Origin of the sequence: Mucilaginibacter boryungensis (genome assembly GCF_015221995.1) — a bacterium.
Lineage (GTDB): Bacteria > Bacteroidota > Bacteroidia > Sphingobacteriales > Sphingobacteriaceae > Mucilaginibacter > Mucilaginibacter boryungensis.
In genome coordinates this window covers 690837-921522 of the sequence record NZ_JADFFM010000002.1, presented here as the reverse complement: position 1 = coordinate 921522, position 230686 = coordinate 690837, and the positions used below count along the sequence as shown (strand labels likewise).

Sequence of the window (230686 nt, the reverse complement as noted above, 5' to 3'; positions counted from 1 at the left end):
TCGCTTCGAAACCTGTCTCTTTAGCGGCCAGCAAGCCGTGCACGCAACTGTAATCAAACTCGATGCCCTGGCCAATACGGTTAGGTCCCGAACCTAATACAATGATCTTCTTTTTATCAGATACGATAGACTCGTTCTCACCCTCGTATGTTGAGTAGAAATATGGCGTTTTAGCCTGGAACTCGGCCGCGCAGGTATCCACCATTTTGTATACCCTGCGGATGTTTAAGGCCTTGCGGCGCTGGTAAACATCCTCTTCGGTAGTTGAGTTACCTAAAATATAGGCGATCTGTACATCAGAGAAACCTTTTTGCTTCAGCGTGAAGAAGAATTCCTCAGGGATATTGTTCAGCGAATAGCGGCGCAACTCGGTTTCCATGTTTACAATATCCTGTATCTGGTTCAGGAACCAGCGATCTATTTTGGTAGCCTTACGGATAGATTCAACCGGTACACCCAAACTCATGGCATCATAAATATGGAACAATCTATCCCAGCTTGGATGCTCAAGGCTGTGCATAATATCATCAAGGTTGCGGCTTTGGCGGCCATCGGCGCCTAAACCGGCACGGCCGATCTCTAAACTTTGACAGGCTTTTTGCAGTGCCTCTATAAAGCTGCGGCCAATGCCCATCACTTCGCCTACCGATTTCATTTGCAGGCCCAGCTCACGGTTAGCGCCTTTGAATTTATCGAAGTTCCAGCGTGGTATTTTAACGATCACATAATCCAGCGTTGGCTCAAAATAAGCCGAGGTAGTTTTGGTGATCTGGTTCTCTATTTCGTCAAGGTTATAACCTATCGCCAGTTTAGCGGCAATTTTAGCAATTGGGTAACCGGTAGCTTTTGAAGCTAATGCGGATGAACGCGATACACGTGGGTTGATCTCGATAGCGATGATGCTCTCATCGGCCGGATTAACCGAAAATTGCACATTACAGCCACCCGCGAAGTTGCCAATAGCACGCATCATTTTAATGGCCTGGTTACGCATTTCCTGGTAGCAGCGGTCGCTCAGGGTCATGGCCGGGGCTACGGTTATCGAATCGCCGGTGTGGATACCCATCGGGTCGAAGTTCTCTATTGAACAAATGATAATTACGTTATCGTTATTATCGCGCAGTAATTCCAGTTCGTATTCTTTCCAGCCCAAAACCGCCTGTTCCACCAAAACCTCGTGGGTTGGCGATGCTTGCAAGCCGCGACTAAGCGCTGCGTCAAAATCTTCTTTTTTATGTACAAAGCCTGCGCCTTTACCACCCAGGGTATAGCTTGGGCGTATTACCAGCGGAAAACCAATCTCCTGTGCGGCTTCCTTACCTTCTAAAAACGAGTTGGCAATTTTTGATTTTGCCACACCCACGCCAATATCAACCATTAACTGGCGGAAAGCTTCGCGGTTTTCGGTTTTCTCGATAGCGGCAACATCCACTCCAACCACAGCTACTCCATATTTTTCCCAGATACCGCGTTCTGACGCTTCGATACACAGGTTCAACGCAGTTTGACCGCCCATGGTAGGCAATACGGCGTCAATTTTTTGTTCCTGTAAAATTTGTTCGAGGCTATCGCAGGTAAGCGGCAGCAGGTACACGTGGTCGGCAATAACCTTATCGGTCATAATAGTGGCCGGGTTGCTGTTAATGATGGATACTTCTATCCCTTCATCTTTTAACGACAACGCGGCTTGCGAACCGGCATAATCAAACTCACACGCCTGGCCAATAATAATTGGGCCTGAACCGATGATCAAAATAGATTTAATGGAGTTGTTTTTGGGCATAGTCTTTTTAAGTCTTAAGTCTTGAGTTCTGAGTCTTAAGTCAAATCCAAATCAAAGAATTTTTGGACTATTGACCTCGGACTTAGAACTTGAAATACTATGCTGTGGGAGTAAAAACCCGACCTCAGCGTTCGGGGTGCAAAGATAGGGTTTATGAACGGCTTTTGATGGATTATTTTAAAAAAACTACTGCCGTAGGTGCCATTTAAATAAATACTGACGCACTGGCGGGTACGAGTATAAAAAAGCCCTCCGTTGTTTTACGGAAGGCTTCTGATATTTAAAGAAAAGAACAGTAAATCTTTTTCTGACTGAACTTATTACTGGTTAACGTACATTACTTCTTTAACAGCTTTAATTACACGTTCGGCGTTAGGCAGATATTCCTGTATCAGTGTAGGCGCGTAGGGCAGTGGTACGTCGCCACCCATAATACGTAATATAGGGGCATCAAGATAATCAAACGCGTCTTTTTGTACTTTAAATGCAATTTCAGTAGCTATTGATCCTAAAGGCCAGCTTTCTTCAACCAACACCAAACGGTTGGTTTTTTTAACCGATTCGATAATAGTAGGATAATCAATAGGGCGCACGGTACGCAGATCGATCACCTCGGCGCTGATACCTTCTTTTTCAAGCTCGGCCGCAGCAGCATTAACCACTTTCATTATTTTACCAAAGCCTACCAGCGTTACATCGGTACCTTGTTTGGTTACGTTAGCTTTACCAATTTCAATATAGTAGGTTTCTTCAGGTACTTCTCCCTTATCGCCATACATTAATTCCGATTCCATGAAGATACAAGGATCAGGATCCAATATGCACGATTTTAGCAGACCTTTAGCATCGTATGGATTTGATGGCACCACTACTTTTAAACCAGGACAGTTAGCATACCAGTTTTCAAAGCACTGGCTGTGCTGCGAGCTTAACATACCCGCGTTGCCGGTTGGGCCGCGGAATACAATCGGTACCGAAAACTGGCCACCGCTCATGCTCATCATTTTAGCCGCACCGTTAATGATCTGGTCGATAGCAACTAACGAGAAGTTAAAGGTCATAAACTCGATGATCGGCTTCAAACCGTTCATAGCTGAACCAATACCGATACCGGCAAAACCTAATTCAGAAATAGGGGTGTCAATAACGCGTTTAGCGCCAAATTCATCAAGCATACCCTGACTAACTTTGTAGGCACCGTTATATTCAGCAACCTCTTCGCCCATCAGGTAAATGGTCTCGTCTTTGCGCATCTCTTCGTTCATTGCTTCCCGAAGCGCTTCCCTGAATTGTATTTCTCTCATTATATTTCTTAAATGAATGTTTTTTTTCGCGAGGGCAAATATAAGGAATGATGTGTTAAAAACAATTGTTCTGAACCCGGATATACTGCATGCATAGATATTTTACAAAAGGCGATGGTCAGTGTTTTGAATGCGGTGTCCGTCAACTTTCAAATAAATAAAATAAAGTTTGCCCTGCCCTGCTCTGCAGGCATTTTACTACGGCTTATTTATCCGTTTGCCGAATTTTGCGCAAACGGATCACTTCATTTTATTAGGAGAAAATATTTAGCTTTTAATGTAGTAAAACAATTGCCGGCCTACTATTTATGCTTTGCCCCCATTTCAAATACCATAGTCCCGCCATTCATAATATCAGCATGGGTTAAAAATGGTGTGGCCAATACTTTACCGTTCAGGGTTATCTTTTGCACGAAAACGTTTTTATCGCTTTGATTTTTTACTTCAATAGCGAATGTTTTACCGCCCGGCAGGTTGATCTCCGCGCTGTTAATAGCCGGGCTGCCAATGGCGTACTGATCCGATCCCGGCGCTACGGGATAAAAACCCAGCGTACTGAAAATATACCAGGCGCTCATTTGGCCGGTATCATCGTTGCCGCCTAAACCATCGGGGGTTGGTTTGTACATGCGTTTTAATATCATGCGTATCTTTTCCTGCGCTTTCCAGGGCTTGTCTGTCCAGTCGTACAGGTAAGCTACGTGGTGCGATGGCTCGTTACCATGCACATAGTTGCCGATGATGCCATCGCGGGTAATGTCCTCGGTTTCGGCAAAATACTTATCGGGCAGGTTATAGCTGAACAGGCTATCTACATAAGTAATAAAATGCTTATTGCCGCCCATTAGTTTAATTAATGATGCCGGGTCATGCGGTACATACAGCGTATAATTCCAGGCGTTACCCTCAATAAAGCCCATGCCGATGGTGGTAAACGGATCAAACTTTTTACGGAAAGTACCATCAGCCAGTTTGGGGTGCATAAAGCCCGATTTCGGGTCGAACACGTTCTTGTAGTTTTGCGACCGTTTGTAAAACTCGTCGTAAATGTCCTGGCGGTTCAACTTTTTAGCCAGTTGGGCAATACACCAGTCGTCATAAGCATACTCCTCGGTTGATGATACCGAGTTACCATTCTTCTCATCGGGGATGTAGCCTATATCCATATAATAACCAATTCCCGCATAATCGCGGTGGCGGGCAGTAGCTACGCAGGCCTCTAAAGCGTGGTTGGCATCAACACCTTCGGCATTACCTTTCACAATGGCATCGGCAATAACTGATACGCTGTGGTAACCACTCATGCACCAGTTCTCGTTAGCCGAGTTTGACCATACCGGCAGCATGTGTTCGGGGCTTTGATCGTAATGGGCCAGCATGCTGCGCACCATATCGGCATTGCGTTTCGGGTCTATAATATTAAACAGCGGGTGCAGCGCACGGTGCGTATCCCAAAGCGAGAAGGTGGTATAATTGGTGAAGCCTTCGGCCTTATGGTTGTTTTGATCTAAGCCTCGATAGCTGCCATCCACATCCATATAAACCGTAGGGTTTATCATGGCATGATACATAGAGGTGTAGAAATCCTCCAGCTCATCTTTGCTGTTACTTTTAACCACAATTTTGTGCAGTTCTTTTTCCCATTGGGCCTGGCCGTCCTGCTTTACCTTTTCAAAATCCCAGCCGGTCAGTTCGGCTTTCATATTAGCCAGTGCGCCATCCATACTTACCGGCGACAGTGCAAATTTTATTTTGATCTTTTCGCCTTCAGTGGTTTTAAAATCAAAGTAAGCCCGTAATTGGCGACCGGCTATCTCCGGGAAATTACGGGTGTTCCTAAACTGCCCCCAAAAGCCACCGTACACTTCGCGTTTTGAATAGTTACGGTAGCCCATCTGTAAAAACGGCTTATTAAATTTCATAGCGAAGTACAGGGTACGGGTGCGCGCCCAACCATTGGTGCTACGATAGCCTACTACGGTACTATCGTTTACCATGCGCATGTAGGTCCACACGTTTTTATCGGGGTAGTTATAAATGCCCGCCATCAGATCGAGGATGATATGCGCGTTATCCGATTTAGGGAATGTATATTGATGGAAACCCACGCGGGTGGTGGTGGTCATTTCGGCCATTACGTTAGGGTCGTCCAGTTTTACTTTGTAGTAGTTAGCTTCACTTATTTCATTAGCATGCGAGAAAGCCGAACGGTAGCCGCTGCCGGGTTTATCAGCTGTACCGGGATTAAGTTTTAAAGGGCCTACCGATGGCATGATCAGGAAATCGCCCAGGTCGGAATGCCCTGTACCGCTGAAATGCGTATGGCTAAAGCCTACAATGGTTTTATCATCGTACTGGTAACCGGCGCAATATTTATAAACGTCGGGGTTATAATGGCCGTCTTTCTCATAACTGGCAGTATCGGTTTCGGGGCTTAACTGCACCATACCGTAAGGAACGGTTGCTCCCGGGTAAGTATGCCCCATGCGCTGGGTACCAATGATAGGCTTCACATATTTTACAAGGTTTTGAGCACCGGCGCTTAGGGAAATACAGCTTAGCGCGATCAGGAATATTTTTTTCATAGAAGAAATTGACCAGTATAGTTAACAGCTCAAATATAGGGCTTCATGAAGTATTCATCTATTATCGAAACAAAATAACTAAATTGCCATTATGTCATTTAAATATAATGATTGTAACAACGGTATACCTTTTGTAATCTAATCCCAAATCAACATGATCAACAAAATGAAAAAATTTCTTTCAGCAATTATAATGATAGCGACGGTAATGTCGCTTAGTTCATGCAGCTACAACAGCATGGTTAAAATGGACGAGAACGTTAAAGGCAAATGGGGCGAGGTGCAAACCCAATACCAGCGCCGCAGCGATTTGATCCCTAACCTGGTAGCCACTGTTAAAGGCCAGGCTAACTTTGAGCAAAAAACCCTGACCGACGTAACCGAGGCACGCGCCAAAGCTACCTCTATACAGGTTGACCCTACTAAGCTTACCCCGGAAACTGTTCAGAAATTTCAGCAGGCACAAGGCCAGTTAAGTACTGCTTTGGGCAGATTGCTGGTAGCTTCAGAAAATTACCCGAACCTGAAATCGAACGAGGCTTTTAACACCTTGCAGGCACAATTGGAAGGCACGGAGAACCGCATAGGTATTGCCCGTAAGGATTTTAACGAGGCCGTACAGGAATATAATAGTAAGATACGTTCGTTCCCTGCTAATATAACTGCTAAAATGTTTGGCTTTAGCGAGAAAGGTTATTTTACTGCCGAAGCCGGTGCCGATAAAGCGCCGAAAGTGCAGTTTTAATTTACCGGGATTTCACCAATTAAAGAATGATTACACCGATAGAAAATGCATCGGTGTAATCATTTCCCAATAATCTGTGAAATCAATACAACAATCTGTGAAATCATAAAAAAATGGCAGTATTTACCGAAGAAGAGCAACTACTGATACGCCGCGCGGTGGAAAAAGCCGAGCTGAATACATCAGGCGAGATTAGGGTTTGTATTGAAAAAACCTGTAGCGAAGAAGTACTTGACCGTGCCGCCGCCTACTTTTATAAGCTTGATATGGATAAGACCAGGCTGCGTAACGGGGTGTTAATATATATGGCCACAGTTGACCGTAAGTTTGCCATTATTGGCGATGCCGGGATTAATAAAGTTGTACCAGAAACTTTTTGGGACGATACCAAACTGGCTATGCTTGAACAATTTAAGTTTGGCAAACTGGTGGAAGGTATTGCTATTGGTGTTGAGATGGCTGGCGAACAGTTAAAGAAATTTTTCCCTCACGCAACCGACGACACCAACGAACTGCCAGACGATATTGCTTTTATGGATGGCAATTAATTAACGACAATGTTAAAAAAACTGATACTATGCTGGGGACTGTTGCTTTGCGCAGCCGTAGCTTTCGCACAGGAATTTCCTGAGAAATCAAAAACCCTGCTTACCGATTATACCAATACGCTTTCAGCCGATCAGCAGCAACAACTGGAGCAAAAGCTGTTTACACATAATGATACCTCGGCTATAAAAATTGCTGTAGTGATCATGAAATCGACAGGCGGCTACGATATTAATGAATACGGGGCTTTGCTTGGCCGTAAATGGGGTATAGGCAATAAGGATAAAAATACCGGTGTGCTGATATTGGTAGCTATAGAAGACCGTAAAATGTCTATCCAAACCGGTTACGGTGTGGAAGGGGCCTTACCCGATGCCATTACCCAAAGCATTATTCAACAAGATATGAAGCCGCGTTTTAAAGCCGGCGATTATTATGGCGGGCTTGATGCAGCTGTTGATGATATTATTAAATATACCAAAGGCGAATATAAGCCCGAACCAAGTAAACGCCATGCCCGCGGAAACGGCGGCGGTGGTGGCGGCTCTGCCGGGTTTATCGTTATCATAGTTGTGTTTATCCTGATCGCTATTTTTCGCAGGCGAGGTGGTGGCGGTGGTGGCGGCCATATTATTGGCAGCCGCGGTGGTGCAAGTCCGTTTTGGTGGTTCCTTGCCGGTTCGGCATTGGGCCGCAGCAGTGGCGGCGGCGGTTGGGGTGGATTCTCAGGTGACGGCGGTAGCGGCGGCGGCTGGGGAGGCGGCAGCGGCGGCAGCTTCGGTGGCGGCAGCTTTGGCGGCGGCGGTTCAAGCGGCAGCTGGTAGCTTTTAAGTCGAAAGTTTAAAGTAATAAGTCAAAATTTTAATGTCATTTCGAACGAGGTACGAGGAGAAATCTTCTACATGCAGACAGTCTTCGCGTAGAAGATTTCTCCCTCCGGTTCGAAATGACATTGTTTTTTATACATCTTTGCAATTAATATGAATGATCTAAAATGGAAAGTTTGCGGTTCGGAATATATCCATAAAGGGCCTTGGGCTACCCTGCGTTACGATAAGTGCGAAATGCCTGATGGGCGGATTGTGGATGAATACTATGTGCTGGAATACCCTAACTGGGTAAACGCTGTTGCTATAACCGGAGAAGGCAAAGTGCTGATGGTGCGCCAATACCGGCACGCGGCGGAGATAGTATCGTTAGAGATACCCGGCGGTGTAATTGATGACGATGAAAAACCCGAAGATGCCATGCGCCGCGAATTGCTGGAAGAAACCGGCTACCAGTTTGATGATATAGAACAGATCGCTACCATTTATGCTAACCCATCAACCGCTAATAACCATACTTATTGTTACCTGGCTAAAGGCGGCAAAAAAGTGCAGGGGCAAAAACTGGATGAACACGAAGAACTGGTGGTTGAAGAATATACTATAGCCGAGGTAAAACAGTTATTGTTTGATAATAAGATAGCCCAGGCACTACACTGCTCGGCGCTGTTTTATGCTTTGCATAAGCTGGGCGAGCTGTAAGCATACCCAACCCAGTGTCCGTGGTGAGATAAGGAAACTGCGAGTTGTTTTTCTGGTATAGTTATATATGGATAGCCCGAACTATGTTTTTGTACTGCTAATTCCCTTCCAGGAAAATCTGTTTTAAGTCTGTTTAATAAGAAGCCGCGTACGGCTAACGACTGGCTTTCAGGATCGATTTGTTCAATATGCTTAATGCCCCAATTGATATGATTAAAATCAGCATCAGTTGATGCTACGGTATGGATCAGTTCATCACCATAAATTATTGAACGGGCGTATAGCTTGTGAGTATTAAATTCAATAATGCTGCTAAAACAAGCATCTTTATCGAAATCAGTATTTTCTAAAATATCAGCAGCGTTTGGGATTGATTGATTAGGTGTAGATAAGTTGGTTATGACTGTGCCCGTTGGCGAAAAAACCAAATCAGTCTGCTGCCGTTGCAGGCATTTGTACGCAGATTCTTTTACCGACCATAGCAGCCATACATATAAATGAAAAGGGATAGCCGGAAAGCTATCCTTATACAATTGCTGTTCGCTTTTGGCTAAAATTTTGGTGTAGAATGCGCGCTTGTTTGTCCGGAGAATATCAATGGCATTTAAAGCAATAATATCATTGCCAATGCCTTGCATTTAGGCGCTCATCCTTTCAGAGATAACATCTATACAACTGCCAACGCGTATCATTTTTTCAGCGTCATCGTAATCAATCTCTACGTTGTATTTTTCTTCCGCGTCAATAATAATATCAACCAGGTTAGCCGAGTTTATTTTCAAATCCTTTATCAGGTCGGTGTCTTCATTTATGCCGGCCAATTGTTCTTTATCAAGGGTATACGGTGCCAGTATTTTCTTTAACTCGTCTAAAATCTCTTGTCTATTCATTTGTTACTTATATTTTGAAAATATTAAACAAGTGTTAACATCTCCAAATCCAAAATTAGCCTTCGCTAATATATTAATATCTTTATTAACCTTTATGTTTGGTATACACGCCAAATCAATGATGTCGGTAATGCCGGGATTAGGGTCATCAAGGTTAATATTAGGGTGGGCAAAGTTATGTTTTATTTGCAAAATTGCCGCTACCGATTCTATCGACCCTGCCGCGCTTAAACAATGCCCTATCATTGATTTAAGGGAATTAATAAGCGGGAACTCCTTTCCATTGCGTTTTAACGCGGTGCTCCATGTCTGAATTTCCTGCCTGTCGGCCATAGTAGCAGTTAAATGCCCGCTGATCAAATCTATCTCATCCGGATGAATCTGAGATGAAATTATGGCGTCCTGTATGCTTTTTATTACCCCCGCAGGGTTTGGTGCTGTCATACTGCCGCCGCCACGCTGCCCGCCGCTGTTACTGCTGCCGCCTAAAATCTCGGCATAAATTGTCGCACCCCGTTCCAGCGCATAATCCAGGTCTTCCAGTATCAAAGCCGCCGCGCCCGAACCCGGCACAAAGCCGCCTGCAGTAGCGCTCATTGGGCGCGAGGCCTCTTCCGGCCTGTCATTAAACTTGCGCGAAAGCACCCGCATGCTGTCGAAAGCGCCGTAAACATATGGATCAACGTACTCGCTGCTGCCCACCAGCATCCGCTTAGCTGAGCCATGTTTGATATATTCGTAACCCATTAAGATGGCCTGGGTACCTGTTGCACAAGCCGAAGAGTTAGTAGTGATCATACCGCCCAAACCCAAACGGCCTGCTATGTAGCTGGTCACCCCGCTGTTCATGGCCTGCTCCACCACCCGCGAACCCAGTTTGCGAGCCTCCTTGTTATCCACACGGATAATCACATTTTTCATGGCCTCGGTATCGGCAACGCTATTACCAAATATGCAGCCGGTATCCCAGCGCGGCTCGTCGGTATCGTACTCAAAACCGGCATCGGCCCAGGCATCAAGCGCCGCGGTAATGCCATAGCCAATGTTAGTCCCCTTCAACCCATGAAAAGTAACTTCTGAAATATATTTTTTAAGGTTGTCCCATTCAAAATCGGGCTTTCCGGCTACCTGGCAGCTAAAATTAAGTTCCTGGTAAAGCGGCACAAATTGCACACCCGAAACACCATTTTCTATTGCCTTTAAGAAAGCCGGGACACCCACGCCGTTTGGCGAAACCACACCCATGCCGGTAACAACTACACGCCTGCTCATTTCTTTAAACCGTCTACCTGTTTAATAATGCCACTGAATATGCCTTTGGCAATTAATTCTCCTGAGCTATCTACCATTTCCACATTACACTTTAACTTCCCAAAACGGAAGTATTGCTTTTTTGATACCACGGTTACTTTTTGCCCAGGTAATACCATTTTGAAAAACTCAACATTGGTTGATGTAAGCAAGGGAAACAGGTCGTTGTCCTCGTCAAAGTTCAACTCCGTATCCTTCAGTATCAAAAATATACCCATCACCACCAGGCCAATCTGCGCCATTATCTCGGTGATGATGACACCGGGCGTAATAGGGTTACCTGCAAAATGGTCTTCGTAAAAAAAGGCGTCCTCTTTCAGTGTAAAATCCCCAATTACTTCGTCCTCAGTCAACCGGGATATATTATCTACAAAGCGAAAAGACGACTTGTAGGGCAGATGGTTTAATATATGGTTCTTCATTCAGTATCTAAATTCTAACGACAGTGTTCGCCGCCGTCAACATGTATCAGGCTGCCGTTTATCCAGGCAGCCTCATCGGTACATAATAAATAAATAACGTTGGCCACATCCTGTGGCATCGTCATACGTTTTAGTGGATTGCGGGTTTGCGCAATTTCTACCAGTTTATCGCTACCGGGTATTTTTTGCAGGGCCGCGGTGTTTGTAATACCTGCCTGTATCAAATTTGTTTTCAGGCCGTAAGGGGCAAATTCCACCGCCATGTAAGTTGTAAGGCTTTGCAGCGATGCTTTTGCAATAGCCACTGCGGCGTAAGCATCCCAATGTTTATTAACGCCCTCGCTGGTTAAGCCAATTATCCTCCCGTCTTCATGAAATAATTTAGCGGCTAATATATCCCGTGTCCAGTCCAGTAAACTGTTGGCCATGGCGTAGCTGGTCATTTGAATATCTTCGGTAGTTAATAGGGCCTGCTCATCATCAGCAATTAACGGTTTCAGGTTGCCGCGGGCTACAGAATGCAATAACAGTTTTACCTTGCCTTTTTTATCGGCTGTGTTAAACTCTTTGATAAAACTTCCGCGTGAAGCGTTGTCCAACACATTAAGATTGTAGGCCAATATTTTAACATTATTTTTTATAGCCAGGCCGGTAAATGTTTCGTTGGCTTTTTTGGCTTGCGCCGATGGCTCGCGATATAATACAGCGATATTCATCCCATTGGCTGCCAGTTTTTCAACTGCTGCAAGGCCAAAGCCGCTCGATCCACCTAAAATGACCGCCCACAAGCCGGAAAATGGTAACTGTTTACTCACTAAGCAATGATGTTTTTAAACTTTACATTCATCAGCCTGTCTTAATAAGGCCGCGAAGGTTAAGCTGGTATTAATTAAATAAGCTCAAAATAAACAAAAGATAATTGATTTTAACCTATTATCTGCATTAATACTATTATAAAATATATTTCAGCTTTAGTAAATCAATTAATGGTGCTTTTTGTTTTATAGCCTCACCCTAAATCCCTCTCCAGAAGAGAGGGACTTGGAAAAAGCGTAACCCTTTCCTTTGGAGAGGGCAGGGTGAGGCTCCATTTATTTTTATTATGTTTGATTGCTTATGAAGATGAAGATAATTTGGAAAGCGGCGATCTTAACGCTTTTCTTTATAGCGGGTAAACTAAGTATCGATACGGCCTTCGCGCAAAAATTAGACAGGGCTGCCTTTTATGCGGCTATGAAATCGGGCACTAAGGACGATATTGATAAATTGATAGGCACCATGGGCGAACAGGGTTTTAAGGGGTATAAAGGCGCACTGATTATCCGCGAAGCGGGATTGCCCGGGGCTAAGGGCCGACTTAAAATGTTTAAAGAAGGTAAAGCCATGCTGGAAGCTGACATAGCGGCCCATCCCGATAACCCAGAATTACGCTTTCTGCGTTTGTCAATCCAGGAGCGGTCGCCCAAAATTGTGGGTTATAAGGGTGATATTAAAAAGGATAAGGAGTTTCTGATCAGCCATTTTGATGAGTTGCCGCCGGTAGTACAAACGGCTGTTAAGGATTACAGCAAGGAATCGAAAACGTTAAAGTCAACTGATTTTTAAAAGCGCATACTCAATGATTAAAAAGGTATTAGCCATTTATTATACCCAGTCGGGCCAGATGACGGACATTATGGAAAACTTTACCGCGCCCCTGGTTGCGGATGGTGCCGACGTGGATATTATTTCGGTTAAACCGGTGGTTGATTATAATTTCCCATGGACTGGTAAACGCTTTTTCAGCGTAATGCCCGATTGCCAGTTAGGCGTACCTACAGAACTGCATGACTTTGAATTAAAATACGATAGCTATGATTTGGTGATCCTGGGTTATCAGCCGTGGTTCCTATCGCCAAGCATACCTTCAAACTCTATTATCCAGCACCCTAAATTCAGGGCGGTGGTGAAAGATACACCCGTGGTTACCATATCTGCCGGGCGTAATATGTGGCTGAACGCTTTTGATAAGATCAAACTTTTACTGGCAGATGCCGGCGCCAAATTTATTGGCAATGTGGCCCTGGTGGATACCAACCCCAATTTTGTAAGTTTTGTTACCATCTTTTATTGGATGCTCAGCGGCAAAAAGGAGCGTTATCTGAATATATTTCCCAAGCCCGGCGTATCCGATGAGGATATTCAGCACACTGGTGTATACGGTGAAATACTTTCCAAACGTTTACAAAGCAGTGATTTTGCTGGTTTGCAACAGGAACTGGTAAACGTGGGCGCGGTAAAAATAAAGTATCCGCTAATGGTGATTGAAGGCAAGGCCGGGGTGATTTTTAAAGTTTGGGCAAAATTTATTTCAAAACGTAAAAACAAAATGCCCTGGATATCAGCTTTTAAGTATTACTTGTTTATTGCCTTGTTTTTGGGCGCGCCAATACTGCTTATCTTAGATGCGATTTTTTTACGCCCTTTTACCCAAAAAGGTATCAGGGCTAAAAAGCAACATTATTTATTATTGAACTAAAACTAATCGAACATATATGTCTGCTAACCCGGTTTATATTACCAATACATCAGCATTCTTCCCCAACAATCCCGTATCCAACGATGAGATGGAAGAATACCTGGGCTATATTAACGGCAAGCCATCCAAATCAAAAAAGATAGTACTGCGCAATAACGCTATTACCAACCGCTATTACGCGCTGGAAAAAGGCGGTAAATCAACCCATACCAATGCCCAAATGACGGCTTTGGCGGTGCGCGAATTGTTTGATAATAATCCCGACAGGTTAAAGGAAATTGAATTACTAAGCTGCGGCACCTCATCGCCCGACCAGATGATGCCAAGTCACGGCGTAATGACGCACGGCTGGCTGCCTGAAGCGGGTGGTATTGAAGTAGTATCGCCTGCGGGTGTTTGCTGCGCCGGTATGCATGCCTTAAAATTTGCTTACCTGGCCATTAAAGCGGGCGATGTGCAAACCGCGGTGGCAACCGGTTCTGAAAGGTTTTCGGGCCTGCTGGTAGCCGATGTATTTGAAGAAGAAGCCCACAAACTGGTGGAGTTGAACGAGAACCCATACATCGCGTTTTCAAAGGAGTTTTTACGCTGGATGTTGTCAGATGGCGCCTCCGCATTTTTACTTTCTGATAAACCGAACCCGGATGGCCTTAGTTTGCGTATAGACTGGATAGAAGGCGTATCGTATGCCGACAGGATGGAACCCTGCATGTACATGGGATCTGAAAAAGAAGCCGATGGCACTTTTAAAGGTTTTATGGATTATACGCCCGAAGAGATCATGACCAAATCTATCTTCAGCGTTAAGCAGGATATTAGTTTGTTAAGCGATAACATTGTTCCGCTTGGTGGCCAAAAAATTAAAGAGATATTCGAGAAAAAAGGCTTGACCGTGAATGATATCGACCACTTTTTACCGCATATTTCCAGCAACTTTTTTAAAAGCAAGATATACGATATGATAGAGGAGTACGGCGGCGGCATCCCTTACGAGAAATGGTTTATTAACCTTTATACCGTAGGCAACGTAGGCGCGGCATCTATCTATTTAATGATCAACGAAATGTTCAAGACCGGCAAACTAAAGAAGGGCGAAAAGCTGTTATTGCTGGTGCCTGAAAGCTCGCGCTTTAGCTATATGTATGCAATGCTGACGGTGGTGTAATATATTAATTTGTCATTGCGAGCGACAGCGTGGCAATCTCGTAGTTCGCAAATCATACTACGAGATTGCCGCGTCGCTACGCTCCTCGCAATGACAAGGAAATTATAAAATGAAAAAAGAAAACGTACCACAGGATTTAAGCGCGCTTGGTAAACTCACCAAAGAGGTTTGCTATGCCACGGATGAATCCGGGAATTACGTTACACAGTTAAGCGATGGCTGGGATGTAAAGATCAGCGCGCTTGATGTGGCCTGGGATGATATAAAAGTGCGGGTTGAAAAAGCCCGTCAGCAGGTTTTGAATGGCGAAGCCAGCCCCATCCTTTTTTTTATGGAATACCGCTTAATGGATATAAAACTCCTGGCCGATTACACCGGCCTTTGGCAATGGCAAATAAAACGCCACCTGAAACCCGATGTGTTTAATGATCTATCCGAATCGAAATTGAAAAAATACGCCGAAGCTTTTAACACATCCGTTGCCGATTTGAAAACTATGACCGTGCATGAAAATTGATTTTGAACACCGTCAGTCGGCGCATTGCGAATCGGGCGTTACCAGTAATTTATTAAGACAGGCATCGGGGGGCAAAATAACCGAACCGCTGGCCTTTGGCATTGGCGCGGGTTTGTTCTATGCTTATATTCCATTCATTAGTATCAACAATGGCCCTGCTATAGCTTTTCGCACCATGCCGGGCTGGATATTTAAACGTACCTGCAAATCGTTAGGTATCCCGGTTGTCCGTAAAAAATTCAGTTCACGCGAGCAGGCAGAAACTTACCTGAACGATCGCCTGAACGAAGGCCAGCCCGTAGGCTGCCAGGTGGGGGTTTACTATCTTTCTTACTTCCCAAAAGAATACCGGTTCCATTTCAACGCCCATAACCTGATTGTTTATGGTAAGGAGGGTGATAATTACCTCATCAGCGACCCGATAATGGAAACGCCAACCACGCTAACCAGCTACGAACTGGAGCGCGTGCGTTTTGCCAAAGGCGCTTTAGCGCCAAAGGGGCAGATCTACTATACAAAATTTGAGGGTGAAATATCCGACGACCGCATCCGCCAGTCTATCAAAAGCGGTATCAAGCGTAATGTGTTTAATATGCTCAGCATTCCCGGCCCTTTTTCGGGTGTAAAAGGCATCCGTTTCACCGGGAATAAAATTAAAGGTTGGCGTGATAAACTTGGGTTGGAGAAAGCTAAGCTATACCTGGCCCAATTGGTGCGCATGCAGGAAGAAATTGGTACGGGGGGTGGCGGATTTCGTTATATTTACGCGGCTTTTTTACAGGAGGCATATGCTTACCTGCCGCAGGATGAATTGCTGGAAATATCTAAACAATTCACCACGGCTGGCGATCTGTGGCGCACCGCGGCGATACATGCAGCCGGTATTTATAAAGGGCGCCTTGGCAGCCAGCAAGATTTTGATGCCATGGGCAACTATTTACTGGAAATAGCCGAAATAGAAAGAAAAGCTTTTATAGCACTGAAAAACATAAAATGGCGAACGTAGCACCCGCAGTAAATATCGCTAACCTCAGTTTCCAATACCCCGGAAATGAAGCGCCATCTTTTACTAATTTAAATTTGCAGATAGCCAAGGGCGAGCGCTTTGGTTTGTTTGGCCCTAATGGTGCCGGCAAAACCACGTTGATGAATTTAATGACTGGTTTGCTAAAAGCAGATGAAGGTACTATTGCGCTTAACGGTATAAAAGTTGGCCGCCATAAATACCGCGTAAACCGCCTGTTTGGGTTTGTCCCTCAGGATTTTTCTTTTTACCAGGAATTAAGTCCGAAAGAAAACCTGGAGTTTTTTGGCGCCTGGTATGGCTTAAACAGCCAGGTTATCAAACAAAAAACCGATGAACTATTGCAGGTAATGGGCTTGGCCGATGTGCGTGATAAACAAGTGCAGCAATTCTCGGGCGGGATGAAACGCCGGGTAAATTTGGCCATCGGCGTGATACATAACCCCGGTATTTTATTTTTAGATGAACCTACCGTTGGGGTTGATGTGCAAACCCGCCATGCCATTATCAATTATTTGATAGATCTGAATAAAAATGGCACAACACTTATTTATACATCGCACCAGCTAAACGAGGCGGAAGACCTGTGTAATGAAGTAGCCCTGCTTGACGACGGTAAAATAATGGCGCAAGGCGGTTTAAACGACTTACTGAAACAGCATAAGCATGACGACCTGGAAGAATTATTTTTGGCTTTAACCGGTAAACATTTTAGAGATGATGTTTAAACTTTGGGCCACTATTATAAAAGATGTGCGCGTGTTGCTGCGCGACAAGGTAGGCATACTGCTCATGCTAATTATGCCGGTATCACTGGTTATTGTGGTTACCAGCATCCAGAACAGTACGTTCCAGCTGATGAACAAAAATAAGATGGTATTACTGGTAAGTAACCAGGATACAGGCAAACTGGCGCCGCAACTGATAACAGCTATTGATAAGATAGGCATGTTTCGCGTGTCGGAATTGCCGAAAGGTACAGATTCAGCAACGATGACTAACCGGCTTCATTCCAAAGAAGCGGAGCTGGGCATCATCATCCCCAAAGATTTTTCGGTCAAAGTAGCCGAACGTGCCAAAGCCTCGGCCAATAAAGCGCTTAAAAGCTTTGGCTTAAATGCCGATTCGGTGAAAACTAAACCGGGGACAACCAAGCCCATCAATATGTATTATAACCCGGTACTACAGGAGCAGTTACGGTTATCGGTTGATGGTGCTTTGCGCAGCGCTTTGCAATTGGTGGAAAGCCGGGAAACGTTGCGTAACCTGTACTTTTCTATTAATGATAAACCGCTTCCGGCCAAACTGGAAAATGAAATGCTGAGCAGCAAAACAGCGATCAACCAAATACCCACATCGCGCAATGGCGATAGGCTGATACCCAACGCCACACAACACAACGTCCCGGCGTGGACCATATTCGCCATGTTTTTTATCGTTATAAGCTTGGGCGGAAGCGTGGTGCGCGAAAAGGTTAGCGGCAGTTTTATCCGGTTAAAAACCATGCCTACCAACTATACCGTAGGTTTACTCTCAAAACAAATAGTTTACCTGGGGGTAACCATGTTCCAGGCGCTGGTGATCTTTTCTATCGGGGTGTGGTTGTTCCCTTCAATGGGGTTGCCCCCACTAAATATTCCGGCAGATGTAGCCGGATTGGTATTGGTTACCATACTAACCGGCTGGTGCGCGGTAAGCTATGCTATTTGCGTTGGCGTATTTGCTAAAACGCAGGAACAGGCCAACGGCTTCGGGGCAGTATCTATAGTGATATTAGCAGCTATTGGTGGTTTAATGGTACCCAGTTATGTGGTATCGGGGCCAATGAAGGCGCTGGTTAACTTCTCTCCGCTGCATTGGTGCATTGAAGCTTATTATGGGTTGTTTTTAGAAGGCGGCAGATTTACCGATGTAGTGACAAACATTATCCCCCTAATTGGTATTACCCTATTGCTGCAAGTAATAACGGTAATTGGTTTGAAAAGAAAAAATTTGATATAATTACAGCATGGAAAAAGAAGAACTGAAGCAACAGCTAAAAGTCCAGATCATACAGTTTTTAAATTTAACTGAACTTACCCCTGAAGATATTAAAGATGATGAACCCCTGTTTGGCGACGGTTTGGGTTTAGATTCTATCGACTCGCTGGAACTGATTGTGCTGTTGAAGAAAGAATACGGCATCAATATACAGGACCCGAAAGAGGGCCGCAAAATATTGGTTGATGTAAATACCATGGCCGATTATATAGAGGCGCACGGTGTAAAAAAATAAGCATACGGCTTCCTTAACATGGACAAAACATGGTTTACACTTTTAGGATGATTCAACCATCAAATTGATGATAATCAATTACTTATATTAAAAATATCGCTGAATTTTGTAAGCCATGTAAACCATGATTTGCTGCATATGCAGGTAAACAAATCCCAACCTTTTTATTAGATTTGAGATTAAAGATTAAATAATAATGGTCACAGGTGTCGGTATCGATCTTATTGAAGTTGAGCGCGTGATGAGCAGCATGAAAAAGGAAAGCGGCTTTCGCGAGCTGGTGTTTTCTGCCCATGAAATTGCTTACTGTCAGCCCAAAACTAACCGGTTTGAACATTATGCTGCCCGCTATGCCGCAAAGGAAGCTTTCTTTAAAGCCATAGGCACCGGCTGGCTTGATGGTACTGCATTTAACGAGGTTGAAATATTAAATGCCCCCAACGGTAAACCCGAGATCAACTTTTTGGGCGAAACCGCGGCGACCCTTAAAAAACTGAAGCTTAAAAACATACAGGTTTCGTTAACCCATTTAAAATCCATGGCTTCGGCTGTTGTAGTTATTGAAAAATAAATGGCACTACCGCAAAGCACCATCCAGCTACAGGAGCAAAAATTACAGGAATTGCTGCGGTATCTGTCAGCAAATTCCCCTTTTTATAAAGAGCTTTTCGCGAAACATCAGATCGATATAGCGACTATAAAAACATTACAGGACCTACCCAAGCTGCCTACAACTGAAAAAGACGATCTGCAACAGCGTAACAACGACTTTTTGTGCGTGCCGCAAAGTAAGATCATTGAATATACCTCAACATCGGGTACACTGGGCAGCCCGGTAACCGTACCACTTACCGAGAACGACCTGCTGCGGTTAGCCGAAAACGAATACAACTCCTTCGTATGCGCCAATGGTTCGGCCGGCGATATTTACCAATTAATGCTCACGCTGGACAGGCAGTTTATGGCAGGGATAGCTTACTATTCGGGTATCCGAAAAATGGGTGCGGGTATTATTCGTTTAGGCCCCGGCGTGCCATCGCTGCAATGGGAAACTATTCAGCGCTTAAAGCCTACGGCTATTGTGGCCGTGCCATCGTTCATATTAAAATTGATTGGCTTTGCTAAGGCTAATGGGATAGATATGAACCGCACATCGGTAAAGAAAGCTATTTGTATTGGGGAGAATATCCGCAATACCGATTTTTCGCTAAACATGTTGGGCAAAAAAATAACCGAGGAATGGGATATCCAGTTATTCTCGACCTATGCCTCTACAGAAATGCAGACGGCCTTCACCGAATGTACAGCAGGTAAAGGCGGCCACCATCAACCCGAACTGGTAATAGTAGAACTGCTGGGTGAAAACGATCAGCCCGTGCCCCCAAATACGCCGGGCGAAGTAACCATCACTACCTTAGGCGTAGAAGCTATGCCCCTGCTGCGCTACAAAACCGGCGATATTTGTACTTATTTAGATGAGCCTTGCACGTGTGGCAGGAATAGTCTGCGTTTATCGCCGCTGATTGGTCGTAAAAAGCAGATGATTAAGTTTAAAGGCACAACGCTTTATCCGCCCGCGTTATTCGATCTGCTGAACGAGCGCGAAGAGATATTGGACTTTGTGGTAGAGATATACTCCAACGAGATAGGCCTCGACCAGGTACAGCTATACTTAGTGCCATCGGACACCAGCGAGGAATGCGACCACCGCATACGGGCTTATTTACAGGCGCGCTTAAGGGTTAGTCCGCATATTAAGTACTTAACCCAGGATGAAATTATTAAGATACAATTCCCTGAAGCAGGGCGTAAAGCGGTGAAGTTTATTGATAGGCGCGTTGGCTAAAACAAACACTACCTTTCTGAGTTTAAAAAATTACGTCATTGCGAGGAGCGATAGCGACGTGGCAATCTCATAGCATACAAATCATACTACGCGATTGCCACACTGTCGCTCGCAATGCCAAACTTTTTTCAAAGCTGGCTGTTGAGAATGCTTATAACCCCCATAATTTTTATACTTTTAAACCCTATTAAACATCTATAATAAAAACTAATTTTTGCCCATGATAAATATTGGACAAAGTGCGCTTTCTCTTAATGATTTTGCCGAAATTATATTCAATCAAAAACAGGTAGCTATTGATAAGGCCGCGCTGGATAAGGTGAATGTTAATTTCAATTTCCTGCAACAATTCTCATCCAATAAACTCATCTACGGTATTAACACCGGGTTTGGGCCTATGGCGCAATACAAGGTGAGCGAAGAAAATATTCTGCAACTTCAGTACAACCTTATCCGCAGCCACGCTTCGGGTAGCGGCAATATGATGGCGCCGCAATTGGTTAAAGCTTTGATGATTGCCCGTTTGAACAGCTTTATGCAAGCTTATTCAGGCGTACATACCGATGTGATCGAGCTGCTGAAGCAACTCATCAACCATGATATTAACCCCTGTGTGTTTGAACACGGTGGCGTAGGAGCCAGCGGCGATCTGGTTCAGTTAGCCCACTTGGGCTTAGTACTAATTGGCGAAGGCGAAGTAATGTTTGAAGGTGCTATCCATCCAACCATGGATATCTTCAATAAGTTTAACATTAAGCCGTTGAGTATCCATATCCGCGAAGGTTTGGCCATTATCAACGGCACATCGGCTATGACTGGGATTGGTATGGTGAATATCATCCGTGCGCGTAAGTTGCTGAGCTGGTCGGTGATGTTATCGGCTATGATCAACGAGGTAGTGCAGGCTTTTGACGACCACTATTCGTTTGAACTGAACGTGGTAAAACATCATAAAGGGCAAAATAAAATTGCCGCTATGATGCGCGATGTGCTGAAGGACAGTAAAATGATCCGCGACCGTTCGGAGCATTTATATAATCCTGATAATCTTGATCAGGAAGTGTTTGAAGATAAGGTGCAGGAATACTATTCGCTGCGCTGCGTAACCCAGGTTTTGGGGCCGATATACGACACCATTTGCTATGCGGAAGAAGTAGTGGTTAACGAACTGAACTCGGTTAATGATAACCCGGTGATTGACCATGAGAACCAAAACATCTTCCACGGTGGTAACTTCCACGGCGATTATGTATCGCTGGAGATGGATAAGCTGAAAACGGCTATCACTAAGCTGTCCATGCTATCCGAGCGTCAGTTAAACTATATGCTGAACAGCAAGTTGAACCAAAAATTCCCGCCCTTTGTTAACCTGGGTGTATTGGGCTTTAACTTTGGTATGCAAGGCATGCAGTTCACCGCTACCTCAACTGTGGCCGAGAACCAGACCCTATCGTTCCCGATGTATGTACACAGCATCCCAAATAATAACGATAACCAGGATATAGTAAGCATGGGTACCAACGCCGCGCTGATTACCCGTAAGGTGATCGATAACTCGTTCGAGGTATTAAGCATCCAATTAATGACCGTTTTACAGGCGATAGATTACCTGGGCTGCCAGGATAAATTATCGTCGGCATCGCATAATGTTTATGCTGATGTAAGGGCTATCTTCCCGAAATTTGTGGAAGATCTGCCTAAATATAAAGACGCCAAAAGGATAAAAGACTACCTGGAAACTACCGATCACGTTATCCCGTTTGAATAATATGAAGTGCGCGTTAGTAACCGGTGGATCAAGGGGCATTGGCCGCGCTATTTGTTTAAAGATGGCGGCCATGGGCTACTATGTGCTCATTAATTACAAAAACAATTTAACCGAAGGTGAAAAAACACTTGCGCTGATCCGTGAAAATGGCGGGAATGGCGAACTGCTGCCGTTTGATGTTGCTGATAAAGATAACATTGGTTATGTGCTGGGCAACTGGATAAACACCAACGAAGACCACCACATTGATATCCTGGTAAATAACGCGGGTATCCGCGATGATAGCCTGATGGCCTGGATGGCCGAAGAGCAGTGGGATAGCGTAATAAAAACTAATCTCGATAGCTTTTTTTATGTGACCCGTTTAGTGCTGAACAGTATGCTTCAGCGCAAATATGGCCGAATCATCAACGTGGTTTCTCTATCTGGTCTAAAAGGTTTGGCCGGGCAGACTAATTATTCGGCTGCCAAATCGGGCGTGATTGGCGCGACTAAAGCTTTAGCGCAGGAGGTCGGCCGGCAGGGCATCACTGTGAATGCTTTGGCCCCAGGCTTCATTAAAACCGACATGACCGAAGGCCTGGACGAAAAAGAACTGCGGGGCATTATCCCCGCAAAGCGTTTTGGTACTCCGGAAGAAGTGGCCTTTGCCGCAGGCTTTTTAGCCGCCCCCGAAGCGGCTTATATTACCGGGCAAGTGCTTTCGGTTAATGGTGGCCTGTACTCTTAATTCCTCATCGCCATGGAATTAGCGCCTCAAAATATTTTTGAACTATTACCACAAGCTCCACCGTTTGTAATGGTAGGGCAACTCACTTATTCCGACGAAACCACAACACGCAGTACGTTTACTATTCGCGCAGATAATAGCATGGTATTTAATGGAACTTTTAGCGAGGGAGGACTGCTGGAAAATATTGCCCAAACCGCGGCGGCGAGGGTTGGCCATATCGCCAAAACCGAAAACAAACCTATTGCCGGTGGCTACATCGGCGCGGTGAAGGATTTTGAGGTTTTCTTTTTGCCTGCAATTGGTAACGATATCATGACCGAAATAAAGATCGAAAACCAAATCTTTAACGTAAGTGTTATCACCGGGCAGGTGTGGTGCAATAATGAATTGGCGGCCCGGTGCGAAATGAAAGTGTTTTTAAATGCAGAAGATTAGCAGAGAGAGCAATGATAATAAACAACCCCGGTGTCATTCCTGATGTATATATTGTTGCCGATAATATTCTGTCGCCAATTGGGAAAACTACAAATGAAAACCTGCAATCGCTAAAGCAAAATATTTCAGCTGTAAAACATCACACCGATCTTGATATTACCCCCGACCCTATTGCAGCGGCATTATTTGAGCCAAATTCCGTTAATATAGTTAAAAACTATACCAAATTTGAAAATTTATTAATTTCATCTATATCAGATGTAATAAATCAGCTTCCACAAGGTTACCTTGGTGATAAAACAGTATTAATTGTTTCTTCAACAAAAGGCAATATCAGTTTACTGGAAACAGAAAAACATACCGAAGCGCTAAATAATCGTATGGCCTTGCATACCTCAGCGCAGCTGGTAACCGATCATTTTGGTTTTGTTAATAAACCTATCATAATATCCAATGCCTGTATTTCTGGTGTTATGGCGATACTTACTGGCATGCGCTTGATCCAATCCGGCCAATACGAAAATGCAGTTGTAGCCGGGGCGGATGTCATTTCCAAATTTGTGCTATCCGGCTTCCAATCGTTCCAGGCGCTAAGCAGTACGGTTTGCAGGCCTTTTGATAAAGAACGCACAGGGTTGAACCTTGGCGAAGGCGCGGCGACAGTTGTCCTGTCATCGCGTAAGCAAAACGATACGGATGTTAAAGTAAGCAGCGGCGCCATCAGTAACGATGCTAACCATATTTCAGGGCCATCGCGCACAGGCGAGGAACTGGGTTTTGCCATAAAAAAGGCCCTGCTTGATGCGGGAATTACCGCGCACGATGTAGATTACATTTCTACGCACGGCACAGCCACCAATTATAATGATGAAATGGAAGCCAACGCCATTAATTTTGCTGGTTTGCAGCACGTTTTGGCCAACAGCTTAAAGGGTTATTACGGACACACACTCGGCGCGGCTGGATTGATAGAATCAATCATCGCTACGTATGCGATAAAAGATGGCCTTATTTTCCCGAGTTTGGGTTATGCCGAAAATGGCGTGAGCAAACCCATAAATATTTGTACCCAATTAACCCATATGCCGGTTAAGCATGTGCTTAAAACAGCATCGGGTTTTGGGGGATGTAACGCGGCAATGATATTTAGTAAATAATGGCAGCACAAAAATATATCACCGCCACTTGCAGTATCAGCAACAACCAGGTTCACCTGAACGGTGAACAGGTATTTGCGGGTAATAGTAAAACTGTAGATGAACTGCTGCTGTCTATTTACCAGCACTTCCATTTCAGCTATCCTAAGTTTCATAAAATGGATAACCTGAGCAAGCTGGGCTGGCTGACTGCCGAATTATTGCTAAAAGATTTTAACGAACAAAACTACCATGCAGAACAGGTAGGTACCGTGCTGGCCAACGCCAATGCCAGCCTGGATATGGACTTGCGCTATTACGATAGTCTTAAAGATGTGCCCAGCCCATCACTGTTTGTATACACCCTGCCAAATATTGTTGCCGGAGAAATTTGCATTAGGCATAATTTTAAGGGAGAAAATGCTTTTTTTGTACAGCCAAGTTTCGACGCTGATTTTATTCACCGGCAGGTAAGCTACCTGTTGGATAAAAACATTTTGCAAGCTTGTATTTGCGGGTGGATAGATGTTTTGGGACAGGAATATACAGCCAAATTATTCTTGGTGGAAAAGATTAAAAAAGAAAATGCAGCTGAGTTTTCGGTTGAGAAGATAAAAAGCCCCCTCTAAATCTCCCCCGGAAGGGGAGACTTTTTGAAGTCCCTCTCTACTGGAGAGGGATTTAGGGAGAGGCTGGACGAAAAATAAATGAACACACCGGTTTATATAGCAGGATTAGGGGTTATCTCCGCCATTGGGAACAATGTGCCGGAACACCTTGCCGCGTTTAAAAATGAAGCCGCCGGCATGGGCGATATCACCCATTTTGAATCGGTACACCGGGGTGTATTGCCGGTGGCCGAGGTAAAAATGACCAACCACGAACTGGCCGAAAAAGCCGGGATGCCGCTTGATGCCAGTCGCACCACGCTGTTAAGTTTGTTGGCTGCACGCGAAGCTATTGCCGATGCTGCGATCCCTGATATGAATAGTTTGCGCGTCGGTTTTGTATCGGCTAATACCGTGGGCGGGATGGACAGGAGCGAGGATTTTTTTATTGAGTTTTTAAAGGATAACAGCAAAGGTAAACTCAAAAACGTATACGATCACGAATGCGGTAGCATGACCGAACTGGTGGCAACCCAGTTGGGCATCACCGGTTTTATGACTACGTTGAGCACCGCTTGCTCATCATCGGCTAACGCTGTATTTTATGGCGCGCGGTTAATAAGAAATGGCTTATTAGACGTTGCCGTTGCCGGCGGTGCCGATGCACTGACCAAGTTTACGCTGAATGGCTTCAACACGCTGATGATATTGGATAAGGAGTTTTGCCGCCCGTTCGATCAAAACCGTGAAGGGCTTAATTTAGGTGAAGGGGCAGGTTACGTAGTACTGGTATCCGATAGGGTAAAAGCGACGTTGACAAAAGAAGTTTATTGCCAACTGAGCGGTTATCAAAACAGTAATGATGCCTATCATCAAACGGCCTCATCGCCTGATGGTGTTGGGTCGTACATGGCCATGCAGGGCGCTTTAAAACGTGCGGGCCTGCAGCCACAAGATATCGACTATATTAACCTGCATGGCACAGGCACACCTAATAATGATAGCGCCGAGGGGTCAGCTATTAAACGATTGTTCAATCCCCATTACCCGCCCATGAGTTCCACCAAATCGTTCACGGGGCATACCCTGGGGGCCAGCGGCGGTATCGAGGCAGTATTTTCAGCGTTAGCTGTGAAACATCATATTATTTATCCTAATCTTCGTTTTCAAACACAGATGGAAGAATTACCCTTCTCGCCCGAAACGCGTTTTAGGGAAGACCAGCCTATCGAACATGTCATGTCTAATTCATTCGGGTTTGGCGGTAATTGCACCTCATTAATATTTTCAAAAGTATGATGAAGGCTTATATCCGTTCAGCGTCTGCCATATCAGCCCAAAATACTTTTGGCGATCAACCCTTTTTGACCGATGTGGTGAAATATGAAACCACCCGCTTGAAAGCGATTGAGCCCGATTATAAAGAATTCATCGACCCAAAGCTGATCCGCCGGATGAGCCATGTAATAAAAATGGGCGTAGCGGCTGCTATGGATTGTCTGAAAAAGGCTAACGTAGAACAGCCAGACGCGATTATTACAGGTACAGCTTTTGGTATTATGGAAGATACGGTTACTTTCCTTACCCGTATTGTAGAGATGCACGAAGAAATGCTGCCGCCAACAGCGTTTATCCAATCAACCCATAATACGGTTGCCGCGCAGATTGCATTAATGTTAAAATGCCATAATTACAACAATACTTTCGTGCATAAGGGGGTTTCATTTGAAAATGCTTTGTTAGACGGTTTGATGCTGCTGAACGAGGGTGAAGCATCCGACGTTTTAGTTGGCGGCATCGACGAAATGATAGATACCAGTTTCACCGTGCTTACCCGCTTAGGCTTATATAAGCGTAAACCTGTATCTAACCTTGATTTGTATAAAGAAAGATCGAAAGGGACAATTGGCGGTGAAGGCGCGGCATTTTTTGTGTTAAGTGATCAACCCGGGGAAAGCTGCCTGGCTGAGCTGAGTGGGTTAAAAACATTTTATAATTCCGATATTGATTTTGATGCTACGGAAGAAATTGGCGGGTTCTTAAACGAAAATAACCTTACCGTGGCCGATGTTGATTTAATAATTACAGGGAAAAATGGCGATATTAAGAATGATGAACCTTACCAAAAGCTGAAGGCCGGAATTTTTAGTAGTACCCCTTGTGCTAATTACAAACACCTGAGCGGCGAATATCCAACGTCGTCATCTTTCGCGCTATGGCTGGCCGCAAATATTATTAAAAAACAGGAAGTTCCCGCCATATTGCTGGAAGGAGATAGAGTTGTTGAACCTCCCCGAAAGGTGCTGATATACAACCGTTATCAAAATAAATATCACGCGCTGATGCTGGTTTCGGCATGCTAAATTCTGTGCCATGCTGAAAGATAGTTTTTACCATATCACTTCATCAGATCATACAGACGGAAATTTTACTGTAGCATTTGAATTTGATAGCGATCATGCCATTTTTTCGGGTCATTTCCCCGGCCAACCGATAGTGCCGGGCGCTTGTATGCTACAAATAGTTAAAGAGGTTTTGGCCAAAGCGTTGGGCACACCCGTTCAGCTAAAAAAAGCAGATAACCTAAAATTTATTGCCCCGGTTGACCCACGTATGGCCGGGGATACGGAGTTGAAAATATCCTACAAAAACCTTGAGACGGGCATACAGGTTAACGCGCAATTAAATGTTAATGGGGTAACGTGTTTTAAAATGCAGGGAATATTTTCTTCTTAGTCCCAAGGTCATCCCCACATATTTCGGCATCCCATTTGCAATTTATAGCAGGCTAAATCCCAGTAAATCCATCACCCTTATAAATTCGTCCTGCAAAGGGGCTTTAATTAAAACGGGCTCACCTGTTATTGGGTGCGTAAAGCCTTGCTCACTGGCGTGCAATAACATGGTAGTCATTTCCCAGCGTTCTTTCCAAAAACGGTTCTGTTTATTGCAACCGTGGGTACGGTCGCCTATAATTGGATGGAAAATATGAGCAAAATGCTTACGTAACTGGTGCATGCGTCCGGTGGTCGGTGTAGCCTCGACTAATGAATACCGCGAACTTGGATGATTACCCAAAGGTATCGGCAAATCGGCACGCTGCAGGGTAATGTAATCGGTATGGGCTTCCTGAATAGCGCCGTTCTCTTTCCGTAAAGGATAATCAATAGCTTCACTATCCGGTGTATGCCCGCGCACAATGGCCAGGTATTTTTTCCCAACCAGGCCTTCCATAAATTGTTTATGCATGGCAACTTCAGTTTCTTTATCCAGCGCAAAAAGCAAGATGCCGCCGGTTTTGCGATCTATGCGGTGAACCGGCGTAACCCATTTACCTATCTGGTCGCGCAGGGTTTGTACGGCAAACTCATCTGCATCCGCCGCAATTGGCGACCGGTGCACCAGCAAGCCGTGGGGTTTATTAATAGCGATCAGGTATTCGTCGCGGTATAAAATATCAAGCATGGGCATCAAAGATACACTTATTAGGCGGGGCTTAAATTACCCCTTAACGGGTGATAAGAAAACATTGCTATGAAATTATCTTTGAGTATAACTAACTGATCTTAAATATGAAAACCAAAAGCTTACTCCTTATTTTATTGATGATGTGCTGTAGTTTGTTTGTAAAAGCACAAGCACCGTCCGCACTGCCATGCATGGATGACGCGCAATCCAAAGAATTTAATTTTTGGATAGGCGAGTGGGATGTGTATGCAACAGGTACACAAACTTTGGTGGGCCATAGCGTTGTACAACAGGTATCGGGTGGCTGTGCAATATTAGAAAACTGGACAGAACAGCATAGCCCAAACTCGGGTAAAAGCCTTAATTATGTTGACCGGGCTACAAACAAGTGGAAACAAACCTGGATAGGATCTGAACGTAAAGGCCAGCAGGATTTTGTAAATGGGGAGTATACCGATAGTGCCATGCGGTTTACTTTTGAAAGAATGAATGCACAGGGACAAAAAATTATTGGCCGTTTTATATTCTATAATCTTGGTCCCGATAAAGTACGCCAGTTTAACGAAACATCAGCCGATAGCGGCAAGACCTGGAAGACCGCGTATGATTTTACCTATATCCGAAAAAAGGGTTAGCCTAAGGGACTAATACGCCACCAATTAAAAATAAACAGCAAATAATGCTGATGATGAGCATAATGGGCCAAATGAATTTTAGCCAGGTTTTATAACTGATATTTACCATGGCCAGCGATGGCAGGATCAGTCCGGTTGGGGTGATGAAGCTCATGATACCCATCCCGAAAAGGTAGGCATTCACTATCTCGCGACCGGGCACACCAACCACTACCGCCAACGAGCCGAATATAGGCATAGTAAGCACCGCCATACCCGATGAGGAACTGATAAACAGTGTAAAAAAATTATACAGCACAAACAATATTACAATAAACAGCATAGGCGGCATATGGCCCACTAACCCGGCTGAATAATATAAAATGCTGTCGCTGATGCGCCCTTCATTCAGGATAAGTCCCACACCGCGTGCCACGCCAATAATAAATGCTACCGAAAGCAGGCTTTTGGCGCCCTCAATAAATTGCCGGATAAATAAGCTCTCATTAACACGGGTTATTATGGCCACCAAAATAGCCGAAACCAAAAATAAGGCCGACATTTCGGGCAGCCACCAATCGTAGTGGGCAACGCCGGCTATCATTACCAAAAAGGTAAGCAGGAACAAGATAAGTAAACCGCCATTTTTCCGGCCGAGCGGAACGGGTGGGCCCGAGTGCACACTGGCATAAGGCAAGGCTACCGCACCTTCCAGTTTATATACCAGCGATGCTGTAGGGTCGCGCTGTACTTTTTTGGCGTAGCGCACTATGTAAGCTATAAATACCGCTGTTATCACCACAAAAATGGCTATACGTTCCAGTATACCATCGGCCCAGTTAATACCGGCCGCGTTTGATGCGATAATAGTAGCAAATGGATTACTGAACGAGGCGATATTACCCAGATTGGCCCCGCCGAAAATGACGGCCAGCGGCACCAGAACATCGTACCCAGCGGCTAAAAATAAGGGTACCAATACCGGGTAAAACACAAAACATTCCTCGGCCATGCCGAAAGATGCCCCACCGAACGAGAACAGAAAAGTGATGATAATAATAAGCCAGGCTTCGCGCCCTTTCATTTTATAAGACAGGTTTCTGATGCCCTGTTCCATAGCTCCGGTTTGCTGAAACACATGCATAAACCCACCAATGAACAGCACAAAAAGGATAATATCAATAGTATCGTAAATGCCTTTAATGGGCGCCTCGATAACATTAATGGGGCCTTGCTTATTGCTTTTTAGCTGATGGTAATTGCCTGGAATGGCTACAGGCTTGCGGATATCGCCATTCTTAAATTTCTCTGTCGGGATGCGGATATGCAGGCTATCCAGCGTGTGCTGGGTAAAGGGTAAGGCCTTTTCACCGGTGGGGCTGCTCATACTAAACCCGCCAGAGCTGGTGTAGCTCAGTTTGTTATATTCCCCGGCAGGTAAAAGCCAGGTAGCCGCGGCAGCTATCAGGATAACAATAACCAGTATGGTAATAGGCGAGGGTAATTTTTTGAGCTTGGCCATAAAGTGAAAGTACAAAAATTGTCTGAACAGCGATTAAACAGATTATCGAATGGGATTATCAGTATCGTTAATCTTTAAATCCTATAAATCACGGTTCAGACATTATTTCCTACATTTGCACCCCATGAAACGTGTTGTAATTACAGGCATGGGCGTTATTGCCCCCAACGGAAATAATATTGCCGACTTTTGGACTAACGTGGTAAACGGGCGCAGCGCGGCCCGGGCCATTATCCGCTTTGATGCCGAAAAATTTAAAACACGTTTCGCCTCGCAGATATCCGATTACGATCCTACTTTACACCTCGACCGCAATGATATTAAGCGCGGCGACCTGTACTCGCAATACGCGCTGATAGCCGCTAAGCAAGCTATTGAGGATTCGGGGTTCGATCTAAGCACAATGTCGCCGTTTGATGTGGGGGTGATCTTCGGTTCGGCGCAAGGTGGCATGGAAACCTTTGAACATCAATTGGTAGAATACCATGCATCCGAACATCAGCCGCATTTTAACCCGTTCTTTATTCCTAAAACGCTCATCAATATGGCATCGGGCCTTATTTCCATCAAGTATGGTTATATGGGGGTTAACTTTACTACCGTTACTGCCTGTGCCAGTTCAAATACAGCCATGATGGAAGCCATGAATTACATCCGCTGGGGCAAAGCGAAGATCATCATTACCGGCGGTTCCGACGCACCGGTTACCGAGGCTTCTATCGGCGGTTATAATGCATTAAAAGCGCTTTCAACGCGTAATGATGACCCTACAAAAGCATCCCGACCCTTTGATGTTGACCGCGATGGCTTTGTAATGGGTGAAGGTTCGGGGGTATTAGTATTGGAAGAATACGAGCATGCCAAAGCCCGTGGCGCACATATCTATGCCGAAGTTGCTGGGGCCGCCATGACCTCGGACGCTTATCATATCACGGCTACACACCCCGATGGCTTGGGCGCTATCCAGGCTATGAAATCGGCCCTGAATGATGCCGGTTTGAATAAAGAAGATATCGGTTTCCTGAATGCGCACGCCACGTCAACCCCCGTCGGCGACCAAAGCGAGGCCCGCGGTATCCACGCTGTTTATGGCGATAGCAAACATTTATTTGTAAGCGCAAGCAAATCAATTACAGGGCATTTGCTGGGCGCGGCCGGCGCAATCGAGGCTATTGTGGCCGTAAAGTCCATTACCGATGGCATTATCCCGCCGACGATCAATACAACCACCATTGACCCGAACATTCCCGCCGGGCTGCAAATTGTAACCGGTGATGCCATACAACACCCGGTAAAAGCAGCCATGAGTAACACCTTTGGTTTTGGCGGTCACAACGGTGTAGTAGTGATGAAGAAGGTGTAAAGGCGCTTATTCTTTTTTATTTATTTTTATTCGATTTTATTCGTTTTGATTTCCAATTAGCTAAATTTTTACATTTTTATTCGGTTAAGTGGCAAGTAGGTAAAACCCGAAACATAATGATTCGCCATATTACCTCTCCGTCAACTTGTTAATTAATAATCCACATTGTTAACAATTTTTTAACCGAAAAAGCTTTTTATTGAAATAAATTCTGTTTACGTTTGAATTTTTTGTTGATGTAGCTTCAATAAATTTTTTACCTGAAGCACATGTTACGCGTCGACAGCAGCAAACCTTGCCAAATTATTTATGCCATTGCCAGGCATGAATTTCTGTCGTATGTTATTGAGCCTCACATAGTTCAATTAAACCCCAACGGCGAGTTTTCTCTTACTTATCAGCGTTTATTCAGCAATACAGCTAAGGAATTTGCCACTTGTCTGGACGAAACCGATATCAAATTAATTAAGATACTGGAAGACCTGGAGCAAGGCAACATCATCAAAAAATACTACAAAAAACCCGTTCGCCCGTTCGAGTTTTTTAGCAAAATATTTAACGACCAGTTATTTGAAACCATCCGCCCAAAAATGGAAAAACGGATGGCAGAGGCGCTGAACCTTTTGCCCGGCAAGCAAATTTACCAGATGAGCAAAGAGGGTTATCCGGCTGGTAAACAGCTGCATATAGCCACAGAACCAGCCTCGGTGTTGTTTCATTTCAGGCGCGATGCGGAGGAGATACGCTACTTTCCTACTATTAAATACCAGGGCCTGCGCATTGAGTTTATGTTTAAGAACGCCGAGATCATTTGCAACCACCCCGCCTGGATGATGATGGATGATACGCTTTATTACTTTGACAAAGAGATTGAAGGCAAAAAACTGGTGCCGTTTTTAAACAAACGCTATATCGCTATCCCCCGCTCGTCCGAGCAATCCTACTTCGAAAAGTTTGTGGCGCCGCTGATAGAGAAGCATTCGGTTTACGCGGAAGGCTTTACCATAAATACCGAAAAATACGACGCGGTGCCTATCCTGAAGCCTATTTATGTGCCGGGCGGGACATCGCAAATGCAATTATGTTTCAGGTACGCTGGCTATATTTTCCCTTACGGGGACGGCAGACAGGTATCGGTACGGATAGATAAAAACGGCGACGATTATATTTTCCATCGCATAAAACGTTCGGTTACCTGGGAAAAAAATAAACTACTGGAACTGGAAGCGCTGGGTTTAAAGACCGTTTCATCGTTGTTTCAAAACCTGGAGGTGGATAACACCGACACTGATGCCGATCAGTCGTTCTCGGTATTTGAATGGCTGAACCAACACCACGACCAGCTACTGCAGGATGGCTTTGAGATTGAGCAACCTGATGGTCAGAAACGCTACCTGTTTGGTAACAGTAAAATAGACCTTGAAGTAACCGAACGTAACGATTGGTTTGATATTTACGCCGTAGTGCATTTTGGCCCCTACAAAATTCCGTTTATGGAATTGCGCAACCATATCCTTAACCACAAAAAGGAATTTATTTTGCCATCAGGCGAAATTGCGGTGATACCCGAAAAATGGTTTTCCCAGTATGGCAACCTACTGCATTTTGCTGAGAGCGGCAAGGAACTTAAGCTGCGCAAGCACCACCTGGGCTTATTAACAGAACTGGCTGAAGGCGAACTGGCCGGGATTGCCATGGACCGCAAACTGCAGAAGCTGACTGATTTTGAAGAGGTAAGTGATATACCAATGCCTGTTAATTTTTCGGGTAGCCTGCGGCACTACCAGCAAGCCGGCTATAACTGGTTCCATTTTTTAAGGGAATACCATTTTGGTGGTTGCCTGGCCGATGATATGGGCTTGGGTAAAACTATACAAACGCTGGCCCTGCTGCAAAAAAACAAAGAAGATACCGAAGCCGCGGGAGGTAAAAGTACATCATTACTGATTATGCCTACATCGCTTATTTATAACTGGATAAATGAGGCTAAAAAGTTTACGCCGCAATTAAAAATGATGGTGCATACCGGCGCATTCAGATATAAAAGTCCCGAGGTATTTAGCAATTACGATGTGGTGGTTACCACGTACGGTATTACCCGTATTGATATTGAAATGTTCAAATCGTTTTTTTTCGATTATGTAATATTGGACGAAAGCCAGAACATTAAAAACCCATCATCAAAATCGTACCAGGCGGTGAAGCAATTAAAATCGCGCTTTAAGCTGATACTGAGCGGTACCCCGGTAGAAAATTCGGTGAACGACCTGTGGACGCAAATGTCGTTCATTAATCCCGGCCTGTTAGGTAGTCAGCAATTTTTTATGAATGAATTTGTGACGCCGATAGAAAAGAAAAAGGATGAAGAAAAAGCACGCAAGTTGCAAGCCATTATTAAGCCCTTTGTTTTACGCCGTACAAAAGAGCAGGTAGCTACCGAATTACCGCCCAAAACCGAGCATCTTTTTTATTGCCAGATGAGCGACGAACAGGCATCGGTTTATGAAAAGGTAAAGTCAGAATATCGTAATGAATTACTGAAGAGCCTGGAAGACGGCACCTTTGCCCAGACACAAATGCAGGTATTACAGGGACTGATCAAGCTGCGCCAGATTGCCAATCACCCCAGTATGATAGACGACGACTACGAGGGTGATAGCGGTAAGTTTGAGAACGTGGTACATACGCTTAGCAATGTGTTGGATGGCGGACATAAGGTGCTCATCTTCTCGCAGTTTGTAAAGCAATTACAAATATACCGGCGTTATTTTGATGAAGAAAACATAACCTACACTTACCTTGATGGCAGCACCCAAAACCGCGGTGAAATTGTAAAACGATTTCAGGAAGATGAAAAAACCAAAGTGTTCCTGATCTCGATAAAAGCCGGAGGAGTGGGTTTAAACCTTACCGAGGCCGATTACGTTTTTATACTTGACCCCTGGTGGAACCCCGCGGTTGAACAACAGGCTATTGACCGCACACATCGTATTGGCCAAACCAAAAACGTGTTCATTTATAAATTTATCACCAAAGATACGGTTGAAGAAAAGATACTGGCCTTGCAACAGCGCAAATTAAGCGTTGCCCGCGCGCTGATAACTACCGAAGAAAGTTTTATTAAAACACTAACGCCCGAGGATATCAGGGATATACTGGCTTAGTAAGAACCCTTAAGGGTTTACGATCACGACATCATTAATATAAATACTTTTACCGGTACCTAAATAAGCAAAGCACTCGGGAAAAGGACAGTTAGAGCTAACTGCTGTTTGTTGCTGTGTTATAGTGAATTCAACAGTATTACCCACTTTTACATTTTTATCAACTAAATAACAATAATCGCGTATATCAACCGCATTATTATAGTAATTGTCCTGGCGGTTTGCCGACCACCTGGTGCCAATGCCGTTGTTGCCCTCTACATCAAAAATAAAATACCCGCAATCCTTATAAACAACTTTAGCCCGGTAAGTGGTAGTTGAATTTGTTGCTTTTTTACAGGAGATACCCATCATACTCAAGCATATCAATGCAATAATTAAAAACTTTGCAGCCATAATAAAAGGTTTTAATAACAGGTATTACGGGATATTATCTTAAAATGCTACACTCAGTTTAAGTGTAAAGCCACTCCCCCAAATCTTTAAGTCATGGCCAATCAGGGGCCTGTTTTTACCACATCCGTCACATAAATACGCGCAGATGGTCCTGAAGCAAGGCAATATTCTGTAATGCAACTTGCATTAGGCTGAGGGTTTTCTTTTACCACCTTAAACGAAACATTGTCGCCAGCCTTAATACCTAATCCGGATAAATAGCAATAGTTGCCAATAGTGGCCGCATTGGTGTAGGTTGCGCCCGCGTTAGTCCATGCTGTACCGCCGCCATTGCCGGCCGCGCCATCAATTTGTATAACTATCGTACCACAGCGGGCAATAATTATTTTGCCGGTCAGGGCGGTAGACGTGTCGTTTTTTTTACAGGCCAGGCCTACTATAAGCAAACCGGCCAAGCCAATAAATTTTAATCGCGTAAGCATAGCTAAAGATATGAAATATAGGGAAATGGAAATAATAGTTTAACTACTATAAGGGCTATATCTTGCCTCACGCTAAAGGAGAGGAGTGAAAATCACTGCAATTTATCAGTCATATCAAAATGATCTACCGTTTTGTTAGGTGCTGGGCGCAAGTTAAAAGCAGAATAAAAAACATATTTTTTATCTGTATTTATTCCGGGCATCACGTTCCCAATTTCTTTTTTTATCTCGTCGTTCTCTTTTTTCAGGGCTACAGTATCTGTTAGTTTAATCGACGATCTGTAATAGATAAGGGGAAACTGCCCTTCATTGTTTTTCTGAATGCCCATCCAAAATATTTGCGGGTGGGTTGCTACCTTAGCAATGGTGTAAGGGAATTTATATTTGGTATTGCACTCTTGCAATATCTTGCCGTGGAAAATATTCATAGCCATGCTTTTGCTATATTCCCAGCCTTCGCATGGTACCGCGCATTGGCTCGATTCTGTTATCAGATTGTAGGCATCAATCAAATAACCTTTGTTATAATGTTCTACAGCCTGGTTATATAACTCGGCAGCGGTTTTACCGTTAATAATATATGGACTGCTATCCAGACCGTTCAATTTCCAGCCGTAATCAAACTTGCAATAAACCGCGCTTATCAGTTGCTGATTTAAGCTGCCTTTGGGCGTAAAAAATGCCAGGTACATCTCACGGGTAGTACTTACAAAATGAATATCATAATTATTGCCGCCCTGGTCTTTTCCTTTTAGGTTAATATCGGTACCAGGTTTGCTAACTACAAAATATTCGTGCAGCAAACTAAAGCTATCAGTTTTCATGTCATTACTCAGATGCTCTACCCGCCTTATCATTTCGGGGTTCTCCATCATTTCTTTCGACATCAGAAACTGCAGCGCCTTAAACTCGTTCGCTTTCAAGTTAGCCAACATAGTGGTATTAAGCGCATGTTTATCATCGCGCACGCTCGATTCTATCTGCTCATCTATCCATATACCCCGTTTGTGTGGATTACAGCTTTGCAGAATGAACAGAAAACATAATAAAACAAACTGTTTAATAATAGCTAGGGCCGGTTTAATGTGCATAATTTGGGATGTGTAAAGGCTGGTAAACAATTACGCTATTATAAAAATAATTTAGCGATAACAGTCTATACAATACTATTAATTTCGGCCTGCTTCTAAAAATGCCTGCACCTCGGCAACAGTGCCCTGGAAGGCACCCGCGTTAGCTGTTTTTAAGCCCGCCATTGCAGCGGCAAACCTGCCCGATTGTTGTATATCTGCACCTTTTATACGCTGGTATAAATAACCAGCCATGTAGGTATCGCCGCAACCAGTGGCGTCTATTGTTATTTCCGGGGAAAAAGCAGGGATATCATAAAATACACCGGCATGCCATATAGTTGATCCCTGGCTGCCATTAGTTATCACTATCTCTTTTACACCCCAGTCCGCTATTTCCATCACACCATCCCGTACGCCGCTTAATCCGGTCAGCGCTTTCAATTCGGCAACATCAGCTTTTAAAATATCGATGTATTGCAGCGCATCCTTTCTCCCCGGCCAGTCAGTAGGGTACACCTTCTGGTCCTCAACCCGGCGCAGATAGCCTTGAACATCTAAACTAACCCGGCCTTTAGTGGCCAGTAATTTTATCAGGTCGATAGAAATGTCGTTAGCAAGTAACGGTCCCAAATGAAATATCTGCGCTTCCGTATCACTAAATTGTTGGGTATTGAAGTTATCGGCAATGGCCAATACATTTTGGGTGCGTTCATCCTGATTTTCCCCATAGATGTTTTCGAAAAACACGGTTTTTGCGCTGGGCTGAACCATTACTTCAACGCCTTTCTCGCGAAGCATTTCTACATAATGTATCTCGGCGGGGGCCAGCGCTGTAGCCAGCAGGTATTTTATCGGAAATTTGCTTAACGCGCACGAAAAATAATAGGCTGTGCCGCCCGGCATGTACATTACCGATTGATTAGTAACTACTTTATCAGATGTGATGTGGCCTATGCAACAAATGTCGTATCCGGGCATCCTATTCTTCCATCATCGCCTTGATCCCTGCCGGAGAATAAGCAATGGATTTTAAGGTTTTATTATCAGCTGTGCGATAAACCAGGAACAAGCCGTCCAGCTCCTTATAATGGGCTTCAACGTTGTCTTTGGCTAAATAATGGGCAATGGTTTGGTGTGCTTCCTCAACGGTTTTGCAGGCTTTGCTCATGTTAGACCGGTGTACCTCATCAAATAAGGCCTTAAATTTCTCACCCAAACCAAACTCCAGTATGGCACCCGATAATACATATTGCAGATCGCACAGGGCATCGGCTACTTCAATCATATCGTTGTCATCAATGGCTTGCTGTAGTTCTTTCAATTCTTCGGCCAGCAGGGAAACCCTCAATGCAGCACGCTCTTTGGTGGGCATTTTAGGCTGCTCCTGTATAGGGTGTTTAAACGTTCTGTGAAATTCGGCTACCGAGTTTAATGCTTGTGGTTCTTCCATTGCAGCTGTTATTTTAATGGGCTTAAATTAGAAAAATAGTTTGGCTGCCGCAATCAAAAATTACCCACATCCGGGTGATACTAATCGTTAATCCTTATCCCAAAAATCCTTTTTCCATTGCTGTTGTTCTGCGGGTGTTAAAAACGTCCAGGCAATAATGCGGCTTGTTTTTTGCCCATGCATCATGGTAATGGTTTTAACTTCAAGCGCTTTGTAGCCATGCAGTGCTTTATAAATAATGGGCAAGGTATCTTTTTTAGATACCAGGCTGGTAAACCATAAACATTGTTTCGCTACAAGCTCGCTTTGTTCTACCATGCGGCGAATAAAACCTACCTCGCCACCGGGGCACCATAGTTCAGTTTTTTGCCCGCCAAAATTTAGCGCGGCAGTTTGTTTTTCAACGCCAAGTTTTTTCCATTTGGTAGCGGTAGATATTTGCGCTTCCTGTAACGAGGCATGGAAAGGAGGGTTGCACATGGTAATATCAAAGCCTTCGCCATCCTTTATAATGCCTTTGAAAATATTGGCCTTGTTGGTTTGCAAACGCAACACAATGTTATTCTGAAATTTAGGGTTGTGCGATATGATATCCTTTGCCGAGCGGATTGCCTGCGGATCGATATCGGTACCTACAAAACGCCAATCGTAAACTGCACTGCCAATTAAGGGATAAACACAATTAGCGCCCATGCCAATATCCAATACATTTATTTTTTTGCCGCGTGGGATTTTGCCACCGTTTAGTTCGCTGAGCATGTCAGCCACATAATGCAGATAATCGGCCCGGCCAGGTATGGGAGGGCAAAGGTACCCTTCAGGGATCTCCCAGCCTTCTACACCATAATAGTATTTTAAAAGTGCTTTGTTCAGGGCTTTTACCGCCGCCGGGTTGCTAAAATCTATCGATTCGTCGCCAAACTGGTTTGGGCCAACAAAGTGTTTTAGCTCCGGACTGGCTTTGCAAAGCAATTTGAAATCGTATCCTGTTCTGTGCGAATTACGGGGGTGCAGGTTTTCTTTGGTTGCCGGTTTTTGTTTTGGATCAGTAGACATTACTTATGATGCTGATAAGCGGCAAAGGTCGGCATTATAAATAACAAAAGCCTTTGCTATTGTATATGCAAAGGCTTTTTGTTTAATTTTTAAAACTACAAAGCGGTATTAGCTGACGGAGCGTCGCCCTTATTATTAAATAGTAAGAAGTTTTTCAGCTTAACCAGTTTATCAGTATTGATCAGATCGACACCGCAACTTAACAGCTCTTTCCATACGGAATTATTGTCAGGAGATTTCCATAGTCTCACTTTTTCACCGTATTGATGTGCCATGCGCACATAAGCGCATAAACGCTGGCGTTGTGCTTCGGGGAATTGGCCTTTACCGTTCCACTTTATCAGTTTAGAATATTTGCAACTGGCCATCTGGTAAACATTTGTTGCAAGCGTATCCTGGCGCGCCCTCATTAAATCAGCGTCAATAAATGCCAGGCGAGTGCCTTCGGCTTTTAGTAATTTTTCGGGCTTATGACCACTAATTACCACGGTTATTTTCCGCTGTACAAATTTGCCGTTTTCGTACCCCGAGATAATGGATTTGTATTTATCCAACAACTCCTCCAGTTTGCGATAAGTGCCATCGGCGCCCGATTTAATATCTATCATCAATGTAATAGGGTAGGCCGGCGCGCTCGTTTCTGCGCTTTCGTTATTAACACAAGCTTCCAGCGGCTGAAAGTATAATTGTTCCAGTTCTTTTTTATGATGCAAAATAGGCAGGATATGGGTTACAATAAGTTTACCGTGCCATAAATAAACATCGGCTTCAACATGGTTATAGCCGTTATTCAATGCATCAAATAATGGGTGCTTGTGCGAGTAATCGTTATGGGCGAAGGCATTTAACAGAGAAATTGTTTGCGCCCGGGTTTGTAACCCTGTTGCCAGGAGAAAAATTAAAAAAAATAGTTTACACAGCCTGAAGCAATACTTTGCCATAAGCACAATTAATTAGGGTTTAAACAAATGTAATATTTATATCTTCATGTAATGTGAATTTTACATGAAGTTTTTTACAATTAGACACTTAACATGAAAGGGACGGTTCAGTTATAGCTGTAAAGCGTATCTATAACCAGGTGCATTGAAACATATTTAAGTTATTGCTTATCCAACCTTTTTTAAAGGAATATCCGAGCCTTGCGTATAACTCTTCTGGTAACTCAGTGGCGTTTTACGTGTTATTTCTTTAAATGCTTTGTGAAAACTGGCCAGGTTATTAAAACCACTTTCAAAGCATATTTCTTTTATGTTCAGCTTGTCTTCTATTAATAACTTACAAGCATGGCCAATACGTATTTCTTTTAAAAAGTAAGAATAGGTCCTACGGCTTTTTGATTTAAAATACCGGCAAAATGTATGGGGACTGACATTGGCTACCGCAGCTATTTCGCTTAGTGATATGGTTTTTTTGAAATGCGTGATAGAGTAATTGTATATCGCGTTGATCTTATCTTTTTCCTGCCTGTCAAAATTATGCTTAAAACCTACCGAGGCTATAGTAGAATGGTTGCCGTAATTACTAATGGTATGTAAAACTTCCAGTAACAAAATAAGTTTCCGCGCACCTTCACCGGCAATTATATTTTCCACCACATCACCTATCGCTTTCCGTGAGGGGCCAGTCATTTTGATACCCAACCGTGCTGCCTCCAATAACCTTTTTATCTCCTTATTCTCCGGCATATTTAGAAATACATCTCCCCAAAAATTTTCGGTGAAATGTACTACACAAACATCAACCTGTTGTTCGTCCGGGGCCTCAAAATAGCAGTCGTCAAATTTCCAATAATGCGGCAGATCGGCACCAATGATCATTAAGTCGCCCGATTGAAAGCGGCTTATATTATCGCCAATAAATTGTGTACCGCTCCCTTGCTTAAAAAATATCAGTTCAATCTCGGGATGATAATGCCATCGGTTATTAATATCCGGCATGGTATCCCGTCGTGCGCTGAAAGAATAAGTAAGGTCCTTTGAAACTTTTAAAAGTTGCGGCTTCATATTTATTGGGAAAATAAACAAAATTAGCAACAAGTTAACCAAAAAATCAACATCAAGTACAAAATAGCTTACTAATTAGGTAAAAACGTCAACTTTTGGAGTTTCAATAACTGCTTTATTTGTATACCAATCATATCCGAACGACTGATTCAAATTTCACGTATTATATGAACCGAACCATCTATTTTTTTGCCTTCATCCTTGTTACTTCCCTGTTCTTTTTGTGGGCCTTTTTACATAACATTAACCCTATACTCATCCCGCACCTTAAAAAAGCCTGTCAGTTAAGCGATATGCAATCCGCGCTTATCGATTTCTCAGTTTACCTTGCTTATTTCCTGATAGCGGTACCTGCCGGTTTTTTTATGCACAAATTCGGTTTTAAAAAAGCTATTATCGCAGGACTTGTTTTTTATGCACTCGGGGCTTTGCTTTTCTTGCCTGCCGCCAACGCGCGCAGCTACACTTTTTTTCTATTCGCGTTGTTCATTATAGCCAGTGGCGCTACCTTTCTGGAAACTGCCGCTAATCCATATATCGCAGCCCTCGGCGATCGTAAAACCGCCGCGCAACGGCTCAATTTTGCACAATCATTTAATGGCCTTGGGTCGTTTATAGCTCCGCTGATAGGTGGTCGGTTTATCCTTTCGGGCGTTGAACATTCTGCCCGGGAATTGAATAGCATGTCTCCTGCGCAATTGAATAACTATCTTTTGTCTGAAGCTTCTACCGTAAAAACCCCTTACCTGATTATAGGTGTAGCCGTACTGCTGCTAACCATCATTTTCTTATTCGCACGTATTCCTGAAGTTAACCCGGGAGATGCCGATGACACGAACAGTCATGCCCCCGCTACAAATTTTTCTATTAAAGTACTTCGTCATGCCCATTTAAAGTGGGCAGTTATTGCTCAATTCTTTTATGTAGGTGCGCAGGTAGGCGTCGGTAGCTTTTTTATCCGTTATGCCAAATTTGTAGCTGCCATTGATGAGAAAGAAGCAGCGTTTCTGTGGGGGGCAATTGCGATGGTTGGGTTTATGGCAGGCCGTTTTTTAGGCACTTTCTTAATGCGGTTCATCTCCCCTCAGCGTTTATTAAGTGTTTATGCATTAATTAATATCATACTACTCATAATAGCTGTTAGCACCACCGGAACAATAGCGCTTTACGCGGTAATAGCAGTGCCCTTTTTTATGTCTATCATGTACCCAACTATTTTTGCACTTGGCATCAATGGTTTGGCTGCCGAAACTAAAATCGCCGCTTCTTTTCTGGTAATGGCAATTATTGGCGGCGCGCTGTCGCCTTTGTTAATGGGATTTATTTCTGACCATACCGGCAGCATCCAATTAGCCTATATTGTGCCTTTGCTGTGTTTTGTTATCATATTTATTTACGGTATAAAAGGTCATCAGGTCAGATCAGCTCTGCGTTTAGAGCAAACATTATAAACGCAAAAGGAAAATAATAAAATGGAAAATAAAACAGCCAACTATCTGCACATCCATCCGGCAGACAACGTATTGGTCGCATTGACAGATTTACCGGTGGGAACGATTATCAGGCATGCAGGTAAAGAGATTCTGCTTAAAGACCGTATAGCGGCTAAACATAAATTCACTATCGACGATCTGGCTACCGAGAGCGAAATTAAAATGTATGGGGTATTGGTAGGCCGTGCCAGTAAGCCGATTAGCCAGGGCTCGCTGATCTCTGTCGATAACATTTACCACGCAGCCAGCGATTTTAAATTAAGCGGCCGGCAAACACAATGGGTAAAACCGAATGTAGACCAGTTTAGCGGGCAAACCTTTATGGGTTATCATCGCGCTGACGGATCGGTGGGTACCGCTAATTACTGGCTGATAATACCCCTTGTTTTCTGTGAAAACCGGAACGTGCAGGTATTAAGGGAGGCGTTGAACGATCAGTTAGGCTTTAGCAAGCCGCGCGGCTATACTGCCGAAGTTACAAAATTAGTAAAAATGTATAAGGCCGGTCAAACGGTAAGTGAGCTGTTAGCTGCCGACCTTGATGTATCCGCCGATGAAAGTGTTACAGAAAGGCTTTTCCCTAATATCGACGGCATCAAATTTTTGACCCACGATTTGGGTTGCGGGGGCACACGCGCCGACTCTAATGCGCTTTGCGGCCTGTTGGCTGGCTATATTACGCATCCCAATGTAGCGGGTGCAACAGTATTAAGTTTAGGCTGCCAGCATGCACAGGCATCTATTTTATTAAAAGAGATAGAGAAGCGTGATGCTAATTTTCAAAAACCACTGGTTGTGCTGGAGCAGCAGGAGATAGGCACAGAAAAAAAACTGTTACAGGAAGCTTTAAAACGGACATTTGCCGGTTTGGTAGAAGCGAATAACTGCAAACGGGAACCCGCGCCCCTGTCCCGTTTGTGTATTGGTTTGGAGTGTGGTGGTTCGGATGGGTTTTCGGGTATCTCAGCCAACCCAACATTGGGTGTACTATCGGATATGGTGGTATCGCTTGGCGGTTCAGTAATTTTAGCTGAGTTTCCCGAACTGTGCGGTGTGGAGCAGGAATTAAGCAACCGGTGTCAAAACGAGCAGACAGCCCTGAAGTTTATGGAGCTTATGACCTCGTACAATGCACGGGCAAAGGCCGTTGGTTCGGGGTTTCATGCCAATCCTTCACCGGGAAACATCAAGGATGGCTTGATCACAGACGCTATCAAATCGGCCGGGGCCGCAAAAAAAGCGGGCACATCTCCTGTTGTAGCAGTGCTGGATTATCCGGAAAAGGTAACCACATCCGGGCTAAACTTACTTTGTACACCCGGCAGCGATGTAGAAAGTACTACAGCTGAAGTTGCCGCAGGCGCTAATATTGTTTTATTCACTACCGGGTTGGGAACGCCTACCGGCAACCCGGTCGCCCCGGTCATCAAGGTATCAAGTAATACTAAATTGTCTGAAAAGATGCCTGACATTATTGATGTCAACTGCGGTACTATCATTGACGGAACGGAAACCATTACGCAGGCGGCAGAACGGTTACTGGATTTTGTAATTACAGTAGCAAGTGGCTACCAGCAACCTAAAGCCGTGCGTTTAGGGCAAGATGATTTTATTCCCTGGAAACGGGATGTTTCGTTATAAACCAACAAGAAGCGAAAACCATGAACTTAAGTCTGCAAAATAAAGTAATTATTGTTTCAGGTGGGGCCAAGGGTATTGGCGCCGCTATTGCTAAATTTTTAGCTGCCGAGGGTGCAATTCCTGTAATTATTGGCCGGCGCAAAGATGACAACTTAAAATTAGTTCAGGAGATTGCCGACAACGGAGGGCAAGCTTCCCAAATTGTAGCCGAGCTTAACGATCCGGAAGCATGCCGTGTTGCTGTGCAGGATGTGATTACAGCTTATGGCAGAATTGAAGGGCTGGTTAATAATGCCGGGTTGAATGATGGGGTAGGCCTGGAGAATGGAAATTATGAAAAGTTTATAGCATCGTTACACAATAGCCTGGTGCATTATTACTTGTTAGCCCATTATGCCTTGCCTGAACTAAAAAAGACACGAGGCCCGATTGTGAATATCAGTTCGAAGACGGCGGAAACAGGCCAGGGCAATACATCAGGCTATGCAGCTGCCAATGGCGGGCGAAATGCGCTTACCCGCGAATGGGCCGTAGAATTACTGAAATACCGCATCAGGGTAAACGCTATAGTAGTTGCCGAGTGCTGGACACCACAGTATGCAAACTGGATAACGACGCTGTCCGATCCGGAGGAAAAATTAAAAGAGATTACTGCGCGTATCCCGCTTGAGAACAGGATGACAACAGGCGAGGAAATTGCCGCAATGACCGCTTTCCTTCTCTCTGAGCAATCCAGTCACACTACAGGGCAGCTTATTCATGTTGATGGCGGTTATGTCCATCTGGACAGGGCGTTGCTCGGTTAAGCGGCTTGTGAATATTAATGCGTAGGCAAATAAATCATATTGTCCATACGGATATCAGATGATCCTTTAAGTTTTATTGCCGGGATATTATCAGCAGGCTTTACCAGGGTGACATTACGGAAGATAGCGCTAAGCACATCTTCCAGGAAAACCGGGTAGCGGTTGTCTGTTTTTTCGTAATTAAAACTGCTGTTTGTTACGGTTAACCCTTTTACATGCCGGGCCCATATACCGTAAGAAGGTTGCACCTTAAGATCGGCTGCATTGTATTTCCCCACACTTAACTCATCCGGAACATTCAAAGTATCGCTGGCAGGGTTACCACCTTTTACAAGCACGTTCACATCATCAAATGTCACTTTACTGATATACCCTGTTGACCTGCCATCAGGAAGATGAAAATCCAACCCGCCGGTTACCTGACCGGGATATGGTAATTTATAACCGGCAATAATTGGGCTTAAACGGCGCTGAGAACCATCGTAAGGTTTCCAAATTTTACTGTTATAAGCGCTACCAGCATAAACTTCATAAATATCTATACCCTTTAAACTAATGTTATCTACCTGCCCGATGTTAACGTTTTTGATCAATAACTCATCGTGTTGTTTCCCGTTTTCCATAAAGGAATAACGACCCGCTTCGGCGCCAATAATACGTCCTCTGTTAGATATGGATATAAACACCGGGGTAGTTGCCCGGTACATTTTAGACCGGGAATGGATTGTGCCGGTTTTACCACTATTTAAATGAACATTACTTACGTGCGCGCCATCGTTGGTTGAAATAGAAAATCCAGCTTTGTTAGCCCCCAAAACGTATACATTATCTACATAAACATCTTTAATGTCGTCTGCTGTTTCCGAACCGATCTGGATCAGGTTGCAATTGGTATCGCCAATAATATTACGAACACGATAGTCGCTTACCGGCCGCGTAAAGCCTAAAGAACAGTCGGACCCGGGCTTAATTACATCATCTGAACTGATCCTTGAAAATATATTGGTTGCCATTACATGGTTGCACTCCATAAAATCATATATATCACGCACATTATTACGGTTAGTTTTACCAAAATAAGTGTCATGCACATTAATCCCGTCGGTGCCTGTTGCTAATAAAGCAAAGTGTCCGCCCCGCTCTATTTTAAGCATATGGCTGGTGTCAAAAAACTTTTTACCGTCTTTTTGTATATAGTATGGTTCATTTGCCGGTTCATCATACCACAAATCCTGGGGATGGTCGATACCACCTATTTCCAGGTTCGTACACAGCTTTAACGAGAACATTTTATCGCATCGGTTATCCGGTGCATTTTTCATTACCCCATCGCTATTCACCAGGTTCCCATCGCCGGTAACCAGTCCGGTGCCTATTATCTTAACATTATCTATTCTTTCCCCAAAAAACATGGCGTTTTTAAAGTAATGATGCCCAACATCCTGTTTGGTCATGTAATTTTCAGGGTCGGCATAAGGGCCATTGTCTGTTGGTGATAAGCCCGAGCGGTATTTCAGGTCGCTAAACCAGGTAGTCTCAGGCGCATCCCCGCCTTTTAGTGCCTTAATTTCAGCGTCATCACCAACATATAAATACACATTGCTTTGCAAATGGATGGTACGGACAGGATAAGTGCCTTTAGAAAACAGCAGGGTACCTCCGCCCATATTATGCATATAATTAATAGCTTCGTTTATTTTATCAGTTTGATCTTCGCCTTCCTTTCCACTTACCCCCAATTGCTTAACATCCATTTTACCTGTGAAGAACATGGTTGTATTGGATCTTCTATTCAAACCAGTTTCCACAAGCCTGAACATATATAACAGGCTGGGTTTTAAATTTGCAACGGTTGCGGTCGCTGTTTTCAAATCAATTGCCGCTTTTGCTACCGACCAGCTTTTACCCTTATCCAGCGATTGCAACATTGTTACAGGGACTGCATTTTTTTTGATATCCCATTTAAACTTTGCCGTGATATATGTTTCAGGGGTTTCTTTATATTGAATATCGTTTAACGGTATCCGTTTAAAGCCGGATATGTTATTAGTAACAGTTAGTGTGGTGGTTTCGTTACCGGTTCCCGGACTTGTTAATTTTTCCGGTTTAGATACATTGCAAATCGCTTTAAACTGGTAAGTCCCGGTTTTTTTTAGTGATACGTTACTAATGGTAACCTGAATATCGATCCCATTATCAGGCCTCAGATCCAAATGCTTTAATATCAGTACCGGGTTGCCATCAGTGGTGGTTAACTCGGCTTCGCCCACCTTTTTATAGCTATATTTGCTGCCTGTCCGGCCAATTGACTGCGAAGCCAGCTCACTTAATTTGACTGCACCACGGCCAATGATATTCACGGTAGTGTTCTCCCTCGTTATCACGATCCCGGCGGGTAAATAAAATGATACGGTTGCGTCGGGACTGCGTTGCCCAGCCGAATAATTAATAGTCAGGTTACGCGTAGCATTAACGGTGAGGGTTGAGTCCATAAGGATTAACCGTCCGGCAAGCGCACCAGGCTGAACTAAAATATAATAAACCCTTTTGGCCATATTGTTTTTAGTAGTTACTATTAAACGGTCGCCGCTCTTTATTTTTTCGTCTTTTTTTACTTTCCCATCTGCGTCGGTAACCAGGTAATGTTGTAAGGCGCCCTTTGAACTAATTTGCCGGAACAGATCTTTCGCAGTGACTGATGTAGCAACAAGGCCTTCACCTTCAGGGGTATCAACTGTATAAGCATAGGTGCTGCCTGAACTGATTACTAATGTATCTTTAGTAATCCTGCTGATATTGGGCGCGCTTTTACCGTACGTTATTTCAGTGTCTGAATTCCCTACTTGTCCGTAGCAGTTGTCCAAGCCTGTTACCACAAAGTAAATAAGCCCCAAAAAGTTGAGGATCAAGAGTTTTTTCATACGACAAATAATCAGAACAATTTACTTCACCGGATCAGCTCCAACATCGGCTGGATTTAAGGGTGCCGCTAATTTTTTAGCTCCCTCGTTCACTTCATCGGCGCCAATGTCAAAAGGTGCTGTTCGTAACTGTCCATCCATATCATATTTTAGGGCCGCATAAGAGCCGGCAGCCCGGTCAATTACCGGGCTGCCGCTCTGTGGCCTATATAAGCCATCGGCCGACTTACTCAATTGCGGATCTATCATCTGAAAACCTTCAACCGGCATGTTCCCTGCATCCTTTACCTTATAAATGATATTCCCCTGCCAGGTGAAGTTGGTATAAGGCCCCGATAATGCAGCGGCTGACCCACCTCCCTGAATGATATTATTACTTATTGTAACATAAGAAGCACCCATGCCATTTTGCCGGCTGGTTTGGATAATATTTGATTTATTATTGATAAGGGTATTAAAAGCAATTACTATACGGTCCGGGCGATCATGTGCGGTCAATTGAGCGCCGTCAGCAACTTCGCCATCGCCGTTACCTATCACAATGGCATCGCTGCAACCTTCAAAGTAATTGCTGAATATCAGATGATCGTCTCCAAATATGCGCAGGCCGGGCGTATTAAAGAAATAATTTCCATAAACCAGGCTTTTGTTACCATGCCTCAAAGTAAATTGCGCGGGACAATTCCTGATGGTATTATAACGCAGGGTTACTGCAGATGCTTTCACCGATATCAGTTCATTCTCGCCCGCGCAGTGCTCAAACAGGTTGTATTCTACCACGCTGTTACTGCTGGACAAACTGAAGCCGCTTAACCCAAACTGGAAGGCCTCGGCACCATTTTTCCCGCCTTGACTGATAGCATTGTTAAAATAATTATGGTGAATATGAAGGCGCTCGGCAATTTGCTTTCCTTCGCCGCGTATAGCTATAAAACGGCCCATGGCATTCTTATTTTGAAACGTATTATGATCGATTTCCTGATCACTCCCGGCAACTGTTAAATCCTCGCCATCACCGGGTGTCTCGAAAATATTCTGCGTGAAACGACAATAACTGGTACCAGGCCCTGTTTTTGCTTTTGATGCCAAATGCGTAAACCTAAACCCGCTGATAATAATATATGCAGCTGGCTTTTTTAAACTAAAGCCTCCGGTACCGGTAATTTCCGACTTGCCCCGATGAAGTGCCATAATAGTAATGGGCAGCCCCGATGTACCTTTTGCGCTGATTGTAATATCCTCTGATGTTTTGTACACCCCATCGGCCAGTTTAATTACGGTGCCTGGTGCAGCCTTATCAATAGCCGATTGAAGCCCGGCGACAGAGTTAACGATAATATCGGAAGCCAGGAGGTTATTGGCCGAAAACAGGATAAAAACAACAAGAATATTAAATAATCTGATCATACAAGGGGCATTTACGTTTTATATTTAATGATAATCTTAATTCTTCAAAGTAAGGAGGAGCTATTTAAACTGATAACCAACCACTAAACTACCAACACGGTTTTTGGAACTTAAGCCTGTTGCCAGGTTGTTTAAGCCCAGGCCATAGTTTAGTCCAAGCTTGACACCACATGGCATTTTTAATCCGGCTGCAAAGTTAAGGCCGTAATCCATCGGTCTGATTTGATCGTCGCCGCTTCCAAAATCCATATTAGTTGTTGTGAAACGATTGTAATAAGTGTTAATTCTGCTTTTGCTTAAGAAAGAACCCCATATTGCGCGTGCAATATATGGGCCGCCACCAGCATAAAAAACTCCGGCTTTATAACTTTTATGGTAAAACAGGTTAACAGGCAATTCCAGGTAAGTAATACTGGTAAGGTGTGTTAAGCTATAGGGCACGGGGTTGCCGTTGGAGGTTAGATACTCTGTAGTAGTTGAACGGTTACCTTTACCATTTAATAGCAATCCGGTTTCAAGGCTAACTTGTTTAAATGCAATATCTACCAGTCCTCCAAACTGAAAGGTAAGATGCGCTTCTGAACCACCCCCACCGCTTTGCGGGGCAGCGGGGTTGATGGAAGGCAAGTTAGCGCCACCCTGTATTGTATAACTTACGTCCTGGGCCATTAGCCATTGGCAACAAGCCAGGAAAACAAAAAGTACTATATATTTTTTCATCTGTTTAATTTTATCTGGTTGGGGTTACGGTAGTACCCCATACATGTATCGAACTGTTGTTATCAGCATAATAGCCTGAAGACCTTACCACATTAAAGCCATTAATAAAAAGCTTTGAATCGGCAGTATTGCCCAGTTGTATATTGATCTTGCCTTCCGGGTCGAAACCGGTTCCGGTTACACTGAAGGTATATGTTGCGGCTATAGTGGTTTTACCATCTGTAGTTCCCGGAACTGTGGCCGGAGTGACCAAAAAGCCCAATTTGGATTCCCTGGTAGCCACACTCCCGGCCGGAAGCAGCGTAGTAAGTATATTGGGGCCGGGTTGCAGATTATTGAAGTTCCAGTTTCCGTTAATGATCAGATATTGCAAATAAGCCTTTACAGTTTGTTTGGAATATTGGTCCCACTGTGTTGCCGGAACGGTAGTTTTAGGAAGCCCGGTAGACGGATCTAAAGCAGTTACTATAGGGTAGTCAAAGAAAAAACCGGAAGTTACCTTATTCGACGTCAATTTTTTTATAGCATCATTATGCAAAAAAATGTAGGTCCGGTCACTTTTCATGTACTCGGCTGTGTCGATGCCCGAATAATCGATCGCTTTTTTCATGTAGCGGAATATAGTATCCCCGGGATTTGCTGCAGTACCGTTTGCCCGCAATTTAAGGTAGGCCCAGGCGGTCATATGGATATGATCATCAAGTATAAATTTCTGATAATCATAATCCTCCTGGGCATTTTTATTAAACAGGGAGCAACCCGAGAGTGACCAGGCTGCTGTTAACAACGTCAGCAAACCTGCTATTATATTTTTAAAGTTCTTCATGATAATTAATCTGAATAGGGTGGATTTTGAACCAATAATTTGTTTGAATTCAATACATTGCGATGGAGCGGCCAAAGGTATTTTCTCAAATCAGTCCCCCAGCCGGTCGCACTTGCCGGATCGATACCTGCCAAAATTTGTCTTCTTTTTACTACCGGATCCATAATTTTAATTACGTGATCGGTACGAACAAGATCGAACCACCTTTTCCCTTCGCCGAATAACTCCCATTGCCTTTCCTGGATAATTACGTCCTCCAGCAAGTCGGGGGTGGCTACCGCTGGGTCTGTTGCCAAATAAGATGGTAAACCGGCCCGATTGCGGATAAAGTTTAAATATTTAAGGGAATTGACCTTGTCACCAGTTTTATTGAGGGCTTCGGCATAAAGTAAATATTGGTCGCCCAAACGGTACATAACCGGGTAAACATTAACTGTAGTTGCCATAGCCGCAGCCGCAACGGTATAGGTACCTGTTACACCCCCGGCCCCCGGAGGGCCATAAGTACCCACATAATATTTCCACATTCTGTCACGCTCTTTTTTGTTAATATCAAAAGTGGCTTTTACCCTGATATCTGTAGGGTTGGTGAGTGGCCAGTTGGTAAAGATCCCTAAATCGATAATGATGGGTGTATTATTTGGCGAAGTTGACACCCCGGCCATGCAGGCACAAGCATTGGTAGAGAAATCCCAATTAATGTTCCATATGGTTTCTATACTGGTAGTAGGGCTGGTAAACATAGCATTCCACGTAGCCTGGGGCTGCAAATCGGTAATGGCTGTGGCACCATAAACCTTGCCGGTAGGGCTTTTTGCCTTAGCCAGGTTTTGGAACCATTTTATCGCATTTGGATAATCTTTGCGCCACATATAAACATCTACCAATGTAGCGCAGATAGCACCTTCGCTAATATACCAGGTAGTATTACTGGATTTGTCGATCAGGCTATAAGCTTGAAGCAGGTCGGGTATGATAACCTTATCGAATACGTCATTTTTAGGTGAACGTGGGCTGGCAGCTTCACGTGTAATGTCCTGATACGGCTCTGTCCTGATCACTGCGTCGCCCCAATTCCTAACTATATAGAAATAACAAACAGCGCGCATGGCATAAGCCTGTGCCATATTATTGTTGTTGATGGCAGGCGTAACCAAAGCCTTATTTGTTTCTAACTGCGCTGCTTGCGGAATATATTTGATAAGCAGGTTAGCCAAACCAATTGTGCGGTACAACGGGGTCCAGTCCGCCCAATCGTTACTTGCTGTCAGGCTGTTTAATTGCATTTCGTTCTCCTTATTACCCGAGTTTCCGCCGCGCTCATAATTATCAGAGCGGGCTTCACCCCAATAGGTCATCCGGTTATAAAATTGCTTTTCGCCCATCATGTTCTGCTGGAATGAACCGTACATTCCTGACATGGCTGCTGTGATGTCTTTGGCTGACTGATAAAACTGGGCCACGCTAACCGAAGCCAGGGGCTCTTCTTCCAGAAATGATTTACTACAGCTACATAATAATACTATTATGCAAGTGAGACATGTAATTACTTTTTTCATTATTTATAGCATTTATAATGTAATATTTAAACCTAAGCCAAACTCGCGTCGTTTTGGATAACGCCCGCCATCAACCCCCGGCGATAATACATCCGAAGAAAATTCAGGATCAAACCCGGTATAATCTGTAAATGTGAGCAGGTTGATACCGTACACATAGGCGTTCAGCCCTTTGAAGCCAATTTTGCTGATTGTTTTGAGCGGTACACTCCAATTGATACGCATGCTGGCCAGTCTGATGAAAGTGGCATCCTCCAGGTAAAAGCTGTTATTCCCTTTCTTCTGGTCACCATGGGTATCTTTATATGGGAAATATGGATATAATGCAATGTCACCCTGTTTCCTCCATGCTGTATAAATGGCTAAAGGAAATGCGGTACCATTGGATGAGCCGAAGGTGGATAGGTTTTCTGAAAAAGCATTATATACCTGCCCGCCAACGGTGGCGTTTATATTAAACGAAAACGAAATGCTTTTATAAGTAAATGTATTGCCTAATCCCAGAAAATACTTGGGAGTAGCATTCCCTATTATCTGACGGTCCCCATCGTCTATCAGACTATCCCGGTTGGCATTTTGCCACTCTGTATCGCCGCCTACCAGTTTTCCGGCCGGTCCGTACAGGTTATGAATGGTGCCTGTGTACTTTACGCCATTCAAAGTGTAGTATTGGGCTGTTTTGCCATCTGCCGAGACATTCACCGGCTCCAGGCGGGTCCAATTATCACTATATGCGTTAGAGGCGTCCCAGCGATAAATTCCCAGTTGTTTCCAGCCGTAAAAATCGCCAAGTCTGCCGCCCTCCTGTATTAAGTGGCGATTATCAGAGGTAACAAATGACTGATGGTTAAACAAAGACTTAACCACTCCTCTTTGGAAGGAGATATTACCTATTACGTTCCATTTAAAGTTCCTGGTAACAACCGGCGATCCGTTCACCGACAATTCCATCCCTTTGTTTTGAATATCGCCCACATTAACCCGAACCGTGCTGAACCCGGTTTCTTTGGGTATCTGGCGGTCGGCTAATAAGTGATTAGTCGCTTTAACATAATAGTCGGCAGTAAAACCCAACCGTCCTTTTAAAAACGATAATTCAAGTCCATAGTCCTGCTGCACTGTATTTTCCCACTGTATTTCACTGTTACCTAATTTTGTAGCAGTAGTTCCACCGCCAATTAAATTGTAGGATTGGTCGAAATTGATCAGTGAAGCCGATTCATAGTTACCTATACCATCGTTACCTTGCTGGCCAATACTGGCTCTGAGTTTTCCATCATCTAAAAACGACTTGGTGAACTTAAGGAACGGCTCGTCTGTAAAACGCCATGCCACTGAGCCTGAGAAAAAGTTGCCCCACTTGCTTTCAGGCCCAAATCGCGAAGAACCATCGCGGCGATAAGTACCAGAAAAGATATAAGTACCTTTATAGCTATAACCTACCCTGCCAAAAATAGATTGGGTAGAATGGGCATTTGCGGTTGTAAAGCTTTTGGTAATATCAATATTACTGCCGTTAAAAACATATATCTTTTCACTGATAAACGAAGCTGGTATGCCTTCATCATAAAAATCATCATACCGGCTGCGCTCTGCACTCCAGCCAAATAAACCGGTGATATTATGATTTTTACCAAAAGTTTTATTGTAATTAAGGAAAGCCTGCAATTGCCAGTTAATAGTTTTGTCCAGTTCGTTTTTTCCACGGTTCTCGTTACCATTGTCATCCAGGAACTGAGGTTGGAAATAGATATTTTGCGAATTGTCTAATTGCGCATTGCCTATACCGGTAATTTTTAAACTTGGGAGGATGTAATAATCCAATATATTATTGAACTGGCCCCGGTAGGATTGGGTTTCATTTTTCTCCAGCAACACATTCGCTATCGGGTTGCGCTTCGAGGATGTATAACTGGTTAGCGAGCCGTCAGGCAAGTATATCCGGAGGTTATTAGGCCGGTCAAATACTGGCGTCAGCGATCCTCCCGTGCTCCAGTTCTGGCTTTTGTTCCATTGAGTTGTCAGGCTGGTCGAGTACTTTAATTTGGGTGTTGCCTGAAAATCAACATTGATTCTGGACTGACCTCTTTTCGCACTGGTATTTAGCGCAATACCCCTATCATCCAGGTAGTTAAGGCTGCCATAATATGTTAACCCTTTTTGGCCACCGCTAACACTAAATTTCACGTCGTTCTTTTGTGCTACATTGCCCAACAGCATATCTTCCAAATAATTATCAGAATTATATGCCGGGTTCAGCGAATCTGTTGACGCCCCTGCACCACTACTGGTGGGGTTTTGTATTTTACGCCACAGACGAAGATCGGCCGAATTTGCCTGGGAAATAGTATGTGATATCTTTCCAAAAACATGGGCCATTTGCACATCAAGTTTTGGTTTACCTTCTTTACCCCGCTTGGTGGTGATCAGGATCACCCCGTTTGCAGCACGGGCACCATAAATAGACGATGAAGCCGCATCTTTCAGTATCTCCACCGTTTCAATATCATTGGGATTAATAGCTGCCGCATCGGTAGAAATTACACCGTCAATTACAAATAATGGGGTATTACCACCTGTTGTAGAAAAAGTTGAAGCACCGCGGATCTGGATGGTTCCTTCGGCACCCGGTTCACCGCTATCATTCATTATCAGTACGCCGGCTGCCTGGCCTTGTAGAGCGTCATAAAGGTTAATCGGCTGGCGTTCAGCTATCTGAGCGGCATTTACTGTGGTAATGGCCCCGGTAAGGTCCCTTTTTTTAGTAGTACCCCCATAACCGGTTACTACCACTTCGTTCAAGCTGCTAACGTTATCCGTCAGCGTAACATTTATTTGTGTGCGGGTGCCTACAACTTCTTCTTTTGAATCAAAACCAACGTAAGTGAATACCAGTATAGCGTTAGCGTCCGGAACGTTAATAGTATATTTACCCTCAATGTCAGTTACTACACCAATGATCGTTCCTTTTACCTTGATACTTACGCCGGGCAGGGTAGCACCCTTACTGTCAGTAACAACGCCCTTAACAGGCTGGATTATTACTTTATTTTTGGCTGGCAAACTTTCTGCTTTTTTCAACACAATGTTCTGTTGAAAAATTTTATAAGTAACCGGCTGGTTCTTAAAAAATTGTTTTAAGGTTTCATCAACCGTAGCATTGGTTACATCAATATCAAAGTCGTTGCCTGCAGGCAAATCAGCTTTGTCAAATAAAAAATGATACGGGGTTTGCTTTTCAATGATGTTAATAAATGTAACTACAGATAAATGTTTCGCATGGATGGTTACATTTTGACTATAGCTTTTTGCGCTTAATTGCGTAAAGGCCGCCAATAAAACTATGGCGGTTAACTTTATGGCCAGCGAAACTTGTCGCACCCAAAGCAACGCCTTGGGTATGGCCTTAGTATTAAAATTCATACTTTTGTTTAGTTAGGTTTAACGTTAGCGTTCTGTCACTGGAATAATTAGGTAACCCTGGCACTTACCGGGTGGTGCTCGAACACTTCCCGGTTTTTTTACCTATAGATGGTTTTCAGCTCATCTATCCAAAGGATACCACTTGTGTGCCTAACTTCTCTGTCGTAATTGTCTTTTCATTTTAATTAGATTTAAGTGGTTAATGGTATATGACTTTTGTATTGGTTTTGGTTTAGTAATTATTTTTATGGTTATCCGGTTCAAGTACGGTAATATGATTGCCTTCTATATCAAAGTTAATCCCCGCATATTTAAACATGCTCAGCATTTCGCTTAACTTAATATTGCGTGATATTTTACCCGTGAACTGTTTTAGCGGCACCTTACCCTGATAAGATACATCCAGATTGTACCAGCGTGCAGCCTGCCGCAATATATTTGCAATGTTTTCGTCTTTAAACTGAAAGAGGCCTTCCTTCCACGCTATGGATGCACCGATATCGGCATTTTCAATCATTTTCAAATTTCCATCCTTAGCCAAAACAGCCTGATTTCCAGGATGGAGTGTATAGCTTATGTTCCTGGTAGTAAGCATAACGGCCCCTTCAAGCAAAGTAGTTCGGAGCGATTGCTCATCATCATAGGCCATAATATTAAAATGAGTACCTAAAACCTTTACTTCTTCAGCATTAACTTTTACAATAAAAGGCATAGCCGGATTTTTTGCCACTTCGAAATAAGCCTCCCCATTAAGCTCTATCCGGCGCTGCGGGCCTATAAATGCTGTCGGGAATTTGATCTGTGAGGCAGCATTTAGCCAAACATTGCTACCATCTGGTAAAACAATATGATAAGTGCCGCCACGGGGGGTGGTCACTGTATTAATTTCTATTTTTTGTTTCTGTAATGCCGTATTAGCCGGTTGATAATTTATCTGTCCGTCGTCTTTTTTTACAATTTGTATATTGCCGCGAAGCGTAACCATACCTTTACTGGCCGAATCAAGATCGATAGTTTCGCCATTGCCCAGGGTTAATATCGCCTTCTCGCTACCGGGCAGGGCATCATGTGCCAATACAACTTTAGCCTGTACAGCAGTTGCTACCGGGGCATGACGCGATACTAAATAATATGCTCCACCCGCTATAAATAAAATGCTGGCTGCAATACTAAACCAAGCCATTAAAAAACCCGGCTTAAAACCCGCCGGTTTATTTTTCTGTTGGATAATGCGTTTGTATATTTCTTCGCTTTTAGGTGTTTCAAAAAATGATGCCGATATGTCCAACTGCTCCCAATACTCTTCTAAAACGCCAGAGATTTCTTCTACTGAAGATAACTCCAATAGATCAAGCAGCTCGGCAATTTCTTCATGCGAGGCTTGTTTCCGGAGATACAGTTTTAACAAATAGGTTACCCTGAAATCGGCATTATCCATATTGATTTTAAGCTATAAATTCATATAGCACATTGGTCTATATCTATCAGACAATGTTACCCGCATAAAAGGGGGTATTAAAACCATTAATTATTTATAAATCCAGATAAAATAGAAAGCAGAACTAATAGATAGGTGTTTTCCCGGAGGTAGGAACTAATAGAACCGACAGCTAATTGCAGATATTTTTTAACTGTTTCGCGCGAAATATTCATTTTCATTGCAATCTCGGCATATTTAAGCCTTTCATGCCGGCTCAATAAATAAACTTTCTGTTGTTGAGGGGGTAATTGATTAATAGCCAGATCAAGTAAGCGATACTGATCGTTAAAAAGCGGTTCCGGGTTATCCATGGATTCTTTAACCTGTTGCTCGGTTTGCCATTTCTGATAATGTTTCTTTTCGCGTAAAGATTTTTTTAATGCATTTAAGGCCTGGTTACGTGAAACAATAAAAAGATAAGCCTTAAGATTACGAACCTCTGTAAGTTCTTCCCGGTTACCCCATATTTTGATAAATACATCCTGAACGATCTCTTCGGCCGCCTCCATAGAGTCCGTTAAACGGAAAATATGCGCCCCTAACAGATGATGATAAGCATCAAATATCTGTCGGAAAGCCAGTTCATTCCCTCCGGCAACCTGTTGCAAGAGTTCTTGCTCAGTTAAACAGTCGGCAGTAAGCATATGAGATAAATAATTGGTGAATTAAATTTATATATAAATTTAAAAAATCATCAAAATTGCCTCAAGATTGACAACTTTCCATAATATTATGCCAATTTTGTTTACAATATGCGGTTTTTTCGAGAAAGAAAACACGATATAAGAGGATGTAACGACTGTTTTGAGTAGTGATGAGGGCGCTATTTTAGCGCTGAATTTATCATTTTTAACGACTTAACGACTTGGTTTCCTTTATAGGTTACCTTACTTTTAGCATTATCGATGCTAATAAATGAACCTGCTGTACCTTCAACTTTATTGGCATTAATTGTAACATCATCCGCATGCTTTAATTGGATAATGGCAAGGCTGCCTGTTGTTGGAGGAAAAGCGCAATGAGTAATGGTAATTTGCCTGGCATCATCGCAAATTATTGCTGGTCGTTCTTCATTATTTTTTAGATGAAGTCGAACATTAATTATCTGCAGGCCTTCTACATGCCGCGCCCAAATGCCATAGGCAGGTATTAACGGCCCAAATGTTTTTACTTCAGGATATTTATCTATTGCCTCGGGTACTTCCTGTTTTGAATCGGCTATGGTGCCGCCGCCAGCTAGTTCAATATCTATATTTTCTAATCTGAGATTCTTTATATTATATCCCGGTACCCCGGTGATCAGTATGCCGGTAGGTGGTTTCAACTGGGCCGTATCGGCCGCCTGTGCTTTAATGTTACGGATAATAACATTTTCCAGCCTTCCGGTTGGCTGTTGCTTATCCTGGTCTTTCCTGAAGACACTCAATCTTGAACCCAGGCGAATGAGGATAGGTGTTTTAACATTTACCATAGTGATATCCGAAATCTCGACATTATTCAAATACGCCCCGTCTACGGTTAATAGTTTTATCCCGCCATTGTTGGTATTATAAATATAGCAATTACTGATCTTTATATCCTGAAACGCGGCCATGGATTCTGTCCCCATTTTTATAGCGCCCTGGCCGCTTTTCAACTTTAGCCCGCTTACGTTAATAGCACTGCAGGGCATGTCGCTGGAAGTAGTTTTAAAGCAAAGCGCATCGTCACCACTGTCAATATCACTATCGCTGATATGGACATTCTGGCAACCATCTATGTCGATGCCATCATTATGTGCAACGCCGCGACTGACAATTTTAATATGTTCAATGGTAACCTGTTTGCAATGATAATAATGAGAGGTCCATGCGGCTGAATAGTTTAGGGCAACTCCCTGGATATGTACCCGTTCACAACGTACCAGGCGTAATAAGAAAGGGCGCCTGCCCCAACGCTGGCCTTCGGGCCGGTTATCCGTTAATATCTGTTGTGCTTTTAACGCAGAGCCACGCCCATCTATTACGCCTTCACCTTCAATCCCGATATTTTGCAGATCGACACCTACTACCAGTGCCCAGCCCACATGTATACCCAATCCCTCGGTAAATGGGTCCAGGTTCTGATAGTCGTTTACATCGGTACTGCCCAATAAAACGGCTCCTTTTTCCAGCCTGAGCGTCACATTGCTTTTTAGAGCGATAGTTCCCGAAACAAACCTGCCAGCGGGAAAGATAACTTTCCCGCCGCCGGTTTGTGCGCAATGATCTATAGCCTGTTGAATAGCAGCAGAGTTAAGGGTTATTCCATCGCCAATTGCACCATATTTTTCAATATTCGTATCTAACCCATAAGCGTTACCTATTACTATTAGTAGCAGCGTGGTTAAATAAACTTTTAGCGTATTCATAAAATTTATTGGGCTATGTAAATGCTCCATCGCTGCGTTATTCGTTTAACCGATCAATCTATCGATCCTGATTTCATTTTACCGTTTTGATCGGTTAACTGGTTTTCTACTTTACCTTTCAACGTAATTTTTATTACCGAAGCAATAGCATCCGGGGCTTTAGCGGGCACTGTAAGCTGCAGTCCATCTGCATCATTAGTAGCTTTAACCAATGTATTTCCATCCAATAGTTTAGCAGTAACGGCATGGTTTTTCAATCCTGGAACCATTAACTTACCATCAGTAGGCCAATTGAAGACCGTAAGGTAAAGAATGGTATTATCGCCATCATCTTTACGTGTACAGCGGCCCCAGGCTAATGGTTTAAGCGGGCTTGCTTTAGTTGCGTATATGGCCTCGCTGTTAGTTTTCATCCAGTCGCCCATAACCTTTAAGGTCGTAACGCTTTCTTTTGGAAATTCGCCAAGGGCGTTTGGCCCCACATTTAAAAGATAATTGCCACCTTTAGAGGCAATATCCACTAAATTCCTGATCAATGTTTCAGGTGATTTCCATTTATGATCGTAGCTTTTATAGCCCCACGTTCCGTTCATCGTCATACAGGTTTCCCAATCTTTGCCATCCAGTTCAGCCAGGCTTGGTATTTTTTGTTCAGGCGTTTTTGTATCACCGGGGAAGTTAGGCCGTTTTAAACGATCATTTGTAATAATATTAGGTTGTAACTTCAATAAAGCGTTTAATTTGTTGGCATATTCGTCAGTCATGTTGGTTGGGGTATCCCACCATAAAACCGCCACGTCACCATAGTTGGTCAGCAATTCCTTTACCTGCGGTACTGCCACCTCATCAATATATTCTCCCATCGTTTTGCTGGTTTGATAAGGGTCCCAATGGCCGGAGTGGGCAGCAGTATAAGCATCAATTTTTGCCGAATCGGGGTTTGCCCAGCCTTCTGAAGCAACTTTACGCGCAGCAGCACCGCCCGGGTTATTCCAATCCTGCGCCTGTGAATAGTAGAACCCAAGCTTAATACCATACTTTTTGCAAGCCGCAGCCAATGGTTTTAAAACATCTTTACCGTATGGTGTAGCATCTGCAATATTCCATTTGCTGGCATTGCTTTTAAACATCGCGAAGCCATCATGATGCTTAGCAGTAATCACGATATATTTCATACCTGCCTGCTTGGCTATCCGCACCCATTCATCAGGGTTATAGTTTACGGGATTGAAGTTTTTTGCAGCTGCCTGATATTCTGCCACAGGTATTTTTGCCCGGTTCATTATCCATTCGCCGCCATGACCAACTTCGTGCCCTTTATAAACACCGCCCCATTGGGCATAATCTCCCCAGTGAATAAACATCCCAAAACGGGCTTCGCGCCACCACTTCATGCGCTCATCGCGGGTAAGCGTTTGTGCCATAAGGCAATTTGATAACAGCACTAATACTGTTAAAAATAAAATCGGTTTTTTCATTTGTTATATATCTTTAATTATACTTTAGTTCTTATTTTTCAGCCTTAAGCATTTCGGTCCCTGCCAGCAGAAATGCACCCAGGCCATGGGTATCATTCAGTTCTTTAGGCCGGGTATAATAAAATTTAATATCCTCGTCCATATTGGTACCGATACAAACATCTTCCAATTGCCCATCAGCAGTAACTTTGCCGGTTAGCCCTTTCCAGCCTTCGCGCGCTATGGCTATATATTTAGGATTGATCCAGCCTTCATTTACAGCCCTGGCTACCGCATAAGTATACATAGCGGTAACCGAAGTTTCCTGGTATGAGTCTGGCTTATCCAGCAATTGATGCCACAACCCGCTTTGGTCCTGGTAGCGGGCAAAGCCGACGATCTGACGAAGTAAAAGCCTGATCAGTTCAGCGCGTTTGGGATGATTAGCTGGTAGATTATTCAGCAATTCGGTTTGTGCTACAGCCAGCCAGCCATTGGCCCTGCCCCAGTGCCCAACGCCATTCATAGCCACATCGCTATAGTAATTATGCCAGTACAAGCCGGTGTTCGAATCGTACAGGTATTTATTAAATTGCTCTACCTGCTTAATGGCATCATCAAAATATTTGCTGTCGCCGGTTAGTTTACCCATACGCGCCAAAAATGGCACACTCATGTAAAGGTCATCGGCCCATATGGTATTCGGGCGAGGAGCTGGACGGCAAAGTGTACCATCTTCCAGGCGCAGTTGTTTATGTAAAATATAGTTGGCTGCACGGTCAAGGTAAGCTTTAAACTCCTGGCGTTTATCTATCTTATATACATCCATTAATCCGGCCGACATTGCGCCGCAGGCATCGAGGTTACTCATGCTGAAAACCGGGCCAAACTCTACTTTTGGCGTTTTAGCTTTATACAAAGCTTCAAAATAGGGCAGGTTATCAAATATGAAGTTAAAATTGTGCTGGCTGTAATCTGCATATTTTTTATCATTCAGCACATTGGCCATTTGCATCATCCCGGTTGTAAGCACGCCATTAACATAGGCCCATTTATTATAGCGACTGTCGGCATGAATGTCGCCTGAAGGCTCCAACCCCTTTGTGGATGCATACTTTTGGTTGGTTTTTGTATTTACAAACTGGAATGAGGTGTTTTTGATTATATTATCGGCTACCCGGCGAACGACCTCTTCGGTATTAACAGGGGTTTGACCAAATGAACATAATGCATAGCTCATTAAAAAAAATAAGGATAAATATTTCATGGGTTTAAAATTGATTATTAGTTTGTTATGGCATTATATGGCTTATTCAGGGAATTACCTTTATCCCGGCGTTGCTAGTATTATTTGCTTTTTTTATGAATATAGACTTATCGGTTCATAGTACCTTTCGGGTGCCTGTTCGGGGGGCATTTCTTTCAACTGGCCGGTATAAAGCTTTTTATATGTGGCCGGACTTTTACCGGTTATCTTTTTAAAATATTTGTAAAAAGTAGACGATCTGTTAAAGCCGCATTCCAGCCCGATTTGCCCTATTTTGAACTCGCTTTCTATTAATAAATTACAGGCATTCCCTATTTTAATTTCAAGTATAAACCGGGAATAGGTTTTATGAGTCATTGATTTAAAATACCGGCAAAACGAATTGGGGCAGATATGGGCTACTTCGGCTATCTCTTCTAAAAAAATCTTATTCCGAAAATGAGCGAACGAATACTGATAAATAGCGTTAATCCGTTCGCACTCTTCTTCGTTAAATTTATATTTAAATCCCATAGAAGACAAGGTATTAACCTGCTTACTATTGGCAATTGTTTGCAAAATTTTCAATAACCATATTATTTTTTCAGGGCCCTCACTCTCTGTCAAGCGTTCCATCAATATGGCAACCAACTTCTTTTCTTCATTTTTAACTGCCAAACCACGACGGGCCCGCTGCAGCATTTGGTTAATCGTTTTATTTTCTACCAAATCCAAAAATCTGCTCCCGAAGCAATCTTCTAAAAAATGTACTACAATTATATCGGCTTGTTGTGCCGGTTCGCTTCCTATATATGAGTTATCAAAGCGCCAATAATGAGGCAAGCCCGCACCCACTATTGTGATATCTCCTGGCATAAACCGACTGATATGATCGCCAGCAAATTGGGTTCCGCTCCCTTTTTTAAAATAAACTATTTCTATTTCCAGGTGATAATGCCATTTATTATTATTCGACGGCGATGTTTCACGCCGGACATGAAAAGTACTTTTGGTATCGGTAGCAATTTTAAGTAATGCGGGTTTCATGCTTGGCAAACAGATATTATCCTAAACGGATATATTAAAGACAATACATGTACCTATAAAGGGGCTATGCAGTTACATTTTTTTATTAAATAATCACTGTCCATGGGACAAATAGATTGTATAAGAAGTTAATTCAGCGCACATTAATTTATCTGTTGCTGATATTTTTGTATGGCTTAGGTTTAATAATTTATATAACCATCTGAAAATGAAAACAAAAATTAAAGCCGGAGAAGGGCAAGGGGCCGATCAATCAGAAACCGTTGCCTTATCAAGGCGCAAGTGGTTAAATAGTGTATCCTGGCCTGCGTTAGGTGCCACTTTAGGTTTAAGTTTTATTAATAACCAGCCATCGTTAGGCGTTAATTTAAAACCAGCTGCTGACAATGACCATACTTTAGGAACCCGAATCTATAATATAAGAGATTTCGGCGCGAAAGGTGACGGCAAAACGCTGGACACTATAGCCGTTCAAAATGCTATTAATGCCTGTAATAAAGATCTTGGCGGTACGGTATTGGTACCTGCCGGAACATTTGTTATTGGTACAATTGAACTTAAAAGTAATGTGCGGTTATATATAGCGGCGCAGGGCACCCTTTTAGGCACTGTCGATGGCAAGCAATATCACGCAGCCGACGCTATTCCCCTAACCGGCGATTCTACACTTAATGATGGCAATGTTGGCTTGTTATATGCCGTTAAAGCAGATAATATTACAATTGACGGTCCCGGCACGATTGATGGCCAGGGCGCGCAATTCAGGAGCCCGGCTAAAGGTGTTTTACCGCCTGCGGGCATTTCGGGGCCACACCGCCCTTACCATTTATTATTTTACCAATGCAACAATCTTACCGTAAGGGACATTTATCTGTTAAACAGCGCATTTCATTCCGTTAGGGTTATTCAAAGTGAATTTATCAAGATGGAAGGCTTACATATCAGGGGCCGGGTGGTCAATAATAATGATGGTTTTCACTTCATCAGTTGCCGTTATGCGCATGTGTCTAATTGCGACGTACAAAGCCAGGATGATGCTTGTGCTTTATTTGGCAGCTGTCAGTTTATTACCATCACTAATTGTACGTTCAGCACGCGCTGGTCTGTATTTCGTTTTGGCGGGGGTGTGGCTGAAAATATTACGATATCTAACTGCCTGATCTATGAAACATATGGTTGTCCCATTAAAATGCGCTGTGGCCCTGGTTCGCGGTTTGAAAATATATCATTTTCAAATATCGTCATGCAAGATGTAACAGGTCCAGTCTCTATCGGGCTTGGCGTACAATCATCATCATCTACAACAGCAACAAACAAACCTCCGGGTGTAGTCCGCAATATTTCATTCAGAGGTATTACTGCAACTGTAGTAAAACCGGTACCACTTAGGGATGCTTCTTTCCCAAGCAATTATAATCCCGGCGAAATCTTTTCATGTGTAACGTTAAACGCAATGGATGACATTTACATGGAAAAAATTACGTTCAGTGATGTACATATCACTTATCCGGGTGGCGGCACGGCTGAACAAGGTGCAGTAAGGGACGTGCCAAAAGTAGCTGGCGAATACTATCAGATCGGCGTTCCGCCGGCTTACGGTATTTACGCACGCAATGTGCGCGGGCTGATACTTAATAATGTTAGTCTTAGTCTGAATGCCGACGATCTTCGTCCGGCCATGGTTTTTGATCACGTAGATAATGCTGCCTTGAATGGCTTAAATATACAAGGTAGTAGGGAGGCCGAAGCAGTAGTGCGCATAACCGATACTAGCGCCGTATTAATGACTGCGATACGATTGGAGGGAACTGCTAAATTATTTTTACAAGTTGAAGGAACAACCAACAAGCGAATCAAAATAGATGGCGGCGACATATCCCCTGCCGAAAAAACTTTAAGCTTTGAACGGGGCGCAAAACCATTATGCGTAACCTGGCGTGTTTAAAAATAATCCAATGACTATTCTTGCAAGAAGAGATCACTCAGAATAGCTTGCAAAACCACCCAACAGATAGGCCCGAAACCGGGCCTTATCTGTTAGTATTAGATTTAATTCTTTTTCAGTTCGTTCTTCGTCAATAATTTTGCGCTCTCCATTAACTTCACAAACTTCGGGCGGACCCGGTTTCAGTTACAGCAAACATATTTTCATAAACCATTTAAAAAATTTATTTTGATGCCGATAAATGAGTGTATTCCGGCCTACTGTTAAATATGATGAATCAGCAGACTTAAAACTGCTGAACAGCTACCGTGCAAACGGCGATCTGGCTGTGCTGGGAAAACTCTATCAGCCTTATATGGGTCTGGTTTATGGGGTTTGCCTAAAATATTTAAAGGATGAGGAGCAGTGTAAAGACGCTGTAATGCAGATATTTGAAGAGTTGATAGACAAGGTTAGCCGGCATGAAATAAAACAATTTAGAGGTTGGCTTTATGTACTTACGCGAAACTATTGCCTGATGCAATTGCGGTCGGAAAAGAAAATGGATGTGGTGAGTATGGACGATGTTATGGAAAATACGTTCGTTTTGCATCCTGAGGATGAGGATAAGGAAGAAACGATGAAACAATTGGAGCGTTGTATGGAAAAACTACCCGCAGCGCAAAAGGAAAGTGTTAACTTGTTTTATTATAAGGATAAGTGTTATAAGGAAATATCCGAGCAAACCGGCTATACTTTAAATGAAGTTAAAAGCTATATACAAAATGGCAAACGTAACTTGAAAATTTGCCTGGAAAAACACAGTGAGCGCTAAAAAAACGGACATATCGCATATCAGGAAGTATCTTAACGGAGAACTTGATGCCCGTGCCATGCACCAACTGGAGCGCGAGGCGCAGGACGATCCGTTTTTGATGGATGCGATTGCCGGCTATGAGAATGCAGGCACAGATCAGCAACCTAACCTTGCAGCATTAGATAACCTTTTACAGCAAAGAATAAACCAGGCCAAAATACGCCGTATGGTGCCGTGGAAATATATTTCTATAGCAGCATCGCTGGTGCTGATATTAGGCATTGCTTATTTGCTTTGGCCCGGCACTAAAACACCACAATTGAAACAGGAACAATTAGTGGCAAAAACACCTCCGCCGGTCGATCATGTGTTAACTAAATCCGATACTGCGCCAAAACTTACTGCCGATAATAATATAGCAGCGATAAGTCCGCAGGTTATAAAAAAATCGCGGCAGGCGGAAATAAAACCTGCGGATGGTTCAGTTAGCGAACAGGGTACAAATGATAGCCGCATGGCAAACCCGGTGGTTAATACAGAGATTGCACTCGCTGCAACCCAGGATAAACAAGTTACTGAAGTTAATGCCAAAAAACTCCCCGCCGATGCCAGAGAAAATGAGCAGGTGGTATATGGCTACGTAAAGCCCGCTGCACGTTCAGCCGAACCTACAGCTAATGATAGTACCGTGTTAAAGGAGATAACCGTCCCGGGGCGCCAGGCTCTTGCAAAGCAACTTAGTACATCAAGTGTATCTGCCGTTACCAACCAAACCCTTAAAAATAAAGTAGAGGGGGTTGAAGTAACTACCCCTAATAAAATAAGCGGGCGTGTTATGGATGAACTTGGCCTGCCTTTACCAGGTGTAAACGTACAGGTTGTAGGTACGCAAAAGGGTACACAGACGGATGTAAATGGCAAGTTTTCTTTGCCTGCTACGGGTAATACTACACTTAGTATTAATTATATAGGGTTTGAGAGTAAACGTGTAACCGCCAAAAGTAATGACAGTTTGAGTATTAAACTACAACCTAATACTAAATCACTTTCAGAGGTTGTAGTAACTAATTACGGACAGGCAAAAGCTGAAGAACCAATTGAAGAAGCACACCCGCGAATGGGCTGGGATAGTTATGATAAGTACCTTAGGAAAGCAGCTATTGCTGATGATGGTAAGACCGGCGTTGTACGCGTATCATTTATAGTTGGTGAAAAAGGCGCATTAAGCGATTTTAAAATTATTAAGGGCCTGAACGATGCAACCAATAAGCGGGCTATAGATTTGGTTAAAGAAGGCCCACCCTGGGAAGCCGATGCCAGCGGCAAACCGAAAACGGTTAAGCTGAGAATAAAATTCAGAAAAGAATAAGCGGATGGAGCAAAAGGAGCAGCGATAGTTAAAAAACTCATCGCTGTTTTTTTGTTTATAAGTTATGATACCTTATGGAAATGCGGCAGGCAATTCAGGTGTGGTTGCCTATCAAATTGGTAAAGATTATATAGCGGTAAAATTTGTAGACAGGGATGAGCCTTACATTTATTCCCATGCAAGCGCCGGGGCCCAACATGTAAAAGAAATGAAAAAGCTGGCTAAAGCAGGCCAGGGCTTAAGTACGTACATTAGTCAGCATGTGAAGGATGGATATGAGCGATGATACCCCACATTCCTCATGCCGGACTTATCCGTCAGCCTATACTATTTGAAACTTGCTTGATGAAACCCCGAAACAAATTCGGGATGACGCGATATATTTTCCCTATTTCTTAAACCCATCGGCGAAAGAGAATACTTTTTTCATTAACGGAGTTGTGCGTGCAGACAAGTTTTGCCTAATGTTTAGCTCTTCTTTGGCAATTTCGACAAATAGGCCGTCTATCGCCTTTTGCGTTACATAATCGCTGATATCAGGATTGATCTTCCTAACAAATGGTATTTTGTTAAACGTGGTAGCAGCATTAGTATAATATCTTGTGGCCCCTGCCTGGTCGAGACTTACCTGTACTACGGGTTTAAATTTAGCAGACAGTTGTACGGTAGTGGTTCGTTTAAAATATTCGGTAGCAGCATCCTGTTTACCCAGCAAAATATTACTGACATCCTGCAACGTCATTTGCTTTATGGCATTGATAAAAATGGGTTTTGCTTCTTTTGCCGCACCCTCGGCAGCACGATTAAGCGACAGGATCACATCATCGCACAATTTATTAAAACCTAATGCTCGCAATGTTTTCTCTGCTTTTTGTGCTTCGGGCGGGAACAGTATTTTTATGGCAGCATTGCCAAAAAAGCCATCAACGGCCGATAATCGATCGCTGCTTTTTCCGGTGCCCTGCTCTAAGGCCTGCTTAAGGGCATTTCCAATATCAAGGTTGGTTGGGATAAGTTTAGATTGGGCGTTGCTTACTAAAACAGTAAATATAAGAGCTAAAAATATGGCCGCTTTTTTCATAGGCTAAAACTACACAAAAGCCATTAGTAAAAAAAGTATTGTGATTTTAGCCTATAGCATGCATTATAGCAAATACAGCGGCAGCCAATAAAGCTGAAATTGGGATAGTAATTACCCAAGCCCATATTAGGTTGATGGTTACGCCCCAACGCACAGCCGATACCCGTTTGGTTAAACCTACACCGATAATTGAACCAGTAATGGTATGCGTGGTTGATACCGGGATACCGAAACGTTCGGTAATAAATAGTGTAATTGCACCGGCAGTTTCAGCACTAACGCCTTCCAGCGGGGTTACCTTGGTAATTTTAGTACCCATAGTTTTAACGATCTTCCAACCACCCGACATAGTACCTAATGCTATGGCTGAATAACAGATCAGCGGGATCCATTCGGGCATGGCAGCGCCATTTTTAATAATGCCTGAGGTGAACAAGGCTACGTAGATAATACCCATTACCTTTTGCGCATCGTTACCACCGTGGGCAAAGCTTAGGGCACCAGATGATATCAGTTGCAACCCTTTAAACCAACGTTCGGCAACGGATGGCCGGGCATTTTTGCAAACATGGAGGATAATAATGGTTATTGCATAAGCAATAATTAAACCTATAAATGGCGCCAGAAATATATAAGCAACAATAGTTAAAATAGAGTTTATGTTGACCGCTGTCAGTGCACCCGAACCCATGTAAAGGGCATTGGTCATACCGGCACCGGCAAAGCCACCTATTAGTGTGTGCGATGAGCTGGATGGGATACCAAACCACCATGTGATCAGGTTCCAGGTAATGGCGGCAACCAGGCCGGCCAGTATCACATGCATGGTAATAAAATGTTCGTGCACGGTTTTGGCAATGGTGTTAGCCACCTTATGGTCTTTAATTAAAAAGTAGGCCAGGAAATTAAATGCAGCAGCCCATAACACCGCCTGAAAAGGCGTTAATACCTTGGTAGATACTACAGTGGCAATAGAGTTAGCCGCATCGTGAAAGCCGTTAATGAAATCAAAAACAACCGCAAGTATTACAACAACAACAAGTAGCGTAGTTACCATCTAAATATATATCAGGTGTTGATTAGGCGTTTTTAACTAATATGGATTCCATTACATTGGCCGCGTCTTCGCACATATCGGTAGCGGTTTCCAGCGCGGCAAGTATTTCTTTGTATTTTATCAGGCGCAGCGCATCTTTCTCATATAAAAACAGGTCGGCAACGGCACGGTCAAACACATAATCGGCCTGGTTTTCTACACTGTTTATACGGATGCATGAATCGGCTATGTTGCGTACGTTTTTTAGGTCTTTCAGTTCCCTTACGGCTTTTTCCAGTTCTACGCTGCCTTGCAATATCAGTTCAGAAAGTTTTTTTATCGATTCGGTATACTCATCAATATTATACAGCATCATCCGGTTGGCCGAGCCCTGTATATAATCGGCTACGTCATCAATTGCGGTAGCAAGTGAATGAATATCTTCCCTGTCAAACGGGGTGATGAAATTTTTACCGAGTTCCAGGTATATCTGGTGGGTCAGTTCATCGCCTTTGTTTTCCAGTTTATCAATTTGCTTAAACATTTCCTCGCGCGATGCAATTTCGTTCGAGTTTACGGCCTCAACCAATACGGTCGCCATGGCTACAACATTGTTTGCGGCTTGTTCAAATAAGGGGAAAAATACTTTTTTATCCTTTGGGACGAAGTATTGAAATATGCTGTTTAACGACATCGTATTAGATTGTAGGGCAAAGGTAAGGTATGAATGTTAAATTAATGTTAACTATTTAATACAGGAATAGCCGGGAACGGTAATTGTTTTGCTTTTTGTAAAGTAAATCCAAATGTCGACCCTAAACCGGCTGTGCTGCGCACATTAATGGTTTGTTGATGAGCTTCAATAATGTGCTTCACAATAGCTAATCCTAAACCTGAACCACCAATTTGCCGTGACCGGCTTTGTTCGGTACGGAAAAAACGTTCGAATAACCGTGGCAGATATTTTTCTTCTATCCCAATACCGTCGTCGGTAACTTCTATCAGCACCTGGTCATGCAGGTTAAAGATACTGACCGACGTATTGCCACCTTGTTTGCCATATTTAAATGAATTGTCTATCAGGTTAACCATTACCTGTTGTATCTTTTCCCTGTCGGCGGTAACCATTATATTGTCGTCGTACTTTTGCTTAAAAATAAGTTTAATGTCATGCTGGCTGGCTTTCATTTCCATCTCGTCAAGCACTTCGCGTACCAAATCGTTTATTTTAAATTTGGTATAATTGATAGGCATTTCGCCCGATTCAAGCTTGGATATTTCATCCAGGTCCTTAATAAGATAACTTAACCGGTCTACATTTTTTGAAGCTTTTTCCAGGAACTGGGTTGCCATTTCTTTATCCTCAAACCTGTCATCGCGTACGGCTTCAATATAACCTTGTATGGCAAAAAGGGGGGTTTTAAATTCATGGGAGATATTGGACAAAAACTCGCGGCGAAATTGTTCCTGCTTACGCAATTCGTCAATTTCTATTTTTTTCTCCCGTGCCCAGGCTTTTACCTCCAATTCCACATCGGCAATCGGGTCGGCGCTATTAATTGTTTCCCCCAGTGCATCGCGCAGGTCGCGGCCAAGCTTAAGGTTGTGGATAAGTTTATAGATAAGTTTGATCTTAGAGTATACGTATCGTTCTATCAGGTAGTAAAAAACAATAAAGCTAATCACAAATGATACACCGAAAGTAACCCCAACATCGAACCATTTGTGCTGAAAGTAATAGTTGACTGCCGATAGTGTAATAGCTACCGAAGCAGCGGTAAGAAATATCAATACGCGCAGTTTCATAGCGCTAATTTACTATTTGTGTATAATTAATAGCCATCGGAAAGGCCAAACCCATGTTAATTTATAGTTATCAATTTGTGCTTTTTTTAACAAGCGCACCAATTCGGCTTTTTTAAAGCTGCGCTTTACCGATAACGGCCCGTCTATCCTTACCATTTTATTACGGGTAAATAAATGGGTAATAAGCCAAACCGAGTAATATAAAACCCAATGCCGGTGCAAATCGGTTAGTATTACACCACGTGTCGAGCAGTCGCGCATTTTATTAATCAGTCGCACCCACTCTTCATCGGCAAAATGGTGACTGAACAATCCGGAAAATACAATATCAAATTGCTCGGGGTAAAGACTGTCACTAAACACATCGGTTTTTATGTAATTGATATCCGCCTCGACAGAGTTCTGTGACGCAAACTTCACAGCTGCTTCAGCAGCATCAACCCCGGTCAATTGCAAATTAAGCTTTTGCTGGTTGGACCATCGGCGTAATTCCCGCAACGTATCACCCCCGCCGCAGCCCCAATCGCTAATATGACTGCCTGCCGCTACCGGAAAATTTTTCAAAGCTTTTATTAGGGTTTTATAGGCACCGAACAGATTGTTCATTTTTCCCAGACCGGCCAGCACAGGATCGATCTCGGCAGATGAAAGTTCAAAATCATCCATTACCTCAGCTTCGGCAGATCGTGTTTTCAGGGTCAGCATTATGCAAAAGGTTGACCGTGCGATGTACGGATAAGGAAATTAGCCAGCGAAGGAATATTATTCAGTGCAGTAATAGTTAACCCTGTTATACTATCGCGCCCAAACATACGCTGCATTTGCCTGCCGGCCCATAAGCGACTGGCAAACTCTTTGTCCCAGGCTCGGGTGTAAGCTTGTTCCAATTGGCTACGTTGCGCAGCGTTGAATTTTCCGGGTTGATAATATTTTTTGATGGTATCAGAAAGTATCTTGCTGGAATGGATAGCCATGGCCATACCGTTACCGCAAAGTGGCGCAATCATCCCGGCGGTATCGCCGCTCATTAATATATGTTGTTCTACTGGCGCTTTTTTTTCGAATGATATTTCGTTGATCACCTCAGGTTTATCCAGTAAAAACTCGGCAGTATCGAATATTTCTTTCAGATAAGGATTTTTGCAGATGACATTTTCTTCCAATGCGGGTAATGAACCATACCTGCGCAGGTCATCGCGTTTGGCCAGGTAGCACATGCAGTAGCGGTCGCCCTCTACTTTGCTTACACCGCAATAGCCATCCTTATAATTGTTAAGTTGAATCAAATCGGTAGGCAGATCGGCTTTAATATGGAATTTTACCGCCAGGTACGGGCTACGTTTATAAAAAAAATTGCGTTTCAATTTCTGGTCAAGGTTCGATCTTTTGCCATACGAACCAATAACCAACGGTGCAGTTAATACCTGCCCGGGAATAACTACTTCAAAACGATCTTGTACAAAACGCACATCCTCCACCCGGGTGTTTAGCATAAATTTCACCCCGGCTGCCTGTGCTTTTTGATACAGATGATGGTCTAAAGTGTACCGGCTCAAGCCGAAGCCACCTAGGTCTAAAGTTGTTTTAAAACTTTTTCCTCCGGCTGAAGTGATCTCTAAGCGATTGATGTGCGAAGGGTTAAGCTCATTAGCATCAATACCTAAATTCTTCATAAATGGCAAAACCTCATTACTGATATATTCGCCGCAAACACGATGAAAGGGATATGATTTTTTTTCGATGACGGTAACCTGTAAACCTGCACGGTTTAATTGGATGGCATTAAATAAACCCGCCAAGCCACCGCCGATGATCAATACATCAATCATGCGGTATGGGTTTTCAGCACCATGCCTTCCACGGTGAGCCCAGGGCCAAAAGCGAAACTTAATATCTGCTGATTAGTTTTAACCGTGTTTTCCAGTATGCGTTGCAGTACAAAAAGTATGGTAGCCGATGACATGTTGCCATGTTTGCGCAAAACATCATAAGCAAAATCATTACTTTCTTCAGGCAATTCCAGCGCTTCTTCTACTGCTTCCAGTATTTTGCGGCCACCAGGATGAATGGCGTAGGCATCAATTTGGGTCAGGCCTTTTATCTCGGCGCCATGCAATAACCTATCAGTCACCCCTTTAATGTTGCGTTTTATTTGTTTTGATACTTTACTGGTCAGGCGCATTTCAAAGCCGGTATTACCCACAAACCAGCCCATTTCGTTACGGGCATCAGGTAAAAATTCCGAGTAAAAATAATTCAGTTTTAAGTGGGTGCCTTCGATTAAGCGGTTAGCCGTATCCTCAACCAGCACCGCCGCAGCGCCATCGCTAAACAACGAATTGGCCACCCAGTTATCCAGCGTATTCTCTTTCTGGAAGTGCAGGGTACACAATTCAACACTTACCACCAGCACTTTGGCGTGCGCATCAGCACGACAAATATAGTCGGCAGTTTTAAGGGCATTGATAGCGCCATAGCAGCCCATAAAATTAATACAGGTACGCTCAACGGTGGTTTTTAATCCTAACCGCCCCACCAGGTCGATATCTAAACCAGGGGCATACATACCTGTACAGCTAACCGTAATAAGGTGCGTAATTTGCTGCGCGATATTATGAGGAAAACGCGCAAAGCAATTTCTTATCGCGGCTTCGGCAATATTAACTGCCTCTTTTTGATATAAAGCCATGCGGCTTTGGGTAGTTACAAATGGTTCAAGCGTGGCGTTGGCTGCAAAAAAGGTATGTTCCTCGGGAGTATCAACACCAAAATCGGGAATAACCGAATAGCGGTAGTCAATCCCCGAATTATCGTAAATACTTTTCAGCCGGTCGCGGTTATTCTCATCCAGGCCAGATGCATCAGCCATAAACCGGTATATCCTTTGCTGCTTAAATTTATTAGCGGGATTGGCAATACCTATGGCGCTGATGCAACTACTCATGTATGCTAACTACTTATTGTTTGTATATCTATATCAACTGTAACATCGTTACTCAAAACCAAACTTGAATCGCCAACGCCAAAATCGGTACGCTGCAATTTAAAACTGCCTTTAAATTCGGCCACGGCGCCATATACAATAAAAGTAAAAGGTACGGCTATCTGTTTTGTTTTGTCTTTAATAGTTACGTTAAAAGTCCCCAAATAGTTGTTTCCGCTTTTATGTTTTATTGCAACCGACTTCATAGTGATCTTTGGATACTTCGCCACATCAAAAAAACCATCACCTTTCAGGTGGCTGTCGCGCAAATCGTTATCGGTATTAATGGTATTTACATCGGCTGTGGCGGTAATAGTGCTGGTTTCGGGTTTGTCTTTGCTAAAATTGATATCGGCCTGTATGCCGCCAATAGTGCCGCCAGTGCCAATTCCCATATTTTTTATTTTGAAGGCAACGTTTGCTTTAGTTACCGTGTATTTTACTTGTGCCGATACGATATTCGCAGTGGCGATAATTAGGATCAATAGAAAAAACTTCTTCATGGGTCTATTTTAACAAAAATTTGAAACGTATTAATTAGTGATATAAGTATTTTACATTAGCACAATGAAAGTGAAACAACTGATACCAAGCCGGTCGGCCATAGCGCACTTGCGGTTTGTGTTTTCATTGTTTTTGTTTCCCGTGTTCCTTTTCGCTTTAAGTCAGACTCCCGTTATGCACTTTAGTAAAGTGTGGCTGGTGTTTTTTATCTGGCATTTCCTTGCTTTTCCTGCCAGCAATGGCTACAACAGCTATTTTGACAAAGATGAAGAGAGTATAGGATTACTAAAAAAGCCACCCAGGGTTGATATCAGCCTCTATTATTTCTCCTTATTAATAGAAGCCCTGGCCTTTTTATTAAGTTTATTAGTAAGCTGGTATTTCGCGGTAGCGGTGCTTATTTATGGCACTATGTCTAAACTATATAGCCACCCCGCTATCCGTTTAAAAAAATATCCCATTATCAGTTTCCTAACGGTTTTCTTTTTCCAGGGGGCATTTATTTATTGGAGCACCTATTTTGCCCTCTCAGCAGCAAGCCCTTTTATTCATTGGCCCCCACAATTGCTTGTTGCCGGGGCTATTTGTTCGTGTTTGATAGGGGCATCTTACCCGCTCACGCAGGTTTACCAGCACGATGAGGACAGCCGCCGAGGAGACCGAACGTTAAGCTTGCTGCTGGGTTATAAAGGATCATTTATCTTTTCCGGGGCATTATTTGCTATTGGTTTGGTGCTGATGTTTGCTTATTGGTATCCTACAGGGAATTTGTCCAAATTTTATGCTTTTTTAGGGTGTACCTTACCCATTTTTGTATTTTTTAACTGGTGGTTTTACAAAGTGGGACAGGATAACACTAATGCTAATTTCCAAAATGCTATGCGCATGAATTTTTTGAGCGCGGGATGCATGATCGCTTATTTTGGTTGGTTGGTTTGGATGTGGTAGGGGTATAATCGGTAGCAAGTCAAGGCATGGACGGACTTTGGTTTCTTAGGCCACTGATAGTTTATGATGCCGAATATTGGGGTTCCGCTTCTTCTTTTTGCGTTTACCAAACCATACTATAAAACCGGTGACAGGCAAACTGGCACAAATAAGGCTAACTATAAAAGCGATGATTTTTCCCGGTAGACCAATGATCTGGCCTACATGGATATCATAATTGGCATCATTCATTTTACGGCCAGGGCTTTTATGCTGTTGTAGTTCTGTTTTTAATAACTTGCCACTATATTGGTCAAACGTGTAACTATCACTGCGGTAATAGTGCATGGAGGTATAATAAGGGGTAACGGTAGTTGTGCCCGATCCTTTTTTATCCCCCTCGGATATGAAAAACATTTGTGCCAGCGGCGAATGCTGATGGGTATAGGTAAACGCCATATCATCCGCGGGGATTTTGGTCTCAATATTTTTATGCAGCGTATCCGATTTGACTACCAGTTTTTCCAAAGGATATTTTTGGCAAAGGTTACTGGCGCTGTAAATTCCATTACGCATCCAATCGAAAGCGATGGATAAACCTGATAGCGCCAATATTAATGCAATGCTACAGGCGTAAAAACCCAGTACATTATGCAAATCGTAATTTACGCGGCGCCAGCGACCGTTCCATTTAATGTTGAAACTACGCTTGCGGTCACTTTTGCGCTTAGGCCACCAAAGTACCAAACCACTTATCAGCAATATCACAAATACAATTACCGATATGCCTACTACTAACCGGCCAATTTTGTCGGGTAATAACAGATACAGGTGTATATATTCAACTACGATGAAAAAGTTTTTGGTAATGTCCTCATCATGTAAGAATTTACCCGTGTAAGGATTTAAGTAAATATAGCGTGTCCCTAATTTAGGCACAATAGTCATCACCACCGCTGGTCGGTCAGGGCCATAATAGGCAATAAAAGCAGGATTCCCTTTTGGGTAATGCTGTAAGGCCAGGCGTTTCAGTTCTGACGGTTGGACATAGGGTTTTTGCTGCACCTCTATTTTGCGATAGCTATGTATAGCATCCTGTATCTCATCCTGGAAAACAAATAAACAGCCGGTAATACTTACAATAAACACCACCAGCCCGGAGATGAACCCGAGCCAACGATGTATAAATAAGATGTTTTTTTTAAAACGTGTCATTTATTAAAACCGGTAAGCAATACTTAAACGATAGTTACGCGGGGCATCGGCCTGCCAGTAATAAGCATTCAGGTACGAGTAATAAGAACCGCTATAGGTATACTTATCTAACAGATTAAAGGCATTAGCTGTGATGCGCACTTTTGCATCTTCCCAAAATAGGCCGCCATCCATTTTAAAATAATCAGGTAATCCTTCCAGGCCTACACTCCAGGTATCAGTTTGGCGGCCGGCCAGGTACATCCCACCTAAAGAAACGCCGGTGCCTTTAAGGCCGCCATTAAGTATTTTATAGCTTAGCCAGGCATTAGCTACATGTTTTGAATAACCCGGCACTATTTGTCCAACAGTAAAGCCTGTTACGCCAGGGTTTACTTTGTTCACCTTTGAATCTGTTAACGCGTAGTTGGCTGTTAAATTTAAGCCCGGCAAAACCTCGCCACGCAGATCAAATTCTATGCCCTGCGATTTTTTCTGACCAAATATTATGCTTAAGCCTGAGTTTGGCGCAGCATTCGGATCGGCGGTCAGTTCATTATCCCTTAATATCTGGTATACTGAAAGGGTAGTGTTCCAACGGCCATCTGCCCAGTCTTTCTTAATACCAAACTCGGTATTGGTACCGGTTAATGGCTGTAATTTACCTACACTCACTTTTCCGGCCTGTGGTAAAAAGGTTTGGTCGTGCAAGCCATATACCGAGGTTTTATCATCTATAGATACGCTTAAACCTACACGCGGGGTAAAATGATTTGCTTGTTCAGGGGTGTTAAAATCCGACATTTTCAAAGTTGTATAACGCCCTGCCAGGGTTAACCTAACTCTATTATCAAAAAAGCCCAGTTCATCCTGCACATATAAGCTTGAATAATTTGAATTGATCAGCCCGTAACCTGCAGCAGCACGTGCCTCAAGGTTTAGGCTTCGATTGAAAGTTGGATAGCCATTTGATGGGTTATTTAAGGTAGGCAAGGCCTCCTCATATGGGTTAAACGGCGCTGCCTTGGTATCCAATGATTTGGTTTGGGCATAGTCAGCAACATATTTTTTGTCGGCCATATCTATACCGCCCAATAATTTATGTACAATGCTGCCAGTGGTTACTTTACCATTAATAAACACCTGGGCTAACGACATGCTGCTTTCGGCCTCCCAAATACCCGCGTTACGCACGTATCGGCCATCGGCAAATACGGTATCAGCCCACATGGAAGTGCCTAATTGCGAATAATTGTAACGGGCTGCCTGGGCTGTCAATTTCCAATTATCGGCTAACTGATGCTGCAAGTTTAAAGTAACGCTGTGGTCATTAATGTTAGTTGGCGGCAGACCGGCTGGCGTTTGAGTGAAATCCCGCGGTAGTACAGCGTAGCCTTTCGGACTGAATACATAATACGAACCAACATCCGACATATGCGCACGCTGGTAAACATATTCGGCTGTTAGTTTGGTCTTATCGTCAATCTGGTAGGAAATTACAGGAGCTATGGCATACCGGTCATTAAACTCGTTTGGGCGGAATGAACCTTTGTTTTGTGCCGAAAGATCGAAGCGGTATAGTAATTTACCGTCTTTACTCAATTTGCCATCTAAATCAAGCGTGGCACGGTTAAGGTTAAAGCTGCCCGTGGTGAAGCTAACTTCGCCTTTGGGTTGGCCTGTAGGCTTTTTAGTAACTACGTTATATAAGCCACTTGGGTCGCCGTTAGATAACAGGAACCCGGCCGGCCCTTTTACAAACTCGATGTGGTCTACAAAACTCATATCTTCGGTAAGCGGCCCCCAGTACGAGCCCACCACATTAAAGCCATTACGGAATGCTTGTATTTGCGAACCACGCATGGTAATGTTGGTGTACAGGTCTCCCCAGTGCTCCAGGCGCACAGCACCGCTCACATTCCGGATCAAGCCATCGCTCATGCTAATTACTTGCTGGTCGGCTAATATTTGCGAGGTTACCACCTGTATATTTTGTGGCACCTGTAGCAATGGCTCGTTCAGGCGCAGGCTTTGCGATGATTGATCGACCTTATATTTTTGACGACGACCGGTAATACCTACTTCATTCAGGTGACTGGCATTTTCTTTTAATATAAAATCAACTACATCGGTAGTACCAGTCGGTACAGTGATCTGCTTTTCTTGGGGAAAGTAGCCAACAGCTGATACATGTAGCGTATAGTGGCCAGGTTTTAATTTATTGAATTCAAATTTGCCGTCGGTATTAGTTATAGTGCCAAGAGCGGTATTTTTTATGCCGATGGTAGCAGCTTCAACCGGCCTTGCATTATTGTTGGTTACAGTGCCTTTAATACCACTATTTTGCTGCGCAAAAACGTTGGTAATACACACTGTTAAAATTGAAAGATAGAGTAGGGTGAGTTTCATTATTATTTAGACTAATTATAAACAGTGACAAAAATAAAGCTAAATTTCACTTTTGCAAACTTTATTTATAATTATTCTAAATAATTAAATGTCTATGATTTCCTTCTTTTTGCGTGAACGCATTCGTTTGGGGACAAACTCCAATATTTCTGTTTTTAGGGCTTCAATCATTCTGCGTTTTAGGAAATTGCGCTGAATAACCAGGCTTACCTCACGTGCCGGCTCGGGCGATTTAAAATAGCGTACCCGGTCCAATTGTTTGTCAGATAATTCAGATAGGGCCAGTTCTGGCAGTATAGTAGCGCCATTATTTTGATCGACCATGCGCTTTAATGTTTCTACACTGCCGGTATTGTATTCAAAATGAAGGAAGCTTTGTGTGGTTTTTCTACGCTGGCAAATGTTCAACACCTGCTCGCGCATACAATGCCCCTCGTTTAGCACCCATATTTCCTCGGGGTCAATATCGTCGGGTACAATGTGTTTCTTTTTAAAAAGTTTGCTGGTTTTGGATGTATAGGCTACAAAGTTTTCATAAAACACAGGTATCTCGGTTAAGTTGGCCTCGTTTAGGGGAGTGCTCAATATTCCGCAATCAATCAGCCCTAATTTCAACTGCTGGATGATCTGCTCTGTTGTTTGTTCCCAAACCATCAGCTTCACTTGCGGATATTTATCAATAAATTTAGTTATAATCCGGGGCAACAGGTAAGGCGATACCGTTGGAATGATCCCAATCTTTAACTCACCCGACAACTCTTTCTGTCTGTCACTTACAATTTCTTTTATTTTCTGGCTTTCTGCCAGCAGCACACGGGCTTGGGCAATAATTTCTATACCAATTTCAGTTGGCACAACTGGTTGCTTGCTGCGGTCAAATATCTTCACGCCTAAGGTATCTTCCAGTTTTTGCAATTGCATACTTAGGGTGGGTTGTGTTACAAAACATTTTTCAGCTGCTAATACAAAGTTGCGGTAAGTATCAACGGCAACGGCATATTCCAATTGTACAAGTGTCATAACATATATAGTTTTAATCTATACGAAGATAGGTATTATTGATTTTTTCTATAGTTATTTTATGCGCAAGTTTGCTTTAAGCTAACCCATTAAATACTTACCACTATGGCAACCAACAAAAAAAAGCTAACAACAGCTTCTGGAATACCTTATGCCGAGAACGAAAACAGCATGACTGTTGGTCCGCGCGGCCCGATATTATTGCAGGATTTTATCCTTCATGAAAAAATGGCGCACTTTAACCGCGAACGCATCCCCGAACGCGTAGTGCATGCCAAAGGATCGGGCGCGTATGGCACCTTAACAATTACACATAATATTACGCAATACACACGCGCTAAAGTATTTAACCAGATAGGCAAACAAACCAGGCTATTCTTACGGTTTAGCACTGTTGGGGGAGAGAAAGGCAGTGCCGACACCGAACGTGATCCGCGAGGCTTCGCTATTAAATTTTACACGGAAGATGGCAACTGGGATTTAGTAGGCAACAACACCCCGGTGTTTTTTGTAAAAGATCCGAAGAAATTCGGTGATTTTATTCATACTCAAAAACGCGATCCTTATACCAACTGTAAAAGCGCGACAATGATGTGGGATTTTTGGTCGCTTAACCCCGAGAGCCTCCACCAGGTAATGATAGTAATGAGCGACCGTGGCACACCCTATGGTTATCGTCATATGGATGGTTTCGGCAGCCATACGTTCTCGTTAATTAATGCCAGGAATGAACGCTTTTGGGTGAAATTTCACTTTAAAACCTTACAGGGCATTAAAAACTTTACTGATGAAGAAGCCGGCGCTATGCGCGGCACTAACCCCGACTTTGCCCAGCATGACCTGTTAACGCATATAGATAATGGCGAATATCCAAAATGGGCCATGAAAATACAGGTAATGCCCGAAGATGATGCCAAAACGTATCATATCAATCCGTTTGACCTAACTAAGGTTTGGCCCCACGGCGATTACCCGTTAATTGATGTTGGGATACTGGAACTAAATGAAAACCCTGATAATTATTTTGCACATGTTGAGCAAGCCGCCTTTGCACCTGCGCACGTGATAGACGGGATCGGTTACTCGCCCGATAAAATGCTGCAGGGCCGGATATTAAGTTATCCTGACGCACACCGTTACCGGTTGGGCGGTAATTACGAACAGCTACCGGTAAATAAGTGTCCTTTTATGGTAGCCAATTATCAACGCGACGGGCTAATGACAGTTAACGGTAACCACGGTTCAGCACCAAATTATTTCCCTAATAGTTTTGATGAAATAGAAGCCGACCCGCATTACAAAGAACCGGCATGGGATTTAGGCGCACATACTGCCGATTGGTATGACCGCAACGCCGAAGGCGAAAATGATCATTATACCCAACCCGGTACCCTGTACCGTTTAATGAGCCCGGAAGCAAAAGCCGACCTTATTAAAAACATAGTACATTCTATGAAAGGTATAGATGGGCCTAAGAAAGAACTAATAACCAACCGCCAGCTTTGTCACTGGTTCCGTGCCGATATGGGCTTGGGCATGGCTATAGCCAAGGGTTTAGAATTGAATTTGGACGAAACCATGAAACATATGCCAGCGTAGGGATGGAATATGTTTACCACAAGTTCAAATATTAAGGAACAAGCCTCGCAGAATAATACGAGGCTTGTTCGTTTTCCATTATTCGTTTAATAATAACTGCAACATATCTAAAAACAATCCCAAATGATAACCATCAACCAAAGCATGGTGCACATGTATGGCAAATGGCATAACTTTACGACCATCAGTCTCAGTTAATTTCCCCACAGCTATTTTGGGGCAGCTATCGCCCGCGTTTTTGTTAAAAGCTTCGGATATACTTGTGAAATTTACCCAGGGCAATGCAGAAAAATGTATCACATCGGTTAGCGGACCAGTGGTAAATAAACCTGTAGTGCCTTTTATACGCTCAATTTCCTGCACTACGCCTTTGTGAAATTCAGCTATATCCAAGTTGAATATAATATGCGAAAACCCAAAAGTATGATCATCCCGCAAAATGGTCGACGATGCATTTACCTGGTCGCAAATGTAAACGTCATCGCCATCTATCCGATATTTAAAATTCTCGGAAGCATTTATCGCAACAAGCGTTTTGTGCAGGTAGTAACTATAAAATGATACACCTAAGGCTTTAGCCTGCCGGTAAGCACGGGTACAATCTAATTGTACCGTAACACCATAGTAAGGTGTATCAAATGTCTTAAAGAAATTAAAATGTTCCTTTCGGTTCCATTCTTCTATATCCAGTTTTTGTGGCATTTCACCTTTGCATTATTCTACCGTAACCGATTTAGCCAGGTTTCGTGGCTGATCGACATTACAGCCGCGCATAACGGCAATGTGATATGATAACAATTGCAGCGGAATAGTAGCCAGTAGCGGCACAAAGGCCTCGCCAGTTTGTGGTATCTCTATCACATATTCGGCCATATCCCTCACGGTGGTATCGCCCTCGGTTACAATGGCAATTACACGGCCGCCACGGGCTTTAACCTCTTGTATGTTGCTCACCACCTTTTCATACGATGAATGTTTGGTTGCGATAAACACTACCGGCATATCTTCGTCAATCAGGGCTATGGGGCCATGTTTCATTTCGGCAGCAGGATAACCTTCGGCATGGATGTATGATATCTCCTTAAGCTTCAACGCGCCTTCCAATGCCACGGGGAACGAGCTGCCACGGCCAAGAAACAGGCAGTTATTTGAATCTTTAAACTTAGCGGCAATCTCTTTAATCTGTTCGTTAGATTTTAAAGCACGCTCCACCAAGTCGGGTATTTCGTTCAGCTCGGTTAAATATTCTACAAGTTTACCTTGTGTTATAGCGCCCCTTTGCTGTGCAATGTAAAACGCCATTAACGTAAGCGCGGTAACCTGAGCGGTGAAAGCCTTGGTTGATGCCACACCTATTTCGGGCCCAGCGTGGGTATAAACACCCGCATGCGACGCGCGTGGTATTGAGGCGCCAACTACATTACATACCCCAAAAATAGTGGCGCCTTTTTCTTTAGCCAATTCAATAGCCGCCATGGTATCGGCGGTTTCGCCCGATTGTGAAATGGCAATCACCAAATCCTTCTCAGAAATAATAGGGTTACGATACCTGAACTCAGAAGCATATTCCACCTCAACAGGTACGCGGGCGTATTCTTCAATCAAATATTCGCCTACCAGGCCCGCGTGCCATGATGTACCACAAGCCACAATAATAATTCGATCAATATTTTTTAGCTTCTCGGCATATTCTTTAATACCACCTAACTGTACAATGCCACTCTCAGGATAGATACGACCGCGCAGGCAATCCCGTATAGACCGGGGCTGCTCGTATATCTCCTTCATCATAAAATGATCGTAGCCGCCTTTTTCAAGCATTTCCAGTTGCAGTTCCAGCTTTTGGATATAAGGTACCTGGATGGTATTATCAATATTTTTAATTAACAGGTCTTCGCGGCGAATGTAAGCTATCTCATTATCATTCAAATAGATCACATTTTTAGTATACTCTACAATAGGTGTAGCGTCTGAAGCAATAAAGTATTCACCTTTGCCAACACCAATTACCAACGGACTGCCTTTGCGTGCTGCAATAAGCAAATCGGGGTCATCCTGACTCATAATTACAATGGCATAGGCACCAATGACCCTGTTTAAAGCAATACGTACGGCTTCTTCTACGTCAAGTCCGGTTTCATTTTGAATATCTTCAACAAGGTGTATTAAAACTTCGGTATCAGTATCGCTTTTGAAAACGTGGCCTTTGCTCAGCAATGCTTCTTTTATTACCGAATAGTTTTCGATAATACCATTGTGTATAATGGTCAGTTTTCTATCTCCCGATGTGTGTGGATGCGAGTTGCGGTCGCTGGGGGCTCCGTGGGTAGCCCAACGGGTATGTCCCATACCTACAGTGCCTTTAACACTTACATCTTTTACAAAGTCTTCAAGGTTACTAACCTTTCCGGCTTTTTTATAAACTTTTAATTCTTTATCAAGTAAAGCGATACCTGCGCTATCATAACCGCGGTATTCCAGCCTGTGCAGGCCTTTTATAATAATGGGGTAAGCTTCTCTTTGGCCTATGTATCCTACAATTCCGCACATAAAAATGGGTAGATTTTAATTTAACTAATGGCTTTAACAAAAAAGCCGCAATTTGTTTTGCTAAAGTATATAAATAATAAATCCCCTTAGCGGGGATTTTAATTTATTTAATGGTCTTAGTATAAATAATGTTTAGTTTAATCCGGTAAGGATAATCGGGGAGGGAGGTGTTTGTCACTTTTCCCGCAGCTACAAGCCGCCCTGCAGTTTGCGGTGTGGCCTGGTAATAAGTAGATGTAATGCTTGAAATATTATCAGCAAAATCTGTAGCACCAAGATAAGTACCGTAATCCTTGGTCTTACCAGTAATCAAATCCTGAATATACCCAGTTATAATAAAATGGTAATCGTTCTTAGCGGTATAGAAACCACCAAACACATCAACACCCAAATATCTTTTGTCTGCCGCTGATGCATCCTGTATAACCGTACGCTGATTGGCCAGATCCAGTTGATACATATTCAACCTTGTTTGTGGTGTAAACGGTATAGTACTGCCAACCGTTGGGGTAATAACAAGTTCGGCACGGTTAATAACAATATCGCTGCCTGCAGCAGTAACAATATCTTTCAAATTAGGAAAACTTATTTTGGTTCTTAAGCCGGCCAAACCCTGTATATAAAACGTGCTGTTTGGTGCGGCTTGGTTGCTGAGTACACCCTGAACGGTTGCATTATAAGTATGTTTAATTTGGGCAGCACGCTGCGCAAAGGGTAATGTTACAGTGGCTGTGTCGGTTGTTGTACCATCGGTTGTGCGGTAGTAAACCATTACGTTACTTGAATCCATTTGCAACATAAAGGTGCCACCGGCGCCAGGCTGTGTTTTATCCATGGTAAAATAAAGGCCTTTTACCGCGTTTTGAAAGAGCGTATTCGAGGCCAATACAGTACTGCTGGCATTAAACAGGTTATTATTAATAAAACTTGCACTAATAGGTACTCTAACCTGAGGTGGCAAGGTTTTTAACGTATCCTTAGCACCAGAAACTATATCGGTAACCTTAACCGGGGTGTGCGTGCGCGAATTAAATGTTTTAGTACCAAGCAATACACTGTTGTTATAGTTCCATGCACGGGTATTGTAATAATTTATAGTACTAAGTGGTTTTTCATTCAACTGGTAAACATTAACCTTATATTTTGATGTTAAAGAATCGCCATAAAACCCGTTAGCATAACGTAAAACCAATACAGCCGAATCGATAGTAATGGTATTGGAAGGTGGGGTATATGCCGAACTTAAGGGCAGGCTTAGCACAGCTGCTACATTAGATTCGGTTGTGCCAATCTGTGGATCGTTAAAATATCCCAGCGGGGTTTTTGTAAGCCCATTAGTTATTACCGAATCTTCCGGTACAGTATTTACTGCTATATTATCATCAACTAGTAATGTGCCGTTCAATGATTGATCGGGATTAAGCCCAATACCGTCCTGATTTTTACAACTACTTAAAATAAAAAGACTTATTAACAGGGTCAATAAGTCTATTCTGAAAAATTTCATACGCGCGTTAAAAACTTATGCAACATCCACCAATTCATCATTGGTGATTTCGTCGTAAAAATTGTAATAATTTTCGAAATCAGAGGTATAATTGTATTCTAAAACCGATTTATGGCTGTTTTTAACATTATTTAACGTTTCGGCATCAATCTCTGCACTACCCAAAACTACTCCGTCCGAATATTTAATAGCACCATAGTCGAGGGCGGCGTTAGTGCCTGGTTTAAATGCTTCAGTATGTTCTTCGCCCATATCGGCCATAATGGCTTTGTGTGCGAATTCTGGATTTAATTGCTCTTTAAAATCATTTTCATATACCGAATAGATCACTTTTGAATGCTTAAAAGTTGGATCATCCTTGTAAGTGGTTTTCAGATATACTGGTACCAGCGCGCTCATCCAGCCATGGCAGTGTACAATATCAGGCGACCAGCCCAGCTTTTTCACAGTTTCAATAGCGCCTTTGCAGAAAAAGATCATCCGCTCGTCGTTATCGGCATAAAACTTGCCGTCTTTGTCTGTAAATACGTGCTTACGCTGAAAATACTCTTCGTTATCTAAAAAATATACCTGCATACGTGCCGATGGTATCGACGCTACTTTAATGATCAGCGGGTTGTCATTATCATTAATAATAATGTTCATCCCCGATAAACGGATCACTTCGTGCAGGCGGTTGCGCCTTTCATTAATATTCCCGAAACGAGGCATTAATATACGTATCTCAAATCCCTTATCCTGCATTGCTTGCGGCAACTGGCGGGTTATTTCAGAAATTTTGGTGAGATCAAGGAAAGGTGACATTTCATGAGTTATAAACAGAAGCTTAGATTTACCCATCTTTATCAGTGTTTTAATTTATGTACAGAACTCAAAAAATTTGAGTTTGCAAATATAATCATTATTCTAACAATTAGCAACGGTTTATGCAAGTAAGTTTGGTTTATTAATTCTAATTGTACAACTTTGCCCACTTTTTTAAATATATACGCCTTTGAAGGTATTTAAGCTAAAAAAAGAACTGCGCCAGTATCTGGATGAGATGCGCGCTACGGGTAAAACCATTGGTTTAGTGCCTACTATGGGCGCGTTGCACCAGGGGCATTTATCGCTATTGGCGCAAGCCCGGCTCCAAACCGATGTGGTGGTAAGCACAATTTTTGTGAACCCTACGCAATTTAACGACCCTGCAGACCTGGAAAAGTACCCTCGCCCAATTGAACAGGATACCGTGAAGCTGGAACAGGTAGGTTGTGATATTTTGTTTAATCCCGAAGTGAACGAAATGTATGCCGGTAATGAGCAATGGCATTTAGCCATTGGAGAGCTGGAGTTTTTACTGGAAGGCAAATTTCGCCCGGGGCATTACCAGGGGGTTACTCAGGTGGTATATAAGCTGTTTGATATTGTAAAGCCCGACGTTGCCTTTTTTGGGCAAAAAGATTATCAGCAGTTTATGGTAATTGCCCGTATGGTGCAATTGCTTAATATACCGGTTAAACTGGTAATGTGCCCCATATTGCGCGATGCTGATGGGTTGGCAATGAGTTCGCGCAATGTTCATCTTTCCGGTACTGAGAGGCAGCAGGCATTAGTATTATCAAAGGCGCTTTTTTGGCTAAAGGATAATTTTAATGCCAACCACATCTTGCAATTGCAGGGGCAAACTGCTGATATCATCCGCCACCAAGAAGGCGTCGAACTGGAATATATGGAAATAGCTGATGGTGAAACCCTGCACCCGGCCAATAAAAACTCAAAAACATTTGTTGCTTTAGTAGCAGCCCGTGTGGGTAAAACCAGGCTTATTGATAATGTGCTTTTGTAGTTCATGGTGGTTTTATAAGACTTTCATCTTCATGTGTTTGCAATATTGCAGTTGCCTATGAACTATCAACTATGAACTATCAACCAATAAATACTAACTTTGCACCATGATTATTGAGGTGTTAAAATCAAAGCTTCACCGCGTTAGGGTAACACAGGCCGAATTGAACTATGTAGGCAGTATTACTATTGACGCCGACCTGATAGAGGCTGCTAATATTATCCCCAACGAAAAAGTGCAGATTGTTAATAATAACAACGGCGCCCGCTTTGAAACTTATGTAATTAAAGGCGAGCGTGGCAGCGGTACCGTATGCCTTAATGGCGCAACAGCCCGTTTGGCCCAGGTTGGCGATGTGGTAATCATCATGTCGTACGCCTACATGGAGCAGGATGAAGCCCGTGCCTACCAGCCCATTTTAGTATTCCCTGATAACGATAATAAATTAATTAAGTAGTTTAGCGGTACTATATCACAAGTACCATTGAATGAAACACCTATTTCTGATCTTATTACTGTTTAGCGTTTATAACAGCATTGCACAGCAAACCACGTATTTTAAGCGCGATCGCCAAAAAACAACACAGGATAGCGCCCTTTATAGTCGCACGGTAACCGGCCCGGAAGCCGGATCTAATCTGTATCTCTTTATCGAAAAATTTATAACCGGTGAAGTTTACTGTACCGGCGCAAGCACTAAACCCAATGATATGGTGCTTGAAGGCGAATGTACAGAATACTATTTATCCGGTAAAAAAGCGTCTATAGTTATTTACAAAGCGAACCGAAAGCTGAAAGAAACACTTTATTTCCCCAACGGAAATGTTTATTTGGTTAAGGAGTACAATTATCTGGTTAAAGACCCGGCTAATCCCCAACAAGTTTCGGTAGAAGATGCTATTATTACTTGTAATGATTCTACCGGTAAAGCTTTGATAATTAACGGCAACAGATGGTTTACTGCGTACCGCCAACCGCCCAACCCAAAATTTGCCAAAAGCTTTTTCGGAATAGATGGGATAAAAGCAAACGACAATTACGAGGAAGGCGCTGTTAAGAACGGAAAACATGATGGCCAATGGAAAGGCGGTGAAAAAGGTACTACCTTCGCCTATATCGAAAACTATGATAATGGTACTTTTTTAAGTGGGAATTCCACCGATAAGTTTGGGAAGCAATATACATACAAAGTAGCTGAAGCTTCAGCGGAATATCCAGGTGGCGTTTTAAATTTTTATAATTATATTGGTAGAAGTGTAAAATATCCGGCTGATGATCGCAGAAGTAATGTACAAGGAAAGGTCTATGCAACTTTTGTGATTGACAAAGACGGGTCTTTAACAGATTTTAAGATACTTCGCACACCCTCTACAGCAATGGCTGAGGAAACTTTGAGGGTTTTAAAAGAATCACCGCAGTGGAAACCGGCTGAGCAACATGGCATACCGGTGAGGCAGCAATTTACCATACCTGTAACTTTTACCTTAGGTAACAAATTCTAAAAGAGAAATTTATTATTTATTAGGATAAGCCGCGATATTCATTACCAGGTGTAATTTAACATCGGTATGTATTGCGTTGCGTAGTTTATAAACCAGGCGGACCCTTACGTTCGATTCGCGTACAATTTCATCTAAAAAGTGGGTGTTATCTATATCCAGTACCAGGCTGTTGCCAATAGTTGGGTTAATGTTTTTACGGGAAGCTACCATTTCTTCGCCTTTCCCATCAATTTTTGATACATATACTTGTAATGATGCTAACTGGCCAATATTAAAATCGGAAGGGTCTGTTGATTGCAATTTCGCCGATATGATACGAACGGCGTTCACATAAGCGGCATCATTCCCCCCTTTCGCAAAATTTTGATCAAAACTGTTTGCCGTACTCATGGCCGAATATTCTTTGCCCACATCGGCAGTGTGGGAAATGGTTAGCGTGGCAGTATATGGGAATGATGATTTAACAATGGATTGCATTGTTCCGCAGGCAGAAAGCGTTAATGCCACCAGCAGTAAGTACGCAGTTTTCATGTTAGATGTATAATTAGTTCAGTGCTATGGCAAGTTAGTAATTTTTTGAGTGTTTATAATCTTAAATAAGCATTTTTAACTACCGTAACCGTGTAATGTTTGATATTACTTGTAACAAAGCCAGTTATGCCAGGTGTAAATAAAAAAAGGCGACACTTTATAGTATCGCCTTTCCTTTCTGGCCAGAAGATAAACCGGCTTATTTTTTATAGGCGGCAATGCCGCTATCCAAATATTTTATGTATTCGTCAATATTAAAATTAGCACCTTGGGGGGGCACAAGCGTTTCCCCTTTTTCATTAATAATTACGTAAAAGGGCTGTGCGTTAGAATTGTATTTCGAGATCTCCAGGTCGAGCCATTTGCCGCCAAGCGTTGTTACTTTTTTACCGGTTAGCTTTGATACAAATTGTTCGGCCGGGTCTAACTCCGTTTTATCGTCAATAACCAATTGTACTACAACAAAATCGTTTTGCAGGCGTTTCAATACCTCGGGCGATGGTAGTACGTTGGCCTCCATTTTACGGCAGTTTACACAGTTCCACCCGGTAAAATCAATTAGTATAGGTTTATGTAATTGTTTTGAAACTTCAATCGCCTGGTCATAATCGTACCAGTCATCAATGCCTTTAACTTTAGGCATGCGCTTAAATATCTCTTCGTACTTTTTGGTTTTTATGGTGCTGGTATTGGCAGCAGATGCCGGGGCAGCGCTTATACCGCTTGATAAGTCAAAATCCTGCGTACTTAAAGGCGGTAAAAACGCACTGATTGATTTTAATGGCGCCCCCCATAAGCCCGGTATCATATAAACCACAAATGCGAACACTATCATAGCTATAAATGTGCGCGGTACAGAAAGGTAGGGCACATCGCTATCATGCGAAAACTTGATCTTTCCTATCAGGTATAAGCCCATCATTAAACCAATAGCTATCCAAAGGGACAGAAATATCTCACGGTCGAACCAGTTCCAGTGATAGGCTAAGTCTACATTCGAAAGGAATTTAAGCGAGAAAGCGATCTCTATAAAGCCTAATATCACTTTAACGCTATTTAACCACCCGCCCGATTTTGGCAAGCTTTTCAGCGCCGAAGGGAACATAGCGAATATGGTAAATGGTAATGCCAGCGCTAACGAGAAACCAAGCATCACAATAGCCGGGGCTAAACGTTCGCCTTTGGTTGCGGCCTCTACCAATACGGAGCCAATAATTGGCCCGGTACATGAAAATGATACAACCACAAGCGTAGCCGCCATAAAGAAAATCCCAATAAGCCCGCCCTTGTCCGATTTCTCGTCCATTTTATTGGCTAACGAGCTGGGTAATGTAATTTCAAATGCGCCCAGGAACGAAATACCGAATATAACCAGTAGCACAAAAAAACAAAAGTTGAATATCCCGTTTGTTGCCAATGCATTAAGTGCAGATGGGCCAAACAATAAGGTTATGATAAAACCTAAAGCAACATAAATAACAATGATGGATAAACCATAAAGCGCTGATTGTACTATGGCTTTGGTTCGGCTGCCCCCTTTCTTTGTAAAAAAGCTCACCGTTAAAGGCAATATTGGGTAAACGCAGGGCATTAAAAATGCTGCAAAACCACCAATAAACCCGGCTATAAATATCTGCCACAGTGTTTTTGGTTTCTCATCCTTTTTAGCAACAACCTTTGGCTGGGCAGCTTGGGCTTTGGCAATACTATCCTGCTTTTTCTTAAAAGCTTTTATGCTATCGGCTTTGGTAGGTATACTGGTGAATTGCACATCGCCGGTACTTACCGTATCGGTTTGCGCAAACGCTACACCACTTGCTGTGAATGCCAGTAAAGCCACCAGTAAAACAAGCGGCTTTAACCCACGGGCTATTAAATATTTCATTGAGGGAATTACAGGACTACGTTTACAGCAAATTCAACAGTTTCCGGCGGCAGGCATTTCTGATCGTTACAAGTCATGTATTCCAAACTACCTTTAACGGTAGCTTTCTTGCCCTTTAACTTAACCTTTTGCTGAAACACTACCGAATTTTCAAAGTAGCTTACGTTCATGCCAAAATTCTTTTCGTACGAGGTATGCGGCTTTGGCTCAATAATTTTGCCTTCCAGCATCACATCTGCCGATTTGTTAAACTTGAAAGATGTTTTTATCGGCCCGCCATCTTTTTGATAAGCCGAATAAATATGCCAGTTATCATCAATTGTAGCTTTTAATAATATGACAGCCTCGGTAGCACTCACCTTTTTGGCAGCATAGGCCCAGGTAACGTGGCCTTCAATTTGTGCAAATGCGCTAGGGCCTGCAAAAAGCACAACTAACACTAACAGTAACTTTTTCATTTATTATTAACTTGGTTTATTTAAAAATTGTATTTGCTTCAAGGTAAACTCCTTTTCGCCACTTTTGGTACTTAGTACTAAAAAGCCGTTATTCCTTACAGCGGTAATTGTGCCGGTGAAGATCACTCCATCATCCGACATGAATTTGTGCTCGTGGTTTAACCAATATAAATTAGCCAGGTAGTGCTCCCGTATCTCGTCAAGCCTGCCGGCTTTAAGTTTAAGGTACCAGGCCTCTATATAACCGCAAATTTGAGATAATAATACATTTAAATCATAATCCTTTTGTAATATCTGCTTTACAGATGTTGGGTTGGGAACTTCAGGTGGGAAGCTTTCCTGATTAATATTCAAACCTATACCTATTACCGAGTTTTTAATAGTACTGCCCTGTACCAGGTTTTCTATCAGGATGCCGCCCAGCTTTTTCTCGCCAACATAAATATCGTTAGGCCATTTTATCTGTACAGGTAGGCCTGTGGCTTGTTGCAATCCTGTAACAACTCCAAGGCTGATAACCCTGGTTAAGTCGAATTGTTGTTGCAGCGCTAAAAAGCCAGGTTTTAGCAGCAGGCTGAATGTTAGGTTTTTTCCTGCCTCGCTATGCCAGCGATTTGTCTGCTGGCCACGCCCAGCAAACTGGCTTTCTGCCATAATGACTGTTCCATCAGCAACTGGCTTGGAATTTGACAGTAAATCTTTAAGATAATTATTTGTTGAAGCTACTTCTTTTAGAATAACTAAATTTTGTCCAACAAATAATCCTGAAATTATGTTATTTTGCAATGTATATTAGCAATTATCGAATTGGTTCAAAATTAAACCTTTTTAATGGTAAAAAATAAAGCATTAAAAGAGTCGGCTTATCTTTCTGAATTGGCCATTCATGGTATCCAGGAAAAAAAGGGAAATGATATAGTGAGATTAGACCTCCGGAATATCTTCAGTTCCGTATCAGATTATTTTGTGATTTGCCATGCCGACTCGGGCACACAAGTAAAGGCTATTGCCGACAGTGTTGAAGAAGAAATTTATAAAGCCACCAAACAGGAACCCTGGCGCAAAGAAGGACATGAATTTGCCGAATGGATATTACTGGACTATGTAGATGTGGTGGTACACATATTCAGGACCGACAAACGCGAGTTTTATGGGATGGAAGATTTGTGGGGGGATGCCGAAATTAAAAATTACAAAAGCGCTTAAACATCATACCGATTTTGTATCCCTGTATAATTTGCATTGGAATGATGCGTTTAAGCCTAACAACTAAAAATGAAAGATAATAAATTGGAAAAGCCAAAGCCCATACGTAAAATATCCACAAATAAAAAAATAGTGCCTAAACCGCCTAAATTTAACTTTATGTGGTTTTATGCCATTATTATAGTGGCCCTGCTTGTTGTTCCTTACATACTTAATGGTAACGGCGCCAAGCAAACCAATTACCAAAAGTTTGAAACCGAGATGCTTAAACCGCACGATGTTGAAAAACTTGTAGCCTATAAAAGTGGCGACCTGGTAGTGGTAGATGTTTATATTAAAAAAGAAAGCCTTAAAAAACCGCAATATGCCGATGTACGCGATACCCGTAGTATAGCTATGAATACCAGCAACGGCCCGCAATACACGTTTACTTATGCATCGTTTGATGCGTTGAACACTGCAGTGGCTAATGCAGAAAAAGATATTCCGGATAATCAAAAAACCCATATCGACTATGAGAACCCTAACAACCTGTTCTCAAACTGGCTGTTTCAGGGCGTAATTATGGTAATATTATTTGCCGCGGTATGGCTGTTTATTATGCGCCGTATGAGCGGTGGCACAGGTGGCGGCCCGGGTGGCCAGATATTTAACATTGGGAAATCAAAAGCTACCTTGTTTGATAAAGAAGCCCAGGTATCGGTTACCTTTAATGATGTGGCTGGCCTGGAAGAAGCAAAGCAGGAGGTAATGGAGATTGTTGATTTCCTGAAAAACCCTAAAAAATACACCAACCTGGGTGGTAAAATACCTAAGGGCGCATTGCTTGTAGGCTCGCCGGGTACCGGTAAAACCTTGCTGGCAAAGGCAGTTGCAGGTGAAGCACAGGTACCTTTCTTCTCGCTCTCAGGTTCCGATTTTGTGGAGATGTTTGTGGGTGTAGGTGCATCGCGTGTGCGCGATTTGTTCCGCCAAGCCAAAGATAAAGCACCGTGTATCATTTTTATTGATGAGATTGACGCGATTGGCCGTGCCCGTGGTAAAAACAATATTGTAGGCGGTAACGACGAGCGCGAAAACACACTGAACCAGTTATTAGTGGAGATGGATGGTTTCGGTACCGATTCGGGTATCATTATTCTGGCAGCTACCAACCGCCCTGATGTATTAGACTCAGCTTTATTACGCCCGGGACGTTTTGACCGCCAGGTATCTATTGATAAGCCAGATTTGATCGGTCGCGAGCAGATATTTAAGGTACACTTAAAACCAGTTAAACTGGCTGATGGTGTTGATGCCAAAAAACTATCGGCACAAACCCCTGGCTTTGCCGGTGCTGAAATTGCCAACGTTTGTAACGAGGCTGCCCTCATTGCTGCCCGTAAAAATAAAGAGGCGGTTGATATGCAGGATTTTCAAGACGCCATCGACCGTGTAATTGGCGGTTTGGAAAAGAAAAATAAGATCATATCACCCGAAGAAAAACGTATTGTAGCTTATCATGAGGCTGGTCATGCTATTGCAGGCTGGTTCCTGGAACATGCCGATCCGTTGGTTAAAGTATCTATTGTACCGCGTGGCGTGGCAGCTTTAGGATATGCCCAATACCTGCCAAAAGAGCAATTCCTGTATACTACAGAACAATTACTTGATGGTATGCGCATGACAATGGGTGGCCGCGTTGCTGAGGATATTACGTTCGGTAAAATATCTACCGGTGCCCAAAACGACCTTGAGCGCATTACCAAACTGGCTTATGCCATGGTAACTATTTATGGTATGAATGACAAGGTAGGTAACGTATCCTTCAACGATACGCAAGGCGAATACCAGTTTAATAAACCATATTCTGAAAAAACCTCGGAATTAATTGATGGTGAAGTACGCAACCTTATAAATGATGTATATGCTACTACCAAGCAGTTATTAATAGAAAAACGCGAAGGTTTAGAAAAATTGGCCGATAAGCTTTTAGAAAAAGAAATCCTTTTCCAAAGCGATCTGGAAGAAATATTAGGCAAACGCCCTTTTGATAACCGTACCACATATGACGAATTTGTGAACGGTACTGATGAACCGGGCGACCAGGACATAGCTGCCAAAAATTTAATTCACGAAGGTGTAGGCGATCATTCGGGTACGTTTAACCGTAATCCCGAAGAAAAGGACGCCACACAGGCAAGTGAATAAATATTTTAGTTATTCGTTTAAAAAGCCACTATGTTTGCAACACATGGTGGCTTTTATATTTCAGCTTAAATGAAAGATATTACTACGGCAAAAGAGAAATTACTTAAAAAGGTACGCAAGGCCTTGTTGGAGAAAAGGGACAATCCATATCCTAACCTGGAAGACCTGCCATTATATGCCAACTTCGAAGAGGAACTGCTTGAAGTAACCTTTGCAGAAGAATTAATGGCTGTAAAAGGCGAATTTGTTTTTTGTGAGGATGAAATAAACCTGGTAGAGCACCTGCTCACCTTAGCTGAAGAACGCGGCTGGCGTAAAATATACTGCTGGGAATCAGCCTTGCAGCAACTGCTGGCCAACTATGAATTCCCTTTTTATGAAACGGATAAAGACTTTGAGCAGGCAGACGCGGGGATTACCCTGTGCGAAGCATTGATTGCCCGCAATGGTAGCGTATTAATATCAAACGCTAATGGTGCCGGGCGCAGGTTAAGCATTTATCCCCCGGTACATTTGGTGATAGCCTATGCATCGCAACTGGTTCCCGATTTGAAGGATGGGTTTAAACTGATCAAAGAAAAATACGGGAAGGATATCCCCAGCATGATCAGCAATATCACCGGCCCCAGCCGAACCGCTGATATTGAAAAAACATTGGTATTAGGTGCCCACGGCCCTAAGGAATTATTTGTGTTTTTGCTGGATAGCTGAAAGACCCACAGTGATGGTTACAATTCTAAACCCTGGCCAATAGCTGGTAGTTGTATGTTAATACCTGCATTGGTAAACTTGCTAATGGCTTCCTCTTTATCAATTTTTATTACCGGGAAGCTATCGTAGTGTACACCTATTACGTTTTTACAGTTAAAAAAATAGGTTGAGCGGATCGCATCATCAATACCCATAGTAAAGTTATCGCCAATAGGTAAAATAGCCCAGTCAAGTTTTTCATCGGCCAATAGCTTCATATCATAGGTAAGGGCAGTATCACCTGCAAAGTATATCTTTTTGCCTTCAGCATAAATTACAAAACCAGCAGAACTACCACCTGCGGCGCCATCGGGTAAGGTACTGCTATGGATAGCATTAACCATTTTTACCCTGCCAAAATCAAAATTAAAGCTGCCGCCTATATTCATGCCATGCGCTTCAATATTTTGCCTGCCCAGCCAATAACCAATATCTGCAATACATATCACTTTAGCGCCACTTTGTTTTTGTATAGTGATCAGATCGCCAATGTGATCGCCATGCCCGTGTGATAACAGGATGTAATCTGGCGTCAGCTTATTGATATCAATATCCTTTGCCAGGGGGTTATGCGTAATAAAAGGATCGAACAACAGCTTTTTGCCCCCGGTCTCTAATTCAAAGCACGATTGTCCATAAAAGGTGTATTTCATTGTATAGTATAATTTGATATTTCTATTCCGCCGGTGTAAATTTTAAGCAACTTGGGTTGCCTATACTGATCTTTGATGTAGTTAGTGTTAATTTACCGGTTTGTTTATTAATGCGGTAAACATAAATATCGTTACTCATCTGATTAGCTACCAGCAGGAAATTACCGCTGGGATCAATCACAAAATTGCGTGGGCCTTTACCCATGCTGCTTTTACGCTCAACAAAGGTTAAACGACCATTATCGGGATTAATAGCAAATACAACTATTTCGTTAGCATCGCCACGGTTGGTTGCATACAGGAATTTTCCATCGGGCGATATATGGATATCTGCTGCACCAACAGCACCCTTATAACCATCGGCCAGCATGCTAATGGCTTCCAGTTGCTTCGATTTCGGGCCATCATAATCATATACATAAATAACCCCGCCCATTTCGGTAACGAGGTACAGGTATTTACCATTCGGTGAAAATGCCAGGTGGCGCGGGCCGTGACCGGCGACCACATCAAAACTTGATGGTTCTGGGGGGCTTAAGGGCTTATCCTGCCCGGATTTATATCGATAGATATTTAGTTTATCCGTGCCCAGATCTGTATATAGCAGGTATTTCTCATCAGGCGAAAGCACTGCGGTATGTACATGCGGCCCTTCCTGGCGGGATTTATTAACTCCATGGCCACTATCCTGAATAGTTTGTACCGCCGCACCCAGCGAGCCATCTTTATTAACTGGCAATACCGATAACGCGCCGCTTTGGTAATTGGCTAAAAATACATGTTTCTGCCCTTTGTCTACAGAGATATAGCAAGGCCCGGTACCTGTTGATGGCTGTTTGTTGATCAATTCTATTTTACCCAATTTAGGTTCGAACGAATAAGCACTTGCGCTGCCTTTTCTGTCGGCTCCAATTTCATTAACCGAGTAAACGAAACGATTGTTTTTGGCTACGCAGATGTATGATGGATTATCAACCCCGTCAACCTCGTTCAAATAAGCTGTGCGGCCAGTTTCGGTATAAAACCGGTACACATATATGCCTTTACTTTCGCCCGTTGTATAGGTGCCGATCAGTAGGTCGTAGGTTTTGGGTGTTGCGTCCTTTTTTTGCGCAAGTAGATTAACAGACCATAATAGCGCAATGGCAAACAGTAATTTTTTCATTTCCAGGGATGTAAATTGGTATCAGGTGCAAGTTAACAACAATACAGATAAACGCAAAAATTCAGGGATACGTATATCATTGTTATTAGCGTGGCCAAGCCGTATTCTTTGCGCAAAGGGGGGATTTATCTATGCATATAGCCCCCTAAGTCGGTACATGTTCCCAGGGAGCGCTCCCAAAAAGGAGCTTATAAAAAAAGCGATAGGTTTTAACCCACCGCTATTTTTATATGTATAAACTTTTAAGCTTACCTTATTTTATTAAATGCTTAAGCTGGATGATCTCTTCTTCTTCCAGGAACCTCCAGCGGCCGCGCGGAAGGTCTTTCTTGGTAAGGTTTGCGTAAATGGTACGATCAAGCTTAACTACTTCGTAGCCAAGTGATTCAAAAATGCGGCGTACAATGCGGTTTTTGCCGCTGTGTATCTGTATGCCAATTTCTTTTTTGCTTGCGCCGGCAACATAGCTAACCATATCGGGCTTAATAAAACCATCTTCCAGCTCCAGGCCAAAGCCAATTTTATTCAAATCGCCCTGACTTAACGCCTTGTTCAGTTCAACCTGGTAAAGTTTGGTTACGCTGTTACGCGGATGCGAAAGTTTATCGGCCAGGTCGCCATCGTTGGTCATTAATAAAAGGCCGGTGGTGTTACGGTCAAGGCGGCCAACAGGATAAATACGTTCTCGGCTGGCCTTTTCAACCAGGTGCATAACGGTGCGGCGTTCTTGCGGGTCGTCGGTAGTGGTAATATAATCTTTTGGTTTATTAAGTAACACATAAACCATTTTCTCGCGTTTCAGGGTTTCGCCGTTGTAGCGCACCACATCTTTTTGCGGGTTTACTTTATAGCCCAATTCATTCACTACCTCGCCATTTACCGATACTACACCCGCGACGATCAACTCATCGGCTTTGCGACGCGAGCAGATGCCGGCGTTAGAAATATAGCGGTTCAGGCGTATCAGGCCGTCATCGGCAGCCTTATCTGCTTTTTTATTGCGGCCACGCATAATACGTGTCGGCTGGTCTTCGTCACGGCGTTCGCGGGCAGGGCGTTGTGCGTAGCTGCTTTCCTCACGTTTGCGGAAAGGGGTTTCGTTAGCGCCTTCGCGTTTCTTAAAGCCGCCACTTGCCGGTTTGCTGAATTTTTTATCGCCGGGCGCTTCGCTGCCAAAGCTGCGTTTAGGGCGGTCGCCAAAGGCTGGTTTGCTATCGCCACGGCTGCCATAAGGCTTTTTGTCGCCAGGAGCATCGCTACCACGGGTGCCATAGGGTTTTTTAGCCCCAAAGGTGGGTTTGCCATCACGTGCACCGTAAGGTTTTTTATCTCCTGCTGCATCGCTACCAAACTTGCGGGCGGGTTTATCACCCGGGCCGTAGCCTGTGCCTGAAGGTTTGCGTGCGTATGATTTTTTTTCTGTTGATGGATCGCTGGTATAGCGTTTCTTTTGGCGGTCTGCATTTGGTTTATCTGATGCGCCTGTTTTGCCTCGGGTTGAAGAAGTTGCCGGTCTTTTAGGACCATCACCCTTAGCTGGTTTGCCGGACTTGTCGTCGCGACCGTTCCGTGGATTTTTAAATGCCATATATTGTTGTTTAGCGCTTCTCAGCGGGGGTGTAAAGGTACAATTTTTTAACAATTTTTAAAACATTTCTAAACCGGCAGGTGTTTGGTTGATTGTGTAATTAGGCGGTGCTTTTATCGCTTATGAAACTACCTGAAAAACAGGCGTTTTTGTAAGTGTTTGATATTCTGAATAATATGTGTATCTTTGCAGCGCCTTATCACTTATTTGTTCACTAAAAAAACATGAATGATTAAAAAACACTTAATTACGTGCTCCGTAATTTTGGTGCTGTTTATCGTTTCTCAGCTGTTTATTGGCAGCACCACAATTAAGAGGAAATCAGTATCAATTACTACTATCGATCGCGCTGCGAACAATAGTAGTGCCTCCACTCTCATCAGGTACAAGAAAGATGCCAATGATGATATTAATTTTGCCGATGAATCAATTCCGGTAAATAATGCAAATGTTAACCGTAAGCTTAAATACTCTTTAAAGCAACACAGCTTCCGTAGCGTGGGTTCGAACCTGTTGCACAGAAAAGCTTTGGAATTATTTCCGGTTATTGAACCCATCTTAAAAATGTACGGTATCCCGGACGATTTTAAATACATCCCATTGGTTGAATCGGGACTGTGTTCAGGTACATCCAGCCGCGGTGCACGTGGTCTGTGGCAGTTTATGCCAGGCACAGCGCGCACTTATGGCTTAAAAGTTGGTAAAGGAGTTGATGAACGATTGAATTTGAAAAAATCGACCGTCGCAGCCTGTATTTACCTGCGCGAACTATATGGCGAATTTAACAGCTGGACGTTAACAGCGGCGGCTTATAACCTTGGATCGATTAAATTGCAGCGAGCAATTCATAAAGACAATAAACACAACTATTACTTAATGCACCTTAATGCCGAAACCGGCAGCTATGTGTATAAGTTATTAGCCATGAAAGAGGTAATCAAAAACCCGGTTACCTATGGCTACAAAAATACTTACAGCTGGTTAAAACCCTCAGAAGAATTACTGGCGGTTAACTAAGCAAAAACAAATTACGGAGCTACTAAAACCCGGTTACCCAATGGTGGCCGGGTTTTTTGTGGCTATATATTCGTGGATTAAGGGTTTATCACACCAGTTCCAAAACCATAGTAACACCGTGTGCAATTCATAAAACAAAAAGGCCACCTGCGAAGGCGGCCCTTTTGATAATCTAAGGAACTAATTTCCTATTTCTTTAACAGCATTGTCAATAAAGGCTGCCGAAGCGTTATCGTTTAATTTTACGCGGTCGGCTTTAACGGTGTTAAGCATGTTGACCATAAATGGCCCTGCGCCTTGCGATTTAAACTGGATACCTATCTCTTTCAGTATCGTTACACCCTCCTGCACGTAGGCGGGGTTATCAATACGACCTAAATATGCCCCCATTTTTCGCAATAAAGGGAATTTGTTTTGAATAGGTAAGGTCTTAAATTTCTCCCGGATGTATGGCCATTCGGCAGAATTACCGTTGTCAAAGTAAATTCCAATAATGGTGGTGGTTAGCGCACCCTCGCTGCCCTTTTCCAGTCCTTTAGCCAATGGCAAAGCATCGGTAGGGTTAAGCAGCCCAATTGCTTTTAAAGCGGCCCCCTGCACCGCTAATGAAGGGCTGGCCATGGCCGCTTTAAATATGCCCATATTGCCCGATGCTTTTAATTTACCCAGCGCGTTGATGGCCGCTGCGCGAACCAAGTTGTTAGGATCGGTTTGGGCAAGTTTAGCAATAACAGGCACTGCCGTATTACGGATATCATCTTTGGTTAAATCAAGTCCGTTCAGCACTTTAATCTGCAACCCATAATATTTGTCGTTAAGGCCGGCAATTAGCACTTTTTGCGCGCCTTTATCGGTTTGTTTGGCCAAAGATGCAGTTATAGCCTCCAGGCGATCTACAAATAATGGCGCGTTGAAGTACTGGAATACTAATTCGTCCAATGTTTTAGTATCAGTTTTGGCCCAAAGGGTTTTCTTATCGCCATCCACATTCACCAGCTCGGGTTTGCCGACAAGTTGGTAGGTCACCGAATCAGCCGCGTTACGCACCCAGTAGTTGTGGCGTACTTTTTTACCGCCCTGGTAAATATCTATAGCCAATGGCAAAGTGAATGTCTGGCCAGCCTGACTTTGCTTAAAGTATACCGTTTCAGTTTTATTCGCGGCATCCCACTTGTAGCTGATATTCATTACCGGGTGACCAGCGCCGTAGTACCACTGGTTAAAAAACCAGTTCAAATCCTTGCCGCTGGCTTCTTCAAGCGCTAAACGCAGTTGCTGTGCCTCACCATTTTTAAGGGCATTTGTTTTTAGGTAAATATTTAAGCCTTTGTAAAAAGCATCGCGCCCCAGATAGTTACGCAGCATGTTTAATATGGTACCGCCTTTTTGGTAGGTAACGGCATCAAACATATCCTCCTTATCGTTATAATAAAAGCGCACCAGGTCTTTTTTTGCATTCTCTGGCTGGGCCATATAATTTATCATATCTGTATACGAATGCGCGTCGCCTTCATCCTGTCCGTATTTATGCTCGGCCCAAAGGGTTTCGCTAAAATCAGCAAACGATTCGTTGACGGTTAGGTTGCTCCAGCTTTCGCAGGTTACGTAATCGCCAAACCATTGGTGAAATAACTCGTGCGCAATAGTGCTGCGGCCATCATTGTAGTAGGCGTCGGCCAGTTCGCGCGGAGTGCCTTGCACGTATTCGCCATGCAGGGTAGCCGTAGTGTTTTCCATCGCACCGCTCACATAATCGCGCACTACAATTTGTGCGTATTTATTCCAGGGATAATCAACACCCAGCGTTTTTGAATAAAAATCGATGATCTCCGGTGTCATGCCGAAAATCTCCTTGGCGTAAGGGGCATATTTAGGCTCCAGGTAGTAGTCAACCGGTTTGTCCTTCCACTTATCGTGATAAATTTTAAAATCGCCGACAGCCATCATAAACAGGTATGGCGAGTGGGGCAGGTCCATCCTCCAGGTATCGGTACGCGTGCCATCAGCATTAGCTTTTTGCGATACCAGTTTACCGTTTGATAGGGTAACGTATTTAGATAATACGGTCATGCTGATCTCGTCGGTAGTTTTCTGATTTGGTTTGTCGATAGTAGGGAACCAGCACGATGAGCTTTCGCTTTCGCCCTGTGTCCATATCTGCGTAGGCTTATCCTTTTCGGTACCGTCAGGATTGATAAAGTACAGGCCTTTGGCATCGTTAATAGCCGCACTGCCTTTTACTTTCAATTCATTTGGTTTCGAGGTATAATCAATATACAACGTATAGTTTTCATTGTTCAGATAGGTTTTATCCAGTTTGATGTTTAGCTGCAGGCTGTCCTCGTATTTATATTTAAGCGGAACGTTTTTCCCGGCTTTAACAACCGCTACAGTTTTAATATCCATGCCCTTGGCATCTAGACGAAGCGAATCTGTAGGATATTGGTGTGGTTTTAAAGTCACCCATTCCTTACCGTACATATAGCGTTTTTTGTAATCGAAACGCACATCCAGTTTGGTGTGGATAAGGTCGTTTACTTTGGTGGTTGTTGCCCGGTAAACGGTGCTGGTGGCCATTGGTGTTGTTGGGGCCTGCGCTGCTGCCACCTGTGCTAAAGCGGTAAGCGATGCTCCCGCTATAATTAGCGCTGAAATTGATCTTAATTTTATCATTAGTTGGTTTGTAGTGCCGATGAGCTTTGTTATAATGGGGTTATAACGATTCTTGACCGGCGATCAGTTAAACTTATAAAATGCTAATTTATAGTTTACTTTGTGAAAGCCAAAATACTATGCACGAATAATAAATTGATGTGATGACTATCCCTTCAACCCTAAGCCTGCATCTCCATTCAACACCCATTTCCCATCTTTAAATTCCGGTAAAGCATAAGGGTTATTCCGTGTAAGGAAAGGCCCGTCCAAATCGGCCCAATCGCATTGTGGGGCAAGGGCGGCGGCGGCTAAGGTGGCGCAGCTGGTTTCACTCATGCAGCCTATCAGTACTTTTAGGCCCAATCCTTTCGCGCGCTTTATCATCAGGTGCCCTTCGTGCATGCCTGCCGATTTCATTAGCTTTACATTAATGCCATGATAAGCCCCGGCAGCCTTGTCTACATCAGCCAGGCGCTGTACAGCTTCATCGCCTATAATAGCTATCGGGCTGCGTTCTGTCAGCCAGGCGTTTGCGTCAATATTAGCTTTGGCAAAGGGCTGTTCTATCAGTTGCACGCCCTGCTCTTTTAACCAGTGGGTCATATCCAGGCTTTCCTGCAGGTCAGTCCAACCCTGGTTGGCATCTACATACAATGGTACCTGCGTAACCGAGCGAATGGTATCAATCAGCGTTTTATCGCTATCACGGCCCAGCTTTACTTTTATTACTTTGGCCCCCTCATTTATAGCTTCATGCGTTTTTTTAAGGATCACTTCAGGCGTATCAATCCCAATAGTTACGCTGGTGACAGGCATGTTAGCTAAATCGCTGCCCAGTAATTGCCAGCAGGGCTTGTTTTGCAACTGACCGTCCAAATCGTGCAGGGCTATATCAATAGCTGCCTTTATAGCCGGGTGGCCAACTGCTATACTATCCAGGTACTGGCCAATGCGCGTGTAATCAAAAGGGTAATGAAACTCCTTCGCGTCAACCTTATTTAAAAACAAGGCCGCGCTTTGGTGGCTTTCGCCCATATAAGGTACCATAGATGCTTCGCCGTGCCCGGTAAAACCTTCGTGCGATAATTCTACCAGCGTTAATGGGGTTGATGTGCGCGAGAAACCCGATATCGTAAAGGGGTGGCGCAGCTCTAATTCGTATGGGCGAAAAGTCAGTTTCATGTTAAAATTCAAAGCTAAAAATTTTCAGGTACATCAATGCTTATCTTTGCGGCTTATGCCGGTAAAAATTTATAACCCTTTTGATACATTTAATTTCAGCAACCGCAATTGCTTCTTAACAGGTGAGTCGGTTAACCCCGATGAGGAACGCATACAGGTTTTCCCACAGTGGCTGATGCTGCGTTACGCGTTGGAAGAAAAACCTTTTAAATTACTGGATGAAAGCATTACCACCTATAAAGACCTGAAAGTACCTTGTGCTACTGCTGTCAATAACCAATTTTTTGAACCGTTGGAACAGGAAATAGCCGAGGCATTTGATAAAGGCTATGATGCAGTACAAGCGTTAAACGAGTTAAAGTTATTCCAATGGGCTGCCAAGTTTATTTATGGGATGATATTTAACGAGATGCAGGCCGGTATTAAACTACAGCATGCGCAGGGCGAAGATTTTAATATCTCTCAATCTATCATCCATAAATTTAGTCATTTGCATTTAATGCTGCAAAGTATTAACCAGCCAGTGTTTTTTGATGGATTCAAACCCTATAGCCTGTTCCTGTTCAAGGTAAATAATGCGCCAGATGAGTTTGTGTACCGCGATGAGATCAACACACTTACCTTCTCTATCCGCCTGCGCGATATGGGGCTGATCATCTGTTTGCAGGATAATGGCGCCAACCGCCGTTACCACCAGGAACTGCTGGATAAAATTGGCGATAAACCGCTGCACCCTATCCAGTTTGAGGAGTTTTGTGCTAAAGTATTTTATTCGGCCTATCTGTTCAACCGCATGCCCGAGTATAACCTGTTACCTGTGGGCGAGGAACTTTATATAGAGGCCATGCCCTTGCGGGGAATGAACAGCAAACCATTGTTTGACCATTGGATAAACAAAACCTATGGCCAGGTGCTGGAGAATTTTTGGAAAAAATGGGGCTTCCTGCTGTTAGAGATCATTAAAAACCCAGAGAAGCCGATGGGCTTTTTACTAAATGCTGAAGGCGAATTTGTAAATGCCGCCGATATAACGCTGCAAGCCTAATAATGAGCTGTTAAACCTTTTTCAAAAAATTAATCAGTCCCTCCATCGCCTTGGCGCGGTGACTAATTTTATTTTTCTCTTCCAGGCTCATTTCGGCAAAAGTAACATGATAGCCATCGGGCTGAAAAATGGGATCATAGCCAAACCCGCCGTTACCGGCTACTTCGTGGCGGATAGTACCCTCTACGGTGCCTTCAAAAATATGTTCGTTGCCCTGCCAAATCATGGAGATCACGGTACGGAAACGGGCTGTCCGGTTAGTTATCCCCTGCATATTGTGCAGCACTTTAGCTATATTGGCGGCATGGTTACCATGTGTACCGGCATAACGTGCCGAATACACACCCGGCTCATCGTTTAACGCGTTAATTTCCAGCCCACTGTCATCGCCAAAGCAATCCTGGTGATAATTATTATATATAAACCTGCTTTTTATCGATGCGTTTTCCCTGAAGGTAATCCCGGTTTCTTCAATATCGACAGTGCAATTAATATCATCAAGTGTAAGCAGCTTAAAGTCGGTTCCAATTTTGGCCGATACTTCATCAAGCTTATGCCGGTTGTTGGTCGCAAATACAAGTTGGTGCGGCATAGTTAAAGCATTTTCATTTGTTCCCAAAAAGCTTTTACCTGCTCTTTGTTGCCCATCATTTCGTTAAAGCTGTAACTGTATAATAACTGGCAGGTGCCCAGCATGGTCAACTGATTAAATACCGGTTCGGCCAGGCCTTCGGGAAAGCTTTCTTTTCCTAATAATAGCATCCTTTTAGGTTTAAAAAAACGACCGATGGCCTTAATATCTGTACCCGGATGTTTCCCGATATTAAAAATAGCCACATCATCCAAACTCAATTCCTTGCGTTTAATGGTGCTGTCCAGCGCGTTCATATGCGCGGTGTCCATTACATCATGTTCGGGGTAATTAACCACCACCAAAAACTTTTGCTGGAAGCCCCCGGTATACTTAAACCCAGCCACAGGCGCTTCTGCCACCGGTGGCTGGTTTATTTTAGGAATGGCCGGGGCAATTGGTGCCGCTGGCTGTTCAGTTATTGACTCAGGTTTGTCATAAGCAGGTGCAGGCTCGTGTGCCTGGGTAACCGGTGCTATAATCTCAGGTTGCGTTGCTACTGTTTCAACGGGTAAAATGCCTGGCAATGCAGGTTTTTCATCACGTAAAATATATACATCACCGGGTAAAAGGTAAGCAAGCGCAAGCGGGTTCTCGACAATCATATATTTAACAAAATTTAACCAAAAATAGCTAAAGTGTTTGAAGCTTTATCAGCATATTCGCAGTATTAAGTATAATAATGATGTTTTGATATTGTTATAGCTTCATAATCAAATAATTTTCCGAAATTCGGGGTCTGAAATTAAGCTCCGGCTTAAGCGTTTTAATAAAAAGGATACATGAGAAAGTTTGGCATAGCCGTTTTAAGTTTAATATTAATAGCAACATCATTTGCGCATGCGCAGCGTGTGCTGGATAAAGTGGCCGGGGTGGTAGGCAGCAGCATTATTTTACAATCGGATATTGAATCGCTATATGCACGTTACGTGGCCGAGGGCGCCCATCTCCCCCCCGATTTTAAATGCCAGTTATTGCAACAACAGGTTACCCAAAAATTATTGGCCCAGCAAGCGGTTATAGATAGCGTTACCGTGAAAGAAGATGAAGTGGATAACGAGGTTGACCGCCGTATGCGCGGCATGATACAACGTGCCGGCGGGCAGGACAGGCTGGAGCAATTCCTGGGCCGATCTACCATCCAGTATAAGGATGAGATCCGCGCCGATATCAGGGAATCAATGATAGCACAGCGTATGCAGCAAAAGATTACTGAAAAAGTGAACGTAACGCCACAGGATGTAAAAAAATATTTTGAAAGTTTCCCTAAGGATAGTTTACCTACCTATAATAAGGAGGTAGAAGTGGGTGTAATTGTAATAAACCCTACACTTACCAAGGATGAAAAAGAGGAATACAGGCAAAAAGTAGAAGGCCTGCGTGCCCGTGCTAAGGCCGGTACCGATTTTGGCGTTTTAGCCCGTTCTTACTCACAGGACCAGGCCTCGGCTGTAGAGGGGGGTGACCTGGGCTTTTTTGACCGCAGCCAAATGGTTAAAGAGTTTACCGCAAATGCCTTTAAACTAAAGGCTGGTGAGATCTCGCCGGTTTTTGAAACCGATTTTGGCTTCCACATTTTACAGGTGATAGAACGCCGGGGCGAACAAGTGCATGCCCGTCATATACTTATTATGCCTACCATTACCCAGGCTGCGCTGGACAGGGCTAAAAGCAAAGCCGATTCTATTTACAACCTGATCACAACCAACAAAAAAATAGATTTTTCAAGCGCTGCGTCTTTTTATTCTGACGATAAAGAAACCAAGTTTAACGGCGGTATGATGCTTAACGCAGAAAACGTGCAAACCCGTACCACTTATATCCCTACCGATAAACTTGACCCGCAAATAGCATTGGTTGTTGATACCATGAAAGTAGGCCGTATATCAAAACCGACCTTATTTACCAGCCAGGACGGCAAAAAAAGCTACAGGTTATTTTATCTGAAATCAGTTACCGATGCGCATAAGGCAAACCTGGCACAGGATTTCCCCAAAATAAAAGAAATAGCTTACGCTGATAAAACTGACCGTACGGTGAGCCAATGGTTTGAAAAGAAACGTAAAGAGACTTTTATACGTATTGACCCTGAGTATCAAAGCTGCCCGCAATTAAAAACCTGGATAACTACCACAGCACAAGTAAAACCCTAAACACAATTTATGCAACACCACTCTGATGTTGAAGCTGCCGACGCTTTAAAACAAGCTTTTCAACAAATAAGGACCGAAATAGGTAAAGTAATTATCGGGCAGGATGAGGTGGTGAAATCGGTACTGATATCTATTTTCAGTAACGGGCATTGTTTGTTGGTGGGTGTACCCGGTTTGGCTAAAACATTATTGGTGCAAACGGTTTCGCAAGTGTTAGATCTTGAATTTAATCGTATCCAGTTTACCCCCGACCTGATGCCTTCGGACATTATTGGTTCGGAGATACTGGGTGAGGACCGTAACTTTAAATTTATACGCGGACCAATTTTTGCCAATATTATTTTGGCTGATGAGATAAACCGTACGCCGCCTAAAACCCAGGCAGCTTTATTGGAAGCTATGCAGGAAAAAGCGGTTACCGCCGCAGGTGTTACCCATACGCTGCCAAAACCATTTTTTGTATTAGCTACCCAAAACCCAATTGAACAGGAAGGCACTTACCCTTTGCCGGAAGCACAGCTTGACCGCTTTATGTTCAATGTATATTTAGATTACCCAACCTTTGCCGAAGAATTGCAGGTGGTTAAAAACACCACCAGCACACATGTGGGTGAAGTGAATAAGATATTGACTGCCGAGCAGATCATTTATTTTCAGCAGCTGGTACGCAATATCCCGGTAACCGATCATGTGCTGGAATATGCTGTGAAACTGGTTGCCAAAACCCGTCCGCAAGGCGATATGGCCACACCACAGGTAAAGAAAATGCTGAACTGGGGGGCAGGGCCAAGGGCATCGCAGTTTTTAATCTTAGGCGCCAAATGCCATGCGGTCATCAGCGGTAAATACTCGCCCGATATTGAGGATATACAGGCTATTGCCAAACCAATACTGCGCCACCGTATAGTACGCAGCTACCACGCCGAAGCTGAAGGGTTGACAGCAGACCACATTATTGAAGGCTTGTTTTAATAACGATGCTATACAGTATAAAAAGCCCAAACGGGCTTTTATTATTTTAAGGCAAGCCCTTTAGCGCGGTTTAATTAATGTATGTGGGATTGGCCAAAACAGAAACATATATACTGAAGAACTATAATGATTATATATGCTATAGAGGTGATGTAACACGGTTGCATCATACCGTTTGAAAACTTCTTAGCCATATTTGTGTTATAAGGGTATCCAAAAATTAATTAAACCATGAAAAATTTATTTCGTATTCCCTTCATAGTAGCCCTGTTTGCCTTTGTTGTTTGTTCATGTTCAACCCCTAAAAACGCTGCGACCAGCACCCCTTCAGCATCGCGCGGTAAATTTACCGGTACCTGGACCATCACCGCCATTAGTTATGACGGATTGATAGAAAATGCCGTACAAAATGTGTTCGACCAGGCGCCGCCATCAGCTTTTCGAGGCAGTACCTGGCAATTGACCAATAGTGGTAATGGTATATATACGTTAACCAATGGCGCATCGCAAACCATTTTCTGGTCGGTTAATAATACTGATCCAAACGGACAGATGTTCCAATTTAAGAAAATATACCAGGGTGATAAAGCTAAAAATGTAACCGCGGGATACCAGCTATATGTAGTAAGTAACGATGGTAACCACATGACTTTGAAAAGCCCCGTTACAGTAGGCAATAGTACAGCCTATATTATTTACGACTTTAGCAAGACGAAGTAACCGAGCTGTTAATTCGTATATCTACAGGGCAGTTACTTGCCAAACAGGCCGCCAATACCGCCAAACATATCCTTGGTCATGGCGGCCATTTCGCTTTGGCTTACGTTGTCGGCTTGTTCCATCGCTTTATTTATAGCAACCACCAGCAGTTCTTCCAGTTCCTCTTTGTCGGCGTCTTTTAAAAAGGCGTCGTCAATAGTCACTGTTTGTACGGCCTTATTAGCATTTGCTGTTACGGTTATCTTACCGCCTTCGGCTGTGCCGGTTACGGTTATTGCATCCAGCCGTTTTTTTACTTCGCCAGCCTTTTGCTGGGCCTCAAATAATTTGTCGAACATATCAATTGTTTAGATCCTAGGATAAACAGCTGTTAGTGTTTAATGTTTATGGCCTTTTTTCTTTTTTGCAACGCTGTGCCTGGCTGGTTTTTCTTTTTTCTTTTCATGTGCAGGGGCCGGGGCTGTTGCCTGGTCTTCCTCTTCTTCGCCGCTCCTGCCATAGGCTCCCATGCGCACCACGGGCATACCGGTCATTTTAAACAGATCATCCAGGTGCAGCAGACTGCCATTGGCCATGTTATCCAGTAATATAATAACGATATCTTCCTTCATATCGCGTAAAAAGATATGGCGGTAACCATGCCACCAGCCGGTATGGTACACCACTTTTTCGCCCGGTGCTTCAAACAAATGCCAGCCATAGCCATAACCAAAATGCCCGTTCTTTAATGGCACACGGTTTACATAGGCCGAATCCTGAGTTGACTGTTTGATGAGTCTGCCTGCGCGCAAGGCACGGTCAAATATAAAAAGGTCGCCTACGGTGCTGTAAATCCCTTTGTCACCTACCGGGCCATCTAAATAATTTTGAGCGACAGAATATCGCCAGCTGTTACGATCGTGCCCCAGCACCTTTGTTGGTATTTTGTCGTATTCGGCTTTAGAGTACACATTGGTATGGCGCATGCCTGCCGGTTTAAACACATTTTCCATCATGTATCGCGAGAAAGACATACCGGTAGCCTTTTCAATAATTGACCCCAGCACCATAAAGTTTGAATTATTGTAACGGTAGCTTTTATCAGGTGCATTATAGCGCACCGGCTTATACTGGGCCAGCAAATCCATCATCTGCTGGTTTGTAACCCCTTTTTTCTGATCGCGGTGTTCTTTGCGGAAAACGTCATCGATAGAGTATACATAATTAGGCAGGCCCGAGCGGTGCGTTAGCAGCATCCGGATGGTTACCCCGTGATATGGGAAATTAGGGAAAAAGCGCTGTACCGAGTCGTCAAGCCGTAGTTTACCGCGTTCCATTAGCTGGAGGACCGCCGTGGAGGTGAGGGTTTTAGAAATGGATGCCAGTTCGAATTGCGAATCCAGCTTCAGGCTATCCTGTCGTGGGTAATTGGCCCAGCCAAAGGCATTTTCGTAAATTATCTTACCTTTTTTTGCTACCAGCACATTGCCGTTAAAACCGCTTACCTGGTGCAGGTGTTTCATAAACTCATCTATCTTTTTATCGGCGTTTTTGGGATCGTACTTTAAAAACTCGGCGGTGTTAAAGGGTTTGCTATTAACCGCTCCTGCATCGGTTTTACCGGCAGGGCCCGAAGAGCAGGAAGACATTACGAAAAGGGAAAAAAGAACAGAAAGGGTATTTTTGAACACTAAACTCATACAGATAAAAAGATCAACGGTAAATGAAGGGCGAAAATTAAAAATTTAACGGTTGCAATAGGGTTAAAGTTTAAAAAACTTTTCCTTTTTTTTATCACACTCCATCAGTTTTAGACAAATGAAAACCTTATTCAATATTATTTTTTATTACTTGTTATTATTTACCTGCAGGGCGCAAGTGTGTTTGAATAACTCCTAACTGTTTGACTTCAGCAACTCTTCTTCCAGCCGCCAGTTAAAATAACCCGGAAGCAGGTATACCTCGCGGCCTTCATGGTTAAGCAGCAGAATATGTTCACTATTGGTAAATATGCCGACGTACCTGTTTTTTATCCGCCTTGCTTTAGTGCCGGCTTTTTTGAAGCGAAGTTCAGCTGAGGGTTTTTTGAACCAGAATGGTCCGTTAAACCCCGATGTTTTAAGGCTGATGTATTCGTCGGCCATATTAATATCAACAACAATACGGCTAATAAAACGACCTCTACCCGCTATTAAAAGATATTGTACTAATCCTAAAACCAGCACAATACATACTTCCCATAGTATAAACTGGCTCCAATCGTCGTTAGTTACTTTACTGTAGGCATAAGCAGTGTAGAAAAGCAAAACCAGATCGCAGATATAGCAGTCGCGCTTAAGCCTGTTAACCTGTTTTATAATAATTATCAGCAATTGGGGGTCTACCTGGTAGGTATGGTCGCTTGATATATTCAATTTTGTCTCTGCTTACTATAACCAAATATAACAAGAACCCTCGTTGATTTATCACAGGGCGCCAATTGTTTGAAATGGCGGACAGGTAACAATTGGGCGGCGCTGATATTTTAGATACCTTTGCACGCAATGAGAAGGAATAATACCCCCAATCGCGTATTCGAAAACGTGAGTATAATTGATATTGCCGAAGAAGGCAAGGGTGTGGGCAAAACAGAAGATTTTGTGCTATTTGTAGAGCGGGCCGTACCGGGCGACGTGGCTGATGTGGAAGTTTACCGCAAAAAGAAAAACTTCGGCGAAGGGAAGATTGTAGGTTTGAAAAAGCCATCCGAGCATCGCACTACACCTTTTTGCGAGCACTTTGGCACCTGCGGCGGCTGCAAATGGCAGCATATGACCTATAATGCCCAGCTACAGTTTAAACAAAAAAGCGTGCACGATGCACTGACCCGTTTAGCTAAAATAGACGCGACGAACATGCTACCCATTGTAGCTTCGCCTGAAGACCGCTATTATCGCAACAAACTGGAGTTTACCTTTTCTGATAAACGCTGGCTGTACGAAGGGGAGAACCGCGAGGATGCGCAACTGAACATGAACGCGCTGGGTTTCCATATACCGGGCAGGTTTGATAAGATACTGGATGTGAACCACTGTTACCTGCAGGCCGACCCATCTAACCAGCTGCGCAATAGTATAAATAACTTTGCCAAACAGCATGGGATAAGCTACTACGGCATTAAAGCCCATACAGGCGCACTGCGTAACCTTATCATTCGTACGTCAACCACGGGAGAACTGATGGTGATTGTTGTTTTTGCTTTTGCTACAGCGGATGAAGTGGACCTGCTGATGAATTTCATAGCTAAAGATTTCCCGCAGATCACCTCGCTTTTATATATCCTGAACGAGAAAAAAAATGACACCATATTTGATCAGGATGTGCTGGTTTGGCGTGGGCCAGAATACATTCACGAGGAGATGAATGGTATAAAATTTCGTATCGGGCCAAAATCCTTCTATCAAACCAATTCGGTACAGGCCTTGCGTTTATATGAAATAACACACGATTTTGCTGGTTTCAAAGGCGATGAACTGGTTTACGACTTATATACCGGTGCAGGTACTATTGCCAACTTTGTGGCAGGCAGTGTGCGCGAGGTAGTAGGTGTGGAATATGTACCCTCGGCTATCGAGGATGCGAAGATAAACTCGGCCATTAATAACATTATCAATACCAAATTTTACGCTGGCGATATGAAGGATGTGCTGAATGCCGAATTTGTAGCCGAACACGGTAAGCCGGATGTTGTAATTACCGACCCGCCACGTGCCGGTATGCACGCCGATGTGGTAGACAGACTGATGGAGATAGCAGCAGCTAAAATTGTATACGTAAGTTGCAACGCCGCTACACAGGCCCGCGATTTGCTGGTATTGAAAGAAAAATATAACGTTACTAAAATACAACCGGTAGATATGTTTCCGCATACCCAGCATGTGGAGAATGTAGTGTTATTGGAATTGAAATAAATAAACCAAAGTGTCATTTCGAACCACAGGGAGAGCCCTTTTGCGTGGAGACAATCACGCAGTAAAGATTTCTCCTCGCTCGAAATGACAATGGAAAAAGTATTAAGGGATGGATCCGCAAGAATTATTGAATGACCCGAACGGGCCAAAAAAAGAAAGTCCGCTGAAAAGCTTAGAGGTAGATCTGCGTTTATATAGCGAATCGCTGCGCGAGGTAGCCGTTGAAATTTTGGTGGAAGGGATATCTAAGTACCCCATTTTTATTGCCCACCAGCACGAGGTTAGCCTGGGCGAGCCAGTAATGGAAAAGGAGGACCTGAATACCGATTGGAACATTAATGCAAGTACGCTGGAAGAATTTGTGGAGCGTGGCATCATTAAAAAAGAATTGAAACAACGCTTTGTAGATACCTACAAAAACCCGCACGATTTTATGTGTGTATTTGTAATAGTTCCTGAAGGGGCAAATTTTGTGTTTTTCCCGTACCCGGAAGAATAATACCCAGAATACCTTGTTCTATAATCCGTTTAATAAAGACATAGCTATCATTGATAGCTGCATTTACCCCAGAGAACACGCTTTTAAAAACAACATTGTATAATTTGAGGCTAAAGCCATCTTATAATTAAGGCTTATCCGTTGGCTGAAGCCAACGGCAATAAAAGTAAGATGAAATTTCATTGCCGTCCCATTTATGGGGCGGTTAAAGGCAAAATAAAAAAGGCTTTAGCCTCAAAAAACAGATTGAAGGTTTAAAAGCAATTCTCTGGCATTTACCCTACTAATTCAGTCGTATTTAAAAATAAGCCTTATATTAGCCAATCGAATATCATGGCAAATAATTATCAACGCATCATTATTAAAATTGGCTCGAATGTGCTTACCCAAAGCAACGGTTTGCCCGATGTGGCGCGTATTGGCCATTTGGTAGACCAGGTTGCTGCAATAAAAAAACAAGGCAAAGAGGTAATCCTGGTATCATCGGGTGCGGTGGCATCGGGCCGAAGCCTGATCAGTATTGATGAAAAGGTGAACAGCGTAGCAGCGAGGCAGTTGCTGGCCTCTATCGGGCAAGTGAAGCTAATAAATACCTATGCGCATTTGTTCGAGGCTTATCAAATGTTGTGTTCGCAGGTGCTGGTAACCAAAGAGGATTTTCGCGACCGAATGCATTACCTGAACATGAAAAACTGTTTAGAAATATTGCTGCAGCATGGCGTTATCCCGGTAGTGAATGAGAACGATGTGGTATCGGTTACCGAACTGATGTTTACCGATAATGATGAACTGGCCGGACTGATAGCTTCTATGCTGAATGCCCAGGCGCTTATTATTCTTAGCAATGTAGATGGCCTTTATGATGGCGACCCAAAAATTGCTGGTAGTAAAGTGATTGAGGAGATAGATGGAACGGCTACCAACTTTGCATCATTTGTGAGTTCATCACGCTCGTCGTTTGGGCGGGGGGGTATGCTCACCAAAAGCAACATGGCACAAAAGGTAGCCCAATTGGGTATTGCTGTACATATTGCTAATGGCACTAAAGATAATATCCTGACGGATGTTTTGGCGAATAAAGTTACCCATACCAAATTCATCCCCAGCAAAAACACCTCGGGTAAAAAGAAATGGATTGCCCATTCGCAAAACTTTGCCAAGGGTGTGGTGCAGATTAATGAGGGTGCCAAAACGGTATTAACATCCAGCAAGGCAACCAGCTTGTTACCTGTTGGCGTGGTAAGTATTACTGCCGATTTCCAAAAAGGCGATATTATAAAGCTGGTTGACGAAACCGGTAAACAAATAGGCTTGGGTATTGCCGAATATGGGGCAGACAAGGCGCGCGAGCGTATTGGCCAAAAGAACCATCGCCCGCTTGTACATTACGATTACCTATATTTAAATACCTGATGATGGGTTATACCGAATATTTTGAAAGGGCACGGAAAGCACAAAAGGTGTTTTGGGGCTTAACAACTGAGAAAATTGATGAAATACTGTTAGCACTTGCCGATGGGGTGGAATCTTATAGCCCAATCTTAATCGAAGCAAATCAAAAAGATCTTGATCGCATGGATCCAACTGATCCAAAATACGACCGGTTAAAGTTAACACCACAACGTATAGAAGATATTGCGAATGATATCAGGAATGTTGTTAAGTTAACCAGCCCTGTTGGAGAGTTACTTTTGGAAAAAGATATGCCCAATGGCTTAAATATCTCTAAAATAAGGGTGCCCTTAGGTGTGGTTGGAGTAATATATGAAGCCCGGCCAAATGTTACGCTCGATGTATTTTCGTTATGTTTTAAAACCGGCAATGTTGCTGTTTTAAAAGGTGGTAGCGACGCGGAATATTCAAACAATGCCATTATCGAAGTTATACATCATGTACTCGGCGACCATAACTTAGACGGCGATGTGGCTATCTTACTTCCCCCTGAACGCGAAGCCACCGAAGCCCTGCTTAACGCTATTGGTTACATTGATGTGCTGATTCCCCGCGGTAGCCAGGGCCTTATTAATTTTGTACGCCAAAATAGTAAAGTGCCGGTTATTGAAACCGGCGCGGGCATTGTACATACCTATGCCGATGAAAGTGCAAGCATTGAAAAGTTAAAAGCCATTGTATTCAATTCAAAAACACGCCGGCCAAGCGTTTGTAATACGTTGGACTGTTTGGTGCTACACCAAAGTTTATTGCCCGTTTTGCCTGAAATTTTACAGCCATTAGCCGAGAAAGGGGTAGAGATATTTGCGGATGACCAATCGTACCAGGCACTGGATGGACATTATCCTGCAGCTTTATTGCAACATGCACATCCCGAACATTTTGGTACAGAATTTTTATCGTTAAAAATGGCTATCAAAACCGTAGCGGGTTTTAAAGAAGCGCTGGATCATATTGCGCAATACAGCTCAAAACATAGCGAGGCAATTGTATCGGAAAACGCACAAAATATAGAAACGTTCCTGAACACGGTTGACGCTGCTGCCGTTTACGCCAATGCATCAACCGCGTTTACTGATGGCGCACAATTTGGCCTGGGTGCAGAAATTGGGATAAGTACACAAAAACTGCATGCACGCGGGCCAATGGGTTTAGCCGAGCTTACAAGCTATAAATGGGTAGTGCGTGGCGATGGACAGGTGAGGGGCTAATTAGTTTTTCACCATCCCCACCAGTGCCTCAATAAATTTAGGGTTATCGTTCAGGCTTTCTACCAGTTGCACGTGCTCGCCGCCTTTTTCTTTGAACTCCTCGTGGTATTCAACCGAAACTTCATATACGGTTTCCAGGCAATCGGCTACAAAAGCAGGGCAAAATACCAGTAGTTTCTTTTTGCCTTCTTCGGCAAGTTTAGCTATTACCTGGCTGGTATAAGGTTGTACCCATGGGTCGCTCCCAAGCCGCGATTGAAAGCATACGGTATATTGATCGGGGCTTAAGCCCATTTTCCCGGCAATAAGGCGTGCCGTATCATATGATTGTGCTGAGTAACAGAATTTATTTACATCCGTGAGGGTTTGGCAGCAATCGGCAGTTTTTAAGCAGTGGTTATGCGTGTGGTCGCATTTTATCAGTTGGCGTTGGGGCAGTCCATGAAAACTGAACAGGATATGGTCGTAATTTTCTGGCTGATGCTTTTTGGCATTATCCGCAAATGCTTCGATCATCAGGGGATTATCATGAAAAGAATTTACGAACGAGATATTAGGGATAGTTTGCCATTGGCCTACTAAACGCATTACTTTTTCATATACCGAACCTGTACTGGCCGATGCATATTGGGGAAATAAAGCAATAACTTTAATCTCACTTACCAGGGCGTTTTTCAGGCGGTCTAAAGCAGCTTCAATAGATGGGGTTTGATAACGCATGGCCAACTCTACCATGTATTCATCGCCCAATTTTTCCTGTAACAGTTTTTGCTGTAAAATACTGTAGTATAATAACGGGGAACCAGTTTCATCAGACCAGATCTCGCGGTAAAGCTTAGCCGATTTTGGCGCCCTGAACGGAACAATGATGCCCCTGACAAGTAATGCCCGTGATACTGGATTAATGTCAATCACCCGGCCATCCATCAAAAACTCGTTAAGGTACTTGCGTACATCCGGCGTTGCCGCGCTATCCGGCGTGCCTAAATTAACTAATAGAACTCCTTTTTTGCCCATCGCTGCAAAAGTAAGATAAAAAGATTAGCCCCCCAACCCCCTGAAGGGGAGATAAGCCTGGTTTTCGGTTATTTACATTGGTATGGTATTCCCCCTTCAGGGGGTTAGTGAGCTTCCACCAGCTCCACTTCTGCTACGGGACTAAATAAATAAACCCGCCTGCTTTTAACTTCCACGCATTTAAAGCGTTTGCGCAGTTGTTCTTCTTTACGAAATACACGTCCGTCTTTTAACTTAAACAATGCTTTCATCGGCAGCTTCTCTACCGTGGTGACCGATTCTTTAGGCGGGTCATATTTACGTAGCGATCGGTACAGGTTTAAATCGGAACAACTGGAAGCCGCGGGGTTGTTGAGGTACCTGGTGATAGCATGATGCACATCGGGCGGAAAGATGTTCTTCTCGAAGAAAGGCTGCATCATCTTTTTAAAATTGCCTTTCCATTCCGGGCCGTGCGGCTTTACCTTATGTTGATGCTCGTTCCAGGTATGCAGGTGCGCAAACTCGTGCACGGTAGTAACCAGGAAGGCGTAAGCATTTAAATCGTAATTAACCGAGATACGATGGCCCCTGCCATCAAATGGCGGGCGGTAATCGCCAAATTTAGTGCCGCGGTTGCGCGATATTTTGAATTCACATTTAAAATAATCAATCCAGCGGCCAATAAGAGGTGCCGCGTCTGGCGGCAGATATTGTTCTAATACTTTTACTTTATCCAATTGTATCGTTCAGCTTTTTAAAGCTTGTCCCCTCCCAGGGCTTACAGCAAAGATAATGTGCAGATGTGCAGATATGCAAATGCGCGGATGATTATAATGTGTAGATATGCAGGTTTGCGAATATGCAAATGATAGAAATGCAATTCATTTGCACATCTACATATTCGCAAACCTGCACATTAATTACTCGTAACTATGCCGTTCAAAGTCATAGTCGGATTGTGCAGAAATGATCTTCTTTCGCCGTTCAACATCAGTATCCAGGCTGTGGTCAAAAATACTGTCGGTTACAGCCATGTCGCGGTCTTTATCTTTTTCTGCAAAATGCACGTTGGCTTCATATATTTTAGCCAGCGCTACATCATACGGACCTTTTGGCGACATTAACTTTACAAATACCGGTAAGCATTCAAACAAAATAAAAAGATAACCTATAAAAGAAATGGCCAGGTAAGTATCCAGGTCGCGTGTGCCGTTATCATTATAGGATAGTTGTCCCAGCGCCCAGTTGCGGTCGGCAAAACCGGCAATAGCTACAAGGCTATCCAATTGGTGCGGGGTAAACAAACGCAGGTCATTCAAACCTTCAAACTGTTTTCGCTGACTAAGGTACTGGTCCATTTTACCCAGATCATCGGTCACCGTTTTAAGCCGGTTTTGCTTTTCAAGCAGCACGCCTTCTTTTTGCTTGGCATAAGTACCATACCCTGTAATGCCCGATGTTTGATTGGTTTTATCGCCAAAAACTTCCTGGTTCAATTGGTAGCGCGACCGGTTAATGTCTTTCTCCAGCGAATCCTTTTCCTTTTTCAGGTCAAGGTTTTTGGTCAGCTCCATCGCATATTTTTGCTGATAGGTTTTTTGCAGGGTATCTATTTTGCGGTTTTGGCCTTTCAGATACGATGTTTTTAGTTTTTGGCGTATCTCTTTATCAAATATCTTCAGTTCCAGCGGGCGCGATATCACTATACCTATCATAATAGCCAGTAAAATACGCGGTGATGCCTGCAATATCTGTTGATTAGTGGTGCCTTCTTTATTAATGCTGGATACAATGTAGCGGTCCATATTAAAAATGGCCGTGCCCCAAAGCAAGCCAAACAAAACGGCAAAGCCTACGGCAAAAGCACTGCCGCTGAAAACAAAATACATGGCATACCCGCCCGAAAGACTGGCAAAAAGCGCGGTAAAAAATATAGTAGCCCCTATGCCCACATACTTGTTGTGTTCGATTGGGTATTTTTTAAGAGTTTCTATATGGGCTCCCGAACAGAACCAAAAAAAGCGTGTAACTTTTCTCATTAGTGTCAATTATCAACTATGAAACGCCCAAAGTAAAGGATTGTTACAAAATACAAGTATAAATGTGATGAAACAAGCGATTGCTGGGACGAATAAAGCAAAATAAATCTTAAGTGTCTATTTAAGTTTGTGATGGCTGTTGCTAACGATGCGAAAGCTGTTCGTGTTAAAATATCCCCGCTTTGTGGAATGCATTCCCAAAGCAAATTAGTGACACCAGCTGCAAAACCGCTTTTATTGCTGAATTAAGGCATATTACACAACTGGCACATCAATTGAATTTGGTTTAATGCCCTTCCAAAGGGCTGTTTTTCATAGGTAGATGTAGGGCCGAAAAAACTGCGAGAGTGTTTTCGGCTTTTTTTTGCCCAAAATTTCCAAAAAAAATCGCACCGTTGCCAGTGCGATCTCTCTTTATATTTTCATTACTTATAATGGCCTGGGCGGACGCTGCTTTTGTTGGTCGTCCTGTTGCTTACGTTGGGCCTCTTGTTGCTGCTGTTGTCGTTGGGCAGCTTGCTGCGCCTGCTGTTGTTGCATTTGCTGTTGACGGGCCTGACGCTGTTGCTCCTGCTGTTGTTGCATTTGCTGTTGGCGCTGTTGATCCTGTTGCTGCTGCATTTGTTGTTGACGGGCTTGACGCTGTTGCTCCTGCTGTTGTTGCATTTGTTGTTCAGCTTGTTGTTGCTGTGCTGCCTGATCAACCGGCGGGCGCTGCCGGCGTTGCTGATCGTCCTGTTGACGCTGCTGTTGCCTTTGTTGCTCTTGCTGTTGCCTTTGTTGCTCTTGCTGCTGGCGTTGTTGCTGTCTTTGCTGTTCAGCTTGTTGCTGTTGCCTTTGCTGCTCCTGTTGTTGTTGACGGGCCTGTTCAGCTTGCTGCCTTTGTTGCTCGGCTTGTTGCTGCTGTGCTGCCTGGTCAACCGGCGGGCGCTGGCGGCGTTGCTGATCGTCCTGCTGGCGCTGCTGTTGCCTTTGTTGTTCGCGTTGCTGGCGTTGTTGCTCCCACTGTTGCCTTTGTTGATCCTGTGGCTGTGGTGGGTTTTGCTGCTGCCTTTGTTGCTCACGTTGCTGGCGGGCTTGTTCACGCTGTTGCTGTGTTTGTTGGTCGAACGGCGGACGCTGGCCTTGTTGTTGCTGGCGCTGTTGTTCCTGTTGTTGACGGGCTTGGCGTTGCTGATCTTGCTGCTGCCTTTGCTGATCGTTCATTACAGGCTGGCCGGGACGGTTAACAGGTGTTGGCTGCCTGTCGGTACGGGGAATATTTGGCCTGTTATTCTCTCTAATTATCCTGTTATCGGCGGGCGCAGTGCGGGCAAAATTGGCTAATCTGGCTGCATTTTCATGATTGATACGTGCGGCCCCGCGTTGTTCGGCAATACGTTGTGAAGGATTTGCATCACGATAGGCGCGTGCGTCAACCACTTTAGTGGGCCTTGCGTCAGGTGTACGGGCTACTACAGGGCGATACAATACAACCGAGTTATTTTGCACACGGGTACGCTCGGGCCTGCTTATATTATTAATATTATAAACAGGTACGCGGGTGTGTGTATAACGCTCAATATCGCGTGTTGGCGGGCCAGCAATATACCTGTGGTTATTGTAGGCATAATCATTACGTATAACAGTAGTATTCCTTATTATGGTTACCACCCTGGTACGCGGTACATAATAGTTATAAATACGCGGACTGGTAATATAAGCGCGCGGCGCAAATATCCAGTAAAAATCGGGTGCGTTATAGTTGCCAAAAGCCAGGTCGATACTTATCCCCGGGCGTAACGGTGCCCAGCCATAGTAATCGCCTCCGCTGCGCCAGCTAACCCAGGCCGGTCCCCATTCATAATCGGGTATCCATTCCCAGCCATAATAATCGTCAAAGCGCCAGCGGCCATAATGAAATGGCGCCCAGCCCCAATCATAATCGGATACCCAGGTATTACCATATGGTGTTACTACCCAGTGGCCGTTAGTGGCATAAGGCCTAAAATCGACCCCGGCATCGGGCACCCAAACATCCCCGTAATCAGGGTCGTCTATCCAGGTGCCGTAAGGGGAAAGTTCGTCGTAAAAAGTCTGGAAAGTGATCTCGCCGCCATATTGCGCCTTCGACCGCTGGGGGGATACCAGTATTAGTGCTAATACCATTAAGGCAGCTCCCCATAATTTATTTAGTGTTTTCATTTGGTTTTAAATTCGTGTCGGAATATTTGACTTAGATAATGACAAAATGTTTAACCTATTGTTTTATAAGAGGGGCAGCTTGCTGGTCTCTACGGCATTATACCAGGAGTGTCTGGCCTTGAGAGTTGGTTGTTTCCCCTTCTATATTATCAAAAAACATATTGCCAATACATTAGTTAATTAGCAGTGATAATCAATTTTCATCCAAAACCCACTGTAGCTAACTAAATATTTTTGCACAACAGCACTTATTAAAATATTATTTGGATAATTTTACTTTTTAAACTTTAAAATATGAGTACAGTAAACATCCCCCGTTTAGATCTGGATACCTATATTAATGGTACAGCAGAGCAACGGAAAAAGTTTTCAGATGAGATTGGCAAGGCTTTTAATACCACCGGCTTTGTAACCATTACCAATCATGGCTTAAGCAAGGAATTGATAGATAATTTATATGCGCAGGTAAAAGCCCTGTTTGCACTTCCTGATGACGTAAAAGCTAAATACGAGATACCTGAACTAAGTGGCCAGCGAGGTTATACCGGCAAAGGCAAAGAAACCGCCAAAGGCTTTAAAGTACCCGACTTGAAAGAGTTTTGGCAAATTGGCCAAACCGTAACAGATGGCGACCCGGTAAAGAATGAATACCCGGATAACGTAATGGTAGAAGAACTGCCCGAGTTTAACAGAGTAACCCGCGAGGTTTACCAAAAGCTGGAAGCAGCAGGTAAATCGTTACTGAAAGCTATTGCGGTTTATTTGGGTTTGGATGAGCATTATTTTGATAAGCATGTGCATAACGGTAATTCTATTTTACGCACCCTGCATTATTTTGGTATAGAAGATCCGGATTCATTACCTGCCGACGCGGTACGTGCCGGCGCGCATGAGGATATTAACCTGATCACCCTGCTGATTGGCGCCAGCGCCGACGGCCTGGAGCTGCTGACCCGCGAAAACACCTGGTTCCCGGTAAGTGCACATGGGGAAGATGTGGTAGTTAACGTGGGCGATATGCTACAGCGTTTAACCAACGGTAAGCTAAAATCTACCACCCACCGGGTAGTTAACCCGCCGCGCGAGCTGATGAAGAATTCGCGCTATTCGGTACCTTTCTTCCTGCATCCGCGTTCGGATATGGATCTGTCCAGCCTGGATTCATGTATCGATGCCGAACATCCAAAACAATGGGAAGATATGACCGCTGGCGAATACCTGGACGAGCGTTTACGCGAAATTGGTTTAAAGAAATAACATTCAATTTGCGATAAGCAGTTAGCAGTTTCTTTTTTAAGTAATTGCTAACTGCTTATTTTATTTTCAGCTAATTATAACTGGCGCTGCAAACATAACCCCTCCCTTGGGTGTAATAGTAAAAATATACTACTACCATGCAGCCCATATTTTTTACCGTTGGAACTGATCTTCCCGTAATGATTATACCTGACAGCCAGGCCCACGTGGATGGGCACCCGGTGCTTACGTATACCTACAGTATTTACAGGAACAGTAAACAACACAATCAGCGGAGTATTGAAAGCAACCTGCATCTTACTAAAAACACTGATCCCGATTATATGGGTTATATTACTTTTGAGCAACCCGGAAAATTGTTTACTTATACCGCCGATGGCCAGCAGGAATTAAACAGCGACGAAGTGCAGGAAATTATTGAAATGATATCCCATCACCGCGACACCCCAGGCATGTGGACCTTATAACTGCCTGTATCGTGGCATTTAACAATAACAGCAAACTTTCCTGCTTCAAATAGGTTTATAATTTATATATCCCCGGGAGATTTTTGTATAAAACCACAGCCAGCAGCAAGTTTATAATTGGGTTAAGATAAAGTTAATATTTCGGCACAACGCCGGAATTTATAACAGCAGCAAAAAAATAAGGGATTATTAATGTACTTTCGCAAAAAATAAAAATTCATAAAAACCAAGCCTCAAATACCCCATTTGGTTAACAATATTTAAATTCTATAATGATAATTTTAGCATTCTTTTTAGCTCATTGGTTCCTGTCTTTGTTCTTTCAAACATTTTTCCTGCACCGTTACGCATCGCATAAGATGTTTAAAATGAACAGCTTTTGGGAAAAGGTTTTCTATTTCTGCACGTTCCTTTTCCAGGGCTCATCATTTCTTAACCCACGCGCTTATGCCATTATGCACCGTATGCACCATGCCTACAGCGATACCGAGAAAGACCCGCATTCGCCGCATTTTATTAAGGATGTTTGGGGGTTGATGATGAAAACCAAGACTATTTACCTGGATTATCGTAAATATAAATTGGAACCCGAGGCCCAATTTATAGACCGTTACCCTACCTGGAGTTTTGTTGACCGTTTTGGCGACCTATGGATAACCCGCCTGTTTTTTGTGGCATTTTACATTGGCTTTTATGTGATGTTTGCTAACCACTGGTATCTGTGGATGTTGCTGCCCTTCCATTTTATAATGGGCCCGCTGCACGGGGCAATTGTAAACTGGTGCGGCCATAAATACGGCTATAGTAACCACGATAACGACGACCACAGCAAAAACTCGCTTCCGCTGGATTTTCTGATGCTGGGCGAATTGTTTCAGAACAATCATCACAAAAAACCAAACGATGTAAACTTTGCGCAAAAGTGGTACGAGTTTGATCCGTCTTACCCCATCATTAAGATCATGCACAAACTACGCATTATCCGTTTACGAAAAGCATAGCCTCTTTAGATAGTTCTCAAAGAAAATTATAAAACAAAACGCCCCGGTTAACCGGGGCGTTTTGTTTTATGACGATTGTTTCGCTTTACTTTCTTCAATTATCTGCCGGTAATAATTCTCGTATTGCGGTAGTATCAGGGCCAGGTCAAACAATTTGGCGCGGGCCAGGGCGTTCTCTTTAAATTGTAGCAGGCGGGCATCGTCCTGTAAAATATAGATGGCACGTTCGGCCATACCGTCCACATCGCCAATATCGCGTAAAAAGCCGGTTTCACCTTCTATATTCAGTTCGGGTAAGCCCCCCGCATTGCTGCTGATAACCGGCACTTTGCAGGCCATAGCCTCCAACGCCGCTAAACCAAAACTTTCCGATTCGGAAGGCATCATAAACAGGTCGGATATGGAAAGTATCTCTTCTACAGCATCCTGCTTGCCTAAAAAGCGGACATTATCGCCCACACCCAAATCGCGGCACAACTGCTCACATTCGGGGCGTTCCTGGCCGTCGCCCACCATTAATAGTTTAGATGGGATAACCGCGTTTATTTTGGCAAACATGCGTACTACATCCTGGGTCCGTTTCACCTTGCGGAAATTGGAAGTATGCACCAGTATTTTTTCGCCGTTGGGCGCAATGGCTTTCTTAAAATGATCGCGTGGTTTAAGGCTAAAGCGTTTCAGGTCTATAAAGTTATATATTACCTTAATATCGCGGGTGATCTCAAAAAAGCGGTAAGTATCATCTTTTAAATGCTGTGATACCGCGGTTACCCCATCGCTTTGATTGATAGAGAAGGTAACTACGGGCTTGTAGGTGCGGTCGTTCCCCACCAGGGTAATATCGGTACCGTGCAGGGTGGTAATTACCGGGATATGGATACCATAGGTAGCCAGTATCTGCTTAGCCATAAATGCCGCCGATGCATGCGGGATGGCGTAGTGTACATGTAAAACGTCCAGCTGTTCAAAACGTACCACATCAACCATCCGGCTGGCCAGGGCCAGTTCATAAGGCGGGTAATCAAACAACGGGTATTTACTAACGGCTACCTCGTGATAAAACAGGTTCTCGGAAAAAAAATCCAGCCGGGCGGGTTGGTTATAGGTAATAAAGTGAACATGGTGACCGTTATCGGCCAGTGCCTTGCCCAATTCGGTAGCAACAACACCGCTGCCGCCAAAAGTAGGGTAACAAACTATTCCAATTTTCATCAAAAACGGATGTAAAAATTTTTAGTATAAGCCGGACCGGTTATTTTGTAACAGGCACGCAAAATTTATGATGCAAGTTTAACTGCAATTAATTTCAAAAGTGTTAGCTTTATGTAAAATATGTGTTGGCACTGTTTTTTTACAGTTTATAACTTTTTGATTTATAGGGCAATTTGCACATTTTTACCAAGCATAGAATAATTTGCATATGCAATATGCTTTATTGTGATGCTTTATATACATTTGAACAGAGGAAATTAAAAATTTAATAGGGAAACAATTTCCTTTTACTGGGTGTTTTTAAAACTTTAAGGAATAAAACCTTTTAATTTGCTGCAACGTATACATACTATATATGAACATAGATGCCCGGCCGGTAAGTATATTATTAGTTGATGATGATGAGATAAATAATTTCATTTCCATTAAGCTGATAAAAAAGGCCTTATTGAATACAGAAATTACTGCTTGCCTGAATGGGAAATTCGCGATTGACCAGCTATTGGATATCCGCAGCAAAGACCCGTCTAAACTGCCCGATTATATTCTTTTGGATATAAATATGCCTATAATGAATGGCTGGGAATTTTTGGATGAGTACGATAAATTAAAAATAGACACTACAGGCAAAACTAAAATATTCATTATTTCATCATCTGTTTTCAGCAACGATATCAGCAAAGCAAAATCGTACCCGTTGGTGGTCGATTTTATATCGAAACCGCTGAACATTGAAAAAATAAACGAATTATTTGAAAAAGGTGAAAAACACTAAGCCGGTGTTACAATAAACCCATCATTTTCTTCGCGCACGGTCCCTACCGCATTTGATTTTGCGTGGTAAAACAAGCATTTCCAGCCTTCGGCCGCGGCTATTTTGCCATATTGCTCGCGCAGTTGCATGGCTTTACGCCCGTCATAATCATACTTAGCTATAAAACGGCGTATCAATTGCTCGGGCTCAGGCAGTTCGTCGCCGCCAAAGAAGCACTTATCGGTGCCATCATTAAGCCACCAAACCTGGTGATATGGGGAATGCCCGCCCGAAAGCTCATAGCGCATCCCGGGTTTAAATTCGCCGCTGCCTTCCACAAAAGTTAACCTGGCCGAGCGTTCCAGTACTTCAAATATCTCTTTGTGATAGCTGCTTGATTTTCCGGTAATGGCAAATTCCCATTCACCTTTTTGTACCACGTATTCGGCATTGGGGAACGATGGCTCGAAACGGCCATGCTGCTCAACCACTAATCCGCCCGAATGGTCGTAATGCAGGTGCGACATCAATACCAGCGTCACATCATCCGGATCGAACCCGGCATTGCGGATATGCTGGTGCAAAAATAATTCGTCATGGGTATCTTTATAACCCAGGCCGGCATCAAATAAGATCAGGTCGCCCCCCATTTTCACCAAAAACGGGTTCACATGGATAAACAGCGAGGCCGGCCTGTCCTTAAAATTATCAACCTGCGGATCGAACGGAATAAATTTCTTGGTAGCATCAACCGAATACGAACCCTCACCTAATACAAAAATTTCCATATTGCTGCTTTCCCGATATTTGAATGTAATTTTGGGCGTTAATAACGCGATAATTATATTTACAAAGATAGTCAATTAAGCAAAACCACCCGCACGTCATTGCGAGCGATAGCGTGGCAATCCCAGATATACAGAGCCGCTCTGCAAGTTGGGGATTGCCACGTCGCTACGCTCCTCGCAATGACGTGTAAGTGGCGAGCAATGTATTATGCAACAAAAACGCTGGACATTAAACGAAACTGGGAATAAGGAAACGGTGCAGCAATTGTCCGCAGGGTTGGGTATTCATCCGGTTTTAAGTACGCTGCTGGTGCACCGCGGTATACAAACCTTTGATGAGGCTAAGCATTTTTTTCGCCCTATGCTTGAACACCTGCACGATCCATTTCTGATGGGTGGGATGGAACAAGCTATCGGGCGGATAGACAAAGCAATTGCCCATAACGAAAAGATACTGATCTATGGCGATTATGATGTGGACGGTACTACATCAGTAGCGCTGGTATATAGCTTTTTTAGCAAACAGTATAATAACCTGGAATACTATATCCCCGACCGTTACCTTGAAGGCTATGGTATATCAACCAAAGGGATAGACTATGCTGCTGAAAACGGGTTCAGTCTGATCATTGCATTGGACTGCGGGATTAAATCGGTTGATAAAGTTGCCTATGCCAATACTTTGGGTGTTGATTTTATTATCTGCGACCATCACCTGCCTGCTGATGAATTACCGGCAGCTGTAGCCTTGCTCGACCCTAAGCGGCCTGGCTGCGATTACCCCTATAAAGAACTTTCGGGTTGCGGTATTGGCTTTAAGCTGATACAGGCCTATACCCAGGTGCATGATATCCCTTTTGAAGAAATTACCTGCTACCTGGACCTGGTAGCTATAAGTATAGCCTGCGATATTGTGCACATTACCGGCGAGAACCGGGTACTGGCCTATTTTGGCCTGCAGCAAATTAATAACAACCCGTGTATTGGCGTAAAAGCGTTGATGGGCGTGGCGGGTAAAAGTAACGGCTATACCATCAGCGATGTAGTTTTTCTGCTTGGTCCGCGTATTAATGCTGCCGGGCGTATTGACGATGCCAAACATGCAGTTGAACTATTGATAGCCTGCCACGAGGACGATGCCAATGCCAAAGGGGTGCTTATCAATATTAAAAACCTGGAGCGTAAAGAACACGATCTATCCATTACCGGCGATGCGTTGAGCATGATAGATAATGACCAGCTGCTGATAGACCGGAAATCGACCGTAGTTTATAACGAGGGTTGGCACAAGGGCGTTATTGGTATTGTAGCCTCGCGGTTAACAGAGAAATATTATCGCCCAACCATCGTCCTTACCCGGTCAAACGGGCATGTGGCCGGTTCGGCGCGTTCAGTGCGGGGGTTTGATTTGTACGAAGCTTTGTGCGGATGCAGCGATTTGCTGATACAGTTTGGCGGACATAAATACGCCGCCGGCCTAACTATGAAGCCTGAAAATGTAGCTGCCTTTGCCAACCGCTTTGAGGAGGTAGTAAGCGCTACTATCCCCCCCGAATTATTGATACCTGAAATACAAATTGAAGCCGAACTGGAACTAAGCCAGGTAGACCCGAAATTTTTCAGGATATTGCAGCAGTTCGCGCCGTTTGGCCCCGAGAACATGTCGCCGGTTTTCCTAAGCAAAAATGTGTATGTTAGGGGTGTGGCGGGTTTGGTTGGCAACCAGCATATTAAAATGTGTGTCGATCAGCCGGGGTCGCCTTTTTTTGAGGCCATTGCTTTTGGCCAGGCCGAACACCTGGATAACATAAACGGCGGTAAGCCGTTTGATATCTGCTACAGCATTGAAGAAAACGCCTGGCGCGACAAGCGTAGCATACAATTGAATATAAAAGGTATTAGATTTAACAGTTAAATGAGCGACGATAAAAAACTGAATTTACGGGCAGAAAATTTAGTAAAGAAATATAAGCAGCGCACAGTGGTTAACCACGTATCGTTCAATGTATCGCAAGGCGAGATTGTTGGTTTACTGGGGCCAAACGGCGCGGGTAAAACCACATCTTTTTATATGATAGTGGGCCTGATAAAGCCTAATGAAGGAGAAATTTACCTGGATGATGAGATCATCACGAAAGACCCTATGTACCGCCGCGCCCAAAAGGGCATTGGTTATTTGGCTCAGGAAGCTTCTGTTTTCCGGAAGTTATCGGTAGAGGACAATATTAAAGCCATATTGGAAATGGGCGATATGCCCCGCGTGCGCCAGCAGGAAAAGCTGGAAGAATTGATAGACGAGTTTAGTCTGCATAAAGTGCGCCGTAACCGTGGCGACCTGTTATCGGGGGGTGAACGCCGCCGTACCGAGATTGCCCGCGCCCTGGCCGCCGAACCAAAATTTGTATTGCTGGATGAACCTTTTGCCGGTGTAGACCCAATAGCGGTTGAAGAGATACAGGCACTGGTAGCCAAACTAAAACATAAGAACATCGGTATATTAATTACCGACCATAACGTACAGGAAACCCTATCGATAACCGACCGGGCTTACCTGCTGTTTGAAGGGAAAATTTTAGAAAGCGGTGAACCTGAAGTGCTGGCTAATAACGAAATGGTGAGAAAAGTATACCTGGGGAGTAATTTTGTTTTGAAAAGAAAAGTTTTTAATCCTTAAATTGCGCTAACATCTGCTTTAGCCTGCATGACAATATTTAACTCTGTTTTTACCTGGTTTATTAAAAAGCGTATCCACCAGATAGAGCTTTTTATGAAATACCCCAACGAGGTACAGGAAGAATGGTTTGAACAACTCATATCCTGGGCCGAAAATACCGAGTGGGGTAAACAACACCATTACAAAAGCATCGAAAACTACGCGCAGTTTAAACAGCGCGTACCCATACAGACTTACGATACCCTGAAGCCCTATATTGAGCGGATGCTGAAAGGCGAGCAAAATGTGTTGTGGCCGTCCGAGATCAGGTGGTTTGCCAAATCATCGGGCACTACAAACGACAGGAGTAAGTTTATCCCCGTAAGTGAGGAATCTTTAGAGGAATGCCACTTTAAGGGGGGCAAGGATATGCTGACGCTGTACTTCAACAACCGCCCCAATGCCCGCATCTTCACCGGTAAAAGTTTAACACTGGGGGGCAGCGCGCAGGTTAGCCAGCTAAACTCCGATAGTTTTTCGGGCGATCTGTCTGCAGTGATCATGAAAAACCTGCCCCTTTGGGCCGAGTTTTATCGTACCCCGCACCTGGATATAGCCCTGCTGGAAAACTTTGATGAGAAGATAGAAAAAATGGCCTATGCCACCAAGGATGTAAACGTAACCAGCATTAGCGGTGTACCCACCTGGAACTTGCTGTTATTTAAGCGTATACTGGAAATTACCGGCAAAAATAACCTGCTGGAAGTTTGGCCCAACCTGGAACTATATTTCCACGGCGCAGTTAATTTTACCCCTTACCGCGATGTGTTTAAGCAGCTGATCCCCAGCGAGGAGATGTATTATATTGATATTTACAATGCATCGGAAGGCTTTTTTGGGATACAGGATACCAGCGATAGCGGCGATATGCTGCTGATGCTGGATTACGGCATTTTTTACGAGTTTATCCCTTTTGAACATCTAAACGATGTAGAACCGCCTACGCTTACTTTAGACCAGGTTGAACTTGACAAAAACTATGCGCTGGTTATTTCCACCAACGCCGGGCTATGGCGTTATCTAATAGGCGATACGGTACGCTTTACCTCTTTATCGCCTTATCGCATTCAAATTACAGGGCGTACCAAACACTTTATTAATGCCTTTGGCGAAGAGCTGATCATCGATAATGCCGAGCGCGCATTGGATAAAGCCTGCCGCTACACCGGCGCTATCATCCGCGATTATACCGCCGCGCCTATTTATTTTAAAGACGATGAATCGGGCGGGCATGAATGGCTGATAGAATTTGAACAAAATCCGCAGGAGTTTGACCGCTTTGTGGACCTGCTGGATGAAACGCTGCGCAAGCTAAACTCAGACTACGATGCCAAACGCTTTAAAGACATGGCACTGCGTCGACCAGTGGTGCACCCTGTACCACAAGGCACCTTTTTGCAATGGATGAAAGAGCGCGGCAAACTTGGCGGTCAGCATAAAGTACCCCGCCTGGCTAACGACCGGGAATATGTAGATGCGATCTGGAAGCTGCTGAACCGGGAGAAGGTGGTGGTTTAATATAACGCTAAACAAAATCTCTACGCTGCGCCGTTGTTGGTGTTGTCACCAACAACTATTAATATGCTGCGCTACACCGTTGTCACCAACAACTATTAACCATGCTATTGTCATAAATGGATAAAATCAATTTTGAATATCATCCCACTTTCTTTACCGCCACCATATTAAATTGGCAAAACCTATTAGAAGAAAATAGCTACAAGGACATCATAATTAAAAGCTTACAGTTTCTTAAAAATGAAGGAAGTATTGTGGTTTATGGTTATATGATTATGCCAAATCACATTCATTTATTGTGGCAAATTCAGGATGGGTTTAAATATGATAGGGTGCAAATGCGGTTTATGAAATTTACCGCTCAGCAAATGAAGTTCAGGTTATTGGATACAAACAATCTGTCTTTAAACAATTTTAAAGTATCTGCAAAAGATAGGGAATATCAATTTTGGGAACGAAATCCTTTAAGTGTTGAATTGTGGAGCCCAGCCATAACATTACAAAAACTGGAATATATACATCGCAATCCACTACAAGAAAAGTGGCAATTAGCCGATTGCCCGGAGAGTTATAAATATTCATCAGCTAATTTTTACAAAACAGGAGTTGATGATTTTGGATTATTGACACATTATCAAGGTGATTAATGATAGTTGTTGGTGACAACACCAACAACGGCACGGCCGATTACAGGAAGATATAAAATACCTCATCAGCTAATTTTTATAAAACAGGAGTTGATGATTTTGGATTATTGACACATTATCAAGGTGATTAACGACAGCGTTGTTAGTAGCAATCACTGCGCCGTTGTTGGTGTTGTCACCAACAACTCATAATCTCCCGCATTATTCTGCCATTGTTTGCCATAATTCTCACCGCTGTCACAACAATTTATGCCAATTTATCCCAACCATTTTAAATGCAAAATGGAATTCGTTGTTGGTGACAACACCAACAACGGCAGCGGAATTTCTTCCGAACACGTGTAATGACAACCAGCAACGCCAACAATCGCCTGATACCATAATGGTAGCAATGAAAGCTTTACATTGCTGCTTCAATTGATGCAATACATATATTTGAACTATATTAAATTCTGATCTATGGATAGCAGCACCAATTATCTTGAAAGCAGCAAAAAGCTTTTCCGTTATTATAAAACCATAGGCGATGCTGTGATTGAACGGGTTGACGAGCAAGGCATCCACTGGCAATATAACGAAGCCAGTAACAGCCTGGCGGTAATCATCAAACATATTTCAGGAAATTCCATTTCCCGCTGGACGGACTTTTTAAGCTCGGACGGTGAAAAACCCTCGCGCGACCGCGATGATGAGTTTGAGGATTCCGGCATCACCAAACAACAAGTAATTGACCTGTGGGAAAAGGGCTGGGCCTGCCTTTTCGACGCTATAGACCCGCTGGTAGGTGATGACCTGACCAAAACCGTATACATCCGCAATGAAGCCCATACCGTGTTAGAAGCCATGAACCGGCAACTGGCGCATTTGCCCTATCACATTGGCCAAATGGTAATGCTGGGTAAAATGCTTTCAGGTGACCAATGGCAATCCCTTACTATCCCCAAAGGGCAATCAAAAACCTACAATAGCAATAAATTCTCGGCAGAAAAGAAAACGCAGTTTTTTACTGATGGAATGAAGGATAATAAGTAAAAAGCAGGCAATGGCTTTTGCTTAACGTAGGCTATAATTGCGCCATGCTGAGCCTGTTTCAGCACCTCACCGGGCAAGTGACAAATAAAACAATCGCCCCTTACTCCCTGTTATTCCAAAAAACTTACAATTATGCAATGGTTTGGCGGACGCGAAAGCGATAATGTAGAAGAAGGCAGCAGCAGCGGCGGTGGTCGCGGTATTATATATGGCGGCGGCATTGTAGGCCTTATAGCGGGCATTATTTACATGTTTACCGGCGTTAATGTAGGGCAACTATTTAACAGCGGCCTGCCCGATCAATCCCAGCAGCAGCAAACCACCAAGGTTAGCGGACCCATGAGTAATGAGAAACGCTTTGCCAGCGTGGTTTTTGCCGGTACCGAAGATGTTTGGGACAGCCTGTTCACCAGTATGGGGCGCACCTATGAGCGGCCCACCCTGCACCTGTACCAGGACGCGGTAGATGCCGAGGGCTGCGGCTTTGCCAGTTCGGCCACAGGGCCGTTCTATTGCCCCGCCGACCGCAAGGTATACCTTGACCTGTCTTTTTTTAACGAACTAAGCGAGCGTTTCAATGCGCCCGGCGATGCCGCCAAGGCCTACGTAATTGCCCACGAGGTTGGTCACCACGTGCAGAACCTGCTGGGCGTGAGCGAAAAAATGGACCAGGCCCGTCAGCAGCTGAGCGAAACGGAATACAACAAGCTATCTGTCAAGCTGGAACTGCAGGCCGACTTTTACGCCGGGGTTTGGGCGCATTACGAGCAGCGTGCCCGCGATAAAGGTATAGTGATCAATCGCGCGGATATTGATAGTGCCCTCACGGCCGCCCATGCCATTGGCGACGACCGCCTGCAACAGCAAAGCACCGGCCGCGTGGAACCCGACAGCTTTACCCACGGCACAAGCGCCCAGCGCGCCTACTGGTTTAAAAAAGGCTTCGACACGGGGGATATCCGCCAAGGCAATACCTTTGCGACGAGGGATGAGGAAGGGTATTAACTTTGTGTAATGACCGACGTACACAGTAAAGAAATCCGCAGCTACAATATGTCTCGGATCAGGAATAAGGATACTAAGCCTGAAATGCTGGTAGTTCTCTAACCCCACAAGACATTAGATAGCTTGCAATGTTATTATAATATTCAGGTGGCCGAGTGTGGTCGTTGATATCTCCTACAGGAACGAATATTACCATTCCTTCACGCGCCCTCGTAAGCAAAACTCGATACTTATTAAGTATAAACTGTCTCGTTTCGACTTTACTAACCTTCTGCCATTTTGTTCCTTTGAAAGCATTGAAATCCCAATCCTGACCGTTTCGCCTTAAATCTAAATCCCAACAAGCACCAACCCAATCTAATTCTAATCCTTGAATGCCAAACTCTGTCGCCGGGATTTCTAAATAATATGATGACCTTACGTCATCACGAGTATTTAAAAACCACTCTGCCTCTTCCAGTTCTAATCTAACATCAAGTCCATGGGGTCGTAAACGACGGGCACCTGAGCTGGCAACTAAGCCCATTCTACGGGTACCCTTACACTTAGCTCTTAGCCATTGTTTAGCTTTTTCTAAATCTCTCGTAATAACTATTTTATATTTAGTTAGATTTTCATTAAAAACCGTTTTGGCCTCAATTGGTTGATTTGTCAAAACTAAATTCACCCAACGAGACAATTCTTCCGCTTTATAAGAGCGAATTGAAACATCAAGATGTAGGTCCGGATTTTCAGTAATATTTAAGTTATTGGGTTGGTTTTCAAATAAAGTAAGATTACCTGTACTATGATTGCCTGTTTTTAATTGCGGTGATATGTATATCTTCCAATTTGTAAATTTTTGCTGAATCACCTTTCCCCATTCAGGTAAACCCGCTTCTCCCGTGTTAATTTCCTGCCCGCCACCAACTAAGGCCACAATTACGGCCCAATCAGTATGCCGATTCATGATTTCTAACATCATTTCAGATTCAGAATATGGTCGATTAAATTTCCTCAAGGAATGTTCAGCATTCCAGGCCCGCTGTGCTTCATCAAATATTACAATTTTGTTATTTTGTATCCGATCCTTATCAACGAAATAATGATCTAAAAACCGATGAACATTCTCAATAAATGATATAATTCTATCTGTTTCTTTTTTCTTCGCTGCAGTATCATTTCTTAAAAGCCTTTTATGTGCGTCTCTTGATAGTGCATTTCTTAAAACTTTAATCAAAGGGCCATTACCTGAGAGAAAAGTAGCTAAAGATTGTTCACCATCCTGAAACTCTTTGTCATGTGCAATATTTAAGCCAGCTAATGTTTTGCCAGCACCTGGTACGCCAGTAATAAAACAAATAATTTTTTGATTCGTAGCCTTCGCCGTCTTTATGGCATCTACCACGGCATTGGATGTTTTGGTTAAGTTTTTCTTTCCAGCATGCGATCTTGAAATTTCTACAACTGATTTCCCAGCATAAAGATTTTGTGCGGCTTCAATGATAGTTGGTGTCGGTGAGTAGTCACTTTCATTCCATGCTTCGTACTTCAAGGTGAGGTTCAAATTCCCCCACGCGTTAACTATTTGTACAATTATCTCTGATATATTAATAGAGTTTGCAATTATAACTTCCTGTACAAAGTCTAAGTTTTTTATGAATTTATTTTCTACTGATTTCCCTTCGGTTGCTAACAAAATAGGAACAATTATTTTATCTCTTGATTCAGAATGAAAATCTCTTAGATCCAAACAATAATCCAAAACTTGATCTTTATCCGAATTTAAGTATTCTATTTTACCAACTTTAAATTCGAGTACTATAATTATATCATTAGCTATAATTACGACATCAATTCTTTTTTCTCTACGCGCTATGGGATATTCCAATAGTATTCCCCAATTATTTGCAGAACGGCTGTATTTAACTATTTTTTGAAATGCTGACTTAAGAATAATAATTTCATCATTCCAAGAAAGCGTTTGCGTGTGTAGCTGTTGATGAAATCCAGCTAAGCCTGCTTCGTGGGAAAGTGACCCACTAATTTTTAGGGTATCATCTTTAAGAAAACCGGATATTGAATTTGAATAATATGCTCCCATTATTTATCGAAATTGGGAGAGTTAAAAAAATCCTTAAATGGGATTTGTAGCGCGGTTACAAGCTTTTCTAAGTTTTCGATAGAGATATTGCGCCGTCCGTTTTCAACATCAGTGACATAAGTTCTATCTATTTCTGCTTTATTAGCCAAAGCCTCTTGAGAGATACCAATTTCATTACGTAATTCCCTTATTCGTTGGCCAACTTTAACCTTAATACTCATGTAAGCAAATTGGGTTATTGTTGACTATAAGTCAACGGACTATAAGTGTCATTAAATAATTATCTTTGAATATGCTTATCTGCTATTTAATAAATGACCAACCCACAAGTTGCCCTTTTTGTAGTTCACGAACGGATGTAATATCCGATTTTTACATACACTCATTCAGCTTTCAATAAACGAGTGTTTAAATCGCCAATGTCAACGTGTATTTTTTGAAGTAGAAGTTTAAGTTCACTTATATCCGATTGCCCACCTCAACCAGCATGGCTAAATTTAGCCCATGCCCAATATCAAATTCAACTACCTGTACCGCGATGCGGGGAATTACAAAACCTACGGCTCGGTAGTGTTTGCAAACCCGGAGAATTATAGTCTGGCAGAGCTCGAAGCGGCCATCCGTGCCTGGCTGATTGACGGACTTTGGTTTTACGCCCATCAATGGGGCGTCCCCGATTTGCATACCCACTCCTTTGATAACGAATTAGACCACTCCTTCCACGAATTTGAAAGTTTGGAATTTACCGGCGGCGAGCCAAACTCATTTCTCCCCGCACTACCCCCTCACCCTAAACCCGATTGACGTGGAAAGCCCGCAGCGTGCGCCAGGCATCGGGCCCGGGCAAGGCGAGGACTTGGAACAAAAAGCGGGGCTGACGGCCGCCATGTATCGCGGACCATCATTTTCATAATAGTTAAAAAAGGAATCACCGGAGGAGGGAAATAGGGCATGAAATGCACCGCCAAAATGGGTGGGTTTTGAGGCTTCGGCTGGATGATCCGGCCCCGTTTTAAAAACGCGTAAAAAAGGCTAAAAAAGCGTAATAATTATTTATACTATTTATAATTAGCTAAAATTATTCAAAAAATTCGGCCATTTGTGTTGCCGTACCTAAGAGTCGCCCCGGTTTGTCGGGACCTGATTTACCGCAACACCGTTAAATTTCCGCTAATCACTTTGTCGCCGTTCCTAGGGTCGATGATGTAATAATAAGTACCGACTTCCACCGGCTCGCCGTTGCTGCCCCGGCCGTCCCAGGGCTTTGAATACCCGGTAGACTGGTAAATTTTAAACCCGTAACGGTTGAAAATAGTAACCGAGCAACCGGCATAAGTATCCAGGAAGTGTATTACCCAGTAATCGTTAATGCCATCGCCATTGGGCGTAAATGTATTGGGAACAACCAGCTTTTTCAGGATATTCACGTTCACAATAGCCGACGCGCTGCAGCCTTCACCGGATGTTACAGTAAGCATATAGCTGGTATTATTGGTAGCGGTAACCGTGGGGCTAAGTATATTATCGCGATCGAGCCCTGTTGCGGGGTCGCCATTAGCCAGCGTCCATTTATATTTAAGGGGTTCTATACCCGTTGGTGCGGGTATGTTTATTTTGGTCCGTCCGCCCTCTAACACCTGTACATCGGTACCTGTTACCCGTGGGTTAGGGTCAACTTCTATAACCGTAGTAGCACTGTAAGGACATCCCGCAGCCGAGGTAAAAGTATACGTAATATCGAATTTACCAGGGCCCGCTGCGGCAGGGTTGAATATGCCGTCTGATGATATGCCCGTACCGCTAAAAGTACCCGTGCCCGTAAAGCCATGCTTATCTACGCTGAATTGTACTGGCTGGGCGCCCTCGCAAATGGTATATATAGGTATTATTTCTACCATCGGCGTAGGATAAACGGTAACTGTTTTGGTTGCCATATTACTAACACAACCCGTTGTGGAAGTGATAGTTAAAGTAATGGTGTGATTGCCGCCATTTGAATATTGATGGGTAAATGGCTGGTTATTGGTTTTTGTCTGCGTTATGCCGTCGCCGAAATCCCACCTGAAAGTAGCAAATGTCCCATCGCCGGGGAGCGAATTTGTTGGGTCGAATGTAATGTCGCGGTTGGTACAATCGGGCGCTGAAATAGCGAACGATGCAAAAGGCGGTGCATTAATATGTATAGTTTGCGATTTACTGGCCGTGCAGCCAACATCGTTAGTAACGGTTAGTGTTACCGTAAAATCGCCGGGTGCGGCATACGTATGTGCCGGATTTTTAGTGGTTGATAACGGGCTGTTATCGCCAAAATTCCACTCGCGTTTTATAATGGTCCCGGTAATAGTTACCGATTGGTCTGTAAATGCCACGTCCTTGCCGCATGTTGTTTTGGCATAGGTAAACCCCGCTGTGATATCACAAACGTTGGCGTATACTTGGTTAAAAAAGAGGAATGAGGTTAAAAGTGATAAGGCAATAAATAATTTATTGCACTGCATAAAGTAAAATAATTGCGAAATTAAGTAATTTTTATCCCATCACGATAATAACTTTCGCAACAATAAAGAACAGGCGCCTGTAACCGCAGGCGCCTGTCAACAGAACACTTATGAAAAAACAATTCATACACCATCGCATAACAAACTATGTTAGCGTAACGGATGATATAGTGCTGTAAAATTGCGTAGTAACGGTGTTTATGTAAAGTAAGCATCGATGAATAGGCATTTTGTATAGATGAATGGGTTATACGCACTAAAGAATTATTTGGTTCGGGTTAATTTGTAAACGCTTCAGTATGACTGATATATTTTTTAAAAGATAAAAATGGCAGCCCTGAAAACGGCTTACACAAACATAGTCTCATCCTATACCCTAAGGCAAAAAAAGCGGCTGATCATCATTGTGATCAGCCGCTTTTTTAAATATATGATCTGCTAATTATCGCCGCTGAAATTCTGGCGAACCAATGATAATACCGGCTATTAAAGCATGCATATTGTTACCCTTATTATTAGCCATAGCATACACAGGCTTTGGCGGGGTTGGCGGCGGCGTTTGTGCCTTATTTTCAACAATGGCGCTCATCAGGGCCATATCGCCTGGCGCACCTGCTGTTGGTTTTTCGGCAGGCGGCGCCGGTTGCCGGGCTGCCTGGTTACCGGCACTATTTACTTTGGCAATCAGGGCGGGGTTGTTTAATAATGGCAAAAGCTGGGTGGTGGTTGCATCTGCGTTAACTTCGGGTAACAGCAACCGGCTATATAACTTTATAGCATCCTGCGGATTTTCAGATGGCTGATTGTTAAAAGTATTCAGGTTAACCTTAACACCCGCAATTTGCCCGGATGTAAGCGCAAGGCTAAAATCCATCCGGCTTAATAACGAACCTGTATTTATCCAATAAGTGCCCCTGTCGGGGAAGCCTGTCGGTGCCTGGTAATAATAAGCCTTTTCGCCCATTTTGGTCATCCAGTTAAATAACGGATAAGGATCTTTAATATCGGCATTTAATGCCCTGACCGCACTAATGGTTAACTCGAACGGAGACTTAGTTTTAACCAGCAAAGCTTTTTTATCCCAAAACTCGCGCGAGGTTACCATGGTGATCAATACCTGGCGTATATCGCCGTCGTGATCTGTAAAAGATTTAGCCATTTTGTTGATCAGGCTTTGCGGTGGGTTATCGCTCACGAAACGCACGGCCAGCTTACGCGAAATAAATTTAGCAGTAGACGGATGATGCGCCAGCATTTCCAGTAAGTCAATACCTTGCTGGTAGCCGTCGGCAGGGTTGGTGCTGGCGGCAAAGGTATGGCCCAATACTACTTTCTCGCCCTGGTCGTGCCGGTTTGGAGTGAAAAGGAAATCGCCCTCGTGCACATATCCCTTCGCTGCAAGGTTTTTTTCACCAATTCTGGCTACTAAACCCTTCATGGCGGCGCCATAAGCATTTTCGCTTATCGGGTAAACTGTCCAGCCGGTTAACACCCGGGCAGCCTGGGTTACATCCTGCTGGGTATATCCGCCGTCTACTCCTAAAGTATGCAGTTCCATTACTTCGCGGGCATAGTTTTCATTCAGCCCATTTACGTTTTTGCCCGGCTGGGTAAGTGTTTTAACAGGCTTCGCTGCCGATGGGGTAGGGCTGCCACCCATCATCATCATATCGCCGCCGGTATTGGGTTTGGTCTGCTGGATATTGCCGCCGTTCATCATCATGTCTGGCGTAGTTGTTTTGGCAACGGTATTTCCCCCCATCATCATATCAGGATTATTAGCGGCAGCCGGTTTGTGCGCGGCCTTAGGCAGTGTTGGCGGCGGAGGGCCTACACTGATAAAATTATCAAGATAATACAGCATTGCCGGCGATTTTGCCGACGCCAGGAGCATCTGATCAAACTTGCCCAATGCATTAGGCCTGATCACCTCGCGTTCGTAAGCCGGAATAAATTGCGCGCATTCGCCTTTGTAAAAAGACACATTGAAGTGGTTGAACCAAAAATTAGTTAATACTTCCTGCAATTGGTTATGTGTATAGGCCGCCCTTAAAATATGCTGATCTATAAACTGCTTATACAGCTCCTGGTCGGGTTTGAACCCTTTTTTATTCATATACGCCTGTATTTGCGCATTAAAAGCTTTTTTATCAACGGCTTTATCTACAGAATCTTTACTAATGGCGCTATCTTTTATAGCCAGCGTACGGACAACAAAGCCAGGTGGATATATTTTGCAAACGTCGGTATTACTTAAATTAATAGCATCATAGGCGCTTAGGCGTTTGTTGAGGGAATCATCGGGCAGGCTGGCCGATAGTTGCTGATCGAACCATTTTTCAAGTCCAATAGCCAGCACCGAATCTACCTGTCCCGGGGTACTGCCGTAAGTAAACCTGTCCAGTAAATGTTCGGCAGCTTGCCGTTCGGTTAGTCCGGCGTGTTTGTAAGGGAATTTGTACATTTTTACCGGCACCGGGCGCGTTAAAAACGACATTAGAAAGAACAGGCAGCAGGCCATAAGTACCACGCAGCCAAATTTTGGGGCATTTTTCATAAGGGTAGTGATAAAAACGTTTTCGATTAGACTATTTTGATCAGTAAAAGGTTTAATCAGTAGTTAAATAACAATCCATCAACAAGGAAGTTCGGGCAAGTGCGATTAATAAGCTCCGTTATTTCATTTGTTTTTGTTGAAGGCCCGGCAAATTATGCCCTTGCCTTTCCCATTGTTTTTCTCCTATATTTATCCATCTTTCCGTTATCTAAATGGCAAGCATTGGGATAACCCAATAATAATGAAATAATAGAGCGAGATGCGCGAAAGAGTAATGAAGCCCGGAAAAGCGGCAAAATATTTAAGGAATGTGTTTATCCTGTTCCTGCTGTTTACCTTTATGATGACAGCTGGCTCAGTTGTATTAAAATATTCTATCGGGCAAAAACTGGATGCATTGAGCGCCCGGTTGAAAGAGCCTTCACCACAACAAGATATCAGTGCTATTTTGTTAGACCTGAACAGTGCAGAAAATGATTTTCAACAAGCTAATTTGAACGGGCATGCTGACAAGTTAAAGGCGTATAAGTCTAAGCTTAACAATATTTTTGCCCGTATTAACCAGCTACTGATAAAATACCGGGCCGATAGTGCGCGTAATTTTCCCGGCAGGCGGCAACAAATCGCACGTTTGGTTGCTCAAAAGTTAATCATTTCCCAACGTGTCTTCAATCTGAAGCAGCACTTCGATTCGCTGTTAAAAGCCACCACACCGGCCAGTCTGCGCGCGCCAACCGTTAAAGTGAGGGTGCGAACAGACAAGGCAGATACAACCGTTAGTATAAGGCAGGAAGCAACCAAGAATAGCTTATTAAAGCGTTTAAAAGATGCGATAGTTAATAAAAACCAGGTTAAAGTATTAACCATCCGTGAAAAACAGCATCGCGATTCTGTACGCCATTCCCTGACGCCATCGCAATTACTGCAGCAACTTAACCGGCAAAATGCCTATTTATTACTGTCTAACGGGCAACTGATCGCTGCTAACCTAAACTTGCTGACACAGCTTCACCTGCTTTTACAACAATTGAAGGATATTGATCAATTTGCGTGGGAAGCAAGCAGGAATGAGGTGCTGCAGCAATACCAGTCGACAACGGCAGACATGGATCATTTTATTGGGGTGGCTATTACGCTTATCCTTATTTTTATTGTATTGCTTATCATTTATATCCGTAAGGCCGGGGAGGCTGAACAAAATTATTTGATGGAAAACGAAAGGGCAGTAGCACTGGCGGGCCAGAAATCGGAAATATTAGCTACCATGAGCCACGAGATAAGAAACCCGCTGACGGCTATTACCGGCGCTATTTATATGCTTAATAAAACCACCCTATCGCCAGATCAGGAGAAAAAAGTGGCGGCTATCAATCTTTCATCGGCTATGCTGATGGAAACGGTAAATAATATCCTGGATGTAAGCGCACTGGAGCATCAGCAGGGAGGGGTGTTGTTACGGGTTATCTTTACCCCTTTTAAGGTGCTGAAGGAAGCGGTAGAAAGCATGCACTTTATGGCAGAGAAAAAAGGGATACTGTTAAGCCTGAAATTCGATGGAGATGAAGATGCCCAGGTGGCAGGTGATATTTTTAAACTGAAACAGGTTATGGTTAACCTGCTAAGCAATGCCATTAAATATACCGATAAGGGTAGCGTTATTGTAATGGCAATATTAAACCAGGCCAATGCCCACAGTACCCTATTAGAGGTAAGCGTTAAAGATACAGGGATAGGAATTCCGAAAGAGCAGCAGGCGGGCTTATTTACCCGTTATTACCAAACCGGCGGCGGTCACCTAAAACCAGGTACGGGTTTGGGGCTGTATCTTTGCCGGCAACTGGTTAACCTGCAAGGCGGGACGATTAGTGTAGAAAGCGAAACCAGTAAGGGATGTGTTATCCATTTTACAATACCTTACCATAGCCATCCTCAATAATAGTAGAGCTATTGCCTCCTGAGGTGTTTGTGCTGGTTAATTGCAGGTGGGGTTAACCTATATTTATGTGTTAATTTCCGTTCTTAAAACGGTAGAGGTCGCTCAAACGCTATCCGGGAGAGGGTTCATCATGATCTTTTTCTTCTTCAGGTTTAAGTTCAGATTGGATCACTTCTTTCTCAAAGGTTTGCTCATCTTTACGATTGCGCCTAACCAGCCATATTACCAGCAACAGTATAACAATAATAAACAGGCCGGTTTCCCAATAATTTATATCCATGTTAGTTAATTTAACGAAACATTAAGAAAACATAGGCACACGTTTGTGTTTTTGATGCCTGGGCACATGTTTTTTAATCACATCATAAAGTGTTTGCAGGTCGAAAGGCTTTTTAACATATCCGTCAAAACCATACCTCTGATATTCCCGGTCGATCTCATTGTCGCAGCTAAACGCAATTACTGGCAGATTAGGGAAGTGCGCTTTGATCCAATGTGAAATTTGCCGGCCTGAATAATGGCCCAGCCAGCAATCCAGCAACACCAGTTTAGGGCGGTGCCGCCTGATCAGTTCCAGCATATTTTCGCGTTTATCGGTCAGGCTGTAAACCTTGTAACCTTCCATTTGCAAAGCGGTGGTAACCACGTCCAGGGTGGCAGCATTCGCTTCTTGTATCATGATCGTTTCCATAGGCTTTTAATTTAAGTAAAAGACAATTCCTGGAGCAGATATACAGTGCAGTTAAGCTTAATAAAGTTAGAAATAATTATTTATTTAAACGCAATTATTAAGTTATATAGTATTCCCGTATGCACTATTATGCCTGGATTAATTTCCACATTTGTGAGCAATGGCCTCCAGGATAATTAATTATGACACTGTACTGGTATTTAGGCATATGTGGTCAGCAAACGCCACATCTATAGCTTAAACTACAGCATAATCATTTTGGGGTAAGTCAACAATAAAAGTTGTACCGGCACCGGGCTTGCTTTGTACTTTAATTTTTCCGCCCAAGGTTTCAATCTGCGTTTTAACCATATATAACCCCATCCCTTTTCCGTCAACCGATGTATCAAAACGCCGGTACAGGCCAAAAAGCTTATCGCCGTTTTGTTTTAGGTCGATACCCTTGCCGTTATCCTCAAAATGAATACTGATCTTATCCTTTTTTTGGTAGCTGGTAATCTGCAGCAACAGTTTTTCTTCAGGCCGTTTGAATTTAATGCTATTAGATATCAGGTTATAAAAAACACTGTAGATATAATTTTTCAGGCTATGAATAGTATCCACGGCCTGGAAATCACATTTTATCTCTATCAGGCCCTGCTCTACATAACCATGAAAGGTTTCTTTAATATCTTCTGCTATTTGTTTAAGGCACACCTGTTCCATTTGTTCGTGCACCTGTTGTTTCACGTCTAATATCGTATTCAGGTCAATAATAACCTCATCAAGTTTTTGGATAGATGTGCCAAGGTCTGAAATTAGTTTTTTGGATTCCTGTTCATCATCGGGGCCAAGCATAAGCAACTGATATAAACCAATAATATTTGCTACGGGCGCCCGTAAATTATGAGAGATGATATAGGTAAACTGCTCCAGCTCTTTATTCCGCTGTATCAGGTTTTCGGCGGTTTGCATTAGTTCATCCCCGCTTATCTTCAGGTTGTCCTTCATGGTCAGCAGCGCTTTTCCTAAAACATCTTCATCGCTTAAGGGGGTAAATTTCCCCGTAAAATCCCGCCGGCCTATTTCGTCGGCAAAGGCGGTTGTTTCGCGTAGTTTGTTCGATAGGTCATTTACCGCATTAACCATGTTACCTATTTCATCGCGGCTTGCGGGCAGGTGAACCGTATCCAGTTTGCCTTTTCCAAGGTCATTAACCATCTTAATAATAAGGTTGATGGGTTGCGTAATAATAGCCGTCAGATAAGAAGATAAGAAAATGCCTGTTATAACAATAATGATAGCCAGTACCAAGATCATTGTTCTTAACCTCATGGAATACGATTCCAGGTGTTGAAACTCGCGTGTTTTTATTTCCCGCGCATCAGCATTAACGCGGTCAAGTAATTTCAGCAATTGTGCAGTACGGGGGATCACTTCGTCTTCAACTTCCTGTTCAGCAGTGAACTTGATCACCGGGTCATCGTAATCCGTAAATTTCCCCAGCGAAGCCATAAGTTGCCTTTCTACAGCCAGCAGGTTTTCAAAGCCAGTGAATACCTGTTGCAGGCTATCGGTCATTTTGGGCTGGCCCAACTGCTTAAACAGGCTGTTCAGCCTTTTTTTAAGCGCCGGATATTTAACTTTATGCAGTTGTTTCAGCGCTTGTTTGTCCTCCTGGTTAGAGCGCAGAAAAACCCAGTTGGTGGTGTACATTTTAGATTCGATAAGCAAACTCCTGAAATCGCTCAATCCCTGCTGGGAGGGGTCAATCAATGTCGAAATATGCTCGGACAGTTTTTTACTTTTATTTAAAGTAAAATTGGTGACAAGGCCGTTGATCACAAACAACAGTACCAGGATCAGGAAACTCCAGTAAATTCGGTTGCGTATACTTATCCCCATCAATTTTTATATTAGAAATGAAAGTTGAGACCTCCCATGATCCTGATAGGATCTTCAGGCTGGCCATAAAAAAGCTCGGTATCTTTCTTAGTCAGATCCATAAGATAACTTACGCTCCGGTAATGCTGATTTAAGGCATTGCTAACATTTATAAATACCGAGAAACGTTTGCCAAACGTATATCGTGCAGATAGGTTCAACAAGGCATAACCCGAAATTGTTTGAAAATGGATATCTGAACCCACCGTATCCCTCGCGCTGGGAAGGTTTTGCCTGCCCATCAGCAAAAGCCGTGGCGAGAAAGTAAACCTGCCAGCCTGCATATCCGTACCTATGCGGAACATCCAGGGCGAAATAAACGGAAGCTCCGCATCGTAATGGCCCTCCTGGTTTTCTGTTTTGGGGTCATCGGTTTCACCACCAACGTAACTTAATGATGCATAGCTATTTAAAAACACGTCTCCAATGCTGTGTTTTAAGTTAAACTGTAGGCTTCCGCCGTAATTTTCCTGCCGTCCCTGATTAATGAACACTTCGGCGTAATCAACAGGCATGCCATCAAAAGTATTATGGTACAACCGGGTAGATTCGTTGTCATCGGCTGTTGTATGCAAGCCTGTCGATACCGCGAAATAACCATCTGCGGTGATCGTAAAATTATCGGTCAGGTATTGGCGGACATTCAACTCAAAGTTATGTGCCCGGATAGGTTTCAAATCCGGATTTGGCAAGTGCAAAAAGGAAGAGCGAAAGGTACGGCCCGAGTCGGTCGTTGTAAACGATCCGTATTGTATATAGCTGTCGGATGGGGCCGGCGCCAGGTAGGCGCTGCCATATAGCAGCTTAACGGTAGTTGCAGGCAAGGGCTTATACACCATTCCCAGGCGGGGGGTAAAACTGCTGCCATAACGCGAATTATAATCATGCCGGGCGCCCAGGGTAAAGCTAAGCTGTTTTAAAGGGGTAAACTGTGCCTGTAAATAATTACCAAGGTTAAAGTAATTAATATTATAAAACTTGGCAGGTAAGCCTTCTGGCCTGTAATAGCTTTCGGTGCCGGCATAACTTCCTTCTATGTTTCCTTTAGTATTAACCGGCTGGTCCAGGTCGGCGCTTTGCGGTATGGAGTTAAAGCTTTCATAACTGACCCCAGCGGTCAGGTTTAATTTATCCGACGCTTTATAATCCAATTGCTGTTCTGCCTTAACATTGGTAGAAACCGAATATTTATACACGGGCTCCATGCTGGTGAACATATTCCGGTAATTCGATTCGGGATCGAGCGTATAATTGCTGGCCGTTAGCGAACTGCTTGAAACAAACCGGTTGAATACTTTTTTATAAGCCGCGTTAGCCGTGGTTACATGCTGCCCAAGAAAAACGTTTTTATTATAAACGGTGTTATTGGTATTATTACTATAAGCGCTGGGTGTACGGGTATAATTAGAGAAAACCGAAAAGGTAAACCCATCCAGGCTTAAAGCCGCGTAAATGTTATAGGCGCTTGTAGGTGCCTGGTAGGCCGGCGTTACCGGTGCCACCGGTTTTATAACCCCGTAAACGGTATTGAATGTACCTGTTTGTAAAGGTGTGATACTTAATTGAGGATCATTGGGGTAGATCTTGGTATAATCGGGCTGCGCATTATAATTGTATTGCCCCGATACAGTTAAGCTGGCGTTTGTCCCTAATTTTTTGGCCAGAAATAAGGTATTGTTGATATAACCATAAGTACCGGCCATTGCATTGGCATCTACGGTGATGTTTTTACCGGCCGGCAGTTTTTTGGTAATAATATTGATTACCCCCGAAACAGCATCAGCCCCGTATAGCGCCGAGGCGGGGCCATACATCACCTCCACCTGCTCTGCCAGGTTCACCGGGTAGTTTTCCATTACCGGGATGGCCTCATTAGTGGGCGACGATATCTTAACGCCATCCAGCAGTATTACAAAATTTTGCTGTCCCTGGATACCCCTCACGGTGATGCTGTTTCCCGAACCGGGGTATATTTTATCATCCAGCTTCATATCCGGCAGGTCAACGATCAGATCAAGCAACGACTGGTAGCCACGCGTGCGGATCTGGTCTTTGCTAACCACCGTCACGGTTGCAGGCGCCGTCCCCGAGTTTTGGGAGGTTTTGCTGGCGGTTACCACCTTAACATCCAAAAGCCCTTTTAGGCTTAAATCCTCCAGTTTTGTAGTGTCATGCTGTCCGTAGCCTGTGGTGTATACCAGCAAAAGCAGGAAAGAAAAGCAAAAGGTCCGGGAAAAATTCATCTTCATGATTTAATATACAATAGTGGCCAGTTTAAGTAGTTCGGAAGCGATATTGAGGCTTCGGGATAACACGTTATTCTTATTGATCTCCAGTTTTAAATGTTCATCAACGATAATGAAATTTATACACGAGCCCTTTTTAGCCAGCCCGTTCTCCTCTGTAATGAGTAAAACGGGCTGGTCTTGGGTGAGCAACGAGATCCTTTTCAGGCTCCGGCTTTCGTCCTGACTGATAAAAAGCATTTGACATGTGTAAGATGCGGCGCCCGGGGATACTTTTTTTACAACGATCTTTTGATTACCAACAGATTTGTTGGCGGTTAACGTGCCAAGTTCCTCATATAAAGGAGAATCGCCCAAAACGCCAATAACAAAATCCCCCGTCTGTTTACTTTCGGGCCATTCAATGTATTTGGTGAAACGGTATATAATATTGGCGTGTACCTTATAATCGGTTGCAAGCTGTGCGCTACAGGTTTTAGCAAAACCTAACAACACAATGCTTAAACAAACCTGTTTTAAAAAGCTTGTTAAACAGTTATGTATAGACAAAATATATTTAAGACAAAATCAATAAATTAAACTTGTAATTTAATTTGTATACGCATAAGCACAAAAAAAAGTTATTCACAAGCCCAATAAATATATTTTTCGTAATATTTTGATAAGTTGCTGATTGCCTTGATGTTGCTGTTGGCTATAAAATGATGCGGGGTAAAAACTATCCGCCCGCACATTTAAAAACCTCTTTTAACCGGCCGTTTTATGCGTTATCTGTTGGTTTTTTCGCGAATTGTTTGGACGTAGCTATAGTAGCTTCTTATAAAAGATGAAGCCAATTATGCCCATGATCAGCACCTTCGCGCACCTGTTATCTTAAAACTTCTCCAGCATCATTTTCTCCAGGGCAAACATTTCATCGCGCAGTTTAGCGGCCAGTAAAAAGTCCATATCCTTGGCGGCAGCCATCATCTGTTTTTTGGTGTTATCGATAGATTTTTGCAGGTCTTTTTTGCTCATGTACTGCACAATTGGGTCGGCAGCCAGGGTGTTGATCACACTTTCTTCTTCTATATAAGCTTTCTGTACCCCCCCTACAAAGTCCATTACCGATGTTTGTTCAATAATAGCCTCCCTTGATTTGCCTACCGTGCGTGGTGTAATGCCATGTTCAGCATTATAAGCCATCTGTTTTTCGCGGCGGCGGTTGGTTTCGTCAATGGTAATACGCATCGAATCGGTTATGGTATCGGCATACATAATTACCCGGCCGCGGTCGTTACGTGCGGCGCGACCAATAGTTTGTATCAGCGAACGCTCTGATCTTAGGAAACCTTCCTTATCCGCATCCAAAATTGCTACCAGCGAAACTTCGGGTAAATCTAAGCCTTCACGTAATAAATTAATACCTATCAGTACGTCAAATTCGCCTAAACGCAGTCCGCGCAAAATTTCCACGCGTTGTAATGTTTTTACTTCCGAGTGGATATAACGGCATTTAATACCCAGACGGTCCATGTATTTGGCCAGTTCTTCGGCCATGCGTTTGGTTAAGGTGGTCACCAGCACACGGTCGCCCATTTTAATGGTTTTATCTACCTCATCTAACAGGTCATCTACCTGGTTTATTACCGGGCGTACATCAATCACAGGGTCCAGCAAACCAGTGGGGCGTATTACCTGTTCAACCACCACGCCGCCCGATTTTTCCAGTTCAAAATCGCCGGGGGTAGCGCTTACGTATAAAGTTTGCGGCGCTAAACGCTCAAACTCCTGGAAGTTAAGCGGGCGGTTATCCAGTGCTGCCGGCAGGCGGAAGCCATAATCCACCAACGATATTTTTCGCGAACGGTCACCGCCATACATGGCACGAATTTGCCCTACGGTTACGTGGCTTTCATCTATCACCATTAAATAATCTTCAGGGAAATAATCCAGCAGACAGAATGGCCTGGCGCCGGGGGCGCGCCCATCAAAAAAGCGCGAGTAGTTTTCGATACCCGAACAATAGCCCAGTTCGCGGATCATCTCCAGGTCGTAATTGGTGCGTTCTTCCAGGCGTTTGGCTTCCAGGAAGCGGCCATCAGCAATAAACTGCTTTTTACGTGTTTCCAGTTCCTCTTGTATAGCCCAGATAGATTGCGTGAACCTGTCGCGCGGGGCTACATACAGGTTGGCAGGATAAACCACCATATGGGTCATTTTCTCAACCGTTTTGCCATTTGCGGGATCGAAGGTGCTTAGTTCCTCAATATCATCGCCAAAAAAGGAAATCCGGTAAGCATAATCTAAATAAGCGGGGAATATTTCTACGTTATCACCTTTCACCCGGAAGGTACCGCGCTTAAAATCGGCAGTGGTGCGGGCGTATAAAATTTCAACCAGCCGGTGCAGGAAAGCATTACGACTGATACGCGTACCCACCGCGAATTTAAATACCGAGTTGGCAAAATCTTCGGGGTTACCCATACCATAAATGCAGGATATGGACGATACCACGATAATATCGCGCCTGCCCGACATGAGCGCAGAGGTAGTACGCAGGCGCAGTTTTTCAATCTCCTGGTTTATTTGCAGGTCCTTTTCTATATAAGTATTGCTGGAGGGGATAAAGGCCTCGGGCTGGTAATAATCGTAGTAAGAAACAAAGTAGTTCACCGCGTTTTCGGGGAAAAACTGTTTCATTTCGCCATATAGTTGCGCAGCCAGCGTTTTATTATGGCTCAGTATCAGTGTGGGCTTTTGTGTCTGCTGTATCACGTTGGCCACGGTAAACGTTTTACCCGAACCGGTTACGCCTAAAAGCGTCTGGAACGGATCGCCGTTGTTTACGCCTTCCACTAATTGACGGATGGCTTCCGGCTGATCGCCGGTGGGTTGATATATCGAGGTTAGCTTAAAATCCATTTGATAAACAAAAATACGTTTTAGCGATTAGAGATTAGTTAATCGGTGATTAGTTTTACATTGTAATTATCCATCTCATCATACAAAATAAATAGCAGCTAAAGACAACCCTATGTCAGCAGCATTTGTATTAATTTACTGGAACATTCAATTAGCAAGAATGTTATATTTACTTTAATAAGTAACTAATCTCTAATCAACCAGTCACTAATCACTGACAAATGATTTTCATCCTGAACAAAACCAACTCCATTGCCAACCGCTTTTTGGCCGAGCTGCGTGACATAAATATACAGCAAGACCGGCTGCGTTTTAAGCGTAACCAGGAAAGGCTGGGCGAGATATTGGCCTACGAGATCAGCAAAAAGCTAAAATATACAGAAGCAGAGGTGCAAACCCCATTGGGCACAGCTAACGTGAATTATCCGGCGGAACACCCGGTTATTGGTACCATTCTGCGGGCAGGCTTGCCGTTTCAACAGGGTTTTTTAAACTTCTTTGACAAATCTGACGGTGCATTTATTACCGCCTACCGCAAAGTGAAAAAGAATGGCGAGTTTATTATCCAGATAGACCATATCAGTACCCCCAACCTTGATAATACCACGCTGATACTTTGCGATACCATGCTCGCTACGGGGCAAAGTGTTGTGCAGGTTTGTAAAGAACTGATGGCAACTTACACTATTAAAACCCTGCATATAGCCGCCGTAATTGCCAGTACCGAGGGTATTGAACATGTACGTGCCAACCTGCCTAAAGCCAACATTTGGGTTTGCGCGGTTGATGAGGAAATGACCACCAAGGCTTACATTGTGCCCGGTTTAGGCGATGCGGGTGATTTGGCTTTTGGGGAGAAGGTTTAGGGGGTTTCGGATTTCGGATGTTTGATTTAGATATATATATTATATCGAATTGCGATAAATATATATTAATTATCGGTAAAATTTGTTACTATTGTGCAACCTAATTGTATAATGGTATGAAATTCACAATTAACACCTACCACCTAATTATCATTTTGATTGCCATTTTGTGCATTGTTTACTATCCTCACTTTTTTGGAGAGCCTGTTTCAAACGGTACTGCTTATATTATCGAAAATACCTCAAAACCGATTGATCCTGATATACCGGCGGATCTTCCGCACAATAAATATATTGTACTAAAGGAGAAAACCCAGCATGTACGTGATATTAAAAATGGTGACTGGTACCATGGAAGCGGTACCCAGTTTGGGTACATTATAGGTACTGACGAAGCATTAATTTGCGATACATGTACAGTAGCTAATACAAAGCTTGAAGCGGTAGGTAAAAAGCAATACTACATTACACTACCTGGTTGGCTGTTGAAACAGGATGCCAATCATGACTGGTATATAGATTCAACAAGGTTTTATGTAGAGAAAGAACAATCATATGTTCGCAAACCAGTTGTAGATCGCGCAAAAAAGACAGGACGGGACTGGTATTATAAAACGCATTTCATGAATACTCCTGTTAAATTTCGTTACAATAGGGAGAAGAACTGTGTAATGATTCCCGTTACTAAACTAACTAAACAAATATGCAGTTATATAATATTTGGCCTGGGCGTTTTGTTTGTTGTATGTTGGTTTGCTTTAATTATAGAATTTGTCAAGTTTGTGATATCTCTTTCAAAAGGATTGGCATTTACTGAAATCAATATCACCCGGCTCTTGATCATTGCGCTGGGCTTAATTGCCATCCCCGTGATGGACTTTTTGCTTACGCTAATAATGCGGTTAATATTTAGCAGTTATCTTACCAACGATGTTAAACTCAATGCGGCTGTATACAGCAATTCATGGCAAACACTATGTGGAGGAATTGTATTTTTGATGCTTTTTAAAGCCTTTAAACAAGGAAAGGCACTGAAAGAAGAAAATGAGTTAACTGTTTAGCTATGCCTATAATTGTAAATTTAGATGTAATGATGGCTAAGCGGAAAATGTCGTTGACGGAACTTAGCGAAAAGGTAGGCATTACCATGGCCAATTTATCCATACTTAAAACAGGTAAAGCAAAAGCAGTGCGGTTTGAAACCCTGGAAACGATATGCCGCGTTTTAAATTGCCAGCCGGGTGATATATTAGAGTTTGTTGAAGAATAGGTTTTGTTGGGACGTTATAATTTCAAATTTGTTGGCGTATTTTTGAACTGATGAATAATTCCGAAATCCCAAATCCGCAATCCGAAATCAAACAATACACCCACATTTTCTTCGATCTTGACCATACTATTTGGGATTTTGACAAAAACGCCGAGGAAACCCTGCACGAGTTATATGGTGTTTACCAATTGAAGGATCTGGGATTGCATTCGGCCGATCTGTTTATTGAAACTTATACACGCAACAATCACCAGCTTTGGGCCGATTATCATTTGGGCAAAGTAACCAAGCAACACCTGCGCGAAATGCGTTTCAAAAAAACCTTTCTCGATTTAGGCCTGCACCCCGATGTGATTCCAGTTGCGTTTGAGGATGATTACGTGCGCATATGCCCCACTAAAACAAACCTGTTTCCAGATGCGCACGAGACCCTGCAATATCTTCATGGTAAATATCCGCTTTACCTGATATCCAACGGTTTCAAAGAATCGCAGGATACGAAGATCAATACTACGGATATAGGGAAATACTTTAAAGGGATCATCATATCCGAACTGGTAGGCGCTAATAAGCCCGACAAAGCCATCTTTCAGCATGCGCTTGACCTGGCCGGAGCCACTAAACAAGGAAGCCTTATGATAGGCGACAGCCTGGAAGCCGACGTTATGGGTGCGCTTAACTTTGGGATGGATGCTATTTATTTTAATCCATTAGGACTGGAAAAACCAGCCGATGTGCCTATGCAAATAACCCGGCTAAAGGAGTTAACTTTACTGTTATGAAAATAACCGACGAGCGTAAACGAACTGAAGCTGTGCTGGATATTTATCGCAGCAAGGTGGATACCATCCCCGATAATGTTTGGGATAGGACACCGCCGGGTGGCGGCTGGTCTTTTGCCGAGGTTTATTCTCATATTATGCAGGGTACGCTGCTATCAACCAAAGCAGCCGAGCGCTGCACCCAAAGTAATTGCAGGCCTACCAACAATAAAATGAACTTGCTGGGCAGGTTTACCCTATTCTTCGGTACGTTTCCGCCCGTTAAACTAAAAGAGCCTGCGCGGGTGGCTGAAAAAATGCCTGCCTTGAAGATAACCAAGGAAGAGGCCCGTAACATGATCATTAAATGCCGGCAACGGCTGGAAGCTATAATACCGCTGATACTTAACCCTGAAAACCACGGCCGCATTGCGCATCCGCGCATGGGTATGATGACCGCGGGACAATGGCTCAAGTTTATCCGCATCCATTTACAGCATCATTTGAAGCAAATAAAGCGAATTGAAAATAAATTTTCGATTTAGTGCAACTTTTAACATTTAACACAGTCTTAACATTATAATAATTTAAAAACGTGAACTTTGTTAAAATTTGTAAGCCATGCATTTTGATTACCTGCTTGTTGCTGCCCTGATTTTGTTTGTACTGCTGTTTTACGCCAGCCCGTACGAATTTAAAACACTGGAGGATGATGACGACGAATAGTCGGCAACATACATTCGAACAAAAATATTTCTGCCGGTTTATTCAACCGGTCGGACAAACACCCCCTCAATTTTAATGGCAAAACGCGAAGTAGATATTGTCATTATATCCGATGTGCACTTAGGCACATATGGCTGTCACGCCAAAGAACTGCTAAAATACCTTAAAAGTATAAAGCCAAAAGTATTGATACTGAACGGAGATATTATAGATATCTGGCAGTTCAGCAAATCGTACTGGCCCGAGGCGCACATGAAAGTAGTACGTCGCATTATGAAATTTATTACCGAGGGCATCCCGGTATATTACCTTACCGGTAACCACGATGAAATGCTGCGCAAGTTTGCCGATTTTAACCTGGGTACCTTCCAGTTGCTGAATAAACTGGTGCTGAACGTAGACGGGAAAAAAGCCTGGATATTTCATGGCGATGTGTTTGATGTAACCATGCAGCACTCCAAATGGCTGGCCAAGCTTGGCGCGGTTGGCTACGATACCCTAATACTGATCAATAGCCTGACGAACTGGTTCCTCACCAAAATGGGGCGGCCTAAAATGAGTTTTTCGCAAAAAGTAAAGGCTAAATTTAAGGACGCGGTAAAATTCATCAATCAATTTGAACAGACGGCTGCCGACTTGGCTGTGAACAAAGGGTACGATTATGTTATCTGCGGGCATATTCACCATGCCGAGATCAGGACGGTCAATTCGACTGAAAACAATGGTTCGGTGGTATATTTAAATTCAGGTGACTGGGTAGAAAGCCTTAGCGCGCTGGAATATCACAATAAGGAATGGAAAGTGTTTACTTATCGCCCTGATGATTTTAACACCGAACCCGACGAAGAGGATAAAACCGATGCCGAAGACCTGGAAGCTAAAATGGACGTGAACATACTGCTGCAAAGGTTCAGGCAGGAGGTTTAGGTTGTTGTAAGGTTATAAAGTCTTAAGAAACCACCTTGCACTCTGTGGTTAAATCCTACGTTACATTTTCCTATATTGGCCGCATCAATCAACCATGAAAATTCTTTTCGCTATACAGGGTACAGGGAACGGCCACATCAGTCGTGCGCGCGAGATTGTACCGCTATTGCAGCAATATGGCGATGTTGACTTGCTGGTAAGCGGCACCGAGGCCGAGGTTTCCCTATCGCAGCCGTTAAAGTATAAGTTTCATGGCTTTAGTTTTGTATTTGGCACCACCGGTGGGGTGGATAACTGGGCTACGTTTAAACTGATGAACCTGCCGCGCCTGTTTAGCGATATGGCCAAGTTGCCGCTAAAAAATTACGACCTTATTGTTAACGATTTTGAACCTGTAAGTGCATGGGCCTGCAAGTTACGGGGCATCCCATCGGTATCATTAAGCCACCAATGCTCGTTCGTATCGCCAAATACGCCAAGGGTAGGGCATTCAGGCTTTGCCGAATTTGTGTTCAAGCATTATTCGCCTACCACCTATCATATCGGTTTTCATTTTGAAAAATACGCCGATTTTATCCATACCCCGGTTATCCGCAGCGAAATACGCAAAATGGAAACAGGCAACCAGGACCACTATACCGTTTACCTGCCTGCTTACGATGCAAAATTCCTATCGCAGGAACTGCAAAAAACTGACGTGGAATGGCATGTATTCAGCAAGCGGGCTAAAACTGCTTATCGCGAGGGTAATGTGCATATCATTCCGGTTGATAATGAAAGTTTTAACATGAGTTTGGCCAACGGGCGCGGTTTACTTACCGGTGGCGGGTTTGAAGGGCCGGCCGAGGCTATGTACCTGGGTAAAAAAGTAATGATGATACCCATGAAAGGCCAGTACGAACAGCAATGCAATGCCCTGGCAGCGTCTAAATTGGGTGTGCCGGTAGTACACGAAATTAATAGCCAGTTCCACGCTGAGCTGGAAAAGTGGCTAAACTTGAAAAACGGCCCCCAGGTGAATTTCCCCGATGAAACCGCGCAGATAGTGGATGCGATGGTGAAGAAATACGCACGATAACTACACCCAATAAAATTTATTTAACAGCGGGTAAAACATATCTACGAAATTTTCGTAGATATGTAATGATTTGTATATTAGTTACCATATTAACCCTTACCGCTATGAAATTCAATTTAAGCAAACCTTACCTTATTACCCTATTAACCGCAATAACAGCGATCAACACCTCGGCGCAAAAACTCCCTTCCGAGCAAAAAGAAAGTTTTTACGCTCCACCTGGCTTAAAAATAGATGGTAAAACTACCGAATGGGGTAACAAGTTCCAGGCGCACAATAATGCCACTATGTTATTTTACACCATGGCCAATGATAATGATAATTTGTACCTGGTAATGCAAACTGACCAACAGGCCGCCACCGATAAGATATTCCACGGGGGTATAACGCTGGAAGTGATATGCCGCGATAAAGGGAAAAAACTGAAACCGGTTAAAATAACTTTCCCCCTGGTAAGTTTAACCGAACGATCGGAGATTGTTCCCCTGCGCGATAAAAAGAATAATGCCGATAGTGTCGCCGCGGTGGTAAATGCCAGGTTACAAACTTTTGCAAAGCATATTGCTATTGAGGGTTTGGATGGCCTTACTGACCCTGATGTATCGGTTTATAATGACCTGGGCTTAAAAGCCGCCGCCCGGGTTGATGGCAGCCGTGCAGTATCATTTGAATTTCAGGTGCCATTGAAATATATTAGATCATTAATGGGGGACGAATCTTCCTTCGATTATCGAATAATAGTAAACGGTGCCAAATTGGAACCGGGAACCATTGTAATAAATGGTTCGTCGCTAAGTGGCGGCGCAGCGCGGGTGTCATTAAGTGGGAGCGCCGATGCTAACCCAATATTTAGTCCAACATATTTAAAGGCAAGTTACATATTGGCTAAAAAACAAAGATGACTAATGACTAATGACCAATGACTTTCGTAGTTTTGTGGCATAATGATCTCTGCTTTCAGGAACTATAACCCGATTAACATTTTTTGGCTGGCTATACTGCTGGTAATATTGCGCGTTTGTTATTTGTACAACGCACCTGCCAATACCGAACTTGTTTTAGTAGAATCATTTGCCCGGTCGCTGGTACCGGGGAACAATATAAATACCACATCCCTGCCTGTTAGCGTTTTAATTGCCGGCGTAATTGTATTTATACAAGCATTGTTAATTAACTATGTAGTTAACCTTTATAATCTTTTCGGCAAATCGTCATTTTTACCGGCGTTGATGTATGTTACGGTATCGGGGTTATTTACCCCGTTTTTAACGTTAAGCCAGCCATTGATCTGTAATTTCCTGGTAATATGGATGATATATAAGCTGCTGAGTTTTTATAAAAATCAGGATATAAAATCAAACGCGTACGATCTGGGGATGATTGTTGGGCTGGGCAGTATTTTCTATCTGCCGTTTATTTACTTTTTTTTAGTGATATGGGTTGCCCTGATTATTTTTCGCCCGTTTGATTGGCGCGACTGGGCAGCATCCATTATGGGCTATGTTACCGTTTTCTTCTTCCTGGCGGTATATGATTATCTTACAGATCATATCCACGATTTTTATAAGATATGGCTGCCGCTTGGTACGGCATTCCCGGGCAGCATTAAAATTCTTAACTACTATAACTACCTGTTGCTGATACCGGTTATCATTATTCTTATTCTTTGTTTTTTCAGGCTGCGCAGCAATTTCTTTAAAAGTTATGTGCTGGTGCGCAAATCGTTCCAGTTATTTTTCTTCACCTTTATCATCGCCGGACTGGCATTTTACGTAAAGGCCGATTTTAGGTTGAACCACTTTTTGCTGTGTGCTATACCCGTAGCCATCTTTTTTGCCTACTACTTTTTGTATGCTACCAGCCGCTGGTTTTATGAAACGCTGTACTTTTTACTGTTTGCAGGTATTATTTACTTCCAGTTTAACACTTTTTAACCTTTACATTCTTTCAGGTTGCGCGGGTTATATTAGATTTGTAGCATGAAATTTGGCGTAATCACTTTCCCGGGGTCCAATTGCGATGCGGACATTATCTATGTTTTAGAAAAAATAATGGGCCAGCAGGTAGTTCCGTTATGGCATAAAAGCCACGATCTGCAAGGTGTAGACTTTGTTGTACTGCCCGGCGGTTTCTCTTTTGGCGATTATCTGCGTTCAGGCGCTATCGCGCGTTTTTCGCCCATTATGCAGGAAGTGATCCAATTTGCCGCTAAAGGCGGTTATGTATTGGGTATTTGCAATGGTTTCCAAATACTTACCGAGGCCGGTTTATTGCCAGGCGCTTTATTGCACAATAGCAACCGCAAGTTTATTTGCCGTAATATTTATTTGAAAGCGCAAACAACACAATCGCTGTTAACGGCACAGATTGATCCTAATCGTGCTTTGAAAATACCAATAGCCCATGGCGAAGGGAACTATTTTGCCGATGCCGATGTGCTGAAAGCCATAAATGATAATAACCAGGTAATGTTCCGTTATTGTGACGAAGCCGGTAATATTACTGCCGATGCTAACCCTAACGGATCTATCGAAAATATTGCCGGGGTAACTAATGCCAGCCGCAATGTGTTTGGCCTGATGCCGCACCCTGAACGTGCTTCGGATACCCTTGTAGCGAACGAGGACGGCCTGGCCATTTTTGAATCGATATTATCGCTGGTTAAAGCCTAATGGCCAACCTGGTTATAGATATTGGCAATAGCTATACCAAAGCAGCGGTTTTTAATAACAATGAACTGCTGAAAATTGAACATTATAAAACTATTGATATACCCCAGCTGAGCGGGTTGACGGATGGGTATACTATTAACCAGACCATCATATCGTCGGTTAAAAAGGAAAAGGATAGCTGGGAAGAAGAATTAAAAGCAAATATGCCCCTGGTATATTTTACAAGGGAAATGGCAACGCAAATAACAAACCACTACCGCACGCCGCAAACTTTGGGTATAGACCGTTTGGCAGCAGTTATGGGGGCGCATTGTTTATATCCTGATAAAGATAACCTGGTAATAGACGCAGGCACCTGCATTACTTACGATTATGTAGATGCGGGTGGAAATTATTACGGTGGCAGCATATCGCCGGGGTTGCAAATGCGTTTTAAGGCCATGCATAATTATACAGCGGCTTTACCGTTAGTAAACGCGGACAGTAATTTTGGCCAAATGTTTGGTGCAGATACCGAAAGCGCCATATTATCGGGTGTGCAAAATGGCCTTAAATATGAATTAACGGGCTTTATTGAAAATTACCGCAATGGTAAGCCCCAACTAAATATACTATTAACCGGGGGCGATGGGATTTTTTTTGATACACTATTAAAAAATAGCATCTTTGCCCCCTATATTAAAAATGAACCTTATTTGGTTCTGCAAGGATTAAACGCAGCGATACAACAGCATAATGATTAAATACTACAGGGCTTTAACTGTTTTTTTACTGTCAGTAGCCGTAACAACGGCCATGGCGCAATCAACCGCAACTACCAGTTCCCCTTATTCAAGATATGGTTTAGGTACTATCGACCCAATTTTATTGCCGCAAAATGTGGCAATGGGTGGCATAGGTGTAGCAACTAACCAAATAAACGGTTATAATAATGTTAACCCGTTAAACCCTGCTTCCTATTCATCAATGCGCTTAACCGTGCTTGATATTGGCATGTACGGTAACTTTTCAAGTTTCAGCAAAGCAGGGCAGGCTAATCAAACTAATTCAAATTTCAGGTTAAGCCACATAGCTGTAGGGGTGCCGGTTAGCCAGCATTCGGCTTTAAGCTTTGGGTTATTGCCATATAGCGAAGTGGGTTATAAATACACCCAAACATTAAGTCGTGGTTACGGCACAGGCTCGCCTACCGATACCAATGTAGTTAATAACGTTTACAGTGGCGAGGGGGGGTTATCAAAAGCTTATTTAGGTTATGGATTTGATATCGGCAGGCATTTGGCTGTAGGCGCTAACGTATCATATATATTTGGTAACCTGAAACAATTCAGTTCAACCGAGTTCCCTAACTTATACGGCGCGTTTAACTCGCGTCAGGAAACCAATAATGCTATTGGCGGGTTGAATTACGATTTTGGCGCCCAATATACTATCGATTTTACAACCGAGCGCCGCTTAACACTGGGCTATTCAGGTTCGGCTGGTACAAAGCTTAATTCGCAAAGCAGTTTTATTGTAAGCCAATACCAGGTTGATTTTACAAACGATAATGAAGCCGTAGCTGCAGATACTATTGTAAATAAGCAAAACCCTTATACTAAAATTCAATTGCCTTTAATTAACCGCTTTGGTTTAGCTTATCAGTACGACCGTCATTTCCTGATAGGTGCCGATTATAGCATGGGTAATTGGTCTAAATTAACTATAGGAGGGGCTAACCAGGGTTTGCAAAACACCCAAAGCGTTAACATTGGCGGACAAATTACACCAAATGCCAACTCGCTGCATAGCTACTGGGCAGTGATGGATTATCGGTTGGGGGTACACTTTGATAAAACTTATGTTGCTATAAATAATCAGGATATCAAGCAAGAAGGGCTTACCTTTGGCCTGGGCCTGCCGTTAAAAGCCAGCGGTACCAGCTTCTATAAAATAAACATTGCAGGCGAGTTTGGCCAGCGCGGTACACTAAGCAATTCGCTGGTTAAAGAAAAATACTTTAACGTACATTTAAGCTTTACGCTTAACGATAAGTGGTTCCAAAAATATAAGTTCGATTAATTTTAATTAACGGCATATGTATAGGCGGGTTAATTATTTGCTGTGCTTTTTATTATCCGCAAGTTTGGGCCTTATGCTATTAAGCGCCTGTACCAACGATCTGAAGAAGATCCGGGAAATATCTGCTAAAGAAGTAAACAGCCCGGCCGATACCACCCGCGGGGTAGATGTGATATTTAGCGACTCGGCTAAAGTAAAGGCACGCCTGATAACCCCATTAATGCTGGAATACCCTATAAGCAAAGACAATAAGGAAATATACAGGAAGATGCCTAAGGGCCTTAAGGTTATTTTCTTTGACAAAGACCATAAAGAATCGGGCACTATTGTGGCCGATACCGGGTATAACTACGAAGCAAGGCAATTGATATTTCTGAAAAAAAATGTGGTGATCACCAGCGCTAAAGGCGATGTTTTTAAATCGGACGAGTTGAACTGGAACATGGCTACCCATCAGATAACCAGTAACAAGCCTATTGATATTAGAATGGCCAACGGTAATATCCTGCATGCAACCGCTATGGAGACTAACGAAAAATTTGACCCATATGTATTTAAAAATCAAACGGGGCTTATCTATGTCAACCGGAATTTAGATCAGTAACCCTTAGTTATATATACCCGTTGGTATAGTACACCCACTGCTTCCCATTATTGTAGTATCTGTACAAAAAGCAATTATCGATTATTATTTATAATTATTTATTATTATTTGATAGGGTGCGAATTAGTGTCGAAATTATTCAATAAATTCCTTTTTTATTCGCCTGAAATTTGGTATATTGTAGTATGTTCTTTGAGAAATGGCGGCGTATTAAAATCGTTGCTTAATACCCACTTCTAACAGAGACAGGCCAATAATCCACCAGATTAGCATCGTTAGGCCTGCATAAATAAGAGGCCAGCCCCGCGGTTATTACCGTCCAAATTGCTTTTTTTAGTCCGTTGCAATCTTAACTTCGAAAAGCAAATAAATTAGATAATAATGGATGATAAGATTGTACATTGTGGTGCTGAACATTTACATCATCATCGGGAGATTTTAAGCAATATATAAAGTAAACAGGCCAATAATCGGCTGTTTTATAATCTCAAAATTTGTATGATAGATTTTTACTAAAAATTGTATCTTGCGCCCTCTTTTTAAACGAGTTAATATTTTTTAAGATTATATATGGGTATAATGAATTTTTTGCGGGAACGGATGGGAAAGATTCTCGCAATTGTGATTGGTTTGGCGTTGTTTGCTTTTATTATTGGTGAGGTTGCAAGATCCGGCAGTTCATTTATGCGCGGTTCACAAAACGATTTAGGTGAAGTAGCAGGTGAAAAAGTGCCTTACGATCAGTTTTCGAAAAAGGTTGATCAGAATACAAAGAACTTCCTGCAGCAATCGGGCCAGGCACCTACGCCTCAAATAACAGGATATATTCAGGAAACCACCTGGAACGAGTTTGTAAGCAAGATCATCCTTAATAAGGAGATTGATAAACTGGGTATAGTAGTTGGAGTTGACGAAACCCGCTCGATGATCAGCGGTAACAATCCAAACCCGCAAATAGTACAGGCCTTCGGCGATCAGAAAACCGGGCAGATAGACAGGCAAAGATTAAACATGTTCCTTAACAATGTGGCAACAGCAAAAGCTGATGACCCTATGAAGGTGCAATGGAATGAATTTGTGGCCACCATGGTGGAGTCAAAAAAGGCTGAAAAATACATGTCGTTAGTGCGCAATGGCCTGTATGTTAACTCGCTTGATGCTAAAGATGATTACGAAGCAAGGAACAAGCTGGTTAACTTTAAATATGCCGAGTTGGATTATGCATCTATCCCTGATAGCAAAGTAACCTTAACCGACGACGATTACAGCAGTTACTATAATGACCATAAAGGGCAGTTCAAAAATCCACAGGAACTACGCAGCTTTGAGTATGTAAGTTTTAACGCGTCGCCATCAAAAGAAGATACCGCAGCGGTAAAAACACAAATTGATAAGTTAGCCACCGATTTTAAAACAGCTACCAACGATTCGCTTTTTGTACAGGTAAATGCCGAAACAAAAACACCATTAACTTACCTGCACAAAGGCCAGTTAGAACCAAAGCTGGATTCGGTAATGTTTAACGCCGCAAAAGGCCAGGTATACGGCCCTTACTTTAGCAATGGCAGTTATAAGGTTGCCAAGTTGGTTGATAGCCGTGTAGGCCCCGACTCGGTTAAAGCAAGTCATATTTTGTTAAACCCGGCTACCGAAGGCGGTGTAGATAAGGCTAAAGCTAAAGCCGACTCTTTAAAGAAACTAATTGCCGGTGGCGCTTCTTTTGCAGAATTAGCTAAAAAATTCTCGACCGATAAAACGTCGGGAGAAAAAGGCGGCGAGCTGGGTACATTCGGCCGCGGCGCTATGATCCCTGCTTTTGAAGAAGCGGTGTTTGATGGTAAAAAAGGCGATTTGAAAGTAGTTACCACGCAATTTGGTGTACACATTATAAAAATAGACGATCAGAAAGGGTCTTCGAAAGTAGTTAAGGTAGCTATAGTTGATAAGCCTTTAGTTGCCAGCAGTAAAACGCAATCTGCGGCATATGCCAAAGCGCAGGCGTTCCTGGCATCTTTAACTAAAGATAATTTTACAGCCGAAAGCCAAAAACAAGGTTTGCAAATAAAAAAGGCAGATGATGTAAACGGTGTTGCTGCGGCATTGCCCGGCTTGGATAACGCCCGCGAAATTGTAAGATGGGCCTTTAAAGCCGATAAAGGCGACTATAGCGATCAGGTGTTTACCTCAGGTAACCAATACGTTATTCCGCGTTTAACAGTAATTAAACCAGCAGGTACTTTGCCACTTGATGTTGTTAAAAAACAAATTGAAAATGATGTGCGCATTATGGTTAAAGGCAAAACGTTAATTGCTAAGCTTGAAGCTGCTATGAGTGGCGCTTCATCAATTGATGCGGTTGCACAAAAAGCCGGTACCAAAGCAGTGCCTGTTGAAAATATTGTATTTGCTAATCCTGTTATCCCGGGTTTAACTGCTGAATATAAAGTAGTTGGTACCTTGTTTGGCCTGCAATTACACAAACTGTCTAAACCGGTAGCGGGCGTGCATGGCGTATATGTAGTTGAACCCGAAAGCTTTATTAACCCTGCGCCAATGGGCGATGCTTCAAAACAAAGGCAGCAAATTGCACAAGCTATTGCTCAGCGTGCCGACAATATGGTGTTTGATGCCTTGAAAGATAAGGCGAATGTAAAAGATTACAGGGCTAAGTTTTTATAAGCCATAATTAAAGTAATTTTGCATCCGGGATAGGCGTAAGTTTATCCCGGATTTTTTGTTACAGGCTTTATACAGAAGATGATGGACATACAGGAAAATATCATTAACAAAGTGGCCCAAAGCGGCCTGGTTACGCTTGACCCAGCTGCATTTTATCCGGCCGGAGATAGGGTGGTGTATGATATAAAAGATAATTTATTTCATGGACTGATCCTTAAAGAGAAAGATCTCAGGGAGTTTGTAAAAGAACACGATTGGGCACAGTACCAAGGTAAAAACGTGGCCATAACCTGTAGCGCCGATGCTGTTGTGCCAGCCTGGGCCTATATGTTATTAGCCAACCGTATGGCACCCTATGCTCGCGAAGTTGTTTTTGGCGATGCAGCTGTGATGGAGACCGTATTGTTTGAAAAAGCACTGGCGGCTACCGATCTGGAACAATATCGCGACCAAAGAGTAGTTATAAAAGGATGCGGTGATACAGAGGTACCCGTGTCGGCCTATGTGGAGTTAACTAAACGGCTTACCCCAATTGTTAAAAGCCTGATGTTTGGCGAACCATGCTCAACTGTGCCCATTTATAAACGTAAGGATTAACCTTTAATGAGAGTACTATTCCCTTTATTATTCCTTTTGAATGCAGCCTATGCTTTTGCTCAGGAACCATATAAAAACACCGAAGAAGTCTTTAAAGTTGGCGAACAACTGAACTATAAAATGAAATACGGCTTCTTTACCGCGGCCGAAGCGCATCTACGGGTTGAGGAATCGGACATTAAATTTGATGGTAAACCAGCTTACCATATTATTGCCGATGGCAATACCGCCGGCACTTTTGATGTTTTTTATACTGTGCGTAACCGTTACGAAAGTTATATTGATAAAACCACGCTGCTGCCTTATATGTATACAGAAAACCGCCATGAAGGTAGCTGGAGACATACCGATAAAGTACTGTTTGACCATAAAGAAGGAAAGATAACTGCCAATAAAGGGATATACCAATTTAAGGGCAAGGTGTTTGATTTTCCGTCGGCTTACTACTTTGCCCGCTGCCTGGATGTAAGTAAGCTGAAGATAGGCGAGCAACTGCAATTGCGCTATTTTTTGGAAGATAGCATACAAACATTAAGCATTACCTATGTGGGCAAAGAGAAAGTAAGTTGTGCTTTAGGTACATTTAATTGCCTGAAGTTTAATCCAACAATTATACCCGGGCGCATATTTCGTAAAAACAGTAAACTTTATCTTTGGATAACCGACGATCAAAACCGCATACCTGTAAAGGCGCATGTAGAGGTAATTGTAGGCAGTCTTACAATGGAGCTTACCGACGCCAAAAATTTGAAATATCCATTAAACCCCATTAGTAAATAGTTTTATGATAGAAGTTGGCAGTGTGCTGGTGCATGAAGATGTTGTGACCGAAAATTTTGTGTGTAATCTTAACAGGTGCAAAGGGGCCTGTTGCCTGGAAGGCGACTCGGGTGCACCGTTAAATAAAAATGAGCTGGAGATACTGGAAGAAATATATCCGAAAGTAAAGCCATATATGACACCGAAAGGGATAGAAACTATTGAACGTGAGGGCACCCACGTAACCGACTTTGAAGGCGATTATACTACTCCGTGTGTGGATACTAACAAAGAATGTGCGTATGTAACCTGGGAAAATGGTATCACCAAATGTGCTATAGAGAAAGCTTACGAAGCGGGTGATATCAGCTGGAAGAAACCTATATCGTGTCATTTATATCCCATTCGCATAACTAATTACCCCGAATTTGATGTGCTGAATTACGATCGCTGGAGCATATGCAGCCCGGCCTGTAGCTTTGGTAACGAGCTTAAAGTACGTGTGCACGAGTTTTTAAAAGAACCATTGATCCGTAAATATGGCGCCGAATGGTACCACGAACTTGAAGAACAATTAGCAGGTATTTGATAAATATATGATACGTAATATCATAACAGCCGCGGTCAGGGTAGGTTTAGGCATTCAAAATTGCCTTTATGTAAATGAGCTGTCGGCTATAATAACGTGGGATGATATTTCGTTTGCTAATACTGGTGATAACAAAAACCTGTTGGATATTACAGTTAGGGAGTTTGTTAAGACGGTATTCGCCGGACTGGGTATTGAGGTTGAATTCAGTGGAAAAAATGAACACGAAAAAGGAGTGATCATTGATGTTGAGGAAGATAAAATTATGCTTTTGGACTTGAATATCGATGTGATAAAATTTGGCCAAACTATTGTAAGGGTAGCGTACGACGCACATAAATTAGCGGTTAAGCAGTTCACTAACACTATAGTTGAATCCGGCAAAAAATTAGATTTGCACACGGGATCCGATCTGGATACATTGATAAAGGGGCTAATCAAAGAATCTTTAGTACTCGAAAATATTTGATTCGAACAATACTACTATTGCAAGGATCTGCTTTGTTAATCAAAAATCTCTCTGGCGTTTTTTTAAAATTACACCCCTCGCTTAATAGTGCGTTACCACTATAAGGTAACGAATTTATACTGGGACTTAAGTGATCGTTATTAGCGTTAATTAACGGAGCAAATACCGTTTTTTCACCCCCTTTTGCTGGTATTGAAAATGCTTCCTTTGTTGCTGTAATTACGGAAATTCAACAAGGATATAGATTGCAGTTTGATAAGTATTGTAACATTTATAATAACATAATAAATACTGAAGAAAATATTTTTTGCTTAAAAAGCATATTTGTCAATATATTTAACATTTACGTTAATTTATTAAATAAATAGCAATAAATATATCCTTTTTTGCCTTGTTTTTAAATAATAGTATTTTTTTGTTTTTATTTTTAATAATCTGAATATTGATTACATTTGTAAAAATCCGTTGATTTTAAGCTCTATTATCACAATATTATAATTAAATCCGCTTCTCATGAAAAAAAATTTACTTCTAAAATTTTCTATTGCTGCAAGTATCCTGGGGTTAACCAGCCTGGGCGCTTTTGCGCAATACGAAAATCCTAAGACAACCTTGGGTTTTAACGTCGGCACCCAAGGTGTTGGCGTTGAAGGGAAGATGTTACTCTCCGATCGTTTTGGCGTTCGTTTGGGAGGAAGTCTGATCCCTGTCAACAACATCGAATCTAAACAATATTTAGGTTCTAATCAAACAACAATCGACATCGCTCCACGATTTTCGAATGTTCACTTATTAGCCGATTGGCGCCCATTTGCATTTAATAGCGACAACCCACTTTCAGGAAACTTCAAATTAACCGGGGGGGTAGCTTATTTTATTAAATCACAAGGCACAGCCACCATCGGTTTAACTAATTCTTATTACTACGGTGATATTGAAATACCAACCCAGGACGTTGGTGTTGTAACTGCTCAGGCAAAATGGAGCCATGTTGCTCCATATGCAGGGTTCGGTTTGGATAACATTCCGGTTTTTAATGGTTTCTTTATCGGCTTCGATATGGGGGCTTATTATTTTTCTGCGCCTAAAGCCAGCATTGTTGGCACCGGTTTTTTGCAGGACAATGATCAAAACCAACCACAGTTACAAAGTAATTTAAAATCATACAGGTTCCTGCCGGTGTTCCAGGTTAATTTCAATTTCAATATCAAATAAGAAAAGTGATGAAACGACTTATAAAAAATTATTATTTCCTGCCGGCAATACTATTATTGACCTTGGTTTCGGTAATAGCTATTAGATGTAAAAAGCCGACTGATGGTATTAACATTACTGTAAATACATCAAGCTTGTTTCACTACACTGCTTTAGTGCAGGTTGTAGACCCAAGCGGCTCTGTGCCAAATAATCTTACTGTTACTGCTTCGGGCCCTGGTGCTGGTGCAATTTACGGTATCGACGGAAAAAAAGCCTTGGCCGCCCCAGGTGGTATTATTGCTTTGGCTGTACATCCTAAAATGGAGCCTACAGCCACCGCGCCAATAGTTTTTAATTTAACCATTAGCGGTCCGGGATATTTAACTTTAGTTGTACCTGTAACTATTTCTTCTACTCAAAATAGTCAGGTTATTAAAGCTAACATTTTAAACCTTACCGTTGCAACACCAGGTGTAAGTAATGCCAGCACAACTGCTGCAGCTGTAGGGGGGACTGTTGCTACCACTACGGTTTTAACTACGCCAACAAGCGTCGGTAACCCCGAATCAACAACAATAACATTGCCTGCTACCACTAAACTACAAGATGCAAATGGTAACACCATAAATGCAAGTAGCGTATCCGTATCGGCCAATAACTTTAACACCAGCCAACCATCAACTGTTAACCTGTTCCCTGGTAGTTCATTAGCATCTACCAATGTTGTTGATAACACAGGCGCTACAACATCAGCGGTATTTGTTCCTGCTGGTTTTGTAAACGTTGACATGACTGCCGGTGGTGTTGCTGTTAAAAAATTCAGCGCGCCAGTCACCATATCGATGACACTTGACCCCGGTTTTAAAGACCCAACAACTGGTGCTACGCTTGTAGCGGGTAACACGCTTGGTATTTATAGCTATTCAAATGACACAGGGCAGTGGAAATTCGAGCAAAATGCTCCCGTTACTGGTACAGCTCCTAACTTATCTGTTACCTTTACAACTAATCACTTGACCCAGTTTTTTGCAGGTAAAACATTAGCAATGCTGGCAAAATTCGCTATAAATATTACTGCACCATGGTATGTGAAAGGTACAGCAACTAATATTACCGTTACCGCAGCCATTGTTAATGGGCCAAGCTATAATATTTACCAGCAAACATTCCAACTGGATGATTTATTAACTTTTGTATTGGATAATAAATTACCTGTACCAGCAACCACAACCCAAATATTACTCACGTTTACAAGCAGTACAGGTACGACATTGGGTAATGCTACACTGACTACAAATGGAACAAGTGTTAACGTGACGCTTTCAGCACCACCGGCTAATCCACCTGTTACGCTGTTGCTAAATTTAGATTGTACACAAGCTAAACAAGGCGCTATTGTCACTCCGCCAGATTTTTATTTGCTATACAAGCCGACAGGCCAGCCGGTTGCAAACTATGCTATATTAGGTCAGGTTAAAAACGGTGGTTTAACTACTACTCAATTATCTGCCACTGCAGCATATGACTTCAAAGCTATTTTAAATAGTAATGTTAAAGAAGTTATTAACCATACTGTTGCCGAGAATACTGCAGCTAATCAAACAGTGGGTGGTGTTAGCTTTAATGGTACTAAAGTGCCTGCGCAAAACAAAATTGATATCAACGCCTTGTGTAATTCGTTACCATAGTATTAAATAAGTTATAACTAAAAGCCCCGGCCTTGCTAAAGACCGGGGCTTTTGCTTTAGCATGCCTGCAATTGCGCAAATGGCTACGCATGGTAGAATGCGTTATTCACCCTATTATTAATTATAGTCAGGAAATGTCTTATTAAGACGCGATGATATGCGCGTTAGGCTTAATGCCCATTGTTTTTACGGTTTTAGCAATGGCAGTGGCATCATATCCACATTCGGCCCAAAGTTCAGGCTGTTCGCCGTGTTCGATAACTATATCGGGGATTCCCAGGCGGGTAATTTGTGCGGTATATTGATTGTCGGCCATAAATTCAAGTACGGCACTGCCCACACCGCCTTCAAGGCAGCCATCTTCAACGGTTATTATTTTACTATATTTTTTAAACACCTCGTGTAGTAAGGCTTTATCTAAAGGTTTTGCAAAACGCAAATCATAATGAGCAGGATAGTATCCTTCCGAATTTAACTGCGCCACAGCTGTTACAGCTTCATTGCCTATGCTGCCAATAGTTAGTATGGCTATTTCCTCGCCATCGCATATTTTGCGGCCCTTGCCTACAGGGATAGCTTTAAACGGGCGTTTCCAATCAACCATTACACCATTGCCACGCGGGTAGCGAATAACAAACGGGCCTGCATTATCTAACTGCGCCGTATACATCAGGTTACGTAGTTCTTCCTCGTTCATTGGCGATGATACCACAAGGTTAGGGATGCAGCGCATATAAGCAAGATCGTAAGCGCCATGATGCGTTCCGCCATCGGCACCAGCTAAGCCGGCGCGATCAAGGCAAAATACTACGTTCAGTTTTTGTATAGCCACATCGTGTATTACCTGGTCATACGCACGTTGCATAAAGCTGGAATAAATATTACAGAAAGGTATTAAGCCTTGTGTAGCCAATCCAGCCGAAAAAGTTACAGCATGCTGCTCGGCAATACCTACGTCAAACGCACGGTTGGGCATAGCCTTCATCATCAGGTTAAGTGAACTACCTGAAGGCATAGCGGGGGTAACTCCCATTATCTTATTGTTTTGCCCGGCCAGTTCAATAATAGTGTGCCCAAATACATCCTGATATTTAGGTGGCTGGGGTTTATCGTAAGTAGCTTTTTTTATTTCACCGGTTATCTTATCAAACAAGCCTGGCGCGTGCCATTTGGTCTGGTCTTTCTCAGCCAGGGCGTAACCTTTGCCTTTTACGGTAACGCAATGCAATAGCTTAGGGCCGGGTATATCGCGCAGATCGCGTAATACTTTTACCAGGTGCTTTACATCGTGACCGTCTATAGGGCCAAAATATCTGAATTTTAAAGCCTCAAAGAAATTGCTTTGCTTAAGTATGGTACCCTTAATGCTTTTTTCTATCTTCTTGGCTATTTTAAATGCATCGGGCCCAATGGCAGATAGTTTGTTCAGTACATAGGCAATATCATCTCTAAAACGGTTGTACGATTTCGAAGTAGTAATATCGGCCAGGTATTCTTTTAACGCCCCAACATTCGGATCAATAGACATATTATTGTCGTTCAATATCACCAGCAGGTTGGAATTTTCAATACCGGCATGGTTAAGCGCTTCAAAAGCCATCCCTGCGCCCATTGAGCCATCGCCTATAACGGCAACATGCTGACGATCGGTTTCGCCTTTGTATTGTGATGCTACAGCCATGCCTAAAGCAGCCGAAATAGATGTAGATGAATGTCCTACCCCAAAGGTATCAAATATACTTTCGGAACGCTTTGGAAACCCGCTAATGCCGCCGTGCATACGGTTGGTATGGAATACATCGCGGCGGCCGGTTAAAATTTTATGGCCATAGGCCTGGTGGCCAACATCCCAGACTAATTGATCGTAAGGGGTGTTTAATATATAATGCAAGGCAACAGTTAATTCAACCACACCCAGGCTGGCGGCAAAATGGCCACCGTTTACCGAAACCACATCAATAATATACTGACGTAATTCCTGGCATACCTGCTCAAGTTCATCTTCGTTAAACTGCTTTAAATCAGAAGGTTGATTGATTTTTTGTAAAAGTTTACCAGCGGGTACCTGCATTGATATTTATTACGGATATTTAACTTACAAAGTAAGGTAAATATTATTAAATAACATTAACAATTATTGGTTTTTAATCTTAATTATTGTAAAAAATTTCAAGGTTTTTTTAATTTTTAGCCCCTTTTGCTAACTGCTGTTTACTGGCCAATTGCTATAAATAATTTATATTTGGATATTGATATGACCGGCGAAGGTTTCGAAATAAAACTCCCTCAGTTTGAAGGCCCATTTGATTTGTTGCTTTTTTTTATCGAGCGCGATGAACTGGATATTCACGATATTTCCATTACTAATATCACCAATGATTTCCTGGACTATATTCATCAGATGACCAGCCTTAATATGGAAGTGGCCAGCGAGTTTATTTTTGTGGCTGCAACCTTAATGCGAATTAAAGCCAAAATGTTACTACCGCGTTATGAGACTGATGCTGAAGGCAATGAGGTTGACCTGAAAGAGGAACTGATACGCAAACTGGTTGAATACAAAAAAATAAAAGTATTGTGCGATGAATTGCGGCCTTTTGAAGAGGAGCGCCTGAAGCAGGAAAAGCGCGGTAATATTAGATATGATCTGGAACAGGTGGAGCGGGTAACCGTACCAGGCGAAGAATTATCGGCTATAAGCCTTTATAAACTAATGCTCACTTACGAACGCCTGAACATGCGCTGGCTTACCCGTACCGAACCTGTTACGCACACCGTAGTACAATATCCCTATACCATCGAGCGGCAAAAAAAAGCGATAAACGATCTTTTGCTGATCAATCAACGACTGGATTTTAAAGCCATAGCCGGCAACTCTGAAAATAAGGTGCATTTTGTTTACAATTTTTTAGCAGTGCTGGAAATGCTTCAACAGGAATTGTTAGATATACAAATAGGCCTGGGTTTTAATAACTTTTGGATAGGGTTGCGCGATGCGCAATGATAAGTGGTTGGGGATTAGTTTGTAAGTAATTATTTTGTGGTAGGTTTTTGAAACTAATCTCTAATTAACTAATCTCTAATTGCTAAATTAGCCCCGTTTTAATAATAATATGAAAAGAGACAAACTAATATTTGAATTGTTAGATGAAGAACAGGACAGGCAGGAAGAAGGCCTGGAACTGATAGCTTCAGAAAATTTTGTGAGCAGACAGGTAATGGAAGCCGCGGGTTCGGTTGCAACCAATAAATATGCCGAGGGTTTACCCGGCAAGCGTTATTATGGCGGCTGCCAGATTGTTGACGAAATTGAAACAATTGCTATTGAACGGGCTAAACAACTTTTTAATGCCGAATGGGTTAACGTGCAGCCGCATAGTGGCGCGCAGGCTAACGCCGCGGTTATGCTGGCCTGTTTACAGCCTGGCGATAAAATATTAGGGTTCGACCTTTCTCACGGCGGGCACTTAACCCATGGTTCGCCGGTAAATTTTTCGGGCAAGTTATATCAGCCGCACTTTTATGGGGTTAAAAAGGATACCGGGCTGATTGACTATGAACAACTGAAGAAAGTTGCCCTGGCAGAAAAACCAAAAATGATCATCTGCGGCGCTTCAGCTTACTCGCGCGATTGGGATTATGAATTTATCCGTAAGGTAGCCGATAAAATTGGGGCATTGGTATTAGCTGATATTTCGCACCCGGCGGGGTTAATAGCCCGCGGATTACTGAAAGACCCACTACCACATTGCCATATTGTAACAACTACCACGCATAAAACACTACGTGGCCCACGCGGGGGCATGATTATGATGGGGAAAGACTTTCCAAATCCATTTGGACAGACAACCCCAAAAGGCGAGGTGAAAATGATGTCGGCAGTGTTGGATATGGCGGTTTTCCCTGGTACACAAGGTGGCCCATTAGAGCATATTATTGCCGCTAAGGCCGTTGCCTTTGGCGAAGCACTAAGCGAAAGCTACATGAAATATATATTACAGGTAAAAAAGAATGGCGAAGCTATGGCTAAAGCATTAGTTGCCCGTGGCTACGATATTGTATCGGGCGGTACAGATAACCATTTGATACTGATAGACCTGCGGAATAAAAATATAACTGGCAAGGCAGCCGAGAATGCTTTGGTAAATGCCGATATTACCGTAAATAAAAACATGGTGCCTTATGATGATAAATCGCCATTTGTAACATCGGGTATACGTGTGGGTACTGCGGCTGTTACTACCCGCGGCATGAAAGAGAAGCAAATGGAACAGATAGTAGAACTGATTGATGCCGTAATTAATGCGCCCGAAGATGAACATTCACTAAAGAAGATACGTAAACATGTTCACACATTGACGGAAAAATTTCCGTTGTATAAGTAAAGAAAAGCATTGTGGCAGAGAGTTACCCCATTACTGCTTATGAGCAAAAGCGACTTGCTGCACTAAAATCATACGAAATTTTAGATAGTGCGCCTGAACAGGAATATGATGCCCTAACCCGTTTAGCATCATACATTTGCCAGGCGCCTATTGCATTAATTACGCTGATAGATGGTGACAGGGAATGGGTGAAGTCTAAAATAGGGACTGGCTACCAGGAATCATCAAGGGCCGATTCCTTTTGCCACTATACTATTCAAACAGATACGCTAATGGAGGTGCCGGATGCCCGGGCCGATAAAAAATTCAGCAAACACAAATCGGTAATAGCCGAACCCGGTATCAGGTTTTATGCCGGTGCGCCCCTTATTGATGAAAACGGATTTAAACTAGGTTCGTTATGTGTGCTGGATTCTGTACCACGCCACTTAACACCAGAACAGCGTGAAGCTTTGCTGATACTGGCCCGTGAAGTTATTTCCCACCTTACCATCCGGAAACAAAAAAAAGAATTAGAAGAAACTGTTTTGCGGCATAAAGAGTTCTTTAACCTTTTTAATAACTCGCCCGATATTCATTGCATAATTAACAGTGAAAACAAAATAGAACTGATAAACAATGCGGTTACCCCTGTATTAGGCTATGCCCCTGAAGAGGCTATTGGCATGCCCGTATGGAATTTTTTTAATAGCCATATCGATCTTACAAAGCTTGAACAGCTTATAAACGAACCGGATAAATATCATTCTGCCGAAATCGAATCGGAGATAGCCAACCGTAATGGCGACATCAGGTGGATATGCTGGTCGGTTAGTATAAAAGATGGCAAATGGTACACCAGTGGCCGCGATATCACCTATCAGAAGAAATTGCTAGCCGAACTGGAGCAACTATCGTTAGTGGCCAGTAGAATAAGTAATGGCGTGGCCATTATGGATGAAAATAATAATACAGTCTGGATAAACAGGGCGTTCACAAAAATTACCGGGTTTGATTTAGATGAAGTATATAATAAGCAGCTAAGCACCATATTGAAAGGTGATTATGAAGACCCTGCTGTTGTAGAAAAAATAAATAGCCTGCTGAAAACCAAAAAACCATTTGAAATTGACCTGCAGATAAAAACTAAAAAAGGCAAGCTGCTATGGATATCCTTTATCAATTCGGTTATACTGGACGATGAAGGGAAGGTAGAGAAATATATTAAAATACTGGTTGACATTACCGACCGGAAGATTGCAGAAAACGATTTGAATATCCTTTCGTTCGCTGCAAAAAAATCGCCAAGCGGGTTCCTTGTGCGCGATAAAGATGGCAGGGTTACCTGGATGAACGAGGCCTTTGAAAAAATTACCGGCTACTCGCTGGAAGAAATGAAAGGCAAAATATTCGGTACCACCTTACTGGGCGAGGATACGGATATGAATGTGTTTAACAAAGCCGTTGAACTTACCCGTCAGCAAAAGCCTTACGAAGTTGAGATAAAGATCTATAAAAAAGATAAAACGCCTATTTGGGTATATCTTTCAAATAACCCGCTGTTTAATGAAAATGGGGATATTGAACGGCAGATAGGCGTAATAGTTGATATTACCGAACGTAAAAAAGTAGACCAGCAAATAGAGATGCTATCGCTAGTAGCAAGCAATACTATGAGCGGAGTAGTGATAAACGATGGTGAAGGCCACATAGAATGGGTGAACGATGCCTTTACACGTATTACCGGTTATACTTTGGCCGATGTTAAAAACTATCACCTGGGCGATGTTTTGAAAGGCGAACTTACAGATGTAGGCATTATCCAAAAATCGCGCGAGTTATCAAAAAATAAGCAGTCTTTTGAGGTCGACCTGCTGGTGTACCGTAAAGATGGGCAACCGTTATGGATTACGGTGATCAATTCTGTAATTGAAAATAATAACGGTAAAGTTGAAAAATATATTGAAGTTATTATTGATATAACCTCGAAGAAAAAGGCTGAACTTGAACTGATAGCAGCCAAAGAAGAAGCCCTGCAGTTAGGCCGCACGAAAGAAATGTTCATATCGGTAATGAGCCACGAGATACGTACACCGTTAAACGCGGTAATAGGTATATCGCATTTATTACTGAAAGATAACCCGCTGCCATCGCAAAGGGAAAACCTGAACGTTCTTAAATTCTCGGCCGATAACCTGATGGTGCTGATTAATGACGTGCTTGACTTTACTAAAATGGAGACGGGTAATGTGCAACTGGAAAGAGCCGACGTTAAGCTGCATGAATTGGTGCAGGGTGTGGTTTCAACCATGCGGTTTAAAGCTCAGGATAAAGATATCTATATAAAATCGCATATTGATAAAGGCGTCCCTGAGACTGTGATTGGCGATAGCACACGACTGATACAAATATTGCTAAACCTGGCCAGCAATGCTGTTAAATTTACCGACAAGGGCGGTGTTACTATTGACCTGAAATTAATAGAGGAAACACCTGAAAATGTACGGATACGTTTTGCCGTAACCGATACAGGTATTGGTATTGCAAGCGACAAGATTAATACTATATTTGAGTTGTGGAAACAGGCGGATACGGATACCACCCGAAAATATGGCGGTACAGGCTTGGGTTTGGCAATAAGTAAACGATTGGTAACTTTGCACGACTCGCGCATTAATGTGGATAGTGTATTGGGGCAAGGATCAACTTTCTGGTTCACCGTTACGTTTAAAAAAACTATCGATCATTCGGTAAACAAAAATAATAAAGTGGAAGAAGGACTAAAAATTCATGCCCTTGTGGTTGATGATAACCAGATTAACAGGTTGCTAATAAATAAAGTATTAAAGAAATGGGGCGCCACTGCAGACTTTGCCGAGAATGGTGTGGAAGCAATAAATAAAGTAAAAGAAAATCAGAACTACGATGTTGTGTTGATGGATATACATATGCCCGAAATGGGTGGGCTTGAGGCTACCGGGGTTATCCGCGGCATACAGCAACCCTATTTTCAACAATTACCTATAATTGCCCTTACCGCATCTATGCTAAACAGCCAGATGGATCAGATTGGCGATGCGGGTATGAACGATTATATACTGAAACCATTTGACCCGAAAACGCTTTTCGAGAAATTAAGCCGCTATCAAAAGCAATAAAAAAAGGCAGGTTATTTTTCAATAACACTGCCTTTAACCAATTATAATTAAACGCTCCGGGTACTTTTACGGAAAACCTTTTTAAAAGGTTATATAAATTTTAATTATTATTTAATTTTTTTTGATCAGGTCAAATTTCCCCGGTTTCATTAACAAAACCACCATTAATTTGGTGCGCCCTTTCTTTATTTTGTGGGCCGTAGGCAACGCCTTGAATATTGCTGCTTTCCAATTGAGTTTTTATTCTTGATAAAATGATAATTTAATACCAATTGGGGGAAACGGGAATAGAAAGGACTACTATTATCGGGATAAAACCAAAAATAGCGATCAACCCTTTCACATTCAAAAACAATTACTTACATTTGCCGTCCCTGAAAGGAGGTATATTAGGATTATGATCATTATCAACGTAAAAGACGGCGAATCATTAGACAAAGCATTAAAACGCTTTAAAAAGAAATTTGAGAAAACAGGTGTCTTACGCGAGCTCCGCTCACGCCAGGCTTTCGAGAAAAAATCTGTTGCCCGCAGGCACGAGATCAAACACGCCATATACAAACAAAACATGAACGCAGAAACGCTGTAAGTTCCGTTAAAAGAATTTTCACTTTTTCTGAAAAAATATAAAAAAACTATTTGTACATTCATTCTCCGGATGTATAAATAGTTTTTATGTTTTTAGAGCGGTTCATTACCTATTTGCAATTTGAAAAACGGTATTCGCCACACACCGTTTCCGCCTATAAAGCCGACCTGGAGCAATTTTTTGCCCACGTTAACCATCCCGAACAAACAATTACCCATCCTAACGAAATAACCCATCACCACATCCGCAACTGGATGGTAGATATGATGGATAATGATATAACAGCCCGCACGGTAAACCGAAAAACAGCCGTGCTGCGCAAATACTTTAAATTTTTACTGCAAAGCGATGTGATCGATAGCAATCCCACCGCCAAAATACAGACACCCAAAACGCCTAAAAAATTGCCTGTAGTGGTAGAAACCGATAAGCTTGACCACTTGTTGGATACTGGTTTTGATGCCGGTTTTGAAGGTACCCGCGATAAACTGATACTGGAGATGCTGTTTGGTACCGGCATACGCCTGGCCGAACTGGTGGGGCTAAAGGAAACGGATATTAATGTATACGAGGGTACTATTAAGGTTTTAGGCAAGCGTAAAAAAGAACGGATCATCCCGATTAATAAAGAGTTGAAGCGTGTAATAGCGGAATACCTGGAATTAAAAAAAAGTGAAAAATTTAATAACAATTCCCTAACACTCGTCGTTACCAATAAAGGGGCAAATGCTTATCCGAAACTAATTTATAATATAGTGCGCAGATACCTTTCAGAAATATCAACCCAAAACAAAAGAAGCCCGCATGTGCTGCGGCATACATTTGCCACCAGCCTTTTAAATAAAGGAGCCGACCTGAATGCCATAAAAGAGCTTTTAGGCCATGCTAACTTAAGCGCTACGCAAGTATACACCCACAACTCCGTGGAGAGATTAAAGTCTATTTATAAACAAGCCCATCCAAAGGCGTAACAAAAGAGGAGGAAACAATGAAGATCACAGTTCAATCAATTCATTTTACAGCAGACAGAAAGTTATTAGATTTTATCCAGAAGAAAGCTGATAAGCTTGATCAGTTTTATGATAAGATAATCAGCGGCGAAGTCTACTTAAAATTAGAGAACGTGGAAGACGAAGCAAACAAAATATCGGAAATAAAAATACAGCTACCGGGTAACCTGTTGTTTGCAAAAGAGCAATGCAAAACGTTTGAGGAGGCCACCGATTTGGCCCTTGAAAGCCTTAGGAAACAAATTGATAAACATAAGCAAAAGAAAACTATAGCAGCCGAAGTTGCCAAAAAAGCCGTTTTGGCTGCAACAGAGGAAGAATTTTAATAAAAGCACGAGTTAAAAAAGAACAAAAATCGGCAGGTAAAACACCTGCCGATTTTTTTTGGAAAAAAATTTTGCACAGCCTTATTTTTTTGTAGATTTGCAGTCCCTTTCGGAAGGGTGTTAATTAAGGTTGGCACAATAAGAAGGGGTGGTTCTTTAAAAAGAAAAGTTTATGCCTCCTTAGCTCAGCTGGTAGAGCGACTGACTTGTAATCAGTAGGTCATTGGTTCGATCCCGATAGGAGGCTCTGTTTAAATTCGAAGTACGGGTTTTAAATGCGAAATTATTTCGAATTTGACATTTCGGCTTTCGGGATAAACTCTGGGGGGATACCAGAGCGGTCAAATGGGACGGACTGTAAATCCGTTGCTTCGGCTACGAAGGTTCGAATCCTTCTCCCCCCACTTTAAGTTGGCAGTTTTGAGTTCTGAGTCTACAGTTTTTAACTGGAAGCTTATTACTCATAACTGTAAACTACTTTGCGGAAGTAGCTCAGTTGGTAGAGCGATAGCCTTCCAAGCTATAGGTCGCGAGTTCGAACCTCGTCTTCCGCTCATTGCTAATGTCGGATTTCGGATTTTCGATTTCGGACTTAGAAAAAGGATAGAGGAATGGATGTGTGGATGGCAGGATTTAAAAACCCGAAATCGCAAATCCGAAATCCGAAATCAAAAAATAAGCCGACGTAGCTCAGGGGTAGAGCACTTCCTTGGTAAGGAAGAGGTCATGGGTTCAAATCCCATTGTTGGCTCAACGTTAAAAACGTAATAATAATTAAGAATATAAATTAACCTACAAACAATAATAAATCATGGCAAAAGAAAAGTTTGACCGCAGTAAGCCGCACTTAAACATCGGTACGATCGGTCACGTTGACCACGGTAAAACAACCCTTACCGCGGCTATTACTAAAGTGTTATCTGACGCAGGTTTTTCAGAAGCTCGTTCATTCGAATCTATTGACTCTGCTCCGGAAGAAAAAGAGCGTGGTATTACCATTAACACCGCTCACGTTGAGTATTCAACTAAAAACCGTCACTACGCACACGTTGACTGTCCAGGTCACGCGGATTATGTGAAAAACATGGTTACAGGTGCTGCTCAGATGGATGGTGCAATTATCGTTGTTGCTGCAACTGACGGTCCAATGCCTCAAACTCGCGAGCACATTCTTTTAGCCCGCCAGGTAGGTGTGCCTTCATTGGTTGTGTTCATGAATAAAGTTGACATGGTTGATGATCCGGAATTATTAGAATTAGTAGAAATGGAGATCCGTGAACTACTTTCATTCTATGATTTCCCAGGTGATGATATTCCAGTAATCCAGGGTTCTGCTTTGGGTGGCTTAAATGCTGATCCGAAATGGGTTGGAAAAATTATGGAATTGATGGATGCTGTTGATAGCTACATCCCAATCCCTCCGCGTTTGACAGATCTTCCGTTCCTTATGCCGGTAGAAGACGTATTCTCGATCACTGGTCGTGGTACTGTTGCAACTGGCCGTATCGAGCGTGGTGTAATCAACTCTGGCGATCCTGTGGATATCCTGGGTATGGGTGCCGAGAACTTAAAATCAACCGTAACTGGTGTTGAGATGTTCCGTAAGATCCTTGACCGTGGCGAAGCTGGTGACAACGTAGGTTTATTGTTACGTGGTATTGAAAAAACTGATATCCGTCGTGGTATGGTTATTTGCAAACCAGGTTCAGTAACCCCGCATACCGATTTCAAAGCAGAAGTTTACGTATTATCAAAAGCAGAAGGTGGCCGTCATACTCCATTCTTCAACAAATACCGTCCGCAATTCTATTTCCGTACAACAGACGTTACAGGTGAAATCACCTTGGCTGAAGGTATCGAGATGGTTATGCCTGGTGATAACGTTACCATCACCGTAAAACTTATCAACGCTATCGCGATGGAAAAAGGTTTACGTTTCGCTATCCGCGAAGGTGGTCGCACAGTAGGTGCCGGTCAGGTAACTGAAATCTTAAAATAAGAACCCCCTAACCCCGAAAGGGGAACAAGGTTAAGGTTAATTTATAAGCAAAGTACTTAGGTTTTTAACCTAAGTACTTTGTTAATATTAAATAAGTACAATAAGTCCGTTTACGGATTTAGGGTTACAAACGGGAATAGTTCAACGGTAGAATAGAGGTCTCCAAAACCTTTGATCAGGGTTCGAATCCTTGTTCCCGTGCATTTATAAAGAGATATAAACAATGGCTGCAGTAGTTGAGTACATTAAAGAATCATACATAGAGTTAACCCAAAAGGTAACCTGGCCTACCTGGCGCGAACTGCAAAACAGTGCGGTGCTGGTGGTAATTGCCGCTTTGATTATTGCCCTGGTTATTTTTGGTATGGACTGGGTAATCAGCTACGTGTTAAGGCATTTTTATAGTTCACTTGCTTAATTTATAATAAAGATGAGTGAAAATTTAAAATGGTACGTAGTACGCGCCATCAGCGGTAAAGAAAAAAAGGTAAAACAATATATAGATGCCGAAGTTAACCGCTTGGGTATATCGCATTTAGTACCACAGGTATTAATACCTACCGAAAAATATTACCAAATGCGCGACGGTAAAAAGATTGCTAAGGAGCGTAATTTTTTCCCGGGCTATGTACTAATGGAAGCGGCCTTAGATGGCGAGCTGGAGCACATTATAAAGAATGTGAACAGTGTAATTGGCTTTTTAGGTGATAAAGCAGGTAATGCTATCCCGTTGCGCCAGGCTGAAGTTAACCGCATTTTGGGTAAGGTTGATGAGATGAGCGCGCAAGGCGAAACCATGAACGTGCCTTACTATGTTGGCGAAGCCGTAAAAGTAATGGACGGGCCATTTAACGGCTTTAGCGGCGTAATTGAAGAGGTTAACGAAGAGAAAAAGAAACTAAAGGTAATGGTAAAGATTTTCGGGCGCCGTACGCCGCTTGAATTGAATTACATGCAGGTAGAGAAAGAATAGTTCTTTATTTCAGAGTTCGGAATTACGATTTCGGATTTTTTGAATTTAGAATATTAAAATATAGATAGACGATAGCAGGATGATCAGAAATTGAATCCAAAATCCGACATCAAAAGATAAATGTTACATAGCTTCCACTACTAACATTGAGTATTAAATAATTAAAGTAAAATGGCAAAAGAAGTCGGTGCGATGGTGAAGCTGCAGGTAAAAGGCGGCGCTGCAAACCCATCACCTCCAATTGGCCCAGCATTGGGTGCTAAAGGGGTGAACATTATGGAATTTTGCAAGCAGTTTAATGCACGTACCCAGGATAAACCTGGCAAAGTGTTACCTGTGCTAATTACTGTGTATGTTGACAAGTCATTCGATTTTATCATTAAAACCCCTCCTGTTGCTATCCAGTTATTGGAGGCCTCAGGTTTAAAAAGCGGGTCGGCAGAGCCAAACCGGAAAAAGGTTGCGAAAGTAACCTGGGATCAGGTAGAAACTATTGCCAAAGATAAAATGCCTGATTTAAATGCATTTACAGTAGAATCGGCCATGAAAATGGTTGCAGGTACTGCTCGCAGTATGGGAATAACCGTATCAGGTACGGCTCCCTGGAACTAATTGATTTCGGGTTTCGGATGTTTGATTCGGATTTATATCTCAAATCTTATATCTCAAATCTCAAGTCAGAATTAATTAACAAACACAAATCAGTTTAAGACAGTGGCAAGATTAACAAAAAATCAAAAAGTGGCACTCTCCAAAATTGAGGCTAATAAAGCATATTCATTGCAGGATGCAACAAGCCTGGTAAAGGATATCACCAACACTAAGTTCGATTCATCGGTAGATATTGATGTTCGTTTAGGTGTTGATCCGCGTAAAGCCAATCAAATGGTACGTGGTATTGCAACATTACCTCATGGAACCGGTAAAACTGTACGTGTTCTGGTGCTTTGTACGCCTGAAAAGGAACAAGAAGCTAAAGACGCAGGTGCAGATTACGTAGGTTTGGATGATTACATTGCCAAAATTGAAGGCGGATGGACTGACGTTGATATTATCATCACTATGCCAAGTGTTATGGCCAAGGTTGGTCGTTTGGGTCGTATTTTAGGCCCGCGTAACCTTATGCCTAACCCTAAATCGGGCACAGTAACCCCAGATGTTGGGAAGGCTGTAACCGATGTAAAAGGCGGTAAAATCGATTTCAAGGTTGATAAAACCGGTATCATCCATGCTTCAATAGGAAAAGTATCTTTCCCTGCTGATAAAATTTATGAAAACGCTTTAGAAGTTCTACAAGTAATTTCAAAATTAAAACCTTCAGCAGCTAAAGGAACATATTTTAAAAGTATCCATATTTCTTCAACCATGTCTCCGGGCATCCAGGTTGAAACTAAAACAGTAGCGGGGATCTAATCATGAATAAAGAAGAAAAACACGAACTTGTTCTTGCCCTTACTGAACAGATGAAGGAATATGGTAATTTTTATATTACCGATACTTCAAACCTTACGGTTGCTAAAATTAACAACATCCGCCGTAAATGCTTTGAAAGCGATATCACTATCCAGGTAGCAAAAAACAGCTTAATTGAAAAAGCTATGCAAGCTACAGGTGGCGATTACGGTCAGATTTATGACGTGCTTAAAGGTTCATCAACTATCCTTTTCTCAAAATCGGCAACTGCCCCGGCAAAGCTGATTAAACAACTGAGGAAAGCTGGTAGCGAAAAACCGGTTATTAAAGCCGCATATATCGACTCGGCAGTTTTCATTGGCGATAACCAGCTGGATGTGTTAACTAACCTGAAATCGAAAGAGGAACTGGTTGGCGAGATCATCGGATTACTGCAATCACCTGCTAAAAACGTTATATCAGCGCTTCAATCAAGCGGTGGCAAACTTGCAGGTATTGTTAAAACATTACAAGAAAGAGGTTAATCGGACACCTAATTAAAGTTCGGATTTAAAACAAAAGCATTAAAGTAAAAATTTAAATAAAATGGCGGATTTAAAAGCGTTTGCTGATCAATTAGTAAACTTGACAGTAAAAGAAGTTAACGAATTAGCTCAAATCTTAAAAGACGAGTATGGTATTGAGCCTGCTGCTGCGGCTGTAGCTGTTGCTGCACCTGCTGCTGGTGGCGATGCACCTGCTGCTGCTGAAGAAAAAACTTCATTTGACGTGATCCTGAAAGAAGCAGGTGGTCAGAAGTTAGCAGTAGTTAAACTTGTTAAAGACTTAACAGGCTTAGGCTTGAAAGAGGCTAAAGACTTAGTTGACGGCGCACCTAAAGAATTGAAAGCTGGTGTTTCTAAAGAAGAAGCAGAAAGCTTGAAAAAACAATTAGAAGAAGCAGGAGCTGTAGTTGAGGTTAAGTAATTTAGCCCAATAGCACCTAAAAGCATAAAGACTCCGACCTTGTTTTGGTCGGGGTCTATTGCTATTTATATTGTACCCATTTTTGTTTGAAGTTCAGGAAAAACTTTAATCAAACAAGTAGAAGTTTATAAAATTAAAACTATAGTCCCTTGGCAAACAAAAATAATCAAAGAGTAAACTTTGCAACCAGCAGGCACGTAATTGATTACCCTGACTTTCTGGATGTGCAGTTGCAATCTTTCAGGGAATTTTTCCAACTGGAAACTACTTCAGACAACCGTTATAAAGAAGGGTTGTTTAAAGTGTTTGCTGAAAACTTTCCGATTTCCGATTCAAGAAACATCTTCGTTTTAGAGTTTCTTGACTATTTTATTGATCCGCCACGTTACGATATACAAGAGTGTATTGAGCGCGGCCTAACTTACAGTGTGCCTTTAAAAGCCAAGTTGCGCCTATCATGTAATGATGAGGAGCACGAGGATTTTGAAACAATTGTACAGGACGTGTACCTGGGAACTATCCCATACATGACACCTAAAGGTACTTTTGTTATCAATGGCGCCGAGCGTGTAATTGTATCGCAATTGCACCGTTCGCCAGGCGTATTCTTTGGCCAAAGCCGTCACACTAACGGTACAAAATTGTATTCGGCCCGTGTTATCCCGTTCAAGGGTTCATGGATCGAGTTTGCTACAGACGTTAACAACGTAATGTATGCTTACATTGACCGTAAAAAGAAATTCCCTGTTACCACGTTATTACGTGCCATTGGTTACGATTCGGATAAAGATATCCTTGAATTGTTTGAACTGGCCGACGAGGTGAAAGTTAGCAAAAGTGGCTTAAAGAAATTTATTGGCCGTAAGCTTGCTGCAAGGGTATTGAAAAAATGGGTGGAAGACTTTGTGGATGAAGATACCGGTGAGGTTGTTTCTATCGACCGTAACGAGATCATCCTGGAGCGTGAAACCGTACTTGAAGACGATCACATTGATATGATCATCGACGCTGGCGTGAAAACAGTTATCCTGAACAAGGAAGACTCATCAACCAGCGGTGATTATACTATTATATATAATACCTTACAAAAGGATACTTCAAACTCTGAGAAAGAAGCGGTTGAGCATATCTACCGCCAGCTACGTAACGCTGAACCACCTGATGAGGAAACTGCACGTGGTATCATCGATCGTTTATTCTTCTCGGATAAAAGATATGACCTGGGTGATGTGGGCCGCTACCGCATTAACCGTAAGCTGAAGATGGAGACATCAAACGATATCAAAGTATTAACAAAGCAGGATATTATTGCCATTGTTAAATACCTGATCAAGTTGATCAACTCTAAAGCCGAGGTGGATGATATCGATCACTTGTCAAACCGTCGTGTACGTACGGTTGGCGAGCAGTTATATGCACAGTTTGGTGTAGGTTTAGCGCGTATGGCACGTACCATCCGCGAGCGTATGAACATCCGTGACAACGAGGTGTTTACACCAACCGACCTGATCAACGCGCGTACATTATCATCGGTTATCAACTCGTTCTTCGGTACCAACCAGTTGTCTCAGTTCATGGACCAAACCAACCCACTGGCAGAGATCACGCACAAGCGTCGTCTGTCAGCCTTAGGGCCAGGTGGTCTGTCGCGTGAGCGTGCCGGTTTCGAGGTTCGTGACGTACACTACACCCACTACGGTAGGTTATGTACCATTGAAACACCGGAAGGACCGAACATTGGTTTGATCTCCTCTCTTTGCGTTCACGCGAAGATCAACAACTTAGGTTTCATCGAAACCCCGTACAAGCGTGTGGTTGAAGGTAAAGTTAAAGTTGAAGAAGAAGTAATTTATCTGTCGGCAGAGGATGAAGATGGCAAAACCATCGGTCAGGCTAATGCTTACTATGATGATAAAGGTGTATTTGAAAACCCACGCGTAAAAGCACGTTATGAAGGTGACTTCCCGGTAATTGAACCGGAGAAACTGGATTACATGGACGTTGCACCAAACCAGATCACTTCTATCGCGGCCTCGTTAATTCCGTTCCTGGAACATGATGATGCTAACCGTGCCCTGATGGGATCGAACATGCAACGCCAGGCCGTGCCATTATTGCGTCCGGAAGCGCCAATTGTAGGTACAGGGCTGGAAGGCCGTGTGGCTAAGGATTCGCGCACACTGATAAACGCTGAAGGTGATGGTGTGGTTGAGTATGTTGATGCTAACGAGATAAAGATCCGTTATATCCGTAACGATATGGACAGATTGGTATCATTTGATGGCGACACCAAAACATACCAGCTGACCAAGTTTAAGAAAACCAACCAAAGTACTACCATGAACCTGAAGCCTATTGTTAAAAAAGGCCAGAAAGTTGAAAAAGGACAAGTGCTTTGCGAAGGTTATGCAACACAGGATGGCGAATTGGCCTTAGGCCGTAACCTTAAAGTGGCATTTATGCCTTGGCAAGGTTATAACTTTGAGGATGCGATTGTAATTTCTGAGCGGGTTGTATCGCAGGATATATTTACATCGTTGCACATCGAGGAATTTGAACTTGAAGTGCGTGATACTAAACGTGGTGAAGAGGAATTGACACCGGATATCCCTAACGTATCAGAAGAAGCTACTAAAGACCTTGACGAAGACGGTATCATCCGTGTAGGTGCCGAGGTTAAAGAAGGTGATATCCTGATAGGTAAGATCACTCCAAAAGGTGAATCAGATCCTTCACCGGAAGAAAAACTGTTACGTGCCATATTTGGTGATAAAGCAGGCGATGTTAAAGATGCGTCTTTAAAAACTCCTCCTTCAATTGCCGGTGTAGTTATTGATACCAAGTTATTCAGCCGTGCTAAAAAGACTTCAAAAGCTGAAGAAAAGGCATTGATCGAGAAACTGGATACCAAACACGACAAAGCAGTTAAAGAACTGAAAAATACACTGGTTGAAAAACTGTTCGAAATTGTTAACGGCAAAACATCGCAAGGTGTGTTTAACGTGTACAAAGAATTGTTGGTGGCTAAAGGTGTTAAATTCACCCAAAAGATTTTGGTTGAATTACCTTATGAAAACATTAACCCAACCAAGTGGACAACTGACGAGGATAAAAACGATCAGATAAAAACCCTGCTGCACAACTTCAATATTAAGCTGAACGAGGAACTGGGTGCTTACCGTCGTGATAAGTTCGCTATCAGCGTAGGTGATGAGCTGCCATCGGGTATTGTACAAATGGCTAAGGTTTACATTGCTAAAAAGCGTAAGCTTAAAGTAGGTGATAAAATGGCCGGCCGCCACGGTAACAAAGGTATTGTTGCCCGCATCGTTCGCGATGAGGATATGCCATTCCTGGAAGACGGTACACCGGTTGATATTGTGTTGAACCCGCTGGGTGTACCTTCGCGTATGAACCTTGGACAGATCTACGAAACCGTATTAGGCTGGGCTGGTAAAGAACTGGGCGTTAAATTCGCTACTCCTATTTTTGATGGTGCTACGCACGAACAAGTAGAGGAGTGGATTGCTAAAGCAGGCGTACCAGAGTCGGGCCGTACTTACTTATACAACGGTTTAACCGGTGAGCGTTTCGATCAGCAAACTACTGTAGGTATTATCTATATGTTGAAACTGGGCCACATGGTTGATGATAAGATGCACGCCCGTTCAATCGGTCCGTACTCGCTTATCACACAACAGCCATTGGGTGGTAAGGCACAGTTTGGTGGTCAGCGTTTTGGTGAGATGGAAGTTTGGGCGTTAGAGGCATTTGGTGCAGCTAACATCCTGCAGGAGATCTTAACTGTGAAATCTGACGACGTTATTGGCCGTGCCAAAACATACGAAGCTATTGTTAAGGGTGAAAACCTGCCAACACCTTCAGTTCCTGAATCATTCAACGTATTGGTTCACGAATTAAGAGGCTTAGGTTTGGATATCACTTTAGAATAAATTATTGATTAGTGAGGGATTGAGTTATTGATTCAATCCCTCATATAACATTCAATAATTCGCAATTCAGTCCTTCAATAATTAAAACAAAAGGAGACTATGTCTTACAAAAAGGATAATAAAATAAAAAGTAATTTCACCACCATTACTATCAGTTTAGCCTCTCCGGAGTCTATCCTTGAGCGTTCAAGCGGTGAGGTTTTAAAACCAGAAACCATTAACTACCGGACCTACAAGCCCGAGCGTGATGGTTTATTTTGCGAGCGTATATTCGGTCCGGTAAAAGACTACGAGTGCCATTGCGGTAAGTACAAACGTATCCGTTACAAGGGTATCGTGTGCGACCGTTGCGGTGTTGAAGTAACCGAGAAGAAAGTACGTCGCGAGCGTATGGGCCACATCAACTTGGTGGTGCCTGTTGCGCATATCTGGTATTTCCGTTCGTTGCCAAATAAAATAGGTTACCTTTTAGGTTTACCAACCAAAAAGCTTGACCTTATTATTTACTACGAGCGTTATGTAGTAATACAAGCCGGTGTTAAAGAGGCTGACGGTATCAACGCTATGGATTTCCTTACTGAGGAAGAATACCTGGACGTATTGGATACCCTGCCAAAAGAAAACCAATACCTGGACGATAAGGACCCGCAAAAATTTGTGGCCAAAATGGGTGCCGAAGCATTAGAAGAATTGCTGAAACGCCTTGACCTTGACCAGTTATCATACGATTTGCGCCACCAGGCTGCAAACGAAACCTCTCAGCAACGTAAAAACGAGGCGTTAAAACGCCTGCAGGTTGTTGAAGCTTTCCGTGATGCTAAAACACGTATCGAGAATAACCCTGAGTGGATGATCGTTAAGATCGTTCCGGTTATACCTCCTGAATTACGTCCGTTAGTACCACTGGAAGGTGGCCGTTTCGCTACTTCAGATTTGAACGACCTTTACCGCCGTGTAATTATCCGTAACAACCGTTTAAAACGTTTGATAGAGATTAAAGCACCGGAAGTAATTTTACGTAACGAAAAACGTATGCTGCAGGAAGCTGTGGATTCGTTATTCGATAATTCACGTAAAGTTAACGCTGTAAAAACTGAAGGTAACCGTGCATTGAAATCGCTTTCAGACATCCTGAAAGGTAAGCAAGGCCGTTTCCGTCAAAACTTACTGGGTAAACGTGTGGATTATTCGGCACGTTCGGTAATTGTTGTAGGCCCTAACCTTAAACTGCACGAGTGCGGTTTGCCGAAAGATATGGCTGCCGAGTTGTTTAAACCATTTATCATCCGCAAAATGATTGAGCGTGGTGTGGTTAAAACAGTAAAATCGGCCAAGAAAATAGTTGACCGTAAGGACCCATTAGTTTGGGACATTTTGGAAAATGTATTAAAAGGGCACCCGATATTATTAAACCGTGCGCCTACGCTGCACAGGTTGGGTATCCAATCGTTCCAGCCGAAACTGGTTGAAGGTAAAGCTATCCAATTGCACCCGTTAACCTGTACCGCGTTCAACGCCGACTTTGACGGTGACCAGATGGCTGTGCACGTACCACTTGGTAACGCGGCAATTTTGGAAGCCCAAATTTTGATGCTGGCATCGCACAACATTTTGAACCCTGCTAACGGTACCCCAATTACAGTACCTTCTCAGGACATGGTGTTGGGTCTTTACTATATTACTAAAGGCCGCAAAACCGATGCAACCCGTGTGGTTAAAGGTGAAAACCTTTCGTTCTACTCGGCAGAGGAAGTTATCATTGCTTACAATGAGAAAAAACTTGATCTGCACGCTTTCATTAAAGTGAAGGCTAACGTGAAAGAAAAAGACGGCAGCATTGTTAACAAGCTAATAGAAACTACTGTAGGCCGCGTACTGTTTAATCAGCACGTGCCTGAAGAAGTAGGTTATATAAACGAATTGCTGACCAAGAAATCACTGCGTGATATTATTGGCGAGGTAGTGAAAAACACCGGTATGGCCCGTGCAGCACAATTCCTTGATGATATTAAGGAATTAGGTTTCAAAATGGCATTCCAGGGTGGTTTATCATTTAACCTGAAGGATATCAATATCCCGGCACAAAAAGTAACCCTGATAGAACAAGCTTCGAAAGAAGTGGAAGAAGTAATGAATAACTATAATATGGGTTTCATTACTAATAACGAGCGTTACAATCAGATCATCGATATTTGGACACGTATCAACAACCGTTTGACAGCAAACGTGATGGAGATACTAAGTACAGATAACCAGGGCTTCAACTCTGTTTACATGATGCTTGATTCGGGCGCGCGTGGTTCTAAAGAACAGATCCGTCAGCTGGCAGGTATGCGTGGTTTGATGGCGAAGCCTCAGAAATCAGGTTCAGGTGGTGAAATTATTGAGAACCCGATCCTTTCAAACTTTAAAGAAGGTTTGTCGGTATTAGAGTACTTTATTTCAACCCACGGTGCACGTAAAGGTTTGGCGGATACGGCTTTGAAAACAGCGGATGCTGGTTACCTGACCCGTCGTTTACATGACGTTGCGCAGGATATGATTGTTGGCGAAACAGATTGCGGTACTTTACGTGGTATATTCACCACTGCCCTTAAAGATAATGAGGACATTGTTGAACCATTATATGACCGTATTTTGGGCCGTACATCATTGCATGACGTTCACGATCCTATCACCGGCGAATTATTAGTAAATGCGGGTGAAGATATTACTGAAGAGATTGCTAAAAACATCGAAAACTCTCCATTAGAGGGTATCGAGATTCGTTCGGTATTAACCTGCGAAAGCAAACGTGGTGTTTGTGCGCTTTGCTACGGTCGTAACCTGGCCAGCGGCAAACGCGTTCAGCGCGGCGAAGCTGTGGGTGTAATTGCTGCACAATCAATTGGTGAGCCGGGAACACAGTTAACACTGCGTACATTCCACGTGGGTGGTACCGCTTCTAACATCGCGGCCGAATCTCAGATCAATGCTAAATACGACGGTATCATAGAATTTGAGAACGTACGTACCGTTGAATTTGAGACAGCTGAAGATGGTAAAGTTGAAGTAGTATTAGGCCGTTCGGGCGAGTTCCGTATTGTAGAGGAAGGCACTAATAAGGTAATTGTAACCAACAATATCCCTTACGGCGCATACCTTTATGTAAAAGACGGCAGTAAGATAAAACGTGGCGATAAGATCTGTTCATGGGATCCGTACAATGCGGTTATTATCTCTGAATTTGCTGGTGTGGCACAGTTCGACGCCGTATTGGAGGGTATTACCTTCCGCGAAGAAAGCGACGAGCAAACCGGTCACCGCGAAAAAGTAATTATCGATACCCGTGATAAAACTAAGAACCCTGTTATTCAGATTACCGATAACAAAGGTAACCTGATAAAAGGATACAACATCCCTGTTGGGGCGCACATTGCGGTTGATGAGAACGAGAAGGTACAAACCGGACAGGTTATTGCTAAGATCCCTCGTTCAACTGGTAAAACCCGGGATATCACCGGTGGTTTACCACGTGTAACCGAGTTGTTTGAAGCACGTAACCCATCAAACCCGGCAGTAGTGACTGAGATTGATGGTGTAGTAACCTTAGGTGGTGTGAAACGTGGTAATCGTGAAATGACGATCGAATCGCGCGACGGACAGGTTAAAAAATACCTGGTGCCACTTTCTAAGCACATCCTGGTACAGGATAATGACTTTGTGAAAGCCGGTATGCCACTGTCTGATGGTTCTATCTCTCCTGCCGATATCCTGGCTATTAAAGGCCCTGCTGCGGTGCAAGAGTACCTGGTGAATGGTATACAGGAAGTTTACCGTTTACAGGGTGTGAAGATCAACGATAAACACTTCGAGGTTATTGTTCACCAGATGATGCAGAAAGTATCGATAGAGGATCCGGGAGATACCCGTTTCTTAGAGCGCGAAGCTGTTGATGGTTGGGACTTTATGATGGAGAATGACGAGATCTTTGATAAAAAGGTAGTTGTTGAACCGGGTGATTCTACTTCGTTGAAACAAGGTCAGATCGTATCGTTACGTAAATTGCGCGATGAAAATTCGATGCTGAAACGTAAGGATATGAAGTTGGTGGAAGTTAGGGATGCTATCCCTGCTACATCAAGCCCTATATTGCAAGGTATCACCAGGGCATCGTTAGGTACCAAGTCGTTTATCTCGGCTGCATCGTTCCAGGAAACTACCAAAGTACTGAACGAGGCTGCTATAGCAGGTAAAAAAGACAACATGCTTGGCCTGAAAGAGAATGTTATTGTAGGGCACTTAATTCCATCGGGAACTGGTTTACGCGTATACGACAATATCCGCGTAGGTTCTCAGGAAGAATTTGATCGCCTGATGGCTTCTAAAACTGAAGAAGTAGAGGCATAATATCTCAAATATTTTATTACTTTTGCAAAACCTTCCATTTTTATGGAAGGTTTTGCTGTTTATAGGGATTACTGCCCTGAAATGGCATAATGCAAGGGTATCTTTGCCCTGCCTCACTACACTATATCCTACCTGTTAAGTATTTTGTAAGTTGGAAAATCTATGCCGAAAATAAAACGGTATTAGAAATAAACCCGTAAATTAGGGACGGTTAATTATATATTAAATAAATGGAAGAGCAGAACGAGAACCAATTGAATATTGAACTTTCAGAGGAAGTGGCTGAAGGCATATATTCAAACCTGGCTATTATTACCCATTCGAATTCAGAATTTGTGCTGGATTTTATTAGAGTGATGCCTGGCGTACCCAAGGCCAAGGTTAAATCGCGTATTATTTTAACCCCCGAACATGCGAAACGGTTATTAACCGCGCTTGAAGATAATATTGAAAAATTTGAAGCTGTAAATGGCCGTATAAAAATACAGACCGAACCTGCTGGTTTCCCGATGAATTTTGGTGGAACAATGGGGCAGGCATAATTAGATCAATAGTTTAATAGCTACTAATATTTATTATAATTATGAGCGTCACCCGTAGTGATAAGAATAAAAGCCGGAGCCGAAGCCACAGGGCATCTAACAATAGATCAAAAAAAAATGGCGATAGCAGTTCAAAACTGATTGGAGTAGCTTTAATGATTTTAGGGGTAATTACCTGTATATATTCTTTCGACCTATCTTTTGATTTTTTACAAAATTTTTCTGATATACTTCACCTATGGCCCATATTTATAATACTTGTGGGGTTTTTATTTATTATAAAAGATTATCTGAAATCATCATCAAAACAAAAATGGAATCAGTAATTTTATAAATTTTCAATAAAATAATAATATTAATTATACAATTATTTTTGTTTCGATAATTTGTTTCATATTTTAATTATGAGAAAAACTTTCTTTTTTGTTTTCGTAATCAGTATTCTTTCAATCAGCATGTTTTCATGCAGCTCATTAAAAAACTATAAGTATTTTGAAGATATACCTGATACTACAAAATCAACTAATATAGCTGAAGCCATATACAAAGAACCTGTTATCCAATCTGATGATATTCTTTATATAGCTATACAAACTGTTGACCCTTTGGCGGGTACAACAATTAATAGTGTTAATAATCAAACCATAAATTCAACAACGTCTATTGTGTCATCAAATGCAATAACTGGTAATCAAGCTGCTATTTATGGCTATCTGGTTAATAAAAAAGGTATTGTGACTATTCCTGTATTGGGTGATATTATGCTGGCGGGGCTTAACACAGCTCAAGCTAAAGATCTGGTTACCAAAAGGGCGGAAAATTTTTATAAAAATCCAACCGTAATTGTAAGATATGCAAATTTTCGTATCACAGTTTTAGGCGAGGTTCAAAAGCCCGGCACATTTACTGTACCCAATGAGAAAGTGAGTTTGTTAGATGCACTGGGTTATGCTGGAGACTTAACAATATACGGCCGTAGGGATAATATTTTATTACTGCGCCGTAAGGATGATGGTACAACACTTGCCGTGCGCTTAAATATTAATAATTCGTCTGTTTTAAAATCATCTTATTTTTATCTGCAGCAAAACGATGAAATATATATCGAGCCGGCTAAAACTAAAATTACTGGTAGCGACGCCTCTCAGGCTCGTAATATTACCATCGTAACGTCGGCGTTAACAGTACTTATTGTTTTAATTACCAGAATAAAATAACTATGTCTAACAATAATATTACTGAAAACGATCCGTTTAACGAGCTGCCTTCAGAGAACACCGTAACTAAAGATACAAACGATTTAAAAGAAATATTTGATAGGATAATATCTAATTGGTATTTGTTTCTTATAGGTATTGTTTTTTGCACATTTTTATCTTTATTATACATCAAATTTGCCCCTGTCGGTTTTAAGATTAATAGTAAAATATTGGTAAAAGACGATAAAAGTTCGCCTAAGGGTGGTAAAGGACTGCTGGCCGACGCTGACCTGTCTTCTTTATTGGGTACCACTAATAATGCAGAAAATGAAATAGAGATTATCAAGTCGAGGCAATTAATGGAAAGCGTGGTGAAAAAACTACACTTAAATGTTAAGGTCGGCGGTAAAGGATCGATAAGGGCGCTTGAGACAGACGATGAGTTTATTCCTTTTGAAGTGAATGTAAACTATAAATCAGATTCGCTAATAACAAAAAGCTATGTAATAACAGATGTAAATAATAAAAGTTTTCATTTTGTTGATAAGAAAGACGATATAGATATTATAGCCAAATATGGCCAGGTAATAAAACTACCTCAATATGAAATATCCCTGAAGTTTAAAAACGATCCAACTTTATATCTTGAACCCAGGGGATATGTTCTTTATATAAACTCGGTAGATCAGTCAGTTGAAGAATTAAGGGCAAATTTTGATGCCGAACTTTCCAGTAAGCAAAGTACTGTTGTCAATTTAACGTTAAATTATCCGTTATCATTAAAAGGTGAGAAAATACTTAACACCTTGATGGATCTGTACCTGCGAAATAACCTTGATGATAAAGTTAAAATTGCCGATAGTACACTATCGTTTATAGACAACCGGCTAGCGGGTGTTACTGGTGAACTGTCGGGCATTGAAAAAAAGATAGAACAATTTAAAAAGGATAATCAATTAGCAGATATTGATGAGCAATCTAAGGCGCTTATTACTAACTCAACAGATTTTTACAAAAAGCTAAATGATATAGAAATACAGCTTGCAATTGCCAATGATATTTCGAAATATATATCAAACCCGAATAACAGGCGTATTATTCCAAATTCCTTAACACTTCCCGATCCTGTTTTTGCCGCGGCTATACAGGGCTATAATCAATTATTGATAGAGCGCGACAGGCAGGGGCTTTCTTTCACTGATAACAATCCGGTGATAAAAAATCTGGATCAGCAAATAGAAAATGTTAGGCAAAGCATAGTTAAAAGTTTTGCTGAATACAGAAGAAACTTGCTATTAAGCAAAAATGAATTAACTAAAGGAAATGGAAAAATATCTAATGAGATAAGTAGTGTGCCGCAAAAAGAGCGGATTTATCTTGATTATTCACGCCAACAATCTGTTAAACAACAACTATACCTGTATTTACTTGAAAAGCGTGAAGAAACAGCAATTAGCAAAACTTCAACATTTTCTACCTCGCAAATTATCGATCCTGCTAAAAGCGATTTGTATCCCTTTACACCTAAAAAAGGTATGATTTACCTCGCTGGATTAGTTGCAGGCGTATTGTTGCCACTGTCTTTCCTTAGCTTAAGAGAAATGCTTAATACCAGGATAGTTACTAAGATGGACCTTACAAAAGGAACAAGCATAGCCATTGTTGGGGAAATAAACCACAATGATGACTATAAAAGTGTTGTGGTTGATAATAAATCCCGTTCAATTATATCAGAACAGTTTAGGAGTTTGCGTACAAACCTGCAATACCTTGTTGACCCTAATAAGCCCAATGTGATATTAGTAACTTCAAGTATGAGCGGTGAGGGTAAATCATTTATATCATTAAACATAGGTAACGCATTAGCTATAAGTGGTAAAAAGGTTGTTTTTATAGAGCTGGATTTGCGTAAACCTAAGCTATCGGCAAATATAGGTATGGACCATAAAAATGGTTTTACCAACTATATTATTTCAAATACCATGACACTGGATTCAATTATCCAGCCTATTTATTTAAATGAAAACTCGTTTTTGATATCGGCAGGTAACATCCCGCCAAACCCGGCAGAATTGTTATTAAATAATAAGTTAGATGCGATGATCACTGAACTGAAAAAAACTTTTGACTACATTATAATAGATACGGCGCCGGTTGGCCTTGTTGCTGATGCTTTGTTGATAGAAAAGTTTGCTGATGTTTGTTTATATATAGTGCGTCAGCGATATACATTTAAAACCCAGCTTAATATCATAAACGAATTAACCCGTTCAAAGAAGGTAAGGAAATCTTACATTGTGGTTAACGATATTACTCAGAAATCAGGCGGTTATAGCGGTTATGGCTACGGTTATGGTTATGGCTATGGCTATGGTTATGGTTACGGAGGCTATGGCAGCGACAGCGGGTATTACGATACCGTAAAGAAAAAATCAAGTTTCATTACTAAAGCAAAGGAATTGTTTGGCAAATAATAAATGCTATATAAACTATAGCATAATAAATTAGGCGCCTTACACCATACACCCGAAATATTAAATAAGTTGGATAGATTAAGAAAGTTTATTCCTGCCCAAATAGTCGATAAATTTTCCGCTAAAGATGAAAAAAGCAAGGTGGTGTTGCGTAACGCTTTTTTTTCGTTCTTTATAAAAGGCGTAAATATTGCGGTAAACTTTTTGACAATACCGCTGGTGCTTAGCTTTTTAAATACTACACAATACGGTATATGGTTAACACTAACTGCCGTTTTAAGTTGGTTTGCCCTATTTGATTTAGGCTTTGGCAACGGGTTGCGTAATAGGTTAACTGCCGCTGTAGCACTAAAAAAATATGACGAAGCAAGGGTGTATGTATCAACAACCTATGCTGCATTAAGCGTAATATTTGGCCTGTTATTAATAATATTTTTAGTGGCGAATCAGTTTATTAATTGGCCAAAAGTGTTTAACGCTCCGCTTAATATAAAAGGAGATTTAGACGGCGCCGTTTTATATGCCATAAGTTTACTGTTTGTACAATTTGTGTTGCGGTTAATTAATACCGTCATGTTGTCGTTTCAAAGGTCGGCCTTAGCCGATCTTACTAACACTTTGGTACAGGTATTTATTTTAATTGGGTTGTATTTTTTGAAAGTATTACATTTAAACTCGCTAACCTGTGTGGCCGCAATTTATGCTTCAGTACCTGTATTAGTGTTTCTTATAACAAGTATTGTATTATATACTAAAAAATATAGAAGCATAAGGCCATCTGTAACGCATATTAAAGTTACCCATATTAAAAGTCTTTTAAATTTGGGGCTTAGTTTTTTTATTATTCAAATTGCGGCGCTTGTTTTATATGCATCGGATAACTTTATCATTGCACAGTTTTTTACCCCAGCAAATGTTACAACTTATAATATAGCGTTTAAATATTTTAGCGTAACAAATATTATATTTACCATTGCGTTGGTGCCGTTTTGGTCAATGACTACTAAAGCACTCGCCGAAAATGATTGGAGTTGGATAAAAACGGCACTAAAAAGATTATTAATGATTTGGTGTGCTTTAATTGTCATTGAACTGATACAATTTGCATTTGCCAACCCATTGTATGACATATGGACCCAAGGCAAAGTTGTAGTACCTACATCCTTGTCGCTGATTATGTTGTTATATTTTATAACAATGAATTGCGGGGTAATATTTGCTAATTTTTTGAATGGCGTTGGTAAGGTGAAAATACAACTGCTTACTGCTATTGTCTCTATGGTTCTTAATATTCCAATTGCAATCGTTCTTATAAAAGTTTTTCATTTCGGCATAATTGGTATTCCTATTGCAACTATAACTACCATGATTGGATCTATCACTTTTAGTATATTACAAACGAATAAACTATTAGCTAATAGCGCCACTGGAATATGGAACAAGTAGAATATTGATTCAATGCATGGCGATAAAACATAATAGTTTATATGATATCCCGTATAAAAGATAGCGTAAAAAAAATTCTATTTAAAAATAGACTAAAACACTTATCACAATATATTGATATGGGTGATTCGTTCCTTTTTGAAAATTTCAATATTAATATCATAAACCCTTATCCCAGGAAAAAATATGTACGTGTTGGAAATAATTCAATATTAGATTGTCAAATAACTTTCGAATCAGGACAGGGAGAAGTTGTTATTGGTAATAATACATTTTTAGGCAGAACAAATATAATATGCCGATCAAAGATCGAATTTGGTGACAATGTATTTGTTGCATGGGGTGGATATTTTTATGATCATAACTCTCATTCCCTTGATTTTAGAGATCGGCGTAACGATTTGATTCAGCAAGTAAAAGACTACAAGGCGGGGTTAAACTTTATTGCAGGTAAAAATTGGGATGTTGTAAAAACAAAGCCTATTAAGATATGCTCGGACGCGTGGATAGGCATGAACTGTATTATATTAAAAGGGGTAACCATTGGCGAGGGTGCAATAGTGGCGGCAGGCAGCGTGGTTACTAAAGATGTACCGGCCTGGACGGTTGTAGCAGGCAATCCTGCAAAAGTTGTTAAAACGTTAACGCAATGAAATTATTAATAATAGGCTCAAAAGGATTTATTGGCAGCCACCTGGCCGATTTTTTACTCAGCAAAAACTATAATGTTTATGAGTGTGATGTAGCAGTTGATTACTTAAAAACCAATTACATAACTATTGATGCTACCAATTCCGATTTCCATGCTATATTTTCAGCTGTAAAACCTGATGTATGTATCAATTGCTCCGGGGCGGCGAGTGTGCCCGATTCATTAATACATCCGTTAAGAGATTATATTTTAAATACACAAAATGTATTTAAAATGTTGGATGCTATCAGAATACATCAGCCAGCCTGCAAGTTTATCAATTTATCCAGTGCAGCTATATATGGCAACCCCGCAGCGCTGCCCGTTAAGGAAAGTTTTATTCCTGCGCCTATATCGCCTTATGGTTGGCACAAAATGCAGGCTGAAATGATATGTAAAGAGTTTTACGACTATTACCAAATCTCAACCTGTTCGCTTCGGATTTTCTCGGCGTATGGCGCAGGCTTAACCAAACAATTGCTGTGGGACTTGCATAAAAAATTTACAACCAATGCTGTCGTCGAGCTTTTTGGTACAGGTAACGAAACACGGGATTTTATAAACATACACGATTTGGTTAATGCCATTGATTGTTGCATTCACAATGCCCGCTTTGAAGGTGAATTTATAAACGTGGGCAATGGTGTAGAAATTAGTATTAAGCAAATAGCCGACTATTTTAAAACACATTATCAGTTACGCAAAGAGGTTGTTTTTAACGGGCATACAAAGCCGGGCGATCCACTTTATTGGCGGGCTGATATATCGTTACTAACGGCAATGGGATATAAATATGCTATAGATATCGAAACCGGAATTAAACAATATATAAGCTGGGCTAAAACTGTATGAAAAGATTAAAATTAGGTTTGTGCTTTTTTGGTAACTACAAAACATGGGCAGGCGGTGTAATTTACATGTTAAATATAATAAACGCGCTAAATCTGTTGAATGATGACCTAAAACCCGAATTGTACATATTTCACAATCAAACATCGCCTATTGACGATATTATTAAAATTAATTACCCATATATTAAATTTTGTGAAGTAAATAATCACTCTGCTTTAACCAAACTTGCCAACTTTATTTGGATAAAATTGTTTGGACGTGCAATTTCATTCAAAGATAAAGTTGATGTAGTTTATCCCTATGTTAAGTTTTTGCATTTTGGTAAGCAATCTTTTTTTTGGGTGCCCGATTTTCAGGAATACTATTTTCCTGAATTGTTTTCCAAAGAGGAAATAATTGCAAGGGCCCAAAGGCATAAATATATTGCAAAAAGCAAAGGCATAGTAGTATTAAGCAGTCAAAATGCAATAAATGATTTTAAGAAATTTTACCCGCACCATACTTGCGAAACTAAATTGCTAAGGTTTGCATGCATTTTACCTGAATATAAACATGTGGTAATTGAAACCTTAAAAGAGAAATACAATATTGGTAATAACTACTTTGTGACACCTAACCAATTCTGGAAACATAAAAACCACAAAATTATTTTAGAAGCGATAGTGGCTCTTAAGCAAAAGAATCTCAATTTTCAGGCTGTTTTTACCGGCAGCCCTAAAGACCGTAGAAATAAGGAATACTTTACGTCGCTTGAGGAATATGTGAAAGAAAATGGAATAGAACGCAATGTCGTTTTTTTAGGGTTTATTGATCGCGACGAGCAGTTAATGTTAATGAAAAATTCATTAGCGATTATACAACCATCTCTTTTTGAAGGATGGAGCACGGTGGTTGAAGATGCTAAAGCCCTAAACCATTTTATAATTGTAAGTAACATTGATGTTCATAAAGAGCAAATATCTGAAAATTGTAGTTTCTTTGAACCGAATAACCCAGTAATGCTTGCTGAAATCATTGAAAAAGTTTTAGAACAAAAACCAGAACCTGTTTACATGGATTACACCAGGAACATTCAAAATTTTGGAAAAGAACTTTTAGATATTTTTCAAAGTAAATAACAAATACCCCACCCCGGTGATCAAAGCACAACTATCACTTAGTTGTATTTAATATTTAAATAGTGCATGGAGTTTAATACATTATTTCCTGATACCAGATTACGACCAGAGACCCGAATAGCAAAATGCCAGGCTGTAATGTTAAGAATGCTTAAAATATTTGATTTTTTATGTAATGAACATCAAATCGAATATTTTTTGATAGGCGGATCGCTTTTAGGAGCCATAAGGCATCAAGGCTTTATCCCATGGGATGATGACTTGGATTTAGGGATGACCCGAGCAAATTATGAACGTTTTGTAACGGAAGTGGTTCCATTGCTTCCTGGCGATATTTTTTTCCAGACAACTGAGACCGACCCTAAGTATCCAGCATGTGATTATGTTGATGCTAAATTACGTGATAGATACAGCCGGTATACAAAAAATAAGTACCAATATCATGATGGATTGCAATTAGATATTTTTGTTTACGACAAAGCATTTATACCTAGCAATTTTTTTATCATACTTCAAAATTTTTTGTTAAAAGGTACGAACAATAATGCACGCCGAGCCAAGGTATTAAAATGGATAAGCCGCACCATACCTAACAAACTTGTTTATACATGCAATTACTTACATAATTGGGCTCAACTAACCTATGGGCGTTTCTTTTTTTATAAAAAAGAATTAACGCCGCTAATACGTGTGAAATTTGAAGATATGGAAGTTACCATACCAAATGGTTGGCATGATAGTCTGACGAGGCAATATGGAAACTACATGGAATTACCACCTGAAAATAAAAGGACAACGCATCACATTGAACAACCAGAGCCTTGTTTACCATGCGATCACAAAGAATCATTAGTTTGGACAAATAATATATAAATGAGAATTGTTGTAAACGATTTCTTAGAAAAAAAGAAAGCATTGATCGCATTCAATGTTCAAAATATTTATCAGTTAAATGCTTTATATTTTGCTGCAAAAAAAAACGATACTCCGGTAATTGCACAATTTTCAGCAAAATATATCCCATATTTTCACGAAAGCTTTGATCTTTTTAGATTAATTCAGAAATACCAGTGTGATTTTTGTTATTTTCACCTTGATCATTGTTTAAATCCTAAGCTAATAGAGCAATGTATAGATGCAGGGTTTGCCTCGGTGATGTTTGATGGTTCATCATTACCTCTTCATGAAAATATTAACATAACCAATAAAATGTATCAATATGCCGCAAAACACAATAGCATGCTTGAAGCAGAATTGGGAGCAATTACGGGTATTGAAGATGGGGTAGGTATAGAGACTGGAAATTATTATTCCATACAAGAATTAGACACCTTTTCTAAAAGCGCGCAATTTGATTTGCTGGCGCTTGGCATAGGAAATGCGCACGGTGTTTATTCGTCTACTGAAGGGATAAAAATTGAAAAACTCCTTGAGGCACAAAAGGTACTTGGTTTAACCCCCCTGGTATTACATGGTGGAACGGGTATGCCGGATGAGATGGTGCGTCAAGCTATAGAGTACGGCGTAGTAAAAATTAATGTGTCTACTGCATTAAAAATAGAATATAATAAGCTTTTAAGTGAATATAGTAATAAAAGTAAAACTTACGATGAGTTTAAATTTTCACAATTTATAACAGAAAGGCTTGTTCCATTTTATGAAACCTATATTTTAAAATTTAGTATCTGAAATGAATCTGGTTATTAATTTGGGATTAAAGTCTATCAGGGGGATAGTATTTGACAATTCAGGCGATCAGGTATATGCAAAATCTTACCCGGTACACACTTATCTTTTTTTGGAAAGAGTTGAACAGGACGCAACAGAATGGCTTCTGCTGCTTGATAAGATACTGAGCGATATGGCTCAAAATACAGATTTGAGCCATAAGATTTTGCGAGTAACAGTTGCAACAAGTTCATCATGTATTTTAGGCGTTGATGAAGCATTTTATCCCATAACCAAAGTATTAATGGTTTCTGATAAACGTGCTTTGCCACAAGTGGATATAATACAGCAGTATCTCTCTGTAAAAAACATAAAAAAAGATATGATCTGTCCTGTATCGTCGCTAATACCTAAAGCAATGTGGTTTAAGGATAACTATCCGGAAATTTTTGTCAGGGTAGCTTATTGGTTAGGTGCAGCAGAGTTATTGAACTATTATTTTACTAAGCAGATATTTACAGATACCCTTAATGCCAGTAAAGCCTTGAGCATAGATGGTGTATATCAGAAAGAAGTTGTACATGCAATGGGCATCAGAATTGATACGCTACCTACAATCTTAAACATTGGAAGTATACTGCCTGTGGATGGGGATATTATTACCAAATATAAATTCAATAAGGATTGTCAATTTGTTTTAACCACTTACGATGCGATTTGTGCGGTAATAGGGTCGGGTAATGGTGAGCCAACTAATGCGTGCGATGTTTCTGGTACAGTAACTTCTGTACGTTTAATAAGAGATACACCGCTCAATTCAAGTAATAAGGTATTACTTGCACAATCGTTTGATTTTTTAAATAAATATATAATAGGATCATCTAATAATCTAGGTGGCGGTTTAATAGAATGGTGTAAGCAAGCCTTTTTTGAAAACGATGGTAACGACGTGTATTTTCAAATGGAAAATCAAGCCCAACTTTCATCGATTGGAAGTGGGGGGATAGTATTTTTACCTTATCTCTTGGGTGAACGGTCACCTTTTATAGCCCCTAATGCATCCGCCACTTTCTTTGGTATAAACCGAAGCACAACCATAAAAGATTTTACCCGGGCAGTATTTGAATCTACAGCATATGTAACAAGAGATCTGATAGAATTAATAGAAAATGATGTAGTACCCGTTGAAACGATTTCTGTTAGCGGTGGATTGGCCAGATTTGACACTATAAATCAAATAAAAGCAGATGTTTGTAATAAACCTGTTCATGTTGTTGATAACTTTGAAAGTACGTCTATCGGCGCTTTTATTTTAATGGGCATTGCCTCAGGAATATATAGTTCTTTACAAGATGCAATTAAGCAAGTTGTAAAAATAAGGAAAACAATATACCCGTCAGAAAAAAGAAATAAAATATATAACCAATACTTTGACCTGTATAGACAGTTAAACACCCAGTTATTACCGTTATACGATAGGCATAAAGTCATACTGCGCAGTAAAATTGTACATGAAAACGAAATCGTAAGAAACTTATGAGTATATATAAGTTATCGCCTAATGTTATCATTAGTAAATTAAAAGATTTAGTTAATTATATAGATACGGATGTTAAACACATATTGGTATTAAGCAGTCCAACTGTACATGCCCATCCTTGTGTTCTCCATTTCATAGAGAATGTATCGGAAACGTATAAAACAACTGTTTTTAATAAAATTAAACCAGATGCCCCAATTGATGATTTGCAATACTTGATTGATACAGTGGCAAAACCTGATTTAATCATCGCCATAGGCGGAGGCTCAGTGATTGATTCGGCTAAAGCTTTATCTATTGGTTGGCAAGGTAAAACTATTATTGACTTTTTTTACAGTAGACAAGAATTGCCTACTACAAACATACCAGTTTATGCCGTTCCTACCACTGCGGGTACAGGTGCAGAACTATCCTATGGAGCAATTATTTATGATAAAAATGCAGGTGTAAAAGGCGGGATACGGGGGGAATTGCTGCAACCTAATAAAGTATTGTTGGATATAGATCTTTATGCGTTTGCCCCAGCTAAGTTGATTGCGGAGGTTGGATTTGATTGTTTAACACATGCTATCGAAACCTATGTATCTACTGCCTCATCCCCAATTGTTGAATACCAATCTGTTGCTTCTATTAATGTTGTTTTTACTAATTTAAAAAAAGCTGTAAGCAAAAATCAAATAGCTTTGCAAAAAATGGCTATAGCAGCAACAATGATGGGAGCTAACCTAGCCTTAAGTACAACATGCTTACCTCATCGAATACAATATGCGTTAGGACCATTTACTAATACAACGCATGCACAGGGTCTTATTGTATTATACAAGGGATGGCTTAAGGAGGTATCTACTACCGACAAATTTGCTATGTTAGCTAACGACTTGGGTTTAACTGTCGATAAGTTAATCGCCAAAATACAATTGCTAAAACAGGATTTACAAATAGATTACAATTTAATGTGGTTAGGTGCTAATCAAGCAGATATAGCACAGATTGCTGCTAAAGTGACTGGTAATCTAAATACTGATCCGTGCTACAAATCAATAGATACAATTTTAAATATACTAAAAAACTCAATATGATAGGAGTTATTATGGCTGCCGGTAAAGGCAGTCGATTAGGTAACCATACAACTGACTTACCTAAATCATTATTAAAGTTAAATGATAGCGGTACGCTACTTGACTATAATATAGCGATACTGCAAAAATTAAATGTTGATAGTATCGAGATTGTAACCGGATTTAATACTCAAAAAGTAGAAGATCATGTAAGAAAGTATAGCAAGGTCAATTGCGTGTATAACCCGTTTTGGAGTACTTGTAATGTGTTAGGTTCCTTGTACATAGCTTTACAAAAAATAAATGACGATTTTTTATTTCTCCACGCAGATACTCTTGTAGAGTATTCCGTTTGGGAAAAATTAATGCATGCTTCAGGAGATATCGTAATGCCTTATAAAAAGAAAGAATGCGGCGAAGAAGAGATGAAAGTTGTTATTGATGCCGCCGGTCGATTGGTGGAAATTAATAAAACGATGGAAGGTACTGCAGCCGATGGTGAATTTTTAGGCATTGCCAAGTTCTCGTCATCAATCATCCCATTTATAACAAAAGCATCAAAGGAGTTATTTATGACTAATAACCTTGACTTTTATATGGAAGCTGTAGTGCAAATAGCAATTAATAAACAACTAGATGTAAGGGCTTATGATATTCAAGATGCTGATTTTATAGAAGTTGATTTCGAAGCTGACTATTTGTTAGCGAAACAAATGTTTAAAGTACCAGTAATATAACATAAGGCGATTTGCCTTTTAATATTAGTATACAAGCTATGTTAATCTATCATTTGCATATAATTTAAAGATATGCTTGTGCCATCTTTATCTCCGCTAAGCCAGCACATAGACAAATATGTGAATATATTAAATGAAGAGTCATTATTTTTTTAATAAAAATATACTTCCAGTAGGACTTATAATTATCCAAAGTTGCGGAATACGTTTTTTTGGAGGGCAAGGCACTTTCCTTGCATTGCTTGTGATTTATTTATGCCGTAAGGGATTCTTGTTAATGGATAAAAAAGATGCCAGCATACTATTGTCATCACTGGTGTTTATATTACTTACTAAATTAGTAAACCCCGATTCATCGTTTGCGAGGTCGTTATTTATGTGCCTGATTGTAATAGAATCGTATGTTTTTTTAGCTTGGTACCGTAAAAAAGGCATTGTTCAGTTTAAATTAGATTTATATAACGTACTTACGATTGTTTTTATACACTCCTGTATAGGTATGGCCCTTTTTTTAATAGGGCCGAATCTTTTTTCATTAACTAAAGCGTTCGATTACCCTTACAAAACATTTTTTTATCTATTTTATGTAACGGCCGATGTTTTAAACCCTGGCAGAAACACTGGGATTTTTTGGGAACCAGGTTTGCTACAGCTTTTTTTAAATATTTTTTTATTTTTGAGTATTAAATTAAAAAAGCCAACTTTACTTATAGCATTAATTGTTTTAGCTATTATATCATCCGGTTCTACTACAGGATATATCTGTTTGTCAGTTAATTATTTCTTTTATTTGGTTTTTTATTATAAAACGCATAAGCAAAGGGTAATTCTGTTGCTTATAATCACCCTAATGTTGTCGGGCGGCGTTTTTTTTGTATGGAGAAACGTTCAAGCAAAAATCGGATCCGATAATACTTCTGGCATAGCCCGCTACCGCGATTATTTGATTGGTATGCAACTTATACAAGAGAAGCCTTTGTTAGGGCACGGAGTATTTGATGCTAAATACTTATTAACGAAAAAATTTGTTGGAAATATAGAAGCTGATCTCTTTACCTCTGGCTATCTTGAAACCCAAGGCGATTTAAGTGGCGGCTACACTAACGGATTGTTACAAATTTTAGCATGGTTTGGTATCCCAATGGGATTATATATGTTATATGGCCTATATAAAAACCAAATAGTTAACAACAATAAGTTCGAGAGACCGCTCTTTTTCCTGATAATTGTATTTTCTATTATTTCCGAACCCATTAGCGGTACGCCATTTTTCTTTATTTTTGTTTTTTCATCATTTGTACGCTTTCAAAGTGTGCCAAATCAGCAAAGCAAAACCAATATTTCGTAAATATTGTAAATAATAGGAATATGAAAATATTATATGATTTGATCTTAAATAAATGGACAACAAAATATCAATTATAACTGCTGTTTTTAATGGTGAGAAATACTTGCAGGGATTAATTGAAAGCGTAATTAGCCAAGATTATAGTAATTATGAGCTTATCATAATTGATGGGAGGTCTACCGACGATACGATTGCCGTAATTAAAAAGTATGAAAAACACATAGCGTATTGGATAAGTGAAAAGGACAATGGCATTTATGATGCATGGAATAAAGGAATTGAAAAGGCCACAGGAGACTGGATTGCTTTTTTGGGAAGTGATGATGTATTATTGCCAGGGGCCTTAACAGCATATTCAAAATATTTCATTCAAGTAGGTACAGATTTCGATTTTGTGTGTTCGAAATTGATCCTTGTAAAGCAGGATGGTGAAACCGTTATTCGCACAAAGGGATGCCCATGGAAATGGGATGAATTTAAAAAAACTAATCACCTTGCTCATCCAGGCTCTTTACATAATAGCGCCTACTTCAAACAATATGGAAATTATAATCTTGATTTTAGGATCAATGGAGATTACGAGCTTTTATTACGTGCACAGGATCAATTAAAAGCAGGCTTTGTAAATGCCGTAACTGTTAAAATGCGAGATGGCGGCGTAAGTGCGGGCTATAAAGCTTTAAAAGAACATCGGGACATACTTTTAGTTGCTACAAATAGTAATTGGTTAATGGCCAACACCCATTACTTCTATCTTGTAATTAAGCTTTTCGGTAAAAAGTTGTTAGCTAAATTACAGATAAATGCTTATTTCAGAAAATCAGTTTAATTACGCAATATGAATATTCTTATACTTCACGGTACTTCCGATTTATATGGAGGAAGTAAGATTCTGTACACAGTAGCTGATTTTTTAAGGAAAAAATATGGTGTTACGGTGATTCTTTCTGAAGAAGGCCCTTTGGCAGATGTGCTACGTGAGCATGGAATTGAGGTTATCATTATGAAAATGGGGATATTACGGAGAAAATATCTAAACCCTAAAGGATTAATTAATAGAGTTAGGGCTTTAACCAAAGCAAAAAGAGAAATAAAAGAAATTGTAGAAAGCAAAAATATACAATTACTTTACTCAAATACAACAGGCGTATTAATAGGGGCGTACGTAGCAAATAGCTGCAAAATTAAACACATATGGCATATTCATGAGATTATTGAAAAGCCGGCTTTATTTACAAAGTTTATAGGTTGGCACATAAAGAAATTTGCCGATTTGGTGATCGTTGTTTCAAACGAAGTAAAAAAACATTGGGAAAAATATCTGGATGCAAATATTATTCACACGGTTTATAATGGGATAGATTACCAGCCTATTATTAATGCCGAAGACGGTTTGCGTGATGAATTGCAGTTAACCAATGACGATATACTTATTGGGATGATTGGCCGGGTTAACTTATGGAAAGGTCAAAAATATTTTTTGGAAATAACCACTTTGTTGTGCAAAAAGTACCCTAACGTTAAATTTGTTATGGTTGGCGATGTGTATCCGGGTTATGAATACCTTTACGATGAGATAAAGCAAATAATTGATAATAATAAGTTAGAAAAGAACGTATATAACTTAGGCTATCGGACCGATATTCCATATATATTAAAAGGACTAGACATCTTTATTTTACCTTCCATTCTGCCAGATCCGCTGCCAACGGTGATATTAGAGGCAATGGCGGCTGGCAAGCCTGTAGTTGCTACAAAACATGGTGGAGCTATAGAAATGGTACAGCAAGGCAAAACCGGTGCTTTGATACCCTGGGATAATGCAGAACAAGCCGTTGATAGTATATCAGCAATAATTGAAGACCCTACTTTACGAATAAATATGGGAGAAGCCGGTAAAAAGCGAGCACTTGACAATTTCTCTTTGCCGGCATTTGAAAAAAATGTTTTTAGTTTAATAGATTCGCTAAATATTGAGTAATTAACTGCAACCCAAATTTCCATTGTATGAAAATGTTATTTGTTGCTTTGTTTTTTTGCTTATTTACTATTCAGGGCTGCACGCAAAGTCATAAAATAACTTCAAATGTAGAACCTTGCATAGGTGCCTACTATTTTGATGGGTGGACAAAAGATACTAATAATAGCCATTTGACAAAGTCGCTTATCGAGGATTACTCATTCCGTAAACCAATTTGGGGATGGGTAACGAGTAAGCAAAGCATTATTGATGCACAAATAAATGCAGCGGCCAACGCCGGGCTATCTTTTTTTAGTTTTTGCTGGTATTATAATACCAGTAAACCAATTGATTCGTTAAACCGGGGATTAATGTTATACAACAAATCCTCAGTTAAGAAAAGATTGAAATTTTGCCTTTTAGTAGCTAATCATGCAGGCTCGTTAATAGGAACAAAAGAGTGGCCCGTAGTTGTGAAAGAATGGATAAAGCAATTTAAATCGGGTAACTATTTAACGGTTAATAAAAAACCATTAATTGTTTTCTTTTCCGTAAAGTCTTTAATTGAAAACTTTGGTTCGGCTGATCTTGTGCATAAAGCTTTTGATAGTTTAAAGTTGGAAGCCAATAAAGTTGGTTTAGCAGGTGTTTCAATTGCTGCTTGTTTAGGCCCGGGACGTAACGAAACTTCTGTAGCTGAAGACTGTGGTTTTGATGTTTTAACTGGTTATAATTATTGTAATGTTGGGTTTATTAAAGGGCAACAAGAAGCACCTATTGAAAACCTGCGTGTTGAGGAATATAAGATTTGGGATATGTTCCCTAAAGTAAGTAATTTAAAATACATCCCGGTTTCAACATTAAATTGGGACCCGCGCCCTTGGGCAGATACCCAAAACAATTATATGAAAAAGCCATATTTTATAGGGTATTCGGCTCAGTCTGTATATGCATCTGTTAAAGGGTGCGTTAAATGGCTTAATGATAATGCAGATTATGCTACGCCCGAGAAAATAGCTGTATTATATGCCTGGAATGAATATGGCGAAGGTGGCTATTTGACACCGACTGAATCAAAGAAAATTGAGCCATATAACGGCCTAAAATGGGCATTAGGTCTTAAACAAAAACAATCTATTAGAAAATAAGATGCGTTTAGCGATAGTGGGTATTAGGGGAATCCCGAATAATTATGGTGGTTTTGAGACATTGACCGAATATTTGGTGGAACACTTGGCAGCTGATATGGATATTACTGTTTACTGTTCGTCAGCAGACATGGATAGTAAATTGACTATTTATAAAAATGCTCATTTAAAATATTTACCCGTAACGTCGCATGGTGCCAAAGGTATAATTTATGATAGTTTATCACTCCTTAATGCAATTTATACTTATGATCGTGTTTTGTTTTTAGGTTTTGGTGGAGGATTTGTAATGCCGTTGTTAACGCAACGACAAAAAAAGAAGCTGATACTTAATATTGGTGGGTTAGACTGGAAAAGAAACAAGTGGTCGGCCTTTGCACAAAAAATTATTAAGAAAGCCGAACAGTTGTTGATAGAGAATTGTGGTAAAATAATATCTGATAACGTAGGAATTCAGGAATATATAGAAGCTACTTATCAAAAATGCAGTACGCTGATTGCATACGGCGGGGATCAGGCTGTTTATCGTGACATCACCCCTCGGGCGTTAATCGACTATCCGTTTTTAGATAAGCCTTACGCTTTTACAGTCACGCGTATCCAACAAGATAATAATATTGATATGATATTAGATGCTTTTGCTAATTGTGATTGTATCCCGCTGGTTATTGTAGGCAACTGGAATAATTCCGATTATGGTAAACAGACAAAGGTTGCCAACGAGAATAAAAAAAATGTGATATTGCTTGACGCGATTTACGACAGGGAAAAACTGGATATTTTACGCAGTAATTGTACCATTTATATCCATGGGCATTCTGCCGGGGGAACTAATCCCTCGCTTGCGGAAGCCATGTACCTGGGCCTGCCGGTATTTGCTTACGCATCAGGCTACAATGAAAAGACAACTAATAATTTGGCTGTTTATTTTAACGATGCCAAAGAGCTTAGGGCTATGGTTAAAGCCTATCAAACGTATAATATAAAACAAATTGGTGAAAATTTACAGGCGTTTGCTCATGAAAATTATGTGTGGAAAGATATTGCCGAAAAATATAAGCAAGTAATATTATCATAAAACAAAGTGTAGTTACCGTTACTTAGAGTACTGCAGCGCAAGCTCGGGCTGATCGGTAACTATACCGTCTGGATTTTTGCTTAGCCACCAAAGCATTACAACAGGATCATTAATGGTAAACGAGCTTAGAAATAAGCCATTTTTTCGGGCGTCTGCTATCAGTGTCTCATTTTTTTGATAAATATCGTATGAAAAATCCATACCTGTTATACCTAACCCTTTCAATTGCGTTGCAGATAAAGTACCTGAAAGGTATTCGGTTGTTGATGTGACATCTACTTTAGCTATGTGAGCTAGTATATCAGAGCCATAGCTGGTATATCTTACCCATGCCTGGGCCTTTGTACGGTTAACCAAACTTAATACGCTATCGGTTAATTCTATGCCGGCCGCATTGCTTATAACCGATTGTTTAATTTCCAAATCAAGCCTGGTTCTGTTTTGCGTCACAGTTGCAGTTAAAAAGCTAAGTAAAGTAGGTATAGTTTCCCCATTAGAAAGTTTTTTAGCGCACAATTCCTGATAAGTGGATTTCTCAATACTTATGCCACCGAAAACATCATCGTGACTAACTACCACAACTTTATCTAAGGTTAAATGCACGTCAAATTCTGATCCCTGTGTTCCAATAACAAACGCCTGTTTTAATGCAGCTAATGAATTTTCCGGAAGACCAAGTTTTACGAATGCGCCTTTATGGGCAATAACCTTATTTGTTAAGAATTGATCGTATACAAGGGTAAAAGATTTCTTGTAATTTATACTATCCGTAAAAAGTAAATCGATATTTAAAAATTTTTCCGCAATGATTTTCGTTTTGCCGGTTTCTGTTAAAAATAATGAGTCATTTTTGAAATATACATAGTTAGCATCGGCTTCAGAAAAAAATGCTTTCCCAACTAAAGTACTAGGATATAGTTTACCAATAAAATTTTTTGCAGTACCACTATTGTAGGTATAATTGGAAAAAGTAATGCTGGGATTAAAAGTATTGGTATAAGATACTGCCGGAGTTACTGGTGTTGGTATCGTAGTAGTTGTGGCGGGTATATTTGCAGCAGGAACAGCTACAATATCCTTATCCTTGTTACACGAAACGAACCCCATTATAGAAAGGGTATAAAAAATCAACATTTTTTTGCCCAGAGCGTAATAAGATTGTTTTTGGGTTAGGGGTAAAACTGTTTTCATTTAATTGTATTGGATGGAGACAACTATCATACATAAATCCCTTTTATTTTAAACAAACCCACATTACGCATTTCTATAGGAAGTTTGTAAAAATATGAAGAAATAATTGCCCATTTAATTAATAGTTTGATTCTTAGGGGAATCTGTTACAATAATAATATTATTTTGCAATAAAAGTAACGTCATTGGTTATTTTATTCTTTAAAAACAGTTACTTCTGAATCTGTTATCCGTGTATATCAAACTGGCCCAATTGCTCACTATCTTATGCAAATAATAATAGGTTTATAGATTAGGTTAAGTTCTACAATAATTATTAAACCTAAATGTTTGCTTAATTTTCCAGAGCCATGTAAGTTTCTCCTATCGCCTAGATGTTTGGATAAGAGGATTTCATAGTAATCTAACGGTTTTATAATGCTTTCAAGCTTTTTATTACTGTCCTTGGATAAATGACAGTTTAAAGAGTGCTTATTAATACATGTACATTAAAGAAAGGGATAATTAATATGATTTTTAACAAAAAATTCGTTATTTATCCATATTTTTGAACCAAAATACAATATTTATTGCGGTAATAATAAATATAGTGTGTGCCATTCACATTATTAAAACCTATCGTCAATTAAAGCAACTGTCCGCTGGTTGCTGAATTTATAAAGTGCTTAGATAGAAACAACAAAAAAATAATAAATGATTAAAGTTGCATTAATTGGTGCTGGCAAAATGGGGATTTCGCATTTATCCATACTTGGCGCACATCCTGACGTTGAGGTGGTTGGAGTTTGCGATACGTCTAAAATGGTAAATGATTTTTTATCTAAGTATGGCAATTTTAATTGTTTTACGGAGTATCAAAAAATGGTAAACGAGGTGAAGCCTGACGCTGTTGTAGTAGCGGTGCCAACTAAGTTTCATTACACCATTATTAAAGATTTGCTGGTAAACGGGATTCACGTATTTGCAGAAAAACCGTTTTGTTTAACATCAGCACAAGGTAACGAACTTGTAGAACTTGCTAAAAATAAAGGTCTAAAAAATCAGGTTGGTTATCATAACAAGTTCGTAGGTACTTTTAGTGAAGTGAAACGTCTTGTTAATAGTGGCATATTAGGTAAAATTGACCATTTTGTTGGCGAGGCGTACGGCCCTGTGGTAATTAAACCTAAACAGGATACCTGGCGGTCTGATCCTTCAGAAGGTGGTGGTTGTTTACTTGATTATGCATCGCATGTAATTGATCTTATAAATGATATTCTTTCTCCTGTAACTGCCGTTAAGGGCAGTTTGCTCAAATCCATCTATTCAAAAAATGTTGAGGATTCGGTATACTCCTTGTTAGAGTTGTCCAATAATATCAATGGTATATTATCGGTAAATTGGAGTGATGAAACTTATCGTAAAATGTCTACTTCAATTACGATAAATGGATCTAACGGTAAAATTATTTCTGATGCAAATGAACTTAAAGTTTTTTTAAAAGACCCCTCAGGGCAAAAAGGATATGTAAAAGGGTGGAATTTGAAATATATTACTGATTTAACGCCACAAGTTGATTTTTATTTGCGAGGCGAAGAATACTCGGCTCAGTTGGATTATTTTATAAACGTGGTAGCAGATAAGGCACCAAATACGATAAATACTTTTGAAAGTGCCTGGTATACCGATAGGGCTATTGAATTAATTAAAAGCAGTGCTAAATAAATAATGGAAAGAATACTTTTTGGCGATAACCAGTTTTTTGCTGTCAACCATATATCAGATGAAAAATCCAGAGCTCAGTCTATTAAATTTAAGGATGATAGCGCTATTATTAAAACCCTCGATGAGGCTAGATCTTTGGGGATAAACACTTTCATGTGTACTACACATGATAGGATTGCTAACATTTGCAGTATCATTCGCGATAACTCCGAGAAATATAACGGATTTAAAATATTCCCCTGTATGCCTTATGCGCATAAATATGCTAATGCCGTAACGGAATTGGGTATTGCCGGTACACTTAAGCAATATGTTCCAGGGAATTTTTTTGGCTCGCTGTTTAAAGGAGGTGTGGCGTTTTTATCAAAGGATTATTTGTCAATTATGGAATTATTGGTAGATGCTGAGATGAAAATGTTTAAAGGCATTGAAACACCGGTTATTTTTTTGCAAAACGTAATTACAGATCTATTTCTTGGGCTGCGTGCCGATGAAATACTAATTGCTTTTCATCATTATGTAAAAAAGAAATATAACGCTGACGCAGGGTTCATTACCATGAATATGCCTAAATTATTGGATGTACTTGAAAAAGGAGGGATTACTAACCCTATTATTTGTTCCTCTATAAATAAAGCAGGCTTCCGGATGTCAGGCGGTAAGGAGATTTATGAAGAATATTTAAAGACCAGAAAATTTCGCGCAGTAGCAATGCAGGTGTTGGGCGGTGGTGCTATCGCGCCTAGGGAGGCTATAGAATATGTTTGTTCTTTACCCAATATTGAATCAATACTATTTGGTGCATCGTCAAAAGCTAACATACAAAACACAGTTGAAAATATTCATCATTTTGACGCCGAGCACTAGTCTTGGTTATCATATCTACTTTACCAATGTCTCACAGTAAAATTTGGTTTGTTGTTATATTTTTAATAGCCGTGCCCCCAATAAATTTGCAGGCTCAAAAAAAAGAATTTGAATATAGTGTTGAGGGGCAAGTAGGTATTACACCGTCAGGTAAACTCCCATTTTGGTTACGCGCAAATCAAAATGGCAATATTCCACTTACCGGGTTATCAACGGGTATTATAGGCTCAATAGTTAAAAATTATAACGATACCAGTCGTTCTTCCTTTCAATGGGGCGGTGGCTTGCAGGTCAGGGCAAATGTAGGCAACAATTCAAACACCACGTTATTACAAGCATATTTAAAACTAAAGAAAGGCATTTTTGAAGTTAAAGCCGGCCGTTTTAACCAAATTATAGGTATAGTTGACACAACCTTATCATCTGGTGCTTTCAGTATATCAAATAATGCCTTAGGTATCCCGCAAGTATCTATTGCAATGCCAGATTATTACCAATTAAAATATTTTAACAAGTTATTTTCCATTAAAGCAAGTTATGCTGTAGGTATTGTGGGCGATGTGCCTATCGGCCTAAATAGATACATCGATCATGCTACCGCTTACTATCAACAAAATTCTATTTACGTTAAACTTGGGCGGCCTGATTGGCGCTTGTCACTTTATGGAGGTATTAACCATCACGTAATGTTTACAGATGAGCGAAAAGTATATGGGCAATACTTTACACTTAGCCTGCCACAGGTGTTCGTATATTCAGCAATTGGCAAAACCTATTACCCACCAGATCCTGAAGATCTGCTGCAACGCTCATTGGTATCCAAAGTGGGTAACCATATTGGCTCGGTTGATATAAGCATGCAATATGAGTTTGATGATACGCGCATGATGATTTACCGGCAAAATATTTATGATATTGGAGCTATTGGACACCTGGCTAATATATTAGACGGGATAAATGGGATAAGTTTTACCAATAAACGATTTGGTAAAAAGCAGGTAGATTGGCATAAATTGGTTTTTGAAGTAGTTTATACAAAAGACCAGGCAGGTTATTACAGCTCAACTTTTACAACATCTGGTGATGAAAACTATTATAATAATTATGAATATATCAATGGCTGGGATTACAGAGGCTTAAATTTAGGTAATCCGTTACTGGCAACTAGGGCTTACACGCGCGATGGTTTAGCAGCTGATATTAAAGACTATGTAATTGATAATCGTGTTTGGGCATTTCATGCTGGAGCCGAGGGGAATATTAAAGGGCTATATTTGCAAACTAAACTAACATACTCGCACAACTATGGCACGTTTGGCACCAGTCCTGAAGGCCATTCGCATAGCAAAACATTTTATCCGCCCGTATTTGGTTTGTTTGGTCGGGTCAATCAGCTTTCAGTTTATGTAGAAGCGAATAAAAAGATAGAAAGAAATTTAACAATCGGCGCGGCTTTGGCTGGTGATATGGGTGGATTATATTACGACTCGGCCGGTATCATGTTTAAACTAAAAAAAACCTTTAATTAATTTTATAAAAGGTAATTTCGTCTAATTATGAATAATATTTTAGTGTTTGGCGCATCGGGACAGTTAGGACATTGTTTAAAGCGGGTAACAGAAAATAGCGGTATTTCTAACATCGTTTTTCCCGATGAATCATCTGCTAACATCTTGAATCAGCAAGCCATCAATATTTTATTTGATGAGTATAAGCCAGCTTACTGCATAAATTGCGCGGCATATACTGCCGTAGATAAAGCTGAAGACAATATAGATTTGGCCCGTAAAATTAATAAAGATGGCGCTGCAAACCTTGCCAAAGCCTGTAAACAATACAACACAATACTTATCCACATCTCTACCGATTTTGTTTTTGAGGGGAATGTACCCCGCCTGTTAAATGAAGAAGATCCAGCTAAGCCCTTAAGTGTTTACGGCCTTACAAAATTAGAGGGAGAGCAGGACATTATTACATTTGCAGACAAGTATTATATTTTACGTACCAGTTGGCTGTATTCTGAATTTGGAAACAATTTTGTGAAAACCATGCTACGTTTAGGTAAAGAAAAAGACCAACTGCGAATTATAGCAGATCAGATCGGCACCCCTACTTATGGTATTGATCTGGCAAAAGCCATTTTGCAGATCATCGAATCAGGTAAAACTGACTATGGAATCTATCACTATAGTAATGAAGGAGTTGCATCCTGGTTCGATTTTACCAAAGCTATATTTGACCTTACTGATATCATTACCGAGGTATTGCCCATCACTACCGATCAATACCCCACCCCAGCCAGGCGGCCTGCTTACTCTGTTATGGATAAAAGTAAGATAAAGTCAACCTTTGATATGTCAATACCTTATTGGCGTGATAGTTTGAAAGATTGCATTGCAGCACTGATTTAGTATCTTAGCGTAATTATTTTATAATATGAAAGGCATTATTTTAGCAGGCGGTTCTGGTACTCGTCTTTACCCAATAACTAAAGCCATAAGTAAGCAATTGATGCCTATTTATGATAAGCCTATGATTTATTACCCATTATCGGTTTTAATGCAGGCAGGTATAAACGAAGTTTTAATAATTACAACCCCCGAAGATAACCCCGGATTTGTGCGTTTACTGGGTGATGGGAAGGAGTTGGGCTGTCATTTTGAGTATGCGATACAGGAAGTACCTAATGGCCTTGCACAAGCATTTGTAATAGGCGAAAAGTTTGTTGGTAATGATAAAGTTGCATTGATATTAGGTGATAATATATTTTATGGTACTGGTTTCGGCGAATTAATTGCCAGTTTTAACGATGTAGATGGCGCCGCTATTTTTGCCTATAAGGTTGCCGATCCCGAACGTTATGGTGTTGTGGAATTTGATGAACATTTTAAAGCACTTTCTATTGAAGAGAAACCAACTCAACCAAAATCAAATTACGCAGTACCAGGTTTGTATTTTTACGATAATAGCGTAGTGGAAATAGCAAAAAATATTAAACCGTCCTCTCGTGGTGAGTTTGAAATTACAGATGTGAACAGACATTATCTTGAACAGGGTAATTTACACGTTGGTGTAATGGACCGTGGAACTGCCTGGCTGGATACAGGTACGTTTGATTCATTAAGCGATGCAACTGAGTTTGTACGTGTAATTGAAAAGCGCCAGGATACTAAAATTGGCTGCATTGAGGAAGTGGCTTACCAACAAGGTTTCATTACAAAAGAAAAATTAAAGCAAATTGCCCAAAAATACGTTAAGAGTGGGTATGGACAATATTTATTAAAACTGAATTAATTACTGTAACTATACATGTCATCAAATAAAAAAGTAGCCTTAATAACAGGTATCACAGGTCAGGACGGAGCCTATTTAACAGAATTATTATTAGCTAAAGGTTATGAAGTTCATGGTATAAAACGCCGCAGTTCCTTGTTCAATACGGATAGGATAGATCATTTATATCAGGACCCGCACGAAGATAAAGTAAAATTGACTTTGCATTATGGCGACTTGACAGATTCAACAAACCTGATACGCATTATTCAACAAGTTCAGCCCGATGAGATATATAACCTGGGGGCAATGTCTCATGTAAAAGTAAGTTTTGATACACCTGAGTACACTGCAAATGCTGATGGAATTGGCACCCTGCGTATATTAGAGGCAGTGCGCTTGTTGGGGCTCATCAAAAAAACCAAGATATACCAGGCATCAACATCAGAGTTATATGGCCTTGTACAAGCAGTCCCTCAGTCTGAAACTACACCATTTTATCCGCGTTCGCCATATGCGGTAGCAAAAATGTATGCCTATTGGATAACTGTTAACTATCGTGAAGCTTATGGAATGTATGCCTGCAATGGTATATTATTTAATCACGAAAGCCCCTTACGTGGCGAAACTTTTGTGACCCGCAAAATTACACGTGCCGCAGCTAAAATTGCTATGGGTTTGCAGGATAAACTTTACCTGGGTAACCTGGATGCACAACGTGATTGGGGACACGCCAAAGATTATGTGGAAGCCATGTACCTCATATTGCAGCAAGAAACCCCTGAAGATTTTGTAATTGCTACAGGTGTTACTACCCGTGTGCGCGAATTTGTGCGCATGGCTTTTGCTGAAGTAGGTATTGTTATTGAATTTAAAGGTAAAGATGCTGAAGAAAAAGGCTATGTGGTTAGTTGTAGTAATCCATTATATCAAGTTGCCCCGGGTACCGAGGTAGTTGCTGTCGACCCTAAATATTATCGTCCAACTGAAGTTGAACTACTAATCGGCGATCCGACAAAATCATGGGAGAAACTGGGCTGGAAACCCAAATATGATCTGCAGGGCCTGGTAAGTGAAATGGTTGCCGCCGATCTGGAATTATTCCGAAAGGAAAAATTATTGAAAGACTCGGGATACACCATTAAAAATCAATACGAGTAATTTGATTAAATCTACAGCTACCTATAAACATCTTTTAATGGAAAAACAAGCTAAAATATATATCGCCGGGCATAAGGGGATGGTTGGTTCGGCCATTCATCGTAAATTAACTACAGAAGGCTATACTAATATTATTACACGTACATCCAGCGAACTCGATCTGCGCAGCCAGCAACAGGTTACTGAATTTTTTGCTGCAGAAAAGCCCGATTATGTTTTCCTGGCGGCAGCTAAAGTTGGTGGTATTGTTGCTAATAATACTTATCGTGCCGAGTTTTTATATGATAATTTACAAATCCAAAACAACATTATACATCAATCATATGTAAACGGGGTTAAAAAGTTGATGTTTTTAGGCTCCAGTTGTATTTATCCTAAAATGGCGCCACAGCCACTAAAGGAAGATTACCTGCTTACCGGTTTACTTGAACCAACTAACGAACCATACGCCATTGCAAAAATTGCCGGTATAAAAATGTGCGATGCCTATCGTGCCCAGTATGGATGCAATTTTATATCGGTAATGCCAACCAACTTATACGGGTATAACGATAATTATCATCCACAAAATTCACATGTTTTACCAGCGTTGATTCGCAGGTTCCATGAAGCCAAAGTGAACGGTGTCGCCGACGTAACTATATGGGGAACGGGAGCACCTATGCGCGAGTTTTTGTTTGCCGATGACCTGGCTGAGGCCTGTTATTATCTGATGCAAAATTATGATGAAGAAGGCTTGGTAAATATCGGTACCGGCAAAGATATCACTATAAAAGATCTGGCGTTTTTGATAAAGAAGATAATTGGATATGAAGGCGAAGTGAAATTTGATACCAGCAAGCCCGATGGTACCCCCCGCAAATTAATGGATGTATCTAAACTACATAGCAAAGGCTGGAAACATAAAATTGAACTGGAAGAAGGCATTGAACTGGCCTATCAGGATTTTTTAAGCAGATATTAGTATTGCAAAGGCGCCTAAATGGTGCCTTTGTTGCGTATATGTTGTGCTACAAAATTGATCACGTCGCCCGGTGCAATCCAATTGATCTCTTTGTCTTTATTAAACCAGGTCATTTGCCGCTTGGCAAAACGTCGGGTGTTTTGTTTCACCAATTCAATAGCTCGCGGTAAATCAGTTTTATCGTCCAGGTAATCAAAGATTTCAGTGTAACCTACCGTTTGCAAAGCGTTCAAACTCCGGTATGGCATAAGCGCCTTTACTTCCTCTACAAGTCCGTCAGCTATCATTTGGTCGACCCTTAAATTAATGCGTTCATAAAGTTTTTCGCGGGAAAGCGCCAAGCCAATTTTTATAATGTTGAAGGGTCTTTGTTTAAACCCTTTTTTGTGAAACGATGAGAATGGCTGTCCGCTGCTTTCAAATACCTCCAGAGCGCGTATCAAGCGTTGAGGATTGTTGATATCCACCTGCTGATAATATTCCGGATCAGCAAGTTTTAGCTTTTCTTGTAGAAAGGAAATGCCTTTTTCAGCATATGTCATATTGAGTCGCTCGCGTACAGTTGGGTCAACATCGGGCAACTGGTCAAACCCTTCACAAATGGCTTTAATATATAAGCCCGATCCGCCCGCCATTACTACATTTTCGTGCGTTTCGAATAACGTATCTAACAAAGCCAAACCCTGTTGCTCAAAATCGCCTACATTAAAACTATCCGTGATAGTATGCGAATTGATAAAATGGTGTTTTGCATGCGCCAGTTCATCTGTAGTTGGCTTGGCGGTACCAACACTCATTTCCCGGTAAAATTGCCGTGAATCGGCCGATATGATCTCTGTATTTAAATGCCGTGCCAGTTGAATGCCAACAGCGGTTTTGCCGCTGGCCGTCGGCCCTGCAATTACAATAAGTGTTTTTGATGGTTTGCTCATGGTTAATGCTAACTATGATCCATGAACTATCAATTATTAACTGATATTAATAATCATCATGCCCGTGACCGCGACCTTCATCTTCCATGTGCTCGTTGTCCGAAAACTCGTCCATTTCATCATCTTCCTGATCGTCTGCATCAATCCCGTGTGTTTCTTCCTCCTCTTCACCGGTATCAGTTACTTCCGAAAAATCTTCCGCATCTTCAGGTACAAATTCCATCTCGTTTAAAAAATCAAAGTCTTCATTTGTTGGCGGCAGTACAGTGGGATTAAAGTTATTGGCAAACATTTTTGGCGCTTCGCCTACACTTTTAACAATGTGCGGGTAAGTTATCTTAGGGTCTTCATCCAGAATGATCTTCATCAACTCCACATGAAAATCGTAAGGGCGGTCGAAATTATAAGTATAATAAAATTTTTGATGCGGATCATCTATAAAGCTACTCAGTTTTACTTTTTCCATTAAAGAAATTCCGCGGTCAATTCTTTTTTGATTGGGTAAATAGGTAATCTCCTCGCCTTTTGTCCACTGATCATTGCTGATATAAAAAGAAGACGATTGTTCGGGGCTATAGCCGGTAGACTGATGTATAGCCTTGTGAAGATCTTCAAAAGTTTGATTCGATTTTATATCGATCTCCCTCATCACATCATCATAGTCCTCGAAAGATACCCTAAACCTGTATAGTGCCATTTTTTATAGATAGATTTTGGTCAAAAATAATACTTTAATTCAATTTTGAGTTTGCCACAACTTTTAAGCCAATTTCTTCACCTTTTGCAATTGTGAAATTTAAAGCGGCTTCCCGCGTGTTCGGGATGTCGCCTTCCAGTATGGCTTCGCGTATCTGGTTTTTAATAATACCAACCTCACGCCCCGCTTCAATCCCGAATAATTCCATAATATCTGTACCACTTACCGGTGGCTGCCAGTTACGTATTTTATCACGCTCTTCAACGTCTTTTAGTTTTTGCAATACCAGTTCAAAATTGTTGCGGTAGCGTTTTACCTTGTATTCATTTTTGGTGGTGATGTCGGCTTTACAGAGCAGCATCAATGCCTCGGTATCGTCGCCTGCTTCAAAAAGTAAACGTCGTACGGCCGAATCGGTAATGGTATCTTGTGCCAATACAATAGGGCGTAAGTGCAATTGTACCAGTTTCTGTACAAACTTCATATGCTCGTTCAGCGGTAGCTTCAACTGCGCAAATATTTTGGGGACCATACGTGCCCCGCGATCTTCGTGCCCGTGGAAAGTCCAGCCATGTCCCGGCTCAAAACGTTTTGTAGCAGGTTTGGCAATATCATGCAGAATAGCTGCCCAGCGTAACCATAGGTTGGTAGTAGTACTGCAAATATTATCCAATACCTGCAGTGTATGGTAAAAGTTATCCTTATGGCCTTTGCCATCAATATAATCCACACCATACAGTGCTGTCATTTGCGGGAAGATAATATGGAGCAGCCCGGTATCGAATAAATAGTTGAAACCAATAGATGGTTTTAGCGATAAAATGATTTTATTCAATTCATCTGTTACCCGCTCTTGTGATACAATTCGGATTCGTTCTTTGTTATTCTTAATAGCTTCTACAGCATCACCGCTGATCTTAAAATCCAGTTGCGATGCGAAGCGAATAGCACGCATCATACGTAACGGGTCATCAGAAAAAGTTTCAGCTGGATCGAGTGGTGTTTTTATCAGTTTTTCTTCCAGGTGCACAATGCCGCCAAAAGGATCTATCAACTGTCCAAATTCTGATGCATGTAAAGCTATTGCCAAAGCATTAATAGTAAAATCCCTCCGTTTTTGGTCATCATCCAGGTTGCCATTTTCTACAATAGGTTTGCGTGAATCCGAGCGGTATGATTCCTTTCGCGCACCCACAAATTCAACTTCTATATCTTTATATTTCAACATAGCTGTACCAAAATTTTTGAATACAGCCAGTTTTACTTTTAATTGAGAAGCCACCTGTTCGGCAAATTGTATACCGTTGCCCAATACCACAATATCAATATCCTTTGATGGGCGCTCTAAAAAAATATCACGTACAAAACCACCAATAGCATAGGCTTGCACACCCATATCATCAGCCACTTTGGCGATAACTTTAAATACAGGATGCTGCAGGTGTTGTTTCATGGTTGTGATGCTTGCAACAGGCCTACTGTGCAATTGTTACAAAGTTAGTTAAATAGCGGTTATTATGGGATTTTACCTGCGCAGAAACTCGAACCGTCCGTCTGCTTCCAGGCGCATAATAGTTGATGGTTGTTTTTCACTCATATCGTGTTGTTCCAGATCAACAACATAATCTACCCCCTCAATTATTTCCGGCGATACCTGTCCAAAGTTTTTAGGTGATGGGTGACCACTGATATTAGCCGAGGTGGATACCAACGGCTTACGCAGGCGCTGCATCAACTGTTTACAAAAATCATGATTGCTCACACGGATACCCACACTGCCATCTTCGGCAATCAAAGCAGGGGAGATGTTTTTGGCGCCGGGCATTACCAATGTTAACGGTTTTTCGGCAAACTCAATTAAATCGTAAGCAATGTCGGGCACGTGGCTTACATAGCTTTGCAGTTTGTTATCGTTGTCAAGCAAAATGATCATGCTTTTGGCTTCATCTCGCTGTTTCAGGGCAAATATCTTTTTTACAGCTTCGGTGTTGGTAGCATCGCAGCCTATGCCCCAAATAGTATCGGTTGGATAAAGGATTATACCGCCATCCTGCACTACTTTTAGCGCGTTGGCAACTTCATCTTTAAGCATGTTGTAGTATATTCTGGTAAACAGTCATTAACTGGCCTGCAAGTTTTTCATCGTCAAAATTTTCGGCGTATGCCCTGCCTTGGGTTATCATTGTGTTGCGCAATTGCTCATCAGTTAATACCCGGTTAATTTTAGTCGCCAGGTCAGCATGGTCATCTGGGTCAGTATATAGGCTATACGGCCCACCGGCTTCCTCTAAACAAGAACCCGTCGCGGCAATAACCGGCGTGCCTGAATTAAGCGCCTCCAAAATAGGGATACCAAAACCTTCATAGCGCGATGGATAAACAAACGCAGCGGCCGACTGATAAAACGCAGGCAGATCGGCAAAGTCAATGTGATCTAAAAATATCATGCGTTCAGTTAAACGATAGCGATGAATGGCTGTTTTTACCACCTCAGCATAATCTTTTTGTTTACCAATAACTACCAGTTTAACGTTTGGGTCAACTTGGGACATAGCTTTAATAAGCAGCAACAAATTTTTACGTTCTTCAATAGTGCCAACACTTAACAGATATGGGCTGCTAATTTTGTATCTTTTTAAAACAGCTTGTTTGTGTGCTTCAGAGCAAGGCGTTTTAAATGCAATGTCGCAACCCTGGTAAACAACATCAATTTTAGTAGCCGACACCTGTAATAATTCTATTAAATCATCTTTAGTGCGCTGACTAATGGCAATGATCCTGTCCGATATCCGGCAGGCGTATCTTAGCTTAGCCAAATATATAGTGCGGCTAACCATACCAAAGTATTGTGGGAAACGCATGAATATCAGATCGTGCACGGTAAGCACCGACCTGATACCGCTTGTGCGTATGCCCGAGGGTAACTCGTGACTGAGGCCATGATATAATTCAACAGCATCGCGTTTTAGATATTGCACAATGCCACGCGTACGCCACCATGACGCCAGTACCTTACGTTTGGGCAAGCGTGTTTGGATGTTTTTAAAAGACCGCAGGAAATCTAATCGGGCATTAGGCTCTACCTTTGGCGTATAAACCAAATAGGTGTTATTGGGATAATATAACGCAAGCGATTTTACCAACCAACGGCTATAGTTACCCAAGCCAGTGTTGTTCAAAAAAAATCGTTTTGCATCGTATCCAATTCTCATATTAGTTTTGTTAGTTAACAAAATCAATAGACCTTATCTCTTTGATTTTATAATAACCATGTGCTTTTGGCAGGTAACATTCAATTTCAAGCCATGTTACTTTTACCTTTTTGCCAATATTATTTGTAGGGGCCGTTTCAAACTGTTCTGAGCCTTTAAAATAGCGTAACCAATAAAAAGTGCTTTCGCGCCCGGCCGCATCTTTTATGCTCACCTCGGTAAAATCGGGGCTGATAATTTTTGAAATGGTACCCAAAGTTGTACTGGCTGCTACCTCTGCTTCAGGTGGATTTTTCTCCTTAGCAAACTTCATAGATATTTCTATAAATTGTGGACAACGCAGCAATAACTTTCGCCCAATTTCTTCACCTATCTTACGTCCACTTTCCCCATCCATGGTATCAAAACCCATTTCGGCTTCAAGATCGGCCATGTTATCGGCAAAAACTTTCACCAGGCAATTTTGAAAAAGCGTCATCATTTCTGCCGACGTTTTGCTATTAAGATCAACCTTGCTTAATTCAGCACATACTATATCGGCTGCTTTCTCTGTTGCTGTTAATGGCTTAGTTTGTGCCTTAACACCTAAACAGTTGAAAACAATTAGTAACAACAATGCAAGTTTGTGATAGGGTTTGGTTTTCATAATATTTACTTAAACAGCAACATTGTTTTCTCTTAGCGCGTCATTAAGGGACGTTTTTTTATCGGTCGACTCCTTACGGGTACCAATGATCAGCGCGCAAGGCACCTGGTATTCACCGGCGGGGAATTTTTTGGTGTACGATCCGGGGATAACTACTGAACGTGCCGGTACACGGCCTTTATATTCAATAGGTTCGTCGCCGGTAACATCAATAATTTTAGTTGACGCGGTTAACACTACGTTGGCCCCTAATACTGCTTCCTCTTCCACATGTACCCCCTCAACCACAATTGCCCGCGAGCCAATGAAGCAATTATCTTCAATAATTACCGGGGCTGCTTGTACGGGCTCTAAAACGCCGCCAATGCCAACGCCACCGCTTAAATGTACATGCTTGCCAATTTGCGCGCAACTGCCTACAGTGGCCCACGTATCAACCATGGTGCCTTCATCAACATACGCGCCAATGTTTACATACGATGGCATCATGATAACACCTTTGGCCAAATGCGCACCATAACGGGCAATAGCATGTGGCACTACGCGTACACCCGTGGCTTTATAATCGGTTTTTAGCTTCATTTTGTCGTGGAAAACAAAAGGGCCAACTTTTATCTCATCCATGCGGCGGATAGGGAAATAAAGGATAACAGCTTTCTTTATCCAGTCGTTTACATGCCAGCGGGTACCTATTCGCTCAGCAACACGCAATTCACCCTTATCCAACCGTTCAACTACGGTTTCTATCGCATTAACATATTCATTCTCACCTAACAGGGTACGGTCTTCCCAGGCGTCTTCAATTAGTTTTTTTATATCGGTAGGCATATTTTAAAATTTTAGCAAATTAAGGAAATTTTAGGCAGAATTGTTTTACTTTTTTGGTGCCGGGATATTTAATTCGGGCAGATTACCAGTATAATATAGCACCAGAATAATGCTAAAGCATAGGATAAGTGAAACGCCTAAAGCACCCCAAATTGACCGCGGGTAATAATCATTATCAGGAAAGTATTTTGGGAAAAAGTAATCGGCTAAAATCACACCACCGATTAAATTTAAAATTACTGAACCTCCACCTACGGCTCCTTTAATATTGCTAAATAAAATACTGGCTAATAAAGTATAACCAACAGCAAAGGCCAACACTTTATAAGCCGCACTTTTATATCCGGCATTTTTTAAGTTGATAAATAAAAGCGCACCACCAAAAAGGGTAGAAAAGAATATGGAGAAGCCGCGGATAGCCATTTTTGAATAAATTTCAACTCCGGCTTCTTCATTATTTTCCTGTTTTTCTTCTGGTTCGGTATATTGTTCGTCCATGGTTCAAATATAGGGTAAAACGCTAAATTTGTGTTTTATGAATTGATAATATGCCTGAAAAAGAAAAGCTGAGGATAGATAAATACCTGTGGGCCATAAGACAGTTTAAAACGCGTACCCTGGCGTCGGACGCATGCAAGGCTGGGCGGGTTAAACTGGAGGGCAATAACATTAAACCATCGCACGAGGTGAAGGTAGGGGAGGTGTACCAGGTAGCTAAAGGGATTGAGCGCAAAGTAATAAAAGTGACAGGTCTGTTAGAAAACAGAACTGACGCCAAAACTGCCGTTTTCTTTTATGAAGACATTACACCGGTTGAACAAACCCACGCTTTTAAATCTATGTTCCACGCGCCGGTTTTGAAACGTGACAGAGGCACTGGTCGACCAACTAAGCGTGACCGCCGTGAAATTGACGATTTACAGGGAGGCTTTTTTGAAGGAGAGAAAAGGGAAGATGAATGATTTGGCTTATATTCATGCACTTGTAATATATGATATCTAAAGGGGAATTAAAATCTATACATTTTAACAAGGCCGGCACAACCCCCGCTATATATCCTTTTAATTTACCTTTTTTTAAAACACGGTATGAATTGGACATTCATCCACAAGTCACATTCCTGATTGGCGAAAATGGCACCGGCAAATCAACACTTTTAGAGGCTATTGCTGTAGCGTCTGGATTTAATCCTGAAGGTGGCTCTATAAATTTCAATTTTGGCACACGCGAATCGCATTCGGACCTGCACCGACACCTGGCAACTCACCGCGGTACACATAAGCATACCGATGGCTATTTTTTACGAAGCGAAAGCTTTTTTAATGTAGCTACCGAAATTGAGCGGCTTGATACTGATGAGAATGGAAATAGACTGGAAGGAGCTGGAATTATCGAAGCTTATGGCGGTGTATCATTGCACGAGCAATCGCACGGGGAATCGTTTTGGGCAGTATTTATGAAAAGGTTCAGGGGAAATGGTTTTTATATCTTAGATGAACCTGAAGCAGCCCTTTCGCCATCGCGGCAGATGGCTATGCTGATACGGATGAATGAATTGATTGATAAGCAATCGCAATTTATTATTGCCACACACTCGCCAATACTTATTGCTTACCCCAATTCTTTAATTTACGAATTTGGTAAGCAAGGGGTTCAGGAGAAATCATACAAAGAAACCGATCTTTTTCAAACGTATCAGGACTTTTTTAAAAATCCAG

General features: G+C 42.1%; 208 protein-coding genes and 5 tRNA genes (2 of these 213 only partly in view). 128 read left to right on the top strand and 85 right to left on the bottom strand.

The features are described 5' to 3' along the window. From carB to IRJ18_RS17000, 3 genes are all read right to left on the bottom strand, one after another. Positions 1-1783, bottom strand: the 5' portion of a protein-coding gene (gene carB / locus IRJ18_RS17010; protein WP_194107502.1) for a carbamoyl-phosphate synthase large subunit. 1037 nt of this gene lie to the left of the window's left edge; the window shows 1783 of its 2820 coding nt (coding positions 1-1783); it begins with the start codon at positions 1781-1783; its stop codon lies beyond the left edge, outside the window. Positions 1784-2103: 320 nt separating this feature from the next. Beyond that, positions 2104-3105 (bottom strand): pyruvate dehydrogenase complex E1 component subunit beta, encoded by a 1002-nt coding sequence (locus tag IRJ18_RS17005; protein ID WP_317174121.1) that lies wholly within the window; start codon positions 3103-3105, stop codon positions 2104-2106. 284 nt (positions 3106-3389) lie between these two features. Continuing rightward, entirely contained in the window at positions 3390-5672 is a 2283-nt protein-coding gene (locus tag IRJ18_RS17000) for a GH92 family glycosyl hydrolase (RefSeq protein ID WP_194107500.1), read from the bottom strand. 166 nt (positions 5673-5838) lie between these two features. Between IRJ18_RS17000 and IRJ18_RS16995 the strand changes: the two genes are divergently transcribed. The 4 genes from IRJ18_RS16995 to IRJ18_RS16980 all read left to right on the top strand — a co-directional run bounded on the left by IRJ18_RS16995 (position 5839) and on the right by IRJ18_RS16980 (position 8492). Beyond that, the gene (locus IRJ18_RS16995) at positions 5839-6417 is read left to right on the top strand and encodes a LemA family protein (RefSeq protein ID WP_194107499.1); all 579 of its coding nucleotides are present in this window, start codon (positions 5839-5841) and stop codon (positions 6415-6417) included. A 113-nt stretch (positions 6418-6530) separates the two neighbouring features. Beyond that, complete coding sequence (locus IRJ18_RS16990) at positions 6531-6965, top strand: TPM domain-containing protein (protein WP_194107498.1); 435 nt, start codon at positions 6531-6533, stop codon at positions 6963-6965. 9 nt (positions 6966-6974) lie between these two features. Beyond that, a complete protein-coding gene (locus tag IRJ18_RS16985) occupies positions 6975-7787 on the top strand; it encodes a TPM domain-containing protein (RefSeq protein ID WP_194107497.1) in 813 nt (270 codons plus the stop codon). Positions 7788-7943: 156 nt separating this feature from the next. Then, positions 7944-8492 (top strand): NUDIX hydrolase, encoded by a 549-nt coding sequence (locus tag IRJ18_RS16980; protein WP_194107496.1) that lies wholly within the window; start codon positions 7944-7946, stop codon positions 8490-8492. Here the strand turns inward: IRJ18_RS16980 and IRJ18_RS16975 are convergent. Genes IRJ18_RS16975 through IRJ18_RS16955 form a run of 5 tightly spaced genes read right to left on the bottom strand, consistent with a single transcriptional unit; the run spans position 8462 to position 11930 of the window. Further along, positions 8462-9130 (bottom strand): 4'-phosphopantetheinyl transferase family protein, encoded by a 669-nt coding sequence (locus tag IRJ18_RS16975; protein WP_194107495.1) that lies wholly within the window; start codon positions 9128-9130, stop codon positions 8462-8464. The two genes, IRJ18_RS16980 and IRJ18_RS16975, sit on opposite strands and share 31 nt — an antisense overlap. Next, positions 9131-9382 carry an acyl carrier protein gene (locus IRJ18_RS16970; RefSeq protein ID WP_194107494.1) on the bottom strand — a complete coding sequence of 84 codons (252 nt, stop codon included), beginning with the start codon at positions 9380-9382 and terminating at the stop codon, positions 9131-9133. It abuts the gene before it with no gap. Between the two features lie 3 nt (positions 9383-9385). Further along, on the bottom strand, positions 9386-10654 hold the full coding sequence (locus IRJ18_RS16965; RefSeq protein WP_194107493.1) for a beta-ketoacyl-[acyl-carrier-protein] synthase family protein: 1269 nt from the start codon (positions 10652-10654) through the stop codon (positions 9386-9388). After that, positions 10651-11115, bottom strand: a complete 465-nt coding sequence (locus tag IRJ18_RS16960) for a 3-hydroxyacyl-ACP dehydratase FabZ family protein (protein WP_194107492.1) — start codon at positions 11113-11115, stop codon at positions 10651-10653. The genes IRJ18_RS16965 and IRJ18_RS16960 overlap by 4 nt, the downstream gene beginning before the upstream one ends. Positions 11116-11129: 14 nt before the next feature. Continuing rightward, positions 11130-11930, bottom strand: coding sequence for an SDR family oxidoreductase (locus IRJ18_RS16955; protein ID WP_194107491.1), 801 nt, complete (start codon positions 11928-11930; stop codon positions 11130-11132). Positions 11931-12231: 301 nt separating this feature from the next. On the opposite strand from IRJ18_RS16955, the gene IRJ18_RS16950 reads away from it, so the two are divergent. From IRJ18_RS16950 to IRJ18_RS16865, 18 genes are all read left to right on the top strand, one after another. Then, positions 12232-12720: a hypothetical protein gene (locus tag IRJ18_RS16950; protein ID WP_194107490.1), complete on the top strand. Its 489-nt coding sequence runs from the start codon at positions 12232-12234 to the stop codon at positions 12718-12720. A 13-nt stretch (positions 12721-12733) separates the two neighbouring features. Beyond that, on the top strand, positions 12734-13633 hold the full coding sequence (locus IRJ18_RS16945; RefSeq protein WP_194107489.1) for a hypothetical protein: 900 nt from the start codon (positions 12734-12736) through the stop codon (positions 13631-13633). A gap of 16 nt (positions 13634-13649) precedes the next feature. Then, complete coding sequence (locus tag IRJ18_RS16940; RefSeq protein WP_194107488.1) at positions 13650-14798, top strand: beta-ketoacyl-ACP synthase III; 1149 nt, start codon at positions 13650-13652, stop codon at positions 14796-14798. 109 nt (positions 14799-14907) lie between these two features. After that, positions 14908-15315: a hypothetical protein gene (locus IRJ18_RS16935; protein WP_194107487.1), complete on the top strand. Its 408-nt coding sequence runs from the start codon at positions 14908-14910 to the stop codon at positions 15313-15315. Further along, complete coding sequence (locus IRJ18_RS16930; RefSeq protein ID WP_194107486.1) at positions 15305-16321, top strand: BtrH N-terminal domain-containing protein; 1017 nt, start codon at positions 15305-15307, stop codon at positions 16319-16321. The genes IRJ18_RS16935 and IRJ18_RS16930 overlap by 11 nt, the downstream gene beginning before the upstream one ends. Then, on the top strand, positions 16309-17067 hold the full coding sequence (locus IRJ18_RS16925; protein ID WP_194107485.1) for an ABC transporter ATP-binding protein: 759 nt from the start codon (positions 16309-16311) through the stop codon (positions 17065-17067). The genes IRJ18_RS16930 and IRJ18_RS16925 overlap by 13 nt, the downstream gene beginning before the upstream one ends. Further along, positions 17057-18340 carry an ABC transporter permease gene (locus IRJ18_RS16920; RefSeq protein ID WP_228072921.1) on the top strand — a complete coding sequence of 428 codons (1284 nt, stop codon included), beginning with the start codon at positions 17057-17059 and terminating at the stop codon, positions 18338-18340. The genes IRJ18_RS16925 and IRJ18_RS16920 overlap by 11 nt, the downstream gene beginning before the upstream one ends. Positions 18341-18347: 7 nt before the next feature. After that, on the top strand, positions 18348-18614 hold the full coding sequence (locus IRJ18_RS16915) for a phosphopantetheine-binding protein (protein ID WP_194107484.1): 267 nt from the start codon (positions 18348-18350) through the stop codon (positions 18612-18614). A gap of 196 nt (positions 18615-18810) precedes the next feature. Further along, on the top strand, positions 18811-19185 hold the full coding sequence (acpS, locus tag IRJ18_RS16910; protein WP_194107483.1) for a holo-ACP synthase: 375 nt from the start codon (positions 18811-18813) through the stop codon (positions 19183-19185). Then, positions 19186-20460: a phenylacetate--CoA ligase family protein gene (locus IRJ18_RS16905; RefSeq protein WP_194107482.1), complete on the top strand. Its 1275-nt coding sequence runs from the start codon at positions 19186-19188 to the stop codon at positions 20458-20460. Between the two features lie 220 nt (positions 20461-20680). Next, positions 20681-22228, top strand: coding sequence for an HAL/PAL/TAL family ammonia-lyase (locus tag IRJ18_RS16900; protein ID WP_194107481.1), 1548 nt, complete (start codon positions 20681-20683; stop codon positions 22226-22228). Position 22229: 1 nt separating this feature from the next. Then, positions 22230-22958, top strand: a complete 729-nt coding sequence (gene fabG / locus IRJ18_RS16895) for a 3-oxoacyl-ACP reductase FabG (RefSeq protein WP_194107480.1) — start codon at positions 22230-22232, stop codon at positions 22956-22958. A 12-nt stretch (positions 22959-22970) separates the two neighbouring features. Further along, positions 22971-23396, top strand: coding sequence for a 3-hydroxyacyl-ACP dehydratase (locus tag IRJ18_RS16890; RefSeq protein ID WP_194107479.1), 426 nt, complete (start codon positions 22971-22973; stop codon positions 23394-23396). A gap of 11 nt (positions 23397-23407) precedes the next feature. Beyond that, entirely contained in the window at positions 23408-24553 is a 1146-nt protein-coding gene (locus tag IRJ18_RS16885; protein ID WP_228072919.1) for a beta-ketoacyl-[acyl-carrier-protein] synthase family protein, read from the top strand. Then, positions 24553-25161, top strand: coding sequence for a beta-ketoacyl-[acyl-carrier-protein] synthase family protein (locus IRJ18_RS16880; protein WP_194107478.1), 609 nt, complete (start codon positions 24553-24555; stop codon positions 25159-25161). The genes IRJ18_RS16885 and IRJ18_RS16880 overlap by 1 nt, the downstream gene beginning before the upstream one ends. 78 nt (positions 25162-25239) lie before the next feature. Then, positions 25240-26439, top strand: coding sequence for a beta-ketoacyl-[acyl-carrier-protein] synthase family protein (locus IRJ18_RS16875; protein ID WP_194107477.1), 1200 nt, complete (start codon positions 25240-25242; stop codon positions 26437-26439). Continuing rightward, the gene (locus IRJ18_RS16870; protein WP_228072917.1) at positions 26436-27503 is read left to right on the top strand and encodes a beta-ketoacyl synthase chain length factor; all 1068 of its coding nucleotides are present in this window, start codon (positions 26436-26438) and stop codon (positions 27501-27503) included. The genes IRJ18_RS16875 and IRJ18_RS16870 overlap by 4 nt, the downstream gene beginning before the upstream one ends. A 10-nt stretch (positions 27504-27513) precedes the next feature. Continuing rightward, entirely contained in the window at positions 27514-27876 is a 363-nt protein-coding gene (locus tag IRJ18_RS16865; protein ID WP_194107476.1) for a 3-hydroxyacyl-ACP dehydratase, read from the top strand. A 42-nt stretch (positions 27877-27918) separates the two neighbouring features. Here IRJ18_RS16865 and IRJ18_RS16860 read toward each other — a convergent pair whose 3' ends face one another. Then, positions 27919-28605: a pseudouridine synthase gene (locus IRJ18_RS16860; protein ID WP_194107475.1), complete on the bottom strand. Its 687-nt coding sequence runs from the start codon at positions 28603-28605 to the stop codon at positions 27919-27921. A 107-nt stretch (positions 28606-28712) separates the two neighbouring features. Between IRJ18_RS16860 and IRJ18_RS16855 the strand changes: the two genes are divergently transcribed. Continuing rightward, on the top strand, positions 28713-29243 hold the full coding sequence (locus IRJ18_RS16855) for a hypothetical protein (RefSeq protein WP_194107474.1): 531 nt from the start codon (positions 28713-28715) through the stop codon (positions 29241-29243). A gap of 1 nt (position 29244) precedes the next feature. On the opposite strand, the gene IRJ18_RS16850 is transcribed toward IRJ18_RS16855, so the two are convergent. Then, complete coding sequence (locus IRJ18_RS16850; RefSeq protein ID WP_194107473.1) at positions 29245-30744, bottom strand: YfcC family protein; 1500 nt, start codon at positions 30742-30744, stop codon at positions 29245-29247. Positions 30745-30868: 124 nt separating this feature from the next. Between IRJ18_RS16850 and fabF the strand changes: the two genes are divergently transcribed. Continuing rightward, the gene (gene fabF / locus IRJ18_RS16845) at positions 30869-32107 is read left to right on the top strand and encodes a beta-ketoacyl-ACP synthase II (RefSeq protein ID WP_194107472.1); all 1239 of its coding nucleotides are present in this window, start codon (positions 30869-30871) and stop codon (positions 32105-32107) included. Between the two features lie 269 nt (positions 32108-32376). Then, a complete protein-coding gene (locus IRJ18_RS16840; RefSeq protein WP_194107471.1) occupies positions 32377-35271 on the top strand; it encodes a DEAD/DEAH box helicase in 2895 nt (964 codons plus the stop codon). Between the two features lie 9 nt (positions 35272-35280). On the opposite strand, the gene IRJ18_RS16835 is transcribed toward IRJ18_RS16840, so the two are convergent. The 8 genes from IRJ18_RS16835 to IRJ18_RS16800 all read right to left on the bottom strand — a co-directional run bounded on the left by IRJ18_RS16835 (position 35281) and on the right by IRJ18_RS16800 (position 41734). Beyond that, on the bottom strand, positions 35281-35667 hold the full coding sequence (locus IRJ18_RS16835) for a hypothetical protein (RefSeq protein WP_194107470.1): 387 nt from the start codon (positions 35665-35667) through the stop codon (positions 35281-35283). 101 nt (positions 35668-35768) lie between these two features. Next, positions 35769-36149 carry a hypothetical protein gene (locus IRJ18_RS16830; RefSeq protein WP_194107469.1) on the bottom strand — a complete coding sequence of 127 codons (381 nt, stop codon included), beginning with the start codon at positions 36147-36149 and terminating at the stop codon, positions 35769-35771. 92 nt (positions 36150-36241) lie between these two features. Next, on the bottom strand, positions 36242-37240 hold the full coding sequence (locus IRJ18_RS16825; RefSeq protein WP_194107468.1) for a hypothetical protein: 999 nt from the start codon (positions 37238-37240) through the stop codon (positions 36242-36244). 78 nt (positions 37241-37318) lie between these two features. Continuing rightward, positions 37319-38200 carry a PfkB family carbohydrate kinase gene (locus IRJ18_RS16820; RefSeq protein ID WP_194107467.1) on the bottom strand — a complete coding sequence of 294 codons (882 nt, stop codon included), beginning with the start codon at positions 38198-38200 and terminating at the stop codon, positions 37319-37321. Position 38201: 1 nt separating this feature from the next. Continuing rightward, positions 38202-38672, bottom strand: a complete 471-nt coding sequence (locus tag IRJ18_RS16815) for a pyrophosphohydrolase domain-containing protein (RefSeq protein ID WP_194107466.1) — start codon at positions 38670-38672, stop codon at positions 38202-38204. A gap of 87 nt (positions 38673-38759) precedes the next feature. Next, on the bottom strand, positions 38760-39728 hold the full coding sequence (gene rlmF, locus IRJ18_RS16810; RefSeq protein WP_194107465.1) for a 23S rRNA (adenine(1618)-N(6))-methyltransferase RlmF: 969 nt from the start codon (positions 39726-39728) through the stop codon (positions 38760-38762). 95 nt (positions 39729-39823) lie between these two features. Next, complete coding sequence (locus tag IRJ18_RS16805) at positions 39824-40669, bottom strand: phosphatidylinositol-specific phospholipase C/glycerophosphodiester phosphodiesterase family protein (RefSeq protein ID WP_228072915.1); 846 nt, start codon at positions 40667-40669, stop codon at positions 39824-39826. Positions 40670-40837: 168 nt separating this feature from the next. Further along, on the bottom strand, positions 40838-41734 hold the full coding sequence (locus tag IRJ18_RS16800; protein ID WP_194107463.1) for an AraC family transcriptional regulator: 897 nt from the start codon (positions 41732-41734) through the stop codon (positions 40838-40840). 167 nt (positions 41735-41901) lie between these two features. Here IRJ18_RS16800 and fucP point away from each other — a divergent pair, with 167 nt between their 5' ends. From fucP to IRJ18_RS16785, 3 genes are read left to right on the top strand one after another with little or no spacing between them, the layout of a single operon-like run. Beyond that, a complete protein-coding gene (gene fucP, locus IRJ18_RS16795; RefSeq protein ID WP_194107462.1) occupies positions 41902-43185 on the top strand; it encodes an L-fucose:H+ symporter permease in 1284 nt (427 codons plus the stop codon). A 21-nt stretch (positions 43186-43206) separates the two neighbouring features. Further along, entirely contained in the window at positions 43207-44868 is a 1662-nt protein-coding gene (locus IRJ18_RS16790) for a UxaA family hydrolase (RefSeq protein WP_194107461.1), read from the top strand. Between the two features lie 20 nt (positions 44869-44888). Next, positions 44889-45674: an L-fucose dehydrogenase gene (locus IRJ18_RS16785; protein WP_194107460.1), complete on the top strand. Its 786-nt coding sequence runs from the start codon at positions 44889-44891 to the stop codon at positions 45672-45674. Between the two features lie 14 nt (positions 45675-45688). Here the strand turns inward: IRJ18_RS16785 and IRJ18_RS16780 are convergent, their stop codons facing one another. From IRJ18_RS16780 to IRJ18_RS16725, 12 genes are all read right to left on the bottom strand, one after another. Further along, positions 45689-48595, bottom strand: coding sequence for an endopygalactorunase (locus IRJ18_RS16780; protein ID WP_194107459.1), 2907 nt, complete (start codon positions 48593-48595; stop codon positions 45689-45691). Positions 48596-48616: 21 nt separating this feature from the next. Further along, on the bottom strand, positions 48617-50002 hold the full coding sequence (locus IRJ18_RS16775) for a polysaccharide lyase 6 family protein (RefSeq protein ID WP_194107458.1): 1386 nt from the start codon (positions 50000-50002) through the stop codon (positions 48617-48619). 60 nt (positions 50003-50062) lie between these two features. Next, positions 50063-50722, bottom strand: coding sequence for an outer membrane beta-barrel protein (locus IRJ18_RS16770; protein WP_194107457.1), 660 nt, complete (start codon positions 50720-50722; stop codon positions 50063-50065). 10 nt (positions 50723-50732) lie between these two features. Further along, positions 50733-51548, bottom strand: coding sequence for a hypothetical protein (locus tag IRJ18_RS16765; protein WP_194107456.1), 816 nt, complete (start codon positions 51546-51548; stop codon positions 50733-50735). A gap of 5 nt (positions 51549-51553) precedes the next feature. Further along, positions 51554-53107: a RagB/SusD family nutrient uptake outer membrane protein gene (locus IRJ18_RS16760; RefSeq protein ID WP_194107455.1), complete on the bottom strand. Its 1554-nt coding sequence runs from the start codon at positions 53105-53107 to the stop codon at positions 51554-51556. A gap of 12 nt (positions 53108-53119) precedes the next feature. Further along, positions 53120-56530 (bottom strand): SusC/RagA family TonB-linked outer membrane protein, encoded by a 3411-nt coding sequence (locus IRJ18_RS16755; protein WP_194107454.1) that lies wholly within the window; start codon positions 56528-56530, stop codon positions 53120-53122. Positions 56531-56762: 232 nt separating this feature from the next. Then, on the bottom strand, positions 56763-57968 hold the full coding sequence (locus tag IRJ18_RS16750) for a FecR family protein (RefSeq protein ID WP_194107453.1): 1206 nt from the start codon (positions 57966-57968) through the stop codon (positions 56763-56765). An 86-nt stretch (positions 57969-58054) separates the two neighbouring features. Beyond that, the gene (locus IRJ18_RS16745; protein ID WP_194107452.1) at positions 58055-58654 is read right to left on the bottom strand and encodes an RNA polymerase sigma-70 factor; all 600 of its coding nucleotides are present in this window, start codon (positions 58652-58654) and stop codon (positions 58055-58057) included. Positions 58655-58833: 179 nt separating this feature from the next. After that, entirely contained in the window at positions 58834-60399 is a 1566-nt protein-coding gene (locus tag IRJ18_RS16740; protein ID WP_194107451.1) for a glycoside hydrolase family 28 protein, read from the bottom strand. 53 nt (positions 60400-60452) lie between these two features. After that, complete coding sequence (locus IRJ18_RS16735; RefSeq protein WP_194107450.1) at positions 60453-61877, bottom strand: alpha-L-fucosidase; 1425 nt, start codon at positions 61875-61877, stop codon at positions 60453-60455. A gap of 31 nt (positions 61878-61908) precedes the next feature. Continuing rightward, a complete protein-coding gene (locus IRJ18_RS16730) occupies positions 61909-63123 on the bottom strand; it encodes a glycoside hydrolase family 88/105 protein (protein WP_194107449.1) in 1215 nt (404 codons plus the stop codon). Positions 63124-63216: 93 nt separating this feature from the next. Further along, the gene (locus tag IRJ18_RS16725; protein WP_194107448.1) at positions 63217-64149 is read right to left on the bottom strand and encodes an AraC family transcriptional regulator; all 933 of its coding nucleotides are present in this window, start codon (positions 64147-64149) and stop codon (positions 63217-63219) included. A gap of 208 nt (positions 64150-64357) precedes the next feature. On the opposite strand from IRJ18_RS16725, the gene IRJ18_RS16720 reads away from it, so the two are divergent. From IRJ18_RS16720 to IRJ18_RS16705, 4 genes are all read left to right on the top strand, one after another. Beyond that, positions 64358-66094 (top strand): glycoside hydrolase family 28 protein, encoded by a 1737-nt coding sequence (locus IRJ18_RS16720; protein ID WP_194107447.1) that lies wholly within the window; start codon positions 64358-64360, stop codon positions 66092-66094. A gap of 241 nt (positions 66095-66335) precedes the next feature. Further along, positions 66336-66908 (top strand): RNA polymerase sigma factor, encoded by a 573-nt coding sequence (locus tag IRJ18_RS16715; protein WP_194107446.1) that lies wholly within the window; start codon positions 66336-66338, stop codon positions 66906-66908. After that, positions 66898-68259, top strand: coding sequence for an energy transducer TonB (locus IRJ18_RS21235; RefSeq protein WP_194107445.1), 1362 nt, complete (start codon positions 66898-66900; stop codon positions 68257-68259). The genes IRJ18_RS16715 and IRJ18_RS21235 overlap by 11 nt, the downstream gene beginning before the upstream one ends. A 64-nt stretch (positions 68260-68323) precedes the next feature. Next, positions 68324-68545 carry a hypothetical protein gene (locus tag IRJ18_RS16705; protein WP_194107444.1) on the top strand — a complete coding sequence of 74 codons (222 nt, stop codon included), beginning with the start codon at positions 68324-68326 and terminating at the stop codon, positions 68543-68545. Positions 68546-68647: 102 nt separating this feature from the next. Here the strand turns inward: IRJ18_RS16705 and IRJ18_RS16700 are convergent, their stop codons facing one another. From IRJ18_RS16700 to IRJ18_RS16665, 8 genes are read right to left on the bottom strand one after another with little or no spacing between them, the layout of a single operon-like run. Beyond that, positions 68648-69340, bottom strand: coding sequence for a DUF4197 domain-containing protein (locus IRJ18_RS16700; protein WP_194107443.1), 693 nt, complete (start codon positions 69338-69340; stop codon positions 68648-68650). A 46-nt stretch (positions 69341-69386) separates the two neighbouring features. Continuing rightward, the gene (locus IRJ18_RS16695; protein WP_194107442.1) at positions 69387-70397 is read right to left on the bottom strand and encodes an inorganic phosphate transporter; all 1011 of its coding nucleotides are present in this window, start codon (positions 70395-70397) and stop codon (positions 69387-69389) included. Positions 70398-70419: 22 nt separating this feature from the next. Next, entirely contained in the window at positions 70420-71070 is a 651-nt protein-coding gene (locus IRJ18_RS16690) for a DUF47 domain-containing protein (protein ID WP_194107441.1), read from the bottom strand. A 47-nt stretch (positions 71071-71117) separates the two neighbouring features. Continuing rightward, positions 71118-72182 (bottom strand): sensor histidine kinase, encoded by a 1065-nt coding sequence (locus IRJ18_RS16685; protein ID WP_194107440.1) that lies wholly within the window; start codon positions 72180-72182, stop codon positions 71118-71120. A gap of 12 nt (positions 72183-72194) precedes the next feature. Then, positions 72195-72887 carry a methyltransferase domain-containing protein gene (locus IRJ18_RS16680; protein WP_228072910.1) on the bottom strand — a complete coding sequence of 231 codons (693 nt, stop codon included), beginning with the start codon at positions 72885-72887 and terminating at the stop codon, positions 72195-72197. Then, complete coding sequence (locus IRJ18_RS16675; protein ID WP_194107439.1) at positions 72887-74011, bottom strand: NAD(P)/FAD-dependent oxidoreductase; 1125 nt, start codon at positions 74009-74011, stop codon at positions 72887-72889. The genes IRJ18_RS16680 and IRJ18_RS16675 overlap by 1 nt, the downstream gene beginning before the upstream one ends. Beyond that, positions 74008-75126: a type III polyketide synthase gene (locus tag IRJ18_RS16670; RefSeq protein ID WP_194107438.1), complete on the bottom strand. Its 1119-nt coding sequence runs from the start codon at positions 75124-75126 to the stop codon at positions 74008-74010. The genes IRJ18_RS16675 and IRJ18_RS16670 overlap by 4 nt, the downstream gene beginning before the upstream one ends. Positions 75127-75131: 5 nt before the next feature. Next, positions 75132-75668, bottom strand: a complete 537-nt coding sequence (locus tag IRJ18_RS16665; protein ID WP_194107437.1) for a YceI family protein — start codon at positions 75666-75668, stop codon at positions 75132-75134. A gap of 64 nt (positions 75669-75732) precedes the next feature. Between IRJ18_RS16665 and IRJ18_RS16660 the strand changes: the two genes are divergently transcribed. Continuing rightward, complete coding sequence (locus IRJ18_RS16660; RefSeq protein ID WP_194107436.1) at positions 75733-76617, top strand: UbiA family prenyltransferase; 885 nt, start codon at positions 75733-75735, stop codon at positions 76615-76617. Positions 76618-76662: 45 nt separating this feature from the next. Here the strand turns inward: IRJ18_RS16660 and IRJ18_RS16655 are convergent, their stop codons facing one another. The 3 genes from IRJ18_RS16655 to IRJ18_RS16645 all read right to left on the bottom strand — a co-directional run bounded on the left by IRJ18_RS16655 (position 76663) and on the right by IRJ18_RS16645 (position 81219). Beyond that, positions 76663-77811 (bottom strand): PepSY-associated TM helix domain-containing protein, encoded by a 1149-nt coding sequence (locus IRJ18_RS16655; RefSeq protein ID WP_194107435.1) that lies wholly within the window; start codon positions 77809-77811, stop codon positions 76663-76665. 3 nt (positions 77812-77814) lie between these two features. Continuing rightward, positions 77815-80199 (bottom strand): TonB-dependent receptor, encoded by a 2385-nt coding sequence (locus IRJ18_RS16650; protein ID WP_194107434.1) that lies wholly within the window; start codon positions 80197-80199, stop codon positions 77815-77817. A gap of 84 nt (positions 80200-80283) precedes the next feature. Then, the gene (locus IRJ18_RS16645; RefSeq protein WP_194107433.1) at positions 80284-81219 is read right to left on the bottom strand and encodes a hydrogen peroxide-inducible genes activator; all 936 of its coding nucleotides are present in this window, start codon (positions 81217-81219) and stop codon (positions 80284-80286) included. Positions 81220-81324: 105 nt separating this feature from the next. On the opposite strand from IRJ18_RS16645, the gene IRJ18_RS16640 reads away from it, so the two are divergent. Next, complete coding sequence (locus tag IRJ18_RS16640; protein ID WP_194107432.1) at positions 81325-82818, top strand: catalase; 1494 nt, start codon at positions 81325-81327, stop codon at positions 82816-82818. 78 nt (positions 82819-82896) lie between these two features. On the opposite strand, the gene IRJ18_RS16635 is transcribed toward IRJ18_RS16640, so the two are convergent. The 4 genes from IRJ18_RS16635 to IRJ18_RS16620 form a co-directional block, all read right to left on the bottom strand. Further along, on the bottom strand, positions 82897-83520 hold the full coding sequence (locus tag IRJ18_RS16635; RefSeq protein WP_194107431.1) for a chloramphenicol acetyltransferase: 624 nt from the start codon (positions 83518-83520) through the stop codon (positions 82897-82899). A gap of 12 nt (positions 83521-83532) precedes the next feature. Then, on the bottom strand, positions 83533-85368 hold the full coding sequence (gene glmS / locus IRJ18_RS16630; RefSeq protein ID WP_194107430.1) for a glutamine--fructose-6-phosphate transaminase (isomerizing): 1836 nt from the start codon (positions 85366-85368) through the stop codon (positions 83533-83535). Positions 85369-85471: 103 nt separating this feature from the next. Beyond that, a complete protein-coding gene (locus tag IRJ18_RS16625; RefSeq protein WP_194107429.1) occupies positions 85472-86875 on the bottom strand; it encodes a DUF4270 domain-containing protein in 1404 nt (467 codons plus the stop codon). 15 nt (positions 86876-86890) lie between these two features. After that, the gene (locus IRJ18_RS16620; RefSeq protein ID WP_194107428.1) at positions 86891-87715 is read right to left on the bottom strand and encodes a glycogen/starch synthase; all 825 of its coding nucleotides are present in this window, start codon (positions 87713-87715) and stop codon (positions 86891-86893) included. A 154-nt stretch (positions 87716-87869) separates the two neighbouring features. Here IRJ18_RS16620 and panC point away from each other — a divergent pair, with 154 nt between their 5' ends. The 3 genes from panC to IRJ18_RS16605 all read left to right on the top strand — a co-directional run bounded on the left by panC (position 87870) and on the right by IRJ18_RS16605 (position 90205). Continuing rightward, positions 87870-88703: a pantoate--beta-alanine ligase gene (gene panC / locus IRJ18_RS16615; RefSeq protein ID WP_194107427.1), complete on the top strand. Its 834-nt coding sequence runs from the start codon at positions 87870-87872 to the stop codon at positions 88701-88703. Between the two features lie 106 nt (positions 88704-88809). Then, positions 88810-89160 carry an aspartate 1-decarboxylase gene (gene panD, locus IRJ18_RS16610; RefSeq protein WP_194107426.1) on the top strand — a complete coding sequence of 117 codons (351 nt, stop codon included), beginning with the start codon at positions 88810-88812 and terminating at the stop codon, positions 89158-89160. A gap of 31 nt (positions 89161-89191) precedes the next feature. Then, a complete protein-coding gene (locus IRJ18_RS16605; protein WP_194107425.1) occupies positions 89192-90205 on the top strand; it encodes an energy transducer TonB in 1014 nt (337 codons plus the stop codon). Positions 90206-90217: 12 nt separating this feature from the next. On the opposite strand, the gene IRJ18_RS16600 is transcribed toward IRJ18_RS16605, so the two are convergent. From IRJ18_RS16600 to IRJ18_RS16585, 4 genes are all read right to left on the bottom strand, one after another. Continuing rightward, positions 90218-90736 carry a hypothetical protein gene (locus tag IRJ18_RS16600; protein WP_194107424.1) on the bottom strand — a complete coding sequence of 173 codons (519 nt, stop codon included), beginning with the start codon at positions 90734-90736 and terminating at the stop codon, positions 90218-90220. 199 nt (positions 90737-90935) lie between these two features. Continuing rightward, positions 90936-92621 (bottom strand): protein-disulfide reductase DsbD family protein, encoded by a 1686-nt coding sequence (locus IRJ18_RS16595; RefSeq protein WP_194107423.1) that lies wholly within the window; start codon positions 92619-92621, stop codon positions 90936-90938. Between the two features lie 8 nt (positions 92622-92629). Then, positions 92630-93079, bottom strand: a complete 450-nt coding sequence (locus IRJ18_RS16590; protein ID WP_194107422.1) for a protein-disulfide reductase DsbD N-terminal domain-containing protein — start codon at positions 93077-93079, stop codon at positions 92630-92632. Between the two features lie 6 nt (positions 93080-93085). After that, positions 93086-93865 (bottom strand): biotin--[acetyl-CoA-carboxylase] ligase, encoded by a 780-nt coding sequence (locus tag IRJ18_RS16585; RefSeq protein WP_194107421.1) that lies wholly within the window; start codon positions 93863-93865, stop codon positions 93086-93088. Between the two features lie 45 nt (positions 93866-93910). Between IRJ18_RS16585 and rsfS the strand changes: the two genes are divergently transcribed. The 3 genes from rsfS (at position 93911) to IRJ18_RS16570 (ending at position 97186) form a co-directional block, all read left to right on the top strand. Beyond that, on the top strand, positions 93911-94285 hold the full coding sequence (rsfS, locus tag IRJ18_RS16580) for a ribosome silencing factor (RefSeq protein WP_194107420.1): 375 nt from the start codon (positions 93911-93913) through the stop codon (positions 94283-94285). 69 nt (positions 94286-94354) lie between these two features. Then, positions 94355-96475, top strand: coding sequence for an ATP-dependent zinc metalloprotease FtsH (gene ftsH, locus IRJ18_RS16575; protein WP_194107419.1), 2121 nt, complete (start codon positions 94355-94357; stop codon positions 96473-96475). 69 nt (positions 96476-96544) lie between these two features. Then, positions 96545-97186, top strand: a complete 642-nt coding sequence (locus IRJ18_RS16570) for a LutC/YkgG family protein (RefSeq protein ID WP_194107418.1) — start codon at positions 96545-96547, stop codon at positions 97184-97186. A 17-nt stretch (positions 97187-97203) separates the two neighbouring features. Here IRJ18_RS16570 and IRJ18_RS16565 read toward each other — a convergent pair whose 3' ends face one another. The 3 genes from IRJ18_RS16565 to IRJ18_RS16555 form a co-directional block, all read right to left on the bottom strand. Continuing rightward, entirely contained in the window at positions 97204-97878 is a 675-nt protein-coding gene (locus IRJ18_RS16565) for a metal-dependent hydrolase (protein WP_194107417.1), read from the bottom strand. Positions 97879-97900: 22 nt separating this feature from the next. Further along, positions 97901-99043, bottom strand: a complete 1143-nt coding sequence (locus IRJ18_RS16560; RefSeq protein WP_194107416.1) for a lactonase family protein — start codon at positions 99041-99043, stop codon at positions 97901-97903. A 253-nt stretch (positions 99044-99296) separates the two neighbouring features. Next, a complete protein-coding gene (locus tag IRJ18_RS16555) occupies positions 99297-100631 on the bottom strand; it encodes a pseudouridine synthase (RefSeq protein ID WP_194107415.1) in 1335 nt (444 codons plus the stop codon). 228 nt (positions 100632-100859) lie between these two features. Between IRJ18_RS16555 and IRJ18_RS16550 the strand changes: the two genes are divergently transcribed. Next, positions 100860-101648, top strand: coding sequence for a lytic transglycosylase domain-containing protein (locus tag IRJ18_RS16550; protein WP_194107414.1), 789 nt, complete (start codon positions 100860-100862; stop codon positions 101646-101648). 180 nt (positions 101649-101828) lie between these two features. On the opposite strand, the gene IRJ18_RS16545 is transcribed toward IRJ18_RS16550, so the two are convergent. Further along, a complete protein-coding gene (locus tag IRJ18_RS16545; RefSeq protein WP_194107413.1) occupies positions 101829-104321 on the bottom strand; it encodes a M1 family aminopeptidase in 2493 nt (830 codons plus the stop codon). A 147-nt stretch (positions 104322-104468) separates the two neighbouring features. Continuing rightward, complete coding sequence (locus IRJ18_RS16540; RefSeq protein ID WP_194107412.1) at positions 104469-105485, bottom strand: dipeptide epimerase; 1017 nt, start codon at positions 105483-105485, stop codon at positions 104469-104471. 55 nt (positions 105486-105540) lie between these two features. Between IRJ18_RS16540 and IRJ18_RS16535 the strand changes: the two genes are divergently transcribed. Continuing rightward, positions 105541-106530, top strand: a complete 990-nt coding sequence (locus IRJ18_RS16535; protein ID WP_194107411.1) for a hypothetical protein — start codon at positions 105541-105543, stop codon at positions 106528-106530. A 10-nt stretch (positions 106531-106540) separates the two neighbouring features. Here the strand turns inward: IRJ18_RS16535 and IRJ18_RS16530 are convergent, their stop codons facing one another. Both IRJ18_RS16530 and IRJ18_RS16525 read right to left on the bottom strand, forming a co-directional pair. Further along, a complete protein-coding gene (locus tag IRJ18_RS16530; RefSeq protein WP_194107410.1) occupies positions 106541-107122 on the bottom strand; it encodes a non-canonical purine NTP diphosphatase in 582 nt (193 codons plus the stop codon). A gap of 2 nt (positions 107123-107124) precedes the next feature. Next, complete coding sequence (locus IRJ18_RS16525; protein ID WP_194107409.1) at positions 107125-107766, bottom strand: hypothetical protein; 642 nt, start codon at positions 107764-107766, stop codon at positions 107125-107127. 177 nt (positions 107767-107943) lie between these two features. Between IRJ18_RS16525 and IRJ18_RS16520 the strand changes: the two genes are divergently transcribed. The 3 genes from IRJ18_RS16520 to IRJ18_RS16510 all read left to right on the top strand — a co-directional run bounded on the left by IRJ18_RS16520 (position 107944) and on the right by IRJ18_RS16510 (position 111006). Next, positions 107944-109314, top strand: a complete 1371-nt coding sequence (locus tag IRJ18_RS16520) for a peptidylprolyl isomerase (RefSeq protein WP_194107408.1) — start codon at positions 107944-107946, stop codon at positions 109312-109314. A gap of 9 nt (positions 109315-109323) precedes the next feature. Beyond that, positions 109324-110286 carry an AAA family ATPase gene (locus IRJ18_RS16515; RefSeq protein WP_194107407.1) on the top strand — a complete coding sequence of 321 codons (963 nt, stop codon included), beginning with the start codon at positions 109324-109326 and terminating at the stop codon, positions 110284-110286. A gap of 231 nt (positions 110287-110517) precedes the next feature. Further along, on the top strand, positions 110518-111006 hold the full coding sequence (locus IRJ18_RS16510) for a hypothetical protein (protein WP_194107406.1): 489 nt from the start codon (positions 110518-110520) through the stop codon (positions 111004-111006). A 32-nt stretch (positions 111007-111038) separates the two neighbouring features. Here IRJ18_RS16510 and IRJ18_RS16505 read toward each other — a convergent pair whose 3' ends face one another. The 3 genes from IRJ18_RS16505 to IRJ18_RS16495 form a co-directional block, all read right to left on the bottom strand. Next, positions 111039-111344 (bottom strand): YbaB/EbfC family nucleoid-associated protein, encoded by a 306-nt coding sequence (locus IRJ18_RS16505; protein ID WP_194107405.1) that lies wholly within the window; start codon positions 111342-111344, stop codon positions 111039-111041. 39 nt (positions 111345-111383) lie between these two features. Further along, a complete protein-coding gene (locus IRJ18_RS16500; RefSeq protein WP_228072909.1) occupies positions 111384-112634 on the bottom strand; it encodes a serine hydrolase domain-containing protein in 1251 nt (416 codons plus the stop codon). A 246-nt stretch (positions 112635-112880) separates the two neighbouring features. Continuing rightward, complete coding sequence (locus tag IRJ18_RS16495; protein WP_194107403.1) at positions 112881-113399, bottom strand: hypothetical protein; 519 nt, start codon at positions 113397-113399, stop codon at positions 112881-112883. Positions 113400-113528: 129 nt separating this feature from the next. On the opposite strand from IRJ18_RS16495, the gene rlmD reads away from it, so the two are divergent. The 4 genes from rlmD to IRJ18_RS16475 all read left to right on the top strand — a co-directional run bounded on the left by rlmD (position 113529) and on the right by IRJ18_RS16475 (position 118097). After that, positions 113529-114935, top strand: a complete 1407-nt coding sequence (gene rlmD / locus IRJ18_RS16490; RefSeq protein WP_194107402.1) for a 23S rRNA (uracil(1939)-C(5))-methyltransferase RlmD — start codon at positions 113529-113531, stop codon at positions 114933-114935. A 109-nt stretch (positions 114936-115044) separates the two neighbouring features. Next, entirely contained in the window at positions 115045-115434 is a 390-nt protein-coding gene (locus IRJ18_RS16485) for a hypothetical protein (protein ID WP_194107401.1), read from the top strand. Positions 115435-115767: 333 nt separating this feature from the next. Continuing rightward, positions 115768-116847 (top strand): glutamate 5-kinase, encoded by a 1080-nt coding sequence (gene proB / locus IRJ18_RS16480; RefSeq protein ID WP_194107400.1) that lies wholly within the window; start codon positions 115768-115770, stop codon positions 116845-116847. Beyond that, complete coding sequence (locus IRJ18_RS16475; RefSeq protein WP_228072908.1) at positions 116847-118097, top strand: glutamate-5-semialdehyde dehydrogenase; 1251 nt, start codon at positions 116847-116849, stop codon at positions 118095-118097. The genes proB and IRJ18_RS16475 overlap by 1 nt, the downstream gene beginning before the upstream one ends. On the opposite strand, the gene hemH is transcribed toward IRJ18_RS16475, so the two are convergent. From hemH to IRJ18_RS16455, 4 genes are all read right to left on the bottom strand, one after another. After that, positions 118098-119114 carry a ferrochelatase gene (hemH, locus tag IRJ18_RS16470; protein WP_194107399.1) on the bottom strand — a complete coding sequence of 339 codons (1017 nt, stop codon included), beginning with the start codon at positions 119112-119114 and terminating at the stop codon, positions 118098-118100. Positions 119115-119218: 104 nt separating this feature from the next. Continuing rightward, on the bottom strand, positions 119219-119833 hold the full coding sequence (locus tag IRJ18_RS16465) for a SprT-like domain-containing protein (protein ID WP_194107398.1): 615 nt from the start codon (positions 119831-119833) through the stop codon (positions 119219-119221). A 183-nt stretch (positions 119834-120016) separates the two neighbouring features. After that, complete coding sequence (locus tag IRJ18_RS16460; protein WP_194107397.1) at positions 120017-121135, bottom strand: DUF4407 domain-containing protein; 1119 nt, start codon at positions 121133-121135, stop codon at positions 120017-120019. Between the two features lie 429 nt (positions 121136-121564). Further along, on the bottom strand, positions 121565-123319 hold the full coding sequence (locus tag IRJ18_RS16455) for a DUF6600 domain-containing protein (protein ID WP_194107396.1): 1755 nt from the start codon (positions 123317-123319) through the stop codon (positions 121565-121567). A 294-nt stretch (positions 123320-123613) separates the two neighbouring features. On the opposite strand from IRJ18_RS16455, the gene IRJ18_RS16450 reads away from it, so the two are divergent. The 3 genes from IRJ18_RS16450 (at position 123614) to IRJ18_RS16440 (ending at position 126044) form a co-directional block, all read left to right on the top strand. Next, a complete protein-coding gene (locus IRJ18_RS16450; RefSeq protein ID WP_194107395.1) occupies positions 123614-124576 on the top strand; it encodes an isopenicillin N synthase family dioxygenase in 963 nt (320 codons plus the stop codon). A 137-nt stretch (positions 124577-124713) separates the two neighbouring features. After that, entirely contained in the window at positions 124714-125043 is a 330-nt protein-coding gene (locus tag IRJ18_RS16445; RefSeq protein WP_194107394.1) for a hypothetical protein, read from the top strand. Positions 125044-125315: 272 nt separating this feature from the next. Next, positions 125316-126044 (top strand): acyl-CoA desaturase, encoded by a 729-nt coding sequence (locus tag IRJ18_RS16440; protein ID WP_194107393.1) that lies wholly within the window; start codon positions 125316-125318, stop codon positions 126042-126044. 66 nt (positions 126045-126110) lie between these two features. Here IRJ18_RS16440 and bshA read toward each other — a convergent pair whose 3' ends face one another. Further along, positions 126111-127256, bottom strand: coding sequence for an N-acetyl-alpha-D-glucosaminyl L-malate synthase BshA (gene bshA / locus IRJ18_RS16435; protein WP_194107392.1), 1146 nt, complete (start codon positions 127254-127256; stop codon positions 126111-126113). A gap of 355 nt (positions 127257-127611) precedes the next feature. Here bshA and IRJ18_RS16430 point away from each other — a divergent pair, with 355 nt between their 5' ends. Next, positions 127612-128031 carry a response regulator gene (locus tag IRJ18_RS16430; RefSeq protein WP_194107391.1) on the top strand — a complete coding sequence of 140 codons (420 nt, stop codon included), beginning with the start codon at positions 127612-127614 and terminating at the stop codon, positions 128029-128031. Here IRJ18_RS16430 and IRJ18_RS16425 read toward each other — a convergent pair. Further along, positions 128028-128798, bottom strand: a complete 771-nt coding sequence (locus tag IRJ18_RS16425; RefSeq protein ID WP_194107390.1) for an MBL fold metallo-hydrolase — start codon at positions 128796-128798, stop codon at positions 128028-128030. The genes IRJ18_RS16430 and IRJ18_RS16425 overlap by 4 nt on opposite strands. A 208-nt stretch (positions 128799-129006) precedes the next feature. On the opposite strand from IRJ18_RS16425, the gene recJ reads away from it, so the two are divergent. From recJ to IRJ18_RS21300, 7 genes are all read left to right on the top strand, one after another. Further along, positions 129007-130713: a single-stranded-DNA-specific exonuclease RecJ gene (gene recJ / locus IRJ18_RS16420; RefSeq protein WP_194107389.1), complete on the top strand. Its 1707-nt coding sequence runs from the start codon at positions 129007-129009 to the stop codon at positions 130711-130713. Then, positions 130714-131472, top strand: coding sequence for an LPS export ABC transporter ATP-binding protein (lptB, locus tag IRJ18_RS16415; RefSeq protein WP_262893294.1), 759 nt, complete (start codon positions 130714-130716; stop codon positions 131470-131472). 27 nt (positions 131473-131499) lie between these two features. Beyond that, complete coding sequence (locus IRJ18_RS16410) at positions 131500-133029, top strand: GH3 auxin-responsive promoter family protein (protein ID WP_194107388.1); 1530 nt, start codon at positions 131500-131502, stop codon at positions 133027-133029. 116 nt (positions 133030-133145) lie between these two features. Beyond that, positions 133146-133676 carry a transposase gene (locus IRJ18_RS16405; protein WP_194107387.1) on the top strand — a complete coding sequence of 177 codons (531 nt, stop codon included), beginning with the start codon at positions 133146-133148 and terminating at the stop codon, positions 133674-133676. A gap of 459 nt (positions 133677-134135) precedes the next feature. Beyond that, entirely contained in the window at positions 134136-134708 is a 573-nt protein-coding gene (locus tag IRJ18_RS16400) for a DUF1572 family protein (protein ID WP_194107386.1), read from the top strand. Positions 134709-134840: 132 nt separating this feature from the next. Continuing rightward, positions 134841-135713 carry a KPN_02809 family neutral zinc metallopeptidase gene (ypfJ, locus tag IRJ18_RS16395; RefSeq protein WP_194107385.1) on the top strand — a complete coding sequence of 291 codons (873 nt, stop codon included), beginning with the start codon at positions 134841-134843 and terminating at the stop codon, positions 135711-135713. Between the two features lie 9 nt (positions 135714-135722). Next, positions 135723-135815 (top strand): hypothetical protein, encoded by a 93-nt coding sequence (locus IRJ18_RS21300; protein WP_228072906.1) that lies wholly within the window; start codon positions 135723-135725, stop codon positions 135813-135815. On the opposite strand, the gene IRJ18_RS16385 is transcribed toward IRJ18_RS21300, so the two are convergent. Both IRJ18_RS16385 and IRJ18_RS16380 read right to left on the bottom strand, forming a co-directional pair. Next, positions 135787-137796 (bottom strand): DUF2075 domain-containing protein, encoded by a 2010-nt coding sequence (locus IRJ18_RS16385; RefSeq protein WP_194107384.1) that lies wholly within the window; start codon positions 137794-137796, stop codon positions 135787-135789. The two genes, IRJ18_RS21300 and IRJ18_RS16385, sit on opposite strands and share 29 nt — an antisense overlap. After that, positions 137796-138017, bottom strand: a complete 222-nt coding sequence (locus IRJ18_RS16380) for a helix-turn-helix domain-containing protein (RefSeq protein ID WP_194107383.1) — start codon at positions 138015-138017, stop codon at positions 137796-137798. The genes IRJ18_RS16385 and IRJ18_RS16380 overlap by 1 nt, the downstream gene beginning before the upstream one ends. A gap of 283 nt (positions 138018-138300) precedes the next feature. Here IRJ18_RS16380 and IRJ18_RS16375 point away from each other — a divergent pair, with 283 nt between their 5' ends. Then, positions 138301-138600 (top strand): hypothetical protein, encoded by a 300-nt coding sequence (locus IRJ18_RS16375; RefSeq protein WP_194107382.1) that lies wholly within the window; start codon positions 138301-138303, stop codon positions 138598-138600. Between the two features lie 341 nt (positions 138601-138941). On the opposite strand, the gene IRJ18_RS16370 is transcribed toward IRJ18_RS16375, so the two are convergent. Both IRJ18_RS16370 and IRJ18_RS16365 read right to left on the bottom strand, forming a co-directional pair. After that, on the bottom strand, positions 138942-140294 hold the full coding sequence (locus IRJ18_RS16370) for a PKD domain-containing protein (protein ID WP_194107381.1): 1353 nt from the start codon (positions 140292-140294) through the stop codon (positions 138942-138944). 442 nt (positions 140295-140736) lie between these two features. After that, positions 140737-142851 carry a DUF1800 domain-containing protein gene (locus IRJ18_RS16365; protein ID WP_194107380.1) on the bottom strand — a complete coding sequence of 705 codons (2115 nt, stop codon included), beginning with the start codon at positions 142849-142851 and terminating at the stop codon, positions 140737-140739. A gap of 259 nt (positions 142852-143110) precedes the next feature. Between IRJ18_RS16365 and IRJ18_RS16360 the strand changes: the two genes are divergently transcribed. After that, positions 143111-144787, top strand: coding sequence for a sensor histidine kinase (locus tag IRJ18_RS16360; RefSeq protein ID WP_194107379.1), 1677 nt, complete (start codon positions 143111-143113; stop codon positions 144785-144787). Positions 144788-144896: 109 nt separating this feature from the next. Here the strand turns inward: IRJ18_RS16360 and IRJ18_RS16355 are convergent, their stop codons facing one another. From IRJ18_RS16355 to uvrB, 6 genes are all read right to left on the bottom strand, one after another. Further along, positions 144897-145067 (bottom strand): hypothetical protein, encoded by a 171-nt coding sequence (locus IRJ18_RS16355; protein ID WP_194107378.1) that lies wholly within the window; start codon positions 145065-145067, stop codon positions 144897-144899. Positions 145068-145088: 21 nt separating this feature from the next. Beyond that, positions 145089-145478, bottom strand: a complete 390-nt coding sequence (locus IRJ18_RS16350) for a response regulator (RefSeq protein WP_194107377.1) — start codon at positions 145476-145478, stop codon at positions 145089-145091. Positions 145479-145715: 237 nt separating this feature from the next. After that, a complete protein-coding gene (locus IRJ18_RS16345; protein WP_194107376.1) occupies positions 145716-147362 on the bottom strand; it encodes a sensor histidine kinase in 1647 nt (548 codons plus the stop codon). 11 nt (positions 147363-147373) lie between these two features. After that, positions 147374-149650 carry a TonB-dependent receptor plug domain-containing protein gene (locus IRJ18_RS16340; protein ID WP_194107375.1) on the bottom strand — a complete coding sequence of 759 codons (2277 nt, stop codon included), beginning with the start codon at positions 149648-149650 and terminating at the stop codon, positions 147374-147376. 3 nt (positions 149651-149653) lie between these two features. Next, positions 149654-150196 (bottom strand): YfiR family protein, encoded by a 543-nt coding sequence (locus tag IRJ18_RS16335; RefSeq protein WP_194107374.1) that lies wholly within the window; start codon positions 150194-150196, stop codon positions 149654-149656. 324 nt (positions 150197-150520) lie between these two features. After that, positions 150521-152551, bottom strand: a complete 2031-nt coding sequence (gene uvrB, locus IRJ18_RS16330) for an excinuclease ABC subunit UvrB (protein WP_194107373.1) — start codon at positions 152549-152551, stop codon at positions 150521-150523. 221 nt (positions 152552-152772) lie between these two features. Here uvrB and upp point away from each other — a divergent pair, with 221 nt between their 5' ends. From upp to IRJ18_RS16230, 20 genes are all read left to right on the top strand, one after another. Next, positions 152773-153417, top strand: a complete 645-nt coding sequence (gene upp, locus IRJ18_RS16325; protein WP_194107372.1) for a uracil phosphoribosyltransferase — start codon at positions 152773-152775, stop codon at positions 153415-153417. A gap of 116 nt (positions 153418-153533) precedes the next feature. Next, complete coding sequence (locus IRJ18_RS16320; protein ID WP_194107371.1) at positions 153534-154478, top strand: DUF2975 domain-containing protein; 945 nt, start codon at positions 153534-153536, stop codon at positions 154476-154478. A 2-nt stretch (positions 154479-154480) separates the two neighbouring features. Beyond that, a complete protein-coding gene (locus IRJ18_RS16315) occupies positions 154481-154687 on the top strand; it encodes a helix-turn-helix domain-containing protein (protein WP_194107370.1) in 207 nt (68 codons plus the stop codon). A gap of 50 nt (positions 154688-154737) precedes the next feature. Continuing rightward, positions 154738-155469, top strand: a complete 732-nt coding sequence (locus IRJ18_RS16310) for a YjjG family noncanonical pyrimidine nucleotidase (protein ID WP_194107369.1) — start codon at positions 154738-154740, stop codon at positions 155467-155469. Continuing rightward, positions 155466-155993, top strand: a complete 528-nt coding sequence (locus tag IRJ18_RS16305; RefSeq protein WP_194107368.1) for a DinB family protein — start codon at positions 155466-155468, stop codon at positions 155991-155993. Before IRJ18_RS16310 ends, IRJ18_RS16305 begins: the two co-directional genes overlap by 4 nt. 256 nt (positions 155994-156249) lie before the next feature. Then, a complete protein-coding gene (locus tag IRJ18_RS16300) occupies positions 156250-157101 on the top strand; it encodes a UDP-2,3-diacylglucosamine diphosphatase (RefSeq protein ID WP_194107367.1) in 852 nt (283 codons plus the stop codon). A gap of 94 nt (positions 157102-157195) precedes the next feature. Next, entirely contained in the window at positions 157196-158179 is a 984-nt protein-coding gene (locus IRJ18_RS16295; protein WP_194107366.1) for a glycosyltransferase family protein, read from the top strand. 104 nt (positions 158180-158283) lie between these two features. Beyond that, on the top strand, positions 158284-159081 hold the full coding sequence (locus IRJ18_RS16290) for a hypothetical protein (protein WP_194107365.1): 798 nt from the start codon (positions 158284-158286) through the stop codon (positions 159079-159081). A gap of 42 nt (positions 159082-159123) precedes the next feature. Further along, entirely contained in the window at positions 159124-160113 is a 990-nt protein-coding gene (locus IRJ18_RS16285; RefSeq protein WP_194107364.1) for a DUF6427 family protein, read from the top strand. A 45-nt stretch (positions 160114-160158) separates the two neighbouring features. Then, a complete protein-coding gene (purQ, locus tag IRJ18_RS16280) occupies positions 160159-160851 on the top strand; it encodes a phosphoribosylformylglycinamidine synthase subunit PurQ (RefSeq protein ID WP_194107363.1) in 693 nt (230 codons plus the stop codon). Continuing rightward, positions 160851-161594: a type III pantothenate kinase gene (locus tag IRJ18_RS16275; RefSeq protein WP_194107362.1), complete on the top strand. Its 744-nt coding sequence runs from the start codon at positions 160851-160853 to the stop codon at positions 161592-161594. Before purQ ends, IRJ18_RS16275 begins: the two co-directional genes overlap by 1 nt. Then, on the top strand, positions 161587-162912 hold the full coding sequence (locus IRJ18_RS16270) for a PorV/PorQ family protein (protein ID WP_194107361.1): 1326 nt from the start codon (positions 161587-161589) through the stop codon (positions 162910-162912). The genes IRJ18_RS16275 and IRJ18_RS16270 overlap by 8 nt, the downstream gene beginning before the upstream one ends. Positions 162913-162928: 16 nt before the next feature. Then, positions 162929-163516 carry an LPS export ABC transporter periplasmic protein LptC gene (lptC, locus tag IRJ18_RS16265; protein ID WP_194107360.1) on the top strand — a complete coding sequence of 196 codons (588 nt, stop codon included), beginning with the start codon at positions 162929-162931 and terminating at the stop codon, positions 163514-163516. 570 nt (positions 163517-164086) lie between these two features. Then, positions 164087-166195 carry a peptidylprolyl isomerase gene (locus IRJ18_RS16260; RefSeq protein WP_194107359.1) on the top strand — a complete coding sequence of 703 codons (2109 nt, stop codon included), beginning with the start codon at positions 164087-164089 and terminating at the stop codon, positions 166193-166195. Positions 166196-166276: 81 nt separating this feature from the next. After that, entirely contained in the window at positions 166277-166792 is a 516-nt protein-coding gene (locus IRJ18_RS16255) for a DUF2480 family protein (protein WP_194108261.1), read from the top strand. Between the two features lie 6 nt (positions 166793-166798). After that, a complete protein-coding gene (locus IRJ18_RS16250; protein WP_194107358.1) occupies positions 166799-167572 on the top strand; it encodes a DUF3108 domain-containing protein in 774 nt (257 codons plus the stop codon). Between the two features lie 4 nt (positions 167573-167576). Then, positions 167577-168140: a DUF3109 family protein gene (locus IRJ18_RS16245; protein ID WP_194107357.1), complete on the top strand. Its 564-nt coding sequence runs from the start codon at positions 167577-167579 to the stop codon at positions 168138-168140. 7 nt (positions 168141-168147) lie between these two features. Next, positions 168148-168609, top strand: a complete 462-nt coding sequence (locus tag IRJ18_RS16240; protein ID WP_194107356.1) for a hypothetical protein — start codon at positions 168148-168150, stop codon at positions 168607-168609. A gap of 513 nt (positions 168610-169122) precedes the next feature. After that, on the top strand, positions 169123-169824 hold the full coding sequence (locus IRJ18_RS16235; protein ID WP_194107355.1) for a hypothetical protein: 702 nt from the start codon (positions 169123-169125) through the stop codon (positions 169822-169824). Between the two features lie 8 nt (positions 169825-169832). Beyond that, complete coding sequence (locus IRJ18_RS16230; RefSeq protein WP_194107354.1) at positions 169833-171494, top strand: autotransporter outer membrane beta-barrel domain-containing protein; 1662 nt, start codon at positions 169833-169835, stop codon at positions 171492-171494. 142 nt (positions 171495-171636) lie between these two features. Here IRJ18_RS16230 and dxs read toward each other — a convergent pair whose 3' ends face one another. Beyond that, positions 171637-173565, bottom strand: a complete 1929-nt coding sequence (dxs, locus tag IRJ18_RS16225; protein WP_194107353.1) for a 1-deoxy-D-xylulose-5-phosphate synthase — start codon at positions 173563-173565, stop codon at positions 171637-171639. A 171-nt stretch (positions 173566-173736) separates the two neighbouring features. Here dxs and IRJ18_RS16220 point away from each other — a divergent pair, with 171 nt between their 5' ends. The 37 genes from IRJ18_RS16220 (at position 173737) to IRJ18_RS16040 (ending at position 213493) form a co-directional block, all read left to right on the top strand. Further along, positions 173737-174498, top strand: a complete 762-nt coding sequence (locus IRJ18_RS16220; protein WP_317174095.1) for a segregation and condensation protein A — start codon at positions 173737-173739, stop codon at positions 174496-174498. Positions 174499-174607: 109 nt separating this feature from the next. Beyond that, positions 174608-175879 carry a serine hydroxymethyltransferase gene (locus IRJ18_RS16215; protein WP_194107352.1) on the top strand — a complete coding sequence of 424 codons (1272 nt, stop codon included), beginning with the start codon at positions 174608-174610 and terminating at the stop codon, positions 175877-175879. Positions 175880-175890: 11 nt separating this feature from the next. Then, positions 175891-179016, top strand: coding sequence for a PAS domain S-box protein (locus IRJ18_RS21230; protein ID WP_194107351.1), 3126 nt, complete (start codon positions 175891-175893; stop codon positions 179014-179016). Positions 179017-179413: 397 nt separating this feature from the next. Continuing rightward, complete coding sequence (gene rpsU / locus IRJ18_RS16205; RefSeq protein ID WP_194107350.1) at positions 179414-179605, top strand: 30S ribosomal protein S21; 192 nt, start codon at positions 179414-179416, stop codon at positions 179603-179605. A gap of 86 nt (positions 179606-179691) precedes the next feature. Then, positions 179692-180576, top strand: coding sequence for a tyrosine-type recombinase/integrase (locus IRJ18_RS16200; protein WP_194107349.1), 885 nt, complete (start codon positions 179692-179694; stop codon positions 180574-180576). A gap of 17 nt (positions 180577-180593) precedes the next feature. Beyond that, on the top strand, positions 180594-180941 hold the full coding sequence (hpf, locus tag IRJ18_RS16195) for a ribosome hibernation-promoting factor, HPF/YfiA family (RefSeq protein WP_194107348.1): 348 nt from the start codon (positions 180594-180596) through the stop codon (positions 180939-180941). 174 nt (positions 180942-181115) lie between these two features. Then, a tRNA-Thr gene (locus tag IRJ18_RS16190) sits at positions 181116-181188 on the top strand. 76 nt (positions 181189-181264) lie between these two features. Next, positions 181265-181345 (top strand) — tRNA-Tyr (locus tag IRJ18_RS16185). Between the two features lie 77 nt (positions 181346-181422). Further along, positions 181423-181495, top strand: a tRNA-Gly gene (locus IRJ18_RS16180). A gap of 125 nt (positions 181496-181620) precedes the next feature. Next, positions 181621-181692, top strand: a tRNA-Thr gene (locus IRJ18_RS16175). Positions 181693-181752: 60 nt separating this feature from the next. Further along, positions 181753-182940: an elongation factor Tu gene (gene tuf / locus IRJ18_RS16170; RefSeq protein WP_194107347.1), complete on the top strand. Its 1188-nt coding sequence runs from the start codon at positions 181753-181755 to the stop codon at positions 182938-182940. 130 nt (positions 182941-183070) lie between these two features. Next, positions 183071-183141, top strand: a tRNA-Trp gene (locus IRJ18_RS16165). A 22-nt stretch (positions 183142-183163) separates the two neighbouring features. After that, positions 183164-183358: a preprotein translocase subunit SecE gene (gene secE, locus IRJ18_RS16160; protein WP_194107346.1), complete on the top strand. Its 195-nt coding sequence runs from the start codon at positions 183164-183166 to the stop codon at positions 183356-183358. Between the two features lie 12 nt (positions 183359-183370). Beyond that, positions 183371-183913 (top strand): transcription termination/antitermination protein NusG, encoded by a 543-nt coding sequence (nusG, locus tag IRJ18_RS16155; RefSeq protein ID WP_194107345.1) that lies wholly within the window; start codon positions 183371-183373, stop codon positions 183911-183913. 171 nt (positions 183914-184084) lie between these two features. Then, positions 184085-184525: a 50S ribosomal protein L11 gene (gene rplK, locus IRJ18_RS16150; RefSeq protein ID WP_194107344.1), complete on the top strand. Its 441-nt coding sequence runs from the start codon at positions 184085-184087 to the stop codon at positions 184523-184525. A gap of 102 nt (positions 184526-184627) precedes the next feature. Continuing rightward, positions 184628-185326 carry a 50S ribosomal protein L1 gene (gene rplA / locus IRJ18_RS16145; protein WP_194107343.1) on the top strand — a complete coding sequence of 233 codons (699 nt, stop codon included), beginning with the start codon at positions 184628-184630 and terminating at the stop codon, positions 185324-185326. Positions 185327-185328: 2 nt separating this feature from the next. Then, complete coding sequence (gene rplJ, locus IRJ18_RS16140; RefSeq protein WP_194107342.1) at positions 185329-185850, top strand: 50S ribosomal protein L10; 522 nt, start codon at positions 185329-185331, stop codon at positions 185848-185850. 61 nt (positions 185851-185911) lie between these two features. Next, positions 185912-186292 (top strand): 50S ribosomal protein L7/L12, encoded by a 381-nt coding sequence (gene rplL / locus IRJ18_RS16135; RefSeq protein WP_194107341.1) that lies wholly within the window; start codon positions 185912-185914, stop codon positions 186290-186292. Between the two features lie 149 nt (positions 186293-186441). Continuing rightward, the gene (gene rpoB / locus IRJ18_RS16130) at positions 186442-190245 is read left to right on the top strand and encodes a DNA-directed RNA polymerase subunit beta (RefSeq protein ID WP_194107340.1); all 3804 of its coding nucleotides are present in this window, start codon (positions 186442-186444) and stop codon (positions 190243-190245) included. Positions 190246-190344: 99 nt separating this feature from the next. Next, positions 190345-194634 (top strand): DNA-directed RNA polymerase subunit beta', encoded by a 4290-nt coding sequence (rpoC, locus tag IRJ18_RS16125; protein WP_194107339.1) that lies wholly within the window; start codon positions 190345-190347, stop codon positions 194632-194634. Between the two features lie 230 nt (positions 194635-194864). Then, positions 194865-195176 (top strand): DUF3467 domain-containing protein, encoded by a 312-nt coding sequence (locus tag IRJ18_RS16120; protein ID WP_194107338.1) that lies wholly within the window; start codon positions 194865-194867, stop codon positions 195174-195176. Positions 195177-195580: 404 nt separating this feature from the next. Continuing rightward, entirely contained in the window at positions 195581-196393 is an 813-nt protein-coding gene (locus IRJ18_RS16115; protein WP_194107337.1) for a polysaccharide biosynthesis/export family protein, read from the top strand. A gap of 2 nt (positions 196394-196395) precedes the next feature. Further along, positions 196396-198849, top strand: coding sequence for a GumC family protein (locus tag IRJ18_RS16110; protein ID WP_194107336.1), 2454 nt, complete (start codon positions 196396-196398; stop codon positions 198847-198849). Between the two features lie 69 nt (positions 198850-198918). After that, on the top strand, positions 198919-200295 hold the full coding sequence (locus tag IRJ18_RS16105; RefSeq protein WP_194107335.1) for an oligosaccharide flippase family protein: 1377 nt from the start codon (positions 198919-198921) through the stop codon (positions 200293-200295). 41 nt (positions 200296-200336) lie between these two features. Further along, positions 200337-200948 carry an acyltransferase gene (locus IRJ18_RS16100; protein WP_194107334.1) on the top strand — a complete coding sequence of 204 codons (612 nt, stop codon included), beginning with the start codon at positions 200337-200339 and terminating at the stop codon, positions 200946-200948. After that, positions 200945-201838: an NAD-dependent epimerase/dehydratase family protein gene (locus tag IRJ18_RS16095; RefSeq protein ID WP_194107333.1), complete on the top strand. Its 894-nt coding sequence runs from the start codon at positions 200945-200947 to the stop codon at positions 201836-201838. Before IRJ18_RS16100 ends, IRJ18_RS16095 begins: the two co-directional genes overlap by 4 nt. Further along, positions 201835-202956 (top strand): glycosyltransferase, encoded by a 1122-nt coding sequence (locus IRJ18_RS16090; protein ID WP_194107332.1) that lies wholly within the window; start codon positions 201835-201837, stop codon positions 202954-202956. Before IRJ18_RS16095 ends, IRJ18_RS16090 begins: the two co-directional genes overlap by 4 nt. A 66-nt stretch (positions 202957-203022) precedes the next feature. Then, complete coding sequence (locus tag IRJ18_RS16085; protein ID WP_194107331.1) at positions 203023-203829, top strand: LicD family protein; 807 nt, start codon at positions 203023-203025, stop codon at positions 203827-203829. Beyond that, on the top strand, positions 203830-204645 hold the full coding sequence (locus tag IRJ18_RS16080) for a class II fructose-bisphosphate aldolase (RefSeq protein WP_194107330.1): 816 nt from the start codon (positions 203830-203832) through the stop codon (positions 204643-204645). A 1-nt stretch (position 204646) separates the two neighbouring features. After that, entirely contained in the window at positions 204647-206164 is a 1518-nt protein-coding gene (locus tag IRJ18_RS16075) for a xylulokinase (RefSeq protein WP_194107329.1), read from the top strand. Continuing rightward, positions 206161-207243 (top strand): iron-containing alcohol dehydrogenase family protein, encoded by a 1083-nt coding sequence (locus IRJ18_RS16070; protein ID WP_194107328.1) that lies wholly within the window; start codon positions 206161-206163, stop codon positions 207241-207243. The genes IRJ18_RS16075 and IRJ18_RS16070 overlap by 4 nt, the downstream gene beginning before the upstream one ends. Beyond that, on the top strand, positions 207240-207959 hold the full coding sequence (locus IRJ18_RS16065) for a phosphocholine cytidylyltransferase family protein (RefSeq protein ID WP_194107327.1): 720 nt from the start codon (positions 207240-207242) through the stop codon (positions 207957-207959). The genes IRJ18_RS16070 and IRJ18_RS16065 overlap by 4 nt, the downstream gene beginning before the upstream one ends. Positions 207960-208092: 133 nt before the next feature. Beyond that, positions 208093-209307 carry an O-antigen ligase family protein gene (locus IRJ18_RS16060; protein ID WP_194107326.1) on the top strand — a complete coding sequence of 405 codons (1215 nt, stop codon included), beginning with the start codon at positions 208093-208095 and terminating at the stop codon, positions 209305-209307. Between the two features lie 52 nt (positions 209308-209359). Further along, positions 209360-210136, top strand: a complete 777-nt coding sequence (locus tag IRJ18_RS16055) for a glycosyltransferase family 2 protein (RefSeq protein WP_194107325.1) — start codon at positions 209360-209362, stop codon at positions 210134-210136. A gap of 9 nt (positions 210137-210145) precedes the next feature. Next, on the top strand, positions 210146-211288 hold the full coding sequence (locus tag IRJ18_RS16050; RefSeq protein ID WP_194107324.1) for a glycosyltransferase family 4 protein: 1143 nt from the start codon (positions 210146-210148) through the stop codon (positions 211286-211288). 26 nt (positions 211289-211314) lie between these two features. Next, complete coding sequence (locus IRJ18_RS16045) at positions 211315-212415, top strand: glycoside hydrolase family 99-like domain-containing protein (RefSeq protein ID WP_228072904.1); 1101 nt, start codon at positions 211315-211317, stop codon at positions 212413-212415. 1 nt (position 212416) lies between these two features. Beyond that, the gene (locus IRJ18_RS16040; RefSeq protein WP_194107323.1) at positions 212417-213493 is read left to right on the top strand and encodes a DUF1972 domain-containing protein; all 1077 of its coding nucleotides are present in this window, start codon (positions 212417-212419) and stop codon (positions 213491-213493) included. An 18-nt stretch (positions 213494-213511) separates the two neighbouring features. Here IRJ18_RS16040 and IRJ18_RS16035 read toward each other — a convergent pair whose 3' ends face one another. Beyond that, positions 213512-214684 carry a glycerophosphodiester phosphodiesterase gene (locus IRJ18_RS16035; RefSeq protein ID WP_194107322.1) on the bottom strand — a complete coding sequence of 391 codons (1173 nt, stop codon included), beginning with the start codon at positions 214682-214684 and terminating at the stop codon, positions 213512-213514. A gap of 693 nt (positions 214685-215377) precedes the next feature. On the opposite strand from IRJ18_RS16035, the gene IRJ18_RS16030 reads away from it, so the two are divergent. The 7 genes from IRJ18_RS16030 to fcl are packed head-to-tail and all read left to right on the top strand — an operon-like array spanning position 215378 to position 222653. After that, positions 215378-216388 (top strand): Gfo/Idh/MocA family protein, encoded by a 1011-nt coding sequence (locus IRJ18_RS16030; protein ID WP_194107321.1) that lies wholly within the window; start codon positions 215378-215380, stop codon positions 216386-216388. Positions 216389-216391: 3 nt separating this feature from the next. Continuing rightward, on the top strand, positions 216392-217255 hold the full coding sequence (locus IRJ18_RS16025) for a hypothetical protein (RefSeq protein WP_194107320.1): 864 nt from the start codon (positions 216392-216394) through the stop codon (positions 217253-217255). Positions 217256-217281: 26 nt separating this feature from the next. Further along, a complete protein-coding gene (locus IRJ18_RS16020) occupies positions 217282-218784 on the top strand; it encodes a capsule assembly Wzi family protein (RefSeq protein ID WP_194107319.1) in 1503 nt (500 codons plus the stop codon). A gap of 27 nt (positions 218785-218811) precedes the next feature. After that, positions 218812-219666, top strand: a complete 855-nt coding sequence (rfbD, locus tag IRJ18_RS16015) for a dTDP-4-dehydrorhamnose reductase (RefSeq protein WP_194107318.1) — start codon at positions 218812-218814, stop codon at positions 219664-219666. 25 nt (positions 219667-219691) lie between these two features. Beyond that, positions 219692-220549 carry a glucose-1-phosphate thymidylyltransferase RfbA gene (gene rfbA / locus IRJ18_RS16010; RefSeq protein WP_194107317.1) on the top strand — a complete coding sequence of 286 codons (858 nt, stop codon included), beginning with the start codon at positions 219692-219694 and terminating at the stop codon, positions 220547-220549. 15 nt (positions 220550-220564) lie between these two features. Beyond that, the gene (gene gmd / locus IRJ18_RS16005) at positions 220565-221689 is read left to right on the top strand and encodes a GDP-mannose 4,6-dehydratase (RefSeq protein WP_194107316.1); all 1125 of its coding nucleotides are present in this window, start codon (positions 220565-220567) and stop codon (positions 221687-221689) included. A 37-nt stretch (positions 221690-221726) separates the two neighbouring features. After that, positions 221727-222653: a GDP-L-fucose synthase gene (gene fcl, locus IRJ18_RS16000; protein WP_194107315.1), complete on the top strand. Its 927-nt coding sequence runs from the start codon at positions 221727-221729 to the stop codon at positions 222651-222653. 14 nt (positions 222654-222667) lie between these two features. Here fcl and miaA read toward each other — a convergent pair whose 3' ends face one another. The 8 genes from miaA to IRJ18_RS15960 form a co-directional block, all read right to left on the bottom strand. Beyond that, positions 222668-223585 (bottom strand): tRNA (adenosine(37)-N6)-dimethylallyltransferase MiaA, encoded by a 918-nt coding sequence (gene miaA / locus IRJ18_RS15995; protein ID WP_194107314.1) that lies wholly within the window; start codon positions 223583-223585, stop codon positions 222668-222670. 46 nt (positions 223586-223631) lie between these two features. Continuing rightward, positions 223632-224282, bottom strand: a complete 651-nt coding sequence (locus IRJ18_RS15990) for an IS1096 element passenger TnpR family protein (RefSeq protein ID WP_194107313.1) — start codon at positions 224280-224282, stop codon at positions 223632-223634. Positions 224283-224316: 34 nt separating this feature from the next. Then, complete coding sequence (locus IRJ18_RS15985; protein WP_194107312.1) at positions 224317-225735, bottom strand: CCA tRNA nucleotidyltransferase; 1419 nt, start codon at positions 225733-225735, stop codon at positions 224317-224319. Between the two features lie 72 nt (positions 225736-225807). Beyond that, a complete protein-coding gene (locus tag IRJ18_RS15980) occupies positions 225808-226374 on the bottom strand; it encodes an L-threonylcarbamoyladenylate synthase (RefSeq protein WP_194107311.1) in 567 nt (188 codons plus the stop codon). Continuing rightward, positions 226367-227494 (bottom strand): glycosyltransferase family 4 protein, encoded by a 1128-nt coding sequence (locus IRJ18_RS15975; protein WP_194107310.1) that lies wholly within the window; start codon positions 227492-227494, stop codon positions 226367-226369. Before IRJ18_RS15975 ends, IRJ18_RS15980 begins: the two co-directional genes overlap by 8 nt. A gap of 10 nt (positions 227495-227504) precedes the next feature. After that, complete coding sequence (locus IRJ18_RS15970; protein WP_194107309.1) at positions 227505-228140, bottom strand: hypothetical protein; 636 nt, start codon at positions 228138-228140, stop codon at positions 227505-227507. Between the two features lie 9 nt (positions 228141-228149). Beyond that, entirely contained in the window at positions 228150-228968 is an 819-nt protein-coding gene (locus IRJ18_RS15965) for a 2,3,4,5-tetrahydropyridine-2,6-dicarboxylate N-succinyltransferase (RefSeq protein ID WP_194107308.1), read from the bottom strand. Between the two features lie 45 nt (positions 228969-229013). After that, on the bottom strand, positions 229014-229466 hold the full coding sequence (locus tag IRJ18_RS15960; protein WP_194107307.1) for a hypothetical protein: 453 nt from the start codon (positions 229464-229466) through the stop codon (positions 229014-229016). A gap of 50 nt (positions 229467-229516) precedes the next feature. Between IRJ18_RS15960 and IRJ18_RS15955 the strand changes: the two genes are divergently transcribed. Then, positions 229517-229930 (top strand): RNA-binding S4 domain-containing protein, encoded by a 414-nt coding sequence (locus IRJ18_RS15955; RefSeq protein WP_194107306.1) that lies wholly within the window; start codon positions 229517-229519, stop codon positions 229928-229930. 29 nt (positions 229931-229959) lie between these two features. Then, positions 229960-230686, top strand: partial view of an AAA family ATPase gene (locus IRJ18_RS15950; protein ID WP_194107305.1) — the 5' portion only. It continues 32 nt past the right edge of the window; only the first 727 of its 759 coding nucleotides appear in the window; its start codon is at positions 229960-229962; its stop codon lies off the right edge, out of view.

Bases quoted from the DNA above. Each gene is read 5' to 3' on its own strand.
- IRJ18_RS17000 (WP_194107500.1), bottom strand. From the start codon at position 5,672: ATGAAAAAAATATTCCTGATCGCGCTAAGCTGTATTTCCCTAAGCGCC.
- IRJ18_RS16995 (WP_194107499.1), top strand. From the start codon at position 5,839: ATGAAAAAATTTCTTTCAGCAATTATAATGATAGCGACGGTAATGTCG.
- IRJ18_RS16990 (WP_194107498.1), top strand. From the start codon at position 6,531: ATGGCAGTATTTACCGAAGAAGAGCAACTACTGATACGCCGCGCGGTG.
- IRJ18_RS16985 (WP_194107497.1), top strand. From the start codon at position 6,975: ATGTTAAAAAAACTGATACTATGCTGGGGACTGTTGCTTTGCGCAGCC.
- IRJ18_RS16980 (WP_194107496.1), top strand. From the start codon at position 7,944: ATGAATGATCTAAAATGGAAAGTTTGCGGTTCGGAATATATCCATAAA.
- IRJ18_RS16975 (WP_194107495.1), bottom strand. From the start codon at position 9,130: ATGCAAGGCATTGGCAATGATATTATTGCTTTAAATGCCATTGATATT.
- IRJ18_RS16970 (WP_194107494.1), bottom strand. From the start codon at position 9,382: ATGAATAGACAAGAGATTTTAGACGAGTTAAAGAAAATACTGGCACCG.
- IRJ18_RS16965 (WP_194107493.1), bottom strand. From the start codon at position 10,654: ATGAGCAGGCGTGTAGTTGTTACCGGCATGGGTGTGGTTTCGCCAAAC.
- IRJ18_RS16960 (WP_194107492.1), bottom strand. From the start codon at position 11,115: ATGAAGAACCATATATTAAACCATCTGCCCTACAAGTCGTCTTTTCGC.
- IRJ18_RS16950 (WP_194107490.1), top strand. From the start codon at position 12,232: ATGAAGATGAAGATAATTTGGAAAGCGGCGATCTTAACGCTTTTCTTT.
- IRJ18_RS16945 (WP_194107489.1), top strand. From the start codon at position 12,734: ATGATTAAAAAGGTATTAGCCATTTATTATACCCAGTCGGGCCAGATG.
- IRJ18_RS16940 (WP_194107488.1), top strand. From the start codon at position 13,650: ATGTCTGCTAACCCGGTTTATATTACCAATACATCAGCATTCTTCCCC.
- IRJ18_RS16935 (WP_194107487.1), top strand. From the start codon at position 14,908: ATGAAAAAAGAAAACGTACCACAGGATTTAAGCGCGCTTGGTAAACTC.
- IRJ18_RS16930 (WP_194107486.1), top strand. From the start codon at position 15,305: ATGAAAATTGATTTTGAACACCGTCAGTCGGCGCATTGCGAATCGGGC.
- IRJ18_RS16925 (WP_194107485.1), top strand. From the start codon at position 16,309: ATGGCGAACGTAGCACCCGCAGTAAATATCGCTAACCTCAGTTTCCAA.
- IRJ18_RS16920 (WP_228072921.1), top strand. From the start codon at position 17,057: ATGATGTTTAAACTTTGGGCCACTATTATAAAAGATGTGCGCGTGTTG.
- IRJ18_RS16915 (WP_194107484.1), top strand. From the start codon at position 18,348: ATGGAAAAAGAAGAACTGAAGCAACAGCTAAAAGTCCAGATCATACAG.
- acpS (WP_194107483.1), top strand. From the start codon at position 18,811: ATGGTCACAGGTGTCGGTATCGATCTTATTGAAGTTGAGCGCGTGATG.
- IRJ18_RS16905 (WP_194107482.1), top strand. From the start codon at position 19,186: ATGGCACTACCGCAAAGCACCATCCAGCTACAGGAGCAAAAATTACAG.
- IRJ18_RS16900 (WP_194107481.1), top strand. From the start codon at position 20,681: ATGATAAATATTGGACAAAGTGCGCTTTCTCTTAATGATTTTGCCGAA.
- fabG (WP_194107480.1), top strand. From the start codon at position 22,230: ATGAAGTGCGCGTTAGTAACCGGTGGATCAAGGGGCATTGGCCGCGCT.
- IRJ18_RS16890 (WP_194107479.1), top strand. From the start codon at position 22,971: ATGGAATTAGCGCCTCAAAATATTTTTGAACTATTACCACAAGCTCCA.
- IRJ18_RS16885 (WP_228072919.1), top strand. From the start codon at position 23,408: ATGATAATAAACAACCCCGGTGTCATTCCTGATGTATATATTGTTGCC.
- IRJ18_RS16880 (WP_194107478.1), top strand. From the start codon at position 24,553: ATGGCAGCACAAAAATATATCACCGCCACTTGCAGTATCAGCAACAAC.
- IRJ18_RS16875 (WP_194107477.1), top strand. From the start codon at position 25,240: ATGAACACACCGGTTTATATAGCAGGATTAGGGGTTATCTCCGCCATT.
- IRJ18_RS16870 (WP_228072917.1), top strand. From the start codon at position 26,436: ATGATGAAGGCTTATATCCGTTCAGCGTCTGCCATATCAGCCCAAAAT.
- IRJ18_RS16865 (WP_194107476.1), top strand. From the start codon at position 27,514: ATGCTGAAAGATAGTTTTTACCATATCACTTCATCAGATCATACAGAC.
- IRJ18_RS16860 (WP_194107475.1), bottom strand. From the start codon at position 28,605: ATGCTTGATATTTTATACCGCGACGAATACCTGATCGCTATTAATAAA.
- IRJ18_RS16855 (WP_194107474.1), top strand. From the start codon at position 28,713: ATGAAAACCAAAAGCTTACTCCTTATTTTATTGATGATGTGCTGTAGT.
- IRJ18_RS16850 (WP_194107473.1), bottom strand. From the start codon at position 30,744: ATGGCCAAGCTCAAAAAATTACCCTCGCCTATTACCATACTGGTTATT.
- fabF (WP_194107472.1), top strand. From the start codon at position 30,869: ATGAAACGTGTTGTAATTACAGGCATGGGCGTTATTGCCCCCAACGGA.
- IRJ18_RS16840 (WP_194107471.1), top strand. From the start codon at position 32,377: ATGTTACGCGTCGACAGCAGCAAACCTTGCCAAATTATTTATGCCATT.
- IRJ18_RS16835 (WP_194107470.1), bottom strand. From the start codon at position 35,667: ATGGCTGCAAAGTTTTTAATTATTGCATTGATATGCTTGAGTATGATG.
- IRJ18_RS16830 (WP_194107469.1), bottom strand. From the start codon at position 36,149: ATGCTTACGCGATTAAAATTTATTGGCTTGGCCGGTTTGCTTATAGTA.
- IRJ18_RS16825 (WP_194107468.1), bottom strand. From the start codon at position 37,240: ATGCACATTAAACCGGCCCTAGCTATTATTAAACAGTTTGTTTTATTA.
- IRJ18_RS16820 (WP_194107467.1), bottom strand. From the start codon at position 38,200: ATGCCCGGATACGACATTTGTTGCATAGGCCACATCACATCTGATAAA.
- IRJ18_RS16815 (WP_194107466.1), bottom strand. From the start codon at position 38,672: ATGGAAGAACCACAAGCATTAAACTCGGTAGCCGAATTTCACAGAACG.
- rlmF (WP_194107465.1), bottom strand. From the start codon at position 39,728: ATGTCTACTGATCCAAAACAAAAACCGGCAACCAAAGAAAACCTGCAC.
- IRJ18_RS16805 (WP_228072915.1), bottom strand. From the start codon at position 40,669: ATGGCAAAGTATTGCTTCAGGCTGTGTAAACTATTTTTTTTAATTTTT.
- IRJ18_RS16800 (WP_194107463.1), bottom strand. From the start codon at position 41,734: ATGAAGCCGCAACTTTTAAAAGTTTCAAAGGACCTTACTTATTCTTTC.
- fucP (WP_194107462.1), top strand. From the start codon at position 41,902: ATGAACCGAACCATCTATTTTTTTGCCTTCATCCTTGTTACTTCCCTG.
- IRJ18_RS16790 (WP_194107461.1), top strand. From the start codon at position 43,207: ATGGAAAATAAAACAGCCAACTATCTGCACATCCATCCGGCAGACAAC.
- IRJ18_RS16785 (WP_194107460.1), top strand. From the start codon at position 44,889: ATGAACTTAAGTCTGCAAAATAAAGTAATTATTGTTTCAGGTGGGGCC.
- IRJ18_RS16780 (WP_194107459.1), bottom strand. From the start codon at position 48,595: ATGAAAAAACTCTTGATCCTCAACTTTTTGGGGCTTATTTACTTTGTG.
- IRJ18_RS16775 (WP_194107458.1), bottom strand. From the start codon at position 50,002: ATGATCAGATTATTTAATATTCTTGTTGTTTTTATCCTGTTTTCGGCC.
- IRJ18_RS16770 (WP_194107457.1), bottom strand. From the start codon at position 50,722: ATGAAAAAATATATAGTACTTTTTGTTTTCCTGGCTTGTTGCCAATGG.
- IRJ18_RS16765 (WP_194107456.1), bottom strand. From the start codon at position 51,548: ATGAAGAACTTTAAAAATATAATAGCAGGTTTGCTGACGTTGTTAACA.
- IRJ18_RS16760 (WP_194107455.1), bottom strand. From the start codon at position 53,107: ATGAAAAAAGTAATTACATGTCTCACTTGCATAATAGTATTATTATGT.
- IRJ18_RS16755 (WP_194107454.1), bottom strand. From the start codon at position 56,530: ATGAATTTTAATACTAAGGCCATACCCAAGGCGTTGCTTTGGGTGCGA.
- IRJ18_RS16750 (WP_194107453.1), bottom strand. From the start codon at position 57,968: ATGGATAATGCCGATTTCAGGGTAACCTATTTGTTAAAACTGTATCTC.
- IRJ18_RS16745 (WP_194107452.1), bottom strand. From the start codon at position 58,654: ATGCTTACTGCCGACTGTTTAACTGAGCAAGAACTCTTGCAACAGGTT.
- IRJ18_RS16740 (WP_194107451.1), bottom strand. From the start codon at position 60,399: ATGAATACGCTAAAAGTTTATTTAACCACGCTGCTACTAATAGTAATA.
- IRJ18_RS16735 (WP_194107450.1), bottom strand. From the start codon at position 61,877: ATGAAAAAACCGATTTTATTTTTAACAGTATTAGTGCTGTTATCAAAT.
- IRJ18_RS16730 (WP_194107449.1), bottom strand. From the start codon at position 63,123: ATGAAATATTTATCCTTATTTTTTTTAATGAGCTATGCATTATGTTCA.
- IRJ18_RS16725 (WP_194107448.1), bottom strand. From the start codon at position 64,149: ATGAAACCCGCATTACTTAAAATTGCTACCGATACCAAAAGTACTTTT.
- IRJ18_RS16720 (WP_194107447.1), top strand. From the start codon at position 64,358: ATGAAAACAAAAATTAAAGCCGGAGAAGGGCAAGGGGCCGATCAATCA.
- IRJ18_RS16715 (WP_194107446.1), top strand. From the start codon at position 66,336: ATGAGTGTATTCCGGCCTACTGTTAAATATGATGAATCAGCAGACTTA.
- IRJ18_RS16705 (WP_194107444.1), top strand. From the start codon at position 68,324: ATGATACCTTATGGAAATGCGGCAGGCAATTCAGGTGTGGTTGCCTAT.
- IRJ18_RS16700 (WP_194107443.1), bottom strand. From the start codon at position 69,340: ATGAAAAAAGCGGCCATATTTTTAGCTCTTATATTTACTGTTTTAGTA.
- IRJ18_RS16695 (WP_194107442.1), bottom strand. From the start codon at position 70,397: ATGGTAACTACGCTACTTGTTGTTGTTGTAATACTTGCGGTTGTTTTT.
- IRJ18_RS16690 (WP_194107441.1), bottom strand. From the start codon at position 71,070: ATGTCGTTAAACAGCATATTTCAATACTTCGTCCCAAAGGATAAAAAA.
- IRJ18_RS16685 (WP_194107440.1), bottom strand. From the start codon at position 72,182: ATGAAACTGCGCGTATTGATATTTCTTACCGCTGCTTCGGTAGCTATT.
- IRJ18_RS16680 (WP_228072910.1), bottom strand. From the start codon at position 72,887: ATGCTGACCCTGAAAACACGATCTGCCGAAGCTGAGGTAATGGATGAT.
- IRJ18_RS16675 (WP_194107439.1), bottom strand. From the start codon at position 74,011: ATGATTGATGTATTGATCATCGGCGGTGGCTTGGCGGGTTTATTTAAT.
- IRJ18_RS16670 (WP_194107438.1), bottom strand. From the start codon at position 75,126: ATGAGTAGTTGCATCAGCGCCATAGGTATTGCCAATCCCGCTAATAAA.
- IRJ18_RS16665 (WP_194107437.1), bottom strand. From the start codon at position 75,668: ATGAAGAAGTTTTTTCTATTGATCCTAATTATCGCCACTGCGAATATC.
- IRJ18_RS16660 (WP_194107436.1), top strand. From the start codon at position 75,733: ATGAAAGTGAAACAACTGATACCAAGCCGGTCGGCCATAGCGCACTTG.
- IRJ18_RS16655 (WP_194107435.1), bottom strand. From the start codon at position 77,811: ATGACACGTTTTAAAAAAAACATCTTATTTATACATCGTTGGCTCGGG.
- IRJ18_RS16650 (WP_194107434.1), bottom strand. From the start codon at position 80,199: ATGAAACTCACCCTACTCTATCTTTCAATTTTAACAGTGTGTATTACC.
- IRJ18_RS16645 (WP_194107433.1), bottom strand. From the start codon at position 81,219: ATGACACTTGTACAATTGGAATATGCCGTTGCCGTTGATACTTACCGC.
- IRJ18_RS16640 (WP_194107432.1), top strand. From the start codon at position 81,325: ATGGCAACCAACAAAAAAAAGCTAACAACAGCTTCTGGAATACCTTAT.
- IRJ18_RS16635 (WP_194107431.1), bottom strand. From the start codon at position 83,520: ATGCCACAAAAACTGGATATAGAAGAATGGAACCGAAAGGAACATTTT.
- glmS (WP_194107430.1), bottom strand. From the start codon at position 85,368: ATGTGCGGAATTGTAGGATACATAGGCCAAAGAGAAGCTTACCCCATT.
- IRJ18_RS16625 (WP_194107429.1), bottom strand. From the start codon at position 86,875: ATGAAATTTTTCAGAATAGACTTATTGACCCTGTTAATAAGTCTTTTT.
- IRJ18_RS16620 (WP_194107428.1), bottom strand. From the start codon at position 87,715: ATGGGTAAATCTAAGCTTCTGTTTATAACTCATGAAATGTCACCTTTC.
- panD (WP_194107426.1), top strand. From the start codon at position 88,810: ATGATTATTGAGGTGTTAAAATCAAAGCTTCACCGCGTTAGGGTAACA.
- IRJ18_RS16605 (WP_194107425.1), top strand. From the start codon at position 89,192: ATGAAACACCTATTTCTGATCTTATTACTGTTTAGCGTTTATAACAGC.
- IRJ18_RS16600 (WP_194107424.1), bottom strand. From the start codon at position 90,736: ATGAAAACTGCGTACTTACTGCTGGTGGCATTAACGCTTTCTGCCTGC.
- IRJ18_RS16595 (WP_194107423.1), bottom strand. From the start codon at position 92,621: ATGAAATATTTAATAGCCCGTGGGTTAAAGCCGCTTGTTTTACTGGTG.
- IRJ18_RS16590 (WP_194107422.1), bottom strand. From the start codon at position 93,079: ATGAAAAAGTTACTGTTAGTGTTAGTTGTGCTTTTTGCAGGCCCTAGC.
- rsfS (WP_194107420.1), top strand. From the start codon at position 93,911: ATGGTAAAAAATAAAGCATTAAAAGAGTCGGCTTATCTTTCTGAATTG.
- ftsH (WP_194107419.1), top strand. From the start codon at position 94,355: ATGAAAGATAATAAATTGGAAAAGCCAAAGCCCATACGTAAAATATCC.
- IRJ18_RS16570 (WP_194107418.1), top strand. From the start codon at position 96,545: ATGAAAGATATTACTACGGCAAAAGAGAAATTACTTAAAAAGGTACGC.
- IRJ18_RS16565 (WP_194107417.1), bottom strand. From the start codon at position 97,878: ATGAAATACACCTTTTATGGACAATCGTGCTTTGAATTAGAGACCGGG.
- IRJ18_RS16560 (WP_194107416.1), bottom strand. From the start codon at position 99,043: ATGAAAAAATTACTGTTTGCCATTGCGCTATTATGGTCTGTTAATCTA.
- IRJ18_RS16555 (WP_194107415.1), bottom strand. From the start codon at position 100,631: ATGGCATTTAAAAATCCACGGAACGGTCGCGACGACAAGTCCGGCAAA.
- IRJ18_RS16550 (WP_194107414.1), top strand. From the start codon at position 100,860: ATGATTAAAAAACACTTAATTACGTGCTCCGTAATTTTGGTGCTGTTT.
- IRJ18_RS16545 (WP_194107413.1), bottom strand. From the start codon at position 104,321: ATGATAAAATTAAGATCAATTTCAGCGCTAATTATAGCGGGAGCATCG.
- IRJ18_RS16540 (WP_194107412.1), bottom strand. From the start codon at position 105,485: ATGAAACTGACTTTTCGCCCATACGAATTAGAGCTGCGCCACCCCTTT.
- IRJ18_RS16535 (WP_194107411.1), top strand. From the start codon at position 105,541: ATGCCGGTAAAAATTTATAACCCTTTTGATACATTTAATTTCAGCAAC.
- IRJ18_RS16530 (WP_194107410.1), bottom strand. From the start codon at position 107,122: ATGCCGCACCAACTTGTATTTGCGACCAACAACCGGCATAAGCTTGAT.
- IRJ18_RS16525 (WP_194107409.1), bottom strand. From the start codon at position 107,766: ATGATTGTCGAGAACCCGCTTGCGCTTGCTTACCTTTTACCCGGTGAT.
- IRJ18_RS16520 (WP_194107408.1), top strand. From the start codon at position 107,944: ATGAGAAAGTTTGGCATAGCCGTTTTAAGTTTAATATTAATAGCAACA.
- IRJ18_RS16515 (WP_194107407.1), top strand. From the start codon at position 109,324: ATGCAACACCACTCTGATGTTGAAGCTGCCGACGCTTTAAAACAAGCT.
- IRJ18_RS16510 (WP_194107406.1), top strand. From the start codon at position 110,518: ATGAAAAATTTATTTCGTATTCCCTTCATAGTAGCCCTGTTTGCCTTT.
- IRJ18_RS16505 (WP_194107405.1), bottom strand. From the start codon at position 111,344: ATGTTCGACAAATTATTTGAGGCCCAGCAAAAGGCTGGCGAAGTAAAA.
- IRJ18_RS16500 (WP_228072909.1), bottom strand. From the start codon at position 112,634: ATGTCTTCCTGCTCTTCGGGCCCTGCCGGTAAAACCGATGCAGGAGCG.
- rlmD (WP_194107402.1), top strand. From the start codon at position 113,529: ATGAGAAGGAATAATACCCCCAATCGCGTATTCGAAAACGTGAGTATA.
- IRJ18_RS16485 (WP_194107401.1), top strand. From the start codon at position 115,045: ATGGATCCGCAAGAATTATTGAATGACCCGAACGGGCCAAAAAAAGAA.
- proB (WP_194107400.1), top strand. From the start codon at position 115,768: ATGGCAAATAATTATCAACGCATCATTATTAAAATTGGCTCGAATGTG.
- IRJ18_RS16475 (WP_228072908.1), top strand. From the start codon at position 116,847: ATGATGGGTTATACCGAATATTTTGAAAGGGCACGGAAAGCACAAAAG.
- hemH (WP_194107399.1), bottom strand. From the start codon at position 119,114: ATGGGCAAAAAAGGAGTTCTATTAGTTAATTTAGGCACGCCGGATAGC.
- IRJ18_RS16460 (WP_194107397.1), bottom strand. From the start codon at position 121,135: ATGAGAAAAGTTACACGCTTTTTTTGGTTCTGTTCGGGAGCCCATATA.
- IRJ18_RS16455 (WP_194107396.1), bottom strand. From the start codon at position 123,319: ATGAAAACACTAAATAAATTATGGGGAGCTGCCTTAATGGTATTAGCA.
- IRJ18_RS16450 (WP_194107395.1), top strand. From the start codon at position 123,614: ATGAGTACAGTAAACATCCCCCGTTTAGATCTGGATACCTATATTAAT.
- IRJ18_RS16445 (WP_194107394.1), top strand. From the start codon at position 124,714: ATGCAGCCCATATTTTTTACCGTTGGAACTGATCTTCCCGTAATGATT.
- IRJ18_RS16440 (WP_194107393.1), top strand. From the start codon at position 125,316: ATGATAATTTTAGCATTCTTTTTAGCTCATTGGTTCCTGTCTTTGTTC.
- bshA (WP_194107392.1), bottom strand. From the start codon at position 127,256: ATGAAAATTGGAATAGTTTGTTACCCTACTTTTGGCGGCAGCGGTGTT.
- IRJ18_RS16430 (WP_194107391.1), top strand. From the start codon at position 127,612: ATGAACATAGATGCCCGGCCGGTAAGTATATTATTAGTTGATGATGAT.
- IRJ18_RS16425 (WP_194107390.1), bottom strand. From the start codon at position 128,798: ATGGAAATTTTTGTATTAGGTGAGGGTTCGTATTCGGTTGATGCTACC.
- recJ (WP_194107389.1), top strand. From the start codon at position 129,007: ATGCAACAAAAACGCTGGACATTAAACGAAACTGGGAATAAGGAAACG.
- lptB (WP_262893294.1), top strand. From the start codon at position 130,714: ATGAGCGACGATAAAAAACTGAATTTACGGGCAGAAAATTTAGTAAAG.
- IRJ18_RS16410 (WP_194107388.1), top strand. From the start codon at position 131,500: ATGACAATATTTAACTCTGTTTTTACCTGGTTTATTAAAAAGCGTATC.
- IRJ18_RS16405 (WP_194107387.1), top strand. From the start codon at position 133,146: ATGGATAAAATCAATTTTGAATATCATCCCACTTTCTTTACCGCCACC.
- IRJ18_RS16400 (WP_194107386.1), top strand. From the start codon at position 134,136: ATGGATAGCAGCACCAATTATCTTGAAAGCAGCAAAAAGCTTTTCCGT.
- ypfJ (WP_194107385.1), top strand. From the start codon at position 134,841: ATGCAATGGTTTGGCGGACGCGAAAGCGATAATGTAGAAGAAGGCAGC.
- IRJ18_RS21300 (WP_228072906.1), top strand. From the start codon at position 135,723: ATGACCGACGTACACAGTAAAGAAATCCGCAGCTACAATATGTCTCGG.
- IRJ18_RS16385 (WP_194107384.1), bottom strand. From the start codon at position 137,796: ATGGGAGCATATTATTCAAATTCAATATCCGGTTTTCTTAAAGATGAT.
- IRJ18_RS16380 (WP_194107383.1), bottom strand. From the start codon at position 138,017: ATGAGTATTAAGGTTAAAGTTGGCCAACGAATAAGGGAATTACGTAAT.
- IRJ18_RS16375 (WP_194107382.1), top strand. From the start codon at position 138,301: ATGCCCAATATCAAATTCAACTACCTGTACCGCGATGCGGGGAATTAC.
- IRJ18_RS16370 (WP_194107381.1), bottom strand. From the start codon at position 140,294: ATGCAGTGCAATAAATTATTTATTGCCTTATCACTTTTAACCTCATTC.
- IRJ18_RS16365 (WP_194107380.1), bottom strand. From the start codon at position 142,851: ATGAAAAATGCCCCAAAATTTGGCTGCGTGGTACTTATGGCCTGCTGC.
- IRJ18_RS16360 (WP_194107379.1), top strand. From the start codon at position 143,111: ATGCGCGAAAGAGTAATGAAGCCCGGAAAAGCGGCAAAATATTTAAGG.
- IRJ18_RS16355 (WP_194107378.1), bottom strand. From the start codon at position 145,067: ATGGATATAAATTATTGGGAAACCGGCCTGTTTATTATTGTTATACTG.
- IRJ18_RS16350 (WP_194107377.1), bottom strand. From the start codon at position 145,478: ATGGAAACGATCATGATACAAGAAGCGAATGCTGCCACCCTGGACGTG.
- IRJ18_RS16345 (WP_194107376.1), bottom strand. From the start codon at position 147,362: ATGGGGATAAGTATACGCAACCGAATTTACTGGAGTTTCCTGATCCTG.
- IRJ18_RS16340 (WP_194107375.1), bottom strand. From the start codon at position 149,650: ATGAAGATGAATTTTTCCCGGACCTTTTGCTTTTCTTTCCTGCTTTTG.
- uvrB (WP_194107373.1), bottom strand. From the start codon at position 152,551: ATGGATTTTAAGCTAACCTCGATATATCAACCCACCGGCGATCAGCCG.
- upp (WP_194107372.1), top strand. From the start codon at position 152,773: ATGATTTTCATCCTGAACAAAACCAACTCCATTGCCAACCGCTTTTTG.
- IRJ18_RS16320 (WP_194107371.1), top strand. From the start codon at position 153,534: ATGAAATTCACAATTAACACCTACCACCTAATTATCATTTTGATTGCC.
- IRJ18_RS16315 (WP_194107370.1), top strand. From the start codon at position 154,481: ATGCCTATAATTGTAAATTTAGATGTAATGATGGCTAAGCGGAAAATG.
- IRJ18_RS16310 (WP_194107369.1), top strand. From the start codon at position 154,738: ATGAATAATTCCGAAATCCCAAATCCGCAATCCGAAATCAAACAATAC.
- IRJ18_RS16305 (WP_194107368.1), top strand. From the start codon at position 155,466: ATGAAAATAACCGACGAGCGTAAACGAACTGAAGCTGTGCTGGATATT.
- IRJ18_RS16300 (WP_194107367.1), top strand. From the start codon at position 156,250: ATGGCAAAACGCGAAGTAGATATTGTCATTATATCCGATGTGCACTTA.
- IRJ18_RS16295 (WP_194107366.1), top strand. From the start codon at position 157,196: ATGAAAATTCTTTTCGCTATACAGGGTACAGGGAACGGCCACATCAGT.
- IRJ18_RS16290 (WP_194107365.1), top strand. From the start codon at position 158,284: ATGAAATTCAATTTAAGCAAACCTTACCTTATTACCCTATTAACCGCA.
- IRJ18_RS16285 (WP_194107364.1), top strand. From the start codon at position 159,124: ATGATCTCTGCTTTCAGGAACTATAACCCGATTAACATTTTTTGGCTG.
- purQ (WP_194107363.1), top strand. From the start codon at position 160,159: ATGAAATTTGGCGTAATCACTTTCCCGGGGTCCAATTGCGATGCGGAC.
- IRJ18_RS16275 (WP_194107362.1), top strand. From the start codon at position 160,851: ATGGCCAACCTGGTTATAGATATTGGCAATAGCTATACCAAAGCAGCG.
- IRJ18_RS16270 (WP_194107361.1), top strand. From the start codon at position 161,587: ATGATTAAATACTACAGGGCTTTAACTGTTTTTTTACTGTCAGTAGCC.
- lptC (WP_194107360.1), top strand. From the start codon at position 162,929: ATGTATAGGCGGGTTAATTATTTGCTGTGCTTTTTATTATCCGCAAGT.
- IRJ18_RS16260 (WP_194107359.1), top strand. From the start codon at position 164,087: ATGGGTATAATGAATTTTTTGCGGGAACGGATGGGAAAGATTCTCGCA.
- IRJ18_RS16255 (WP_194108261.1), top strand. From the start codon at position 166,277: ATGGACATACAGGAAAATATCATTAACAAAGTGGCCCAAAGCGGCCTG.
- IRJ18_RS16250 (WP_194107358.1), top strand. From the start codon at position 166,799: ATGAGAGTACTATTCCCTTTATTATTCCTTTTGAATGCAGCCTATGCT.
- IRJ18_RS16245 (WP_194107357.1), top strand. From the start codon at position 167,577: ATGATAGAAGTTGGCAGTGTGCTGGTGCATGAAGATGTTGTGACCGAA.
- IRJ18_RS16240 (WP_194107356.1), top strand. From the start codon at position 168,148: ATGATACGTAATATCATAACAGCCGCGGTCAGGGTAGGTTTAGGCATT.
- IRJ18_RS16235 (WP_194107355.1), top strand. From the start codon at position 169,123: ATGAAAAAAAATTTACTTCTAAAATTTTCTATTGCTGCAAGTATCCTG.
- IRJ18_RS16230 (WP_194107354.1), top strand. From the start codon at position 169,833: ATGAAACGACTTATAAAAAATTATTATTTCCTGCCGGCAATACTATTA.
- dxs (WP_194107353.1), bottom strand. From the start codon at position 173,565: ATGCAGGTACCCGCTGGTAAACTTTTACAAAAAATCAATCAACCTTCT.
- IRJ18_RS16215 (WP_194107352.1), top strand. From the start codon at position 174,608: ATGAAAAGAGACAAACTAATATTTGAATTGTTAGATGAAGAACAGGAC.
- rpsU (WP_194107350.1), top strand. From the start codon at position 179,414: ATGATCATTATCAACGTAAAAGACGGCGAATCATTAGACAAAGCATTA.
- IRJ18_RS16200 (WP_194107349.1), top strand. From the start codon at position 179,692: ATGTTTTTAGAGCGGTTCATTACCTATTTGCAATTTGAAAAACGGTAT.
- hpf (WP_194107348.1), top strand. From the start codon at position 180,594: ATGAAGATCACAGTTCAATCAATTCATTTTACAGCAGACAGAAAGTTA.
- tuf (WP_194107347.1), top strand. From the start codon at position 181,753: ATGGCAAAAGAAAAGTTTGACCGCAGTAAGCCGCACTTAAACATCGGT.
- secE (WP_194107346.1), top strand. From the start codon at position 183,164: ATGGCTGCAGTAGTTGAGTACATTAAAGAATCATACATAGAGTTAACC.
- nusG (WP_194107345.1), top strand. From the start codon at position 183,371: ATGAGTGAAAATTTAAAATGGTACGTAGTACGCGCCATCAGCGGTAAA.
- rplK (WP_194107344.1), top strand. From the start codon at position 184,085: ATGGCAAAAGAAGTCGGTGCGATGGTGAAGCTGCAGGTAAAAGGCGGC.
- rplJ (WP_194107342.1), top strand. From the start codon at position 185,329: ATGAATAAAGAAGAAAAACACGAACTTGTTCTTGCCCTTACTGAACAG.
- rplL (WP_194107341.1), top strand. From the start codon at position 185,912: ATGGCGGATTTAAAAGCGTTTGCTGATCAATTAGTAAACTTGACAGTA.
- rpoC (WP_194107339.1), top strand. From the start codon at position 190,345: ATGTCTTACAAAAAGGATAATAAAATAAAAAGTAATTTCACCACCATT.
- IRJ18_RS16120 (WP_194107338.1), top strand. From the start codon at position 194,865: ATGGAAGAGCAGAACGAGAACCAATTGAATATTGAACTTTCAGAGGAA.
- IRJ18_RS16115 (WP_194107337.1), top strand. From the start codon at position 195,581: ATGAGAAAAACTTTCTTTTTTGTTTTCGTAATCAGTATTCTTTCAATC.
- IRJ18_RS16110 (WP_194107336.1), top strand. From the start codon at position 196,396: ATGTCTAACAATAATATTACTGAAAACGATCCGTTTAACGAGCTGCCT.
- IRJ18_RS16100 (WP_194107334.1), top strand. From the start codon at position 200,337: ATGATATCCCGTATAAAAGATAGCGTAAAAAAAATTCTATTTAAAAAT.
- IRJ18_RS16095 (WP_194107333.1), top strand. From the start codon at position 200,945: ATGAAATTATTAATAATAGGCTCAAAAGGATTTATTGGCAGCCACCTG.
- IRJ18_RS16090 (WP_194107332.1), top strand. From the start codon at position 201,835: ATGAAAAGATTAAAATTAGGTTTGTGCTTTTTTGGTAACTACAAAACA.
- IRJ18_RS16085 (WP_194107331.1), top strand. From the start codon at position 203,023: ATGGAGTTTAATACATTATTTCCTGATACCAGATTACGACCAGAGACC.
- IRJ18_RS16080 (WP_194107330.1), top strand. From the start codon at position 203,830: ATGAGAATTGTTGTAAACGATTTCTTAGAAAAAAAGAAAGCATTGATC.
- IRJ18_RS16075 (WP_194107329.1), top strand. From the start codon at position 204,647: ATGAATCTGGTTATTAATTTGGGATTAAAGTCTATCAGGGGGATAGTA.
- IRJ18_RS16070 (WP_194107328.1), top strand. From the start codon at position 206,161: ATGAGTATATATAAGTTATCGCCTAATGTTATCATTAGTAAATTAAAA.
- IRJ18_RS16065 (WP_194107327.1), top strand. From the start codon at position 207,240: ATGATAGGAGTTATTATGGCTGCCGGTAAAGGCAGTCGATTAGGTAAC.
- IRJ18_RS16060 (WP_194107326.1), top strand. From the start codon at position 208,093: ATGAAGAGTCATTATTTTTTTAATAAAAATATACTTCCAGTAGGACTT.
- IRJ18_RS16055 (WP_194107325.1), top strand. From the start codon at position 209,360: ATGGACAACAAAATATCAATTATAACTGCTGTTTTTAATGGTGAGAAA.
- IRJ18_RS16050 (WP_194107324.1), top strand. From the start codon at position 210,146: ATGAATATTCTTATACTTCACGGTACTTCCGATTTATATGGAGGAAGT.
- IRJ18_RS16045 (WP_228072904.1), top strand. From the start codon at position 211,315: ATGAAAATGTTATTTGTTGCTTTGTTTTTTTGCTTATTTACTATTCAG.
- IRJ18_RS16040 (WP_194107323.1), top strand. From the start codon at position 212,417: ATGCGTTTAGCGATAGTGGGTATTAGGGGAATCCCGAATAATTATGGT.
- IRJ18_RS16035 (WP_194107322.1), bottom strand. From the start codon at position 214,684: ATGAAAACAGTTTTACCCCTAACCCAAAAACAATCTTATTACGCTCTG.
- IRJ18_RS16030 (WP_194107321.1), top strand. From the start codon at position 215,378: ATGATTAAAGTTGCATTAATTGGTGCTGGCAAAATGGGGATTTCGCAT.
- IRJ18_RS16025 (WP_194107320.1), top strand. From the start codon at position 216,392: ATGGAAAGAATACTTTTTGGCGATAACCAGTTTTTTGCTGTCAACCAT.
- IRJ18_RS16020 (WP_194107319.1), top strand. From the start codon at position 217,282: ATGTCTCACAGTAAAATTTGGTTTGTTGTTATATTTTTAATAGCCGTG.
- rfbD (WP_194107318.1), top strand. From the start codon at position 218,812: ATGAATAATATTTTAGTGTTTGGCGCATCGGGACAGTTAGGACATTGT.
- rfbA (WP_194107317.1), top strand. From the start codon at position 219,692: ATGAAAGGCATTATTTTAGCAGGCGGTTCTGGTACTCGTCTTTACCCA.
- gmd (WP_194107316.1), top strand. From the start codon at position 220,565: ATGTCATCAAATAAAAAAGTAGCCTTAATAACAGGTATCACAGGTCAG.
- fcl (WP_194107315.1), top strand. From the start codon at position 221,727: ATGGAAAAACAAGCTAAAATATATATCGCCGGGCATAAGGGGATGGTT.
- miaA (WP_194107314.1), bottom strand. From the start codon at position 223,585: ATGAGCAAACCATCAAAAACACTTATTGTAATTGCAGGGCCGACGGCC.
- IRJ18_RS15990 (WP_194107313.1), bottom strand. From the start codon at position 224,282: ATGGCACTATACAGGTTTAGGGTATCTTTCGAGGACTATGATGATGTG.
- IRJ18_RS15985 (WP_194107312.1), bottom strand. From the start codon at position 225,735: ATGAAACAACACCTGCAGCATCCTGTATTTAAAGTTATCGCCAAAGTG.
- IRJ18_RS15980 (WP_194107311.1), bottom strand. From the start codon at position 226,374: ATGCTTAAAGATGAAGTTGCCAACGCGCTAAAAGTAGTGCAGGATGGC.
- IRJ18_RS15975 (WP_194107310.1), bottom strand. From the start codon at position 227,494: ATGAGAATTGGATACGATGCAAAACGATTTTTTTTGAACAACACTGGC.
- IRJ18_RS15970 (WP_194107309.1), bottom strand. From the start codon at position 228,140: ATGAAAACCAAACCCTATCACAAACTTGCATTGTTGTTACTAATTGTT.
- IRJ18_RS15965 (WP_194107308.1), bottom strand. From the start codon at position 228,968: ATGCCTACCGATATAAAAAAACTAATTGAAGACGCCTGGGAAGACCGT.
- IRJ18_RS15960 (WP_194107307.1), bottom strand. From the start codon at position 229,466: ATGGACGAACAATATACCGAACCAGAAGAAAAACAGGAAAATAATGAA.
- IRJ18_RS15955 (WP_194107306.1), top strand. From the start codon at position 229,517: ATGCCTGAAAAAGAAAAGCTGAGGATAGATAAATACCTGTGGGCCATA.